This is a genomic window from Nonomuraea sp. NPDC049646 (assembly GCF_044465525.1).
Classification (GTDB): domain Bacteria; phylum Actinomycetota; class Actinomycetes; order Streptosporangiales; family Streptosporangiaceae; genus Nonomuraea.
In genome coordinates this window covers 1-206,763 of sequence record NZ_JBITLU010000019.1, presented here as the reverse complement: position 1 = coordinate 206,763, position 206,763 = coordinate 1, and the positions used below count along the sequence as shown (strand labels likewise).

Here is a 206,763-nt window from a genome sequence, read left to right as displayed (position 1 = left end):
GGCGTGATCAGGTCGAAGACTCGGCCTGCGACGTCTCCGATGCCGCGCAGCTTGTCGCCGAACCCGTCGTTGGCGCCGTCCCCGGCCGCTTCCCCGAGGCGGCGACCTTCGGCCTCGAACCGGGGGCGTTGGGTGCGCAACCGGCCGGACGAGTCGTTGAGCTTCGGGCCGAACCCGTCGTTGAAGCCGTCGCCGGCGGCGTCGCCGAGTCCACGGCCTTCGACGGCGAACCGGCCGCGCGAGTCACGCAGCCTGCCGGACGCGTCGCGGGAGAAGTTCTTGCCGAACTCGTCGCCTGCTTCGCCGCCGGCCCGCCCGAACTCGTCGCGGACGTCGTCGCGAACATGTTCGGTGTCGGCTCTGACCCGCACAAAGGCTTCGGCGAGGGGGGTGCCGCCCATGGACACCCCCAGCCGGGACTTTCAGGGCTTTTCGCGGGCGAGCGCGGCGATGATCCGCATCCGTTCCTCACGGTCCTGCCGTGTGCGGGGTGTCGCTCTCGGCGGCCCGTACAGGTCGTCGAACTCGACGTGCGGGTCGGCCTCGACACCCTTGGCGCCCGCGAACGCCAGCAGGGCTGCGGTCTGCAGGAACTGCTGCCGCCACTCGATCCACAGGGCGTGCAGGACGTCGAGGTAGTCGCTCAGCGGCAGGTCGGTCAGCCGTAGGAGACGACAGCCGGCGTCGACACCGTCTCCGTCTCCTGCTGTGGAACCTGTTCGACCTCGGTGACTGTGGCCCGCGAGAGCGAAACGACCCTCGCAGTACCCTGGGCGGTCTGCGGCCCATTGGGCGAGTCCGAGGGCCTCTGTGTAGGGCGTGCTGTTGCTGCTTCGGTGGCGTCCTGGATGATGTCGCGCAGGATCGCAACCAGGGTGTCGTCGTCGGTGCGGTGGCTGCGGGTGTGGGCGCGGAACCGCTGATACGTTTGTTCGCCGAGCAGGCCGAGGAACACGTCGGCGATGATCGCCATCCCGGCGGGGTTCTGCGAGTCGACGCCCTGGGCTGCGAGGCGGGCGTATTCGGCGAAGTCCATGGTGGAGATGGCGCCGTCGCCGACGAATTCGACGGCGTCGAGCTCGAACGACACTGCGGGGACTGCGTTGTCGCCGCTGCTGGCCTTCTGCTTGGAGGTGTAGGAGCGCTTCGCCATCACGCCGCCCGAGCCGTCGTCATGATCGCCTTGAAGCTCTTGGCGGCGCTGGGCCGCTCCAGCTTGAACTCGCACGAGATGGTGGCCTTGGCGGCGCCCTTCGCGCGGGCGACCTCCATGTTGCCGACCTGCAGACACTTGCGGTAGATCCACCTCTCGGTGTGATCCTCCGACTCCCAGCCGAGCATCACCCGCACTTCTTCGCCCAGGTCGGGCGGTTCGAAGGTGACGATCCCGGCGCCGCTCGTGATGGTGCCGCCGTTGAGGGCGCGCTGCAGGTTCTTGGCGGTCATCTCCGCCAGCGCGAACGCCAGCGACAGCTCGCGGGAGGTGAGGGCGACGGCGACCGGGTCGAGCTCTTCGGCGACCTCCACGTTCTCGGAGTCCACCGAGTAGTTGAACGTCGACCCTTCGTCGGTGTAGCCGAGCGCGAACCAGTTTGCGGATACGGTCGTCCACGGTGTGGTCAGGTCGGTCGGCTCCGGCGTGCCGAGCGCGGCGATGTACAGGCTGCCCGGTCCGAGCGCCAGGTTGCCGGGGTTTCCACGAGCCATCAGGCTTCACCCTTTCCGGTGGTGGTGGCCTGGCCTTCGGGGGTCTCAGGCTCGCTTGGGTTGCCGGCGTCCTTGCCGTCGGCGGGCTGGTCTGCGGTTTCGTAGCCGTCCGGTGGCCGGACGTTGGCGTGCCAGCCGAACCGGTCCACGTGGTCGGCAGGCACCATGTCGCCGGGGTTGTGGGCGCGGGCGAACTGGTTGCCGTCGATGAACAGCGGCTCGACGGCGATGTAGTACGGCGGGGGGGCTGTCGGCTTCTGCGCGGCCTGCTGCTCGGCGGCGGGGCGGCGGTTGGGGGCGGCCATCATGCGGCCTTGAAGCAGCCGATGGTGACGCTCGCGGCGTCCGGCGTGTAGGTGATGGCGCACTGTCCGTCCGCCGCCGCATACAGGCGGCCGACAGGGATCTTCCAGCGTTCACCAGCGGGGATGGTGATGGCGCGGTCTGCGATGGCGAGCCCGTCCACGGTGCCTGGCGTCGCCAATGTGACGGTCCTCGCTGCGGCGTTGCCGTTGTTGACTTCGAGGAAGACGCCGTCTCCGGCGGCGCATGTGTCGCCGCCGCCGGACGCGGCGACGAGTGTTGACGCTGAGCCGCCAGGCACCAGCGTCTGGAGGGTGAGAGCCGCCATGAAAGGAACCTCCAGATAGGTCAGGCGGGGGCGTTACTGCAGGTAGAGCGACGCATCGACGAGGTATTGCCACTCCTCGCGTTCGCTGTCGTGGTTGTCGACGAGCAGCGGGCCGACGATGTCGTCGGCGATCAGGCACTGGTGGTCGCCCATCGCCGTCGCGGCGCCGGTGAGGGCGGCGAGGGTGTTGGCGTAGGCGACCGCCGCGAGCTCGGCCGCGGTGTCGGTGCCCGCGTAGATGCTGGCGCTGATGCGGGGGCTGTCGAGCAGGTCCTCGGAGACGAGGTCGCCGGCCCGTCCGATGCGGGAGATGACCGCGTAGGCGCCGTCCGCCGCGGAGCGGATGCCTTCCCGGAAGACTCCTTGCGCGAGCGGCCGGCCGGGGCCGACGAGCGTGTCGAGGCTGTTGAGCCAGTCGCGGACGACGGTGATCGCGGGGATGTAGCCGGGCATGTCAGGCTCCGCGCAGGTCTTCGAGCGCGGGCCGAAGGTGCGGCTGTGCTCTCGTGCCGGGGTGTTTGACCTTCTTGGCGAAGTGGACGCGCCCGTCTGCGCCGGTCCAGCGGAGCCAGCCGCGCGGGTTTTTTGGCCGGATCATGTGAGGGCGTGTGCCTACCTCGACGAACAGTCCGTACGGCTCGCCCTGCGGCGTTTCGGCTGGTGAGGCGATGTCGACGTACAGGCCGATGACGTCGCGGTGAAGCTCCCAGCCGATCTTTGAGCGGAGGTAGCCGGACGGGCGACCGCCGGAGCCGCGCGGGGAGACGGGTGCGCGGCGTTTCGCGCCTTGGGCGACGACCTCGCCATAACGCGCCATCCGCCTGCCGACAGGCCCCTCAGGGCCACGTAGCAGCCGGTCGAGTTCGGCCTCGTTGAAGTCGATACGGAATCCGCGCCCGCCCTTGCCTGCCACGATGCGCCTCCTACAGGGGGTAGTCGCCAGGCCAGCCGGGCAGCGGCATCGACCACTGCGGCAGCAACGACCCTTCAGGGCCCGAGCCGGCATCGTTGACGGCGTCGATCAGGCGCTGCAGCGCGGCGACCGCGCGCGCGTTGAGCTGCTCGTACACGGACACATCCGCCTGCCTGCGCGGGTAGGCGAGCTCGATGTCGGCGGCGGCTCTGAGCGCCGCGGCCTCGGCCGCGAGTTCGGCCAGGTGGGTGGGCGTGGGCGGGAGGCTGCCGATCGCGGCGAGCACTTCGGAGCAGGCGTACCGGATGTGCCGGGTGGCTTGCTCGTCGGTCGGTGTTGTCGAGGCGCTGAACGTGCCGAGCAGGGTGTCGGAGCCGGGTGTCGCCGCGCTGCGGGTGCGGGTGGGGATGTGGTCGGCGACTTGCTCCAGCGTGGGCGCCCACGATTCAGCCATCACCGATCTCCTCCCTGTGCAGTTGTGGCGGCCTGGCCGACGGCCACGGGGGAACCGCCGGCCAGGCCACGCCTATGACTGCTGGGTGCGGACGTACCGCTCCAGCAGCTGCTCGCGGGTCATGTTGTCCAGCTCGTCGCGGTTGGCGCCGCGGGCGACGCCGTATTCGACGAGGTCGCCCTTGGAGGAGCGGCCGTTCACCGTGTCCGGCGGCTGGGTCTGCTGGCTGCTGCCCGTCGCGGTGGGCTCGGTCGGGGTGGCGCCGGTCGGCTTCGCCTCGCCGGGCACCTCCTCAATGAGGCCGACGGACAGCAGGTGCTTGACGCGGTCCGCCGGGACCGCTTCTGGGAGGATGCTGCCGGTGTAGAACGTGGCGAGCTGGGTGCCCTGTGCGGTGCTGACGGGCAGGTTGGTGACGCACGCGCCGACCACTCGATAGGTCTTCGCCATGGTGATCAGTCCTTCGCGTCCACGATGCGCACGGCAGCGCCGGGCTCCTGCACGACCGGGACGGTCAACCGGCGGGCCCACACGTCCCACGCGTCGGCCTTGGCGACCCGTTCGGTCTGGACCTGGACGCCCATCTCGGCCACCACGTAGCCGGGGTCGGCGTCGGTTTCGTCGGCCATGCCGCCGAGCTGGGTGCTGTCCAGGACCCAGACGTCGTTGGTGGGGAGGCGGGCGGCGGGGGCGGTGACGACGACCAGGTCGGCGATCATTTCGATGTCGCCGCCGTAGATCGGGTTGTCGGTCGTCTCCCGCCTGCGCAGGTTGTTGACCTTGTCGTCCGAGGCGAGGATCGCGTACATCTCGGAGGAGAGCAGGATCGTGTCCGGTTCGTACCCCATGTCCAGGTCGCGGATCGCTGCCTTCGCGGCTTCGATGGTGCGCAGGACGTTGGGGGTGGTGCCGTTCCAGGCGCCGCCGAAGTTGTCGGCGTCCACGGTCGCGCTGACGGCGGAGGCGACGGCGGCGATGGCGAGGGCGTCGATCTTCTGGATGACGGTGTTCATCACCTTGCGCAGCACGCGGTCGAGTTCGTCGCCGCCGCGCACCCGCCGCTTGATCGCAGCGTCGGTGAGGCGGGTCGCCTGCCCCCAGTTCTGCACCGCTGCGAGCGCTGCGGCGCCGTCGAGCGCGGGAGCGTACGGGTAGGTGCTGCCGGGGGAGACGGCTTCGACCGGGCGGGAGGTGGTGATCGGCTCGGACACCTCGTAGAGGACGGCGCCGCCCGAGCTGCGGAACCGCTGGGTGAGGATCTTGTCGGCGACGAACCGCATGTCGGCGAGCGTGCGCAGTCGCCGCTGCAGCTGCGTCGGCGACTGCAGTAGCCGGTGGATGGTGACCAGGTCGCCCGAAAGGGACGGAGCCTGGGGCGGGTTCACAGGCATGATGCCAGTTCCTTTCGGGGGTTAGCGGCCGATCCAGCGGGTCTTCGCGCCCGCCCCAGCCGTGGTCAGCGCGGTGCCGATGTGGGTGCCTGCGGCGGCGATCGTGGCGAGGGTGCCGGAGTCGACGCCGCCCGCAGTCGAGGAGGTGAGCGCGGCGCCCGCGGTCACACCGGCCGGGCTGGTGGTCTCGTGCATCACGCCGCTGATCGGCCACACGGTGACGAGTCCGCCGGAGGAGGCGTCGTTCTGGGCGACGCCGATCGCGGCACCGTTGGCGCCGGCGGTGGGGGCGACGGTGCCGACGCCGGACGCGTACAGCACCTGGCCGCCGGTGATCGGCGCGGACGCCGTCATGGTGAAGGGCTCGACGCCGTTGAGGTAGACGGGCAGGTAGTCGGCCATGATCAGACCGCCTTTCCGGGCTTCGAGAAGGCGCGGTCGTAGAAGGCGTCCTCGTCGTCGTTGGTGGGCTCGCCGCCCGGCTCGCCGACGTCTTCGAGCGGCACGAGGCCGGGCGCGAGGGAGGCGAGCATCTGGCGGGTGCCGTCGGGGTCGGCGGCCCACGCCTTCTCCCAGTGCTCGCGGCGGGCGGGCAGCGTCTTGCCTTCGTTGATGGCTGCTGCGATGGCGTGGTCGCGGTCCTCGGTCAGCTGGCGGGCGCGGGCTGCGACGCCCTGCTCGGCCTTCTCGCGCAGGTCTGCGAGTGTGGCTTCGTCGATGGCGACGGTGCCGGGCGGCAGCGCCGCAGCGGCAGCGACCGGCTCCGGCTGAGGCTGCGGTTCGGGGGTGGGCTCGGGCGGCGCGGTGGCCTTGTCGAGCAGGTCTTCGACAGCGGCGAGGATGGCCTCGTCGTCAGCGTCGACCGGAAGGTCGAGCCGCTCACGCAGGCCCTCGTCCAGAGCCATAGTCGCTCCTTCGGTTGGTGGGGTGGGCCCCGCGGCCGGCTCGACCGGGGGAACATTCGTGGGCGCCGACGGCGCGACAGGCTCGACGGCGACAGGCTCGGTGGCCGGCTCGGATGCGGCGGGCGCGGGATCAGGGCGGGACTCGGCGCGCGACCCGTACCGGATCACCCGCGGAGCATCGGCGGACGCGGCGACCGTCGGCGCGTCCTCGTAGCGGATCACCACGGGGACGGGGTCGCCGAACGACACCGCGGCCTCTCCGTCGCCGTCGCCGATCGTGATGGGGACGCGGGATCGGCCGCCGGTGGAGTCGTCGATCGTGATGATTTGCATCGGGTCGAGTTCGATGCACTCGATCCAAATGTCCCAGCTCCGCCCATAGTCGGAGCCGTAGAAGGCTCTGCGGACGTCTTCGGTGGTGACCCCGGCGGCGACCTGCGGGGCGCGGGGGTTGGGCACGGTGTCCTCCCGGAGGGCGGCGGCGTGGATGGTGACGGCGACCATGTCGCCAGACGGGCGGGCAGCGGCCACCCCGTACAGGGCTGCGACGTCCTGCAGCGATTGCAGGGTGCCGATGCCGGGAGCAACCACCCCCAAGAGGGCGACGGCGGTGATCACGAACGGGTGGGTGTGGCCCATCTGGCAGACGTGATCGAACTGGCCCTCGATGGACCGGTCGGGGTAGGCGGAGGCGATGACGTCGCCGAGCCAGCCGGGCATGCCCGCGTAGTCGCCGACCAGGGTGCGGCCACCTTCGGCGACCGCCATGTTGGCGATGTAGCCGACCGCCGGTTCGCCGTCCCACCGCATCCCCTGCACCGGATCCGGCTCCTGATGCCCCAGCTTCAACACGGGGCGGCGGACGGCTGGGCAGTCGAGGGCTGCGACGGCATTGGCGAGGTCGTCGCGAGTGAACGTGACGACGCCGGTCGAGATGTTCCAGGTGCCGGTGTGCATCAACTCGACGTTCGGCAGCGTCGCCAACGCCGGAGCGGACGGCACGACGAGATCAGCCACGTCACGCTCCTTCCGGCCAGAGGGCGATGATGATGCCGCGGCACCGCAGACGGCCTTCGCAGTCGATGTAGCCGCCGTTCGCGTAGGCGGCCTTCGCGGCGGCGAGGTCGTCGAAGACGGTGCCGTCCAGCTCCTTGCATGGCTTGCAGGTCGCGTTGTCCAAGATCTCGCTGCTGGCGTACTGGGCGTTGGGTGCGTCGTCGAGCACCGCGAACCGGCCCTCAGACTGCGCAGTGGAGAGGGCGGCGCCGAACTGCTCGCGCAGGAACGCGTCCGACAAGCCCTCCAGGTAGGTGGTGACATCGGCAGCCACCTGGTCGCCGCTGGCGTCCGGGGTTGCGCGGCGGAGCGTTTCGCGGGCCGCGGCGCCGGACAGCCAGGAGGCGAGCAGCGCGGCGATCGTGTCAGCGATCTGACCCAGCCGGCTCTCATCCACTTGCGGCTGCACCAGGGCGACCCCTTGGGTTGCGGCCTCGGCCACCATCAGCGCGGCAGCCGCCTCCGCCACCTCCACCATGGCGACGAGCAGCAGTTCAGCCGCGTCGGCGGCGTCGAGCGTCATGTCGGCGAGCGCCTGCAGCCCGCCGCCGTTGACGATGGCCGCGATCTGTCCGGCCAGGTCGAGCCGCCACCCTTCGGAGATGGCCTGCCAGGCGGCGAGCAGGTCGTCGAGCGCCTGCTGCCAGGACGCCTGGAGCGCGTCGGGGTCGAACCCTGCCTGCCTTTCGAGGTCGGTCAGGGGGCGTCGGTCGCCCTCCGACACGGCCGCGGCGACGGTGCGCTTGTGCGGGAGTCGGCGGCGAGCTCGAGCCGTCACCGGCGCGGGCGGCGGAGTAGGGGCGGCGTTGCGCTCGGGCAGCTTCCACTCGCGGCGGACGAACGCCTCCAACTGCGGGTCCGGGGAGATGGCGCCGGACCGCATCAGCGTGTCCAGCGCCTCGGCGGTGACCTCTTGCCGGGAGCCGACGTCGCCGACGACGATGCGCGGCGCGGGCTCGCCTTCGCCCCAGTTGTAGTCGACGAGCTGGGTGACGATGCCGTCCATGCCGGGCTGGCCGGAGGTGGCGGTGTCGGCGATCTCGTCCGCGACCGCTTGAAGGCTGAGGACGAACATTTCGAGCATGGTGTCGCCGAGCGCCCGCGACCCGTTGCGGGTCTGGCCGAGGTCGAGCAGCCCTGCCAGGGCGCTCCTGCTCATCTGCTGGTCGAGGTATTCGATGAACGCCATCGCGTCCGGCACGCTGCCGGTCATGCCGGTGAGGTTCAGCTTGAACCCTTGCGGGAGGCCGACACCGGACTGGTCGCCTGCGCGGATCGCGGAGGCGAGGCGCTGCGCTTCGAGGACCTGGCCGGGTGTCGCACCGGCGGGCGCTTCGACGTTGGGGACGCCCATGCCGAACCGGCGGATGCTGGTGGCGTGGACTCTCCACACCTCGTGCTTGAGCAGCCATGGTCCGTACGAGGCGCGCAGCATGGACCGGCCGGCCCAGTTGGCGCCCTCCCGCTCCCGCACATACCAGACGAGCCGGTTGGCCGGGATCGGCTGCCCGGCGGGGACGAGGTCTTGCTGGACGGATTCGATGCTGCCGTCCCGCTTGAGCTTGATCTCGCCGATGGTGTGCGGCAGCCGCTCACCAAGGTTGACGAGCCGGGCCTGGCCGTTGACGATCGCGTATCTGCGTTCGAACGGCATGAACCCATACACCAAGCTCTGGAGGGCGAGGCGGAGGTGGTCGGCCCAGCGGACGCCGCGCCGTCGCGCTGGGCCGGGCTCGGCGTCGTCGCCGAGGATCGGGAGGCCGAGGTCGTCGGCTACGAGCTGGACGACTTCGTCGCGGCAGCCGGCGGGGTCTACGGCCCAGGTGGCGCGGCGGATCGGCAGCGTGTACGCGGACAGGACGGCGGTGAGTTGCGGGTCGTGCCGCATCCGCGCGTACGTCTGCACTGACTGGGGCCAGATGAGGTCGGGGATGGTTTCGAGCCATTCGCCCAACCAGAGCCCGAAGGAGGCGTCGAGGTAGCCGAGGTCACGGGTGGGGGCGCTAGCCATCGACGGCCCCCTTGTCGAGTTCGTCGGCGACGTTGCGCAGCAGGTCCGCGAGGCTGCGCCGGAACTCGGTGTGATCGACGGTGAAGTTCGCGAACTGGAGTCCTGGGGAGGCGTGCGTGATCGGGCCAGCGACGAGCGGCAGCTCTACGGCGCCGATCGTGGCGGTGATGTTGCCGACCTGCAGGAGGACGGGGACGGCGGCGGGCCTGGTCATGGCGATCACCTCCGGGCTGTAGAGCTGATCGAGTGAGGTCTGGCCGTCTCGCCGCTGCGGGCTGGCGAGTGCCCCGCCCAGCACCGGTAGCCATCCGGCTTGAAAGGCGCATCCGGCCAGCAGCCGGAAGGGCGCGAACGAGACAGCCAGCGCGATCAGTAGTCCAGCGACATCAAGTCGAGGCCCCCGCCAGAGCCGGTAGCCGCCGCGTACGCCTGCCCGATCACGTCCTCCGCCACAGCCGCCGACCGGCGAGCGTCCACCTCGGCTGCGGTCTCCGACGGCAGCCAGTGCGCCCCGGCCACCCGCGCGGCGTACGCCACGACATCCACGACGTCGTCGTGCGCCGCGTTCGGGAAGGCGAGCAGTTCGTCCTGCCAGTCCGGCCACTCCGGAAACCGGTCCTCCGGCGGGAACCAGAGCTGCCCGGCCCCGGCCCGCGCCGTGGCAGGCAACGCCCGAGTGACCTTGTCCATGTCAGCGTGCAGCTCCTGCACCGGCACCCCGGCGCGGCCCGCCTCGTAGACGAGCGTGGTGCCGAACATGCGCGACTCGACAAAGACCACGTCCGCCGACCAGCGCTCCCGGAGCGCACGCACCGCCGGCCAATGCCCGGCCGGGTCGAGTCGTTCACGGATGCCATCGAGCATGATGAGGTCGCCGTCCAGGCCGATCGCCCACACCGCGGCCACCGTGTAGTCGGCCGATGTCCGGGTGCTGGCGGCGAGGTCGACGGTGAGGAACTTCCAGCAGTCACGCAGGTCCAGGAGCCGCTCGCCGAGCAGCAGTCGCTCAGCTGCGCCCTTCGTCCAGTGCCGGAGCCCGGTCCGCTTGAACAGGCCGCCGTCAGCCGGGGCGGGCCGCTGCTGGTAGAGCGCGGCCCACACGTACTCACCGACGTCGGACCGGATCTTCGCCCAGTCGCGGTGGCCGCGAGCCGACTGCATCGGCTGGCCAGGCCGGCGGCCGAGCGGGTCATCGTCGGATTCGGCGACGGCCGGGATGCTGACCACCCGCCACCGGCCAGGGTCCTGCTCCAGCAGTCGGCCGCCAAGGTCCTGCTGATGCCAGCGCGTCTGTACCAGCACCACCTTCGAGCCTGGCCCCAACCTGGGGACGGCGACGGCCTGCCAGAACCGCCACGCCCGCTCCCTGTAGGCGGCGGACTGAGCCTGCTCCAGGTCCTTCAACGGGTCGTCGATCACGAGGACATCAACCGGCTTACCGGTCAGGGCGCCAGCGACGCCGACGCAGTACACGCCGCCTTTGCGCCCTTCGATCTGCCACCGTCCGGCTGCTCGGCTGTCGGCGCGGAGCCGGATGCCGAGGTCGACGGTGTCGTCGTCGCCGTTGAACGTCTGGGCGTCGAGCTTGATATCGCTGCCCCATCGGCGGGCCATCTCGTCCGCGTAGGAGACGATGGCGACGCGCAGGTCAGGGTTCTCGACCAGGAGCCACTCGACGAAACGGTGCGAGACCCGCACTGACTTGCCCTCTTGAGGACTCATGAAGACCATGAGCCGGTCGATGTCGCCGTCGGCGAGGGCGACGAGTTCGCGGTCGATGACGTCGAGCGCCGGCGTCTGAACGGTAGTCGGGTCGAGTTCCTTCGCCAGGTCGCCCGGGGTCGCCCATCGGCGCGGGCGAGGCTGGAAGAGTTGGGCAGCGTACGCCCAGGGCGACAGCGTGGTCACGCCGACCCCACCGTCAGAATCCCCGACCGGCGAACCGGGCGGCGAGACCCGATCGTCACCCGCGACCAGATCACATACTCGCCCGGCGGCAGATCGAAGGCCGTGCCCGCGCCGACCAGCACCGTCGCCTCATCTCCCAGCCACGACGCCGCCTGGTAGGCAGAATCGCTGGGCTCCCCATCGGCGACCGGGACGATCGCGATCTGCACGGGCTGCCCCACAGCGTCGCCGTACCAGCGGACGAACACGTCCTCCTTCGACGAGGCAGGCATGTACGGCACAATCACTGCCCTCCCGTTCGTGGCGGACCGACCGCCCACTCCAGAGCGGGCGGCCCGGGGGCGCGTCGTTGCAGCCGGACAGCCCCGGACGGGTAGGCCAGGCGCGGCGTCCCGACGGGCGGGATCACGACGGGCCCGATCTCGCTGGCCGGCGCCACATGCGCGGACAGAAGCAGAGTTGTGGTGCCTGTTGCGGCGGCGGCCCGGCCGGGTGAGGAAGCCGCGGCCAACGCCAGGTGCTGGCTGCCGGCCACGAAGGCGGTGCGGGACGCGGTCCCGGTCGTGGCCGCGGCCAGGAGGGACGTGCTTGAGGCGAGGGCGCGGCGTGCCGTAGCCGCTCGGGCTGCAGCGAGGATCGCCATGGTCGTGTGCGCGGCTGCCGTTCGGCGGGCTGTCGCTGCCCCGGTCACGCCGACGGGGGTGAATCCTGCGGTGCGCGCCGTCTTGGCCGCGGTCCCCGACGTGGCGAGAAGGTTCTGGCAGGCGGCGCCGACCGTCCGGACGATCGTCTGCGAGCGGCGGGCCGACAGCGCCAGCAGCGACCGCCCGGATATCCCGGTCCTCTTGCCTGCCGCGGCGGCCCCTGCGAGCGCCGTACTGCCAGTGGCGGCGGCACGCGTCGTCTTCCCGGCGGCGGCCCGGCCGGCGGTGGCGAGGCTCGTGGTGGCGGTGACCGCGATGGTGGCGACACCGCCGGCCACCCCCGACGCCCGCAAGGCGAGCGGCGCACGCCCCTGAACAGCAGCCAGCTTCACGAGCTGAGCGCGGGCCGTTGAGCCGACCTGCGACCGGCCTGTCGCAACGGCAAGGTGACGTACGCCCACGGCCACCGTGATGGAGAAAAAGCTGCGGGCTGCCGGTGTCGAGGTCTTGGAGGCTGCGGCACGGCCGCCCAGGGCGAACCCTGCCGTGCTTGCCGATGGGGCCGCCTTACCAGATCCTGCACCACTGGCGATGGCGGCTGCCGTGGTGGCAGTCGCAGGCTTGCGAGCGGCAGCCGTTCCGCTGCCGACCAGCGCGGTTCGGCTCGCGGCGACGATCGCGGTCGTCTTCCTGATGGTCGACGTGCCCGCCTGGGCCAGCTGCGAGTTCGCCGCAGCCATCGCGATCCGGCCGGCTACCGCAGTCGCCGCCAGGGTGCTCTCGGCGCGGGCCGCCGTCGTCGCCCTCTTGGAGACTGTGCAGGTCGCCGCTGTAGCAAGCGCCGAGCGTGTGCTGCTGTCCGCCGTCTTCCGCGTCGCGGTGGAGGAGGTGTCGGCCATCGCCGCGGCGGAGATGCTGCTCGCGGTCTTGCGGGCGGCGACGCTCGAGACGGCGGCGACGCCGCTGACGGCGGCCGTTCTGCCAGCCTTGCTCGCCGTACTGCTCGCGGCCAGCCCGGTGGTGGCGCGGCAGGAGACCGCGGCAACCTTCCTGGCCGTTGCCAGTCCGGCGGCGGCCACGGGCGCGACGCCTGTGCTTCGGCTCGTCTTGGCGGACGTTGCGCGGGCGGCCAGCGCTGCAGCGGACCGTCCTGCTATCGCGGTGGCGGTCGTCCCGCTGGAGCGGGGCAGCAGCAGGATCGGCACGCCCGCCTCCCCCTGCTAGAAGAGCTGCATGCCGATGAGTGGGGCGTTGTCCGACAGCGCGGCCCCCGACGGGAACACGTCTGCGAGCGCGGTCGTGCCCTGCCCGGTCAACTTCCAGCCGGCGGGTGTCTGCCGGGCGCCCGCGGTGGTGAGGTTCGGCATGAAGAACGGCATCGGCCCCGCCAACGTCTCATAGGTCTGGCTGGTACCGATGGTGATGACCTTGAGGCACAGCCAGTACAAGCCCGGGTCCAGGGTGATGTTCATGCTGCCTGCGGACGGGATGGCCGGGGACTGGACCTGCCCGGTGGCGGTGCCGAGGTTCAGCGCTCCCGCGGTCGTCAGTTCCGTGACCAGGCATTGCGGGTAGCCGGTCCAGCCGACGTCGTCGTAAATGCCCCACCGAAGCGTCCCCGCCACGGTGCCGCCCGCGGCCAGGCGCATGCACATCCGGATGTACCGCTCACGCCCCTGGCTGATGCTGAAGGGAAGCGCCCAGACATCGCCGGCGACCGGGGTGTAGTTCGTGCCCGAGGCCCGGTATTCGGCGGTGTAGTACTGGCCGGAGATGCGCGGCCGGACGATGCTGCCCTGCCTGGGGCTGGGGACGTTGAAGTTGACGGCGATGCCCATGTCGGTGGTCGGCGTCATGCGGCGCAGCGCGGTCATGCACGCGTCGGCACAGCGCGCGGCGCCGAGCTCGTTGGGGTGGAGCCCATCCCAGAAGTAGGCCGGATTCTTGCCCATCGCGGAGTCGAGGTCGGCGACCTGGACCATGGAGTCGAATTCGGCGGCCAGGGCGTTGATGTCGTCGTTGAGGGCCAGGACCTCGGCGTCCTTCGAGGCTTCGGTGCCGGTCCAGTTGCTGTAGATGCCGTACCCGGTAGGTGTGAGTCGGGCGACGTTGCACACGATGATCGGCGGGGCGGCCTTGGCCTCCAGCCACCAGCAGTCGAAGCTGACGGTGCCGCCGGAGTCGAGCGAGGTGACGGTGACGGTGATGGTCTGGCCGGCGTTCGCCGCGGTCAGGTTCGTGATCCGCTTGACGCACTTGGAGTGGTTGAACAGGACGTTGTTGATGTTCGACACAGAGAAGGTGCCGGTCACGCCCGCGGTCCCGCCGAACGTGACAGTTCCGCCGTTCGTGGACTGCCCGTCGAAGCAGATCGCGACGACTTCGCCTGCGTAGTCGGACGGCAGGGTGATTGTCAGGTTGGCGTTCGTCAGAGCGGTCGCGCTGCGGGTGCTGTTGCCGAATGACCAGTCGGCGGTGCCGTTGACCTGGGTGAATCCGGCCCCGTAGGCGATGCCGGTGGCGGAGGTGTCGTCCCACACCCTCGCGGCCCGCCACAGAGAGATGCATGCCCGCATCGTGTGGATGAAGTTCGTCCGCACCGCATTGAAGGTGCTGGGCCCGGTGCCGTTGTTGCCGAGGTCGTTGATGCCGTAGCAGAGCAGCAGCGCGCCACCATCGGCGGTGTACGGTCCCGTCCGGCCGGTGTTCTTGCCGTTCTCCTGGAACACCCGTCCGAACCCGCCGAGTTTGCGGCCCTGCAGCCCGAGCTGGGCACCGGACACGGCCCTGTTGCGCCAGTTGGTGTACTCGATGTCCAGCATCGCCCGGAAGATCGCATCCAGTCTGCCGGTCTGGTCCACGGCGCCGCCGGTGAACTGCAGGTAGGAGTGGCCGAACGTGTTCCACATGTCCGGATTCGTGTACTGCACCCGCGGGTAGACGCCCATGTCAGCCCGCCGTCGCAAGCGTCGACAGGATGGTGCCGCCCGCAGCCTGGCCGAGCATGCTGACCGCCAGCGTGGCCATCTCCGGCGGCACCTCGTACCGGTCGCCCGGGTCCAGATACCAGTGATGGCTGGTGGAGGTGGGCGCGGTCGAGTCGAAGCGCAGCCACACCCGAGCGTTGGCGAGGGACACCATGACGACCGCGACCCGGCTCGCGTCCGCCGCGATCTGGCTGCTGCTCGCCGTGGTGGACACCGTCCACGAGTTGGTGGTGACCGCGGTCGCCCGTGCTTCGCGGACGATCTGCTGGTGGTCGCCGGCGGCGAGCTGGTAGGTGTCGATGTTGGCGCCGCTGCCGGGGGTGATCGGGACCGCGCTGTCAGCCACGACACCTCCCGAACTCCAGACGATGAGGCGGCGTGACCGGCGTGGCGGGAGTGGGCCAGGCCCGAACAGCGGCATCGGCCATCACAGCTCTCGCACCCAGACCGTGCCGGACAGGGTGATGTCGTCGGCGACCGCCGTCACCAGCCGGACGCACAGCAGGTCCGCCTCCGCCGTCTTCGGCCTCATCAGCTCCGGATACACCTCGGGCAGACCGGCCCGCAGGTTGAACGTGTCCGCCACCAGCGTGAGCGGCGTGCCTGCGCTGGCCGGGGTCGAGCCGAGGGTCTTGGCCGTGAAGCTGGCCGCTCCGTCGGCTGGGTCCATCGGCCGTGGAGTCGTCGCCGTGCCGTTGCCGGTGGTGGTGTTCCCGCGGACGATCGAGTACTCGAGCATCTCTTCTTGGGCGTCGCCGACCTCCGACTTGTTGCCCAGCTTCAACGCGACGATCTCGATCGGTTTCCCGGCGGCGGCGTCCAGCTCGAACAGGTCGTAGTCGCCGGACGCTGCGGCGACCGTCTGCGCCTGGAACGTCACGGTGTAGACGCCGCGCTGAGCGGCCATGGTGACCTCCTAGAGCTGGAGCAGCGCCCCGATGCGGGGGCGGCGTTGCAGGGGGACCGCTACAGTCGCGTCGAGCAGCGTCGAGGTGCTGTTGCCCGCGGCGCCGTCCCAGCTCGCCCCGGCCGTGTTGCCGTCGAAGTAGCTGGCCAGCGACCCCGCCTGCTCATACAGGACCGCGGAGAACGAGCATGGATTGGCGGCGTAGTTTTCGCTGAACGCCAGCAGCCGAAGCGCGACCGTGTTGGTTGGTGCGGTCCCGGTGATGCTTACTCGTGTGGCGGCTCCGGCTGGCGCGGGCGGGAACGCGGTGGTGGTTTCGCTGACCTCGTTGGAGCCTGCGTCCAGCCATTGGATTGCCAGCGTGCCGCCCACCGTGAAATTGTCCGGGCGGACGTAGACGCTGACGGTGTAGGCGAGCCCCGCTGTCGCGGCCCCGGTCGGACCGAACATGAACGTTGACGTGCTGTATCTGGCCGCCCACGTCCGGGGGAAGCCAAGGCCGGTCACGTCCGCGCGGACCGGTGTTTCGCCGCCAGTCCAGCCAGTGACGTTGTTGTCGGCCGCGGGGTTCGGGCACAGGTTCTGCCGCGCCATCAGAGAACTCAGATGCCGGTGGCGTCGAGGGCCAATGCACAGCTAGACACTGCGTCACGCCGTGGTGTTTCTAGACACCTTCGCCCGCCCCCGCTGATACTCGCGGGAGCGTTGCCGATTGCATTCACGACACTCTCGCCCTCTCTCGCCGCGAGCGATGATGTTTTCTGGCGTGAATTCGTGCCCGTGTTTACAATGCGTTTTAGTGGCGTTGTCGGCCTGAAGGGTGTTCCCTCGCAGTAAGTTCTCGCGACAGGTGACAGGCTCTAGATGCTCCGGGTTCACGCACCGACGGTTCCGGCAGAGATTGTCTAGTTGCAGACCTTCCGCTATATCTCCGACTATCTGCTCATATGCCCACCTGTGAGCACAGACCGTGGCTCCCGCAACCTTGAACCTGCCGTAGCCATCATGTGTTGTTGCGGCTGTCCAGTTCCAGCACTGTCCAGCTTTATCCACCTTGGCCCAGAATCGGTCAGAGGGAAGCATTTTCTAATTATATGCCCGTTGCGTCCAGCACGAGTGCGCCAACAGCGACAGTGATTTGCCCCTGCGAGCCGAAGGTTTCGGGAATGACTTTTTGAAAATAGCCCTCCCCGCCCGCGATGGCGGTGATGTCGACCGCGGCACCGCCCTGGGTGAGGCTGACCTTGAAGCTGTTGGTGGTGGAACCGACCGCGTAGTAGACGGTGCCCTCAGTCAGCCCGGTCGGCAGCGACTCGGCGAACACGTTGAACAACTGGACTCGGTCGCCATCGGCGAGCCCGTGCCCGACGGAGAACAGCGCGTCGTTCGTCAGCGTGGTGTCCACGCTGAAAAACCCCTTGGTCGTGCCGTTGATGGGCGCGTAGCCGAGGTAGTTGTTGGTGTTGCCTGTCGAGTTGTTCCAGAACGTCAGAAACCCGTACGTGCCAGATGGAACATCGAACGTCAACGCACCGGTGTTGGCGACCTGCCCGGCTGATGGGGTTCCCCAGGTGACGGCCTGCCGGGCGTAGGCGGGGCTGCCGCCGGTCGCTTCGCCCGCGTTCGCGTTCGCGGACGTGCCAGGGTCGGCGATGGAGTGCACCCCGACATGGGTGATGATCCCGGCGACGCCGCCGCCCGTGCCCGACTTCAGGGACGAGTTCTTGCCGAGGTCGTTGAACGGCATGACAAGGTACCTCCGGACGATCTCAGCGAGGAATATCGGGGTTGGAGAGAGGCGGGCGGCGTGTCAGCCGCCGGGCATGGTGACGGTGCCGCTGGTCAGGTCCACCGCCACGCCGACGCTGATCGTCAACGTGTTGAGATTCATGTCGGCGCCGGACGTCCCCACGCTGCCGTCGAAGCAGGTGTTCCCGTTCGAGTCCTTGGCCCTGAACCAGCCGGCCGTGCCCGCCGCGCTGCCCGTGGTCGAGCGTGGCGTGGACAGCAGGTTGGCGCCCCCGCCGGACGCCGGCCCGAACGCCGGGTCAGCAAGAGTGAACGTCGCCAGGACCGTGCCGGTTGCCGCAGCGTCCGCGGTGGCGGGCTGGGTACCCGACCGGACCTCGATGGTCGCGGCGCCAGCGCCGGCGTCGAGGGCGTCCACGATCGCGTCACAAGCGGCGTTGCGCACGCCGGTGGGGAGGCGGAATGCCATCGTCTGCCCGCCCTTCTATGTGATGTGCAGGTCGAAGGGGCCGAGCACGGGAATCTCAGGCGTGGACGTGATCTTCACCCAGATGTCGTAGGTTAGCCCCTTGGTGAGGGCACCGATCGTCGACCCAGGGCCGACCAGGATGAGAGCGGCGGTGCCGTCGTCGCTCCAGTCGGCTGTCTGCCACGACGACGACGGGTCGGCGCCCTGCGGGACGACCGCCATCTGCACGGGCAGGGAGGAGAGGTCGGCCGGCCCGCTGATGGGGACCGGTACGTACTCCTTCGACAGTGCGGGGATCCGCAGCACGCGGTGTCACCTCCGCCTGCGTCGCACGGTCAGGTGGGCGGTGTCGCGGTCCAGCCGCGTTTCGCGCGTCCGGCATCCCAGCCGCGCGCCGGACTGCCCGCTGTCCAGCGGCGGGCCGGTGTGCCGGGGGTGACGGTGATGTCGTTGAGCGGGATATCGACGTCGCCAGCCAGGGCGCCTGTCGCCGCAGGCAGGGTCGCGGCTGATGCGGCTGTCACCTTGACGGCCGCGGCCATGGAGGCGGTCGCGGCGGGGACGACACCGGCGAGGTAGTTGGTGGTGAGGTTCCCGGCCAGGGCGGCGGTCGCGGTCGGCGCGGTTCCGGCGAGTGTTCCGGCGACGGTTAAGGTGCCGGCGGCGGCTGCGGTGGCGGCGGGTAGCGTCCCGGCGAGTGTTCCGGCGACCGTTGTCGTGGGGGTGGCGGTGCGGCGGCGGCCTTGCTTCCATGCGATGGGCGGTCCGTCGTCGAGCGTGGTTCCGGATCCGCCGGACAAGGTTTCGCCGTTGCCGCTGGAGTCGACGGTCGAGGGGCTCAGGAGCGGGTACCAGGCGCGCAGGTTGGTGGTGCGCAGCGGCTGATAGGTCCAGGACTCCTGTTCCAGCTCCAGCTCGGTGAGCGCCGTGTCCCACACCTTGACGGCGCAGATGCTGCCGTTCAGCCACTGGTTGGTGGTGTGGCTGGCGCCGAGCCGCAGCGTCCCGGCCGAGAACGTGGTGTTGGTCTGGGTGGGGCTGCCGCCAGAGAAGGTGGCGGATCCGGCGGGGCGGATGCGCGATCTGGTCTGGCCTGGGTTGGCGGTGGATGACAGCGCGATATACGTCCACTGGTCGACGACGAGCGTGAAGCCTGCGAATCCAAACCACGCACCGGCGGCGCCGGACTGGAAGGTCAGCTCGGAGCCGTTCCAGGCGTTGATTCGGAGGAACTCGGCTCCGGCGCCGTCGTCGATTTGCCAGACGACGGTGGTGGTGGACCTGTTCACCGAGAGCTTGGCCCAGCAGGTGACGGTCCAGTTTGTGACTGAGCCGAGGCCGAGGGAGCGGGTGTATTGCTCGCCGTCGGCGTCGATGCGGACCGCCACGCCAGCCTCCGGTCAGGTGTCGGAGTAGGACAGCCGGACCGATGTGAGGATCATGTCGGCTGTGCTGGTGTCGCCGGCGTCGGCGGGCAGGCGGCTGATGCGGAGCCAGCACTCGTCTCCGGCCGTGACGCTGTCCAGATTGGCGATAGTGATGGTGGCCCGCTGGAGGCGTTGGGCGACCGTGCCGGGGTGGCTCTTCGTCACCTGCTGGGCGGTGGCGAACGCCTTGGTCTCGACGTCTTGCGTGTCCGTCTCGGGAGAGATCGCAGCGAGCGCGGCCTCCCAGACGCAGGCGCCCGCAGTGCTGCTGTCGTTGTAGAAGTAGATGTCGCAGGTGATGCTGCCGGACCCGTAGTTGATGGGGTCGAATTTCCAGTACGCCCGCTCGCTCGACGTGCCGTCGTAGGCGAGGGCGCTCACGGGGAAGTTCGTCCCCTGAAAGATCTTGAAGGCGGGGAACGACGACGCGGCGAACTGGGCTTCCTCCGGGGCGAAGCACAGTCGTACGGTGGCCATGGCTCACCCCGCCCCACTATGCCTCGAACGCGTGTACGACAATGTGCGGATGGATGCGACGCAGGTGGAGCTGCACAACTGGCCTCACGACCGAGGTGCCGGCGGACGGGTCGCCCCGGCGGGCGATCCGATCAACCAGTGGGTCGTCTCGCGTGTCCACGCCCGCTACAAGTCACCCAAGATCGCTTTCGATCAGCGCGACGATCAGGGGCGGGTGCTCAAGCCTCGCCCCGAACTGCACGCCTACCTGCTCGACCTGGACGGGTCTCTGTTCGGCCTGCCGGACTACGAGAAGGTCATCCTGTGCCAGATGCCGCCGGTCGGCTCGTGGTGGATCAAGCAGGCTGACGACGAGTATCTGGCGCGGATCGAACGGTGGCGGGAGGTCTAGGCGGCGTCCTGCCAGCGGGTGCGCAGCTCGGCGCGCACCTGGTCACGACCTTCGGGCGTGGCCGGGATGTTCTCGCCGCGGCGCATACACCCGTCGATCGTTGCCAGGTCGGCGTAGTCGTAGTATTTGGCGCGCTCGTCGGGCATGCCGTGCTCGGCCGGGTCGTACTGGCGGGCGTGGTAGCGGCGGGCCCACTGCCGGATCGTCACCGGCTTCCGACGGAGTCGGGTAGCGGCTTCGATGGCGGTGACGAGCTCGGGGTCGATGGTGCACCCCCTGAAAATGCTGATGCCCTCGACACCAGAGGTGGTGTGAGGGCACACGTGTTTTGCTGGCACCGAGTGTTACAGGCCGCGGGCTCACAGGTCAAGCTGGGGCACGCACCTCCCCGCTCTCGTCGATGCCGAGATGGTCGCGGATCTCCTGCGCTGTCTCCGCGTTCGGGCCTGAGCCCTTCGCGCCGCACGAGCACCACCAAGTGCTGTGGCCAGTCGGACGAGTCACGGGGTTGCCGTCGCCGTCGAAGTCCTCGTACTCGCCCTGATCGACCTTCACCTCGTGGCCGCCGATAGTGATCGTGTTCCTCATCTGCTGCTCAGCTCCTCGTCGGCCAAGGCCGCCAGCATCGACGCGGCGGCCGAGAGTTCACGCAACTGCTCCGGGCCCATCCCGGCCAGCGCCTGGCGCGTCTGGCCAAGGTCACCCCGGTACGCCCAGGCCATCGCGCCCTGGGCGGCGAGGATGCCGCCGGCGTGGGCCAGCGACTCCCCGATCTTGCGCCCTGCGTCGGCCATGGACTCCTGGAACTGGCGCTGCCACTCGGCACCGCCGAACTGGGACCGCTCAGTCATCGCACCCTCCACTGCCTCACTGTTCGAAGACGCGGTCGACGACGGCAGCCCGCTCCGCGGCGCCCGCCCGAAAGTACCTGGCGGTCGTCTCGAGCGAAGCATGCCCCATCAGCGCCTGGATTTGGGCGAGATCCGCGCCGCCCTCGCGCAGCCTGGTCGCATAGGTGTGCCGGAGCCGGTGCGGGCGCAGCCCTGTGATGCCGGCGTCTTCGCCGACGGCGAGGACGACCTGGGTGATGCCCGAGACGGTGAGTCGGCCGCGCTGCCCGATCCACAGCGGCCCGTCGTCGGTGCCGCGGTCGGCCAGCCAGCCGGCGAGATGCTCGCGGGCGACCGGCGGCAGCGGCACGGTGCGCACCTCGTCGCCCTTGCCGTGCAGTCGTAGGCTGCCGGTGCGCGCGGTCAACACGAGGTCGTCGTAGTCGAGGCGGGCGGACTCCTCGACGCGAGCGCCCGCGAACAGCGAGGTGGAGATGATGGCGCGGTCACGCGGGCTGCGGCGGGCGGCGGCGCGCTCGACACGGCTCTGCTCAGCGCGGGTGAGCGCGTCAGGTTCGCCGGGTTTCGGGATGCGGACGCGCTTGACGCCGAGGCGGATGCCGGCTTGGGCGTAGAGGAGGGTGACGGCGGCGAGCGCCTGGTTGATCGACGCCGGGGACGATCCGGAGTCGATGAGGTGGCGGCGCCACGCGGTGGCCGCGGCCTCGGCGCCGACCACGTCCGCGAACGCATCGCCATGGTCCGCTGAGTGGCCGGCGAGCCAGGCGTCGTAGGCGCCGGCCTGCCGCTTGTAGGCGCGGACGGTGTTGGCGGACAGCTTGCACCGGTCGAGGTGGCGGTGGAGAGCGGCGAGTGCGTCGCGGCCGGCTGTGGTGTCGAGGCGAGGGTGGAGCGGGATGACGGAGGCTCCCACAGCTTCTCCCTTATTATCCGCTGAGTTTTGGGGCGGGTTAGAGGCACCCGGAGACGACATTATCCGCTGAGATGCTACGTCTACTCAGTGGATAATGTCAGTTATCCGCTGAGCTGTCGGTGGCGTCGAGAACGGCACGCAGTTCGCGGAGGGTGTCCGTTGTCGCGCCGAACCCGGCAGCGATGAGAGCGTCCAGGCGGTTCCGCGTCACAGAGAGGCGGCGTCCGGCGGTTTCGGCGTGTGCACGCCAATGAGCTGCGTACTTCCGCCACTGGTCTACGGTGCGTTCAGCCCAGCCACGCCGGGCAGTGTCGTCGTCTGTCCCGTCAGGGACAGGAGGAGTCTCGGCGGTGAGCAGCGACAGGATGTGTTCGGCGGTCTCGGCGCGCTCCCACAACGCCTGCTGGTCTTCCGCGGCGACGACGACCATCCCCGCTCGGGTGAGGGCGTCTAAGGCGATGAGAGCCGCGTCCTCGACCTCGCTTCCGGACATCGGGTCGCCGTTGCGGAGACGCATGTGCTCGCGGAGAGCGGCTTGTACGGCTTCTGCCGGGATGGGGTCAGGCATCACGGTCCCCCTCCTCTACGCCGGCGCCGTCGGGCGAGGCGAACAGCGCGGCGAGAGCGTCATCCGTCACCACCGCCGCGTCCGCCGCCAGCCGGTAGCCGTTCAAGGTGGGACGCATCCGCGACAGACGGATCCGACCAGCCTGGCCGACCCGGCTGCGAGCGTTCGGCACCGGCAGCGCCTCGGAGCCCGCCAGCCGACAGCGTTCGTTGGCGTCCAGATCGCGGCGAACAGCCTCAGAGTCGGTGAGCGTCTTGACGACGGCGAAGTCGTCGCGGATAGCGATCACCTCGACGGAGCGGCCCTGCTCGCGGACGGAGTTGCACGCCCACACCTGCCCGACCTGGACGGCGGGAGCTTCGATCTTCGGCATCGGCTCAGCCTTCCTGTGGGGAGTCCGGAGAGGCGGTGAGCAGGCCGATCACCTTGTCCGCCTCTTCGAAGGTCAGTACCAGCGCCACCGGGAGGTAGCAGCCGTCCGGCTCGGCTTTGACGCCGTGGCGGCCCAGAGCTGCCATCAGCTCAGCGGCGCGGGTCCGCGCGGCGCGAGCCTCGTGGTGGTTCTCATGCTGGAGGGCCATGTCGGCTCCTTGATCGGTTGAGGGTCTGGTGGTAGCCCTCTCCCGCGTCCAAGCACAGAGAGAGGGCGCAGGGATCGCCTAGCTGTAGTAGGCGCAGAGAAGCCAGGACGGGGTTTCCTGCTCGGGCGTGATCCCGAGCGCTTCCAGTGCCGCGCTCAGCGCGCTGTTCCACCTGAGGACCTCACCGAGATCGGGCGTCAGGTCCTTCGGGTTGACGATCAGTGCCTGGTCGTCGCCTACCTCGATCACGTTGGCGGCGAGGACGTACATCGGGTACTCGTGGTAGCTGTAGGTGTCGAATTTGACGCCGAGGCGCTCCTTAGCTGCACTCTCTGCGGTGAAGAAGTTGCCCTCGCCTGACCAGGTCTCCCACGTTTCGGTGAAGCCTGCGATCTCCGCGAGGAGGCGACGTTCCGCCTGCTCTACGAACCCGTCCGCGTCCTCGCCGTCGTCGTACCAGGCGACCTTCGAGGGGTCGAGGTAGCCGTACTCGTCGGTCTCGCGGAACTTCCAGCTCTCGCCGCTTCCGAGGTCGTAGCCGTAGGCGAGGAAGGCGCTCGGGGATGAGCCCATGTCGGTCTCCGTTCAGGGGGTTAGGGGTCAGCGGGCGGCGCGGTCCAGCGCGGCCTTCGCCGCTGCGATGTGCTTGCGGGCCTCAGCGGCGGCGGCTGCCTGCTTGTCGGTGGGGCCTGTGCCGGATGCCCAGTCGGAGCGCAGTTCGTCCTGGGCGTCGCCCAGCAGGCGGTGGGCGTTGCGGCGCATCTGCTCGAAGGTGGGGAGGTCGCTCATGTCGTTCTCCGTGGGGTCAGGGGTGGGCGGGAAAGCGGCTCCCGGACGGGAGGGGGTGGTTCCGGTCGGTAGAGACCGGGACCGGAAGAAGGTCAGCGAGGCGCGTGGTGGGGGTGGTCCTGGCAGCCCCACAGGCCCGGTGCACTCTCGTTGCGACACCCCGCCTCGATGCACATCTTGTTAATCAGTTCGTCCACGCGCCTGCAGGTCTGACAGGGGCAGTTCTCGGGGTGTGAGAGGTAGAGGTCCGTCAGGGCGTCGAACTCGTCCTTGTCGATCAATTCGCGGGCCATATCGGCTCCTACGTCCGGGGCGGGGGCGGGTCTTGGTCAGGGAGAGGGGGTGGGCCCCGAGGGGCCCGGGATGGTCAGGCGGCGATGGCGCGCCGGTAGGCGTCGTCGGTCATCGCCTCACCGAGCTCGGCCAGCAGCGGGAAGAGCGGCTGGAGGGCGTCCCAGGCGGCGTCAGCCGGCCCGGCGGCGGGTCCGCCCTTCTCGGCGATGGCGCACAGGACGAGCGCCACGCTCTGGGCGAGGCCGCGCAGGTGGTCGGCCACCTCGGGGCCGGCGTCGGGGTTGTCGTTGAGCATGGTCGTCAGCTCGTCCACGGGCTGCTCGTCGCGGGCGGCGGCGGTCTCGGTGAGCGTCATCGCGTCCTCCTCGGAGTGTTCAAGATCGAGTCAGGGGGTTGAGGTGGGCCCCTCCTCGGGGCCCGGAGGTCTGCTAGGCGGGGACGATCTCCATCCACCAGGACCAGGTGGGGCCCTCCTCGTCGGGGTCGTTGTCCCACCGGATCAGGTACTCGGCCTCGGCGTCCTCGCCCTTGCCGTCGATGCGGGAGCGGAGGATGGTGCCCTGCCCGTACGCGGGGTCGTGGTACTCGACTCGGCTTCCCTTGGCCAGAACCTGCATCTCGTTCTCCCTGGCGTCTCGTCCCTTGCTGATGCTTCAACGTTAGAGGTAACCTATAGATCGATGCAAGAGGTAACCTCTAATCGGTTTCTCGTTAACGAAGATTGTTTGAGAGGGCACCTCTAGACTCCCCCTCATGAGGAGGCCGACCGCCGTGTTCCGAAAGATGATCGACGACCTCGCCGCCGTCGAAGACCCCGCCAAGCGCATCCGCCTGGCCACTGAAGCCCTCGAAGCCGTCAAGGAGTTCAACGCCGAGGTCGCACAGCTACGCCAGACCACCGCCAAGGAACTGAAGGCTCAAGGGCTCACCCTCGCCCAGATCGGCGAACTCGCCGGCCCTCCCGACAAGCCCCTCCACTTCAGCCGCATCCGTCAAATCCTCCAGGGAGGACCGACCGGCCGATGGGCAAAGGCCGCCCGCGACGCCGCGAGTGACACGCCAGCGGAGGCTCCCGCCGGCGAGTAGGGCCCGCTCACGTCCGTGTCTCGATCCGCTTAATCCCGCCCCTGAGGTTCACACGGACGCGCAGGACGGTGTCGCCGGGGACGTCGTAGCGGAGCGCCCTCTCGACGAAGACAGCCAACTCGTCGAGCGTCATCCCCTGCTTCTCATCGCCGGCGTGCGCGACAGCGCTCGTAGTAACCGTCATGCTCGAACCTCCTCGTTGGGGAGCCGCGCGAACTGGGCTCCCTTGCGTCTGAAATGGTCAGCGACCTGCCGCTCCGGCTTGCCGACCGTCCAGCGGGCGATCGGCGCCGCATCCACGACCAGGCCGCCGCGGGTGACGATCGCGAACGTCGCCCACGGCAGCGACACCCAGACCCACGACGTCAGGTCGCTCATGCTCTGACCTCCTGCCGCTCGCGCTCGTGTTCCTCTGCCTGGGCGGCGAAGTGCCGGTCGTGCTCTTCCTGGTTGAGCAGCCGGCCGCAGGACTTGCAGGTGTAGTAGCCGTCATCGCCGCGGTACACCTTCGGCTCCCGGCACCGCGGGCACGCGATCGGCGAATGACGCGCGACAGGGTCAGCCTTCGCCATCGCCGTCAGCCGCTTCTCCCACAGCAGCACGTTCAGCCCAAAGTCCACGCTGCCTGGGTGCAGGACGATGTGGTCGAGCTGTTCAAGCAGGTACGCGATCACCAACTGGCGGGCGTCGGCGCCGCGGTTCAGGGACGGCCGGACGGGGTGGCGGCGGTACTCCTTCCAGAAGTTGGCGATGGCGGAGAGGTCCCCGTACATCTCGTCGAGCCGTTCGATCACTGTCTTCGAGTCGGGCGTTCTTCTCCCGTTGGGGCCGGTGGGGGCGGCGCCGCGGTGGCCTGTGATGTCGGCGTAGATGACGGGGGCGAGTTCGTTGATCCGGTAGAGGGCGTTGCGGATCTTCTTCGGGCAGTTGCTGCACCAGACCGGGTCACCGACGGGGACGGGGATGGTGGGCGGTTCGGGCCGGGCCGGCGGCGTGGGCTCGGCCGGGTAGATGAGCGGGGCCCGCCAGGTGGCAATGGCGTGCTGGTGGCGTTCCAGGGCGTCGAGGTGGAGGAGCATCTCGTAGTCGTGTCGGTCGATCGCCTGGTCGTAGGCGTCGTGCAGCCGCCGAGCCTGCGAATTGCACGGCCCCGGACAACTGTTCTCCGGCATGGTCATCGGAGCCTCCCCTTGTCGCGATTCTTCTGGCACGTCCGGCACTGCCGCACGTGCGGGCGGCCCGGCGGCCGGTATGTGTTGTCCTCGTCGAACGGATGCCCGCGCGTGCAGTGCGTCTTTCGGGTGTTGATGACCGGCGTCCACAGCCCGCGCGCGATGTTTTCCTCGTTCGTCACGAGCTCCAGGTGATCCGGGTTCACGCAGGTGCGGTTACGGCATCGGTGATCGACCACGAGATCGTCAGGGATTGGGCCTCGAAGGAGCTCCCATGCGATCCGGTGAGCTCGCTGGGGGTAACCGCGATCGGCCCGCATGATGATGAACTGCCCGTAGCCTTTGCCATCGAGCGACGCCGTCCAGAGCCAACATCCCAGGGGACCGTCCTTGCTGACCTTGCGCCAGAAACGCTCGCCGAGCGAGAGCCCCAGATCGATGTTCTTGATGGGGATGTGTGCTTGGACGTCGCCGTGATGCAGCCACCGCCGATAGTGAGGCTGGCACCATCCCCTGCAGAAGGTCTCTCGTTCGCATTCGGGCACGGTGCACGTACGCTTGGCCATGTCGACTCCTTGGTGGTCGGCCACGCCCCGGGACGGTTGCCGCCGTCGCCGGGGTTTGCTTTTACCATTGTCCCAGGTCAAGGTGCGCATTTCAGGCTTTTCGATCACCGGTGCCGCCTGTGGTACTCGGACTTCACGCGGGCAGCGCCGTTCCAGCGCCGGGCGTCGATGATCGCCAGGATGCAGGCGATCCGCTGGCTCAAGGTTTCGCCGTGCTCCATCTGGATCTGGATGCCGCGCGGGGTGTGGCGGCGCTTCATCGGCGCCGCCGGTGGTACTCGCGCTTCACCCGCGACGCGCTCGGATGCGTCTCCCAGAGCAGCTCTCGCCACGCCCGCCACCCGATCGGCTTGCTCGGGCACGTTAGGACGAGCGCCAGGCCGTCGCCGTTCGTGATGAACATGGTGACCGGGATGTTGTCGGGCCAGGCCAGCCCATCATCGATGATGGCCCCGAGCTTGACCCAGCCGGAGGCGGTGGCGTAGGTCCATGCGATCGCGTCACTCACGTCTCTCACCTGCCTCCTGGGCGGTGAGGATGTCGCGTGCGCGGGCGTGCGGGCATTCGCCGTCTTGGAGCCAGCCGTGGGTCTGGCAGTGGCCGTGGTGGTCGAAGTCCTCGCACAGGCCGGGATCGGTGAGGTCGCGGACGAGCTTGGTGAGGTCTTCGATGACAGCCTCGGTGCAGGCGACCTCCTGCTTCGCGTCCTCAGCTCGGTCCTTCGCCTCGTACCAGCGCTGCTTGGCCTGCTCGTAGCTGATGCCGTTCTGGCGTGACCTCTCGGCCCAGAGCTCACGCTGGTGCTCGCGCTCCATGCAGCCGACGCAGCCGGGACGGTTGGCGTTCTCGCGGAGCCGGGCGAGCTCGGGCTTGAGGACGAGGAGTTCCGTACGCAGGTGGCGTGCGTCGGCTTCGGCCTCGTGGACCCGCTTGCGGAGGTCCTCGTTCTCGGAGCGCAGCGTCTCCATGTCCTGGTCGCGCACGGCCAGGACGGCGTCCACGAGCGAGGAGATCCACGCCAGATGACTGGTCGAAGTCACGCCGTCGGTGTTGGCGAGGGCTGCTCGTTGGGCGGCGGTGTGGCAGCGCTGCCGGTAGTCGTCAGCCACAGCCGGGGCGGCGACCGCCCAGACCGCGAGTCCGTCCAGAGTCCTGTCGCCGCCGTGGGCCTCGCACTGGATGAGTTGAATACCGCAGGCCGGGCAGCGGGCCACGTCACAACCGAGGTCGTGCGGGCGGCCGGGCTGCACATGGCAGTCAGGGCAGCGCTGATCAGACACGGTCGGGTTCCTCTCCGTCGAGGGCGCGGATGGTCGGGCACGGGTACGGGTTGGCGCAGTAGCAGGAGCCGCGCTTGTGCGGGATTTCGCTGTGGAGGGCGCGGACGCGGGCGACGGCGGCGTTCGCGGCGTCCCGTCCCTGCCGGGCGATCTGGTTCTCCCGATCGAGCGCCTTGAGCTGGCGACGGAGTTCGTCGTTGAGGTCGTCGGCGAGCTGCAGCTCGTGCCGAGAGCTCTCGATCTCGGTAAGCGCGGCCTCGCGCGCTTGGGCGATGAGCGGCTGGGCGCGCTCCTGGGCGCGCTGGTCGATGTGGTGTTCGAGGCGGTCGATGCTGTTGAACATGGTCTCGGCAAGCCGGTCGAGGAGGCCGTGGACGCGGGCGCCGGTCACGATGTCGGCGGTGGGCGGGACGTTCGGCCAGGTGTAGACGGGACCGGGCTCGCCGGGGTCTACCGTGGCGCGCGCCCCCTGGTCTAGGAGCCCGCGCTCCCAGTCTGCGATCTCCGGCGTAGGGAGCGGGTCGCCAGCGCGGCGGATTGTGGGCGGCAAACCGTGGCCGACCATGCGGGTTGAACCCGCCAGGATGCGGCCTTGGCCGATCGTCCCGCCGAGGTCGAGGGTGCATTCAGCGTCGCGCGGGGGCGGGCCGAAGGGATGGAAGTTGAGGTCCGCCCACCACTCTTCGGGCTTCGTGCCGTCGGCATGAGCCGAATCAACGCCGAGGCGCGCGGTGATGTGGAGAGGTGCCTGGCCAGGGAAGGTGAGAACCGCCGGGACCGGCTGTGGGGTGGCGAAGGAAGGCGGTTCGGGCGGGGTGTCGCTGGCGGAGGTCACCTTGCACCGGTATTGCGGGAACACCATGCGATGGCCGTCGTCAAGGTCGAGGATCAGCGACGGCTGATCGGTGAGGGCGACAAGCTTCCCCGTCGAAGACTCGCCGTACCTGGGGGCTACAGTGACGCGCTGCCCGACCAGCGCCATCAGGTCAGGCCGGTTCAGGTTGGGATAGTTCATGCCGCGCCTCGCTCAGCGAGCGCGGTGATGGCGAAAAGGGCGCAGTCGCGGCACCAGTGGAGCGGGTGGTCGTCGCCTGGCAGTTGGTGGGTGTAGAGGATTCCGTCGGTGTCGCGTTGGAGGCGAACGGCTTCGTCGAGCGGGGTGATCTCAGTCTGGCAGCCGTCGCAACGCTTGATCATCGTCATCGTGTCCACCGTCCGGTGAGTGCTGCATGGATTTCGTCGCGGAGCATCCGCTCCTCCGCCTTGCGCGCCGTCCACCCGCGCCGCGCCCGTAACCCGAGGGATCCTTCGCACTGCCAGAGCCCCCACCAGGAGCGGCGGCGGGCGGATGCGGCCATGTCCTTGAGGGTGCAGCGGACGCCTCGCCAGTCGCGGCCGACGAGAATCCGGTTGGCGAGCCGGTCGAGGTCCCTGCCGAGGCCGACCCGGTACGGCTCGTGGACGGTGACGCCGAGCTGGGTGGCGGTCGTGCGGAGGGTGATGTTGGTTCGGGGAAGGTCACGCATCGGGTGCCTCCTGCACGAGCCGGTAGCCGGTCGATGTCGGCCGGAAACGGTCGAGGCGAATACGGGTCCGGCGCTGCTGTGTCCGGCTGTCGACCATGCCGCGAACATCGACTGGTGTGACGGTGGCGTGGGTGGCGTCGACTTCGAGGACGCGGATACGGCGCCCTTCGGAGCGTTTGTCGTTGTCGGCCCAAACCTGGCCGACCCGGACGGAGGGTTCGTTCACGGTTCCTCGCTTGTTCTGTGCGGCACAGCATGACTCAGGATGCTTCTCTGTGCCGCTGTAATCGAATCTGGCGGACTTTCAGGGCGCGGTCAGTGCTTGCGGGTGCCGGGGGCGGGAGAATCGCGTACAGGGCTGCGCACACGGACCTTCGTCTTCAGGCAGATCGCGCACTCGTACGTGACCACGTTGCCGATGCGTTCGATCCCAACCCAGCAATGAAGGAAATGGATCATCGCCGTCCTCCTGCCAGATGCGCTATCTGATCGGAGAGCCTGGCGATCCCCGCATGGCCCCGCTCCGTCACCCGGTAATACCGGCGAGCAGGACGGCCCAACACCTCCGGGTCGGCGCGCTCCCAGCGCGCCGTCAGCCAGCCGCCACGCTCGAGCCGGCGCAGCATCGCATACACCGCAGGCGCGGACAGACGCGTCGCCTCGGCGACCTGACCGCCGTACACCTCGCCGGTACGGACGGCGAGGTATGCGAGCACCAGCGCGGTCGGGCGGGTGAGACGGGCAACCGGGGTCACGACTCCACCCCCGCCTCGACCAGCAGCAAACCGCCCACGATCATGGCTGTTACCAGCAGCGCGAAGCCCCACGCCGTAGCGGCTTCCCGCCACCCCAGATCACGCACCGTCATCGCAACGATGCACACAATGGGGATGGCGGCGAGGATCACACCCGCCGCGATCACGACTCCTCCTCGGCGGGAAACACCTGGAAGAGGTGCCAGACGAGGCCGTCCAGGCGTTCGGTGGTGCCGACCAGCCGCGCCGACGCCGGGACCGGCTGGCCCGTGCCGAACACCTGGAACGTCCGCTCGGCCACCGCGACGCCGTCTTCGTGCTCGGCCCAGAACTCCACGCGGTGGGTCACGCCCACGTGAGCGGCGCCGATGCGCTTGGCCGCGACCTTGTGCGGACCGTAGGCGAGCTCGAAGGTGTGCGGGCGGCCGTCGATCGGCACCTCGTAGCGGAGAACGCACTTGCTGGTGTTGGGCGTCACGTCAGACCTCCGTTCGGTGTGGAGTTGTCGAGGATCGGCGGCAGGCTCGAAGCGACAACCGTGTACGGCTCCCGCTCTGCCAGCACGCACGATCGGGGTCGGTGCGGGTGCTCGATCCCGCAGTACGGCACCTCGTCCCCGTCGAGCAGGTACTCCCACACCCGCACCGACGGGCAATCCACGAGGTGAACCTCGAACCGCCACACCGCGGCCGGGCTCAATCCCTGCTCTCGCATCCACGCGAGCATCCGCGGGTGCATGTCGGCGGCGTAGAAGCGGCGGCTGCTCGGATGGTAGGCGTCGAACACGTACAGCGGCTCTGCGGTCGGGGTCACGGCTGGCCTGCCTCTCCGGCGATGGCCAGCAACTCCCGCGGCACCACCGTCGACACCCGAGCCTGCTGCGACGGCGACAACTCCAGTGCGTCGAGGATCCGGCTGATCGCGCCGGCGATCAGGGCGCCCTGGGCCTCGGCGAGGCGGATCTCGCGGTCGGCGATGCCCATATCGTGCGCGACCTTCGCGTACCGGACGGTCCGGTCGCGCTCGTCCGCCTCCAGCTTCGTCAGCCCGCGCGCGGCCTCGCCCGACACATACACGCCGACGGACGGCGACGCGGAGCGGGTGTGCCCGATCAGGCCCGCGCCCGGCCCCAGTTCCGGGTCATCGCCCAGGCCGCGGCCGCCGCCCTCCTCCTGGGCGTCCTCGACCTGGCGTTGCAGCAGCGACGCGTAGAAGCCCGCCCGCGCCCAACTCAACTGCAGCATCCCCATCACAGCCTCGGAGGGGGTGACGTCCTGCCGACCGGGAACCGCACGCCAGACGGACAGGGCGGCGCCCTTCGCCTTCAGCACCTCGCGGCGCTGGCCCCCGTGCGTCTTACACGCGTTCGTCCCGCGGATCGCCAACGCGTGGCAGCGGGACTGAGTGCGCTTCGACTGCTTCGAGCACTCCCACCGGCCGTGCCCCTCACAGCGGACAGCGCCAGCCTGTCTCATCAGGTCGTCTTTGCTCATGAGGTCGGTCACGACGCCGCCCTGGAGAATCTGGCGAGTTGGATCGCCCGGCGGCTCGCCATGATGCTGCGAAGGGGCGCGTTCGGCTGGAGTGGGGATGGGGTCCAACCCAGGGCTGCGGCGAAGTCGGGGAAGCGGTCGTTGACCACGGGGAGTCGATACCAGTCGAGGTGTTCGCCGGTTCGTGGATCGAATGGCCAGGTGAAGTGAGTCAGGAAGTCTCCGAGCCGTCGATACACGGCTGCGGTTTCGGCGTCGCCGTAGGCTCGTTCGTGGTCCTGGAAGGGGGCGCTTTCGAAGATGCCGCGCCAGCCTGAGTGGACCGACCAGACGATTGGTACGGCGTCCGTCTCCAGCCAGTGGGGGTAGTGGCGTTGCAGATATCGAACGTAGGCGTCGAGTTGCTCGTCGCCGTCGTAGTCGTAGTAGCTGTCGACCATGGCGGAGCAGTCGAGTTCTGGGTAGAGCACCAGGTCCGCGTTGAATGAGTGTCCGGAGCGGCGGCTTTGGAAGTGCCATCGTCCGCCTTCGGCCGGTTGTGTTCGCGATCCGGCATGAGGGCGTCTGCTGGCCAGGTTGTGCTTGATGTTGTGTTGCGGCCGTTCCTGCTGGATGGCGATCTTTTCTGCGTGGAGGGCTGCGTCTCGGTCAGCGTGATGCTCGACGGTGACGTGGGCTACGTGCCTGAACCATGGCTTCCTGTCCTCGTGCTGTTCGAAGCGGCGCGGTAGGCAGTTGGTGATGCCGATGTAGAGCAGGAGTTGGTTGGCGTCGTAGAAGCGGTAGAGGCTGGTGGGTTGATCGTCGAGGGGGCGGGGGCTGCTGGTCACGGCGTGGCCTCCGGGTTGGTGGTGACGATGTAGGGCTTGCGTCCGGTGCGGCATTTGCTGGTGCGGTAGTGGCGGCCGGGTGTGGGGCCGTGGGCGTGCCGGTGCTCGCAGTAGGGGCAGGCGACGACGGCTACGGTGCGCCCGGTCTCGGGGAGCGTCACCAGTTCGGCGTGAACGTGGGTGGTGATGAGGCAGAGGTCGGCGCGGTAGGCGTCGGCGGTGTGGGCGCAGACGGTGGCGCAGCGTCCGCCAGTTGAGGGGCAGAGCGGCCAAGCGGGTGCGTCTTCGGGGGGTTCGGGGGCTCCGCAGGCGAGGCATTCGGGTGCGCATGGGACGAGTTCGTTCCATTCCTTGTCGCGGCGGGGAGGCCGCGGGTGCCCCTTGTGTTCGAGCCGCGTGATGCGCATCTCGAGGGTCGGCGGCTGGGGTGCGTCGTCGTCGAAGAGGGCTGGCTGTGCTTCGAGCAGGGTTGTACGCCGGCGGGCCATCATCTGGGGCTCCTGCAGGAGGGGATGGGGGATCGCGGGTGCCGGTTTTCGTCACGGCTTGTAGTCATCCAGGACATCCAGGACATCCAGGATGTGGAGGATCTGAGAATTCGAGACTCAGTGACTGCCTGTGGATGCAGGACAGGATATATATACAGACAGTAATAATGATCTTGTAGGGTTTCTTCTACCTGGATGTCCCCAATTGCAGCCGCACGCTGCGACATCCAGGATGTTTCAGACCACATCCAGGATGTCCCGGACCACGTCCAGGACATCACGCACCGTGACATTCGGGGTTTCGTGGGGGCGTCGTCGCCCCGATTCAGAGATGCAGGGCATCCTGAACATCCTGGATATCCTGAACGTCGCCGTTTCCGCAGGTCACAGTATCCAGGACGCGAAATCCTGGACATCCTGAACACATCCTGGATGTCCTGAACGTCAACCTCGACATCCTGAACGTCTCCCCGAACGACCTCAACGCACCAACGCAGGCCGTGACCGCTCATCCCAGCCCCCCAAGCAGCTCCGGATGCGCCACGAACATCGGATCAGCCGTCCGCCGCCCGGCCGCGTCCTTCCGCACCGCCGTCGCGAGCCAGCCCTGCCGGGCCAGCATCATCAACACCGCCTGCGCCCCCGGAGCGCCGTGCTCCTTCGCCCACGACCGGCTCTTCAACCCCTGCGACATCTGATTCGCCGTGAACGTCGCCATGCCCTTCTTGCGGATCCACTCCAGGACATGGCCCGAGGCCGCCTGCATCCACGCGGGCCGCCCTGCCACCTGACGCTCCTGAGAACCGCCGAGAATCGCGATGGCATGCGGGATGCAGTAGTCGATGATGGTGAGCGCGTCGGCCATCGTGCTGCCACTGACAGGCATCTGCGGCGGATGGCCAGCCGCGAGATGCAAGAGCGCAGCGAGCCGGTAGGCGTTGCCGGCGGCTCTCGACATCCAGCCCTTCACCGCGACGAGGTCACCGCTGTCAGGGTCGAGCCGCCGCTCTTGCCGCTCTCGCCAGGCAAGGATCAGATCCTCGCCGTCTTCGCTGACCTGCATCGGTACTGGCGGCAGAGGCACGCCTTCGTCGTCGAACGTGCTGCCGTCAGGGCGAACCGAGTAGAAGGCGCGGTGCACGCTGGCGTTCCACGCTTCGGCCAGGTGGGGCGGGATGTGGGGTGGCTTCTGGTCGCGGCTTCCGGCCAGCGACACGGGCCTGGCGAGGAGGAACCGGTTGAGAAGCCCCTTGTCGGTGACGGCCTTGGAGTCGATGGCGTCGGCAATGACGACGGGCTGCACGGACAGCGACAGGGCGAGGCTGGGCCGCTCGAGCTCGAAGCTCTCGCGGCTGATTCGTTCGGGCCTCCAGGGTTCGGAGGCGTCCCAGGCTTGCAGAACGAATTCGAGGTTCGGCTTGCCGTTGTTGTATCGGCCGCAGATGTTGCCCAGGAAGGTGCCCTCGGCGGAGACGATTCCGATGTGACCGCCGACTTCGTGAATACGCCGGGCGAGCGCTTCGGGCAGGATGTCGCCGGCGAGCAGTTGGGGGCGCGGCGGCCCTGTCAACTCCCGGATGGTGTCCTTGAGTGCGTCGAGCTGGTCCTGCAGCTTGCCGCGCTTGTCCGGTGCCGCGACGGCAAGGTCTTTGATCAGCTTTTCGCGCGTGAGTTGCGCGATCTCGAGTTGCTCGGCGTTCTCCTTGTATATGCCGTCCCATGCGGCCCGCAGGCTGGACTCGAGCCGGTAGACGGGCTTGTTGACTGCCTTGAACGCTCGGGATTTGCCGTCGCCGCTGTCGGCGATGGTGGCGATGAAGAGGGCGAGGGTTTCTTCGGTCCATTGGCCGGTGATGGTGGCGTGGGAGCCGACGACGACAGAGAGTGCGCCGATGACGGCGAACGCGGCGATCTCGGGCGGCGTTTGGGTGTAGGTGGCGACCGCGGATACGAATTTGCCGGTGTCGCCGGGCAGGGTGTGGAGCGGGAACGCCGGCAGGATGGCCGGCTGGTCGTCGCTGCCAGGGATGGTCCAGGTGGCGGCGTGGATATCGTCAACGCTGCTGTAGACGCCTTCCCAGATGGCTTGGTCGTTGGCGTGAGCCATCGCCTTGCGGACGTCGACATCGCCTGTCTGGGCGGCAGGTGTGGCCGTGTTGGCTGCGGCTGGCACCGGTTCCTCGGTTGCGTCGGTGGGCTGGTCGGGCCAGGGCGCGTCTTCGGCGGGCGGCGGCGTGTTGGGCGTCCACGGCCGGACGCCGCACCGGGACCGGATGTGGTCAAGGATGGCCGGGCGCAGACCAGCTGCTGCAGGGGAAGCATCTGGGTTGCCCGCGGCGGCGAGGACTAGGTCTTTGCCCGCAGCGCTGTGGTTGTCCCTGTGGTACCAGTGTGCGAACACTTTGCCGTGGGTGAGCCGGTGGCCGGCGCCGACCGGGAGCGGCGCGGTTTCGGAGAAGTTGACGCAGGTGTGCGCGAACGCTCGGACCGAGTACTCGGATTCGGCGGAGGACCCGGAGTATTTCCACAGTTCGGCGTTGTCACGCTCTGACCTGACGTAGTTGAAGCCGTACGGCTCGAACAGGTCTGACCATTCACATACTTCGCCGAGCGCGTCGAACGGCCCGACAGTCCCCGGGGCGAAGGAGGTGGCGCGTGACCTAGCGGGCGGCACCTTGTAGGCGGCGGGTTCGGGGTCGGGCAGGTCGATCGAGTAGAGGACGGTGGCGAGTTCATCGAGGCTGTAGGTGATGCCGGAGGCTTCGATGATTCGGCATCGCCGCTCGAGGTCGGCTTTGCGGTTGATGGTGCCGGGGATGCGTAGGACGCGGGCGAGGTCGCCGACGCCGGTGCCGTATGCCCATCCGAGTTGGTGGGCGCCGGCTTCGATGATGAGCTGCCAGCGCTTGGACAGGGTGTCAATGTCGTCATAGTTGGCGGGAGTGATGGTGACAGGCTCGTCGAGCAGATGCCACGGGTACCAGCCCCCTCCGGACTGCACCCACATGGTGGGCTCGGGGAGCCCTGCAGCCTCGAGGATGCGTCGTCCGTCCTCCGGGGTGGGTGGCAGCGGCAGCTTCCTGTGCGTGTGCCGTTCGGTGCAGTCGTTTGCGCAGACCGTGTACTTGTGGCCGGGCCCTGCGACGTCGATGTCGGCCCAGAACCCGGGGAAGGCGAGAGAGTCGGGTGCCTCACCTCGTTTGCCGGCCCGCGGCGGGGTTCGCAGGGTGGTGGCGCGGGCGTAGATACCGGCTCGCTTCTGCTTGTCGAGCCGGGCGATGTATGCGACGGCGGCGTCGAGGCCGGCGTGGTCGGTGGTGAAGGTTTGGCCGGACCAGTTGCCGGTGGAGACGATGTTGATGAGGCCGGGGGCGTCGCCGTGGAGCGTGGCGAGCCAGCGCCGCGCCTCGTCGAGGTCGGCTGCTGGTGGTTCCTGCTCGGAGGTCAACGGGTCCCCCTGGATGGTTCGGGTGGTGCTCGGGCGGGAGGTCATTCGCGGGGCGGGTTCAGCAGCGGAGTGTTAGAAGAGCGGGTCTTGGGCCCGGTCTTCGAGCGGCTCTTCGGTGACGGGCCCGGCTTTGGCGGCGAGGTGGCGGTGCCGGTCTGCGCAGTGGTCGCAGGACAGGGCGCTGTAGCAGGTGCGGCCTGGTATCCGCCCGGTGATGATGAGCGCGGCTGGGCGGCGGCAGGTGCTGCAGCGGCTGGTCCATGTCATGGTCGCCGCCGTTCACGCCGACACCTCGTCGCCGAAGAGCGGGTCCTGGTCTTCCCGCTCGCGAGGTGTCGGCTTCGGCTTGGGCTGCTCGAGGCCTCGGGCGCGTTCGCCTGGGTCGGTGGTGCGCCACTGGGCGATGCGGCAGTAGTCCGCGGACCGGTCCACGCTGATGCCGTGCCGGCCGTACAGGTCGGCGATGAGCGCGGTGGTGCCGGTGCCGCCGAACGGGTCGAGCACGACTGCAGGCCTCGAGGTGGCGTCAGGGGCGGGGCAGGCGCAGGCATAGCCAGTGATGCGGGTTGCCCGCTCCTCGGCCCTGTAGCCGAGAGCGGATGGCGCCCGCCGATTGGGCGTGCTCTGACCGATTCGGTCGAACTGCTGCGACTGTGCCCAGTCGTGGCCATCAACGACCGCCCGCGCCGTCAGCGGCCGACGGCCTTCACCGCAGGCGGCGCAGATGGCGGACGGTGACCAGCCTCGGATGATGCGGCGCGGGAACTCCATCGGGAACGCGGCGAAGTGGTCGACACCGAGGTGGTCGGGGACTTTGAGCGGTTGGGCGGCGATCTCCCACACGCTGCCCGGTAGCGCGCCGAGGGGATGGTTCATCTGGTCCAGGCGCAGCGTCTGCCCGTGTTCGAGGCCATAGACCTCACCGTCCCTGCGGCCGGGATGGGCGCGATGCGGCATGGCGCGGCGCACCGAAATGTCCTTGTGCGGTTCGCGGATCTCGTCGACCGCGGAGTAGTAGTGAGGCCTCGATGTGAAGTGGAACCAGTGTTCGTGGCTGCGCCTCACTCGGTCGGTGACGGATTCGGGTAGACCATTCGGCTTGTCCCAGATCACCTCGGCGCGCAGGATCAGCCCGAGATCGTCGATGCAGCCGAGCGCGTACCGCCACGGCAGCCCAATCAGGCTTTTGGCGGCGATTCCGTAGTTCAGGTCACGTCGAGCGGGAACGTCCACGTAGGTGGCGGCCTGTGCCCGGGTTGCTCGCTGACCGGTCTGACCCTGAGGCCCAAACTGCCCGGCGCGCTGCGAATACTTGTCTCCGAGGTTGATCCACAGGGAGCCCGCGGGCTTGAGGACGCGCATCCATTCGCGTGTGCACTTCCAGAGCGCTTCGAGGTATTCCCGTGGGGTGGGTTCGGCGCCGATCTGGCCGGCGAGGCTCTGGTCGCCGTCGCGGTAGTCGCGGAGCCCGTAGTACGGCGGGCTCGTGCAGATGAGATCGACGCTGTTGTCGGGGAGGGGCAGGTGGCGGGCGTCGCCGCGCACGATGGTGACGGTCACCTCGATGCCTCCGCGTTGTCGATGGTGAGGGTGATGCCGGGTGCGAGCTGGGTGGGGTGTCCGGCGAGGTGTCCGCGGGCGGCGATGGCGGCGGCGTAGAGGGTGAGGCCGGCGTCGAGGAGGCGCCGCATCAGGTCGGCGGCTTCGAGCTCTTGCGCGGGCCATTCGCGTGGCCGGCCGCGTCCGCGGGCCAGGGGGTGGAGGTATTTCTCGTCGACCCACTGGTTGAGCTGGCGTTGGGTGAGGCCGCGGTCGAGGACCTCTTGGAGGGTGAGGTCAGGCATCGAGGGCCTCCTGGGCGCGCTGCATCAGCACACGGAACGCGTAGGCGGCTTGTTGGGGGACGACTCCTCCGCCGATGACTTTGAGCTGGGCGTTGCGGTAGCCGGGGAGACTCATGCCTTCGGGGCGGGGGATGGCGGTGACGTGGCCTTCGGGGAGGCCCATCATCCATTCGGAGAATCGGGGCGCCAGTTGGTCGCGTCCGGATCGTCCAGGCTGGGTTGGTCGGGGCGCGGGCCGGCCGAGCGCTTCTTCCCAGCGGCGGACCGCTGGGGCGTAGTCTCCCCAGTCCAGAACACGTCGCTCAGCGTCGTCCCCGCATGATGTTTCGACCCGGTCTTCCGGCCGGAGGTGGCGTTGCGGGTGCCGCGAGAGTTGGCCACCGTCGGCGTCGGAAGCAGTTGGTCGATCGAGTCGAACCCCGGCCTGACCGCTGCGCCGGGACTGGCCGACTGGTTGTTCCCGTACCTTGTCGCGGTCGGTGTCGGCAGCAGGGTGATCGCCGTCCGCAGATCCATCCCGCCGTCCCCGTGCGTCCCGGCTACGTTCGTGTCCGTCGTTCGCGGCGTCGGCAACAGATTGATGATGGCCTCGTTCAGCGGTCTCGCATTGCGATCCATGAGGTTCGATTGGCCCGATTTCCAGTCGCGGGCCGCCGGTGTCGGCAGCAGGCCAGGCGAGGATGAACTCCCGCCACCGTTCATGGCAGGCTCCGATGTCAGGGCGGGACGCGGGTAGACCGACCCATTCCGCATCGAACCCGAGGTTGGCCAGGTCTCCGAGTACACGGCCAAGTGCTCGCAGTGCAGGTTGGTTTGCTCGGTCTCCCATGCATCGCGGGCAGAATTCCAGGTCGCTGTCGGCTCGGGCACTGAGGAGCCCCCTCACGTTCTCCAGGAAGATGTACGGGCCGGGTTCGCCAGGGCGGCGCATGGCGCGCTGCGCGCGGATGCAGGCGGCGACATGCCGCCAGATGCCGGAGCGGGTGCCTTCGGCGATGCCGAGGCCGAGGCCGGCGAGGGACACGTCGGTGCAGGGCCAGCCCGCGACGACCCACTCGACCTTCTCGACCTGGTCCCAGTCGATGGTGGTGAGGTCTCCGAGGTTGGGGATGTGCGGCCAGTGGTGGTGCAGGATGCGAGCCGCGAACTGCCATTTGTCTTCGCGGCCGTTCTTGTCGGCGGGTTCGTGCTGGGCGTGCCAGGCGACCCTGCCTCCGACCTGTTCGGCGATGGTGTGTTCGAGGATGCCGGTGCCGGAGCAGAGCCCGCCGACGGTGATGTCATCCATGGGCGACCGCCGGCTGGTGGGGTCGGATGGGGCGGAGGGGGATGCCGGCGGCGGCTGCTTTCCGCATGCAGTCGTAGGTGCCGCCCCCGGCGCCGGGGAAGGCGAGCATTTCGCTTGCGCCGAGTTGGACGAGGTAGGAGTTCTGGATGATTCCGGCTGCTTTGCCGTGCTTTCTCCAGTCGGCGGGGTGCGTTTCCTCTTTGACGCCGGCGTGCTGGCACCACTGGTGGATGAGCCAGTCGGCGGACCTGTCCGGCCGGGTGCCGTGCTCGGGTTTCGGGTAGCAGGCGCCGTGGACGACGGTGAGGATGGGGTGGATGCGGTGGACGTCGTCGAGGGCGGCCCAGATGCGCGGCTTGTCGGTGCGGTCGCGTCCGCCGGTGCACAGGAGCCGCCACGGCTGCTGCTGCCACGCCCACGTGGCGCACCGGGTCTCGGATGTGCAGTAATGGCGGGTTGGCGCGCAGGCTCCTTCTCCCGCCTCCTCAACGCCTGCGAGGGCGGCCGGGGTGTGGCTCGAGCATCGCCAGCCGTTGGCGAAAAGGCGGGCAGGCTCGACGCCGCAGCGGGTCTTGTCTCCGAAGGCGAAGAACGCGCACGGCTGCGCCGGGAGCGGTGCGGGCGGCGTGAATGTTGCCTGCGGTGCGGGTGCGGCGGCGGGGTCGCTGGTGCGGCTTTGGCAGGTGCAGCCGGGGTGGGAGCAGGCGCCGGACGCGTTCATGAATACGTCGTCGTAGATGGCCCAGCCCCAGCGTCCGGTGCCGGTGTCGGTGTGGACGCCGTTCTGGTGTTCGCATCGGGTGCAGTGTTCGGCGAGTTCGTCGAGCGACGGCGGGATCGGCCTGGTCATGCTGCCGCCTGGGCGATGCGCGGCTTGAGCGGCACGACCAGATACTTGAACGCCTGGTCGGTGCTGGTGAGGGTGATGTAGCGGCCGGGCGCCGACATGCCGATCACCGTCTGTTCGGTGTTGATGCCTTCGAGGCCGTCGAGGAGGAACGGGGGCTGGAAGCGGAGTGTCATGGGGTCGCCGTCGAGGGTGCAGGCGATGGTGTCGGTGCCGCGGCCGATGAGTGAGATGTCGCCGGCGTGGACGCCGATCGCGTCAGGGGTGATGCCGAGGGTGACGTCCTGGCCGTCGGCGAACAGCACGACGCGCTTCACGGCCTCGAGTAGGGCTTCGGTGTCGACGGTGGCGGTGGTGGGGAGTGGGGCGGCGAGGCGCGGCTTGTAGTTGGTGTACTCCTCGACCTGGTATTGGCCGATCGTCACCGTGTGGTTGGCGCTGGCGAGGGAGACGAGGTTGGTGTCGATGCCGACCGTGACCGGTCCCTTGAAGTCCTTGGCGACGTCGCGGAACGCTCTCACGGGCACGTGGGCGGCCAGTCGGGTGTCGGGGACCGCCGAGTTCCACGGGGTGACGCGGGTGGCCATCCGGTAGTTGTCGGCGCCGACCCATGTGATCTCGACGCCGTCGATGTCGAGCCGCACGACGGCGTGCTCCGGCTTCACCGGCTTCTCGGGTTTGCAGGCGGGGGCGACTTGGGTGACGGCGTCGCGCAGGTCTTCCCCGTCGACCTCGCCGACTGTCGTGGCGGGTTGGGGCAGGGTGGGGAAGTCGTCGGCGGGCATGGCGCGGATGGTCATGATGGCGGCGCCGCAGGTGATGGTGGTTTCAGCAGGGGTGGCGGCGAGCTGGAGCATGTCGCGGCGCTTGGCGAGGGATTTGGCGGCGTCGGCGAGGACGCGGCCGGGTAGCAGGACGCGGCCGGGTTCGGCGATGTCGGCGGGCATGTGGCCGCGGTAGGAGGTGTCGCGGTTGTACGCCGACACGGTCAGCTGGTCGCCGTCGGCTTCGAGGAGGAGCCCGGCGAGGATGGGGTCGATCGGCCCGGAGGTGTGCCGGCCGGCTTGGGTGATGAGGTCGGCGAACCGGGCGGGTTCGACAGAGATTTTCATGCGGGCTGCTCCTCTCTGGCGGCGCGGCGGGTCTTGCAGGAGGCGCAGACGGGTCCCTCGGAGGGGTTGAGCCAGCCGGCGCCCTCTTGCGGGGTGGAGGTTTGGCGGGCGAGGCGGTCGCAGTCCGGGTACATGTGGCCTTCGATGAGCCCGCTGTGGGGCTGGACGGCGCCGACGTACCAGGGGCGGATCCACGACATCCATTCGCGCCAGCCGGCGTGGGCCGCGGCCTCGGTCATGCTGCTGTTCACGCTGCTCTCCTCTCGTAGCGGTAGCTGCCGGTGGCCTTGCGGCGTTCGGAGGGGGTCATGCCGGCCCAGATGCCGTCGGACGTCCACCGCGGGTGGATGAGCGCGTAGTCGCGGCACTGGTCGAGGACGGGGCAGCTGGCGCAGATCGCTTTGGCTGCTTGCACGTCGGGCCGGTGGGTGTGGTACCAGGCCAGGAAGAACGTGTCGGGGTCGACGTTTTTGCAGGCGGCGCGGCTCTCCCAGCGTGCGGTCTGGCGCGTTGGGCGGATGTTGTGTTTGCGGGCGAGGGCGAAGTCGCGTTCGACGGTGCGGCGGGAGACGCCGAGCCGGATGGCGATGATTTCGTCGGTGTACTGCTCGCCGCGGAGGAGGAGGGCGGTGTGGATGCGGGCGAGGATCCGCGGCGCAAGTTCTGTCTGGCGGGTGGCGGTGGCGGTCATGATGCGACCGCCTCGGTCTGGAGCGGCTGCCCGTAGCCGGCGTCGCGCAGCAGCGTGCAGAGGTCTCCGAGCAGCATTCGAACGGGGAGATCAGCGGTGTAGGCGTCGGTGAGAGCGTGGCCGTTCGCCAGCTCCGCCACCTGACGCAGGGGCAGGTGTGCCCACCAGCGGTGCGCGTTGGCAGCGCCGACGCCCTTGCGCTGGACGACGAGGATGCCGACGTCGGCGCGCGAGTTGATCCGCTCGGTCTCGGTCTCGACCATCCAGGCGGCGATTTGGCCGTCGGAGGCGAGGCGGGCGGCGTCGCCTCCCTTGACTTCCCAGCAGATGCCGGGGGTGCCGACGATGTCGCCGAGGTCGTGGGTGCCGGCGAGGGCGCGGCGTTCGGCGTGGGGGAAGCCGAGGGGGCGGATGGCTCGGACGACGGCGGTTTCTGCTGCGGTGCCTCGGGCTTTCGGGCGGTTCATCGCACACCTCTTTTCGTGCGCGTCTGTAGATGGTGGATTTCGGGGTGGTCTGCGAGGAGTCGCAGCATGAGCGCTTCGGCGTCGCGGACAGCGAGTCGGCCGTGGATCCGCAGCCATTCGGCGGCGACCTGCTGTTCGAGCTGGACGCGGCGCCGGTTGAGGGCGATCAGCTCGCGCCGCTGTCGGCGGCGGCTTCGTGCGGCGGGGCGAAGGGACCAGCCGATGGCGACCGCGATGAGGGCTGCGGTGATGGCGGCGGCGGTCAGTAGGCGCGGGTCCACGTCTGCCTCCCGTCGATCGCGTTGCGAGCCTGAGACGCGACTTGGTCGAGTCGGTCGGGCCGGTGTTCGATCGCGTCCACGAAGTCGCCGACGACCTGGAGGAGGGCGTCACGGTCGTTGGCGAGCACGTTGGCCCGCTGTTCGAGGTAGGCGTTCCGGTTGGCGTGGACGCGTCGGCTGATGGCCAGGGTGATGAAGACGGTGGCGGCGATCAGGAATGGGCCGGCGAGGAAGGACAGGTCAGGCACGGCTGGCCTCCGTCTCGCGTGCGCGGCGTTCGCGGATGGCGGTCCGGGTGGCCTGGCGGATCGCGTCTTGGAGCCGGCCGGGGATGGCGCACTGCTCGGCGATCGTGAAGGCGGTCTGCTCGCTGTCGGGGGCGAGGATCATCACCTCGGGCGGCGGGCGGCGCGGCTCCCAGGTGCGGCGGCTGCAGCACTCGGCAGCTTCTTCCTGGGTGTACCGTCCGGCGGTCAGCCAGTTGGTGGTGTAGCCGCCGCTCGGGCCCCAGAAGGCGTGGCGGTGGTTCGACCAGATGAGGTACGTGCTCATGGTCATGCCACCGCCTTCCGGGTGGCGGCCTTCGCGGAGTCGTATCGGCCGATCGCCCACACGATGGCGTGGCAGGCCCACAGGAACGACCAGTCCCAGTCGCGCAGGTCCCACTCCTGCCAGCCCTCGAACTCGAACTTGTGGCCCTGGTCGGAGGTGAACGAGAACTCGTCGAGGCCGCGGTGCGCGGCTTCCTCGTACTCGGTGCCGCAGCCCCACCAGGGGTCGAAGAAGTGCTCGTGGATCGCCTTCCGTAGCTTCCGCATGTGGTCACGGGTCTGCCGGTGGCAGGGCTTGGCCAGCTCGGGGCCCAGTAGGTCCGCGTTGTCGAGGCCGAACTCGTCCGCTTTCTCGGCGAGCCGGTTGTGGAGGAAGCTCTCGTACTCGTCGCGCAGCGCTTCCCGCATGTGCTGGTGCAGCAGGTCCTGGGAGTACGTCTGCACGGAGCGGCGGCCCTGCGGGAGTTTCTCCGCCCAGTAGCCCGGGTTGATCTCGTCGGACCTGTTGGCGCGGAAGAACTGGAACATGTCGGGGGTGCGGGAGAACACGTAGGCGTCGTTGAGGTCGCCTCGGATGGCGAGGCTGCCCGGCCAGGTGACGATGTCGAACCAGTAGAGTCCACGCCGGCCGCGGCTGCGCAGGTGCCGGTACAGACCGTCGTCATTCAGCACGGTCAGCCTGTGGAGGCGGGTCTCGCGGGCGAACCGCTTAGCGATGTCGTTCATGCGGTCACCGCCTGGGCGGCGGCGCGGAGTTCGGACACGGCCATCTGCTGGGGGAGGGCCAGCACGGCGGCCGGCGCCAGGTCGAGGGTGGCGGTGGTGGACATCAGGCACCTGCCTTGTGCGTTTCGATGGCGCGGGCTGCGATACCGAAGTGGGTGGCCATGTCGTCGCTCAACTCGATCTCGACCCGGTGCTTGCCTTGCATGAACACCAGGAGGCGCGGCTCCGTCGGCTCGTTGGGCGTAATGACGGCCCATGCGTCTGGGACGACCCGGTCAACGGTTTGAAGGGGGGAAGTGCGCGTATTTGTGGTCACTGTGGTGGTCCTTCGCGGATGGCGCGCCACGCGGGCGTGCGGTCAGGAACGGAGGGGTTAGGCGGCGGGCGGGTACGGGTTGCCGCCGGTTGTGCAGGCGTCGCAGCGGTGCGGCGCGATCTGCCTGCCACCGGCGACCGCCTCGGCCTCGGCGGCGGTCGCCTCACGCAGCGGCTTCCCGCAGCCCACACAGGCGATGTGCGGGGTGTCAGAGCCGTCGAGGTGCACGAGCGGGTAGCGGGCGCGCTGCCGCGGGAACAGGACCGTCTGCACGTTGCCCTGGTCGTCCAGGTCGCCGAGGAGGCTGTCGCCGCCGGCCATGTTGAGCAGGTGGCGCCACCGCTCTTCGCGGCGCCGGCATTCCATGGCCAGGTCTTCCAGGTGGTTGGCCTGCTGGCGGTGGACGGCGGCGTCCTTGGCGTAGCGGTCGGCCTGCTGGCGTTCCTGGGTCATGTTGTGGCGGATGGTGGCGGTGACGGGGTCGGTTTCTTCGACGACTTCGCCGTCGGCGTGCTCTTCGTGGAGTTGCATGGTCATGCGGTCGCCTCCTGGGCTGTGTGCTCGGTGGTGCCTTCCTGTCGTGCCGGGGCTGCTACGGGCCAGGTGCCGTCGATGACGGCGGCCGGATTGTGCTTGTCCTTGGATTTGGCGGGGTCGCGCAGGTAGTCCTGGTAGGAGGCGGCCTGTTCGCGCGCCCACTCCCGCTGCCGGTCGAACAGCGTGCCGAGGTCGCAGGCAAGGGCGTCGAACAGGTGCCGCTCGTCCCTCTTGCTGGCCTGCACGAACGGCCGCTGCTCGCGCGGTAACGCGGCGATGGTGCCCATCCGCCAGGCGACGCGGGCGGAGATGAGGGCGTCGTAGCGGGCGCCGTGCGCGTCCTCGTCGCGCCACGGGATGCCGAACACCTGGGCGCACGTCTTCAACGCGTGCGCGCCCTGGTCGGCGTTGACCCGGGGGCGCCACTTGTCCAGCTGCTTCGACAAGACCTTGGTGTCGATGACCGGCCCGTACGAGCCGGTCCCCGTCAGATCGATCAGCGGGCCGAACCCGTGCCGGATCATCTCGGCGTTGAGGAGTGTCAGGTCGTAGCCGCCGATGTTGTGGCCCACCAGCGGGATGCCGTCAGCCCAGACCGCCTTGACGGCAGATGCGATGCGGCCGATCCCCTCCACCGGCTGCATCCCGTTGGCCTGAAGGAAGTCGTCGGTGTATCCGTGGATCTCGGTGGCCTCCGCCGGCATGGGCACGCCGGGGTTGATGTAGAGGGGCTGCCGGTCCGCGGGGGGCTGGCCGCCGCCGACGAGGCCGATGTACGCCTCGACGATGCGCGCCTCGTGCGGGTTCGTCCCCGAACTTTCGAAGTCGAGGCAGGCGAGTCTGCCGGTCCAGAACGTCATCGCTGCTCCTGGTGGCTGGAAGCCATGCTGAGCTGGTCGGCGAGTTGTTCGTCGGTGAGGTCGCCGAGCCTGTGCCGCAGATAGGCCGCCGCGGTGGCGTCGATCAGCCGGTCGCGTTCGGCGTTGGCGATCCAGGTGAGGGTGTTGGCACGTTCCTGCTGGTGCTGTTCGTAGCCGAGGAGGATCAGCGTCAGGTGGGAGTCGGACAAGGTGATGGCGCTGCCGCCGGCGGCGCGGACGGCGTCGAGGGCGGTCCGCCACTCAGCGGCGATCTGGTTGTAGTAGTCGCGGCTCACAACGCCGCCTCGCCCTGCTCGCCATCAACCGCGTCCCCGCCTGCGGGCGGCTCACCGTCCTTCGCCGCCTCGCGCTCGAGCGCGTCGATCACCTGGGAGGCTTCGTCGAGGGTGAGCTCGTTGCGGGAGGTAACCTGCTGGTCGGCGGGCCTCTGAAGGACCTCGTTGACGAAGGCGAGCGCCGCGTCGCGGTCGGTCAGCCCGGCGTCACGCATCGCCGCGCCTATCTTCCTGAGCTGCGCCTCCGAGATCATCCGCTCCGTGGTGGGCGGCTCTTCCGGCACGACGATCGGCGGCTGCGGCTCCTGAGGGGCGACGGCCTCGCGGATCGTTCGCCCGGGAGCGTTCGGCCGCGCCGTGGTGACCACGACGGACCCGTCGGCGTTCACTTCGGCGCCGAGCTCTTCCGGCGTGTAGCCGACGCCGGACAGTTCCTCCTCGCAGGCTTCGCGGGCGACCTCGGAGACGGCGCGCGCCTTGAGCATCGCCTCCGGGTAGTTCTTCCACACCTGCTTGCCTGCCAGGCCCGCGGCCTGAGCGCGCTGCATGGTCCAGGTGGCGCGGAACTCGAACTCTGGGTCGTCCTTGCGCACGATGGTCGCGACCGCGCCGAGCAGCTTCCCCTGCTCGTCGCGTTCCACCCACACGCGGAGCCGGTGTCCGGCCCGGCGTACCAGCGCCGAGATGAGCCCTGACGACGCGGACGCGCGGCCTTCGATGATGTGGACGCCGAGGATGGCGGCCATGGTGGAGATGCCGAGCGACTGGCCGAACTCGACGGCGTACAGGACGTTGCCGGGCTGGCCCTGGTACTGCCGGGGCAGCAGGTTGGACACGGACAGCGCCTTGGCGTACTCCTGTCGCTCGGTCAGCGAGTCGACGGCACGTTCGACGGGCAGGGTGGCGAGCGTCATGCGGTGGCTCCTGTCAGCGTGGTCGGGTCGGGCAGTTTGCGGCCGGCCACCAGGTAGGGGGCGCCGCCGTTCTTGGCCTGGCGGGTGGCGATGGTTTGGTTGCGCCAGCGGGCGCGGCGGCTGGTGCCCATGGCGGTGGCGAGCTGGGACTTGGCGGCGTTGACGCGGGATTCGCTGGCCTTGGCTGCTGCGAGGGCGGCTAGGTATTCGATGGCGGTGTCGTCGTCGAGGTCGATGTCGCTGCCGTCGATGTCGGGGTGGAGCTTGCGGACGGTCTCGTAGGTGGCGGGGTGTCCGTCGAGGGCGGGCATCTCGCCCCACAGCAGCGAGTCGAGGAAGTTCTCGGCGGAGGCGCGCATGATGGCGGCGTCGGCGGGGTCGTAGTCGACGACGTATTCGCGGAACTCGAGCCGGTCGCCGAGGACGGCGATGTAGGCGCGGGGCAGGCCGAGCACGTCCATGTACCACTGGACTTGGGTGCGGTAGTAGACGGGGATTTCGTCGGTGCCGGGTTCGCCCCAGCCGCTGCCGTCGGCGTCGGTTTTGATCTCCAGGAGGGCGGAGACTTCGAGGTTGTACCAGCCGACGGGCAGGTTGTCGGACAGGTGGTAGCGGATGAGCCGGTCGGGGTTGGCGAGTTGCCAGCCGCGGTCGTTGTGAACCCAGGTGCCGGTTTCGAACAGGTGCCATTCGGGGTGCTGGTCTGCGAACCAGGCGGCGACGGCGGGTTCGAGGTAGTGGCCGCGGTCCTGCTGTTTGGTGGCGGGTGCGGGTTCGACGAGGCCGGCCATTTCGCACCAGGTGGAGTGCGGGGATGCCCAGGGGGAGAGGCCGAGGATGGCGGCGATGCGGGAGCCGCTGATGCGTTTGGCGCGGGCGGCCCGCCATTGGGGGCTGTCGGTGGGCCAGGTGCCGATGTAGCGGCCGGTCGGCGTGTAGAGGAAGGTGTCGGGTTCGTCGGTGTCCCAGGGGCTGCGGAGGCCGGTCATTGGCTGTCCTGTTCTGCGCGGTAGCCGGGCTCTGCCTCGTAGCCGATGTCGGGGCCGCCGCGGACGCTCGGCCGGTTCGCGGCCTGCTGGGCGAGGTGGGTGGCGTAGGCGGTGACGTCTTCGCGGGCCAGTCGGACTCGCTCGTCCACGCGGAGAGTGGGGATGCCGGAGACGATCAGGAGGCTGGCTGCTTCGGCCTGCCGGATGCCGAGCTGGTCTGCGAGCTGGCGGACCGCGTCGGCGACAGCAACGTGGTCAGCGCTGGTAGCGGCGACGGGCACGTGAAGGTCCATCACGCCCCTCCCCTCGAAGCGGCCAGAGCGAAGCCGAGCGCAGCCTGAGCAGTGCGGGCATCGGGGGCGAGGATCAAGTAGAGCGGCGCGTGCGGTGCTTCGGCCTCGCGCAACTCGGTGGTGGCGAATCCGGCCTCTGTCAGGGCGGCGGCGTAGCGACCCAGCCGCTGCGCGTTCATCTCCCGCCAGCCGCCCATCCCGTACAGCACCCCTTCACGTACGTCTTCGATCGCGACGTGGAGCGGCGCATCAGCGGGGGCATCGTCAGTGAGGGCATGGATCTGGTAGCCGTCGCCGTACTCGTTGCGGACGGGGTATCCGGCTGCGGCGAGAGCATCGATGATCTCGGCTCCGAACGTCCGGGACGTCGTCGTGGGGGCGTCGGTTGCGGTCACAGCGCGACCGCCGTCTCCTCGTCGTAGTCGGCGGCCAGCCGCGCGTGTCGCGCCTGCTGGATTAGCCGGTCAGCCTCGCGGCCGGCGGCCCGGACCCGGTCGTCGTAGCCCTCCCGCGTCAACTGGACCGCCGCGGCGGCGGGCAGGTTGTGGTCGCGGGTGAGCAGCGTGGCCAGCAGCGACGACCGCATGGCCGCGCCGGCGATGTCCATCTCGTACAGGTCGCAGTAGGCGGCCAGCGTCTCGATCGGGTCGGAGGCAGGGGTGGGCAGCAGCCCGTCGAGGGCGAGTCCGGCGAGAGCTTCGGCGACCGCGTGCCGGGCCGCGCGAGGCACCTCGCTGAGGGGCATGCCGGGCTTGCCGACCCGGATGATGGTCTGGAGCGCGCCGTCGAGCAGCTGCTGGCCGAGCTCGCCGTGGCGGGCGGCGGTGTAGCCGGCGACGGCGCCGATGATCTGGTCGACGACGCACGGCGTCTCAACGTCGCGGCTGGCGAGCCACGCGTTCTCCTCCTCGACGGTGACTGGGGACGCGGCCACGTCGGCGGCGACCTCGAGCAGGTGGGTGGCGAGCGCGGGGGTGAGCGGCAGGGTGGCGCGGCCGTCGGCGAGCTTGGTGATGAGCATGCGGGTGATGCCGCGAAGCGGCGTGTAGGTGAGGAGGGCGAGCGCCTGCCGGTCCCGCTTGTCGAGGCTGGTGCAGTCGTTGGCGGCGGCGTTCTGCAGCGCACAGTAGATGTCGAGAATGTCGAACCCGGTAAGCAGGCTGGTGTGCTGCGTCGTGGCGGGGGCTGTGGTAGTGGTTGTCATGGCTCGTCCCTTGCTGCAGTAGGGATGGGTGGTTGTTCGCGGGGCTCATCCGGTGGCTCGGGTGGGCCCTTGCGGCCTGTCAGGCCGTCTGCTGGTGTACGCGGGGCCGGCTGGCGATGAACGCCTCCAGCTCGTCCAAGCGCACCCTCAGGCGGGTGGTCTTGGCGCCGGGGCGGGCCAGGTCGATCGGGTTGAGCAGGCCGTCGGCGATGTACGCGTAGACGGTCGGCGGGGTGACGCGCAGCTCGGTTGCGGTCTCGGGGATGGTGAGCAGGAGCGTCTTGCGCTGGGTGGCCGGTGTGCGGCTGCTCTTGGCGGTCATGAGGCGACCGGTTCGCACTCGCGGCTGGTGATGTCGAAGAGTGCCTTGATCTCGCGGCGGACTTCGTCGGAGCCGACGAGGTAGAGCACGCAGAGGACGTATTCGGCGTTGGGTTCGCGGCTGCCTTTGAGGGCGCGATGGTGGATGGACGGGACGACGCCGATGGCGCGGGCTTGGGCGCTCTGGGAGTCGTAGCCGAGTTCGGTCAGTCGTGTTTCGACCTCGTCGCGGCGCAGTCTCACGCGGTGCGCCATGCGGTCCTCCAGTTGGTTGAGGCTCGACCTGTGCCGTGCGGCATTGGAAGTGCCCTCAATGTAGTGCTGTGCCGTACGGCATTGCAATACTCGGGCTTCATGATTTTCTTGCGGCGCAAATCATGGGCTTCACGTGGGTAAACCTGGGCAGTCAGGATTTGGTGCCCCAGGAGTGCATATTGCCGAGCGTGATCAACGGGGTATCATCTGTGCCCGTGGGCAAAACTCCTGGTCGGCTCGGCCGTTGGCTACACGACGAGCTCACCAAACGTGGCTACGACCTTAAGTTCAGAGGCCAGTCGCAGTTTGCGCGCGAAGCAGGCATCGCCGCCTCCATCGTCAACCGCATCCTCAACGAGGACCGCGGCGCGGAGAACGAGATCCTGCGAAAGATCGGGCGAGCGCTCGGCTACACCCTGGGAGAAATGCTGATCTTCTCAGGGCAGGCTGAGCGAGAAGAACTCTCCGTCCGGTCCCCTGACGACCTTCAAGCCGAATCGGACAACCCGTACACCGATGTGACCGAGCGCCAGATCTGGGCGCTCACCGGCCTGGAGGACGAGCACAAGAAGATGCTCATCCGGCTTGTCCGGACCATCCGGTCTGAGGATGACGCCGAGGATGGGCAGTCTGGTTCGACAGTGCGCCAACTGCGCCGGCCGTCCTGAAGCAGAAAGGCCGCGGCTCTGAGACGCCGCGGCCAGCTTCACTCTCCGTTACAGCATCACGCCCGCATGATCGTGCGTCGTACGTGCGTCACGAACGCTTGAGAGCCCTTAAGAATCCTTAAGATTCTTTGAGAGTTTTCGCAGGTCAAGCGGTGGGTGGGCCTACCTGGCCTGGGGGTTCGGCTTCGTTCACACCGAAGAGGTCACTGGTTCGATCCCAGTATCGCCCACTCGCAAGACGCAGGTGAAGGGGTTTCGGAGATCATCCGAAGCCCCTTCTCTCATTTCCGGGGGCGATGGGGGCCAATCCGGGAGCCGTCCCATTTGGATCTCCACGCGTCGGGTGCTCGCCGTAGGCTCAGTGGACGGTGCCGGGTGATCAGTCGCGCCGGGATCCGGCGGGGCCGGGGGCGGGTGCGCGTCATCCCTGAAGACGATCTCCGTTGAGCGCTACCCTCCTGGGTTGAGCCGGAAGTCCTCCGTACGTCAGAGGCGATGGTCGTGTGCGGTTGGCACCGTGAAAAGGGTGAAACGTGCACTCATCATCATCACCGCCCTGGCTCTCACGCTGGCCGGCTGCGGCTCCGCCCCGCCGCAGCGTCTGACGGTGCCGAAGCCGACGGGCCCGCATCCCGTGGGTACGGTCTCGGTCCACCTGGTGGATCAGTCCCGCGCGGATCCCTGGAACGGCTCCGGCCGGAAGCGGGAGCTCATGGTCAGCCTGTGGTACCCGGCCCGGGACGTGGGGGCCCACCCGGTCGCCCCCTGGATGCCGAGGGCGGCGGCGGACCGGTACCTGAAGATGAACGGCCTGGAGCCGGGCTCGGTGCTGCTGGACAGGACCGACGGCCGCGAGGGCGCGCCCGCCGACACGAGCCTGGGCAAGCTGCCGGTCGTCCTGTACTCGCCGGGCGCCAACGCCTCCCGCGCCTACGGGACCGGCGTCGCCGAGGAGCTGGCCAGCCGGGGGTACGCGGTGGTCACCGTCGATCATCCCTATGACGCGGCGGTGGTGGAGTTCCCCGGCGGCCGGGTGGTGACCGGGCCCGAGGTGACCGACTTCGCCAAGGCCGTCGAGGTCCGGGTGGCCGACGTGCGATTCGTCCTGGACAGCCTGCCCGTCCTGGAGGAGAAGCTGCTCGGACGGAACGGCAGGCCGCTCTTCGACCTCGCGCGGATCGGGATGTTCGGGCATTCGCTCGGCGGCGCGGCCACCTCCTCGGCCATGTACGCCAACCCGCGGATCAAGGCCGGGCTCGGCCTGGACGGCGCCGTCTTCGGCAAGGTGGCGAAGTCCGGCCTCGACCGGCCGTACATGGTCGTCGACACCGACGGGAAGGGCGGCATGGCCACCAATCCGACACTGCGTGCCTTCTGGGACGGGTTGCGGGGCTGGCGGCTCAACGTGACGCTCAAGGGGGCGGCGCACAACTCCTTCGGCGACGACGTCCTGCTCATCCCCATGTCGGCCGGGCCGCTGGGGCTGGGGAAGGAGCAGCTGGCGGAGGTCGTCGGGACGATCCCGGCCGAGCGGGCGCTGGCCTTCCAGCGCGCCTACCCGACGGCCTTCTTCGAGCAGACGCTGCGCGGCCGTCCGCAGGCGTTGCTGCGGGGCCCGTCAGCAGCCTTCCCAGAGGTCTCCTACCGCCGCTGACGGCGTCCGCCCGCCGGCGGTGACCACGCCGCCCTCGTAGGCGGCGATGACGAGCTGGGCCCGGTCGTGCGCGGCGAGCTTGGCCAGCAGGCTGCGGACATGGGTCTTGACCGTCGCCTGCCCGATGCCGAGCCGCTCGGCGATCTGCGGGTTGGTCAGCCCCCGGGCCACCAGCACGAGCACCTCCCGCTCCCGGCCGGACACCTGCGCCAGCCCCGCCGCCAGCCCCGCCGTCAGCCGGTCCGGGGTCGCGGCGGGCTCGCGCCGGGCGAACTCCGCGATCAGCCGCGTGGTGACCGACGGGGCCAGCAGCGCCTGCCCTTCCCCGACGATGCGCAGCGCCTCCAGCAGGCCGGCGGGGCCGGTGTCCTTGAGCAGGAATCCGCTGGCTCCGGCGCGCAACGCCCCGTAGACGTACTCGTCGAGGTCGAACGTGGTCAGCATCAGCACCCGTGTTCCGGCGGTCGCCGGGTCGGCCCGGATCAGCTCGGTGGCCTTGATCCCGTCGAGGCCGGGCATGCGGACGTCCATGAGCACCAGGTCGGGACGCAGGTCGCGGGCCAGTTCCACGGCCTGCTGCCCGGTCGCGGCCTCGCCGGCGGTCGTCAGGCCGGGGGCGGTGTCGATGAGCCTGCGCAGGCCCGCGCGCAGCAACGCCTGGTCGTCGGCGATCAGTACCGTGAACGTGCTCACTCCTCGTCCTTCCCGGAACCGCCCGGCAAGGGCAGCCGCGCGCGGACGGCGAATCCGCCGCCGGGCTCCGGCCCCGCCGAGAACGTCCCGCCGTAAAGGATCACCCGCTCCTCCAGACCGGCCAGCCCGTGACCTCCCGGACGCGGCCCGCCCCCGCGGCCGTCGTCGACGATCTCGACCACCACCTCGCGCCGCGCCCGGGTGAGGACGGCCACCCGGCACCGGGCCGGGCCGGCGTGCCTGAGCACGTTGGTCAGCGACTCCTGCACGAGGCGACGGACGACCAGGGCCGCCTCGCCGCCGAGCGCGAGGCCGGGCTCGACGTCGAGCTCCACCCGCAGGTGGCCGTCCGGGATCGCCGCGACCAGCTCGCGCAGCGTGTCCGGGAGGTGCGGCTCGCCGTCTTGCTCGCCGGCGGCGTCGCGGAGCAGGCCCAGCAGGCCGCGCAGGTCCGTGAGCGCCTTCCTGCTGGTCTCCTCGATGATCGACAACGCCTCGCCGGCCTCCTCGGGGTGCGTGGCGGCGACGTGGTTGGCGATGCCGGCCCGCATGGAGATCAGGCCCATGCTGTGGGCGACGACGTCGTGCACCTCGCGAGCCACCCGCAGCCGTTCCGCCGTCGCCGCGGCCTGCGCCGACCGTGCGACGGCCTGCGCGGCGTACGCGCGCTGCTCCCGTACGGCGAGCCCGATCGTCCAGGCCAGGCCGAGCAGCAGCCAGGCGAATCCGCCCGCCGAGGCCGCCTCCGTCCAGGAGGGGGCGCCGATCGCGGCCTCGGCGGCGGTCACCGCGAGCGCGGCCACCAGCGCCGCCACCGCCGTCCGGCGCGTCGCCAGCAGCGCCACCGCGTGCAGGGCGAGGGCCAAGGGCACGAACGCCTCCTGCCACCCGGCGAACGGCGCGAACCCCGCCGCCACCAGGACCACCGCGCACACCGGCACCGGCCACCGGCGCCGCACCGCCGTCGGCAGGCAGGCCAGCGCGATCACCGGCACGGCCACGAGGGGCGGCACCCGGGCGGACCCGGGCGCCAGCACCGCCGGCACCGAGAACCCGGCGGCCAGGACGGCGGCCGCGAACACGTCGACGGCGACCCAGTGTCCCGGCCGCAGCCTGCGCGCGATCAAGGGACGCCGTTCGGCCATGCGCCCACCCTAGACGGGCCGGCCACGGCGGAGTCCGCGATGCCGCCCGGCCCGGGAAACGAGGTGAGGGCGGTCGGCTGCGCGATCTAGGGTGCGGGCATGTCGTACGTGCTCCGCGGTGTCGTCGGTGAGTTCGACCGTCTCCGCTCCCTGTCGGGCGAGGTGCCGCAGGCTGTGGTGGCGCCTTTGAGGCAACGCCTGGGGCTGCTGCCGGTGACCGGCGAGTGGCAGGAGAGCGGGCCGGTCACGCGCATGCCCCCGGGGTTCGCCGGGAGGCTGGAGGACTGGTCACGCGGCGGCCGTGTCGCCTACGTGGAGGCGGACTTCTGGGGTGGCGGCGGCAGCCAGGCCGCCGCCCTGTGGGAGAACGGCCGGCGGAGCTGGGGGCCCGAGCACGCCTCGATCCGGGTCGGACCGCCGCACGACGACTGGCCGATCAACGCCGTGCTCGCACGTCTCGGAGCGGTCAGGGCGGGCGCGGCGGACCTCTTCGACGCGGTCGGCCTCGGACGGGAACGCGACATGGAGGGGTGGCGCCGTGCGGGCCTTGAGGCCCTGGACGCCCCCGGCTACGACGCCTGGGAGGCCGCATGCCGCGCCAGGCAGGAGGCCGACGCCCGCGCCGCCGCCGAACGTGACAGGTACGCCAGGCGGGCGGACGTCCCGGTCGTCCTCGACGGCAGGACGGTGCGTGATGCGCGCCGCGGCGACTTGGCCCAACCAAAAGGCCGGGAATTGGCTCTAGGTTGACGCCGATGTCGCCTCCCTAAGATCCACGATCACGAATTCTCATCCGATGCGTCTCATCGCCGTGGGCGCCTTCGTGGCGATGGCCGCGGCGGCCGCCCCCGCCCCCGCCTACGCCGCCGCGCCCGCCGGCGACGTCGTGGTGAACGGCTCGCTGGACAGCGGGGTCAAGGGCTGGTGGGCGTCCAAGAACACCCCGATCGAGGTGACGGGCGGGCGGCTGTGCGCCGAGGTGCCCGCGGGCGGTGACAACGTGTGGTCCGCGATGGTCGGGCAGAGCGGCATCGACGTCCGGGCCGGCCAGACCTACCAGTTGAGCTTCGAGGCGACCGCCACGAGGACGACGAGGATCAGGTCGCTGGTCCAGGGCGGCGACGCGAAGCCCGCCGCGATCGTGGACGGCTACCCCGAGGTAGGCGTCAGCTCCAGGAAGTTCACCTACGCGGCCACGGCCAAGGTGTCGGACTCGGAGGCCCAGGTGCTGTTCCAGGTGGGCGGCGCGGACGCGCCGTACACGTTGTGCCTGGACAATGTCTCTCTCGTGCCCGTGCACCAGAGCGTCGTGAACGGCTCGCTGGACAACGGGGTCAAGGGGTGGTGGGCGTCCAAGAACACGCCGATCGAGGTGACGGGCGGGCGGCTGTGCGCCCAGGTCCCCGCGGGCGGTGACAACGTGTGGTCCGCGATGGTCGGGCAGAGCGGCATCGCCGTGGAGGCCGGGAAGACGTACCGGCTGAGCTTCAAGGCGTCGGCGACGCGGCCGGTGAAGATCAGGTCGGTGGTCCAGGACAGCGGCGCGAAGCCCGCCGCGATCGTGGACGGCTACCCCGAGGTCGGCACCGGGTCCAGGACCTACGCCTACCAGAACACGGCCAAGACCACGGACCGTGAGGCCCAGGTGCTGTTCCAGGTGGGCGGCGCGGACGCGCCGTACACGCTGTGCCTGGACGACATCCTGCTCACCGACTAGAACGCCGGGCGCAGCGGTCCTGCCCCGGCGGACCGCTGTGCCGGCTGTCGAGGTTCGTCCGGCGCGTCGCCGCCCGGCGTCGCCGCGCGTGCCCGCTGCCTCTTCTCGCGGATGACCGCCTGGGCGTCGGCGACGGGGCCGAGGTGCCGGAGCTTGTCGGGATTGACGATCGAGCGAATGGTCTGGACGCGTCCGTCTGCGATGTCGAGCGCCCAGATGCCGGCGATCCGGCCCGCGCGGTCGCGGATGATCGCGCCCGGCCGGCCGTTCACCTCGTGCGCCTCCAGCACCGCGCCGATCTGGGCGAGCGGCGCGACGGCGACGGACAGCACCCGGGCCACCTTCGCCAGGCCGAGGACGGGCAGCGTGCCGCCGATCTTGCCGCCGCCGTCGTTGAGCAGCCGGACGTCGGCGGCCAGCAGCTCCCGCAGCCCTTCGACGTCCCCCTCCCTGAGCGCGCCGAAGAAGCGCCCGGCAAGCTGGTCCCGCGACCGGCGATCGGCTTCGAAGCGCGGACGGCCCGCGTCCATGTGGCGGCGCGCCTGCACCGCGAGCTGGCGGCAGGCCGCCTCCGACCGCTCCACGGCGGCGGCGATCTCCCGGTAGCTGAAGGCGAACACCTCGCGCAGCACGAAGACCGCGCGCTCGAGCGGGCTCAGCCGCTCCAGCAGGATCAGCGCAGCCATCGACACCGAGTCGGCCAGCTCCGCCGACCGCTCCGGGTCCTGGTAGGGGTCGGTCAGCAGCGGTTCGGGGAACCACGGCCCGACGTAGGTCTCGCGCCGGACGCGGGCCGAGCGCAGCACGTCGATCGAGATCCGGGTCACCGTCGCCGACAGGAACGCCTTGGGCGAGTCGGGCCGGGCCGCGGCGCCCTCGTAACGCAGCCAGCTCTCCTGGACGGCGTCCTCGGCTTCGCTCACACTGCCCAGGATCCGGTAGGCGATCGCGAAAAGCAGCGGCCGTAGCTCCTGGAACTCCTCGGTGCGGGTCACGCCGACCATTGGTATCACCACGGCTGGACAAAGGCGACAAAGTGTCGCAGGTCACACTCGGCCGAGCTCACATCCGTGCGGGGCTGTCTCGTCCAGGGGGTGTAACAGCTGAAACCGGCGCCAAGGAGCACATCATGCAGAAGGTCTGGTTCGTCACCGGCTCGTCCCGCGGCCTGGGCCGCGCCTTCGTGGCGGCCGCCCTGTCGCGCGGTGACCGGGTCGCCGCCACCGCCCGGAGCACCGCGAGCCTGAAGGAGCTGGCCGACGTCCACGGCGACGCGGTGCTGCCGCTGGAGCTGGACGTCACCGACAGGGCCGCGGTCTTCGACAGCGTGCGGCGAGCCAAGGAGCACTTCGGCCGGCTCGACGTCATCGTGAACAACGCCGGCTACGCCCAGGTCGGCGCGGTCGAGGAGCTGACCGAGCAGGAATTGCGCGACCAGCTGGAGACCAACCTGTTCGGCGCGGTGTGGGTGGTCCAGGCGGCGCTGCCGTACCTGCGCGAGCAGCGCTCGGGGCACATCATCCAGCTCTCCTCGGCGGCCGGGGTCATCGCCATGCCGCTCGGCGGCGCCTACCACGCCTCCAAGTGGGCCCTGGAGGGCCTGAACGAGGCGCTCGCCGGCGAGGTCGCCGAGTTCGGCGTCAAGGTGACCATCGTCGAGCCCGGCGGCTTCGCCACCAGGAACGGCAACAACCCCGACCCGCTCGCCAACGGCCACCTGGCCACGACCGACCCGGCCTACGACGGTCTCCGCCAGCGCCTCGGCGCGATGGCGGGCAAGATGCCCGCGGGAGACCCGGCCGCCGCGGCGCAGGCGCTCCTGAAGCTCGTCGACTCCGCCAACCCGCCGGTGCGGGTGCTGTTCGGCAAGGGCTTCTACCCGCTGATCCAGCAGGCCTACGCCGACCGGCTCAGGACGTGGGCCGACTGGCAGGACCTCGCGATCGAGGCGCACGGGCAGCTCCAAGCCGGCTGACCGGCCTGCTCGGCCCTGACCCCTGCCAAAAGTAAGGGTCCGAGCCTGCCTTTCGGGCATGTGGGGGGTGGTGGCGTGATTCCTACAGTTCTTCGCATGATCAGAACTCGCCGTAACCCCGCCGCCCTCCTCCTCGCCCTCGCCCTGGCCCTCCCGGCGGCGGCCGCGGCGCCCGCCGCCGCCACCGCGGGCGGCTCCGACGTCCGCGTCGCGATCCCGCACCCCACCGGCCGGTACGAAGTGGGTCGCGACACCCTGCATCTCGTCGACGCCGGCCGCCGCGACCCGTGGATGCCCGCAGCCGCCCGCGAGCTGATGGTCTCGGTGTACTTCCCGGCGCGCACCGGCGGCAGCGCGGCGCCGTACATGACCGTCGAGGAGGCCCGGCTGCTGCTCAAGGGGCAGAGGCTCGACACCGTCTTCAAGCCCGAGCAGCTCGCCGACGTCACCACCAACGCGCACCTGGACGCCCGTCCCGTCGGCGGCCGGCACCCCCTGGTGGTGCTCTCCCCGGGGTTCACCCTCAACCGGGCCACCCTGACCACGCTCGCCGAGGACCTCGCCTCCAAGGGCTACGTCGTCGCCCTCGTGGATCACGCCTACGAGTCGTTCGGCACGACCTTCCCCGGCGGCCGGACCCTGACCTGCCTGGCGTGCGAGACGGTGGAGAGCGCCCCCTCCGACGAGGCGGAGAAGGAGCTGATGGCCAAGGCCGCGGTCAACCGGGCGGCCGACCTGTCCTTCGTGATCGACCGGCTGACCCGTCCCGCGCGGTCCGCCCCCGCCTGGAGGCACTGGCAGATGATCGACCCGCGCCGGATCGGCGCCGCCGGCCACTCGCTCGGCGGCAACGCCGCGGCGAGTGTCATGGCCGCCGACCGGCGGGTCCGCGCCGGGGTGAACCTGGACGGCTCGTTCTTCGCCCCGGTCGCGGTCTCCGGTCTCGGCGGGCGGCCGTTCCTCATGCTCGGCACCAAGGTCCAGCACTCGCCCGGCGCCGCCGACACCACCTGGACGCGGGACTGGCCACGCCTGGACGGCTGGAAGCGCTGGCTCACCGTGGCCGACTCCGGCCACTTCACCTTCATCGACCTGCCCATCCTGGGCGGCCAGGCCGGGATCGTGGACCCCGCCGCGCCCCTGCCGGGCAAGCGGTCAGGCGAGATCACCACGTCGTACGTCGGCGCCTTCTTCGGCCGGCACCTCCGCGGCGAGCGGCAGCCCCTGCTGGACGGTCCGTCCGCCGCCAACCCGGAAGTGGCCTTCCAGAACCCCTGAGGCCGGGCCGGTCGCCTGCGCTGGTGGCCTCCTCGACGTGGATCACGAGCGGCTCGGGGCGTTCATGGCCGCGTCCCCTTCAGTGGTCGGACTCCGATGCCGCGGCGGCGATCGGTTCGAGCTCCGTGACCAGCTCGTCCAGCTCGTCCGGGCTGAGCACGTCGAACGCCGGCGCGGCCAGCTCGTCGGTGAGCGCCTCGATCCGTTGCTTGGTCTCGCGGCCGGCGTCGGTGAACCCGCCGGCGGCGTCCACGAGGCCGCGGTCGCGCAGCCCGTCGATCACGGCGGCCAGCCGGGCCTTGGGCAGGTGGTGGATCCGGCCGAACTCCTCCGCCCGCATGCCGAGGGAGAGGGCCACGAGGACGTGGGCCTCGGTGCCGCCGATGCCGTGGGCGAGCAGGGTGGCGTTGTGGCCGTCTCCGCGGTGCTCCCGCAGCAGCGTCGCCGCGTGCCAGAGCCTGGCCACCGGCTCCTCGGGCACGTCGAGCGCCCGCAGCCCGGCGTACAGGGGGCGGCCCTCGGTGGGCGCGCTGACCGCCGCGCGGGTGGCGAGGTCGGCGGCCCGCGCCAGGCCGGGGGAGCCGGCGAGCTCGCCGATCCTCTGCCGCAGGGCGGCGGTGCTGCCCTGCTCGCGGATGGTGATCGCCTCCTGCGGGGTGATCTTTCCCCACACCCAGGGGATGTGGCGGGCCACCTCGCCGTCGGCGAAGTTGTAGAAGACAGCGTGGACCACCTCGGCCGGCGCCAGGCCCAGGGGTGCGGCCCGGCCGGCGAAGTAGCCGTCCCAGTAGTTGCGCATGCCGACGGCCAGGAACGCCTCGTTCGCCACCTCGGAGAAGGTGGCGGTGGCGATCGGCTCGACGAGCTCGAACATGCGGTGGATCCTGGCCTGCGGGTGGCGGTGCTGCATCGGTCGGCATCTCCCGGGTCGTGACGGCTGCTCGTGAGCGACTGTTCACCCTGGCCACGAACGACGCGACCGGGATCCGACAACTCCGGCCAAGATTTTTCCGGCCCGGATGTGATCTACGTTGTAAAGGCGCTGTGCCGGGCCGCGTGAGGGCCCCGGGTTTCCCGATCGGAGCATTCAATGTAGGTTAGGCTAACCTAACTAAGGAGCTCTGTGGTGGTTGATCCTTTTCGTGCCTTCGACGTCCGGGTTCGGGGACTTCGGCGGCTGAGCCCGTCGTTCCTCCGCGTCACCTTCACCGGGGACGACCTGCACGAGTTCGCGGACAACGGCTACGACCAGCGCGTCAAGCTGGTCCTGCCGACCCCCGGCGCGGGCGTGACGCGCTTCCCGCGCGGCGCCGACTGGTTCAAGCAGTGGTACGCCCAGGGCGACCAGCGCAACCCGCTGCGCACCTACACCGTCCGCGCGGTCCGCCCCGAGGCCGCCGAGGTGGACATCGACGTCGTCCTGCACGACGACTGCGCCGGGCCCGCCGGACCGGCCGCCCGCTGGATCGCCGCCTGCCGGCCGGGCTCGGCGGCGGCGATCTTCGGCCCGAACGGCCTCTACGACGGCTTCCACGGCGGCCTGGAGTTCCGGCCGCCGGCCGGCTTCGGCACCGTGCTGCTCGCCGGTGACGAGACCGCCGTCCCGGCGATCGTCGGCATCCTGGAGCGCCTGCCGGCCCATGTCACCGGGGAGGCCCTGCTGGAGGTGCCGCACGAGGAGGACGTCCTCCCGGTCGCCGGGCCGTCGGGCGTGCGGGTCACCTGGCTCGCCCGCGGCGACGCTCCTTGGGGCGCCCGCCTGGAGCCCGCCGTGGCGGAGGCCGCCGCCAGGCTCCTTCCCCCGGGCGCGGCAGGCGCCGAGCCCGAGGAGATCGACGTCGACGCCGAGATCCTCTGGGAGATCCCCGAGAACGGCGACGGCCCCTGCTACGCCTGGCTGGCCGGAGAGGCGGCCGTGATCAAACGGCTGCGCCGCCACCTGGTCTCCGAGCGCGGCATGGACCGCAAGGCCGTGGCCTTCATGGGCTACTGGCGTCAGGGCCGCTCCGAGGACGCGTGAGCCCGCCATGACGACCGACCCCCTGCTCCCGGCCCCCACCGCTCCCGCACTCACCGGCCACGCACTCACCGGCCCGGCCCGCACCGGCCCCGCGCTCGGCGGTCCCGCGCTCTCCGGTACCGGACTGTGCCTCGGTTACGCGGGCCGTCCCGTCGTGGACGGCGCCTGCATCAGCCTGGCCGCCGGCGCGGTCACCGCCCTGGTCGGCCCGAACGGCAGCGGCAAGTCCACCCTGCTGCGCGCCCTGGCCCGGCTGCACCGTCCCGACTCCGGCGAGGTCCGGCTGGCCGGCGGCGCCGACGCCCTGGCCCTGTCGGCCCGCGACTTCGCCCGCCGGGTGACGCTGCTGGCGCAGAGCCGTCCCACCCCGACCGGCGTGCGCGTCAGGGACGTGGTCGGCTACGGCCGCCACCCCCACCGCGGCCGCTGGCGCGCGGGCGACCCCGGCGGCGAGGCGGCGATCGAGCACGCCATGGAGCTGACCGGCGTGCGCGCCATGGCCGCCCGCGCCGTGGACGAGCTGTCCGGCGGCGAGATGCAGCGCGTGTGGCTGGCCACCTGCCTCGCCCAGGACGCCGGCGTGCTGCTGCTCGACGAGCCCACCACCTTCCTCGACCTGCGCTACCAGGTCGAGCTGCTCGAACTCGTGCGCGACCTGGCCGACCGGCACGGTGTGGCCGTCGGCGTCGTCCTGCACGACCTCAACCAGGCCGCCGAGATCGCCGACCGGGTCGTGCTGCTCCAGGGCGGCCGGGTCCGCGCCGACGGCGCGCCGCCCGAGGTGCTCACCGAGGACCTGCTCACCGAGGCCTACGGCATCCGCGTCGAGGCCACGATCGACTCCCGCACCGGACTGGTCCGCACCAGGCCGCTGGGCCGCCACCTGGCGATGAAAGGCTGAAAGATCCCCATGCGTTCCCTCCCGGCGGTCATGGCCGCCATGCTGCTGCTGACCGCCTGCGGCACGACGGAGCCCCCCGCGGCCCCCGCTGACCCCGCGGCTCCGGAGCCGTCGGCGGGCGCCGCGGCCCCGATCACCGTGACCGACGCCCGCGGCAAGCGGGTCACTCTCGACAGGCCCGCGACCCGCGTGGTCGGCCTGGAGTGGGGGGAGGTCGAGATGCTGGTCGCGCTCGGCGTCCAGCCGGTCGGCGCGGCCGACGTCAAGGGGTACGGCACCTGGGTCACCGCGGCCCCGCTCGACGCCTCCGTCAAGGACGTCGGCACCCGCCAGGAGCCCAGCGTCGACTCCATCGCCGCCCTCCAGCCGGACCTCGTCGTCATGGAGTCCGACGACTCCGCCCTCGTCGGCCAGCTGGAGAAGATCGCCCCGGTCATCGTCGCCAAGGGCAGCGACGCCGCCGCGAACCTCACCCGCATGCGCGACGACCTCACCCTGCTGGCCACCGCCGTCGGCAGGACGGAGCAGGCGACCAAGGTGATGGCCGACTTCGACGCCGCGATGGCCGACGGCAAGGCCAGGATCGCCGCCTCCGGCGCGGCCGGGCAGAAGTTCATGATGGCCGACGGCTGGAAGGACGGCAGCAAGATCGCCATCCGCCCGTTCGGCAAGGGCGCCCTGGTCTCCGACGTGGCCGAGCGGCTGGGCCTCGCCAACGCCTGGACCGGCGAGGTCGACAAGCAATGGGGCCTCGGCAACACCGACGTCGAGGGCCTGACCGCGGTCAAGGACGAGAACCTGCGCTTCTTCTACAATGCCTCCGACGGCGTCGACGTCTTCGCCGGCCTGGCGGGCAACGCGCTGTGGAAGTCGCTGAGCTTCGTCAGGCGGGACCAGATCACCAGACTGCCCGACGGCATCTGGACCTTCGGCGGCCCCCTGTCGTGCCGGCAGTTCGCCGACGCCCTGGTGAAGGCCTACGCCGGGTGATCACCGCAGTCGAGGCCCCCGCGACGCCGCTACGCCGGCTCGGCGTCGCGGGGGCCTTCCTCGTGACCTCGGCCGTCATCGCGGCCCTCGCCGCGCTCCACCTGACGCAGGGCACCTCAGGCACCGACCTGTTCGCCCTCGACGAGCAGGCGATGAACGTGCTGGTCGCCTCCCGGCTGCCGCGGCTGCTGGCGGCCGTCAGCGTCGGCGTCGCGCTCGGCGCGGCGGGCGCGCTGCTGCAGTCGGTCGCCCGCAACCCGCTGGCCTCGCCCGACACCCTGGCCGTCAGCAACGGCGCGTACCTTGCGGTCGTGCTGGCCGCCAGCTTCGGTCTGAGCCTGCCGGCGTTCCTGGCCGGCGGCCTGTCCTTCCTCGGCGGCCTGGCCGCCGCCGCCCTGGTGCTCGCCCTGTCGGCGGGCGGCAGGACCGGCACCACCCGGCTGATCCTCGCCGGCTCGGCGACCGCGCTGGCCCTGCAGTCGGCGACGACCCTGCTCATGATCCTCTTCCAGGAGGAGAACACCGGCCTGTTCGCCTGGGGCAGCGGCTCGCTGGTGCAGAGCGACCTCGGCGGCGTCACCCAGATGGCGCCGGTCATCGTGGTGGCGATCGGGGCGGCCGTCGCCCTCGGCTCCCGCCTGGACATCCTCGGCCTGGGCGACGACACCGCCTCGGTGCTGGGCGTCGACGTCCGGCGGCTGCGCCTGACCGTCGTCGTGCTCGCCGTCCTGCTCTCGGCGGCCGCGGTCACGGTGGCCGGGCCCGTCGGGTTCGTCGGCCTGTGCGCGCCGGTCGTCGTCCGTCTTCTGGCCCGGCGGCTGCCCGAGCTGGGGCGGCACCGCGTCCTGGTGCCGCTGTCGGCGCTGGCCGGGGTGGTCGTCCTGCTCGCCGCCGACATCGCGCTGCGCTTCGCGCTCGGCGCGCAGGCCGGGGTGGACGTGCCGCCGGGCGTGGTGACCGCGATGCTGGGCGCGGGCGTGCTGATGTGGCTGGCCCGCCGGCACCGCGACGCCGGCCCGGCCCGGCGGCCGCCGACCGTCCGCGCCGCCGGGCCGGGCCGCGCCGCCTTCGCGGTGATCCTGCTGTCCGGTACGGCGCTGCTCGTCGTCGCCGTCGTGCTGGGCCTGCTCGGCGGCGACACCTGGCTGCTGCTCGGCGACGTCGCCAACTGGCTGGGAGGCAGGACCGGCAGGGCCCTGACGTACGTGCTCGACCAGCGCTGGCCGCGCGTCGCGGCGGCGGTCCTGGCCGGTGCGGCGCTCGCCGTCTCCGGCGCGGCCTTCCAGGCTGTCTCCCGCAACCCGCTGGCCGAGCCGGGCGTGCTCGGCGTCACCGCGGGCGCGGGCGCGGCGGCCGTCGCGACGCTCACCCTCGTGCCCATGGCCGGGATCGCCGCGGTGTCCGGCGCGGCGGGGGTCGGCGCGCTCGCCGCCTTCGCCCTGGTCCACCTGCTGGCCTGGCGCGGCGGGCTCGGCTCCGACCGGCTCGTGCTCATGGGCATCGGCGCGCACGCGCTGTTCAACGCGGTCACCGTGCTGATCATCGTCAGGTCCGACCCGTGGAACACCGCCAAGGCGCTCACCTGGCTCTCCGGTTCCACCTACGGGCGGGTTCCGGCCCAGCTCCTGCCGGTCGCCGTGGCGCTCGCGCTCTTCCTCCCGCTCGCGCTGTGGCTGCGGCGCGACCTCGACCTGCTAGCGCTCGACGAGGACACGCCCCGGGTGCTCGGGGTGCCGCTGGAACCCGTGCGGCTGCTCGCGCTGGGCGGCGCCGTGCTGCTCACCTCCACCGCGGTCTCGGCCGTCGGCGTGGTGGGGTTCGTCGGGCTCGTCGCCCCGCACGCCGCCCGCGCGCTCGTCGGCGGCGGGCACGTGCGGCTCCTGCCCGTGGCGGCGGTGCTCGGGGCGGTGCTGGTCAGCCTGGCCGACACGCTGGGCCGTACCGTCATCGCGCCCGCCCAGGTGCCGGCCGGGCTGGTCACCTCGCTGCTCGGCACGCCGTACTTCGTGTGGCTGCTGTGGCGCTCACGCGCCAGGTCCTAGCGGTGCGGGTTCAGGGCCAGTCGGCGCCGAGCAGCCGTTCCAGCTCGGCCTGCGTCCGGTCGGGGTCGTAGCCGGGGACGGCCTCGCGCATGAGGTCGTGGGTGCGCCGCCGGACGTCGGCGGCCGCCGCCCGTACCGCGGCGAGCGTCTCCTCGGCCAGGTCCTGGCCGCCCAGCCGCAGGGCGCGCCGGTCGTAGCGGACGTCGAGGACGCGTCCGTCGGCGTCGACGGTCACCCGCACGTGGCCCGAAGGCCCCTCGCCGGTGCCGATGACGGCCCGCAGCTCGTCGTGGGCCGACTCCAGCCAGGCCAGCATGCGCTCGCCCCGGCGGGCGGCCTCCTCCAGCTCGCGTTCGCTGATGTTGGCGGGGTCGATCTCCGGCCCGAACACGCTTGGCCTCCTAGTAAAGGTCGTTGATCGCCTGCTCGACCCGCGCGCGCACGAAGGTCTCGTCCAGAGGCGCGGGCACGGCGGCGGTGGCGTCCCGCACCCCGTCGGCGATCTCTTGCGCCCGGCGCGCGGCGTCGTCCTGGGCGGCCCGCAGCACCTCGGCGGTCTTCCTGCCGAGCGTGGCCTCGTCCAGGCGCAGCGCGCGCGGGTCGATGCGCAGGCGGGTGGGGACGCCGTGGCCGTCGGCGTACGCCTCGACCAGCCCGTCGTCGCTCTCCGCGCGGCCCTCCACCCGGCCGATGGACGCCCGCGCGTCGTGCAGCGCCCGGACGGCGCGGCGGCTCTGGGCGACGTACTGGTGCAGGTACTCGGCGTCGTCCCCAGGTGCGGGTGAACGCATGTCGAACCTCCGGCAGTCAGTCACGTGAACGTTCAGTGTAGAGGTAAACCTCTGTGCCTGAATTGACTGGATATGCTTTCTGGGCATGACGGGATTTGAAATCGCCGCGGGGGCGGTGGGTCGTGACGGGACGCACGTCACCGGCCATGGGGCGAACTACGACGCCGCGGTCATGCGGCTGCGGCAGCGGGGGAGCGGCGCCCGGACGTTCGGCGGCGAGGGGCTGTTCGCCACCATCATCGCCAGCTACAACGAATGCCTGCAGACCTCGCTCGACGCGCTGACGGGGATCGGCGGGCAGATCGCCGAGACCGGCGAAGGGCTGCGCATGGTGGCCAGGAACACCCGGGCGGCGGAGGACGCCACCGTCGAGAGCTTCGAGGGCCCCGCATGGCGGTGACGCTCGACCCGCACGTGGCGGGCTTCCTCAACCTCATCGGGTTCCCCTGGCCGAACGACAACGAGGACGAGTGGCGCCTTGAGGCCGACGACTGGCGGGTCGTGCTCGCCGCGTCGTCGACCCAGGGCGCCGCGGCCGACGAGTCGGTCCGCAACGCGCGGCAGTTCTACCAGGGCGACTCGGCCACGCACCTGGCGAGCCACTGGGACCAGGTCGGCGACGGCGGCGGCCACATCTCCCAGGCCGCCTCGGCGGCGAAGGTCGCGCCGGCCGTCCTCGACGGCACCGCGAACGTGGTCAGCGCGGTCAAGCTGGCCGTGGGCACGCAGGCCGCGTACGGGCTGACCGCCGCCACCCAGGCGCTGCTGTTCGGCGGCGCCGCGGGCGGCATGATCGCCCTCGCGCGCATGCAGATGACCCGCCACGCCGTCGGCAAGGTGGCGCTCGAAGGCGCCGAGGGCACCGCCAGGGGCCTGGCCCCGGTGCTGAGCGGCCGGGTGACCGAGACCATGCGCCGCATCATGAAGGAGATGGAGAAGCGGCCGCACGCCCGCGACGGCATGCTCCAGATCCGGCGCAGGCGCGGCGGGGGCGGCGGCGGCAAGGGCGGGAAGGGCGGCGGCTACGACCCGAACGCCTCGGCGAGCTTCGACAACGCCGCGCAGCGGATGCACGGCAGGTTGCCCAACAGCAACGACGTCAGCAAGATGACACCGGAGCAGGCGAGGCAGGCGGCGGCCGAGGTCAAGGACAGCATCCTCACGCGGAAGATGAACGAGGCCAAGCTCGGCAGGGACTCCGGGCACGCCGCCCGGCTGGAGCAGGAGCAGAAGCTGCTGCAGGACCTTGAGCGCAAGGCCAACGAGGGGAAGTAGCACCAGATGCAGACACAGACGGGCGACGACCTGATGGCGCGCATTCTCGCCCGCCCCGCCGACGACGAGGCCCGCGGCCAGGCCGCCAACGACCTGCTCAACGAGCTGTTCGACGGCTATCCCGTCGAGAACCTGCGCGTCCTGCTGCGCAGCGGTGACGACGACGCCGTGCAGACCGGCGCCTGGCTGCTGTCGGAGCTGGGCGAGCCGGCCGAGCCGCTGCTGGACGAGGTCCCCGCCCTGCTGGCCCATCCGCGGACCCAGGTGCGCTTCTTCGCCGTCGAGTTCGTGCTGCTCGCCGCGGACGAGCGGCACGCCGACGTCATCGCCCAGACCCTCGCCCTGAGCCGGACCTCCGACACCGCCGTCCGGTGGAAGGTCCTGCACTTCCTGGCGATGGCCTCGACCGAACAGCTCATGGCGGGGCTGTCCCGGCTGGCCGACCCCGAGGTCGGGCGGCTCGCGGCCGGGCTGGTCGCCTCCGACACCGAGGACCCCGACCCGGGCGAGGTCGTCGCCGCGCTGGAGGGCGAGGACCCGGTGGCCCGCCTGTTCGCCGCGGCGATCGCGACGCGCATGGCCGAGGACGACCCGGCGCTGCTGCGCCTGGCCGCCAGGGGGAGGGACGAGGAGGTCGCTTCGTTCGCGCAGTGGCAGCTCATGCGGCTCCAGGGCTAGCGCGCGCCTCACCGGCCGTCGAGGAGGAGCGGCAGCAGGAGCAGGAGCCAGAAGACGGCGACGGCCGCGAAGCTGATCAGGGTGCGGGCGAGGCGTGCGGCGGCTCGCCGTCGGCGGATCGGCGTGTGCACGGCCCCGGTCACCGGGGCCCTGCGCCCAGGTTCTGTTCCAGCCGTTCGATGCGCTCGATGAGCGGCTGCACCTGCTGCCGCACCGCCGCGGCCAGCGCCTGGGCCGGGTCGCCGGCGGCCGACGTCTGGGCGCGCAGGTGCACGTACCCGGCCAGGGCCGCCGTCACGGCCCGGCGGACCAGGCGGGGTTCGGCGCCCAGCGCCCGCAGGACCTGGCCGGCGGTGCCGTCGGGCTCGGTGACCAGGCCCAGGAGCAGGTGTTCGCAGCCGACGTAGTTGTGGCCCATCGCGGTCGCCTCGGTGACCGTCAGTTCGAGGGCGCCGGCGGCGGCGTCGCTGAAGTGCGCCGCCGGGCTCCCGCCGGCCCCGCCTTCCTCGCCGGCCGGCCGGCACCGGCTGCCCGCGCCGCGTGGACGTGGGACAGAGCGCCAGGAACGCCGACGCGTGGCAGGCGTGCCTGTTCGGCAAGGGGTACCGGTACGCGGTGTACTACCACCCGCCGTCCAGGTTCTGGCGCTTCCAGTGGACCGAGGCGGGGATCCTGGCGCTCCTGTCGGCGGCCCTCGGCGGCCTGGCCGTGCGCCGCACCCTCCGCCGCACCGGCTGACCGGCCGGTACGACCCGGCCGCACGTCAGCGAACCGGCGCCGCCCACCAGGTCAGGTTGGTGGCGGCCTGGGACACCGGTTCGATGACCTCCCACGCCTCGGCGATGCGGCCGCCGTCCAGGCGCCAGATGTCCACGACCACGATCTCCGGGCCGCCGTCCGGCGCCTGGCGGCGCGAGTGCATCACGACGTGGTCGCCGTCGGCCAGCACGTGGTCGATCTCCACGCGCATGCCGGCCAGCGGGACGAGCGCGGCACGCACGGCGCCGAGCCATTCCGCCTTGGTCGAGGCGGCCGCACCGGGCCGGTGGTGGCGGAAGTCGTCGCTCAGCAGGGGCGCCAGGGCGTCGACGTCGCCCGTCCCGACCAGTTCCGTCAGCGCGCGCTGGACGATGGCCTTGTTGTCAGTGTTGTTGTCTTTTGTCATGGGGACACTCTGGCCAGCCCTGCCGGGGATGTCGATGAAATGGGATTTCATGGCGGACGTCCAGTAGTCTCGGCGGCCATGCGGACTGTCGGGGACATGTTGCGGCAATGGCGGCACCGCCGGCGGCTCAGCCAGCTCGATCTCGCCAACGCCGCCGGCGTCTCGGCCCGGCACGTGAGCCTGGTGGAGACCGGCAAGTCCAACCCGAGCGCCGACATGATCCTGCGGCTGGCCGGCCAGCTCGGCGTGCCGCTGCGCGAGCGCAACCGGCTGCTGCTCGCCGCCGGCTTCGCCCCCCGGTACGCCGAGCGTCCGCTCACCGGGGACGCGCTGTCGACGGCCGGGGAGGCGGTCGCGCGGGTGCTGCGCGCCCACGAGCCGTACCCGGCGGTGGTCCTCGACCGCCGGTGGAACATCGTGATGAGCAACCGGGCCATCGACGCCTTCCTCGTGGACATCCCGCCCGACCTGCTGCGCGCGCCGGTCAACATCGTCCGGCTGGGGCTGGATCGCCGCGGGCTCGCTCCCCGGATCGTCAACCTGCCCGAGGTGCGCGCGGTGCTGCGGGCCCGGATCGCGCGCCAGCTCGCCGTCGCCCCCGACGCCGAGCTCCACGCGATCTACGACGAACTGCTCGCGCCGGGCCCCGGGGAACGGCGCACGCCGGGCTCCGAGGAGGCGGAGCGACCGGCCGAGCCGGAGGTCACCGTCCCGATGATCTTCCGGTTCGGGACGGCCGAACTGCGGCTGTTCTCCACCACCACCACGTTCGGCACCCCGATGGACATCACGCTGGACGAGATCTCGATCGAGTCCTACTACCCGGCCGACGCCGAGACCGCCGCCTACTTCGTGAAGTTCGGCGCGGAGGTGCTGGCGGGGAGTGACGAGGGGGAGTGACGGGGGGTTCCACCGGCGGTTGAGGCTTTCCCGGCCGCCGGTCCGGCGCGTCCGGGCGGAAGTCTCCGGGGCCGGTTCAACGACAGCCTTGACGTAGGAGTGCCGCGTGCCGACGTGAGGAGAGACCATGACCGATGCCCTGCCGGAGCCGGCGACGTTCCCGATGCCCCGCGCCACCGACCGCCCCTTCGACCCGGCCCCGGAGCTGACCCGCCGCAGCCAGGACGCGCCCGTCTCCCGCGTACGCCTGTGGGACGGCACCACCGCCTGGCTGGTCACCCGGTACGACGACGTCCGCGCGGTGCTCGCCGATCCGCGCGCCGGCGTCGACGTGGCCGAGCCCGGCTTCCCACACACCAATGGAGGCGCTGCGGCCCGGAGTTCAGCGGATCGTGGACGATCTCGTCGACGACCTGCTCGCCGGCCCGAACCCGGCCGACCTGGTGCAGGCGGTCGCGCTGCCGGTCCCGTCCCTGGTGATCTGCGAACTGCTCGGCGTGCCCTACGCGGACCGGGCCTTATTCCATCGCGCGGCGGCCGAGCTCGTCATGGACGCGGACGACCCGGCCCGCGCCCTGGCCGCCGCCGAGGAGCTGAACGGCTACCTGGAGGCGCTGGTGGCGGCCAAGAGCGACGATCCGGGCGACGACGTCCTCAGCAGGCTCGCCGTGGAGCAGTACCGGACGGGCGCGATGACCCTGCCCGAGATCGCCGCGACAGGCCAGCTCCTGCTGGTGGCCGGGCACGACACCACCGCCGACATGATCGCGCTCGGCACGGCCGCGCTGCTGGCGCACCCCGGCCAGCTCGCGGCGGTGCGCGACGGCGGCCCGGACGTGGTCGCCGACGCCGTCGAGGAGCTCCTGCGCTACCTGTCGGTCACCCACACCGAGGCCCGCCGCGTCGCCCGCGAGGACCTCCAGGTCGGCGGCACGACGATCCGCAAGGGCGAGGGCATCGTCGTCGTGAAGAGCACCGCCAACCGCGACCCGTCGGCCTTCCCGGACCCCGGCGTCCTCGACGTCCGCCGCGGGGCCCGGCACCACGTCGCCTTCGGCCACGGCGCCCACCACTGCCTGGGACGGCCGCTGGCCCGGGTGGAGCTGGAGGTCGTCTTCGGCACGCTCGTCCGCCGCGTCCCCACGCTGGCGCTGGCCGCGCCGCTGGAGGAGCTGGCGTTCAAGCACCAGGCGGTCTTCTACGGCGTCCGCGAGCTGCCCGTCACCTGGTGACCGGCGCCGTCGGCTCCGCAGGCGCGGTCGGCGATGACGTTCGTCATCGCCGATCGTCCACTTCCGCATCTGCCGGTCGGACGGCGGCGCGGCGGAGACTTTCCGGCGACGGCGACTTCACACCCCTCAGCGGACTCCCTCGGCGGGCTCCGAAGGGGGCTCGAAGTCTGAGCACTCCGGAAGGGAACACTCCGATGAGCAAGGTCATCTGCGCCCACGCGGTGTCGGTCGACGGCTTCATCACCGGCCGCGACCCCGGCGCCGGGCGCGGCCTCGGCGACGCGTCCATGCTGTTCGACTGGTACTTCGACGGCGACACCGCCAGCCAGGTCTTCGGCGGGTTCAAGCTGAGCGCGCCCAGCGCCCGGCTCTTCGACGCCCTGGCCGCCCGCGTCGGCGCGATCGTCGCAGGACGCCGCACCTACGACGACTCCGACCACTTCGGCGGCGGCAGCCCCCACCCGGCCGCCCGCCTGGTCGTCCTCAGCCACCGCCCGGCGCCGGAGATCACCGACCGGCAGACGCTGGTCACCACCGGCGTCCACGACGCCATCGACGCCGCCCGCCGGGCCGCCGGCGGCAAGGACGTCGGCCTCATGGGCGGCGGCGTGGTCACCGAGGCGCTGCGGGCGGGCCTGGTCGACGAGGTGGTCCTGCACCAGGTGCCCGTCCTGCTCGGCGGCGGCCGGCCGTTCTTCGGCGAGCTGCCCGAGCACGTACGCCTGCGCCTGGTCGAGGCCGTGCCCGCGCCGGGCGTGACCCACCTGCGCTACGAGGTGGCCCGATGATCCTCGTCACCGGGGGGCTCGGCATGATCGGCGCGCACACCGCCCGCGCGCTCGCCGACCTCGGACGCCGGGTCGTCGTCACCGCGCACCGCCGGGCCGAGGTCCCCTCGTTCCTCGCCGGCCGGGTCGCCGTGGAGCCGCTGGACGTCACCGACCGGGACGCCTTCCTGGCCCTGGCCGCCCGTCACGACATCGGCGACATCGTCCACCTGGCCGGCGGCATCCCGGGCGCGGACCCGGTGGACTTCTTCCGCGCGGACACGACCGGCCTGCTCAACGCGCTGGAGGCGGCCCGCGTCAGGGGCGTGCGCAGGTTCGCCGTCGCGAGCAGCCTCGGCGTCTACGCCGGGCGGCCGGAGACCCGCCGGCACGAGGAGCTGGCGCTGCCCGCCGCGGACCTGCCGCACCCGATCGTCGCCCTCAAGAAGGCCGCCGAGCCGCTGACCACGCACGGCCTCCAGGGCAGCGGGGTCCAGCCGGTCGTGCTCAGGATCGGCAGCGTCTGGGGGCCGCTGATGGACCCGGACTCGCCGTTCAACCACATCCCGCCGTACGTCGGCGCCGCCCTGCGGGGCGAGCGGCCGCCGCCGCTGCACGCCGGCGACGGCGGTGACACCTGCTACGCGCCCGACGCCGGGCGCGCGATCGCCCTGCTGATGACCGCGCGAGCCCTGCCGCACACCGTCTACAACGTCTCCAGCGGCCGGCCGTTCACCAACCGCGACCTCGCCGACGCCGTACGGGCGGCCGTCCCCGGCTTCCGGCCCGCCCTCCTGCCCGGACGGTCCGCCGCAGCCGACGGAGCCGACGGAGCCGACGCAGCCGACGGAGCCGATCCCTGCCTCGACATCGCCCGGCTCACCCGCGACACCGGCTTCGAGCCGGCCTTCGACCTGGCCGCAGCGGTCGCCGACTACGTCGCCTGGCGCGCCGCCAACCCCCGCTAGCGCGACCGGGCAGGCGGCCCGGGGTCGGTCAGACCACCTCGAAGGTGCTCATCATGGCCATGTCCTCGTGTTCGAGGTTGTGGCAGTGCAGGACGTACCGGCCTCGGTAGCCGGTGAACCGGGTGATGAGCTCCACGGTCTGCGCCTCCCGCAGCTCGACGGTGTCCTTCCACTCCGGCGGGCCGTCCGGTCGTTCGCCGCCGACCGAGAGCACCTGGAAGGGCGCCAGGTGCAGGTGCACGGGGTGGGCGACGTCGCTGGTCACCCGCCAGATCTCGACCTGGCCGAGCTTGGGCCGGGCATCGACGCGGCGCACGTCGAAGGGCTTGCCGTTGATCAGCCAGCCGGTGTGGCCGCCCAGGTCCCCGCTGCTGAACTCGAAGTCGCGGGTCACCGCGGCCGCGGCCGGGTCGAGGCGTTCGACGGTGGACAGGACCTTGGGGATCGCCGAGTCGTCGCGGGCGTCGCGCTCGACGATGAACCGCATCACCCGGGCCTGCGGCCCCTCCCCGAGCAGGTTGCGCAGCTCGACGTGGTCGCCGACCCGGTAGGCGGCGAAGTCCACGATCACGTCCGCGCGTTCGCCGGGCGCCAGCCTGATCCGCTGGAGCGGACGCGGCGCCGCCAGCAGGCCGCCGTCGCTGCCGATCTGGGTCAGGGCGCCGCCGGGCGACAGGGCCAGCTCGTACGTGCGGGCGTTGGAGGCGTTGAGCAGCCGCAGCCGGTGGCGGGCGCGGTCCACGCCGAGCGACGGCCAGGGCGCGCCGTTGACCAGGATGACGTCCCCCATCACGCCGCCCATGAACGCCTCGCGGGCGCCTGGGCCGTCCTGCCTGGCCGGGTAGGGCATCGTCCCGTCGGCCTGGAAGGCGCGGTCGCAGATCAGCAGCGGCACGTCCCGCTCGCCCGACGGCAGCGGCAGCCTGTCCTGCTCGTCGTCGTCCACGATGAAGAAGCCGGCCAGGCCGCGCCAGACCTGCGGCCCGGTGAAGTCCATGCGGTGGTCGTGGTACCACAACGTGGCCGCGCGCTGCTCCAGCGGGAAGACGTAGTCGCGGTGCGCGCCCGGCTGGACCAGGTCGGTGGGGAAGCCGTCGGACTCGGGCGAGGTGTGCCCGCCGTGCAGGTGGGTGACCGTCGGAGCGGGCAGGCGGTTGCCGACGCGCACGACGGTCCGGCGGCCGGAGCGCGCCCGGATGGTGGGGCCGGGGAACTGCCCGTCGTACCCCCAGACCGGGGTGCGCAGGCCGGGCAGGATCTCCACCTCGGCCGGACGCTGGAGGAGTTCGTAGTGGTCGGCGCCCGCGTCCGTCCTGGCGGGTTCGGCCACCTTCGGGCGCGGGAGCGGCACGGCGTACGGCGTGGGCAGCGGCGCCTGGCTGGTCATCAGCTGGGGCAGCGGGGTGCGGGTCAGCAGCGAGCAGCCCGAGACGCCCGAGACGCCCAGCGCGGCGCCCACGCCGAGCAGCCGCAGCGCCTGCCGTCTGGTCATGCCGGTCGTGCCGGTCATGCGGTTCATGCCGTTGTCGTCCGGAGGCGGCCGGCGGACCAGGCCCGCGCGGTCTGCACCATGCTGCCGCCGAACATCAGCACGCCGAGCGGCACGTGCACGCCCTTCACGTGCGCCATGCCCAGCGCCATCTGGACCAGCGTCGCCACCAGCATGCCGGCGGCGGCCAGGATGGCCGCCCGCTGCCTGGTCAGCATCGCGGCGACCAGGTACAGCAGGACGGTGGCCGCGACGGCCAGCGCCGTGGCGCTGTGGGCGGCCCGGCCGCCCGGCGAGCTCAGCAGCAGCCCGGCGGTGACGGCCTGCAGCAGCAGGGCGACGGTCTGCGCGGCGAGCGCGATACGCAGGAACATGACGGTTCTCCTAACGGGACGAGGGGTGCCTGACTCGGGTTCTCATGTCTGGTCATCGTCGTCCGGCCGGGGCTGCGTGGCGTCCCACCGGCGGACCCATCTGCCGCTACCCCAGCGGGCTCAAATGCCGGCCGCGTCTACGACGACGGATGTAGTGCCGCGCTACCGCGTCGTACGGACCGGCCGCAGAAAAAACCCGTGACCAGGGCGTTCCTGGTCACGGGCGGTGGTGTGCGCGGGCCGTCAGGCGTCGCAGAACCAGCCGTTCTCCACCCAGCCGTCGGCGTTGACGTCGCCGTAGGCGAAGCCGTGCACCCATTGCTTGTAGGCGCCGTCGAAGCCCTTGACGGTGAAGCTCTGGCCCCGGTGGAGGGTGCCGACGAAGTCGCGGACCATCAGGTCGTCCGCGCACACCGTCAGCCGGCGGCCGACGTCGTCCGCCCCCGCGTACGGGTACGGCCCGGCGGCGTGGGCCACCCCGCCGCTCACGGCGAGCACCGCCGCCAGTGTGCCCGCGCCGACGATGAGCCGTGCGATGTGCTTGCGCGTTGTCATCGGAACCGGTCGTCCTCTCTCGGTCTTCGGGAATGTCCGTGCGGCAAGCTACCCGGCCAGGCCGAAAGATGGGCGGTTCCCGATATTTCCGGGCGTCAGCGGAGGTAGGAGGCGCCGTCGAGGTCGAGGACGGCGCCGCCGGCCCATTCGGCCGCCGGCGAGGCCAGGTGGAGCACGGCGGCGGGCGATCTCGTCGGCCTCCCCGACCCGGCCGAACGGCCTCTGCGCGGATCGCGTCCCCCGCGGGCGGCCTGAGGTGCTCGGCGGTCATGTCCGTCGCCACGAAGCCGGGGGCCGCCGCCCCGAAAGCCCTCGGAGGCCCGGGGTCAGCCGCCGTGCTCGGCCCAGTCGTGCAGGGCCTCGACGGTGCCGGAGGCGTCGAGGTTGAGCGCCGCCTCGATCAGCGCCAGGTGCGTGAACGCCTGCGGATAGTTGCCCGTCATGTGCCCGTCGCCGGTCATCTCCTCGGCGAACAGCCCGAGCGGCTCGGCCCGCGCGCACAGCGTCTCGAACCGGTCGCGGGCCTCGGCCGTCCGCCCGGCCAGCACCAGCGCCGAGACCATCTCGAACGAGCACATCAGGAACGCCCCCTCCGGCCCGTCCACGCCGTCGCGGGTGGTCTCGGGGTCGTAGCGGTGGACGAGCGCGCCGCCCTCGCCCAGCCGGGCCTGGATGTGGTCGAGGGTGCCGAGCACGCGGGGATCGTCGCCGTCCAGGAAGCCGAGCAGCGGCAGCCGCAGCAGCGAGCCGTCGGCCTGGTCGGACCCGTAGGACTGGGTGAAGGCGCCGACGGCCGCGTTGTAGCCGCGTTCCAGCAGCTCGGCGCGGACGGCCTCGCGCTCGGCCCGCCACCGCGCCACGGGCAGGCCGGGCTCGCCGGTGGCCTCCGCCAGCCGGACCGCGCGGTCGAAGCAGACCCAGGCGTACAGCTTGGAGTAGGTCCAGTGGCGTTCGCCGTCGCGCACCTCCCAGATGCCGGCGTCCGACTCCCGCCACCGCTCGCGGGCCCGCTCCACCAGCCGCCACAACACCGGGCCGCCGTCCAGCTCGCCGGTCACGTCGTGGTAGGCCATGGCCGCGTCCAGGATGTGGCCGTAGCCGTCGAGCTGGTGCTGACCGGCGGCGTCGTTGCCGATGCGCACCGGACGCGAGCCCGCGTACCCGTCCAGGTGATCGAGGACGGTCTCGTCGGCGACCGGCCCGCCGCCGATGCCGAACACCGGCGGCAGGTCGCCCTCGTGGATCGCGCACTGGCCGAGCAGGAACGTCAGGTAGCGGCCCGCCTCCTCGCGATGGCCGAGCCGCAGCAGCGCCAGCACCATGAGCGCGGCGTCGCGGTGCCACACGTAGCGGTAGTCCCAGTTGCGCCGCCCGCCGAGCCACTCCGGCAGCGACGTCGTCGGCGCCGCGAGCAGCCCGCCGCTCTCGTCGAACAGCAGCCCGCGCAGCACGACCGCGCTGTGCCGCACCTGCCGCGCCCCCACCCCGTCGTAGGCCGACCGCGACGACCACGAACGCCACGACCGCACCGTGTCGGCCAGCAGCCGCTCCGGATCGCGGACGAGCGCGTGCCCCTGCCCCGCGTAGTCCAGCGCGACCGCCCACGACTCGCCCGCGCCGAGCGTGGTCTCGGCCACGAGCCCCGTGGACGGCCCTTCCGCCGGTTCTGTCATGCCGGTCAGCAGCAGGCCGGACTCCTCGGCCAGCACGCCGTCGCGCGGCGTCCAGCGGGCCTCGCGGGTGGCGTAGTCGGGCCTGGCCAGCACCCGCGAGCGCACCACCGCCCGCCCCCGCTCGCACCTGGCCCACCGCACCAGCAGCCGGACGGGCACCACGCCGCTGCCGCCCGTCCCCGGCGGCGAGGTGGCGAAGAAGTCGTGCACCACGACCTCGCAGTCGCGGCCGACCCAGCGGGTGCGCAGCACCAGCGTCTCCTCGACGTAGCCGCGCCCCTCGACCCGCGCGCCGGCCACGTCGAACTCCCACGCCCCGCCGAGCCGCCGGTCGAGGATGCGCGCGAACACGCTCGGGCCGTCGAAGCGCGGCGCGCACATCCATTCCACCGCCCCGCCGGGCGCGACCAGTGCCGCCGTGTGACAGTCCGACAGGAACGCGTACGCCCCGATCGGTGGAAATCCCCCGGCCATCCGTGCACCCCGTACCTCTTCATCGCGCCCCCCGTGCCGGGTTGCCCGATGTCGCCGCAGGTTAAACGGGGTGCGCGGGCAGCCGGCGGTCGAGCAGCAGCGCGCCGCGGCCCGCCAGCAGGGAGGCGCACCACTCGCGCAGCGCGGCCGGCCGGGGGCCGCCGACGTCGGCGGTGTCGAGCAGGTCGGCCCAGTCGAGCAGCGACTCGGCCAGCATGAGCGGCACCCCGCTGCGCTCGTGCACCTCGGCGGCGGCCTCGAAGTGCTCGCTCGCCCGCGCCGGGTCGCCCATCGTCACGCACAGGTGGGCCAGGTAGTGGTGGCCGCAGTGGTGGGCGACCGTGCCGTGGCCGAACGTCTCGCCGTCGGCGGCCAGCGACGCGTACAGCCGCTCGGCCAGCTCGGGACGGCGCAGCCGCGCCGCGGCCACGGCCAGGTTGTCCAGGGCGGGCCGGTGGGCCATGTTGCGCGGCGGCACGCCGCCGCGGTCGGCCAGGATGCGGTCGAGCAGCGGCCCGGCCTCCTCGTCGCCCATCTCGCACAGGTAGCGCAGCACGGCGTGCACCGGATCGACCCGGGGCGCCTGGGCGGCGCGGCGCAGCCGGTCGCGCAGCTCCCACAACCGGCCCTGCAGACGGCGGATCTCGGAGATCTGCTCGGAGTAGATGGCCACGGCCTCCAGGCGGCGGCCGATCTCGGTGCCGAGCCGCATGGCCGACAGCGCCTCGGTCTCGGCCTGGCCCAGGTCGCCCTGCATGAGCGTCAGGCCCGCCCTGGAGTAGCCGATCAGCCAGTTGAGCTGCGGCTGGGCCAGCCGGCGGGCCAGCTCGTCGGCCTGGTCGAGCAGCGTCGCGGCGCGCGCGGTGTCGCCGCTGTCCAGCACCGGCGGGGTGCGCTGCACGTAGGCGTGGAACAGCGCCAGGTCGTCGCCCGTGCGGCGGGCCGCCTCCAGCATCTCGTCGCCGTCGCGGTGACGCTGGTGCAGCGGGTCGGCCGGGATGATCGTCAGGCTGCGCATGCCGAGCACGCTGGCCAGCGTGCGCGGGTCGCCCGACTTGCGGGCCAGCGCCACCGCCTCGTCGCTCAGCGCGAAGCGCCGCTCGCCGTCGGGCGCCCAGATCAGCTCGGAGGCGAGCAGGGCGGCCAGCAGCGCCCGGGTGCTGAGGTCGGTGGAGTCGACCAGCTTGCGGGCCTCGGTCAGCAGCGCGATGCGGCGCTGGTCGGGGGCGGCGGAGATGCTGGAGAAGCCGCGGTCGCCGCCGAGCGCGGCCACCACGATCAGGTCGTCGCGGCCGCACTCCCTGGCCAGCTCGGCGGCCTGGTGCAGGGTCTCCCGCGCCTCCGGGTGCCCGGCCATCCACATCGCCCGGCCGCAGTCCATCAGCAGCTCGGCGCGCCGTTCCGGGGAGGCGCCGGGGAAGTCGGCCAGCAGGCCGAGCACCCGCTGGTACCAGGTGACCGCCTCGCGGTGGGCCAGCCCGGCCAGCGCGTGGCGGGCCGCCTGCACGCCCGCCTCGGCGGCCTCGGCCGTCCGGCGCGGGTCGCGGCCGTGCTCGGCGGCGGCCAGCAGGTGGGTGGCCACGACGTACGGGCGCGACTCCATGGCCTGCGGGTCGGCCTGGCACAGGGCGTCGGCGACCCGGCCGTGCAGCAGCCCGGCGCGGGGGGCCGACAGCGTGGCGTACAGGGCGGTGCGGGTCAGCTCGTGGGAGAACTGGCACTGGCCGCCGTCGGCCATGGTCACCAGGCCCGCGCCCATGGCCTCCTCGACGGCGGCCACGAAGCGCGCCTCGTCCAGGCCGAGGCCCAGGCGCAGCGCGGCCGACTCCATGCGCTCGCCCACGGCCAGCAGGCTGACCAGGTCGCGGGCGTCGGGGTGGAGCTGGGCCAGGCGCGCCCGGACCATGCGGGTGACCGAGTCGGGGACGGTCAGCGCGTCGAGGTCGGCGCCCGCGGCCAGCTCCCTGGCCACCTCGGTGACCAGGAACGCGTTCCCGCCGGTGATCCGGTACAGCAGCTCGGGGTCGCCGTCGCTGCGCACCTCCGACAGGGCCCGGCTGACCTCGTCCATGCCGAAGGAGGAGACCTGCACCAGGCGCCCGTCGGCGGTCAGCTTGTGCAGCTCGGGCATCGCCGACTCGACGGGCACCGGGCGCGAGGTGGCCAGGATCAGCAGCGGCAGCGAGTCGGCGTCCCACATCAGGGAGTGCAGCATCTGCAGCGACTCCAGCGTCGCCCACTGCAGGTCGTCGATCACCAGCAGCACCGGCCGCACGGTGGCCAGGCGCTCGATGAGCGTGCGGGCCGCGGCCATCAGGTGGTAGCGCTCGGAGACCGGCTCGGTGGCGGGCGGCACGGCCAGCGACAGCGGGGGAGCGGCCAGCGAGGGCGCCAGCCGGACGAGCTGCCCGCACTGCTGGTCGACCCCGGCCCGCAGCAGCAGCGCCGGCGAGGTGCGGGCCAGCCGCTCGACCGCCCCGGCGATCGGCTCGTACGCCTGCCGCGCCGGATCGGTGCACCGCCCCGCCAGCACGGTGAACTGCCGCTTGAGCGCCCGCCGCGCCACGACCGAGGCCAGCCGGGTCTTGCCGACCCCCGGATCGCCCTGGAGGATCACCAGCCCGCTGCCGAACTCGGCCGCCCCCAGCTCCTCCTCCAGCGCCCGCAGCTCCTCGTCCCGGCCGACGAACGGCAGCACGTGCCCGCTGTCCAGCCAGGGCGCCAGGCCGCCGGCGTGCTGGTTGTCGGCGCTCTGCCAGTGGAGCTCGTAGGCGTGCATCGGCTCCCGCAGGCCCTTGCCCGGCAGCCGGCCCAGGTCTTTGAACTCGTGCCGGCTGCGGCCCTGGGCCAGGCGGCGCACCAGGTCGGTGCAGAGCACCTGGCCGCCCTCGGCCACCGCGACCAGGCGGGCCGCCTCGACCGTGGGCAGCCCGCTGACGTCGTCGACGCCCCAGCACACGTCGCCCGCCGCCAGCGCGGCCCTGATCGAGATCTTCTCCAGCGCCCGCTCGTTCTCGGCCGCGACGGCCTGCTCGACGGCGATGACCGCGTCGAGCCCGGCCGTGGCCGAGCCGAACACCGCCATCAGCCCGTCACCCAGGCTCTTGGTGAACGTCGAGCCGCTGGCCGTCACCACCGAGTGCAGGAGCTGGTAGAGCCGGCGGAAGACGACGTTGGCGCGTTCCTCGCCGAGCCTGATCCGCATGGCTGTGGAGCTGACCACGTCGGTGAACAGGATGGTGGCCGTGGTCAGCGTGCCCGGCTCGTGCGGGGTGCTCACGCGGGTGGTCCCTCCTTCCGCACGGGCGCCCTGGCGGCCTTGCCCACGCCCTTGCGGACGCCCTTGCGCACGCTGTGGCGCAGCCGGCGCGTGCGGCGCGCGGCCTTCGACTGCCGGACGCGCCACTGGGCGGCCAGCTCCTCGGGGATCTGGAAGGCGGCGTGGCCGCCCGAGTAGCGGTCGATCATGGCGATGACGATGTGCTTGCCCGCCCGGCGCACCAGCCAGCGCACCACCGCGTCGACCGGGCCCATCAGGCGGCCGTACCGGTTGCCGGCCCTGGCCGCGGCGAACAGCGCGTTGAACCACCACGCCGGGGGCGGCACGTCGAGCAGCGCCGGGACCTGGGCGGCGTTGTAGCGGGCGTCGCGGAAGACCCAGTGCACCAGGCTGCGCGGCAGCTTGCGCCAGCCCAGGTGCATGAACTCCTCCATCTCCGCCAGCAGCACGGCCATCAGCCTGCGGCCCTCTTCGCTCGACTCGTACAGGCGGCCGAGCCGTTCGCTGACCGGCGGCACGTCGTCGAGGGTGAGCGGCCGGTCGCGGCACGCCTCGACGCCCATGAGGTGGCCGAAGACGCTCCACGTGTACAGGTGGGCGGCCTTGTCGTCGTCGCTGAGGCGCACCCCCATGCTCTCCAGAGCCTCCCACGTGACGACCGAGAAGTCGAAGATGGTGGCCAGCAGCAGTTCCTGGTTGACCGGCGGGCCGAACCTGGCGGTGTCCCAGTCGTCGCCGAAGTGCTCGGTGGCCAGCGCGCGCACGAACGAGTGCAGGATGCGCAGCCCGATCGCCGTCGTGTGCCCGGGACGGCCCGGCCGCAGGCTGTCGGTGGCCTTCAGGCCCATGACGTCCACCAGCATCTGGCCGGTCTCGGCGACCCGGCGGGTGAGGCTGTGGGTGGCCAGGTCGGACACCCCGGCCAGCACCTTGGCGCTGGAGATCTCGACGTAGGCCATGGGGAGGCACTTGCAGAACAGCGCGACCGACTGGTACAGCCCGTAGTCGGAGAAGACGGCCTGGCCGCGGGCCAGCAGCTCGGCGTCGCCGCCCCACTCGGGCAGGTCCTTGTCGAAGTCGATGGCGTCGAAGATGGCCGAGGGGCCGGTCTCGCCCGAGGGCGCCCGCGCCTCCCGCTTGGCCCGGCCGAGCTCCACCACGACCGCGCGCAGCAGGGACAGGGCGTTCTCCCCTTCGGGCCTGGTCTCCAGGTAGCCGGCCACGATCTTGTCGATGTCCGGGTCGGCCTGCTGCCGTAACTGCCGGAACCGTTCCGCCGGCCAGCGCTCGGCGGGGGCGTTGTCGTGCTCGTTCATGTTCGCCGTACTCCAGATCCGGTCAGAGGCCCCCGCGTTTGCGCAGCGCCTCGACGTCCAGCAACGTGATGGTCCGCCCCTTCATGGCGATGAGGCCGCGGGCGGCGAGCGACTGCAGGGCCCGGTTGACCGCCGGACGGGACGCGCCGATCAGCGCGGCCAGGTCCGACTGGGTCAGCCCCGGCATGTCCACGACCGGGCCCTGGGTCTGGCCGCGCTTGACCGACAGTTGCAGCAGCAGCTTGGCCAGGCGTCCGCCCAGGTCGAGGAAGGCCAGGTCGGCGGCCTGCCCGGTGAGCCTGCGCACCATCTGCCCGAGCATGCGCAGGAACTCGTCGGCGAGCCCGGGATGCTCGCGCATCAGCTCCAGCAGCCGCGCCCTGGGAAGGGCGAAGATCCAGCAGGGGCGCACGGCGATGATCGACGCCGACCGCGGCGAGTCGTCCAGCAGCGCCATCTCGCCGAAGGTCTCCGCGCGGCCCAGCATGTTGAGCACGATCTCGTCGCCGTGCTCGGTGGTGAAGACGACCTTCACCAGGCCGTCGAGCAGCACGTACAGGGATTCGCCCGGATCGCCCTGGTGCAGGATGATCTGCCCGTTGCGGTATCTGCGGGCCACCCCGGCGCGCACGGTGCTCGTGATGCCGTCCGGTCCGAGCACGCGGAACAGCGGAACCTCCGCCAGCACGGCGGCGACCGCCTGGACGTCGTGTGGAACCGCCCCGCTGCTGGCGCTCATGGAAGAACTTTAGGACGCGAACGCCGATCGGGCAGTAAGTGGTAAGCGATCTCCCGAATGTGACGAGCGCCACACCCGCACTGTGTCGTCCGCGACAGTGCGCGAAGGCCGCCGGGAGCACCGTTGGGGGGCCGGTCGAACGAGGTTGACCCCCGAGGACCCCGGCCGGCGGGGAGACGATGATGCAGTTGGATACGTTGGAGCGCCGCGACACCGCCGGCCTCGTGTCGGACGCCCAGGCAGGCGACGCCCAGGCATGGGAGCGGCTGGTCGAGGAGTTCACCCCGATGCTGCGGTCGAGGATCCGGCGCTTCCGGCTCGGCCACGAGGACGCCCAGGACGTGCTCCAGACCACCTGGTTGCTGGCCTGGCAGAACCTCAAGAGCGTCGAGGACCCCCAGCGCATGCCCGGCTGGCTGGCCACGATCGCCTTCCGCGAGTGCCTGAAGCTGACCAGGCGCACCCGGGAGATCTGCACGCCCGACCTCGACACGCTCGGCAGCACGGACGACGTGGACAGGGAACTGGCCAGGATCTGGCTGGCCGGCACGCTGGAGGAGCTGGTCGAGGAGCTGCCCGCGGCCCAGCGCGTGCTGTTTCGAGCACTCACGGAAACCTCCGAGCCGCACTACGTGGACGTCGCCCGCCGGCTGGGCCGGCCGGTCGGCAGCATCGGCCCCACCCGCGCCCGCTGCTTCGCCAGGCTGCGCGGGCTCTTGCAGGACCGCGAGATCACCAGGGACTTTCTGGACTGAGTCCTAGTTTCCTGACCGGTCAAGAGGGATCGCCTCCAGGAAGGGCTCGAAGTCGAAGCGCGCCATCTCGTAGGCGTCGGGATCGGTCTCCTCGGGGAAGGCGTAGACCTTGCGCCGCATCCCGGGGAGCAGCCGGTCGGCTCGCGGCGCCTCGGGGACCGGCTCCGGCAGCGTGCCGCGGGCCGTCTCCGCCTCCAGGGCCGCGGTGAGCTCCGGCCCGAACGGCGGGTCGTAGAGCGCGCCCACCCGCTGGTAGGTGCGGAAGTAGCCGACGATGAAGCGCATGCGGTCGGGGTAGGACACCCAGTCGGTCACCCCGGCCGTGGCCTGCTCGACGTCGTCCGGGATGAACTCCTCGGCGAGCTTGCGCACCTTCTCGTTCCTGATCGGCCGCCAGGCGAGCGCCATGTCCACGCCCGGCGGCGGGGCCAGCGGCCGGCCGACCCTGACGTCGCTGAGCGGCGTGCGCACGGCGAACAGGTGACGGGTGTAGAGCGAGGACCACTTGGCCTCCAGCACGCGCGTCAGCCACGGCTGGTCCTCGTGCCGGGCGCTGAACAGCGGGAAGCGGGGGTAGGGCCGCCGGGTCACCAGCGAGCGCAGCGACCGCCACGACATCCGGGTCAGCCACCGCACCGGCCGGTACAGCACCAGCTCCAGAGCCTTCTGCGCGCGCTTCTGCTCGTACGCCGACAGCGCCACGCTCGCCCCGAACATCAGCTCGGCCCGCTCGTCCGGGTCGGTGGCCGCGTGCGCCTGCCGCAGCAGCAGGGCGGCGTCCCGCAGGTAGCGCTCGTCGGCCTCCTCCAGCAGCCCGGACAGGAACTCCGGCGGCATCGGCGTGTTCTCCGACTCCGGGCTCACCTTGACGTAGCAGTCGGGCGTGCCGTTCCACAGGTTGGCCGCCAGGCTCGCGGTCTCCAGGAAGATCGCCCGGTTGGCCAGCGCCAGCCCGAGCTGGTAGCTGGGGCCGAGCAGGGTCAGCAACATGGCGCGGAACACGCGGCGCAGGCGGGCGGGCACGTGCAGCCGGTCGCCGAAACCGGTCAGGAAGGGCGAGCCCGGAGTCAGGTCGAGGCTCTCGGCGACCGCCTTGGAGGTCCATTTGGCGTAGCAGTACCAGTTTGTCGCGTCCTGGCCCAGCCGCTGGGCGAGGTCCCCGGCGACGCGGTGGTAGCCATGGGCGATGACCATGGCCTCAAGCGCAGGGTTCCTGTCCTTGCAGGCGGCGATGCGCAGCACGTCGTCCGCCGTCATCGGAGCGCCTGGCGCAAGCGCTTGTTCCACTTCGGACATGAGGTCTCCCGTCAGTGGTCCCCCCTGGGACCGTCGATCCTCACCGGGTCAGAGCGCGTCCGGTGACGTGAGATACAGGGCGGCGGTCTCGCTTTCCCCGTGACCGCCGCCCGGAGCGTAGGGCGGGTGACTTGCGGTGTGGTTGCAGGGCGATCCGAGCCCCTGCGGCGTGCCCGCCGCCCCGGGAGGGGCCCGGGGCGGCGGCCGGCTATTCCCGCACCGATATCTTGCTGATCACGACGAAGCCGCCGAGCGCCCCCGCGGAGCCGGCGGCCGTCGTCGTGGTGAGGTTGACCACCAGGTCATAGGTGCCCGGGCCGAGCTGGCCGCGCATCGGGACCGACGCGGTGTACCGTCCCGAGCCAGGGGTGAACGTCATCTCCACGGGAGGCGAGGGATGACGGGTCTCACCGCCTCCCAACAGGTCGGCGATGATCTCCACGTGCCACCGTCCCGCGAGCCAGTCGACCAGCTCGCCGGCCACCTCCCAGGTCACGTCAACGGTCCAGCCCTCGCCGCATCTGACGACGTTCGTGGGCTGCGCGCCCGGGTCGACAACCTGCCCGTGCAGCACGCCGGTCAGCTGCTCGGCCGGAACCTTCATCACCTGGAACTCACCGGTCGCCATGTCGCTGTCTCCTTTCCGGGGGGAACCAGGTCCCCGTACGGACAGGCAGAGCGGTGGGACAGCCGGGTAAATACCGGGTGTATTCAAGGACACAACGCCGGGACGTACCGCCCCGGCGACTACGGTGGAGGCGTGCTCCACGACCCCCCGGACCCCGCGTCGAGGGCCCGGCTCGCCGCCGGGTGGCTCGCCCTCGCGGGCGGCTCCCCGGCCGCGCCGGCCGTCGGCGCCGAGCTGATCGCCCGCTGGGCCGAGCCCCACCGCCGCTACCACACCCTGGCCCACCTCGCCGCCGTGCTGGCCGCCGTCGACGACCTGGCCGGGGAGGCCGCCGACCCCGCCGCCGTGCGCCTGGCCGCCTGGTTCCACGACGCCGTCTACGACGGCAGGCCCGGCTGGGACGAGGAGCGCAGCGCCCAGCTCGCCCAGGCGCGCCTGCCGCGCTGCGGGGTGCCGCCCGGCCGGGTCGCCGCGACCGCCCGGCTGGTCCGCCTGACCGCCGCCCACGACACGGTGGCCGCCGGCGACCGCGACGGGGCCGTGCTGTGCGACGCCGACCTGGCCGTGCTGGGCCGCCCCGGCTACGACGCCTACGCCGCCGGCATCCGCCGCGAGTACGCGCACGTGCCCGACGACCTGTTCCGGCAGGGCCGTGCCCAGGTGCTGCGCAGGCTGCTGGCCGCGCCGCGGCTCTACCGTACGGACCGGGCCCGCGAGCTGTGGGAGGAGGCCGCCCGCGCCAACATGACCGCCGAGCTGGCCCGTCTGGCGGAAGGCTAGGGGTCGCGGCGCTTGCGGCGGCGCAGACCGGCGGCGATCAGGCGGCGCAGCAGCTCGCGCGAGCTGACCGGCTCGGCGCCCAGCGACACCGCCCGCGCGTGCACGGTCTCGGGGACGTCGTAGTGGTCGCGGTCGAAGGCCCGGCCCGGCACCCCGAGCCGGGCCGCGAACGCGTGGAGCTCCTCCAGCGAGCTGTCGCTCACCAGGTGCGACCACATCAGGCCGCGCGGCCCCGGCCAGTCGGGGGGATCGATCAGCACCGTCACGCCTTAAAGGGTAGGACCCTGCCGCGCACGCCGAGCTCGCCCAGATCGGGCACCACGACGTGCGCGCCGTGCCCGGCCAGCGCGGCGGCGTCGCCCGGACCGTCCCGGGTGACCGCCACCACCAGCCCGAAGCCGCCCTTGCCGCCCGCCTGGACGCCGGGCAGCGCCGCGTCCACCACGGCGGCCCGTCCGGCGGGCAGCGCCAGGCGGCGCACGGCCTCCAGGAACAGGGCGGGGTCCGGCTTGCCCGGCAGGTTCATCAGGGCCGCGTCGCCGCCGTCCACGATGAGGTCGAACAGGTGCGCCACGCCCGCGGCGGCGACCAGCCGGCGGCCGTGCAGGCTGGCCGAGACGGCGGCCGTGCGGGCGCCCCGGTGGCGCAGCTCGTGCAGCAGGGCCACGGTGGCGGGGAAGGCGGCCACGCCGTACTTGTCCACCTGCGCGATGAAGATGTGGTCCTTGGCCAGGCCGAGCCCGTGCACGGTGGGCGCGCCGGGCTCGTCGTCGGGGCCGCCCTCGGGCACGGTGAGGCCGCGCGCGGCGAGGAAGGTGCGCACGCCGTCGAGCCGCGGCCGGCCGTCGACGTGCCGGAGGTAGTCGTCGCGCACGTCGAACGGGTCGCAGCGGCCGCGCAGGAAGGCGTCGAAGACGTGTTTCCAGGCGGCCGCGTGCACCCGGGCGGTGTCGGTGACCACGCCGTCGATGTCGAACACGACGGCGCCGATCGAGGCCAGATCGATGACGGGCTCGTTCACACTGTGAACGTAACCGCTCTACCAGGCGACGGGTAGCTCCTTGACCCCGTACACGATGGCCAGCTCCCTGAACGGCACCTCGCCCGAGACGTGCAGGTCCGGGAAGCGGCGCAGCAGGGCGGGGAAGGCGATGCGCATCTCCATCTGCGCGAGCGGCGCGCCGATGCAGCGGTGGATGCCGTGGCCGAAGGCCAGGTGCGAGCGCGCGGTCTCGCGGCCGGGGCGCACCTCGTCCATGTCCGGGCCCAGCGAGGGGTCGCGGTTGGCGCCGGTCAGCGAGCACAGCACCATCTCACCCTTCTTGATCGGCACGCCGTGCAGCTCCAGGTCCTCGCGGGCGAAGCGCGGGAAGGCCACCTGGACGACCGTCATGTAGCGCAGCAGCTCCTCGACGACGTCGTTGACGTAGCCGTCCACCTCGCGCACCTTGGCGGCCTGCTCGGGGTGGCGCATGAGCCAGAGCGCGCCGAGGGCGAGCATGCTGGTGCTGGTGTCGTGCCCGCCGGTGAGCAGGCCGTCGGACATGCTGGCCAGCGTGCGGTCGTCGAGGTCGTCGCCGTGCTCGCGCAGGAGCTGGCCGAGCAGGCCCTCGCCGGGGTCGCGCCGCTCGCGGGCGACCAGGTCCACCAGGTACGCCATCGCGTCGTTGATCGCCTGCAGGGACGCCTCCGGCCCGGCCGACAGGTCGAACCGGTCCTTGCTGATCCTGACGAAGTCGGCGCGCTCCTCGTACGGGACGCCGAGCAGCTCGCACACCACCAGCGACGGGATCGGCAGCGCGAAGTCCTCGACCAGGTCCGCGGGCGGGCCCTTGGCCTCGATGCGGTCCAGGTGCTCCTCGACCATCGCCTCGATGCGCGGCTCCAGCCGGCGCAGGCGGCGCATGGTGAACTCGGGGGTCAGGTACTTGCGCAGCCGCGTGTGCTCGGGCGGGTCGCGGAAGCCGAGGCCGCCCGGGTCCTCCTGGTTGGAGCCCAGGCCGGAGATGCCGGCGAAGTCGTTGCTGAACCGCTCGTGGTCGCCGAGCACACCGCGTACGTCCTCCCAGCGCGTGACCAGGTGCACGGTCTGGTCGCCGGGGATCTTCATGGGGAAGACGGCGTGCTCGGCCCGGATGCGGCCGAGCTCGGCGACCGGGTCGAAGTCCTCGCGCATGAACTGGACGAAGGGGAACTCTGAGTCAGACATGGATATCCGTCCTGCTGGGATACATCGCACTATGTTGGGATAAATCCCTCGGTAGATGGTCCCATCCGGACAGGCGGCTGTTGCCCTCCGAAAGGACGAAATTGCCGCTCACTCTCACGTCCCACCTGGTCGCCCGCCCGATCGTCCATCTGGCCGCCCGCCCGGCCACCTGTGCGGGAAGGCCGGGGTGCGCCTCATTGTGCGCCGGGTCGCGGGCCGCCGACTAGCCACAACCCCCTTCTGGTACGGCGTGTGTCACAGGAACCGGTGGGAGACAGGGGAAATCGGTGGCGTTTGGCGTACAAGGGGGCGACAGTCTGCGATGATCTCGTCGCAAGACAAGCTGGAGTTGAGCCTCGCGGATAGTGACTGATGCCGACATTTGAGGAAATAGCAGCCTTCGTCGCCGAGAAGCCGTTCGCCACCGCCGTCATCGCCCTGCTGGGCCTGGCCGGGCTCGTGCTGGCGTTCCTGGTGCTCCGGATGGCCTGGAAGGCGGGCACCTGGTTATTCGCCCGCTACGTCGCCCCCCGTCCCGTCGAGGACGTGCTCACCGTCGTCGCCGCCTCCATCGCCACCGGCGTGTCCGCCCAGGGCATGTGGCGCTTCTCCGGAGACGTGCTGGGCCTGGACGGACCGCTCCGGCTGCTGCTGTTCGCCTTCATCGAGGTCGCCATCATCACCTCGGCCGTCCGCGCCCGCCGCAACATGCGGGAGAACTTCTCCGCCGGCATCGACGGCATCGCGGTCTGGGCGCTGACCTGCCTGACCGCCGTCCTGTCCAGCATGGACGCCCGAAGCCTCCCCGAGGCCGTCTTCCGCCTGGCCGCCCCGCTCGTCGCCGCCTGGCTCTGGGAACGCGGCATGGCCATCGAACGCCACCGCATCCGCGGCACCGGCCGCATCAACTGGCGCCTGACCCCCGAACGCCTGCTCGTCCGCATGGGCCTGGCCGAGGTCAGCGACCGCACCGCCTCCGAGGTCGACGCCCACCGCCGGCTCACCCGCGTCGCCCTGGCCGCCAAGCGCGCCAAGGCGCTGCGCGACGGCGGCGCCTCCGAGCGCAAGATGCGCGGCGCGCTGGCCAAGCTCGACAAGGCCATGGACCAGGCCGTCGAGCACACCGGGCTGGCCGTCGACCAGTCGCGCCAGGAGGCGCTGCTGGCCCAGATCGCCGCCCTGTACAACACCAACGCCCTCATCGACGCCGACCCGCGGGTGCCGTGGGAGCCCGAGGCCGACCACCGTCCCGTGCCCGCCCGCCCGGCGCTGCCGCCCGCGCTGGCCGAACTCGTCGAGGACGAGGACGAGGACGTCGAGGTGTTCGACGCCACCCCCCAGGTCGTCGACACCGCCCAGCGCGCCGCCCAGATCAGGGCCGCCCGCGAGTTCTGGGACCGGCAGATCGCCAAGCGCATCGTGCCGCGCTCGGTGGACATCGCCCAGGAGATCGGCATCTCGCTGGCCACCGCGCGCGAGTATCGTGCCCTGTGGAAGCTGGAGCCGCAGGCGCACGCCCTGATCGAGGCTCTGTACCAGCAGCACGGCATCGTCGACACCGGCGCCTTCCCGGCCATCGCCGACGACGGGCGGGTGCTGGCCAAGTAGGGGGAGCTCGGTTGCGGGAGCGCACGCTCGAACGCGTCAGGAAACTCCTGGCCAAGGCCGAACGCACGGACAACGAGCACGAGCGGGCCACCTTCCTGGCGGCCGCCTCCGCCCTGATGGCCAAGTACGGCATCGACACCCTCCCGCCGCCCGGCACCCGCCAGACCCCCGGCGACCGGATCGTCACCCTGCCCGCCCCGTGGGCCAGGGAGAAGGCCCGCCTGGTCAGCCTGGTCGCCCAGGCCGTGCGCTGCCGTCCGCTGCTGATCGGCCGCGGCGACGGCGGCCAGCGGGTGCACGTGTTCGGCTTCGCCGCCGACCTCGAACGCGCCGACGTGCTGGCCACGTCGCTGCTGCTGCAGATGGCCTCCGGCCTGGCCCGCGTACGGCCGCCGGGCGAGCTCGCCGCCGCGCGGGCCTACCGGCGCTCGTGGCTGCTGGGGTTCACCGACGAGGTGTACCGGCTGCTGCGCGAGGCCGAGTCGCGGGCCGCGACCGAGGCCGAGGCCGCCGGGGCCGGCACCGCGCTGGTGCTGGCCGACCGCCGGGCCGAGGTCGACCTGGCGGTGGCCGCGCGGTATCCGCGCATCCGCATGTCCGTCCCGACGACCAGCGGCACGGGCTACCGCGCGGGCGTGCTGGCGGGCCGGCACGCCGACCTCGGCCGCACCGGCATGCCCGCCGCCACCGCCCGCGAACTGCCCCGCTGAGCCGCCCGCTCGACGGCCGACCCCCGCGAGCCGCCAGGACCAGCCGCCCGGCGGCTCAGCTCAAGGCGGACGAGACCAGCGAGCGGGCCTCCTCCTGGACCTTGGCCAGGTGGTCGGGGCCCTTGAAGGACTCGGCGTAGATCTTGTAGACGTCCTCGGTGCCCGACGGGCGGGCGGCGAACCAGGCGTTCTCGGTCGAGACCTTCACCCCGCCGAGCGCCGCGCCGTTGCCGGGGGCCGCGGTCTGCACCGCCGTGATCGGCTCGCCGGCCAGCGACGACGCCGTCACCTGGTCGGCCGACAGCTTGGCCAGCACCGCCTTCTCCTCGCGGGTGGCGGGCGCGTCGACCCGGGCGTAGGCGGGCTCGCCGAACCGCTCGGTCAGGCGGCGGTAGTGCGCGCTCGGCGACTCGCCGGTCACCGCCAGGATCTCCGAGGCCAGCAGGGCGAGGATGAGCCCGTCCTTGTCGGTGGACCAGGGGGAGCCGTCGCGCCGCAGGAACGAGGCCCCCGCGCTCTCCTCGCCGCCGAACCCGAGCGACCCGTCGAGCAGCCCGGGGACGAACCACTTGAAACCGACCGGCACCTCGTACAGACGCCGCCCGAGCGAGGCGGCGACCCGGTCGATGACGCCGCTGCTCACCATCGTCTTGCCGACCCCGGCCGCGGCGGGCCAGCCCTCGCGGTGGGCGTACAGGTAGGAGATGGCGACGGCCAGGTAGTGGTTGGGGTTCATCAGGCCGTCGGGGGTGACGACGCCGTGGCGGTCGGCGTCGGCGTCGTTGCCGGTGGCGATGTCGTACCTGTCCCGCTGCGCGATGAGCGACGCCATGGCGTACGGCGACGAGCAGTCCATGCGGATCTTGCCGTCCCAGTCGAGCGTCATGAACCGCCAGGTGGGATCGACCAGCGGGTTGACCACGGTCAGGTCGAGGCGGTGGCGCTCGGCGATCTCGCCCCAGTACGCCACGCTCGCCCCGCCCAGCGGATCGGCCCCGATGCGCACCCCGGCCGACCTGATCGCGTCGAGGTCGACCACGGACGGCAGGTCGTCGACGTACGCGCCGAGGAAGTCGTAGCGGCCGGCCGCGTCGAGGGCCTTGGCGTAGGAGATCCTGGACACGCCCTTCATGCCGTCGGCCAGCAGTTGGTTGGCGCGGTCCTGGATCCAGGAGGTGGCGTCGGTGTCCGCGGGGCCGCCGTGCGGCGGGTTGTACTTGAAGCCGCCGTCGGAGGGCGGGTTGTGCGACGGCGTCACCACCACGCCGTCGGCCAGCCCGGACGTGCGGCCCCGGTTGTGCCGCAGGACGGCGTGCGAGACGGCGGGGGTCGGCGTGTAGCCGTCGCGGGAGTCGATCAGCACCTCCACCCCGTTGGCCGCGAGCACCTCCAGCGCCGACACGCGGGCGGGCTCGGACAGCGCGTGCGTGTCGATGCCCAGGAACAGCGGGCCGTCGGTGCCCTGGGAGGCGCGGTACTCGCAGATGGCCTGGCTGGTGGCCAGGATGTGGTCCTCGTTGAAGGCCGTCCGCAGCGAGGACCCGCGGTGGCCCGACGTGCCGAACGCCACCCGCTGCGCCACCTCGGCGGGGTCGGGGTGCAGGGCGTAGTAGGAGGTCACCAGCCGGGCGACGTCGACCAGGTCGGCGGGCTGGGCGGGCTGTCCTGCGCGATCGTGCGTCATGAGGCCACTTTACAAATTCGCCCCCTTCGTACGGGTGAGCGCGCCCGGCGGCGTGGGAAGATACAGGCGCGTCTGCCTCCAGAATGGAGTTCTGTTTCCATGCGTTTCGGATATTTCCTGAACGAACGGCAAGGGTCCGACCCGCTCGGCGCGCTCCGCGACGAGATCGCCCAGGCGGCCGAAGACGGCTTCGCCTCCGCCTGGCTGTCCCACATCTTCGGCCTCGACGCCCTCACCGCGCTGGCCGTGGCCGGCTCCCAGGTGCCCGGCATCGAGCTCGGCACCTCCGTCGTGCCCACCTACCCGCGGCACCCGGCGGCCCTGGCCCAGCAGGCGATGACGGCCAACGCCGCGCTCGGCGGCCGGCTGGCGCTCGGCATCGGCCTGTCGCACCAGGTCGTCATCGAGCACATGTTCGGCCTCAGCTACGAGCGCCCCTACCGCCACATGAAGGAGTACCTCGACGTGCTGCTCCCGGCCAGCCGGGGCGAGCAGGTCAAGGCGGCGGGCGAGACGATCAGGGCCGACGTGCGGCTCACCACGCCGGGCGCGGGCTTCCCGGTGCTCATCGCCGCCCTCGGCCCGCGCATGCTGAAGCTGGCCGGCACGGTGGCCGACGGCACGGTGCTGTGGATGACCGGCCCGAAGACGGTGGCCGAGCACGTCGCCCCGACCATCACCGCCGCCGCCGCGGAGGCGGGCCGCCCGGCGCCGCGGATCGTCTGCGCGCTGCCCGTCTGCGTCACCGACGACCCCGCCGCCGCGGTCGAGCGGGCCAACGAGATCTTCGCCGTCTACGGCACGCTGCCCTCCTACCGGGCCATGCTTGACCGCGAGGGCGCCGCCGGGCCCGGGAACGTCGCGGTGGTCGGCGACGAGGAGTCCGTGCTCGCCCAGCTCGAACGGCTGCGCCAGGCCGGGGTGACCGACTTCGTCGGCGCGACCTTCGCCGAGCGGGAACGTACCCGTGAGCTGCTCATCGGCGCGTCGAAGGGTTCATAGGGGGACATCTCAATAAACTCCGGCAAGGTGAAGCGCTTGCTGCATGGCATAGACGTGTCGAACTGGCAGGGCTCCGTCGACTGGGCCGGTCACGCCGAGGCCGGAGTCTCCTTCGCCTTCGCCAAGGCCACCGAGGGCGGCGACTGGACCGACCGGTGGTTCGCCCGCAACTGGTCGGGAATGCGCGAGAGCTGGCTGGTGTGCGGGGCGTACCACTTCGCCCGGCCCAAGGGCGACCCGATCGAGCACGCCCGGCACTTCCTGGCGGTGCTCAGGTCGGCGGGCGGCCTGCGCAGGGGCGACCTGGTGGCGCTCGACCTGGAGACCGGCGACGGGCAGCGCCCCGAGCAGGTCGCCAGGTACGCGCGCCGCTGGTGCCACCACGTCGAGCGGCACGCCGGCCTGCGGCCCTTCATCTACACCTTCCACTGGTTCGCCCGCTCGGGGAACTGCGCCGGCCTGGCCGACTACCCGCTGTGGATCGCCTCCCCGGAGAAGCCGCGCGGCGAACCCCTCGTGCCGCCGCCGTGGCGCGACTGGACAATTCACCAATATGCCAGCAGTCCGCTCGACCGGAACGTCTTCCACGGCACCCGCCAGGACCTGACAAGGCTGGGGTTTCACCCGCGATAGCATCGGTGTTCACCATCGAACCAGCCTCGGTGCCGGGCATCGAGCGCGATCCAAGGGAGACACCGTGTCAGCCGAGCTACGCATCACCCTCGCCGGAGCCGAGCGTGTGGTCGCGGCCGGCACGACGGCCGGTGAGGCGCTGGAGGCCGACGGCCGCACCGTCATCGCGGCCCGGGTCAACGGCGAGCCGCGCGACCTTGCCCACCCGCTGGCCCAGGACGACGTGGTCGAGCCGATCGAGGTCTCCAGCGAAGACGGCCGGGCCATCGTCCGCCACTCCACCGCGCACGTCATGGCCCAGGCGGTGCAGGAGCTGTTCCCCGAGGCCAAGCTGGGCATCGGCCCGCCCGTGGAGAACGGCTTCTACTACGACTTCGACGTCAAGCAGGCGTTCAACCCCGACGACCTCAAGCGCGTCGAGAAGCGCATGCGGGAGATCGTCAAGCAGGGGCAGCTGTTCTCCCGCCGGGCCGTCAGCGACGAGCAGGCGCGCGAGGAGCTGGCCGGCGAGCCGTACAAGCTGGAGCTGATCGGGCTCAAGGGCGGCGCGGCCGACGAGGAGAGCGTCGAGGTCGGGGCCGGGCAGCTCACGATCTACGACAACCTCGACCCCAAGAGCGGCGAGCTGTGCTGGAAGGACCTGTGCCGGGGGCCGCACGTGCCCTCCACCCGGTCGATCCCGGCGTTCAAGCTCATGCGCTCCGGCGGCGCCTACTGGCGCGGCAGCGAGAAGAACCCGCAGCTCCAGCGCATCTACGGCACCGCCTGGGAGTCCCGCGACAAGCAGGACGAATACCTGAAGATGCTGGAGGAGGCCGAGCGGCGCGACCACCGCAGGCTCGGCGCCGAGCTCGACCTGTTCTCCTTCCCCGACGAGCTGGGCTCGGGCCTGGCGGTCTTCCACCCCAAGGGCGGCGTGATCCGCAAGGTGATGGAGGACTACTCGCGGCGCAGGCACGAGGAGGCCGGCTACGAGTTCGTCAACACCCCGCACATCACCAAGGAGCACCTCTACCAGGTCTCGGGCCACCTCGACTGGTACAAGGACGGGATGTTCCCGCCCATGGAGCTGGAGGGCGCCCGCTACTACCTCAAGCCGATGAACTGCCCGATGCACAACCTGATCTTCAGGGCGCGCGGGCGGTCCTACCGCGAGCTGCCGCTGCGGCTGTTCGAGTTCGGCACGGTCTACCGCTACGAGAAGTCGGGCGTGGTCCACGGCCTGACCCGGGTGCGCGGCCTGACCCAGGACGACGCCCACATCTACTGCAGCCGCGAGCAGATGCGCGACGAGCTGACCTCGCTGCTGCGCTTCGTCCTCGACCTGCTGCGCGACTACGGCCTTGAGGACTTCTACCTGGAGCTGTCCACCAAGGACCCGGAGAAGTTCGTCGGCTCCGACGAGGTGTGGGAGGAGGCCACCACCACGTTGCGCGAGGTGGCCGAGGCCGAGAACCTCCACCTGGTGATGGACCCGGGCGGCGCGGCCTTCTACGGGCCGAAGATCTCCGTCCAGGTGCGCGACGCCATCGGCCGCACCTGGCAGATGTCCACCATCCAGCTCGACTTCAACCTGCCCGAGCTGTTCGACCTGCAGTACCAGGCGGCCGACGGCTCCCGGCAGCAGCCGGTCATGATCCACCGGGCGCTGTTCGGCTCGGTCGAGCGGTTCTTCGGCGTCCTGGTCGAGCACTACGCCGGGGCGTTCCCCGCGTGGCTGGCGCCGGTGCAGGTGGTCGGCATCCCGATCGCCGACGCCCACGTGCCCTACCTCCAGGACGTCGCCAAGCGGCTGCGCGAGCGGGGCATCAGGGTCGAGGTCGACGCGGCCGACGACCGCATGCAGAAGAAGATCCGCAACGCGCAGAAGGCGAAGGTCCCGTACATGCTGCTGGCCGGTGACGACGACATCGCCAACGGCGCGGTGTCCTTCCGTTACCGCAACGGCGAGCAGAAGAACGGCGTGCCCGTCGAGGAGGCCATCGCCGAGATCGTCAACGCCGTGGAACACCGCGTCCAGGTCTGACCCGCCGCTTTCGGCCCGGCCGGGGCTCAGGCCCCGGCCGGATGTCAGCAGGGAAACTCGGCCGGGGAAGTCGGCGGTAGAGCTCAGCGGGGGTAGAGGCGGAAGGCGACCGCCGGGCGGCCGTCGAAGCGTTCGGCGGCTTCCCGCGCGGAGCCCTCGATCAGCTCGCGGGCGTAGACCTCCGGGGCCTGGTCGGTGAGGGCCTCGATGTAGGCGCGGTGCTCCAGCAGCGACCGCACGCCCCGCTCCAGCCCGTCGGTGACGTCCACGGCGTGGGTGGGGGAGTTGGAGCCGGCGACGGCGACCCAGCGCACGCCGTTCCAGGGCGCGGCGTCGGTGTCGGGAAATATCCAGCGATTTCCGGCGTCTCCGGCGGCGTCCAGCACGGCCCGGCCCACCGCCCGGTGGTCGGGCGTGTTCCAGTACGTGCCGCCCCACGTGTCGTCGGGGTTGAGAGTGATCACCAGCTCCGGGCGGTGCCTGCGGATGGCGGCGGCGATGTCCCTCCTGAGCGCCGTCCCGTACTCGACGACCCCGTCGGCGTGGTCGAGGAACTCCACGGTGGTCACCCCGACCACGGCGGCGCTGGCCCGCTCCTCGCGCTCGCGCACCGGCCCGCACGCGGCCGGGTCGAGCGTGTCGATTCCCGCCTCGCCGCGGGTGGCGATCAGGTACGAGACCTCGCGCCCGGCGTCGGTCCAGGTGGCGACGGCGGAGGCGCAGCCGTACTCCAGGTCGTCGGGGTGGGCCACGACGGCCAGGGCGCGCTGCCAGTCGGCGGGCATGGGTTCGAGTTGCTGTGCCATGCCCTCACCTTAGGCCCGTCGCGAAGGGCGGGGGATCACGCCGGAAGGGCATGCCCTCGGCGCGGGGACCTATGCTGCTGGGTATGCACGATCAGGCAGGGGCCGGGGCGCCCGACAACTTCCAGCGGCTGTGGACCCCGCACCGCATGGCCTACATCAAGGGCGAGAACAAGCCGACGGGCACCGGGCCGGGCGACGGCTGCCCGTTCGACGAGATCCCCCGGATGAGCGACGAGGACGGCCTGATCGTGGCGAGGGGAGAGGTCGTGTACGCCGTCCTCAACCTCTACCCGTACAACTCCGGCCACCTGATGGTCGTGCCCTTCCGGCACGTGTCCGGCTACGACGAGCTGACCTCGGCCGAGGTCGCCGAGCTGGGCGAGTTCACCCAGCGGTCGCTGCGCGCGCTGCGCAAGGCCAGCGGCGCCCAGGGCTTCAACGTGGGCATGAACCTGGGCCAGGTCGCGGGCGCAGGCATCGCCGCCCACCTGCACCAGCACGTCGTGCCGAGGTGGGGCGGCGACACCAACTTCATGCCGGTCGTGGCGCAGACGAAGGTGCTGCCCCAGCTCCTGCACGACACCCGGCAACTGCTGGCCGACGCCTGGGAGGGCTAGCGACCCCGGTCGCGGGCCCACAGCGCGCGGCGCCGGTCGGCGGCGTCGATCCAGGGCCCGCCGCCCGAGCTGTCAGTCGCCGGTGTGGGCCAGGCGGGCGGGGGCGGGGGACTCGGCCGGCTGTTCGCGGCCGAGCGCGCCGATGCCCGCCGCGAGCAGCAGCGGCACGGCCAGCGCCAGAGCCATCGACAGCACCGCGGCGCCCGAGTCGTTGACCAGCATCCCGATCACCCCGCTGACCAGCGTGCCGATCAGGCCGGCGCGCAGGGCGGGGGAGTGGCGGAACGCCGCGGGCACCACGCCCGCGCTGGCCTGCTCGGGCCGCAGGATCGCGTAGACGAGGAAGGCCACGGCCGCGATCACGATGGGCATGAGGTTGGGGCTGAGCAGCGTGGCCAGCATGGCCTGGAGCTTGCGGAAGATCACCTCGAACGCCTCGCCGCTGAGCACCTGGCCGACGAACCGGCCCAGGTGCGTCTGCTCGTCGGGCGGACGCAGGTAGTTGAGCACGGCGAACGTCATCACGATCACCGCCCCGGCCACGCAGAACGCCCCCAGCTTCACGATCGACACCCGCTTGCCGGCCACCAGCAGCGCGGTCACCGCGATGCCCGGCACGAACGCGATCACGCCGCCGAAGTCGCTGCCCATGCCCGAGCCGCCCAGCACCATCGCGAACGCCCCGAGCACCACGATCGCGGCCACCCCGGGCCGCCCCGGCCAGCGGTGGGCGATCACGGTGGTGGCCAGCAGCGTGCCGGTGGCCAGCAGCGCGAACGGGATGTTGCCCAGGCCGTAGTAGCGGGCCCCGACCTCGGCGCTGTAACCCATGACGCTGTTGAGCTGCAACGTCGTGCCCGTCAGCAGATCGCCGGCGAGCGTGAGCGCGGTGACGCCGGCCACCACGGCGAGCGGGCCGAGCGGACGGCGCCGCCAGGGCCCGGCGAAGGCCAGCCCGGTGATCACGACGACCCAGCCCAGCACCCCCGCGACCAGTTGCGGCAGGGACGACCAGGGCAGCAGGTTGACCAGGTAGCTGGAGACCGGCAGGGCGGCCAGCGCGACCGCGGCCAGGCGCACCGGCGACAGGCCCTTGCGCCGCCGCAGCAGCAGGAACGCGACCACGTAGAACAGCACCTGCAACACCGCCACGACGGTGAAGTAGACGCCCTTGACCGACCGGATGGCCTGCGCGGTCGCGTCGGCCCGGCGCAGCCGATCGATCGTCGCGCCGGTCTCGCCCAGCTGCAGCGGCACCCCGACGACCGTGGCCGGCGCCGGCACCCCGAGCCGGGCCAGCACGGTCGCGGTCAGGTCGGGCAGGATCGAGATGTCGGCGCGGCGGGTCGAGGCCGCGCCCAGCAACCGCCCCTGCGCCCCCGGCTCACGCAGCGCGGCCACCCGCAGGTGGGGCACGGAACCGTGGTCGGACAGGCCGGCGAGCAGCACGGTGGTGCCGGGCGGCAGGATCGACAGCAGCGCGCCGGCCTTGGCGTCGGCCAGGCGCAGCGCGTCGCGGCGCTCCTTGGGGCCGAGCTGCTCGGGCACCTTGGGCAGCTTGCCACCGGCCAGGTAGGGGTGGACGAGGTCGTCGACGTCCATGGCGGTGAGCGGGCACTGCTCCAGGTCGGCCGTGCGGACCTGGAGCGGGGAGGCGTGGTAGCGCTGCACCGCGCCCTGCCGGTCGGCCAGCGCGAGCGCGGCTCCGGGGCCGATCGCGATCGAGCACCGGCCCGCGGCCTTCAGCGCCTCGCCCAGCATGCCGGCGTTGCGCTGCCCGGCCACGTCGATGAGGTAGCGGTAGTCGGGGATGACCGCGCCCGCGCCCCGGGTCTCGGGGGCGGGCGGCGCGCCGCAGGCGTATCCGGCGGCCGACCTGGTGCCGGCCGACACCGTGAGCCAGCCGTCGTAGGGGCAGGTGATGTTGCTGACCGTGCGCACCGACAGCGAGCCGATCGCGCTGCCGCGCGTCAGCTCCCACAGGTTGGGGGCGTCGGCCTGGTCGACGTCGTCCCAGCCGAGGCCGGGGACGCCGATGAGCGCCACCCTGCCCGCGCCGGGAGCCGAGCCTTCGGCCGTGGCCGTGCCCTGCAGGCCGAGCAGTACGGAACCGGCCAGAACGGCCAGCACCACGAGCGCGCGCCTCACCCCGACGACCTCCCGCGATCGATGACGTCCGTGGCACGCTAGAGCACCTCGCGATCCGGCGCCACCGGTTCCCCTACCTTCTCACGGGCGGCGGCGGGCGCGGTCCGTCAGGCGCGCACGGGGGTGAGCCAGTGGCGGTAGCGGTCGTCGCGCCCGTGCACGGCCGCGTCGTAGGCGTCGGCCAGCTTGCCGGTGACCGGCCCGGGGCCGCCGAACTCGCAGTGGTCGACCGCGCTGACGTGCACGATCCCGGCCGCCGTGCCGCAGACGAAGATCTCGTCGGCCGTGTACAGGTCGGTGCGCAGCAGATCCTCCCTGGTGACCGTCAGCCCCAGGTCGGCGGCCAGCCGCGCGACGGTGTCCTGCGTGATGCCCTCCAGCGCGCCGGCGTGCGGCGGAGGCGTGGTCAGGACGCCGTCGCGCACGACGAAGACGTTGGCGCCGGTGCACTCGCTGACGTTGCCGGCCGCGTTCAGCAGCACCGCCTCGTCGAAGCCCGCCTGCAGGGCCTCGGACTTGGCCATCACCGAGTTCAGGTAGGGACCGGTGGCCTTGGCCGCGGTCGGCGTCACCCGGTGGTCGTTGCGCTGCCAGGAGCTGGTCATCAGCCGCACGCCCGCCTCCAGCAGCGCCCCCCACTCCCAGGACGCGATCGAGACCACCGTCGGGCAGCCGCGCGCCGCCACGCCCATCTCGCCGTAGCCGCGGTGGGCCAGGTGGCGGATGTAGCACGAGGACTGGCCGTTGGCCGCGACCGTGGCCAGCGTGGCCGCGCGCAGCTCCTCCAAGGTGTACGGCAGCGGCATCCCGATGATCCGCGCGCTGCGCGCCAGCCGCCGCAGGTGCTCGTCCAGCCGGAACACCGCCGGGCCGTCCGGCGTGTCGAAGGCCCTGGTGCCCTCCAGCACGGCGGTGCCGTAGTGCAGGGCGTGCGTCAGGACGTGCACGCGGGCCTCGCCCCAGGGCACCAGCTCGCCGTCCATCCAGATGTGCTCGGCTTCGCGCATCGTGCCGCTCCTCTCCGTAAATGGCCGCTAACGATCACAAGATGTAGGCCAATTCATTGATAAGTGGCACAGTAACCGGATAATAGTGGCGTGGGAAGAGAAGAAGACCTTGTCGCCCTGGTCCGCGACCGGCTCCGGCTCCACGAGGGCACGGCCAGCCGGCGGCTCGCGGGAGCGCTGACCGACCTGGCCCAGACCGGCGCCATCGCCCCTGGCACCCGCCTGCCCTCCGAGCGCGACCTGGCCCAGGCGGTCGGGCTCAGCCGCGGGACGGTCGCCGCCGCCTTCAACGCCCTGTGCGAGGAGGGCCTGTGCGAACGCCGGCACGGCAGCGGCACGTACGTGCTGGGCGTCCCGACGTTCGGCGGCCTGCTCCAGGGCGGCGCGGTGCTGGCCGACCTGTCGACCTCGGTCGTCCCCGACCCCTCGCACCTGGCGGTGCCCCCGCTGGACGCCGCCGCCCTGATGCGCGCGCCGAGCGGCCACGGCTACGACGCCATGGGCGACTCGCGGCTGCGCGCCGTCCTGGCCGCCCTGGACCCCGGGCCGCACCGCGAGATCCTGGTGACCTCGGGAGCCCAGCAGGGCATCGACCTGGCGACCCGGGTGCTGCTGCGGCCCGGCGACCGCGTGCTGGCCGGCGACCCGGCCTACGGGGGCGCGCTCAGCGTGTTCCGGCGCGCGGGGGCCCACGCCGTCCCCGTGGACCTCGCCGACCCGGACGCCGTGCGCGACGCGCTGGCCCGCCACCGCCCGGCCGCCGTGTACGCGCTGCCCGTGGACAACCCGACCGGCCGCGTGGCCGACCTGCGGCACGTGGCCGAGCTGGCCGCGGCGGCGGACGTCCCGCTGGTGGAGGACCGGACCCTCGCGCCCGTGGTGTTCGACGGCCGGACGCCGCCGGAGCCGCTGGCCCTGGCCCATCCGCACGGCACGGTGACGGTGGGCTCGTTGTCGAAGGTGTTGTGGGGCGGCCTGCGGGTGGGCTGGCTCACCGCCCCCGAGCCGCTGCTGGCCCGGCTGCTGGAGGCCAAGCTCGACGCCGACCTGGCCACCAGCGCCGTCTCCCAGCGGCTGGCCGCCGACCTGCTCGACGGCGACCCCGTGCCGGCCTGGCTCGCCGAGCTGGCCCGCCGCCGCGACCACTTCACCGCCGCGCTGTCCGCGCGCCTGCCGTCGTGGACCTGGTCACGCCCGCAGGGCGGCCTGTCGGTGTGGGCCCGCCTGCCGGGCGCCGACACCGACAGGTTCGCCGCGGCGGCCCGCGAGCAGGGCGTGGCCGTCGCCCCCGGCTCCCTGTTCTCCCCGGACGGCCGCCACCGCGACCGCCTGCGCCTCAGCTTCGCCCTGCCGCCCGCCCTCCTCGACCAGGCGGTCGCCGCCCTGGTCCGCGCCTGGGCGCAGACCGGCCGCTGAGCATCCGGAACACGGCGACGCCACGCCCGGATCCCGGGCGTGGCGTCGGCGGGCGGGACGGCGGGACGGTCTCAGCCCACCTTGACCTTCACCGGCTTGCTCTCGTGGTGCTGGCGGTCGAGCGAGGTGATCAGGTACGTGCCCGGCTTGGCCGAGTACGACGCCGTCGTCACCACGGCCGCCAGGTTGCGGGCGTCGGTGGTGTGGCAGTCCTTGCCCGACTCCGGCACCCGGTACACCGCGTAGGCCCGCGCCCCCTCGGACGGCGTCCAGGACACGGTGGAGCCGCTCGCCTTGACGCCGGCCGGCTTGCCGGGAGCCTCGCCGCCGCGGTCCTCCATGATCGGCAGCAGCGCCGGACGGCTGTAGTGCTCCTTGGCCACCCGGTCGATCGCGCCGAGCGGGTTGGTCAGGAGCTGCTTGGCGCTGAAGTAGATGTCGCCGTCGACCTGCTCGTAGCGCCGGTTCACCGTCAGGTGCGCCGACAGCTCGCCCGGGTTGGCCCAGGCGGCGTTGGTCTTGGTGCCGACCTGGTAGAGCGCCTGGCCGATGTAGAGCTGGACGCCGGTGCCCTTGACCGCGCCCGCCCACCAGGCCGTCAGCGTCTTGTAGTCGGCCGCCTTGAAGCCGCGCGGCCAGTAGAGCTGCGGGGCGACGTAGTCGACCGTGCCGTCCTGGATCCAGGAGCGGGCGTCGGCGTAGATGGAGTCGTAGGCGGACATGCCGGCCGTGGCCGACCCGTCGGGGTCGTTGGACTTGTTGCGCCAGATGCCGAACGGGCTGATGCCGAACTTCACGTGGTTCTTCGTGTCGTGGACGGCCGCGTCGACCTTGGCCACCAGCTTGTTCACGTTGTGGCGGCGCCAGTCGGCCAGCTTCTGGCCCTTGCCGTACTTGGCGAAGGCGGCCTTGTCGTCGAACGTGCCGCCGCCGCCCGGATAGGGGTAGAAGTAGTCGTCGAAGTGCACGCCGTCGACGTCGTAGCGGCTGACCACGTCGGTGATGACCTTGGTGACGTGCTCGCGCACCTGCGGCAGGCCGGGGTTGTAGTAGAGGCCGCCGCCGTACGTGACCGTCCAGTCGCGGTGCTGCCGGGCCGGGTGGTTCGCCGGGAGCTTGGACAGGTCGGCGCTCTCGGCCGCGCGGTAGGGGTTGAACCAGGCGTGGAACTCCAGGTTGCGCTTGTGGGCCTCGTCGATGAGGAACGGGAGCGGGTCCCAGCCCGGGTCCTTGCCCGCGGTGCCCGTCAGGTACTGCGACCAGGGCTCCAGCGAGGAGCGGTAGAGCGCGTCGGAGGCGGGCCGGACCTGGACGAAGACGGCGTTGAGATTGCGCTTGACCGCGCTGTCGAGGATCTTGACGTACTCGGCCTTCTGGCGGGCCTGGCCGAGGCCGGCGCGCGAGGGCCAGTCGATGTTCTTGACCGTCGCGATCCACACCCCGCGCAGCTGGCGCTTGGGGTAGCGGGGGTCGGGCTTGCAGGCCGCGGTCGCCTCGGCGGCGGCGGTGGCGGTGGTCGTCGTCTTCTTGGTCGCTGCGGGGCTCTCGGTCGCGCCGGGGCCGAACACGTAGGCGGCGCTGGTGGTCACGACCGCGAGGGCTGCAGCGGCTAGGAGTGGGCGTCCAGTTCGCATAGTGCAACCCAGTCTGGCAGTTGCTCCCGCGTGATCGGACCCGAAAAAAGAAATGCAGTCGTGATGCTTCTGTTACGAAACGGTAGATGTGGTGATCAAACGTGCGGGCCGGGAGGGACATGCCGCCCTCCCGGCTCAGCGCCGCTCACCCCGTACCCTTCACTCGGTGGCCGCCACCTTGCTCGCCAGGTTCGGCGGCAGCGGCTCGTAACGCAGGAACGTGCGCGTGAACGTCCCGGTGCCGTGCGACATCGAGCGCAGGTCGATGGCGTAGCGGGTGATCTCCAGCTCGGGCACCTCGGCCTTGACCAGCGTGCGCCCGGTGCCCACCGGCTCGGTGCCGAGCACGCGCCCGCGCCGCGAGGACAGGTCGGACATCACCGAGCCCACGTAGTCGTCGGCCACCAGCACCGACAGCTCGTCCACCGGCTCCAGCAGCAGGGTCGGGACCTTGGAGGCCGCCTCCTTCAGCGCGAGCTGGCCGGCGATCTGGAAGGCCATGTCGGAGGAGTCGACCGAGTGGGCCTTGCCGTCGTAGAGCGTGACGCGCACGTCCACCATGGGGTAGCCGGCCACCACGCCGCGCTCCATCTGGGCCCGCACGCCCTTCTCCACCGACGGGATGAACTGCCGGGGCACCACCCCGCCGACGATCTTGTCGACGAACTCGAACCCGCCGCCCGAGGGCAGGGGCTCGACCTCCAGGTGGCAGATCGCGTACTGGCCGTGGCCGCCGGTCTGCTTGACGTTGCGGCCCATCGCCTGGCACCGGCCGCCGAACGTCTCGCGCAGCGGCACCCGCAGCTCGATCCGCTCGACCTCGACGCCGTGCCGGTTGGCCAGCCGGTCGAGCAGCACGTCGGTGTGCGCCTCGCCCATGCACCACAGCACGAGCTGCCTGGTCTCGGCGTTGTTCTCCAGGCGCAGCGTCGGGTCCTCGGCCACCAGCCGGCCGAGCGCCTGGGCCAGCTTGTCCTCGTCGGCCTTCGACTTGGCCCTGATCGCCACCGGCAGCAGCGGCTCGGGCATCTGCCAGGACGTCATCAGCAGCGGACGCTCCACCTCCGACAACGTGTCGCCGGTCTCGGCCCGCGACAGCTTGGCCACGGCCACGATGTCCCCGGCCGAGCCCTTGGCCGCCGGGCGCTGGGTCTTGCCCAGCGGGCTGGTCAGCGTGCCGATGCGCTCGTCGACGTCGTGGTCCTCGTGCCCGCGGTCGGCCAGGCCGTGCCCGGAGACGTGCACGGTCATGTCGGGGCGCAGCGTGCCGGAGAAGACGCGGACGAGGCTGATGCGGCCCACGTACGGGTCGCTGGTGGTCTTGACGACCTCGGCCACGAGCGGGCCGTCGGGGTCGCAGGCGATGCCGCCGACCGGCTTGCCGGACAGGTCGGTGATCTCGGGCATCGGGTGTTCCAGCGGCGAGGGGAAGCCCTGGGTCACCAGCTCCAGCAGCTCCGTCATGCCCACGGCGTGGCCGTCGCCGAGCCCGCTGCACAGCACCGGGAAGAAGCTGCCTCGGGCGACCGCCTTCTCCAGGTCGTCCACCAGGACCTTGGTGTCGATGGGCTCGCCCGCCAGGTAGCGGTCCATGAGCGACTCGTCCTCGCTCTCCTGGATGATGCCCTCGATCAGCTCGCCGCGCCGCTCCTCGATCTGCGCCTCGTACTCGGCGCCCGGCTCCTTCTCGGTGCGGGCGCCGGTCGCGTAGTTGTAGAACTTCTGCGACAGCAGCCCGATCAGGCCGTTGACGTGCCCGTTGGTGATCACCGGCAGGTAGAGCGGGGCGACGCCGTCGCCGAAGACGTCCTGGCAGGTGGCCAGCACCTCGTCGAAGTCGGCGCGCTGGTGGTCGATCTTGGTGATCACCACCGCCCTGGGCATGGCGACCTGGGCGCACTCCTCCCAGAGCATCTGCGTGAGCCCGTCGATCCCCTCCGAGGCCGACACGACGAACAGGGCGGCGTCGGCGGCGCGCAGCCCCGCGCGCAGGTCGCCGACGAAGTCGGCGTAACCCGGGGTGTCGAGCAGGTTGATCTTGATGCCGTTGTGCACGAGCGGCGCCAGCGCCAGGTTGACCGACCGCTGCTGGCGCACCTCGACCTCGTCGAAGTCGCTGACCGTGTTGCCGTCCTCCACCCGGCCCGGCCGCTGGACGGTGCCCGTCGCCGCGAGCAGCTGCTCGACCAGGGTGGTCTTGCCCGCTCCCGAGTGGCCGACCAGCACGACGTTGCGTATCGCATCCGCCCTGTCGGCCGTGGGTGCCCTGCCCGCGGCTCCCATGGCCCCGCCGGAGTTCCTATCCGCCACTTCGCCTCCCACGTCGTCGGTGCATCCAACGCCGCGCCCGCGCGGAGGGTGTCAGGAACCGCATGGACGCGGTGTGTTCACCAAATACCCCTGTGGCGAATATCACAAGGGGTGCGGGGCAAAGAAAGTGGCCGCTCACGTGATGGCCTACGATCGGACCGCGATGCTCAAACTCCTGCGACCGGCCATGACCCGGATACTCACCCCGCTGGGCAGGGCTCTCGTCGGCCGCGGGATCGGCCCGAACGCCGTCACGGCGATCGGCACCCTCGGCACGGTGATCTCGGCCCTGCTCCTGTTCCCGCTCGGCCAGCTGGCCTGGGGGGCGCTGCTCATCACCGTCTTCGTGCTGTTCGACCTGCTCGACGGCGTCGTGGCCCGGCTGGGCGGCAAGGGCGGCACCGTCTGGGGCGCCTTCCTCGACTCCACGCTCGACCGGGTGGCCGACGCCGCCATCTTCGCCGGCCTGATCCTGTACTTCGTCGCCGCGGGCGACACGCTGATGGCCGGCGTGACGCTGGCCTGCCTCGTCGCCGGGTCCCTGGTCTCCTACGCCAAGGCCAGGGCCGAGGGCCTCGGGCTCACGGCGGACGTGGGGCTGGCCGAGCGTCCCGAGCGGCTGGTCGTGGCCCTGGTCGCGACCTTCTTCTCGGGGGTCGGGGTGCCGTACGTGCTGCCGCTCGGGATGTGGCTGCTGGCGGCGGCCTCCACCATCACCGTCGTGCAGCGGGTCGTGCACGTCCACCGGCAGACGAGGGAGCGATGAGCGAGAAGACCTCCATCGGCGACCGCCTCGTGGCGGCGGGGTTCGCGGCGGGCTGGAAGCTGGTCCCGCTGCTGCCCCAGCGGCCCACGGCGGCGGTCTTCCGCCTCCTGGCCGACCGGGTGTGGCGCAAGCGCGGCAAGTCCGTGCGCCGCCTGGAGTCCAACCTGGCCAGGGTCACCGGCATCGACGCCGGCAGCGCGGAGCTGCGCGAGCTGAGCAGGGCCGGCATGCGCTCCTACTTCCGCTACTTCCACGAGGTCTTCCGCCTGCCCTCGATCCCGCGGCCGGAGATCGTCCGGCGCACCCACGTCATCGGGGCCGAGCACATCCACGACACCCTGGCCACGGGCCGGGGCGTGGTGCTGGCCCTGCCGCACATGGGCAACTGGGACGCGGCGGGCGCCTGGCTGGTCGGCGTCGGCCACCCGTTCACCACGGTCGCCGAGCGGCTGAAGCCCGAGTCGCTGTTCCGCCGCTACGTCGCCTTCCGCGAGGGGCTCGGCATGGAGGTGCTGCCGCTCACCGGCGGCGACGGCCACAACTTCGGCACCCTCGCCGGCCGCGTCCGCAAGGGCGGCGTGGTCTGCCTGCCCGCCGAGCGCGACCTGACCAAGAGCGGCATCGAGGTGCGCTTCTTCGGCGCCGCCACCAAGGTGCCGGCCGGGCCGCCGCTGCTGGCCGTCCAGACCGGCGCCGCGCTGCTGCCGGCCACCGTCTACTTCGTGGGCGACGACTGGGGCATCCACATCCACGAGGAGATCCCGGTGCCCGCCGAGGGCACCCGGCAGGAGAAGGTGGCGGCCGTCGCCCAGGCCATGACGGACGTCTTCGAGAAGGGCATCGCCGAGCACCCGGAGGACTGGCACATGTTGCAGCGGCTCTGGCTGGAGGACCTGCCGAGATGAAGGTCGGCATCGTCTGCCCCTACTCCTGGGACATGCCCGGAGGGGTCAAGCAGCACATCGACGACCTGGCCCAGGCGCTGATGGCGCAGGGGCACGACGTCTCGGTCATCGCGCCCGCCGCCGACGACGACGAGCTGCCCCCGTACGTGACGGGCGCCGGCCGGGCGGTGCCGGTGCCCTACAACGGGTCGGTGGCCCGGATGTCGTTCGGGTTCCTGTCGGCCGCGCGGGTGCGGCGCTGGGTGCGTACGGGCGACTTCGACGTGCTGCACATCCACGAGCCGCTGATCCCGAGCCTCGGCGTGCTGGCCTGCTGGGCGGCCAGGGGGCCGATCGTGGCCACCTTCCACGCCTCCTTCACCCGCTCGCGCGCCATCGCGGTGGCCGAGCCGCTGCTGCGCAGCGCGCTGGAGAAGCTGAGCGGCCGCATCGCGGTCTCCGACGCGGCGCGCAAGAGCCTGGTCGAGCAGTTCGGCGGCGACACCGTGCTGATCCCCAACGGGGTGACCGTGGCCCGCTACACCGAGGCCGAGCCGCTGCCCGGCTGGGGCCCCGACGGCGCCACGATCGGCTTCCTCGGCCGCATGGACGAAGAGCGCAAGGGCCTGCCGATCCTGCTCGACGCCTTCAACGCCCTGGCCGCCGAGCGTCCCGGACTGAAGCTGCTCATCGCCGGGCCCGGCGACGCCAAGGACGTCTACGACAAGGTGCCCAAGCCCTTCCACGAGCGGGTCACCGTGCTCGGCATGGTGAGCGAGGCCGACAAGATCCGCGCCTACCACTCGGTCGACGTCTTCTGCGCCCCCAACACAAGGGGCGAGAGCTTCGGCATCGTGCTGGCCGAGGCCATGGCGTCGGGGGCGACGGTGCTGGCCAGCGACATCCCGGCCTTCCGCAAGGTGCTGGGCGAGGGGCAGGCCGGCGCGCTGTTCGCCAACGGCGACGCCGCCTCGCTCGCCCGCGAGGCCGCCGCGCTGCTCGACGCCCCCGAGCGGCGCGCCAAACTGGCCGCCGAGGCGCTGGTGGCGGTCAGGAAGTACGACTGGTCCACCGTCGCCCGCGACGTGGTGCGCGTCTACGAGACGGTGACCACCAGCGGCGCGGGCCGGGTGGAGGAAGACCTGTGACCGCCCGCCGAGAGCTCCTGTAGGGAACCCCTGTGACATCCACCATGATCGTGCTGATCGTGGGCATCGTCGTCGTGCTCACGGCCGTCTACATCTCCTGGCGCGCGGGCCGGCTCGACCGCCTGCACATCCGGCTCGAACTGGCCCGCGAGGCGCTGGACGCCGCTCTGATGCGGCGCCGGGCCGTGGTGCTCGAACTGGCCGGCTCGCGGCTGCTCGACCCCGCGACCTCGCTGGTGCTGGCCGCCGCCGCCCACGAGGCCAGGATCGCCGGGCCGGAGGAGCGCGAGCACGCCGAGAGCGACCTGTCGCGGGCGCTGCGGGCCGCGGCCGACCAGGAGCGCTTCCGGGAGAAGCTGGCCGAGGCGCCCGGCGGCGGCGACCTGCTGGAGGAGCTCGACGCGGCGGTGGCCAAGGTGGTCTATTCGCGCCGGTTCTATAACAACGCGGTCGGGGTCACCCGTACGGCGCAGCGGCGCTGGCTGGCCAGGACGCTGCGGCTGGCCGGGCACACCGAGTTCCCGGAATTCTTCGAGATTGATGACAATCCGCCCGCAACTATGTCGCCTGAATGACCAAATGTGGGGAGGCCGGTAAGCTTCTCCCGATTTCTGGGCAAAGGCGAGGAGTTGTTGCAAGGTGCGGCTATCCCGGATGATCTCGGTGACTCTGGCAGGGGCGGCCGTGCTGGGGCCCGTCGCGGCCTGCTCGTCCGACGAGCCGCCCGCGCCCGGCAAGGCGCCGCAGGCGGCCACCGCCGCCCCCTCCGAGGAGCCCACCGAGAAGGCCGAGGGGCACCCGTTCACCGGGCAGCCGTTCGATGAGCTCAAGCCGGTGCTCGCGGTGAAGATCGAGAACACCGCCGCGGGCAAGCCCCAGCTCGGGCTCAAGAGCGCGGACGTCGTCTACGTCGAGCAGGTCGAGGCCGGCCTGACCCGGCTCATGGCGATCTTCTCCTCGAAGATCCCGGCCAAGGTGGGCCCGGTGCGCAGCGCCCGCATCTCCGACCTGCACATCGTCCCGCAGTTCGGCAAGCCGGCGTTCGCCTACTCCGGCGCGCAGACCAAGATGTTGCCGTTCATCGCCAAGGCCCCGCTGTACGACGTGGGCGACACCCGCAACCCCGGCGCCTACTTCCGCCAGCCCGGCCGCTACGCCCCCTACAACCTGTTCGCCAACACCAGGAAGCTGCTGTCGGGCGCCCCCAAGGCCACCGAGGCCAAGGACATCGGCTTCACCTTCGGCGACGCGCCCGCCGAGGGCGGCGTGGACAAGAAGTCCTACACCGTCAGATGGCCCGCCGCGCGTTTCACCTTCGCCTGGTCGGAGGCCAAGAAACAGTGGCTGATCTGGCAGGACGGCAAGAAGGACATGGCGGCCGAGGGCGGCCAGCTCGGCGCGCCCACGATCGTCGTGCAGTACACCAAGACCGAGCGCTCGCAGTTCCACGACTTCCACCAGAGCTACACCCCGCTCGTGCACACCACCGGCAAGGGCAAGGCCGTCGTGCTGCGCGACGGCAAAGCCTACGCGGCCAACTGGGAGCGGGAATCGGAGGAGACCGGTACGACGTTCACCACTGAGAGCGGCGAGCCGATGAACTTCGCCCCCGGCCAGGTCTGGATCGCGCTCGCCAGCCGCAAGCCCGTCACCCCTTAGATGACCGTTCTGTACAACTTGAGCGGCAAATCCTGACATCGTGGCATGTCGGGGGAGGGGTCCATCAGGACCTACGATGGGTTTGATAACTTACCGTCCGCCCTGAGAGCCCGTGAGGAAGACCGTGTCCAGCACGCCTGAAAGCACCCCCGTCACCGGAACGGCCCGCGTCAAGCGCGGCATGGCCGAGATGCTCAAGGGTGGCGTCATCATGGACGTCGTCACCCCCGAGCAGGCCAAGATCGCTGAGGATGCCGGCGCCGTCGCCGTCATGGCCCTTGAGCGCGTGCCCGCCGACATCCGCGCCCAGGGCGGCGTGTCCAGGATGAGCGACCCCGACATGATCGACGGCATCATCGCCGCCGTGTCGATCCCCGTCATGGCCAAGGCCCGCATCGGCCACTTCGTCGAGGCCAAGGTCCTGCAGTCGCTCGGCGTCGACTACGTCGACGAGTCCGAGGTGCTCACCCCGGCCGACTACGCCAACCACATCGACAAGTGGCAGTTCACCGTGCCCTTCGTCTGTGGCGCCACCAACCTGGGCGAGGCCCTGCGCCGCATCACCGAGGGCGCGGCCATGATCCGCTCCAAGGGCGAGGCCGGCACCGGCGACGTCTCCAACGCCGTCACCCACATGCGCACGATCCGCGCCGAGATCAAGCGCCTCACCACGCTGGCCGAGGACGAGCTGTACGTGGCCGCCAAGGAGCTGCAGGCCCCCTACGAGCTGGTCGCCGAGGTCGCCAGGAGCGGCAAGCTGCCGGTCGTGCTGTTCACCGCGGGCGGCATCGCCACCCCGGCCGACGCCGCCATGATGATGCAGCTCGGCGCCGAGGGCGTGTTCGTCGGCTCGGGCATCTTCAAGTCGGGCGACCCGGCCAAGCGCGCCGCGGCCATCGTCAAGGCCACCACGTTCTACGACGACGCCGACGTCGTCGCCAAGGTCTCGCGCGGTCTCGGCGAGGCCATGGTCGGCATCAACGTCGACGAGATCCCGCAGCCGCACCGGCTGGCCGAGCGCGGCTGGTGAACCGGCGCGTCGCCGCAGGCCGGCGGCCCGCGACAGGTCCATGATCGTCATGTGACGATGAAAAGCTTCGTAAGAGGCGGCATTCGCGAAGGATGTCGCCTCTTTCGTGTTGTCCGCGGTTCACCGGCCTGTCATGAGACTCGGTCAGGCTACGGGCGTCCCTCACCCTTGATCGTCCCGAGGAGCGCACCGTGTCCCAGCTGAACCGACGGCACTTCCTGGTCACCGGCCTGGCGGCGGGCGCCGCCGCGGCGATTCCCGCCACGGCGGCGAGCGCCGAGCCCGGCCCCGCGACTGAGACCGCCACTGAGACAGCCACTGAGAGCGCGCAGGCACTGGCCTCGCGCGGGCTGTCCACCGACCCGTTCACGCTCGGCGTGGCCTGCGGCGACCCCGACCACGAGGGGTTCGTGCTGTGGACCAGGCTGGCGCAGAACCCGCTGGCCGAGGACGGCTTCGGCGGCATGCCGCAGCGCCCGTTCCCGGTGCGGTGGCAGGTCTACGCCGACGAGCGCGGGCGGCGCGTCGTCCGGTCGGGGGTGGCCGTCGCCGTGCCGGAGTGGGGGCACAGCGTGCACGTCGAGGTCGACCGGCTGAGCTCGGACCGGGACTACTGGTACCGCTTCCGCGTCGGCCCGTACGTCTCGCCCATGGGACGCGCGCGCACGGCCCCGCACCCGCTGTCCTACGGCGGCGCGCTGTCGATGGCCTTCGTCTCCTGCGCCCAGTACGAGCACGGCTGGTTCACCTCCTACCGCAGGCTGGCCGAGGAGCACCCGGACCTGATCCTGCACCTGGGCGACTACCAGTACGAGTACACCAAGGACACCTACACCATCCCGGGCGGCAACGTCCGCGACCACGAGGGCCCCGAGACCGAGACCCTGGCCGGCTACCGCCAGCGGCACGCCCAGTACAAGGCCGACCCCGACCTGCAGGCCGCGCACGCCGCCGCGCCCTGGCTGGTCGTCTGGGACGACCACGAGCTGGACAACAACTGGGCCGACGAGGTGCCGGAGAAGCCGGAGGTGCCCCAGCCGGACTTCCTGGCCCGCCGCGCCGCCGCCTTCCGCGCCTACTACGAGAACATGCCGCTGCGCCGCACGTCGATCCCGCGCGGCATCGACATGCAGCTCTACCGGCGGATCCGGTGGGGCAGGATGGCCACCTTCCACATGATGGACACCCGCCAGTACCGCGACGACCAGGGCTGCGGCGACGGCTACCGCGACTGCCCGGCCGCCGTGGGCCCGGCGCGCTCGATCACCGGCGCCGCGCAGGAGCAGTGGCTGATCGACGGCTTCCACCGCTCGCGCGCCCAGTGGGACATCCTGGGCCAGCAGGTGTTCTTCGCCCAGCGCGACAACAACGCCGGCCCCGCCAAGATCACCTCGATGGACGCCTGGGACGGCTACGTCGCCTCCCGCCGGCGCATCACCCAGGGCTGGGTGGACGCCGAGGTCCGCAACCCGGTGGTGCTGACCGGCGACGTGCACGCCCACTGGGCCAGCGACCTCAAGCTCGACTACGACGACCCGACCGGGCCCACCGTGGGCTCGGAACTCGTGGCCACCTCCATCACCACGGGCGGCGACGGCGCGGACTCCGACCCGGCGACGCATCCGTACCTGACGATCAACCCGCATCTGAAGTTCTACAACAACCAGCGCGGATACGTGCTGACGAAGATCGAGCGCGACCTGCTCACGGCCGACTTCAAGGTCGTGCCGCAGGTGCGCGAGCCTGGGGCTCAGGCGTACACGCGGGCGACGTTCGTGGTGGAGGACCGGGTGCCGGGGGTGCGGCAGACGTACCTGCGGCCGCTGGACCCGGCGATCGGCGCCAGGAAGCAGGTGACGGTGGAGGACACCGTCCGGCTGGAGACCGAACGCCCGTAGCCCTGAGGCAGGCGGCGTCCCCGGGGGCTGGGGCGCCGCCTTTTCTTCGCCCGGAATATTAGCCAGGCTAAGTTAGTTGGGCTAAGTATGAGGGACGATCCCACCCAGATGGCCGAGCAGGTCTCCAAGGTGCTGCGCCACCTGGTCCTGCTGCTGCGCCGCTCCAGCGCCGGCCAGCCCGTCACCACCCAGCAGTACGCCGTGCTCGGCTCGCTCGAGCACGGCCCGCGCCGGATGACCGAGCTGGCCGAGGAGCACGCCGTCCAGTTGCCCACCATGACCGTGCAGATCAACCGGCTGGAGTACGCGGGCCTGGTGGCGCGCGGCTCCGACCCGGCCGACGCCCGCGTCAGGACGGTCGAGCTCACCGGCGAGGGCCGCGACCGGCTGCACGCCGTGCGCCGGGCCAGGATCGCCCGCCTCGCCCAGGACCTGGCCGCGCTCACCGACGACGAGCGCGACGTGCTCGCCGCGGCGCTGCCCGTCCTGGCCAAGCTCGGCATCGACAGAACCACCCAGTAAGGGGACAACATGCAAACCGGCGGCGGAATCCTGCGCCAGCCGATGTCCGTCTGGGCCACCGCGTTCGCCGCGGTCGTGGCCTTCATGGGCATCGGCCTCGTCGACCCCATCCTGCCCTCCATCGCCCAAGGGCTGCACGCCACGCCCAGCCAGGTGTCCCTGCTGTTCACCAGCTACTTCCTGGTCACCGCCGTGGCCATGCTGATCACCGGCTGGGTCTCCAGCCGCATCGGCGGCAAACGCACACTGCTGGCCGGGCTGGCGCTGGTCGTGGTGTTCGCCGCGCTGGCCGGCACCTCCGGCAGCGTCGCCGAGCTCGTCGGCTTCCGCGCCGGCTGGGGTCTCGGCAACGCCCTGTTCGTGGCCACCGCGCTGGCCGTCATCGTCGGCGCGGCCAGCGGCGGCGCGGAGTCGGCCATCATCCTGTACGAGGCCGCGCTCGGTCTCGGCATCTCCGCCGGCCCGCTGGTCGGCGCGCTGCTCGGCGACTGGAACTGGCGGGCGCCGTTCTTCGGCACCGCCACCCTGATGGCCGCCGGTTTCGTGCTGATCGCCACCCTGCTCAGGACGGGGCCGAAACCCGCGGTCAGGACCAGGCTCAGCGCCCCCATCCGGGCCCTGGCCCACGGCGGGCTGTCCACGACCGCCTTCACCGCCCTGTTCTACAACTTCGCCTTCTTCACGATCCTCGCCTTCACCCCGTTCATCCTGCACATGTCGCCGTACGGCATCGGCGCGGTGTTCTTCGGCTGGGGCGTCTGCGTGGCGCTGGCCTCGGTGTTCGGCGCGCCGCCGCTGCAGCGCAGGATCGGCTCGGTGAACGTGCTGCACCTGGCCCTGGGCCTGCTCGCGATCTTCCAGGTCGGCATCGCCGTGTCGGGGACGGCCGGGGCGCACACCGGGATCATCGTGTTCACCGTCCTGTCCGGCATCCCGATCGGGCTGAACAACACCGTCTTCACCGAGTCGGCCATGGAGGTCTCCGACGCCCCGAGGCCCGTCGCCTCGGCCGGGTACAACTTCGTGCGCTGGATGGGCGGCGCGCTGGCGCCGTTCGTCGCGACCAAGCTCGGCGAGGAGATCGGCATCGCCGTCCCGTACGTCGTCGGCGCCGCCTGCTGCGCGATCGGCATGGCCTTCCTGTACGCCCGCCGCCACCACCTGAGCGCCCTGGCCCGCGTGGACGCCGTCCAGGCCGCCGCCTGACCGGGCTTTTACGCCAGAGTGCGCTGGCAGGAAGATGCCGGGCCATCATGGTGTTGAATTGTCGGAAACCGGACCTTGACGGAAGGATCGCTGTGCCCACGATCGGTGTACTCGCTCTCCAGGGGGACGTGCGCGAGCATGCGCGCATGCTCCAGGAGGCCGGCGCGTCGGCCGTCGCCGTGCGCCGCCCCGCCGAGCTCGACGCGGTCGACGGCCTGGTGATCCCCGGCGGCGAGTCGACCACCATGTGGAAGCTCGCCGACACCTTCGACATGCTGGAACCGCTGCGGATGCGGATCAAGGAGGGCCTGCCCGCCTACGGCTCGTGCGCCGGCATGATCATGCTGGCCGACCGCATCGAGGACGGCATCGAGGGCCAGCAGACCATCGGCGGCATCGACATGGTGGTCAGGCGCAACGCCTTCGGCCGTCAGGTGGACTCGTTCGAGTCGGACCTGGACTTCGCGGGCGGACGCGTACACGCTGTGTTCATCCGTGCTCCGTGGGTGGAATCGGTCGGTGCCGACGTTCAGGTGCTGGGCACGGCCGAGCCTGGGGATAGGATCGTCGCGGTCCGTCAAGGGCCGTTGCTCGCGACCTCGTTCCACCCCGAGCTGACCGGGGACACGCGCGTGCACCGTTACTTCGTAGACATGGTGAGGGAGCTCTAGGTAATGTCCGGCCACTCCAAATGGGCGACGACGAAGCACAAGAAGGCCGCGCTCGACGCCAAGCGCGGCAAGCTGTTCGCGAAGCTCATCAAGAACATCGAGGTGGCGGCACGGACCGGTGGCCCTGACCCGGACGCCAACCCCACACTCTTCGACGCCATCTTCAAGGCCAAGAAGAACTCCGTGCCCAACGACAACATCGAGCGGGCGCGCAAGCGCGGCGGCGGCCTGGAGGCCGGCGGCGCCGACTGGCAGACCATCATGTACGAGGGCTACGCGCCTGGCGGCGTCGCGGTGCTCATCGAGTGCCTCACCGACAACCGCAACCGCGCCGCCTCCGAGGTCCGCGTCGCGCTGACCCGCAACGGCGGCTCGCTGGCCGACCCGGGCTCGGTGTCGTACATGTTCAACCGCAAGGGCGTCGTGATCGTGCCCAAGAACGGCCTCGACGAGGACACCGTCCTGATGGCCGTGCTCGACGCGGGCGCCGAAGAGGTCAACGACATGGGCGACTCCTTCGAGGTCGTCTCCGAGGCCGGCGACCTCGTGCCGGTCCGCAAGGCGCTGCAGGAGGCGGGCATCGACTACGACTCGGCCGAGTCGAGCTTCCTGCCCACCATGAGCGTGCCGCTCGACGAGGAGGGCGCCAAGAAGGTGTTCCGCCTGATCGACGCGCTGGAGGACAGCGACGACGTCCAGAACGTCTACGCCAACTTCGACGTCTCCGACGACGTCCTGGCCGCCCTGGACTGACCCCGCGCCACCGAGGGCCCGGGGGCGACTCCGGGCCTTCGCTCTTTCCGGGGCCGGTTTCCGCCCCTGACCTGGCACTTGCCGGGCACTTGCCGGGCCCGGGGGTGTTCGACACCAAATGCCCACCCGGCCGTTACGCGTGCGCCCGCGCCCCGACGCGGCTAGGGTCGGGCGACGTGAATTCCCCCATCCCACCGACCCCGGTCCCCATGCCCCCGGCCGCCCGGCCCCCGGCGCCCTACCGCGCGCTGGGCTGGCTGCTGGCCGTGCCCGCGCTGCTCGGCACCCTGATCACGCTGGTCCTGCCGACGGTCCAGACGATCGTGCTCAGCCTGCACAGCGGCGGCGTGCTGCAGCCGAGCAGGTTCGTGGGCCTGGACAACTACGGCAAGGTGCTGGGCGGGGAGGACTTCTGGCGGGCGCTGGGCTTCACGCTCTCGCTGACCGTGGGGCCGCTGCTGGTGGCCGTGGTCGTGGGGCCGCTGCTCGCCCTGGCGCTCGACCGCGGCGGCCCCGTGGTGCGGCGCGCGGGCCTGGTCGCGATGTCGCTGGCGATCGTCACGTTCTCGCCGATCGGCGTGGCGGCGGCCTGGCTGCGCGGGACGTCGCCCGACGGTCCGGGCCTCGCCACCCTGGTCGAGGGCCTGCGGGACCCCGCCACGGCCCCGGGGACGCTGCGGCTCGTCGTCGTGGCCGCCACCTTCGGGGTGGTGTGCGCGCTGGCGCTGACGGCGTTCCTGCCCGCGCTGCGCGGCGGCACCGCCGGGCGCGCCACGCTCGTGGTGGGGGTGCTGGTGGCGCTGGCGACCATCGCCGTGGGGGCGCAGGCGTTCTCGATCGGCATGGCGCTCACCCGGGGAGGCCCTGAGCGCGCCACACAGACCCTCGCGGGCCTCCAGTACGACTTCGCCTTCAGAATGGCCCAGTTCGGCCCTGGGGCGGCCGTCGCGGCCCTGACGGGCGTGCTTCTCGGCGGGCTCGGCGTCGTCGCGGTGGTCGTCGCGGTGGCCGCCCGCCTCCGTGTCACCCTGCTGCCGAAGCGGGATCGGCGTGGAGCGTTCCCCGACCCGGGCTCCGGGCCCGCGCGGGCCGGCGGCGGTGGCGTCGTCGTCGGCGTCGTCGCGCTGGTGCTGGTGGTGGCCGTCGGGCTGGTCTGCGCCTGGCCGTGGATCTCCGGCGTGCTCGCGGGCGGCGACGGCGCCGGCTCCGGCGGGCTGCGCGCGCAGGTCAACACGTGGGTCCCGGCCGTGGCCGGCGCGCTGGTGTCGGTCGGCGTCGCCTACCTGGCCGCCCTCGGCATCGGCGGCCTGCGTCCCCTGGGCGCGCGCAGCGAATGGCTGCTGCTGCCGTTCGCCCCCTGGCTGTTCGTCGGCACCGGGCCCCTCGGCGTGGCCGACTGGCAGAACATGCGCAACCTGCGCCTCGTGGACACCTTCTTCGCCCTGTTCCCGCCGCTGCTGGTCAGCGTCCCGGCGCTGCTGGTGCTGACGCTGCTGTGCAAGGGGCTGGCCGAGCGCGACGACAGGGACTTCTTCGGCGGCGTCCTGCTGCCGTCGCTGCCCATGGCGGGCGTGCTGGCCGGCGCCGTCACGCTGGTCAACGCCCAGGACGTGCTCTGGCCGCTGCTGGTGGCCCAGAGCCCGGAGCTGTTCACCGTGCCCGTCACGCAGCTGGGCCGGCTCGGCGGCTTCCACGGCGTCCCCGACGTCGGCGGGAGCACCCCGCTGGTCGTCGTCGCCGTCGCGCTGGCCGCGGTCGTGGCCGCTCAGCTCCGGTACCTCGACAGGCTCGCCATCAGCGTAAACGGTTCGCGACCCGCCCGTACCAGCCCGTAGGTTGAGGGGTTGTGGAAATTCGCGATCTCACCCCCGACGACCTCGACGACGTTCTCGACCTGCGTAAACGCTCCTTCGGCCCGATCTCCGGCGCGGAGGCCGAGCGGTGGCGCCACACCGTGACGCCCACGCTCGGCGAGGGCCGCTACCTGGGCGCGTTCGAGGGCGGCAGGCTCGCCGCCTCGGCCCGGCTGCGCGGCTTCACCCAGTGGTGGCACGGCCGTCCGCAGCCCATGGCCGGCGTCGCGGGGGTCACCGTCAACCCGGAGGATCGCGGCCACGGCGTCGGCACCGCCATCATGCGCGCCGTCATCGACCGCGCCGCCGCCCACGGCGACGCCGTCTCGGCGCTCTACCCGGCCACCACGCCCCTGTACCGCTCGCTCGGCTACGAGCACGCCGGAGCCCGGCACATGATCACGCTGCCCGCCGAGTCGCTGCGCCGCATCCGGCCGTCCGGCGAGGTCGAGCTGCGCAGGATGGGCCCCGGCGACGCCGCCGAGGTCGTCTCCCTGCTTCACCGGACGCACGCGGCGGCCCGCTCCAGCGGCCCCGTCGCCTGGGACGAGAACGCCTGGCGCGTCTGGCTGTCCAACGAGGACGACTTCCTCTACCTGGCCCCCGACGGCTACCTCGTCTACCGCTGGAACGGCGACGACATGCACGTCGAGAACCTGGTCGCCGGGTCGGGGGAGACGGCCAGGGCGCTGTGGTCGATGGTGGGCAGCTCGTCGTCCATCGCCAGGAAGGTGACCGCGCCGGTCGCCCCCGACGACCCGGTGCTGTGGCTGCTCGGCGAGCGCTCCACCGACCACGTCACGCAGGTGCGCTGGATGTTGCGGGTGCTCGACGTGGCCGCGGCCGTGGAGCGCAGGGGATTCCCCGCCGCCGTCACGGGCGGGGCCGTGGTCAGCGTGGACGACCCGCTGCGCGGCGGCGGCTCCTACCGGCTGGAGTTCTCCGGCGGCTCCGGCACGGCCGTCCCGGCCGACGGCGGCGGCGGGGGCGGCGGGGGCGCGGCGCTGAGCGTGGGCGGCTTCTCCGCCCTGTACGCCGGCGTGCCCACCGCGACGCTGCGCAGGACCGGCCTGATGTCCGGCGACGACCGTCACGACGAGCTGCTCGACACGGCCTTCGCCGCCAAGCCGTACATGCTCGACTACTTCTGACGGGCCCGCCCGCCGTTCGCGGCGGGCGATTCACGGTGCGCGGCCAGCTCAGCCGGGGTAGAGTCTCGTGCCGAACAGATGTTCGGCGGCGCGGGAGGCAAGCCGGTGCGGGTGATGGGCGTCGATCCGGGGCTGACCCGGTGCGGCCTGGGCGCGGTCGAGGGCCGGCCGGGCGCGCCGCTGTCGCTGGTGGCCGTCGGGGTGGTGCGCACGGGTTCCGACGAGGAGCTCGGCACCCGGCTGGTCGGCATCGAGGCCGGCATCGAGCGGTGGCTCGACGAGGTCCGTCCCGACGCCGTGGCCGTGGAGCGCGTCTTCGCCCAGCACAACGTCCGCACGGTCATGGGCACCGCGCAGGCGGCCGGGATCGCCGTGCTGTGCGCGGCCCGGCGCGGGCTGCCCGTCGCGCTGCACACGCCCTCGGAGGTCAAGGCCGCCGTCACCGGCAGCGGCACGGCCGACAAGAAGCAGGTCGGCACGATGATCACCCGGCTGCTGCGGCTGGCCGAGATGCCCAAGCCGGCCGACGCCGCCGACGCGCTGGCCCTGGCCATCTGCCACATCTGGCGCGGCGGCGCCCAGCACCGGCTGGCCGAGGCCATGGCCCGCGCCGGCAAGGGGCGCTGACCCGTGCGGCAGGCACGGGCCGACCGTTTCATGGAGTTCGTGGCGTTCGTGGAGTTCGTGAAGAAGGAGATCGAGTCGTGATCGCGTCGGTGGCGGGCAGGGTGGCGTCGGTCGCGCCCGACGGGGCCGTGATCGAGGTCGGGGGCGTCGGCATCCTCGCCCACTGCACCCCCGGCACGCTGGCCACGCTGCGCGTGGGCGAGCAGGCCAGGCTGGCCACGTCGCTGGTGGTGCGCGAGGAGTCGCTGACCCTCTACGGCTTCGCCGGCGACGACGAGCGGGCCGTCTTCGAGATGCTGCAGACGGCCAGCGGCGTCGGCCCCAAGCTGGCGCTGGCGATGCTCGCCGTCCACACGCCCAACGCGCTGCGGGTGGCCGTGGCCGCCGCCGACCTCAAGGCGCTCACGCGGGTGCCGGGCATCGGGCAGAAGGGCGCCCAGCGCATCGTCCTGGAGCTGAAGGACCGGCTCGGCACCCCCGAGGAGGCCGTCAACGCGGCGATCGGCGGGGAGCGGCGCGCCGCCCTGTGGCGCGAGCAGGTGCATTCCGGCCTGGTGGGCCTGGGCTATTCGAGCAAAGACGCCGACGAGGCCGTGGCCGGGGTCGCGCCCGAGGCCGAGGCCGACCTCGCCGCCGGTCGCCAGCCGCAGGTGGCCGCGCTGCTGAAGGCCGCGCTGCGGTCCCTCAGCGTGAGATGATCATGATGTCTGAGACGACGCCCCGGCGCGCGGGAAGGAGCGGTGGCCATGGACTATGAGCGCGAGCTGGTCTCCGCCGACGCCGGCGGCGACGAGCTGCAGATCGAGGCGGCGCTGCGGCCCAAGCGGCTGGGCGAGTTCATCGGCCAGGGCCGGGTGCGCGAGCAGCTCTCCCTGGTGCTGGAGAGCGCCATGCGCCGGCAGCGTCCGCCCGACCACGTGCTGATGAGCGGGTCGCCGGGCCTGGGCAAGACCACCCTGGCCATGATCATCGCGGCCGAGCTCAACATGCCGCTCCGCATCACCTCAGGCCCCGCCCTTGAGCGGGCCGGCGACCTCGCCGCCATCCTGTCCACGCTGACGGAGGGCGAGGTGCTGTTCATCGACGAGATCCACCGCATGGCCAGGCCCGCCGAGGAGATGCTTTACCTGGCCATGGAGGACTTCCGGGTCGACATCGTCGTGGGCAAGGGGCCGGGCGCGACCGCGATCCCGCTCGACATCGCGCCGTTCACGCTGGTCGGCGCCACCACGCGGGCCGGGCTGCTGCCGGCGCCGCTGCGCGACCGGTTCGGGTTCACCGCCCACATGGACTTCTACGAGGTCGGCGAGCTGGAGCAGGTGCTCCACCGGTCGGCGCGGCTGCTCGGCGTCGTCCTGCCGGAGGAGGGCGCCCACGAGATCGCCCGGCGCTCGCGCGGCACGCCCCGCATCGCCAACCGGCTGCTGCGCCGCGTCCGCGACTTCGCCGACGTGCGCGCGGGCGGCGTGATCGACCGGGACATCGCCTCGGCGGCGCTCAATCTTTACGAAGTCGACGCCGAAGGGCTCGACCGGCTCGACCGGGCGGTGCTCGGGGTGCTGCTGCGCAAGTTCGGCGGCGGTCCCGTCGGCCTTTCCACCCTCGCCGTGGCCGTGGGGGAGGAGCCCGAGACCGTCGAAGTGGTGGCCGAGCCGTTCCTCGTCCGTCAGGGGCTGCTGGCCAGGACCCCGCGCGGCCGGGTCGCGACCGCTTCCGCCTGGACACACATGGGTATGACACCGCCGCCGGACGCTTTCGGGGCCGCCGTTTCACCGTGATCACGAAACGGTTGCAACCATTTCAAATCGGGAACTTCCCCGCGCGCCGAATCGCTGCCTCGTTGCCGCGTTTCATAACAAGCGCCTACACTCCGTGGCTTGGCTGGCTGTGTAGGCTGACGGGCTGAGCGGCGCGGCCCGAGAGCTACGCAACGGAATTTCCGGCGCGAGGCCGGTGTCAAATTCTTGAACGACTATGGAAGGTCGCCCCTATGGACATGGGACAACTCGGAAGCATCCTGCCGCTGATCCTTCTGGTGGTGGTGTTCTACTTCCTGCTGATCCGTCCGCAGCGCAAGCGCCAGCAGGAAGCGCAGCAGATGCAGAACTCCTTGACCCCGGGCGCCCGCGTCATGACCACGACCGGCCTGTTCGCCACGGTCGTCGCGGTGGACAACGAGGACGTCGTGCTGGAGGTCGCGCCCGGCATCGAGACGCGCTGGGTCAAGGCGGCCATCGGCCGTGTGGTCCAGCCCGGTGACGCCCCGGTGGTGGCCGACGAGCCGGCCACGACCGACCTGGCCGACGGTGACGCCAAGGAGTCCGACGCGACCGTCGAGCCCAACGGCGATCAGGGCTCCAGCAGCAAGCAGTCCTGACTAAGCTCTGCGACAAACCCCTATCTGAGAGAATCGACGACCAGTGGCCCGACCGACCAGCCGCCACAGCCGACCAGGGCGCACGCTCTTGGTGCTGCTGGCGCTCATCCTCGCCCTGGGCGGGACGATGTTCCTGCAGAAGGCGTTCACGCCCAAGCTGGGACTCGACCTCGCCGGCGGAACGACGGTGACGTTGTCACCCGTGACCCAGTCCGGTCAGTCTCCGCCTGAAGAGATCCTCGACCGCGCGGTCAACATCATCCGCGACCGGGTCAACGGCACCGGCATCTCCGACGCGGAGGTCGCCAAGTCCGGCGACAACATCATCATCTCCATCCCGGGCGTCGGACAGAGCGAGGCCATCAAGCTGGTCGCCACCACGGCGGAGCTGCGCTTCCGCCAGGTGCTCGCCATGGAGGCCACGCAGGTCCCGCAGAACCTGACCACCGAGGCGCCCACGCCGGGCGCCTCGCCGTCCGCCAAGCCGTCCTCGACGGCCAGGCCGTCGGGCAAGCCGTCCGGCACGCAGTCGGCGACCACGCCGAGCGCGTCCCCGACGGGCAAGGCGCTGTCGTCCGCGCTGACCGCGCCGACGCCGGGCGCCACGCCCGAGGCCACGCAGACCGGCCGCGACCAGACGGCCCAGAACCAGAACCAGACGGGCCAGAAGCAGAACACCAAGGGCAAGAACGCCACGCCGACGCCGTCGCCGAGCACGCCGCCCACGCAGCCGAACCAGGACCCCAACGCCGGCATCAACACGCAGGGCATCGACCCCGCGGTGCTGCAGCAGTTCCACAAGCTCGACTGCGCCGACCCCAAGAACCGCGGCCAGGGCGTCCAGGACGACCCCAACAAGCAGTACGCGGCCTGCGAGACCGACGGCAGCTACAAGTACGTCCTCGACGTCGCCAAGGTCGTCGGCACCGACATCGACACCGCCTCGGCGGGCGTGCGCCAGGGCACCGTGGAGTGGATCGTCCAGCTCGACTTCAAGAGCAAGGGCGCGGGCGAGTGGAGCAAGCTCACCACCACCGCCTACAACGCCCAGGAGCCGCGCAACAAGGTGGCGGTCGTCCTCGACGGCGTGGTCATCACGGCCCCCAACATCATCAGCCCGATCCCCGGCGGCCGCGCCGAGATCACCGGCGGCTTCGACCAGGTCAGCGCCACCAACCTGGCCGACCAGCTCAAGTACGGCGCCCTCCCGCTGAAGTTCCAGCGCAGCTCGATCGACACCGTGTCCTCGACGCTCGGCGCCGACCAGCTCGAAGGCGGCCTGATCGCGGGCATCATCGGCCTCGGCCTGGTGGTCGTCTACTCGCTGCTGTACTACCGCGGCCTCGGCATCGTCGCGGTGCTGAGCCTCGTCGTGGCCTCGATCCTGACGTACACGGCGGTGGTCGTGCTCGGCCACAACGCCGGCTTCCGGCTCTCGCTGCCGCACATCATCGGCCTGGTGGTCTCGATCGGCATCACCGCCGACTCCTTCATCGTGTATTTCGAACGCATACGTGATGAGATGAAGGAAGGTCGGCGGACGCTTCGCGCGGCCGTCGAGGTGGCCTGGGTCCGTGCCCGGCGCACGATCCTGATCGCCGACGCCGTCATGTTCATCGCCGCCATCGTCCTGTACTTCCTGGCGGTGGGCGGTGTGGCCGGGTTCGCCTTCGCGATGGGCCTGACCACGCTGATCGACATCGTGGTGGTGTTCCTGTTCACCAAGCCGTTCATCGCCCTGCTGGCGAGGCTGAAGTTCTTCGCCAAGGGGCACCCGCTGTCCGGCCTCGACGCAGAGCGCATGAGCACCGAGCCGGCCGCCACGACCACTCCGCAGGAGGCCTGAGATGGGACTGGGGCGTCGCCTCTACCGCGGCGAGATCGATGTCGACTTCGTCGGCAAGTGGAGGCTCTGGTACAGCCTGTCCGGCCTGCTGCTGCTCGTCTCCCTGGCCGGCATCCTGTTCAACGGGCTCAACCTGGGCGTCGAGTTCAAGGGCGGGACGGTCTTCACCTTCCCGGCCAGCAGCGGCACCGTCGAGGAGGTCCGCGAGGACTTCCGCACGCAGGGCGCCCACCAGGTGATCGTGCAGCGGGCCCGCGACAACTGGCGGGTCACCACCGAGACCCTGACCGAGTCGACGCTCAACCAGATGCAGACCACGATCGCCAAGGAGTACAAGGTCCCGGTCAAGGACGTCAGCGTCCAGTCGATCGGCGCCTCCTGGGGCGGTGAGGTCTCCCAGAAGGCCTGGATCGGCCTGGGCGTCTTCATGCTCGCGATCATCCTGTACCTGTCGATGGCGTTCGAGCCGAAGATGGCGTTGTCGGCGATCGTCGCGCTCATCCACGACCTCGTCATCACCGCCGGCGTCTACGCCTGGTCGGGCTTCGAGGTCACGCCGGCGACGCTGCTGGGCTTCCTGACCATCCTCGGGTACTCGCTCTACGACGCGGTCGTGGTGTTCGACATGATCAAGGAGGTCACGGCCAAGCTGGGCACGACCTCCAAGATGACGTACTCGATGGCGGCCAACAACGCGCTCAACCACACGCTGATCCGGTCGCTGAACACCTCGCTGGTCGCGATCCTGCCGGTGGCGGCCATCCTGTTCATCGGCACCACGCTGCTCGGCGCGGGCACGCTGAAGGACCTGTCGCTGGCCCTGTTCGTCGGCATGATCGTCGGCACCTACTCGTCCCTGTGCGTGGCCACGCCGATGCTGGTCACGCTCAAGGAGCGGGAGCCGAAGTACCAGGCCATCGCGCGCCGGCTCGCCTCCACCACCGGCAAGGGGGCGAAGGGTTCCAAAAGCGCAGCCGTAGCGAAGGGCTGAGCCCGCGTCCGCGGCTCGTCCCGGCGCCCCCGTCCGTCAGGGCGGGGGCGCCGTCGCGTTCAGAGGGGCCTTGCGGCGCCGGAGGAGGGCCGTGGGGTTCCCCTGTGCCGAGCCTGTCCCGGCGGGCGTCTCAGGCCCGTCACAGGCCGTCCGGGACGTCCTGCGGTCCGAGGAGGGTCCGGAGTAGGCCATCATGGAGCGCGGCACCCACGAGGAAGGCGATGGAAGCACGATGAGCGAGCTCAGCCAGTTGATCCTGGACCGGATCAGGGACGTCCCCGACTATCCCAAGCCCGGCGTGCTGTTCAAGGACATCACCCCGCTGCTCGGCGACCCCGTCGCGATGGCGGCCGTGGTGGACGAGCTGGCCGGCCTCACCGAGGTGGACAAGATCGTCGGCATCGAGGCCAGGGGCTTCATCCTGGCGGCGCCGGTGGCCTACCGGGCGGCGGCCGGGTTCGTCCCGGTGCGCAAGAAGGGCAAGCTGCCGGCCGCGACGCTGGAGGAGTCCTACGACCTGGAGTACGGCTCGGCCACCATCGAGGTGCACCGCGACGCCTTCGCGCCCGGCGACCGGGTGCTCATCGTCGACGACGTGCTGGCGACCGGCGGCACGGCCAAGGCCACCATCGAGCTCGTCGAGCGGGCCGGCGCGCACGTGGTCGGCATCGCGGTGCTGATGGAGCTGGCGTTTCTCAAGGGACGCGAGCGGCTGCCGGCCGTCGACCTGCACTCCCTGGTGATCGTCTGAGACGGCCCGAGCGAGTCCGGGTCCACAGCCTGGATACACTGGGGGGATCTGGACTCGAACGTGAGGAGTCTGAGTGCCCCGTGATGTGGTCGCGCCCGACGTAACCGACGCTGGTAATGCCGACGCGCCCGGCGTTCCTGCGGTGCGTCGACGGCGGTTTGGGGGTGGGGCCATGAATCCGGTGCTGGAGCCGCTGTTCCGCACGGTCCGGGCCACCCATCCCAAGGCCGATCTGCGCCTGATCGAACGCGCCTACGACATGGCCGCCTACCACCACCGCGACCAGAAGCGGAAGTCGGGCGACCCGTACATCACCCACCCGCTCGCCGTGGCGACGATCCTGGCCGAGCTGGGCACCGACGACGAGACGTTGTGCGCCGCGCTGCTGCACGACACCGTCGAGGACACCGCCTACAGCCTCGACGAGCTGCGCGGCGACTTCGGCGACACGATCGGCTCGCTGGTCGACGGCGTCACCAAGCTCGACAAGGTCAAGTTCGGCGACGCGGCGCAGGCCGAGACCGTGCGCAAGATGGTCGTGGCGATGTCGCGCGACATCCGCGTGCTGATCATCAAGCTCGCCGACCGGCTGCACAACATGCGCACCATGCGCTACCTGCCCGAGCACAAGCGCCACCAGAAGTCCCGCGAGACGCTGGAGATCTTCGCGCCGCTGGCCCACCGGCTCGGCATGAACACGATCAAGTGGGAGCTGGAGGACCTCGCGTTCGCCATGCTCTACCCCAAGCGCTACGACGAGATCGCGCGCATGGTGTCCGAGCGCGCGCCGCGGCGCGACCTGTTCCTGCAGGAGGTCATCGAGAAGGTCTCCGGCGACCTGCGCGAGGCCAAGATCCGCGCGGTGGTCAAGGGCCGGCCCAAGCACTACTACTCCGTCTACCAGAAGATGATCGCCCGCGACGTCGCCTTCGACGACATCTACGACCTGGTGGGCATCCGGGTCCTGGTCGACAGCGTGCGCGACTGCTACGCGGCGCTGGGCACGATCCACGCGCGCTGGAACCCGGTCCCCGGCCGGTTCAAGGACTACATCGCGATGCCCAAGTTCAACATGTACCAGTCGCTGCACACCACGGTGATCGGTCCCGAGGGCAAGCCGGTCGAGCTGCAGATCCGCACGCACGCGATGCACCACAGGGCCGAGTACGGCGTGGCCGCCCACTGGAAGTACAAGGAGGAGGTCGGCGCGCCGGGGCCCACCGGCAAGGTCAAGCCCGGCAGCGACATGGCCTGGCTGCGCCAGCTCCTCGACTGGCAGAAGGAGACCTCCGACCCGGGCGAGTTCCTGGAGTCGCTGCGCTTCGACCTGTCGGTCTCCGAGGTCTACGTGTTCACCCCGAAGGGCCAGGTCATCGCCCTGCCCGAGGGCGGCACGCCGGTCGACTTCGCCTACGCCGTCCACACCGAGGTCGGCCATCGCTGCATCGGCGCGCGGGTCAACGGGCGGCTGGTGCCGCTGGAGTCGCGGCTCGGCAACGGCGACACCGTCGAGATCTTCACCTCCAAGTCGCCCGACGCCGGGCCGTCGCGCGACTGGCTGAAGTTCGTCAAGTCCGGCCGGGCCCGCAACAAGATCCGGCAGTGGTTCTCCAAGGAACGCCGCGAGACCGCGATCGAGGCGGGCAAGGAGGCCATCGGCCGCGCCATGCGCAAGCAGGGCCTGCCGCTGCAGCGCCTGATGTCCGGCGAGGCGCTGCTGGCGCTCGCCCGCGACCTGCGCTACCCCGACGTCTCGGCGCTCTACGCGGCCGTGGGGGAGGGGCACATCGCCGCGCAGGCGGTCGTGCAGAAGCTCGTGGCCTCGATCGGCGGCGTGGAGAGCGCCGAGGAGGACATCGCCGAGACGTCCCTGCCGACCCGGCTGCGCGGCCGTCCGCGCGGCGGCGGCGCGGGCGTGGTCGTGGCGGGCGACGCCGACGTGTGGGTGCGCCTGTCCAAGTGCTGCACGCCGGTGCCCGGCGACGAGATCGTCGGCTTCGTCACCCGCGGCCACGGCGTGTCGGTGCACCGCGCCGACTGCACCAACGTCCAGCAGCTCAGGGAGCAGCCCGACCGGCTGGTCGAGGTGAGCTGGTCGCCCGGCGACGACAGCGTGTTCCTGGTGGCCATCCAGGTCGAGGCCCTCGACCGGCCGCGCCTGCTGTCCGACGTCACGCGCACCCTGTCCGACCAGCACGTCAACATCCTCAGCGCGTCCGTGACGACCTCGCGCGACCGGGTGGCGATCAGCAAGTTCACCTTCGAGATGGGCGACCCGAAACACCTGGGCCACGTGCTCAAGGCGGTGCGCAGCATCCAGGGCGTCTTCGACGTCTACCGGGTGAGCGGCGCCGGCAGCTGAGCGACCGGCCGGGGGTCAGCCCTTCAGGTCGGGCAGGTTGACCACGATGGCCTCCTGCGTGCTGCGCGCGATCACCACGACGGCCTCCCGCTCGGGGTCGGGGTTCTCCTCGCGGTGCGGGGTGTAGGGCGGCACGTAGACGTAGTCGCCGGGGGCCGCCTCGATGCGCCGCTCGCGGCCGTCCTGGAGGAAGACGAAGCGCGGCGTGCCGCTGACGACGTAGATGGCGGTCTCGGAGGCGCCGTGGTGGTGGTCGGAGGAGCGGGTGGCGGGCGCGACGTGCGTCTGGCCCATCCACAGGGCCGAGGAACCGGCCGTGGCCCCGCTGACGGCGGCCAGCCTGCGCATCCCGGCGCTCTGCGCCGTCTCGCCCGACAGCGCGTCTGAGGCGATGTGACGCAGCGGCAGGTGGAAGGGGTCGCCCTCGGCCCGGTAGCCCTCCCACAGGCGCCCTCCGGCCCGTTCGAGGACGCCTGAGGCCACCGAGGTCAGCAGCGCCGGGTCGGAATGGGCCGCCAGCAGCTCGTCGGCCAGCGCCGGGTCGTGCCCGCGCAGCTCGCGCAGCAGCCACTTGCCGTTGCCCCGCCACCTGCCGCCCACGTCGAGGGCCAGCCTGGCGGTCTCCTGGACCACCTGCCAGCGGATGAACAGCTGCTCGCCTGGGTCGGTCGCGCCGGCCAGGTCGTCGAGCAGGTCGGACAGCGCGTACCGGGCCTGCTCGGCGCGGGCGGCGGCCAGGCCGCCCGGACCGGCGGCCAGCCGGTCGCCGAGCGCCGCCTGAAGGTCGCTGGCCCGGCCGCCGGTGCGGTCGACCAGCACCGCGCCGTCGGCGCACATGCGGGCCACGCCCGGCTTGCGCTCGGCCAGGTCGCGGTCGACGTAGGCGTCGAGGCTGGTCTCGCTGTGGACGTACAGCTCGACGGGCCAGCCGTGCCAGCGCAGGGACTCGCGGTAGGGCACGGCCAGCCCGTCGAGCACCACCACGACGTCGAGGTCGGAGGTGCTGGTGCGGCGCTCGGTGAGCACGCTGCCGCCGACGAAGGCGTACAGGGCGCCGGGGAACAGGTCGTCGACGAGGGCGCGCGCGACGCTGACGGGGTCCATGCCGTCAGCGTAGGACCCCGGCCGCCTTCCGAAGATCGGTTCAGCTGAACTCGGTCAGCGTGCGCTCGGCCTCCTCCAGCCACGAACGGCGGGCGACCAGCGCCTCCTCGGCCTCCTTGACGTCCTTGGCCCGGCCGGCGGCCTGCGCCTTGGACAGCCGCTTCTCCAACTGCTCGATGGAGGCGCGCAGCTGGTCGACCGTGCTCTGGGCGCGGGCCCTGGCCTCGGGGTTGGACCGCTTCCACTCGGCGTCCTCGGCCTTGCGCACGGCCTCGTCGATCTTGCGCAGCCCGCCTTCGAGCCGGTCGCGCTGCTCGCGCGGCACCGGTCCGGCGGCCTCCCAGCGCTCCAGGACGTGCCGCAGCGCCGCCCTGGCCGTGCGCGCGTCGGTGACGGGGAGGATCTTCTCGGCCTCGGCCAGCAGCTCCTCCTTGACCTCGGCGTTGGCCGCCAGCGAGGCGTCGCGCTCGGCGAAGACCGCGGAACGGGCCTGGAAGAACTGGTCCTGGGCGGCCTTGAAGCGGCCCCACAGCTCGTCCTCGGCCTCGCGCGAGGCGCGCCCGGCGGTCTTCCACTGCTGCATCAGCTCGCGGTAGATCGCCGCGGTCGTGCCCCAGTCGGTGGAGCCGGCCAGGGCCTCGGCCTCGGCCACGATGCGCTCCTTGGCCGCGCGCACGCCCTCGCGCTGCTCGTCCAGGCCCGCGAAGTACTGCTTGCGGCGCTTGGCGAAGGCGGTGCGGGCGGCCGACAGGCGCTTCCACAGCGCGGCCTCGGTGACCCGGTCGATCCGGTCGGCGGCCTTCCACTCCTCCACGAGCTGGCGCAGCCGTTCGCCGCCCGACTTCCAGTGGGTGGTCTCGTCGGCGATGCGCTCGGCCTCGTCGACGATGCGCTCCTTGACCGCCCTGGCCTCGGCGCGCGCCTGGTCGCGGGCGGCCTTGACCTCCTCGCGGCGATGGCCGACCAGCTCGGTCAGGCCGTCGAGGCGGGCCGTCAGCGCGGCCAGGTCGCCCACGGCGTGGGCGTCGGCGACGGCCTCGCGCAGCTTGGCGATGCTCGCCTCGGCCTGCGCGGGCGCCAGGTCGGTGCCCTTGACCCGCTGTTCGAGGAGCTGCACCTGGCCGGACAGCTCGTCGTACTTGCGATGGAAGTAGGCCAGTGCCTCTTCGGGTTCACCGGCCTGCCAGGAGCCGACGGCCCGCTCTCCCTCAGCCGTACGCACGTAGACGGTGCCGTCGTCGTCTACCCGGCCCCACGGGTCGGTGCTCACCGTGTCCTCCCGCACTATCCATCAGACCCTTCGGGACTACTTCGTCCCTAGTTTGTATTACGTCAGCTCTTGCCGGCGATTGTCACGTCTTTGATTTCGAGGGTTTGCTTCGGTGCTCCGGTCCCATCTCCCATGTCAGCGATGACGCCCGCTTTGTTCACCTTGTCCAGGATGTCGAGCCCCTTGGTGATCGTACCCACCGGCGTGTAATCCGGGGTGAGTCCGAGATCGCCGTAAACGAGGAAGAACTGGCTCCCCGTGCTGCCCGGCGCCGAGGTCTTCGCCATCGCCACCGTGCCGCGCTTGTACGCGGCCCCCTGGAGGTTCTCCTCGGCCATCACGTAGCCGGGGCCGCCCGCGCCGTCCTGGCTCTTGCCGTCGGCCTTGGCCGTCGGGTCGCCGCACTGCAGCATGGGGAACTTGTCGCTGCCGAGCCGGTGGCACTTGCTGCCGTCGTAGAACTTCTTGCTCGCCAGGAAGGCCAGCGAGTTGGTCGTGCACGGCGCCTTGGCGTTGTCGAGCTCGACCACGATGTCGCCCAGGTTCGTGTTGAGCGTCATCGTCTTCTTGGCCGGCTCGGTCTTGACCTTGGCCGGCGGCATGCCGACGTCCTTGACCTGGCCGCCGGCGGCCTCCTTGACGTAGTCGCAGGTGCCGGTCGCCGCGTTGTACGGCTTGGGCCCCGTGCTGGCCGCGGCCGACGCGGTGTCCTGCGGGGCCGAGGCCGAGGGCGAGGCGGACGCCTCGGTCGTCGAGCCGCCGCCGCCGAGCAGCGCGACCGCGGCCACGATGCCGCCCACCACGACCACCACGCCGACCGTGGAGCCGATGATCGCGGTGCGCTTGGCCTTCTGCTCGCGCTCGATGCGGCGCTGCATCTGCCGCTCGTAGTGCTCACGTGCCAGCTGCTTCTGCCGGTCCTTGCCCGTGGCCACCGCTTTGCCTCCCATAGTCAATCAACTGAGGTGGGCGAATCGTATCGGCCAATGGGTAATGATTCGCAGCCCGGCGACCCGCACCGGTACCCTTCGGTTACATTCCCATTGGCTTTTCGACGAGATCACCTGAGGCAGATGCTCATCGCAGGCTTCCCCGCAGGGGCCCTCCAGACCAATTGTTACGTCGTCGCGCCCGCGGCCGGCGAGGAGTGCGTGATCGTCGATCCGGGCCAGGACGCGGCCGAAGGCGTCGACGAGCTGCTGCGCGAGCACCGGCTCAAGCCGGTCGCGGTGCTGCTCACGCACGGCCACCTCGACCACGTGTGGTCGGTCGCCCCCGTCTGCGGCGCGCGCGACGTCCCCGCGTGGATCCACCCCGACGACCGCCACCTGCTGAGCGACCCCTCGGCCGGCTGGGGCGGCGGCGTCTCGCTGTTCGGCGACATCCGGCTGAGCGAGCCCGACGACGTGCGCGAGCTGTCCGACGGCGCGCGGCTCAGCCTGGCGGGCCTCGATCTCGTGGTCGACCACACCCCGGGCCATACCAGGGGGTCGGTGAGCTTCCGGCTGCCCGGCGACGAGATCATGTTCTCGGGCGACCTGCTGTTCGCCGGCTCCATCGGCCGCACCGATCTTCCCGGCGGCGACTACGCGACCATCCTGAGCAGCCTGGCCACCAAGTGCCTGCCGCTGCCTGACGATACGGTCGTCCTGCCGGGCCACGGACCACAGACCACGATCGGCCGCGAGCGCGCCACCAACCCTTACCTGAAGGAAGCGGCGCCGCAGGCCGGTCCCACACGAGGGATCTAATGAGCTTCCAAGCACCCAAAGGCACCTTCGACTGGCTGCCGCCCAGCTCCGAGGCCATCCTGGCCGTGCGCGAGGCGCTGGCCGCGCCGCTCCGGCAGGCGGGCTACGGCTACGTCGAGACCCCCGTCTTCGAGGACACCGAGCTGTTCAAGCGGGGCGTGGGCGAGTCCACCGACGTGGTGTCGAAGGAGATGTACACCTTCCCCGACAAGGCGGGCAGGTCGCTGACCCTGCGCCCCGAGGGCACCGCCTCGGTCGTGCGCGCCGTGCTCCAGCACAACCTGCACAACGGCCAGCTCCCGGTCAAGCTGTGGTACTCCGGCAGCCAGTTCCGCTACGAGCGTGCCCAGAAGGGCCGCTACCGCCACTTCTGGCAGGTCGGAGCCGAGGCCCTCGGCTCGGAGGACCCGGCGCTCGACGCCGAGCTGATCCTGCTGGGCGCGCGCGGCTTCGCCTCGCTCGGCCTGCGCCAGGTCAGGCTGCTGCTCAACTCGCTCGGCGACAAGAACTGCCGCCCCGCCTACCGGGCCGCGCTCCAGGACTTCCTGCGCGGGCTCGACCTCGACGAGGAGACCAGGGCCCGCATCGACATCAACCCGCTGCGGGTGCTCGACGACAAGCGGCCCGAGGTGCAGGCCCAGCTCACCGGCGCGCCGCTGGTGGTCGACCACCTGTGCGCCGCCTGCAAGGCCTACCACGAGGAGGTCCGCTCGCTGCTGACCGCCTCGGGCGTGGCCTTCGAGGACGACCCCCGGCTGGTGCGCGGGCTCGACTACTACACGCGCACCACGTTCGAGTTCGTGCACGGCGGGCTCGGCTCCCAGTCGGCCGTCGGCGGCGGCGGCCGCTACGACGGGCTCAGCGAGATGCTGGGCGGGCCGCCGCTGCCCAGTGTCGGCTGGGCGCTCGGCGCCGACCGCACGTACCTGGCCATGGAGTCGGAGGGTCTGCTCGGCGAGGCCGCGCCGGGCCGCGTCCAGGTGTACGGTGTCCCGCTGGGCGACGACGCGCGCCGCCGCATGTTCCTGCTCGTCTCCGAGCTGCGCGAGGCGGGCGTCAGCGCCGACATGGCCTTCGGCGGCAAGGGGCTCAAGGGAGCGATGAAGGGCGCGGACCGATCCGGCGCCCGCTTCGCGCTGATCCTGGGCGAGCGAGACCTCGCGGCCGAGGCCGTGCAACTGAAGGACCTGACCACCGCTGAACAGACCCAGGTGCCGCTGGCCCAGGTCGCCGACGTTTTGAAAGGGAAAGTGCAGTGATCCGCACGCATACGGCCGGGTCGCTCCGTGAGGAGCACGCCGGGCAGCAGGTGACGCTCGCAGGATGGGTGGCCCGCCGCCGTGACCACGGCGGCGTGGTCTTCATCGACCTGCGCGACGCCTCCGGCTCGGCGCAGGTGGTCTTCCGCGAGGAGGACCACGCCCACGACCTGCGCGCCGAGTACTGCGTGCAGGTGGTCGGCCAGGTCAGGGTGCGCCCGGAGGGCAACGAGAACCCCGAGCTGCCCACCGGCGCGATCGAGGTCGTGGCCGAGCGGGTCGAGGTGCTGAGCGAGTCCGCGCCGCTGCCGTTCCCCATCGAGGGCAACGTCGGCGTGTCGGAGGAGGCCCGGCTCAAGTACCGCTACCTCGACATCCGCCGCCAGCAGGTGGCCGCCGCCATGCGCACCCGCTCCAAGGCCACCTACCTGGCCAACGAGGTGATGCACGAGCTCGGCTTCGTCTACGTCGAGACCCCGACGCTGACCCGCTCGACCCCCGAGGGCGCGCGCGACTTCCTGGTGCCGGTCCGCCTGCAGCCCGGCAACTGGTACGCCCTGCCGCAGTCGCCCCAGCTGTTCAAGCAGCTCCTGCAGGTCGCCGGCCTGGAGCGCTACTACCAGCTCGCCAAGTGCTACCGCGACGAAGACCTGCGGGCCGACCGCCAGCCCGAGTTCACCCAGATCGACGTCGAGATGTCCTTCGTCGACCAGGAGGACGTCATCGAGGTCGGCGAGAAGCTGGTCGGCCGCCTGTGGCGGGAGATCCTCGGCTACGAGATCCCCATGCCGCTGCCGCGCATGACCTACGCCGACGCCATGGCCCGCTACGGCTCCGACAAGCCCGACCTGCGCTTCGGCCAGGAGCTCGTCGAGATGACCGACTACTTCTCGGCCACCTCCTTCCGCGTCTTCCAGGCCGACTACGTCGGCGCGGTGGTCATGCCGGGCGGCGCCTCGCAGACCCGCAAGGAGTTCGACGGCTGGCAGGAGTGGGCGCGCAGCCGCGGCGCCAAGGGCCTGGCCTACGTGCTGGTCCAGGAGGACGGCACGCTCGGCGGCCCGGTCGCCAAGAACCTGTCGGAGCAGGAGCTGTCCGGCCTGGCCGCCAAGGTCGGCGCCGCCCCCGGCGACGCGATCTTCTTCGCCGCCGGCGCCCGCTCGGCCTCCCGCGACCTGCTGGGCGCGGCCCGCCTGGAGATCGGCCGCCGCTGCGGCCTGATCGACGAGTCGCAGTGGTCGTTCCTGTGGGTGGTCGACGCCCCCATGTTCGAGGAGGACGGCGAGGGCGGCTGGACGGCCGTGCACCACCCGTTCACCGGCCCCAAGCCGGAGTGGGCCGACAACTTCCAGGACCACCCGGGCGAGGCCCTGGCCTACGCCTACGACATGGTCTGCAACGGCATGGAGATCGGCGGCGGCTCGATCCGTATCCACCGGGCCGAGATGCAGCAGCGGGTCTTCGACGTGCTCGGCATCTCCAAGGAGGAGGCCGAGAGCAAGTTCGGCTTCCTGCTCGAGGCGTTCAAGTACGGCCCGCCCCCGCACGGCGGCATCGCCTACGGCTGGGACCGGATCTGCATGCTGCTGTCCGGCGGCGACTCGATCCGCGACGTGATCGCGTTCCCGAAGACCGCCTCCGGCTTCGACCCGCTGACCGGCGCGCCGACGCCGATCACGGCCGACCAGCGCAAGGAGGCGGGCGTCGACGCCCAGCCCAAGTCCGAGGCCTGACACGACGACGGCGGGCGCCCCCCTTGTCCGAGGGGAGCGCCCGCCGTCGCGTTCCGCGTGCTACCTCACGGTGACGCGCTTGATGATGATCGGGTTCTTCGGCGCGGTCGAGCCGCCGTCGCCCACGATGTCGTCGCCGTTGACGATGACGCCGTCCTTGGCGACCTTCTCGATGATCTCCAGGCCCGAGCGGACCATGCCGAGCACCGAGTACTGCGGCTCCAGCTGGCCGTTCTCGTCCGACAGCGAGATGGCGAACTGGCTGCTGTTCTGCCCCGCCGCGCCGTCGGGCTGGGTCAGGAACACCACGCCCCTGGTGTAGGACATGCCGCCGACGGCCTCGTCGCCGTACACGTAGCCGGCCGTGCCCTGGCCGTCGGTCGGGTTCCTGCCGTCGGCCTTGGCCTGCGGGTCGCCGCACTGCAGCAGGAACAATCCGGCCGTCTCCGGCGTCACCAGGCGGTGGCACTTGGTGTTGTCATAGAAGTGCTTCTTGGCCAGGAACGCCATCGAGTTGACCGAGCACGGGGTCGCGTTCGCGTCGACGTCGATCACGATGTCACCGTGGTTGGTGCTCACGGTCATCGTCTTGAGCTTGAGGTTGGGCCGCTTGCCCGGCAGGCCGACGAACTTGTTGGGCGCGGAGTCGTCCCGCTTGTAGGTGCACGACACCTTGCCCGCCTGCTTGGGCGGCGCGGTGCTCGGCAGCGCCGTCGGCGCGGGGGAGCTGGTGCTGGCGGAGGGCGAGGGCGTGCTCGCCGCCTCGGCCGTCTTCTTGTCGTCGCCCATCAGGGTGGTCGCGGCGAAGATGCCGCCCGCCACCACGACGACGGCCACGCCCGCGCCGATGAAGGTGTTCCGCCTGGCTTTGGCGGTCTGCTCGGCCGCGCGCCTCGCCTGCCGCTCCTTGTGCTCCCGGGCCAGCTCGCTCTGGCGGTCGTCGCCGCTCACCGGTTGTCTCCTTCATCTTTGCCGACACATGACCAAACAACTCCGCGAATGCTACCGGCCTCCGATATGTGCCGGGCGTAAGTGGCGGAAGCCGCAGAGTGGGGCAAGTGAGGAGAGAACCATTTCGCAGGCAGATACGTAGTCCAGGTGAGCCCTCCAAGGAGTGATCGTGTTCGACCAGATACTCGGCCTGCCGGCCCATCCGCTGATCGTGCACCTGGCCGTGGTCCTGACGCCGCTGCTCGTCCTCGTGGGCGGGGCGTACGCGCTGGCGCCGCGCGTGCGGGCCGTGACGGCGTGGGCGGTGGTGCTGCTGGCCGTGGCCGCCCCCGTGGCGGTCCTGGCGGCCAAGGAGAGCGGGGAGAGCCTCAAGCGGGCCCGCTTCACCGGCGTGGACGGCCCGCTCGGCGCGCGCGTCGCCGTCCACGAGGGCTTCGCGACGCCGCTGCTGCTGGCGGCGGCCGGGCTCGCCGCCGCCTGCCTGGCCCTGGTGTACGCCACCACCCCCGCGCGCGGCTCCCTCACCTCCGACCGGTTCGGCAGGCCCGTCACACTGGCGCTGTCGGCGCTGACGGTCGTCCTGGCCGTCGTGGCGGGCTACTTCTGCTTCCGGGCGGGCGACTCCGGGGCCAGGGCCGTGTGGGCCGCGGCGGGTCTGACCGGCGTGTAATCTCGCGTTGTGGATAGCCTGTTCGATTCGGCGGCTGAGGAGGCCACCCCGCAACCCCTCGCGGTGCGGATGCGCCCGCGCACCCTCGACGAGGTGATCGGCCAGCGGCATCTGCTGGGCTCCGGCACCCCGCTGCGGCGGCTGGTCGAGAGCGAGGCCCCCATGTCGCTGTTCCTGTGGGGCCCGCCCGGCACCGGCAAGACGACCCTGGCCTACGTCGTCTCCAACGTCACCAAGCGCCGCTTCGTCGAGATCTCCGCCGTCTCGGCCGGCGTCAAGGACGTCCGCGCCGCCATCGACAACGCCCGCCGCGAGCTGGGCATGAGCGGCCGGCAGACCGTGCTGTTCGTCGACGAGGTCCACCGCTTCAACAAGGCCCAGCAGGACGCCCTGCTGCCGGCGGTGGAGAACCGCTGGGTCACCTTCATCGGCGCCACCACCGAGAACCCGTACTTCTCCGTCATCTCGCCGCTGCTGTCGCGCTCGCTGCTGCTCACGCTGGAGTCGCTGTCCGACGACGACGTGCGCGCGGTCCTGGAGCGCGCGGTGGCCGAGCCGCGCGGCCTGGGCGGGCGGGCCCGGCTCGCGCCCGAGGCCCTCGACCACCTGGTGCGCCTGGCCGGCGGCGACGCGCGCAGGTCGCTGACCTACCTGGAGGCCGCCGCCCTGCTGGCCGACGACATCACCGTCGAGGTGGTGGAGAAGGCCGCCGACAAGGCGGCCGTGCGCTACGACCGCCAGGGCGACCAGCACTACGACGTGATCAGCGCGTTCATCAAGTCGATGCGCGGCTCCGACGCCGACGCGGCCCTCCACTACCTCGCCCGCATGATCGAGGCCGGCGAGGACCCGCGCTTCATCGCCCGCCGCATCGTCATCTTCGCCTCCGAGGACGTCGGCATGGCCGACCCCACCTGCCTGCAGACGGCGGTGGCCGTGGCCCAGGCGGTGCAGCTCATCGGGCTGCCCGAGGGGCAGATCAACCTGGCCCACGCCGTCATCCACTGCGCGATGGCGCCCAAGTCCAACGCGGTCGTCAAGGCCATCGGCGCGGCGGTCGGCGACGTCCGCAAGGGCCTGATCGGCCAGGTCCCCGGCCACCTGCGCGACGCCCATTATCCGGGCGCGGCCAAGCTCGGCCACGGCGGCGGCTACAAGTACCCCCACGACTTCGACCACGGCCTGGTGCGCCAGGAATACGCGCCCGAGCAGGTGCGCGACCGCCGCTACTACGAGCCCACCAGGCATGGCGCCGAAGCCCCGGTGGCCGACCGCTGGGCCCGCATCCGCGACTTCCTGCGCGGCTCCTGAGCCCGGCCCGCGCGCTAGATTGATCGCCACCATGACCGACCACCGCGCGAGCTTCGACGCCCGCATCACCTTCGGCAACGGCGGCGACCTGGCCGTCCACGGCTTCCGCGTCGACCTGCCCGGTCCCGACGCCTCCGAGGACGAGATCGCCGCCCTGTTCGTGGCCTCGCTCGGCCTGCTGATGACCGACGGCGTCGAGCTCGACAACGTCGAGATCTTCGCCGAGCCGCACAAGGGCACCCGGGGCGGGCCCTCCGACCGCGCCGCGCAGGCCGCGCCGTCGGCCGGGGGAGCGCTGGTCGAGCTGACCCGCCCGCCCGGCGGCGGCACCTGCCTGGTCGCGCCCGGCGCCGACCTGACCGGCCTGCCCCTGGCCCGCACCGCCGAACTGCCCGCCGTGGTGGTGCGCGTGGCGGGCGCCAGGGCGGAGGAGATCGGCGTGGGCGCGGTGGCCGCCTTCGAGGTGCGCGGCAGGGCGGTGCTGCTGCACACCGGCGCGCCCGGCGGCGGGCGGCTCACCCCGGAGGCCGCCGCGTGGCTGGCCGGGCGCGGCGCGTCCCTGGTCGGCACCGACGCCGACGGCCTCGACGGCGTCACCGGTTCGGCTGCTCTCGACGTGCTGCTGGCGGCGGGCGTGCCGGTCGTGGAGCGGCTGGCCGGGCTCGACCGGCTGCCGCCCACCGGCGCGGTGTTCACGGCCGCGCCGCCGCCCTCGGAGGGCGCCGGGCGGGTTCCCGTACGCGCCTTCGCCCGCGTCCCCGAGGCGTGACAGGAAGCCTCACAGGAGGCGGGCCGGGCGGTGGAACGCCTGGTCGGAGCGGCATGTGCTCGGTCACGGAAGTGTCCGCAGGTGGCCTCGCCGCCGGATCCGGCCCGTTTTCCTCACTAACGTTGTCGCCGGGACGCGATAGGGTTCATGCCGTTCCGGCCCAGCGTACGAGGGAGATGAGCGGATGCTTACCGCTGGAGAGGTCGCCGGGCTGATCGCGGCCACGGGCTGGATTGTCCTGGTCTGCGTTCTCGCCATGGTGCTCGTCAAGCTCGCCAGGCTGCTCACCGAGACCACCAAGGCGGTCTCCGACCTGAACAACCGCCTGGTGCCGCTGCTCGACGACGTGAGCGTCACGGTCAACGAGACCAACAGGCAGCTCGTCGCCGTCGAGGCCATCGCCCAGGACGTCAAGCAGGTCAGCGCGCACGCCGTCAAGCTCAGCGCGGTGACGCAGACCATCTTCACGGGCCCGTTGATCAAGGTGTCGTCGCTCGGCTACGGCGTGCGGCGCGCCATCGAGGCCCGCCGGCCCGCCCGGGTGAGGCGGTCCCGGTGATCAGACGGCTGTTCTACCTCTCGCTCGGCGCGTTCCTCGCCTTCTGGGTGATGCGCAGGCTGCAGGCGCTGCACCCGACCCACGTCGTACGGCGCACCGCCGACGGCGCGGCGGGGATGCTCGCGCGGGTGAGAGACTTTACCTCTGACGCGCTCGGCGAGGCCGCCGAGCGCGAAACCCAGTTGCGGGCGCGCTTCGGGCTCGACAACGCTGAAATCGACAACTGACTACCAGCAAAGGATGGCCACAATGGAGTCGGCAGAGATAGCCCGCCGCTTCCTGCGCTTCTTCGAGGAGCGTGGGCACAAGGTCGTGCCCTCGGCCAGCCTGATCGCTGAGGACCCCACGCTACTCCTGGTTCCTGCCGGTATGGTGCCGTTCAAGCCGTACTTCCTGGGGCAGCGCAAGCCTCCGGCGTCACGGCTGGCCACCGCGCAGAAGTGCGTGCGCACGCCCGACATCGAAGAGGTCGGCAAGACCACCCGGCACGCCACCTTCTTCCAGATGCTCGGCAACTTCTCCTTCGGCGACTACTTCAAGTCCGAAGTGATCCCGTTCGCGTGGGAGCTGCTCACCAGGTCCGAGTCCGACGGCGGTTTCGGCTTCCCCGAGGAGCGGCTGTGGGCCACCGTCTACCTTGAGGACGACGAGGCCTACGACATCTGGCGCAACAAGGTCGGCGTCCCCGAGAACCGCATCCAGCGCCGCGGCCTGGAGGACAACTACTGGCACATGGGCGTGCCCGGCCCCGGCGGCCCCTGCTCGGAGATCTACTACGACCGCGGCCCCGAGTACGGCAAGGAGGGCGGCCCCGTCGCCGACGAGGACCGCTACCTCGAGGTCTGGAACCTCGTCTTCATGCAGTACCAGCTCAGCCAGGTCCGCACCAAGGTCGACTTCGACATCTCCGGCGAGCTGCCGGCCAAGAACATCGACACCGGCATGGGCCTTGAGCGCATGGCGACGATCCTGCAGGGCGTCGACAACCTCTACGAGATCGACACCACCTACAAGATCCTCGACAAGGCGGCCGAGCTCACCAAGACCCGCTACGGCCGCGACCACCGCGCCGACGTGAGCCTGCGCGTGATCGCCGACCACGTGCGCACCGGCACCATGCTGGTCGCCGACGGCGTCATGCCCGGCAACGAGGGCCGCGGCTACGTGCTGCGCCGCATCCTGCGCCGCTCGGTGCGCAACCTGCGCCTGCTCGGCTCCGGCGACGAGCGCTACATGCACGAGCTGACCGACGTCGCGATCAACGTGATGGGCGAGCAGTACCCCGAGCTCAAGGCCGACGCGCCGCAGATCCACGCGGTCATCGACGCCGAGGAGACGTCCTTCCTCGGCACGCTCCGCACCGGCACCGCGATCTTCGACGTGGCCGTCGAGGAGACCAAGCGCAAGTCCGGCTCGACGCTCTCGGGCGACCAGGCCTTCCAGCTCCACGACACCTACGGCTTCCCCATCGACCTCACCCTGGAGATGGCGGCCGAGCAGGGCCTGAAGGTCGACGAAGAGGGCTTCCGCCGCCTGATGAAGGAGCAGCGGCAGCGGGCCAAGGCCGACGCGGCGGCGAAGAAGACCGGCAACGCCGACATCTCCGTCTTCGGCCACCTGCTGGAGAAGGCCGGCAAGATCGACTTCCTGGGCTACGACGAGACCGAGGCCGAGACCACCGTCGTCGGCATCCTGGTCGACGGCGTCAGCGTGCCGGCGGCCGGCGCGGGCACGACCGTCGAGATCGTGCTCGGCCGCACCCCGTTCTACGCCGAGGGCGGCGGCCAGCTCGCCGACCAGGGCGTCATCCGCACGGCGGGCGCCGAGGTCGAGATCCTCGACGTGCAGTCGCCGCTCAAGGGCCTGATCGTCCACCGCGGCAAGATCCGCAGCGGTGAGCTGAAGGCGGGCGACGAGGCGCAGGCCGAGATCGACGTCGAGCGCCGCCGGGCCATCTCGCGCAGCCACAGCGCCACCCACCTGGTCCACCGCGGCTTCAAGAACGCCCTGGGCGAGACGGCCGCGCAGGCGGGCTCGGAGAACTCCCCTGGCCGCTTCCGCTTCGACTTCACCGCGGCGGGCGCCGTCCCGGCCAGCGTGCTGCGCGACGTCGAGGACGAGGTCAACGCCGTCCTGATCAACGACCTCAAGGTCAACGCGTTCTACACCTCCCAGGCAGAGGCCAGGGCGATGGGCGCGCTGGCGATGTTCGGCGAGAAGTACGGCGACGAGGTCCGCGTGGTCGAGATCGGCGACTACTCGCGCGAGCTGTGCGGCGGCACCCACGTTCACAGCTCCGGGCAGCTCGGCCTGGTCAAGGTACTGGGCGAGCAGTCGGTCGGCGCGGGCGTGCGCCGGGTCGAGGCGCTGGTCGGCATCGACGCCTTCCGCTTCCTGGCCCGCGAGAGCGTGCTGGTGGCCCAGCTGTCCGAGCAGCTCAAGGCGCGCCGCGAGGAGCTGCCCGAGCGCATCGAGGGCATCGTCACCCGCCTGCGCACCGCCGAGAAGGAGCTGGAGAAGGTCCGCTCGGCGCAGGTGCTCCAGGTGGCCGGCGAGCTGGCGTCCCAGGCCCGTGACCTGCATGGAGTCTCCGTGGTGACACACCGCGCGCCTGATGGCACCGGCGCCGACGACCTGCGTAAGCTCGCGCTTGATGTGCGTGGCAGATTCCCGGCCGACCGGCCGGCGGTCGTGGTGATCGCCGGCGCCCCCTCCGACCGGCCCGTGGTGGTCGCCGCGGTCAACGAGGCGGGGCGCGAGCGGGGGCTCAAGGCCGGAAGGCTGGTCGGCGTCGCCGCCAAGGCTCTTGGGGGTGGCGGTGGCGGCAAGGACGATGTCGCGCAGGGCGGCGGTACGCGGCCCGAGGCGATCGGCGACGCGCTCGGCCTGGTCGAACAGGCCATCGGCGAGCAGATCGGATGACATGAGGTTCGGTTCGCGGATCGGCGTCGACGTCGGTTCCGTACGCATCGGCGTGGCGCGCAGCGATCCCAGCGGGACGCTGGCCACGCCGGTCGAAACCGTGCGCCGGGGCAAGGGTGACCTCGACCGCCTCGCCGAGATCGTCGCCGAGCACGAGGCGATCGAGGTGATCGTGGGGTTGCCCACGTCGCTGTCCGGGCGTGAGGGGCAGGCGGCCGGGCTGGCCCGCGCGTTCGCCGCCGAGCTGGCCGGCCGGCTGGCGCCCACGCCCGTGCGGCTGTTCGACGAGCGGCTCACCACGGTCGCGGCCCAGCACGGGCTGCGGGCCAGCGGCGTACGCGCCAAGAAGCAGCGCGGGGTCGTCGACCAGGCGGCCGCCGTCGTGCTGCTCCAGGACGCCCTCGACTCCGAACGCGCCACCGACAGACCACCAGGCAGGCCCGTCGAACCGCCCCCCGCGGCGGCCGACGGACCTGCCTCATGACCGGGCGGCACCACGAGGCCCGTCATGAGGCCCGTCACGGGGGCACGGTTCGTGCCCCGATGCCGCCCGCCGGGCGTCCGACCGGCGAGGTGGCCGGGTGAACACCACCCCCGACGACGACGCCGGCGAGGTGATCCCGTTCGCGAGGGCGGACGCCGAGCAGGAGACGCAGCCGCCCCCGGCGGCCGAGGAGCACCCTGGAGACGGCCCGTGGTCGGCGGGCGAGCACCCTGTCGGGAGCGGCCCGCGGTCGGCGGGCGAGGACCCTGCCGGGAGCGGCCCGCGGTCGGCGGACGAGAACTCTGCCGGGAGCGGCTCGCGGCCGGTGAGCGGCGACTCCGCCGGGAGCATGCCTCACCCGGAGGGCGAGGAGTCTGCCGGGAGCACCCCGGCAGGTGAGGAGTCTGCCGGCGGCGGCCGGCACCCTGTGGGTGAGGAGTCTGCAGGCGGTGGCCAACGGCCGGTGGGTGAGGGGTCTTCCGGGAGCAGTCGGTCGTCGCGCCGTGGCAGGGCGCTGGGCAAGGCCGGGCTGGTCTCCGCCGCGCTGATCGCCGCCCTGGTGGCGGCGGGCGCGGGCGTGCTGACGGTGGTCAGGCCGTACCTGAGCCCCGAGGACTTCGAGGGCACGGGCAGCGGGACGGTCACCGTGCGCATCCCGCCCGGGGCGAACGCCGAGGACATCGGCACCGCGCTGGCCGACGCCGGCGTGGTGGCCAGCTCGCGTTCGTTCGTGAACGCGGCCCAGGAGCGGGCCGTGGCCAACCGGCTGCGTCCCGGCCACTACCGGCTGCGCAAGGGCATGGCCGCGGGCGCGGCGCTCGACCTGCTGCTCGCGCCCGCCTCCCGGCTGGTCAGGCGGGTGGCGGTGCCGGAGGGGCTGCGCGCGGGCGAGGTGCTGCGGCGCGTCGCCCAGCTGGCCGCGCTGCCGCTGAAGGAGCTGCAGAGCGTGGACAAGAGCCTGCTCGGGCTGCCTTCGTACGCGCCCGGCATCGAGGGTTTCCTGTTCCCCGCCACCTACGACGTCGAGCCCGGTGACAAGGCGGTGGACGTGCTGGCCGCCATGGTGGAGCGGTGGGGCGTGGCCGCCCGGCAGATCCACCTGGCGGAGGGGGCCCGGCGGCTCGGCCTGACCCCGCTGGAGGCGCTCACGGTCGCCAGCCTCGTGCAGGCGGAGGGCGGCACCGACGCCGATTACCCCAAGATCGCCAGAGTGATCTACAACAGACTCAAGAGCAACACGCCGCTGGAGCTCGACACCACAGTCCTGTACGCGCAGAACCGCCGGTCACTGAAGGTCACGGAGAGCGACACCAAGGTGAACTCGCCCTACAACACCTACCACCGCCGCGGGCTGCCGCCTGGGCCCATCGCCAATCCGGGAGAGAAGGCGCTGCTGGCGGCCCTGAACCCGGCTGCGGGTGATTGGCACTGGTTTGTGACGACGGATCCGGCGCATAGAATCACCAAATTCACCAACAAAGAGAGCGAGTTCGTGAGATACCGGGAAGAGTTGAACAAGAACCTCGGGACGGACTGATGTTCGGCGGGACCCCCCCTGTGCCCGCGCAAAAGCCCCATACCGGGTCATGCGCCCTCTTCCCATCCCCTAGCATGGCTACCCAGAGTGATCTCCGCTGGTCGTGGGAGCATGCCCGGCGGATCCCCCCGTTTCGCCCGGTGAGCCTCGCCGGTTCGGCACAACCGCTTGACGCCGAACGGGCCGTACCGGGAGATTGGCCAGCGCATCTATGAGCGATCTCGATCTGAACTCCCTGCTCGGCACCGAGGACGACGAGGGCCGGTCCCGGCGCCGTACCCGCGGCTCCGGCAAGCGCGGCGGCAGCCGCCGGCGGCGCAGACGTCGTAACCGGGGCGGATTCATCGCGCCGTTGCTCGCCTTCGTCGTGCTGGCGGGCATCATCGGCGGCGGCGGCTACTACGGCTACCTGTGGGTCAGCGACGCCCTCGTGCCCGACGACTACACCGGCCAGGGCACCGGCGAGGTGATCGTCGAGATCAAGGACGGCCAGAGCGCGTCGGAGGTGGCCGAGGAGCTGGTGCGGCTCGGCGTCGTGGCCAGCGCCAGGGCGTTCAGCACCGCCATCGGCAACGCCGGCAAGAGCGGGTCGCTCCAGCCCGGCCAGTACAAGATGCGCAAGAAGATGTCGGCGGCCGGCGCGGTGGCGATGCTGAGCCCCGAGAACAAGCTGCTGGCCAAGGTGGGGGTCAAGGAGGGCCTGCGGCTGTCCGACACGCTGACCACGCTGGCCAAGGCGACGGGCAAGCCGGCCAAGGGCTTCGCGGCCGCGGCCAAGGAGACCGCCGACCTCGACCTGCCGTCGTACGCCAAGGGCAAGCTGGAGGGCTACGCCTTCCCGGCCACCTACGAGTTCCCGCCCAACGCCACCCCGGGCCAGATCCTGGGCGCGATGGTCAAGCGGTTCAACCAGACGGCCGACGAGGTCGACCTCGAAGGCGGCGCCAAGGCCCTGGGTCGCAAGCCCCAGGACATCGTGGTCATCGCCAGCATCATCCAGGCCGAGGCCGGCCGGTTCGAGGACATGCCCAAGATCGCCCGCGTCATCTACAACCGGCTCGACCGCGACCCGGAGATGAAGCTGGAGATGGACAGCACGGTCATGTACGCGCTCAACAAGTACCGCACCGCCGCCACCATCGCCGAGACGAAGACCAAGAGCCGGTACAACACGTACATGTACCTCGGCCTGCCGCCGGGCCCGATCTCGAACCCGGGCCAGCACGCCATCGAGGCGGCGCTCAACCCGGCCAAGGGCGACTGGCTCTACTTCGTCGCCACCGACCCCAACAGCCGCGTCACCAAGTTCGCCACCACCGAGGCCGAACGCCAGGCGCTGCTGGCCGAGTACAAGCGGAACGGCGGCTGACCTCCGCCGCGGGAGCCGCCCGGCGATCGGCGGCCCCCGCGGCGTGGTAGGAGTAGGGACCGTGTTTCCGGAAGGAGTGTCGATGCGGGCTGCGGTCATGGGCTCGCCGATCGGGCATTCGCTCTCGCCCCACCTGCACAGGGCCGCCTACGCGGCGATGGGGCTCGACGGGTGGAGCTACGAGGCGATCGAGTGCGACGAGGCGCGGCTGCCCGCCCTGCTCGCCGGGCTGACCCCCGTGCGCGGCCAGCAGGGGGCCGAGCAAGGCGCTGAACAGGGGGCTGAGCAGCACGGCGGTGAGCATGGTGGCACTGAGCGGGGCGGCGGTGGCGCTGAGCAGGGCGGCGGTGAGCGCGTCTGGGCGGGGCTGTCGCTGACGATGCCGCTCAAGCGGGCCGTGCTACCGCTCCTCGACACCGTCTCCGACCTGGCCGTCGAGGTGGGCGGGGCCAACACCGTGGTCTTCGCCGACGGCCTGCGCCACGGGCACAACACCGACGTCCACGGCATCGAGCAGGCGCTGGCCGAGGCGGGGGTGCCCGCGCCGCGGTCGGCGACCGTGCTGGGCGGCGGGGCCACGGCCGCCTCGGCGCTGGCGGCCCTGCGCAACCTGGGGCTGTTCGCGGCCACGCTGCTGGTCCGCGACCCGGCCAGGGCAGGGGAGACCGCCGAGGTGGCCGAGCGGCTGGGCGTGACGCTGGCGGTGGAGACGTTCGACAAGCTCGACGCGTACACCGGGGTGGACCTGGTGGTCTCCACGCTGCCCGCGGGGGCCGCCGACACCTTCGCCGGACGGCTGGCCCGCGTGCCGGCGCTGTTCGACGTCGTCTACGCCCCCTGGCCCACCAAGGCGGCCACGGCGGTCCGCGACGCGGGCGGCACGGTGGTCGGCGGCTTCGCGATGCTCCTGCACCAGGCGGCGCGCCAGGTGGAGCTGATGACCGGCCGCCCGGACGTGCCGGTCGAGGCCATGCGCGCGGCGGGCGAGGCCGAGATCGCCCGGCGGGCCGCGGCCCGTCCACACTGATCTTCCCGGCGATTACCCGCGCCGGCGGGAAGATTCGAGGCGCGGGCGTGGTTGTGGTAATGTAGCTCTCTGATCGGTCCGGCATGCCTTGCTGGACGCGCAAGCGGAGGTCTCCCTCCCACCCGAGTCGCCGAAAGGTGGCCGGGTCCAGGATCACGCCGGACTCTCCGGGGAGCTCGAGGCCACGAAGCCACAGAGCTCAGTGGCCCCGCATGCGCGACGTGCGGGGCTTTTCGCGTCTTCGGCGCGGAAGGCCCCCGCCACGACGAGCACGTAGGGATCGCAAACCTAGGAGGCCCCATCAGCACTGAGCCCCGCATCAACGAGCGTATCCGAGTTCCCGAGGTTCGCCTCGTGGGCCCGAACGGCGAGCAGGTCGGCATCGTCAGCATTCACGACGCGCTGAAGCTCGCCCAGGAGGCCGACCTCGACCTCGTCGAGGTCGCGGCCACGGCTCGACCGCCCGTGTGCAAGCTCATGGACTACGGCAAGTTCAAGTACGAGTCCGCGATGAAGGCGCGCGAGGCGCGCAAGAATCAGGCGCACACGATCATCAAGGAGATCAAGCTCCGGCCGAAGATCGACCCGCACGACTACGAGACCAAGAAGGGTCACGTGGTGCGGTTCCTCAAGGCGGGGGACAAGGTCAAAGTCACGATCATGTTCCGCGGGCGTGAGCAGTCCCGGCCGGAGCTCGGCTTCCGGCTGCTGCAGCGGCTGGCGGAGGACGTCCAGGAGCTCGGGTTCGTGGAGTCCCAGCCCAAGCAGGACGGCCGTAACATGATCATGGTGATCGGTCCGCACAAGAAGAAGGCCGAGGCCAAGGCCGAAAAGGCTGCCGCCAAGGCGCAGCGTGGCGGCGAGGAGCCTTCCGCCTCGGAAGCGGAGTCTTCCGTACCGGAAGCGGAACCTTCCGTACAGGAAGCGTGACCCGCGGCTGGGGTTAGCCTTACACCACGCGCCCCAGCAGCCACCGGCAGACGAACAAGCCGCGACCGGGCCGGCCAGCACCGGCCCGGCCACCGGCACGACCGAATTGAGGAGAGACGGCGACATGCCGAAGATGAAGACGCACAGCGGTGCGAAGAAGCGGTTCCGGCTCACCGGCACCGGCAAGCTCAAGCGCCGCCGCGCCAGCCGCGCGCACTACAACGAGTGGAAGTCGTCCACGCTGACGCGCCGTCTCAAGAATGAAGTCGTCGTTTCGCCGGCAGACTCGAAGAAGATCAAGAAGCTGCTCGCCAAGTAGCGCGGAACCCCCGGGGAGAAGAACATGGCACGCGTGAAGCGGGCGCTCAACGCCAAGAAGAAGCGCAAGGTCGTCCTTGACAGGGCGAGCGGTTACCGTGGCCAGCGGTCGCGGCTGTACCGCAAGGCCAAGGAGCAGATGCTCCACTCGATGACGTACGCCTACCGGGACCGCAAGGACCGTAAGGGTGCGTTCCGCCGTCTGTGGATCCAGCGGATCAACGCCGCTGCCCGCGCCAACGGCATCACGTACAACCGCCTGATCCAGGGCCTGCGTCTGGCCAACATCGAGGTCGACCGCAAGATCCTCGCTGACCTCGCGGTCAACGACGGCCCGACCTTCGCCACGCTCGTCGAGGCCGCCAAGAAGGCGCTCCCGTCGAACGTGAACGCTCCGGCCGCCGCGAGCTGAGGTCGCCTTCAGACACAGAGGGCCCACCGTCACGGTGGGCCCTTTTGCTGTATCCACGCACGATCAGGGGGAGAGCATGGCCGGGTCCGAGCTGACCAACGTGAAGTCGCCGAGGGTGAAGGCCGCACGCAGGCTCACCAAGCGCGCCTTCAGGGAGCAGGACCGCAGGTTCCTGGCCGAAGGGCCGCAGGCGGTGCGCGAGGCGCTCAAGCTCGACGGGGTGACGCTGGAGCTGTTCGCCACGGCCGAGGCCGAGCTGCGGCACGCCGAGCTCATCACCCAGGCCACGCTGCAGGGGGTGCCCGTCCACCGGGCCAGCGGCGAGGTCATGTCGGAGCTGTCCCAGACGGTGACCCCGCAGGGGCTGCTGGCGGTGTGCCGGCTCGTGCACGTGCCGCTGGAGGAGGCGCTGGCCGGGGAGCCGAAACTGGTCGCGATGCTGGCGCACGTACGCGACCCGGGCAACGCCGGCACCGTCATGCGGGCCGCCGACGCCGCCGGGGCGGACGCGGTGATCTTCACCGACGCCTCCGTCGACCCCTACAACGGAAAGTGCGTACGCGCCAGCGCGGGCAGCCTGTTTCATCTTCCGGTCGTCATCGGTGCACCGGTCGCCGCCGCCGTGCGTCAACTGAGGGAGCGGGGCATGCGCGTGCTGGCGGCCGACGGCGCGGGCAAGCACACGCTCGACGACGTGGATCTTTCCGGACCGACCGTGTGGATCTTCGGGAACGAGGCCTGGGGACTGCCGGAGGAGATACGCGCCGAGGCGGACGATGTGGTCAGAGTGCCCATCTACGGACAGGCTGAAAGTCTCAACCTGGCCACCGCCGCGGCCGTGTGCCTTTACTCCTCCGCCAGGGCTCAGCGAGTGCCCTAGGTGGCCGGAAACCCGCTATTGTCGGCGTTGTAGGCGGAGGAGGCGAGGTCGTGCACGGCGCAGAAACCGACGGGCGAGTCGTGGCCGCCGCGTGCACGATCTCCATCGACGACCTCCCCGACGGTCTTATCGTGACCGACCGATATGGGTGCGTGCTGGCCGTCAACCGGGCCGCCGCCCGGCTCACCCGCGTCGCCATGGAGCGCGCCGTGGGCCGGGAGATGAACGAGGTCTTCCCCTTCCGCGACCACGACGGGCGCGAGTGGTGGAAGGCGCTCGACCCCGAGGGCGGGCTGCGTACCAGGACCAGGGTGCCCGAGCGGCCGCTGCACCTGCCGGGCGGCCAGGAGCTCTACGTCGCGGCCCGGCTGGTGCGCGAGCCCGAGCGCGGCGGCGAGGTCGAGCGGGTCACCATCACCCTGCGCGACGGCGGCGCCCGCGCCCGGCTGGAGCGCAGCCGCGCCGACCTGGTCTCCACCGTGGCCCACGAGCTGCGCTCGCCGCTGACCAGCGTCAAGGGCTTCACCGCCACCCTGCTGGCCAAATGGACGCGCTTCACCGACGAGCAGAAGCGCGTCATGCTGGAGACCGTCAACAACGACGCCGACCGCGTCACCCGGCTCATCACCGAGCTGCTCGACGTCTCGCGCATCGAGTCCGGGCGGCTGGAGGTGCGCCGCCAGGTCGTCGACGTGCCGGCCAGGGCGCGCCGGCTGGTCGCCGGCCGGGTCGCGGCGGGCGACTCCGAGGACCGCTACCGCCTGATCGTCGGCGACCGCCTGCCGGAGATGTGGCTCGACCAGGACAAGATCGACCAGATTCTGGGTAATCTGGTGGAGAACGCGGTGCGCCACGGGCGTGGCACCGTGACGATCGAGATCGAGTCCGTCGGATGGGGAGTGGCCGTGTCGGTGCGCGACGAGGGCGAGGGCATCGAGCCCGAGCTGGCTCCGCGCGTCTTCCGGCAGTTCTGGCGCGGCGGCAACAGCCGCAGGCGCGGCGGCACCGGGCTCGGCCTGTTCATCGTGAAGGGCCTGGTCGAGGCGCACGGCGGCACGATCACCGTGCAGCGCGCGCCCGAGGGCGGCGCGGAGTTCCGATTTACCGTGCCCACCGGCACACCCGACTTCGCCACGGTCTGAAGCCCCGAGCGGCTCGACACCCGTCGGAGTCGGTCCGGTGGGCGGGCCCCACTAGACTTCTTTCCGCTCAAGCCCTGGATACGGAGCTCACTCTTGTCTGACTACGACCCCGTCGAGGTGACGCCGTTGCATGCCGACGAGCTGTCCCGCATGGAGGCCGACGCCCTCACGGCGATCAAGGCGGCCGACAGCCTCGACGCACTCAAGCAGGCCAGGCTGGCGCACGCGGGCGACCGCTCGCCCATCGCCCTGGCCAACCGCGAGATCGGCGCCCTGCCGCCGGCCGCCCGCGCCGAGGCCGGCAAGCGCGTCGGCGGCGCCCGCAGAGCGATCAACGAGGCGCTGGCCGCCCGCCAGGCCGAGCTGGAGGCCGAGCGCGACGCCCGGGTGCTCGTCGAGGAGACCGTCGACGTCACCCTGCCCTGGGACCGGCGGCCGCGCGGCGCCCGTCACCCGCTGACCACGCTGCAGGAGCGCATCGCCGACGCGTTCGTCGCCATGGGCTACGAGGTCGCCGAGGGCCCCGAGCTCGAAGGCGAGTGGTTCAACTTCGACGCGCTCAACATCGCCACCGACCACCCCGCCCGCTCCGAGCACGACACGTTCTTCGTGGACTCCACCGAGTCGGGCATGGTGCTGCGCACCCAGACCTCGCCGGTGCAGATCCGCGCGCTGCTCCAGCGCGAGCTGCCGGTCTACGTCATCTCGCCGGGCAAGACGTTCCGCACCGACGAGCTCGACGCCACCCACACCCCCGTCTTCCACCAGACCGAGGGGCTGGCCGTCGACGAGGGCCTGACCATGGCCCACCTGAAGGGCACGCTCGACAGGTTCGCCGAGGTCATGTTCGGCGAGGGCATCACCACCCGGTTCCGGCCGAACTACTTCCCCTTCACCGAGCCGTCCGCCGAGATGGACCTGAAGTGCTTCGTCTGCCGCGGCGCCTCGGCGGTCCCCGGCAACCCGCCGTGCCGCACCTGCAAGTCCGAGGGCTGGATCGAGTGGGGCGGCTGCGGCATGGTCAACCCGCGGGTGCTCATCGCCTGCGGCGTCGACCCCTCGCGCTACTCCGGGTTCGCGTTCGGCATGGGGATCGAGCGCACGCTGATGTTCCGCCACAACGCCGAAGACATGCGAGACATGATCGAGGGGGACGTGCGCTTCACGCTCCCGTTCGGAATGGAGATCTGATGAAGGTCCCGCTCTCCTGGCTGCGGGAGTACGTCGATCTCCCGGCGGCCACCGCGCACGAGGTGGCCGACAGGCTCACCATGGCCGGGCTCAAGCTCGAGGCCATCACCTCCTACGGCCACGACGTCAAGAACGTCGTCGTCGGCGAGGTGCTGGAGATCGAGGAGCTCACCGGCTTCAAGAAGCCGATCAGGCACTGCAAGGTCGAGGTGGGCGAGGCGACGCCGCGCGAGATCGTCTGCGGCGCCACGAACTTCGTGGCCGGCGACCGCGTCCCCGTCGTGCTGCCCGGCGGCGTGCTGCCGGGCGGGTTCGAGGTGGGGGCGCGCAAGACGTACGGGCGCATGTCCGAGGGCATGATCTGCTCCGAGCGCGAGCTGGGCCTCGGCGACGACCACAACGGCATCATGGTGCTGCCCGCCGGCACGCCCATCGGTACCGACGTGGTCGAGCTGCTCGGCCTGCGCGACGACGTGATCGAGCTGGAGATCACGCCCGACATCGGCTACGCGCTGTCCGTCCGCGGCGTGGCCCGCGAGGTGGCCACCGCGTTCGGCGTGGCCTTCCGCGACCCGGCCGACGTCGAGGTGCCCGCCGAGACCGAGCCGTCCTGGCCGGCCTCCATCGGCGACCCGACGGCGTGCGACCGGTTCGTGCTGCGCGAGGTGCGCGGCTTCGACCCGGCCGCCCAGAGCCCGCTGTGGATGCGGACGCGGCTGACCCGCGCCGGCATGCGCCCGGTGTCGCTGGCCGTCGACATCACCAACTACCTGATGCTGGAGCTGGGCCAGCCGCTGCACGCCTTCGACCGGTCGAAGCTGACCGGCGAGATCGTCGTCCGGCGGGCCCGGGAGGGCGAGCGGCTGGAGACGCTCGACCACGTCGTGCGCGAGCTCGACCCCGACGACATCCTCATCACCGACGAGTCGGGCCCGATCTCCATGGCGGGCACGATGGGCGGCCTGGAGACCGAGATCTCCGACGGCTCGACCGACATCGTCATCGAGGCCGCCCACTTCTCGGCCACCGGCATCTCGCGCGAGTCGCGCCGGCACGGGCTGGTCTCGGAGGCGTCCAAGCGGTTCGAGCGCGGCGTCGACCGGGAGCTGCCGCTGGTCGCCTCCTGGCGGGCGGTCCGCATGCTGGCCGAGCTGGGCGGCGCGACCGTGCAGCCCGGCGTGACGCACGCCGAGGTCGACGTCACTCCGGCGCGCATCGCGATCCCGGCCGGGCATCCGTCGGCCGTGGCGGGCGTCCCGTACTCCAAGGAGGTCGTCGTCGGCCGCCTGGAGCAGGTGGGCTGCCTCGTGGCCGACGGCGACGACCCGGCCGTGCGCCAGGGCGGCGTCGACCCGACCGGCGTCGTGACCGGCGGCGAGCTGGCCGCCAGGCTGGCCGTCACCGGCCCCGACATGATCACGGTCACCCCGCCGTCGTGGCGGCCCGACCTCACCGACCCCAACGACCTGGCCGAAGAGGTCATCCGGCTCGAAGGCTACGACCGGCTGCCGTCGGTGCTGCCCAGCGCTCCGGCGGGCGCCGGGCTGACCGAGGCGCAGCGGCTGCGCCGGCGGGTCGGCCGGGCGCTGGCCGAGGGCGGCTACGTCGAGGTGCTCAGCTACCCGTTCATCGGGGCCGACGACCTCGACCGGCTGCAGCTGCCCGCCGACGACGCGCGGCGCCGGGCCATGCGCCTGGCCAACCCGCTGTCGGAGGACGAGCCGCTGATGCGCACGACGCTGCTGCCCGGCCTGCTCAAGACGCTGGTCCGCAACGTCGGGCGCGGCTTCGGCGACGTGGCGCTGTTCGAGACGGGCGCGGTCTACCGGCCCAGGGAGAACGCCCCCGCCGCCGCTCCGGTGCTCGGCGTCTCGCGCCGTCCCACCGAGGAGGAGCTGGCCTCGATCGAGGCGGCGCTGCCCGATCAGCCGCTGCGGGTCGCGGTCGTGCTGGCCGGGGAATTCGAGCGGTCCGGCTGGTGGGGCGCCGGCCGGCAGGCCTCGTGGGCCGACGCCGTGCAGGCCGCCCGGCTGGTCGCCGCCGAGTCGCGGGTCGAGCTGTCCATCAGCGCCGACCAGCACGAGCCCTGGCACCCGGGCCGCTGCGCCGCCCTGTACGTGGGCGACACGCTGGTGGGGCACGCCGGTGAGCTGCACCCGCGGGTCATCGAGGCGTACGGGCTGCCGCCGCGCACCGCCGTCATGGAGCTGGAGCTGTCGCGGCTGGAGTCGGGCATGCCGGGGCCGGTGCAGGCGCCGCCGGTGTCCCCGTACCCGGTGGCGACGCAGGACGTGGCGCTGATCGTGCCCGACTTCACGCCGGTGGCCGACGTGGAGGCGGCGTTGCGCGACGGGGCCGGCGAGCTGCTGGAGTCGGTGCGGCTGTTCGACGTCTACGCGGGTGAGCAGGTGGGCGAGGGGAACAAGTCGCTCGCCTACACGATGCGGTTCCGGGCGGCGGGCCGTACGTTGACGGTCGAGGAGACGACGGCGGCCAGGGACGCGGCGGTGGCGATGGCGGCCGACCGCGTGGGCGCCCAGCTCCGCAGCGCCTGAGCCGACCACGGGGGGCCGGTACGGATCGCCGTACCGGCCCCCTTTTGGCATGTGGTGTAGAGCGTCGTGAGGTCGATGTCGAACGGCACGGTCAGCACCACCTCTACGGCGAGGACGACATTCTCCGCCTGGTAGCAGGTCACCTCTTCGTCGGAAGGTGCTTCGGGCCCCAGAACGATCAGGTCGGTCATCTCCTAACCGTTCAACTCGCGGGAGAATGTGGGGCATGAGGCAGTTGCTGGTGTTCGGCGAGCGTGGGGACGCCGAGGAGGTGGCCGAGACGCTGGGGGAGTGGTTCCCGGGGCTCGGGGTGCCGCGGGTGGTACGCGAGACGCTCGCCGGTGAGGACGACGCCGAGGACGCCCAGTGGCTCGTCGTCGTGGAAGGGCTCGACGAGCAGGCTCTCGGCCAGGTGGATGAGCTGGTGGAGCGGTACGACGGCTGGCGGGAGCCGGAGTAGCGCCGCCCCGGCCGGTGAGACGGCCGCCACGGGCGGGCCGGTCAGGCCGGGGTGGGCAAGGGTCAGGCCGGGGTGGGCTGGTCGGATGACTGCTCGATGCGGCGGGCGCGTTCGGCGAGTGCGTGTTCGTCGGTTCTGGCGTCGTAGCGGCGGAACCGGGGCAGGGCGGCGGCCAGGCCCAGGACGGCGCCCACGCACAGCAGGCCGCCCGCGCCCAGCGAGAAGCGGGTGCCGCCGAAGTTGGCCATGAGGCTCGCGCGGGCGTTGCCCAGCATCGGGCCGCTGGCGTACGACAGCAGCTCGATGCCCGCCAGCCGCCCGCGCAGCTCCTGCGGGATGGTCTGGTTCCACATCGTCGTACGGAAGATGCCGCTGATCATGTCGGCCGCGCCGGCGAGCGCGATGCACAGGAAGACCAGCCACACGCTGGGGGCCAGCGCGGTCAGCGTCATCGCCACGCCCCACAGCGCCGCCGCGACGATCACCCCGAGGCCCTGCCGCTGGACGCGGGCCGTCCAGCGGCCGGTCACCGAGGCGGCCAGGGCGCCCACGGCGGCGGCGGAGTACAGCAGGCCGAGCGACTCGGGCGAGCCCAGCTCGTCGGCCAGGAACGGGAACAGCGCGTTGGACATGGCGAACACCATGGCCGCGATGTCCACCAGGTAGGTGCCCATGAGGTCGCTGCGGCCGGTGGCGTACCGCACGCCCTCGACCAGCGAGCTGAGCGAGGCGGGCGCGGCGTCCTCGACGGGCGGCAGCGACCTGATGCGCCACAGCAGCGCCAGGGAGAGCACGAAGGTGGCCGTGTCGATGGCGTAGGCGACGTGCGTGCCGAGGTGCACCAGCAGCAGGCCGCCCAGCGCCGGGGCGACGATCGCGCCGACGTTCCAGCGCAGGCTGTTCAGCACCGCCGCCGCGGCCTGGTGATCGTGCCGGACCACCTGCTGCATCACCGCCTCCAGACTCGGACGCTGCAGGCAGGCGATGCCGGTGGACAGGGCGCCCATCACGTACAGGACCCAGACCTGCGGGTGGGGGAGCATCGCGTTGACCACGAGGGCGGCGGTGGTGACCAGCAGGCCCAGCTCGCTCAGCACGATGATCCGGCGGCGGTCGAGCGCGTCGGCGATCGCGCCGCCCCACAGTCCGCACACCACCATCGGCACGAACTCCGCCAGGCTCATCATCCCGACAGCGACGTAGGAACCGGTCAGCTCCTTCATCTGGTACGGCAGCGCCACCATCGTGATCATCGTGCCGAACATGGTGACGACGCCGGCGCCGAACAGCAGGCGGTAGTCGCGGGAGTCGCGCAGCGGGCTCAGGTCGGGGGAGAGGTGACGGAGCAGGCGCATGAGTGGGGCTGGCACGAGGTCTGATTGTCCGACCACGTCCGCGATGAAGGCAAATCATTTAGGGACGGCGAAGGCCCCCGGGGGGAACCGGGGGCCTTCGCGGGAGGGGGGCGTCAGGCGGCGGGCACCTTGTCGAGGAAGCCGAGGACCCTGCGGATCCGGCCGTCCTCGGCCAGCTCGACCACGTCGAAGCCGACGGCCAGGGGCTCCTCGCCGGCCGGGCCGAGGTGCCAGGTGAAGCGGGCGATGTGGTGGTGGGCGTCGAACACCTCGCCCGGCGTGAACACCAGGCCGGGGAACATGCCCTGCGCGCCCTCGATCACGGCGGCGATCCCGGCGTGCCCGGCCACGTCGGCCATCGGGTCGGTGTAGGTCGCGTCCTCGGTCCACAGCTCGGCGACGGCCTTGGCGCGGGCGTCGGCGTCGGTCTCGTTCCAGGCGGCGAGGTAGCGCTCGACGAGCTCGGCGGTCATGATGATCTCACTTTCTTCCAGGAGTTCTTTCAACGGTTCTCAGGAGAGGTGCTAGCGGCGGGTCCGGCGCAGGCCGGTGATCTGCAGCTCGGCGAACAGCCCCACGACCAGGGCCTGGGCGATGGCCCAGACGGCGCCGAGCGTGCTGAACTCGACCGTGCCGGTCACGACGGCGGCCACACTGGCCAGGGTCCAGACGATGTTCAGGCCGATGACGACCCTGACGGCGGCCGGGTTGATCGCGGGGCGGGAGGCCAGCAGGCCGACGGCGGCGCCGTACACGAGCAGGAAGATCCCGATCTCGCGCAGCAGGCCCGCGCCCGGGCCGAGCAGGTCGCTCGCGGGGCCGGCCAGGGCCAGGTAGACCAGCCCGTTGACGCCGGTGACGACGGCGTCCGCGGCGAGCGCGAGGCGCAGGAACCTGGTCCGGTCGGCGGTGACGGTGAGGGCGGTCATCTTGGCTCCTTCAAGTGCTGGTTGCGACACTTGAACGATGTCAGCCGGGGCGTAGGGGCCGCGATTACGCGCCAGGTAATGAAGTCCGCGAACCGGCCGCCGACCTGCGGGTTCTTAGGAGAAAAAGAAGGGGGCGCCTCCTTGCGGAGACGCCCCGGAGGGGGTTTGAGGGGGGCGAAGCCCCCGGGACGGGGTTCGGGGTGGGCGGCGTCCAGGCGGGGGACCGTCAGGAGCCGAGGACCTCGCGGCGGAGGTGGGTTTTGAGGATCTTGCCGCCGGGGTTGCGGGGCAGCTCGCCCTCGCGGAACCACACGTGCGCCGGGATCTTGAACTTGGCGATCCGGTCCGCCAGGAACGAGCGCAGCTCCTCGGCCGTGACCGACTGCCCCGGCGCCGGCCGGATCACCGCGCCGACCTCCTCGCCCAGCTCGTCGTGCGGGACGCCGATCACCGCCACGTCGTCCACCGCCGGGTGCTCGAACAGGGCGGCCTCGACCTCGGCGCAGTAGACGTTCTCGCCGCCCCTGATCACCATGTCCTTGGCGCGGTCCACGATGTAGACGAAGCCCTCCTCGTCGATCCTGGCCAGGTCGCCGGTGTGCAGCCAGCCGTCCACGAACGTCTGCGCCGTGGCCTCGGGCTGGTTCCAGTAGCCCATGATCACGTTCGGGCCGCGCACGCAGAGTTCGCCCACCTCGCCGGCGGGCAGCTCGGCGCCCATGGGGTCCACCACGCGCACGTCCACCACGGCCGAGGGCAGGCCGATGCTGTCGGGCCTGGCGTGGTACTCGGCGCCGCCGTTGCCGATGGCCAGGGCGGTCGTCTCGGTCATGCCGTAGCCGTTGGAGGGGGCGCGGTCGGGCAGGTTTGTGGTGATGCGCTCCAGCAGCTTGGGCGGGGCGGGGGCGCCGCCGTAGCCGAGGGTGGTCAGCGACGACAGGTCGTACTTGCCGAAGTCGGGGTGCGACATGAGCTGCCAGGCGTTGGTCGGCACGCCGATCATCGTGGTGACGCGTTCGCGCTCGATCAGCCGCAGCGCCTGCTCGGGGTCCCACTTGTACATGAGCACCACGCCGCCGCCGGTGAACATCGACGTGGTCATGCCGGAGAAGCAGCCGGTGACGTGGAACAGCGGCACGGTCAGCAGCGTCACCCGGCGCACGCTCGCCGCCGCGCCCGCGTCCTTGCCGGCCATGGTGACCGAGCGGACCAGGCCGTAGGCCACGGTCATGGGGGACTGGCCGAGGTTGCGGTGGCTGCCCAGCGCGCCCTTGGGCCGGCCGGTGGTGCCGGAGGTGTAGAAGATCGTCGCCGGGTCCTCGGGGGACAGCTCGACGTCGGGCAGCCGCACGTCGGCGGTGACCTCGCCCAGCACGTCGGCGAACGACCGCGCGCCCTCGGGCGCCTCGCCCCTGGTCACGATCATCGGCACGCCCGTGGAGGCCAGCCTGACCGCCCGCTCGCCGTCGGCGATCAGCACCTTGGCCCCCGAGTCGTGCACGCCGTAGGCCAGCTCGGCCTCCGTCCACCAGGCGTTCAGCGGTACGGCGATGGCCCCGGCGGCCAGCGCGGCCGAGAACGAGACCACCCATTCGGGGTAGTTGCGCATGGCGATGGCGACGCGGTCGCCCTTGGTGACGCCGTACTCCTCGACCAGGCGGCAGGCCAGGGTGGCGGCGCGGCGGAAGTGCTCCTCGAAGGTGATGTGCTCGTCCTCGTAGGCCAGGAAGACCTGCTCGCCGTGGAACCTGCTGGTCTCCAGCAGGGCGCGGAAGTGTGCCGGCGCGTGCTTCCACGTGCGTACCCCGGTGTCGCCGATCTCCTCGGTCTCGAAAAGCTGGCCGGGGCCGGTGAGCTGGGCTTGGACCTGGGCGTGCGAAAGGGACATGCGCAGAACTCCCGCATCAGACGATTCTTCTGGACTTTCACAGTACCGACCGGTAGGTACGTCGCGCTAGAGCAGCCAAAACCCTGGAGGCAGGCGTCCGTGAAAGTTTCACGTAGAAGCCGATATTTTTCGCTTGCCAACTGCTCTTTTGACGGCGGCACGCGATCGGCATTGACCGCTCTCTCGCATGTCAATACCGTCTGCGATGCGGTCCGCTGGGGATCGAAAAGTTTCGGAATCGAGTGCCTGCCTCCGGAGGTAGATGCCCGTGGTCTCGTCACTGTCCGTCAGAGTCCTCGCCCTGCTGGGGATTCTCGCAGCATTCCTCCTCCCCGCCACCTCGGCCGGCGCCTCGGCGCCCCTGCGCACGCACGCGGCCGCCAAGGGCAAGTTCATCGGCACGGCGCTCGCCACCAGCCCGCTGGCCGGCGAGACCTCCTACCGGAACATCGCGGCGACCGAGTTCAGCCAGGTCACCGCCGAGAACGCGATGAAGTGGGAGTCCACCGAGCCCAGCCAGGGCCAGTTCACCTACTCCGGCGCCGACGCGATCGTCGCCTTCGCCGCCCAGAACGGCCAGCAGGTGCACGGCCACACCCTCGTGTGGCACAACCAGACGCCGGGCTGGGTGCAGGGCCTGAGCGCGACCGCGATGCGCGCGGCCATGCAGAACCACATCGCCAACGTCGTCGGCCACTTCGCCGACAACCCGGCCGTGGTCTCCTGGGACGTGGTCAACGAGGTCTTCGAGGACAACGGCAACCTGCGCACGTCGTTCTGGTACAACACGCTGGGCTCCGGCTACATCGCCGACGCCTTCCGCGCCGCCCGCGCCGCCGACCCCGACGCCAAGCTGTGCATCAACGACTACAACACCGAGGGCATCAACGCCAAGAGCACGGCGATCTACAACCTGGTCTCCTCGCTGCGCCAGCAGGGCGTGCCCATCGACTGCGTCGGCTTCCAGTCCCACCTGGCCATCCAGTACGGCTTCCCCAGCGACTTCCAGCAGAACCTGCAGCGCTTCGCCGCCCTCGGCGTCCAGGTCCGGATCACCGAGCTGGACGTGCGCATGCAGACCCCCAGGGACGCCACCAAGGACGCCACCCAGGCCACCTACTACCGCAACGTCGTCAACGCCTGCCTCGCGGTGACCGCCTGCCAGGGCGTGACGATCTGGGGCTTCACCGACAAGTACTCCTGGGTGCCCGACACCTTCCCCGGCCAGGGCGCCGCGCTGATCTACGACGAGAGCTACCAGCAGAAACCGTCGTACACCGCCGTGCACGACGCCCTGGCCGGGGGCAGCAGTACCGACACCACCCCGCCCAGCACGCCCGGCACGCCCACGGCCGGCAACGTCACCGCGAACTCGGCCATGCTCACCTGGGCCGCCTCCACCGACACCGGCGGCAGCGGCCTGGCCGGCTACGACGTCTACCGCGAGCAGGGCAGCACCGACACCCGGCTCGGCCAGTCCACCGGCAACAGCATCAACCTGACCGGGTTGACCGCGGGCACCCAGTACCAGGTCTACGTGCGGGCGCGGGACGGCGCGGGCAACCTGTCCGGCGACTCCCCGGCGGTCACCTTCACCACCCTGACCGGGGGCGGCGGAGGCGGCTGCACCGCCGCGGGCACCGTGCAGACCCAGTGGAGCGGCGGGTACGTCATCCAGCCGGTGACCGTCACCAACACCGGCACGTCCCAGGTCAACGGCTGGACGGTCACCTTCACCCTGCCCGCCGGGCACACCCTGACCGGCTCCTGGAACGCCGCCGTCACCGTCAGCGGGCAGAACGTCACCGCCAGGAACGCCGGGTACAACGGCACCCTCGCGCCCGGCGCGAGCACCAGTTTCGGGTTCCAGGTCGCCAGGCCGGGCGGCGACACCGCGACGCCGTCCGCCTACACCTGCTCCTGACCCGCGCGACCCCCCGGGCGGACATGGCCACCGCCCGGGGATCCGCGCGCCGGGCGGGGGCACGGGAGGGTGCCCGAACGGGGCCCTTGGTGGGGCCTGCGCGCGGTGGTACACAGTGCACATGGCAGAGATCATCCTGTTGCACTCCGCACAGGGCCTGCGACCGGGGGTAATGGGGGCCGCGGAGGCGCTTCGCGCGGGCGGGCACGTCGTGCGCACGCCCGACTACTACGACGGCGAGGTCTTCGACGACCTCGAATCCGGGCTGCGCAAACGGGACGCGATCGGCTTCGACGAGCTCGCGCGCCGCTGGCGGGAGATCGCCGCGCAGGCGCGCGGGCCGGTCGTGTTCGCCGGGTTCTCGCTGGGCGGGTTCGGGGCCCAGCTCCTGGCCGCCACGCACCCGCTGGCCCGGGGGCTGCTGCTCTACCACGGCTGCGCGGCCGTGGCCGAGGTCAGCGCGCGGGGGTGGCCGGTCTCGGTGCCGGTGCAGCTCCACTACGCGGAGGGCGACCCGTGGGTGGACGCCGGTGACGTCCGCAGTCTGCGGACGGAGCTGGGACCGTTATTCGAGTGCTTCATTTATCCGGGAAATGTGCACTTGTTCGCCGATCCCGATCTTCCCGGATACTCGGAAGAGTCGGCCGCGCTTATGTGGAAACGATCCCGCGACTTTATTGCGCGGATATAAGACGATTTCGCGGATATTTCGTACTTGGGTCTATCAAAAGGGGCGATCTTTACTTTATGATCTCATCGGCCCATCAAGATCGACGGAAGGATCGCTCATGACGATCGAGATCAAGAAGGTCGAAGAAGTCGAGACCACCGGAAACAGCAACAGCTGCTGACCTCTTCGGGCCTCCCGCGACGCGGCCCGACCCCGCGGGAGGCCCTCACTCGCCCGGGAGCCGCCTTCATGCCCAGGATTCAGGTGAATCCGGTCTTCCCCCTGTTCATCGACGACGCCCGCGGGCGCGTACGGCTCGGCGACTTCCCCCCGACCGGCCAGATCCTCGACCCGGCGCCGCCACCCCTGCGTCGCCTGCTGCGCCTGTGCGCCGAGACCCCCGTCGAGCAGTCCGACCTGTACGACCTCCTCGACGACCTCACCCCCGCCGAGATCGACTCGGCCGTCGAACAGCTGCGCGCGGCCCGCTTCCTGGTCACCGACACCGAGCTCGTCACGCTCGCCGCCGACGCCCGGCTGTCCAGGTTCGCGCTGTTCATGGCCATGTTCCAGCCGGCCGACCGCGCCGTGGCCGCGCTCGGCGACCTCGCCGGCCGGCACGTGGCGGTGCTCGGCGCCGGCGCGATCGGCGGCCAGGTCGCCCTGCACCTGGCCACCTCCGGCGTCGGCCGCCTGACCCTGCTCGACGACGACCGCGTCGAGATCGGCAACCTGCACCGCCAGCACCTCTACACCGTGCGCGACCTCGGCGAGCCCAAGACGGCCGCGGCCGCCCGCAGGCTGCGCGAGCACTGCCCGGACGTCCGCGTCACCCGCGTCGAGCGGCGCATCACCGGCCCCTCCGACGTCGTCACCGGCGCCGACCTCGTGGTCAACACCGTCGACACGCCGCAGCCGCACATCCGCCGCTGGGTCAACGAGGCCTGCGTGCGGGCCGGCACGCCGTTCGTCACCGGCGGCTTCAACCAGCACGTCGGCCTGCTCGGCCCGCTGGTCGTGCCCGGCAGGACCGGCTGCCTGGCCTGCCAGGAGGCCGCCCTGGCCGCGCGGTACGGCTCCACCGTCCTGCCCGCCAACGACAACCCCGGACGGGCCATCCCGTCGTTCGGGCCGTTGTGCGGGATCGTGTCGGGCATGCTCGCCGCCGAGGTGATCCGCTTCCTGACCGGCACCGGCGCCCCCGCCGTCGAGGGCCGCAGCCTCTGGCTCGACCTGCTCACGCTGACCACCACGGCCTACGACTTCGACCGCCGCGACGGCTGCCAGGTGTGCGGGTGAAGGCCGAGCCGCTGACGGACCTGTCGTTCCTCAGCGTGGTGGCCGACGGCCCGGACGACTACGTCATCGGCAACGGCGAGACGTTCGTCAACGTGCCCGGCGTGGCGGCGGCCGTGGTCGAGGCGCTCGACGGCACCAGGACGGCAGCCGAGGCCCGCGCCCTGGTCCTGGCCGAACGCGGCCTGGACGTGGACGTCGCCGAGTTCGTGACCGGGCTCGGCGCGGCCGGGCTGCTCAGCCGGCCCCGGCGTCCGCCCAACCTGTGGGACCGGATCAGGCCAGGCCACGTGGCCTGGCTGTTCTCCCGCCCGGCGCACGCCGTGCTGGCCGCGCTGACCGTCTGCGCCCTGGCCGCCGCGGTCGCCAGGCCCGGCGTGCTGCCGTCGTTCTCCTCGCTGGTCTGGTCGGACAGCCTCACCTTCACCGTCGCCTTCGCCGCGGGCTCCTGGCTGCTGGTGCTGGTCCACGAGCTGGGCCACATCGCGGCGGCGCGGTCGCTCGGCGTGCGGGCCGAGCTGTCGCTCGGCACCCGCCTGCAGTTCCTCGTCGTGCAGACCAGGATCACCGGCATCTGGGGCGTGCCCAGGCGCGCCCGCTACCGCGCCCACCTGGCGGGCATGCGGGTGGACTGGTTCCTCGCCTGCGCCGGGACCTGCGTCCTGTACGCCGCCGACCTGCCCGTGGTGCGGCTGGTCGTGGTCATCTGCCTGTCGCAGATCGCCTGGCAGTTCCTGTTCTTCATGCGCACCGACGTCTACTACGCCATCGCCAACGCCGGCGGCAACAAGAACCTCATGGCCGACGCGCAGGCGTACCTGCGGGCGCGGCGCACCCGCACGGCGCCGCGCGGCGTCCGGGTGTACGCCTGGTTCCTGGTGGCGGGGCGCGTGCTCGGGCTGGCCTTCTTCGCGCTCTACACGGTCCCGGTGACGGTCGCCGTGTGCCGGCGGGCCGTCGAGGAGCTGCCGGGCTGGCAGCCGGTCGCCGCCCTGGCCGTGGTCGGCGCCGGCTGGGCTCTTTACCTGGCCGTCCTGGCCCGCCGCCTGCTCGCCTCGGCCCGCCGATCCTCCTGAGACGGCACGGTCCCGGCCGCCCCCCTCCGCGGCCGGGACCGTGGCGATCAGGCGCCCCCGCGGCTCCTGGCGACGACCTCCTCCGTGGTGAGCGGCGCCTTCGGGTGGTGCGTCAGGCACATGGGCACCCGCGCCTTGGCGAACCCGCCGCCCTCACCGGCCACGTAGAACTCGCCCGCGCCCAGCCGGGAGATGTCCGGCACGTCGCCGCCCCCCTTGAACTGGGCCATCTCCCTGGCCGCGCTGATCTGGATCGGGGCGTTCAGCAGGCCGAAGAACTGCGTGGCGCAGTTGCCCGGGATCTGGTTGTGCAGCCCCTTGGGCGCCTGCGTGGCGAAGACCAGGCCCAGGCCGTACTTGCGGGCCTGGGAGGCGAGCAGCACCGTGCTGCGGGTGGAGACCGACGCGCCTCCCGCCGCGGGGGCGAACGTCTGCGCCTCGTCCATGACGAACAGCGCGCCCAGCGGGCGGTCCTGGGCGGGATGCCGCTTGAACCAGACGAACAGCTCCATCTGCAGCCGGCTGACGAAGCTCTGCCGCTGCTCCAGGCCCGGCAGCCCGGCCAGGCTGATCACCGAGACGCGGGCCCGCCTGCCCGGCGGCGGCGTCACCAGCAGCCCGGGATCGACCGGCTCGCCGGCCCCGCCGAACAGCGGGTCGTTGTCCATCGCCGCGGTCAGCGACTGGGACAGGTCGGCCGCGATGCGCCGGGCGCTGGCCAGCTCGCTCACCCCGTCCGGCAGGTCGGCCAGGTACGCCGCGAACCCTCTCAGACTGGTCGCGCCGCCGCCTCCGTAGGCGGCCAGGGCCCGCCGGAGCACGGCCTGCCCGCGCAGGGCCTTGTCGGTGTTGGCGTCCAGCCTGACCCGCGGCACGATGAACGCGACCGCGGCCTCGACCGCCTCGGCGAACTCGTCGGGGTCGCCGGCCAGGCTCGCCAGGTCGGGCAGCGGCTGGAAGCTCAGCGGGCGTCCGCCGGTCCGCCCCGGCGTCCAGACGGTCACGTCGGTGGCCGCCAGGTACTCCTCGGCGCGGCGGGCGTCGCCCTGCGCCCACGTGCGCGGCGGCTCTGGCCAGGGCTCGTCCAGCCGGGCCAGGTCGTTGTTCGGGTCCAGCACGATCGAGGAGACGCCGCGCAGCGCGCACTCCTCGACCAGCCGCCTGATCAGCACGGTCTTGCCGGAGCCGGAGCCGGCGAAGATCGCGGTGTGCTTGCGCAGCGCCTCCAGCGCGATCGTCACCGGCTCGCCGTCCGCGATCCGCCGTCCGATCGTCAGGGAGCGGTCCTGGTCGCCGCCGTCCTGGCGCCGCGCCGTGGCAGGGGCCTCGGGGGCCGGGCCGGCGGGAACGCTCCACGCGTCAGCCAGCGCCTCGGTGAGGAAACCGATCCCGGACGTCGGCCGCCGCGCGGCGAGCCAGGCGGCCAGCTCCGGCGGGCTCTCCGCGACCAGCGCCCGCAGCGCCGCCAGGACCAGCAGGTCGTGGCGGCTCATCCGCAGCGTCCTGCCGCCCGCCCGCTCGAAGGCCGCGACGGCCGCCTGCGTCGCCGTCCCTGGCGACCATGGGGTGTCGCGCAGCAGGAACAACCGCCGTTTGGGCACCTCCGCGTCGAGCCCGGCCGCCACGCACGCCTTGCGGAGGCGGTTCAGCGCCGCGTTGCCGTGCGTCGCGCTGACCGCGCGGAAGGCCCAGTGGACCTCGTCCTCCCTGCTCTCGTCGAGCGTGCGGCGCAGCCGGGCGTGCAGCGGGGGCTTGGCGCTCGGCGGCGGGTCCACGCTGAAGGCCCGGCCGGCCGGACCCTGCTCGGCGATCCACGCGTGCAGCCCGGCGGCCAGCAGGGCGGGCATCGCGGTGTCCTCACCGGCCTGGTCGATCACCGGAGCCTGCGCGGCCTCCAGCAGCTCGGCGAAGCGGGCGTCGAGCGCGCCGAGATCGGCAGGGACGGCATGGTCGGCGGGGACGGCATGGTCGGCGGGGCGTGCGGGCGGCCGGGTTCGCGGCGCCGCCTCCGCCGCGAACCCGGTCAGCTCCCTGACCTCGCCGTCCATGAGGCAGGCGTGGACGTGCCGGTCGATCCGGATGAGCAGCTCGCGCGGCGTGAACCCGGGCGCCTGCTCGAACGCCTCCGGCCGGACCGGCCAGGTCGGGTAGGGCGGCTTGACGCCCGCCTCGCCGTACTGAACCTCGAAGCGCGTGGCGACCAGGGCGCGGGCGGTGGCGGCGTCGGGGATGGTCATGAGCTGGGCCGCCTGGCGGAAGCGGTCGCGCACGGTGTCGACCGCGACCCGCTCGATGAGCGCCCACGTGGCGGGGATGCAGGTCACGACCGTCAGCGTCCGGCGGGTGACCTCGCGCAGCGCCATCAGTCCGCCCGCGATGCGCTCGATCATGAGCTGCTCGGCCGGGTCGTGCTCGGCGGGGCCGGAGGTGGTCGCCCGGGACTGCGCGACGAGCGGGTCGATCTGGTCCACCGCGACGATCGTGGGCCCGGTGAGCGCCATCAGCCGCGACAGGTCCCGGACGATCTCCTGCGGCGTGCGCCCGAGCTGCCGGATGCCCCAGCGGGCCCGCTCGCCCGGCTCGCCCTCGGGCGCCGACGACAGGTACGACTCCCCGAGGTCCTGAAGGCCCGGATCGTCGCCGGCCAGCAGGACCAGGGCGCGCGCGGCGTCCTGGCTGTCGCGGCCGACCTGGCCTGCGACGCGGCGGAACGCGGTGACGAAGGCGTCCAGCTCGTCCCTGGTCAGGCCGCGCTTGCCGGTGATCGAGCGGCGGGCCATGCGGGACAGCCCCGCCATGATGGCCAGGCGGTCCAGGAGCACGGTGAGCTGCGTCTGCCCGTCGTGGCGGGGCCGGGAGAGGCTGTCCAGCAGGGAGACCACGATGCTCTCCCAGAACCCCTTGGCGTCCAGCAGGCCGACCAGGACGAAGTAGCCGTCCTCGCGCTGGGCGCGTTCGCGCAGCCAGCCGAGCAGGTGGGTCTTGCCGGTGCCGCGCTGGCCCTGCACGACCACGCCGATGGGGCTGCTCTCGGGCCGGTGGGCGGCCTCGGCCAGCCCGTCGAGCAGGATCTTCGTCGACGCGCCGTGCAGGCCCTCGACGTGGAAGGGGGAGCGGCGCCACACGTCGTCGGCGCCCTCGGTGTAGTTGAACGTCAGCGCGGCCAGGTCCGCGAGGCCGCCGCCGCTCACAGGTCGCCGATCCACAGCAGATGCTTGTCCTGCCCGCCTATGATCACCGCCGCTTCGCGGTCCTCGGGCGTGAGCGTCTTCTGGTTCGACTCCGGGACCAGGTTGACGTCCGGGAGGCGTTCCATCAGGACGAGCGTCTCGTCCACCTCGTGCCTGGGCACGGCGGGGAGCAGCCGCCGGAGCGGGGTCAGGCTCACCCACGAGCCGGGCGCGGCGGCCAGCTCGGCGTACGCGGCCCGGATGCGCGACTCCAGGCCGGCGGGGAGGACGTCCGGTTCGGGCTGGAAGATCTCCGACAGCCGCTGGTCGGTGCGCCGCATGAACCGGGGCAGCCATTCGAGCAGGGCCCGCGCGATGGCCCCCGACGAGCCGGTCTGCGGCGGGATCGCCCCGGCCCGCAGGTCCTCGGCCAGCCTGGCCCAGCCGGAGTCGGTGAGCACGTGCACGAAGGCGCGTCCGCGCCGGGGCTGCCGGCTCTCGACCAGCTTCAGGTCGTTGAGCTTCAGCCGCCGCTGACCGTCGATGGTCAGCTTGTAGTGCTCCTTGAGCTCGCTGTTGGAGACCTCGCGGGCTTCGACGGCCAGCACCAGCAGGGCAGTGAACTCGGGCAGGGTCAGCCCTTTGTCCGGCATATCTCATCCTTCCGCTCTGCGGCGGTTCCGCAGAAACTGGCCGATCTGACGGACGACGGTGTCCATGTCAGTCATCACCTGAGCATCGGGAAAGCGCAGCACGGCGTAACCGTCGAGTTGCAGGAGCACGTCCCGCTGCCGGTCGGCGGCGAACTTGGCCGGAGCCCGGTGGTCGGGGCCGTCGATCTCCACGACGCACCGCTCCCGCTCCCAGAGCAGGTCCACCCGGATCGGCACGGCCAGCGGGCCCGGCCGGTACGTCTGGTTCCAGGCCCGGCCCCCGGCCCACGCCCGCCCGGACAGGGCGGCCTCCAGCGCCAGCTCGCTCGCGCTGCCAGGATGCGGCCTGCCCGCCACCGGCGGATACGCGACGGCGGGCGCCCGATCGGCGGTCGCCGGAACCAGGACGGCCTCCCGGACGCCACCTGCGACTGCCGGGAGCGGGCCCGTGGCGGCCGGGCTCGCAGAGGAGGGGTTCGCGGTGAGCGAGTTCGCGATGAGCGGGGTGGCGGTGAGCGGGTTCGGGGTGAGCGGGTTCGCGGGGAGCAGGGGGGCGGGGAGCGGGTTCGGGGTGATCGGGGTGGCGATCGTTCGCACGCGGTCGTCGTGCAGGGGCGCGCCCGTCAGCCAGACGCCGGCCCGGCCCCGGTGCGCCAGCCACTCGCACCCGGCGACCAGCACGTCCCGGGCCGCCGCGCCGAGCCCGTCCGGCACCCGCACCAGGACCGCCAGCCGGGCCCGGCCGAAGCTGTCGGCCAGCACCCTGGCCAGCCCCGCCGCCCGGACCTCCGGCGCCAGCCCGCTGGGACCGCCCGTCAGCGCCCGCCGGGCCAGCTCGGCGAGGAAGGGGCCGAAGTGGCCGGTCACCGAGGCCCTGCGCAGGGCCAGCGCCCGGACCGCGGCCACGTTCACCCCGGACGGGCCCTCGACGCCCTCGGCCCCCGGCAACCAGGCCGGGAACAGCGCGATGGCCGCCTTGTCCAGCTCACGCAGGACGGAGGCGGCCAGGTCGGCGACGGAACGTTCCTCGGCGGCGAAGTAGGTGACGACGGCCGGGGCGTCGTCCGGCAGGGGATCGAGGGCCGGCGCCAGGGCGTCGGGGTCGGCGTCGAGCCGTACCACCTGGCCGATCGGCAGCTCTGCCCACGACGGCACGGCTTCCCTGCCCTCACAAGATCGGAAACTTCGGCACTTGGGAGGGTAACCCCGTCCCTATCGGGCTGTCACCCAGACCGGGGACGCACCCTCCACGGACGGGACGTGGGCGCGGGTCAGCAGGGCCTGGGACACGCTCGCCTTCACCAGGGCCGCCGTCCGCACCACCGGGACGAGCGTGAGCGCGAACAGCAGGCCCACCGCCGTGTTGAACACCACGAACGGCACGGTCCCGGCGCCGAGGCCGAGCAGGGCGGGCAGGCCGCCGTCCACGCCGGGGATCGCGGCGATCGCCCAGCCGTAGAGCGGGAAGGTCAGGCCGAGCACCGCGCCCGCCCACCACACCGCGCTCACGACGGCGGCGGCCAGCGAGACCGGGAAGGCGATGATCGCGTGCAGCAGGTCCATCGCCGCCTGGCCGGAGGCCAGCGGGTTCATCATGCGGCGGAAGGAACCCGCCCCCGCGGGGGTCTGCGCGTAGCGGGGGCGGGCGATCGGGTGGCCGAGCACGCCGGGCAGCGCGGCGCGCTCCAGGTCGGCGAAGTGGCGGGCCATGGCGGCGGTGGCGGCCAGGACGGGCAGCCCGGCGAACACGACCGCCGTGCCGAGACCGGCCGAGACTCCGGCGACGGCGAGGGTGAAGGAGGCGGCGGCCGCCGGGAGGCCGAGCAGGACGTAGCGGGTGTCGGTGGCGACGCGGTGCCGGAGGGTTGTCATGGCCATGACGCTACGGGCCCGGCGGGGGAGCGATCGATCCTGGCGGCGGGCCATTGCGTGGTAGGGCAGGCCCTACCACCACCCCCGGCGGACCACCGCGGCCTGGTCTCGATCACGGTCCTGTCGCGACCGGCCCGGCCGGATCGCGGGTCCGCGCTACCGCGGCTGGTCCACCCGGATCACGGTCAGCTCCTGCGGGCGCACCGGCTCCCGGCAGTGCGCGCACACCGTGAGCGGCTCCAGGGGCTCGCCGCACGAGTGGCGCCACACGGTGGGCGGCTCGCCCTCGGTGACGTACCGGTCGCCCCAGTCCATGAGGGCGAGCAGCACCGTGTGCAGGGCCTGGCCCGCCTCGGTGAGGACGTACTCGTGGCGCGGCGGGTGCCGCTCGTACGGCACCCGCTCCAGCAGGCCGACCTCGACCAGCTTGCGCAGCCGGGCGGTGAGGATGTCGCGGCTGGCGCCGGTGTTGCGGGCGATCTGGTCGAAGCGGCGCACCCCGAGCATGATCTCGCGCATCGCCAGCAGGCTCCACCGCTCGCCCACGACGGCCAGCGCGTTGGCGATCGAGCACTCTCTCGGGCGGGACAAGGCCCCTCCGTTCAGGTAGGTCCGGATTTCCAACTTACCATCAGGCGGCCCGTCCGGGGATGGCGGCGAGCAGCTCGCGGGTGTAGTCGGCCCGCGGCGAGCCGAAGATCTCGGCCGCCGTGCCACTCTCCACGATCCGGCCCGCCTGCATCACGTGCACCCGGTGCGAGATCATCCGGACGACGGCCAGATCGTGGCTGATGAACAGGTAACTGAGCCCGAGGTCGCGCTGCAGCTCGGCGAGCAGCTCCAGGATCTGGGCCTGGACCAGCACGTCCAGCGCGGAGACGGCCTCGTCGAGCACGACCAGCTCGGGCGAGAGCGCCAGCGCCCGCGCGATGGCCACCCGCTGCCGCTGGCCGCCGGACAGCTCGTGCGGCAGCCGCCCGGCCACCGACGCTGGCAGCGACACCTTCTCCAGCAGCTCGGCGACGGTCCGCGCGCGCTCGGCCGGGGTGCCCACGCGGTGCACGCGCAGCGGCTCGGCGATCGACTTCTCGACCGTGTAGCGGGGGTCGAGCGAGGCGTACGGGTTCTGGAAGACCGGCTGGACCCGGCGGCGGAAGGCGAACAGCTCCCGGCGGCCGAGCGAGGTCAGGTCGGTGCCGTCGAACAGGATCCGGCCGGAGGTGATGCCGTCCAGGCCGAGCAGCAGGTTGGCGGTGGTCGACTTGCCCGAGCCCGACTCGCCCACGATCGAGACGGTACGTCCGCGCGGGATCGTGAAGGAGACCCCGTCCACCGCCGTGAACTCCCCGGCGCCCCGCAGCGGGAACACCTTGCGCAGGTCCTCCACCACGACCAGGTCCCCGGCGCCCCCCTGGGCGCTCTCCTCGGGGCCGGGCTCGGCCACCCGCACCGACGACAGGCTCGGCACGGCCTTCAGCAGCCGCCGGGTGTACTCGTGCCGCGGGTCGGCCAGCAGCTCGGCCGCCGGGCCGGTCTCCACGATCTCGCCCCGGTACATGACCGCCACCACGTCGGCCCGCTCGGCGGCCAGCGCCAGGTCGTGCGTGATGAGGAAGACGGCCGTGCCCATCTCGGCGGTGAGCTGCCCGAGCTGGTCGAGGATGCGCCGCTGCACGGTCACGTCCAGGGCCGAGGTCGGCTCGTCGGCGATGAGCAGCTTGGGCCGGCAGGCCAGGCCCATGGCGATGAGCGCCCGCTGCCGCATGCCGCCGGAGAACTCGTGCGGGTACTGCCCGGCCCGCCGCTCCGGCTCGGGGATGCCGACCATCTCCAGCAGCTCCGTCACGCGCCCGCGCGCCGCCCTGCCCGCGGCCAGGCCGTGCACCTCCAGGGCCTCGGCGATCTGGTCGCCGATGCGCATGAGCGGGTTCAGGTTGGACATCGGGTCCTGGGGCACCAGGCCGATGCCCGCGCCCCGGACGGCGGTCATCTCGCGCTCGCTCACCCCGGCCAGGTCGCGGCCGTCGAACAGCACCTGGCCGGTCGTGATGCGGCCGCCCGCGGGCAGCAGCCGGTTGACCGCGGCGGCCGTGGTGGACTTGCCCGAACCCGACTCGCCGACGACGGCCACGGTCTGTCCCGGCAGGATCTCCATCGAGACGTTCCTGACGACGGTGACGTCCTGCTTGCGGGTGCGGAAGGCGACGGAGAGGTCGCGGATCTCCAGGAGCGGGGTCATGCGGTCCTCGATCGGTGGGTGATGGCCTGCAGCAGGCCGGTCCAGAGGGCGTCGGTGGGCGTCGGCGCGGCCGGGGTCAGCAGGCGGTTGCTCGCCAGCGCGATCGCGACGTCCCGGCCGGGGACGAACCCGACGGCGCACCCGACGTAGCCGGGGTGGCCGAGCACGGTGACGGTCTCCTCCCGCAGGTCGAGCCGGTAGGTGCGGAAGCCGAGCGCCTGACCCGGGTCGGGGCCGGGGGTGAAGAACTCGCGGGCCACCTCGGGCCGCCACAGCCGGTCGTGCTCCTCGTAGCGGGACAGCGCGCTCGCGTACCGCAGCAGGTCCGGGACGGTGGAGAACAGCCCGGCATGGCCCGACACGCCGCCGAAGGCGTGGTAGGCGTTGCCGTCGGCGACCTGGCCGAGCACGGGCTCGTGCCGCCAGCCGGCGAAGTCCGCGCCGCGGAAGGGCACCGGGTACGGCTCGGAGGTGTCGAGCATGCGCCTCTCGACCCGGTCGTCCAGGGCGCTCATGGCCGCCTCGGGCCCCGCCGGGCGCGCGTACGTGGTGTCGGCCAGCCCGAGCGGGCCGGTGACCAGCTCGGCCACCGCCCGGTCCAGCGACGTGCCGGTGACCGTCTCGACCAGCCGGCCGAGCAGGATGAAGCCCAGGTCGGAGTAGTGCCGTGCGCGGCCGGGCGCGTAGCGCGGAGCGGGCATCCGCGGGTCGAGGTACATCGGCCACCACTCCCACAGCCCGGCCCGGTGCAGCAGCAGGTCCCGCACGCTGACCTGCTCGGGGCAGCCCTCCGGCAGGTACGCGGCCGCCCGCCCGTCCAGGTCCACCAGGCGGTCGGAGACCAGGCGGACGAGGGCCGTCGTGGTGGCGACGACCTTGGTGACCGAGGCCAGGTCGTGGTACGTGCCGAGGGTCATGGGGGCCTCGCCGGCGAGCGCGCCGCCGTCCGTCCGGCGCACGGTGCGGTGGCCGGTGCACTCGGTCAGGTCGAACCACGGCGTGCGGGCCGCCCGTACCAGGCCCGCGGGCGGGCCGGGCTCGGGGCTCGCCGGCCCTGGGCTCGTCGGCGCGGGGTTCTCCGGCCCTGGGCTCGTGGGCTCTGGGCCGGGCGGCGCGGCGGGGGCCGGGGTCATCGGCGCAGCACCAGCGAGCGCGGCGGCGTGGACAGCGGGGCGGGCAGGACGAGCGGGCCCGCGCCCGGCGTCAGCGTGCCGAGCACCCGGGCGGCCTTCGCGCCCGTGCCGCCGGGGACGGTGCCCGGCAGGCCGTGGGCGGTCAGCCAGCCGATGAGCGCGAAGGCGATGGCCTCCTTGTCGTCGGCCGGGGCGCCGAGCTCGTCGGACAGCGACACCCGCACGCCGGGCAGGGCGGCGCGCAGGCCGTCCATGATGACCGGGTTGCGGCAGCCGCCGCCGGAGACGACCAGCACGTCCACGCCCGCCGCGGCGACGTCGGCCGCCACCGTGCGGACCGTCAGCTCGGTCAGCGTCGCCACCAGGTCCGGGCCGGACGGCTCGCGGCCCGCCCTGGCGATCGCCGCCTCGACGTAGGCCAGGTGGAACAGCTCCTTGCCGGTGCTCTTCGGCGCGGCCAGCCGGTAGTACGGCTCGTCGAGCAGCACGTCGAGCAGGCGCTCGTCCACGTGGCCGGAGGCGGCGATCCGGCCGTCCTCGTCGTAGCCGCGCGGGTTCAGGCCGCGGCCGGCCACCACGGCGTCGACGAGGGCGTTGGCCGGGCCGATGTCGTAGGCGCTCAGGCCGCCGTCGCGCACGACGGTCATGTTGGAGATGCCGCCCAGGTTCAGCGCCGCCGCGCCGCCGGTGCCGCCCGTGCCTCCCGTGCCTCCCGTGCCGCCCGCGCGCCCGTCCGACAGCAGGCCGCCGAGCAGCAGGTCGTCGAGCACGGAGACCAGCGGGGCGCCGTGCCCGCCCGCGGTGATGTCGCGGATGCGCACGTCCGACAGCACGGGCGCGCCGGTGCGCTCGGCGATCCAGGCGGGCTGGCCGATCTGCAGGGTGCCGCGCGCGTGCGCGCCCTCCACCCAGTGGAAGACCGTCTGGCCGTGGGAGACGATCAGGTCGGCCGGACCGGCCTGATCGGCCGCCGCCGCGGCGGCCTCGGCGAAGCACTGGCCGATGAGCGTGTCCAGCACGCACACCTCGGCCAGCGTGACGGGCGCGGGCGGCAGCGCGGCCACCAGCCGGGCGCGCAGTTCGTCCGGGTACGGGGTGCTCGCGGTGTGCAGCACGCGGCCGGTCAGCACGTCGCCGTCGAGGCCGAAGTCGACCAGGGCCACGTCGATGCCGTCGTGCGAGGTGCCGGAGATCATGCCGAGGATCTTCATGCCGGCTCTCCCAGCGCCGCGCGCAGCCGTCCCTCGCTGCGGTCCAGCAGCGCCGCCGCCTCCCGCGGCCCGAGCCCGAGCCGGGCGCCGAGCACCGCCTGCTTGACGTTGAAACCGTGCTGGTCGAGCACTCGTTCCGCCTCCTCGCGGTCCACACCGGCGATCGTCCGCACGATCCTGATCGCCCGTTCGCGTAGCTTGCCGTTGCTGGCCTTGACGTCGACCATCAGGTTCCCGTACGTCTTGCCGAGCCGGACCATGACGATGGTCGAGAACATGTTGAGCACGAGCTTCTGCGCCGTGCCCGCCTTCAGCCGGGTCGAGCCGCTGACCACCTCGGGCCCGACCAGCACCTCGATCGCGTGCTCGGCCTCGGCGCTGAGCGGGGTGCCCGGGTTGCAGGACAGGCCGGCGGTCAGCGCGCCGCGCTCGCGGGCCCGCCGCACCGCGCCCAGCACGTACGGCGTCCGCCCGCTGGAGGCGATGCCCACCACCGTGTCCAGCGGCCCGATGCCGGCCGCGTCGATGGCCGCCGCGCCGGCGTCCGCGTCGTCCTCGGCGCCCTCGCACGGGTGCACGATCGCCCGCTCGCCGCCGGCGATGACGGCGAAGACCTGCTCGGGCGGGGTGCTGAAGGTGGGCGGGCATTCGGAGGCGTCCAGGACGCCGAGCCGGCCCGGCGTGCCCGCGCCCACGTAGACCAGCCGGCCGCCGGCCCGTACCAGCTCGGCGGCGGCCTCGATGGCCGGGGTGATCTGCGGCAGCGCCGCGGCGACCGCGGCGGGGACGGTGGCGTCGGCCGCGTTCATGGTCGCGGCGAGCTCGGCCACGCTCATGGTGTCGATGCCCGCGAAGCGCGGGTCGGCCGATTCCGTGGTCAGTTCTGAGAGGTTCACCGCTTGCCTCGGGTTCTGGGGTCGAGAGTGTCACGCAGGCCGTCGCCGAGCAGGTTCAGGCCCACCACCAGCAGCACGACGACCGCGCCCGGCGCGATGAGCGTCCAGGGGGCGACGAACACCAGGCTGCGCGCCTCGAAGATCATCGAGCCCAGCGAGGGGGCGGGCGGCGGCGTGCCCAGGCCGAGGAAGCTCAGCGACGCCTCGGTCAGCACCGCCCACGACAACGACAGCGCCACCTGGATGACGATGATCGAGGTGATGTTGGGCAGCACGTGCCTGAGCATGATCTGCCAGCGGCTCTGGCCGGTGGAGACCGCGGCCTTGACGTACTCGATCTCCCGGAGGGAGAGCACGGGGCCGCGCGTGACACGGATGAAGATGGGGACGTACACGATCGCGATGGCGACGGCGACCGTGAACCAGTTGCGGTCCAGCACCGAGGCCAGCGAGAGCGCGAGCAGCAGCGGCGGGAACGCGAACAGCACGTTCGTCACGCCGCCGATGGCGCCGTCGGCGAAGCCGCGGTAGAAACCGGACACCAGGCCGCCCAGCGTGCCGACCACGGTGGCGAAGGCCACCGCGACCACCGCGATGAGCGCCGAGTTGCCGACCCCGGCCGCCACCCGGGAGAAGACGTCCCGGCCGAACTGGTCGGTGCCGAACAGGTGCGTCCCGGACGGCGACAGGAACCGCTCGGGCGGGTTCTGGGCGATCGGGTCGTAGGGGAGCAGCCCGGCGTACGACAGCGCCGCCACCACGGCCAGCACCAGCAGCACGACCGTGCCCGCCAGCATGGCGGGGCTCCTACGCAGCGCGGTCACGACGCCCTCACCCGCGGGTCGATGATCCGGTACAGCCCGTCGGTCAGCAGGTTGACCAGCACGAACGCCAGCGCGATGACCAGGACCGTGCTCTGCACGACCGCGTACTCCTTCTGCTGGATGCCGAGCAGCACCTGCCGGCCGACGCCGGGCACGGAGAAGATCTGCTCGACCACGACCGCGCCGCCGAGCAGGTAGCCGAACTGCAGCCCGGTCATCGTCACGATCGGCACCAGCGCGTTGCCCAGCACGTGCCTGACCTGAAGGCGGCGCGGCGGGACGCCCTTGGCGCGGGCGGTGCGCACGAAGTCCTCCGAGCGCACCTCCAGCACCGCCGTACGGGTGGTGCGCAGGATCGGCGCGGCGATGCCGAAGCCGAGCACCAGCGCGGGCAGGAACATCTGCTGCAGGTTGAGCAGCGGGTCCTGCGTGAGCGTGGCGAAGCCCTGGCCGTTGGGGTTGAAGCCGAACGACGCCGCGAAGATCGACAGCAGCGTCGTGGCCAGCAGGAACGCCGGGACCGACAGCCCGGCCAGGCTCACGACCTGGCCGAAGGCGTCCCGCGGCGAGTTCGTCCTGGACGCCGACAGCATGCCGAGCGGCACGCCCAGCAGCAGCGCCAGCACGATCGAGAACACCGCCAGCTCGAACGTCACCGGCAGCGAGTGCAGCGTCATCTCCAGCACGCCCTGCTGCGAGCGGGCCGAGTAGCCGAAGTTGCCGGTGAGCATGTTGCCCAGCCAGGAGAAGAACTGCGTGACCGGCGACTGGTCCAGCCCGTAGTACTGCTCCAGGGCCACGCGCTGCGCCGGGGTGAGGGCCGCCGCCTCCGTGCCGAGCCCCGCGGTGATCTGGTCGCCGGGGATCGCCCGGAGCATGACGAAGACGAACACGGCCACCCCGAACAGGGTGCCGATCGTCGAGGCCACGCGCCGGACGGCCCGGTTGGCGAGGATCCGGCGCATCAGGCGACGGACGTCGTGCGCAGGTACTGCAGCGACCCGCTGACCATCGGGACGAACCCGGACACGTTGGAGGTGGTGCCGGTGTAGGTGTAGCTGGTGAACAGCCAGATCCAGGGCGCGTTGGCCTCCAGCTCGGCCGAGACCTTCTCGTAGATCGCCTTGCGGGCGGCCGGGTCGGTCGTGGCCTTGCCCTCGGCGAACAGCTTGTCCAGCTCCGGCGAGCTGTACCCGGCGACCTTGTTCAGGTTGCCCTTGCTGGTGAAGTAGCGGCCGTAGGAGCCGTCGGGGTCCGGGCGCCCGCCGTTGAGCGCGACGGCGGCGTCGAAGTCGGCCGCCACCCAGCGGTCCACGAACGCGCCGGACTCCAGCACCTCCAGGTCCAGGGTGATCTTGGCCTCGGCGAGCTGCGCCTTGAGGTTCTGGGCCTCGTTCACGGAGGTGGCGTACTCGCCCTGGGAGACGATGGCCTTGACCGTCACGCCGCCGGACTTGCCCGCCTTGCCGAGGTACTCGGCGGCCTTGGCCAGGTCGCGGGCCGGGCAGGGACGCTTGGCCGGGTCGGACTTGAAGGCCGGGGCGGTGATCGGCCCGGTCACCTCGCCCTCGCCGAGCGCGGCGGTGTCGAGCACCTGCTTGCGGTCGATCGCGCACTGGATCGCCAGGCGCACGTTGACGTCCTTGAGGTCGCCGCGCTGCGCGTTGAGCTGGAGGGCGTGGTAGCTGAGCTGCGGCGTCTTGGTGACGGTGATCGTGCCGCCGCCCTGCGCGGTCTGGGCGACCAGCGGGTCGTTGAAGACCGCGAGCTGCACGTTGCCCGACTGCATGGCCGAGACGATGGACGACTCGTCCGGGATCACCCGGAACTCGACGCTGCTCACCTTCGGCTTCTCGGCGCCCCAGTACTTGTCGTTCCTGGCCAGCGTCAGCGACTGGCTCGGGACGCGCTTGCCCAGCGTGAACGGGCCGGTGCCGTTGGGGGTGGCGTTGAGCTTCTCCTCGGTGTCGTCGGAGGAGAGCATCGCCATGTTGACGGTGGCCAGGTTCGCCGGGAGCGCGGCGTCGGGCCCGGTCAGCTCCAGCACCACCGTGCTCTCGTCAGGGGCCTCGACGGACTTCACCGACGCCAGCGACGCCCGCGCCACGGCCGCCGTCTTCTCGTCCATGATCTTCTCCAGGGACGCCTTGACGTCCTTGGAGTCGAAGGCGCTGCCGTCGCCGAAGGTCACGCCCTTGCGCAGGGTGAGGGTCAGCTTCCTGCCGTCCTCGGCGGCCTGCCACGACTCGGCCAGGCCCGGCACGACGTTCAGGTCCTTGTCGAACTCGGTGAGGGTGCCGTAGATGTTCTGCAACACGTTCACGGCCGTGAACTGGGTGGCCTTCCAGGGGAAGAGCGTGTCGGGGTCGGAGGTCACGCCGACGACCAGGGCGCCGCCGGACTTGCCCGTGGCGCCGGTGCTGGTCGCGGGCCCGGAAGATGATGAACAGGAGGTCAGGGCGATGGACAGCACTGCGGCGGCGCCGATCGCGGAGAGCGCGCCACGGGGCATGTGGTCTCCTCAGGGGCAGTAGGTCATAAAATTACGCAGACCCTACCACTGGTGTACTAAATTTCCTCAACACGGATGGATGACGAATGGTCGAGGACGACGGAAGCCTGCTGATCCGCATCCGTGCGGCCATGCCCGCATTACGGCCGTCGGAACGGCGCATCGCCGAGACGTTCACCGGCGACCCGGCCGCCGCCGCGAACCTGTCCATCGCCGAGCTGGCCGCCCGCTGCGCCACCTCGACGACCTCGGTCGTGCGCTTCTACCAGCGCATGGGATACGCCCACTTCAAGGACTTCCGGATCGACCTGACCAGGGCCGCCGCACGGGAGGAGCTGACCACGTCGAGCCTGCCGGAGGTGTCGGGCGACATCGACCGCCACGACAGCCTGGAGGGCATCGTCTCCAAGGTCGCCACCAACGAGACGCTGTCCATCGCCGACACGGCCCGCTCCCTCGACATGCAGGCGCTGGGCCGGGCGGTCGCCCTGCTGCTGGCCGCGCGCCGGATCGACACCTTCGGCGTGGGCGCGAGCGCGCTGGTCGGCCTCGACCTGCAGCAGAAGCTGTCGCGCATCGGGCGTACCGCGATCAACTGGCACGACGCCCACTCGGCCTGGACGTCGGCGGCCACGCTCGACGCCGGCTGCGTGGCCGTCGCCGTCTCGCACACCGGCGCGACCGTGGACACCGTCGAGTTCCTGGCCATCGCCCGCCGGTCGGGCGCGGCCACGGTGGCGATCACGAACTTCCGCGACTCGCCGCTGGCCGCCACCGCCGACGTGACGCTGACGACGGCCGCCCGCGAGACCCAGTTCCGCTCCGGCGCGCTCGGCAGCCGCATCGCCCAGCTCATGGTCGTCGACTGCCTGTTCACCGGCGTGGCCGCGGCCAGCTACGACGAGTCGATGGCGGCCCTGCGCAACACGTACGCGGTCGTCCACGACCGCACGGTGCACAAGCGGGGGTGAACCGGGGCGGGGGCGGCCTGACCAGCATGGAAGTCTTTCTTTGGCGGCACGTGAATCTAGTGACAAAAAGTGATGACACAACTACTTTAAGTTGACATTCTGGTGGCGAGGCACCGTCTACCAGGAGAGACACCACATGCAGCTGATCACCCGTGCCGACTGGCACGCCAAGAAGCCCACCACCAGCTACACCCGGCTGGCCTCCACCAGAGGCGTCAAGATCCACTACACCGGCGGGAAGGTGCCCTCCGACCTGCCGGAGGCCGACAACCACGACAAGTGCGTCGACCTGGTCAGGGACATCCAGCGCATGCACATGTCCGGCGGGCGCGGCGAGACCTACATCGACCTCGGCTACAACATGGTGTGCTGCCCGCACCGGCGCACCTTCATGGGCCGGGGCCCGCACGTCCTGCCCGCCGCCAACGGCCCGGGGCTCAACTCCGGCCACTACGCCGTGCTCGCCCTGCTCGGCAACACCGGGTTCACCGAACCGAACGACGACCTGCTCAACGCCCTCGTCGACGCCATCGAGTACCTGCGCGAGCACGGCGACGCCGGGGACGAGGTCAAGGGCCACCGGGACGGCTACGACACCGACTGCCCCGGCGACCCGCTCTACCACTGGGTGCGAAGGGGCGCGGAACGCCCCTGAGGCGAACGCCGGGAACGACGGCCGCCGCGTGCGCGATGAGTTCCGAGGGGACCGGCGGTCTGAGTGTGTGAGCGGGCCGCACCGGCCCGCGGGCCCGCGCCGGGATCCTCCCGGGCGCGGGAGCAAGCACACGGAGGCATCGCATGCGGAAGCTGATCTTGGGTTTCTACGTCTCGCTCGACGGCAAGAGCGCCGACGGTGACAACGGGATCCGGGACGTCATGATGAGCATCGACGACCCCGAGCAGGAGGAGTACTTCGTCAGCCGGCTGTGGGAGGCCGGCGCCTTCCTCATGGGCCGCAACACCTACGAGATCATGGCCGGGTACTGGCCCGGCTCCGACCACCCCTCCGCCCGGCCGATGAACGAGATCCCCAAGGTCGTGTTCTCCCGCACCCTGAAGTCGGCCGACGACTGGCCCGAGACCCGGATCGCCGCCGGCGACACCGCCGAGGAGATCGCCAGGCTCAAGGCCGAGCCCGGCAAGGACCTCGTCGCCGCCGGCGGCACCGCGTTCATGCACTCGCTGATCAGGCTCGGCGTGGTCGACGAGTACCGGCTGTGGGTGCTGCCCGCCGTCACCGGCCGGGGCGCGCCGCTGTTCCCCGAGCTGGACCAGGCGGTGAACCTGCGCCTGGTGAAGAGCACGGCCTTCCCGTCGGGCGTCCTGGAACTGGTGTACGCGCCGGCCGGCCGGCAGACGTGACCGGCCGGCGCGGCGCTAGACCAGCCGGCCCACGTGGGCCAGCGCCTGCTTCAGCAGCACTCCCTGGCCGCCGGTCATCTCCTGCTGCACCGCCGGCGAGGACGCCTCCTCCGGGGTGAACCAGACCAGGTCCAGGGCGTCCTGCCGGGGCCGGCAGTCACCGGCCACGGGCACGATGTAGGCCAGCGACACCGCGTGCTGGCGCGGGTCGTGGTACGGCGTGACGCCCGGCGTCGGGAAGTACTCCGCGACGGTGAAGGGCTGCGGCGAGACGGGGATGCGCGGAAGGGCCACCGGCCCCAGGTCCTTCTCCAGGTGGCGCAGCAGCGCGTCGCGGATGCGCTCGTGGTGCAGCACCCGCCCCGAGACCAGCGCCCGGCTGACCGTGCCGTCCGCCGCGATGCGCAGCAGCAGGCCCACGCGGGTCACCACGCCGGTCTCGTCGACGCGTACCGGCACGGCGTCGATGTAGAGGATCGGCAACTGGCCGCGCACCGACTCGAGCTCTTCGGGTGCCAGCCATCCAGGCGCGGTTTCGGTCTTTTCGGTCATCTGTCGATCGTATGCCCCGCGCCGCCACTGACGGCGTAAGCCCCACCGACCGATCCCCGGACGGGGTCAGGCCCGCCTGGCCGGCCTGCTCCTGCCCGCGATCCAGGACGCCGTGCAGACGACCAGCACGATGCCCATGAACGGCAGGTACTCGGCGACTCTTCTCATGACAGATCACGCTCCGCTCTCGACTTGGCGAGCCGCCGGCGTTGCGGCTCGACGGTGTACCGGGGGTCGCACGCCGAGGCCGTCCCGGCGTGGAAGATCCCGAACCGGGTGCACACCGACCCGGCCAGCAGGGCCGCCCCCGCGGCGGCCGCCGCGACCCTGCTGCGAGCGCCCAGGCCCTGGCCGAGCAGGGCGCCCGCGACCGACAGCGCCTGGCCCGCCCTGAGCAGGCGGCTGCGCCGCAGCGGCTCGGCGGTCAGGCCCATGCGGCGTTCCATGCGGACGGCCGCCGCGCACTCCAGGGCCGCCCCCATCACCGCCGCCCGCCGGGCCGGGGCCGCCTGCGCGACCGGCGCGGCCAGCATGCCGAGCCCGCCCGCCGACGCGGCGGCCGAGCCCGCGAACAGGAACGGCATCTCCCTGAACCCGTCGTGCCAGGCCGGGACGGCGGTGTCGCAGATCAGCGCGGCGGTGTAGGTGGCCAGCGCCGGCCCGGTCAGCCCGGCCCCCACCGTGGCCGCCCGGCCCAGCCGGGGGAAGCGCCCGGTCACCCCGGTGAGCGCGGCCAGCCCGGCCTGCGGCCCGTACGCGGTCAGGATCCAGGTGCCGACGCTCATCGGCGAGGTCACCTTGAACACCCGCAACATGTTCAGGAAGCGCGACGGCTTGCCCAGGTCGTGGATCAGGGCGTACAGCGAGCCGCCGACCGCGCCCAGGGCGGCCACCTTGGCGGCGCGCGCCAGCGCCGGGCGTCCGGTCAGCTCGGCGGCGGCGGCCAGCGTGGAGGAGGCGCCGGCCAGGCCGCCGAGGAACAGGTAACCGGCGATGTCGTGGTCGCTCCAGGGCGTGCTGTTCAGGACCGGCAGGCCGTAGTAGGAGTCCGCCTGCGGCTCGGGCGGCCGCAGGGAGCTGCTGCCGCGGCCCGCCGAGCCGGGCGTGGCCTCGCGCTCGGTGCGCAGGCCGGGCGCGTCGTCCAGGCGCACGTCGGTCTGGTTGCTCATCGGCCCCTCCTCCAGGCCGCCGCGGCGGCCATCCCGGCCAGCAGGACCAGCGCCGCCGCGCCGGCGTGCCGCCACATCGACGGCAGGTCCGCGGTGGTCACCACGGGGTCCGGCGGCAGGCCGTACACCTGGGGCTCGTCCAGCAGCAGGAAGAAGGCGCCGGTGCCGCCCACGCCGTCGTCCGGGTCGTGGCCGTACAGGCGGGCCGAGGACACGCCCGCCGCGCGCACCTGCTCCAGACGGCGGCCGGCGCGCTCGCGCAGCTCGTCCAGCTCGCCGAACTGGATGGAGTCGGTCGGGCACGTCTTGGCGCAGGCCGGCTCCTGGCCCACCTCCAGCCGGTCGTAGCACATCGTGCACTTGGCGGCCGTGCCGCTCTCCGCGCGCCGGCCGATCACCCCGAACGGGCAGGCGGGCACGCAGTAGCCGCAGCCGTTGCAGACGTCCTCCTGGACGACGACCGTGCCGTACTCGGTGCGGAACAGCGAGCCGGTCGGGCAGACGTCGAGGCAGGCCGCGTGCGTGCAGTGCTTGCACACGTCGGAGGCCATCAGCCAGCGGAAGTCCAGGTCGCGGGCGCCGGTCTCCTGATGGCCCAGCGGCTTGCGCTGCTCGACGAACGCCACGTGCCGCCAGGTGTCGGCGCCGAGCCCGACGGAGTTGTCGTAGGACATGCCGGTGAACAGCAGCCCGTCCTCCGGCACCTCGTTCCACTCCTTGCAGGCCACCTCGCACGCCTTGCAGCCGATGCAGACGCTGGTGTCGGTGAAGAAGCCCATGCGCCTGGGCGGGTCGTCGTAGCCGGCGTCCAGCGGCGCCCGGTCGAGGTCGAAGGCCACGGCTCACACCTCCGTTCCGGTGTCCTCGGTCACGCCCGCCCGCCGCCGGTAGGCCAGCACCAGCTCCGGCAGGGCCGGGCCGCGCGGCCTGCGCCCGGGGCGGATGTCCGCCGACAGGGCCTTGACCTCCTGGATGTGGGAGTTGGGGTCGAGCGAGATGGCCGACAGCTCGTTGGCCGCGTCGCCGGTGGCCAGGCCGTTGGGGCCGAAGTGGAAGGGCAGCCCGATCTGGTGCAGCACCTTGCCGTCCAGGTGCAGCGGCGCCATCCGGTCGGTGACCAGCACGCGGGCCTCGACGGCGCTGCGCGCGGTGACGATCGTGGCCCACTCGCCGTGCACGAGCCCGCGCTCGGCGGCCAGCTCGGGCGAGACCTCGCAGAACATCTCCGGCTGCAGCTCGGCCAGGTACGGCGTGTGTCGGCTCATGCCCCCCGCCGTGAAGTGCTCGGTCAGCCGGTACGTGGTCACCACGTACGGGTAGACCGACGCGCCCGGCTCGGCCCCGCTCGGCTGGTACCGGTTGTCCTCGTGCCGGTAGAGCTTGCGGGCCGGGTTGCGCTGCCGCCCGTACAGCGGGTTGGCGACCGGCGAGTCCTGGGGCTCGTAGTGGCTGGGCAGCGGGCCGTCCACCACGCCCGAGGGGGCGAACAGCCAGCCCTTGCCGTCGGACTGCATGATGAACGGGTCGATGCCCGACAACGCCGCCGGCCCCTGCGCCCCCGGCTCTGGCCGGTAGGACGGCGGTTTGCCCTCCTCGAAGTCCGGCACGTCCAGGCCGGTCCAGCGGCCGGCGCCCTCGTCCCACCAGACGAGCTTCTTGCGCTCGCTCCACGGACGGCCGTCCGGCGCGGCCGAGGCCCGGTTGTAGAGCACCCGCCGGTTGGCCGGCCACGCCCACGCCCATTCGGCGGCCACCCAGTCCTGCTCGGCGGCCGGTCTGCGGCGGGCGGCCCGGTTGACGCCGCCGGCGTACACGCCGCAGTAGATCCAGCAGCCGCACACCGTCGAGCCGTCGTCCTTGAGCTGGGTGTAGGCGTCGAGCGGCCGGCCTTCTGCGTCCCAGCCGTTGATCTCGGCGAGCACCGCCTCGGCGACCGGCTCGGCCGTCTCGCCCTCGACCGGGTAGTCCCAGGTGAGGTCGAGCAGGGGCCGGTCCATCGGGTCGGCGGAACCGGCCAGCTTCTGCCGGATGATCCGCCCGAGGTGGTACATGAACCACAGGTCGCTGCGGGCGTCGCCGGCCGGCTCGACGGCCCGGTGGTGCCACTGCAGCCAGCGGTTGGTGTTGGTGAAGCTGCCGCTCTTCTCGGTGTGGGCCGCGGCGGGGAAGAAGAACACCTCGGTGCCGATCCCGGACGTGGCCAGCTCGCCCGTCTCGATCTCGGGGCCGTCCTTCCACCAGGTGGCGCTCTCGATCAGGTTGAGGTCGCGCACCACCAGCCAGTCGAGCTCGGCCATGCCCAGGCGTTGCATCCGGGAGTTGGCCGAGCCCACGGCCGGGTTCTCGCCGAGCAGCAGGTAGCCCTTGCAGGTGCCGTCGAGCTGCGCGAGCACCGTGTCGTACGTGCTGTGCGAGCCGGTCAGGCGCGGCAGGTAGTCGAAGTGGAAGTCGTTGTCGGGCGTGGCCGCCGGCCCCCACCACGCCTTGAGCAGGCTCACCAGGTAGGCGGGCATGTTCGCCCAGAAGCCGCGGCAGGAGGCGTCGGCGCGCAGGAAGTCGCGCATCTTCTCGTGCTCGTGGGCGTGCGGCATCGGGATGTAGCCGGGCAGCAGGTTGAACAGCGTCGGGATGTCGCTGGAGCCCTGGATGCTGGCGTGCCCGCGCAGCGCCTGGATGCCGCCGCCGGGGCGGCCGATGTTGCCGAGCAGGAGCTGCAGGATGCTGGCGGTGCGGATGAACTGGGCGCCGTCGCTGTGCTGCGTCCAGCCCACCGCGTAGACGAACTCGGCGGTCCGCTCGGGCCCGGAGTTCTCCGTCAGGTGGCGGCAGACCTGGGCGAACAGCTCCGGCGGCACCCCGCACACCTGCTGGACCATCTCCGGCGTGTAGCGGGCGAAGTGGCGGCGCAGCACCTGCAGCACGCAGCGCGGGTGCCGCAGCGTCTCGTCCCGCCGCGGCTCGCCGCCCAGGGGGACGCCGGTGCCGCCCTGGACCTCGGCGCGGCCGGCCGGGATGCTGCCCGCCGGGCGGTCGTAGTCCTCGTCCCGCTCGCCGGAGGCCGCGACGGTGTGCATGCCCTCGTACTGCCAGGTGTCGTCCTCGTAGCAGCGGTTCTCGGCGTCGAAGCCGGAGAACAGGCCGTCGAGGTCCTCGGCGTCGCGGTAGTCCTCGCGCAGGATGGTCGCCGCGTTGGTGTAGTGCAGGACGTAGTCGCGGAAGAACAGCTCGTTCTCCAGCACGTGGTTGACGATCGCGCCGAGGAAGGCGACGTCCGAGCCCGCCCTGATCGGCACGTGCAGGTCGGCCAGCGCGCTGGTACGGGTGAACCGCGGATCCACGTGGATGACCACCGCGCCGCGGGCCTTGGCCTCCATCACCCACTGGAACCCGACCGGATGCGCCTCGGCGAAGTTCGACCCCTGGATCAGCACGCAGTCGGAGTGCTGCAGGTCCTGCAGGAACGTCGTGGCCCCGCCGCGCCCGAACGACGTGCCGAGCCCCACCACGGTCGAGCTGTGGCACACCCGCGCCTGGTTCTCGATCTGCACCACGCCGAGCGCGGTGAGCAGCTTCTTGATGAGGTAGTTCTCCTCGTTGTCCAGCGTCGCGCCGCCCAGGCTGGCGATGCCCATCGTGCGGGCCACCCGGCGGCCCTTGTTCTCCCACTCCCAGGTCGCCCGGCGGGTGGCGATGATCCGGTCGGCCACCATGTCCATGGCGGTCTCCAGGTCGAGCTCCTGCCAGTCGGCGGCGTACGGCGGGCGGTACAGGACCTTGCGCAGCCGTCCGGAGCCGGTGGTGAGCTGGAGGCTGGAGGCGCCCTTCGGGCACAGCCGTCCCCGGCTGATCGGGGAGTCGGGGTCGCCCTCGATGTGCACGACCTTCTCATCGCGGACGTAGACGTTCTGGGCGCAGCCCACCGCGCAGTACGGGCACACCGACTTGACCACGCGGTCGGCGGCGGCCGTCCGGGCCGGGTGCGCGCCCGTGCGCGGCGACTTCACCGCGGCCGCCCGGCCGAGCCTGTCCTTGCCGGTGAGCTGGCGCAGCAGCGGCCAGGAGAACCCCATGCCGCTCACGCCCCCGTCTGGCGCATGCGCCGGTCGCTCCAGGCCCGCTCGCGCATCCAGGCACGCACGTCGCCGCGCTCGACCGGCCCGACCTCGCGCGGGTTGACCAGGTGCTGGGTGCGGCCGGCCAGCAGGCCGGGCCGGCCCCGCCGGCGTGCCACCGCGTCGCTCCCGTCGGCCGGCACGCCCGTCGCGATCAGGTACGCGCGCCCCGCGGGCACGCCCAGCAACCTGGCGATCTCGGCGTAGTCCAGCCCCTGCGACAGCAGCCGCAGCACCCGCTCCTTGCTCGGCATCGTTCCCCCCGGCGCCCGTGCCCCCCGGTCCGGTCCTCCCCTTCGCAGGCAGGAGGAAACCTGAACTCCCAGGTCAAAGGCGACAGTTGGCGTCAGGCCAGGCGGGCGGCGGCCTCGTCCCAGGCGGCGGCGTCGCCGGAGGGCTCGTACCGGCGCAACTCGTGCGTGGCGGCCACCAGCGCGCGCATCCCGGCCAGGTCGGCGACCAGCCCGGCCGTGCGCGCCTGCACCAGGACGTTGCCGAGCGCGGTCGCCTCGGCCGGCCCGGCCACGACCGGCAGCCCGCAGGCGTCGGCGGTGAACCGGCACAGCAGCTCGTTGCGCGACCCGCCGCCCACCAGGTGCACGACCTCCACCTCGCGGCCGGACAGCTCCATCGCCTGCCGGATCGCGTTGCGGTGCCCGAGCGCCAGGCTCTCCAGCACGCAGCGCACGAAGCCCGCCGGCGTCGAGGGCGGACGCTGCCCGGTGCGGCGGCACTCGGCGGCGATCCGCGCGGGCATGTCGCCCGGCGGCAGGAACGCCGGCAGGTCCGGGTCCACCACGGCGGCGAACGGACGTTCGCGCGCGGCCGCCGCCAGCAGGTCCTCCAGCGAGGAGCCGGGCCAGGCCCGCAGGCACTCCTGCAACAGCCACAGCCCCATGACGTTGCGCAGGTAGCGGACGGTGCCGTCGATCCCGGCCTCGTTGGTGAAGTTGGCCGCCCGGCCCGCCTCGGTGAGCACGGGGGCGGGCAGCTCCACCCCGGCCAGCGACCAGGTGCCGCACGAGACGTAGGCGAAGGCGGGCCCGGCGGCCGGCACGGCGGCCACGGCCGAGGCGGTGTCGTGCGAGGCCACCGCCCGCACCGGCGCGGAGAAGCCGATCTCCGCCGCGACGTCGCGGCGCACCCCGCCGATCGGCTCGCCCGGCTGCCGCAGCCGGGGGAAGATGCCCTCGGGCAGCCCCAGCCGGTCGATCAGCGGCACCGCCCAGGACCGGGTGCGCACGTCGAGCAGGCCGGTGGTCGAGGCGTTGGTCACCTCGGCGCCGATCTCGCCGGTCAGCCAGTATCCGATCAGGTCGGGGACGAGCAGCATCGTCGCGGCCCCGTCGAGCCGGTCGGCCAGGAGCTGGTAGATCGTGTTGAACGGGAGCACCTGCAGCCCGGACACCTCGTACAGCGTCTGCGCGCCGACCAGCTCGGCCACCTGCCCGGCCACCCCGCGCGTGCGGTCGTCGCGGTAGTGGACCGGGTTGCCGAGCAGCGCGCCGGTCTCGTCGAGCAGGCCGTAGTCGACGGCCCAGGAGTCGACCCCGATCGAGGCGACCGGCCCGGCCGCGCGCAGCCCGGCCAGGATCTCCCGGTAGAGGCCCAGGACGTCCCAGTGGAGGCGGCCGGCCAGGCGGACCGGGCCGTTGGGGAAGCGGTGGACCACGGACGTGGCGAGCCCGTCCGACAGGTCGGCGACCAGCACCCTTCCGCTGGAGGCGCCCAGGTCCACGGCGGCGAATCGGCTCATTGGGTGGACTCCCTCGCGACCAGTTCGGGCTGGAACATGATGTGCTGGTGGGCGTGCTCGGCCGGGTTGTCGCACTCGTCCAGCAGCAGCTCGGTGGCGATGCGCCCGAGCTGGTACGTCGGCTGCCGCATCGAGCTGAGCGACACGGCCGAGGCGGCGGCGAAGTCGATGTCGTCGTAGCCCATCAGCGCCACGTCGTCGGGCACCCGCACCCCGGCGCGCAGCAGGGCCCGCAGCACGCCCAGCGCGAGCAGGTCGTTGGCGCAGAACACGGCCTCGGGCAGGCCGTCCGCCATCAGGTCGGCGGCGGCCTGCTCGCCCGCGCGGGCGGTCATCGCGGCCGCCTCGGCCACCCGCAGCGAGCCCGGGTCGAGCCCGGCCGCGGCCAGCGCCTCCGCCGCGCCCCGCCGCCGCTCGGCGCACTGCCGGATGGTCAGCGGCCCGGTCACGTACGCGACGCCGTCCCCGCCCCTGGCCAGCAGGTGCCGGACCGCGGCCCGGCCGCCCGCGACGTCGTCCACCGCGACCGCGCACTGGTCGGGCCGGTGGGCGGGATGGTCGACGAGCACGACGCTGATGCCGCGCTCGCGCAGCCGGTCCAGCCGGGCCGGGTCCTCCCCGGACGGGGTGATCAGCACGCCGCGCACCCGCTGCTCGGCCAGCACGCCCAGGTTGCGCTCCTCCTTGTCCGGGGAGCCGGCCGAGTTGCCGAGGATCACCGCGTAGCCCAGGTCGCTGGCGACGTCCTCGACCCCGGCGGCGACCTCGGTGAAGAACGGGTTGCCGATGTCGATGACGCTCAGGCCGATCGTCCTGCTGTGGCCGGCGCGCAGGGTCGAGGCCGAGCCGTGCCGGACGAAGCCGAGCTCCCGGATCGCGCCCTCCACCCGTTCGCGGGTCGCCGGGGCGACCTTCGCCGGTCTGTTCAGGACGTTGGAGACCGTCCCGGGGGAGACGCCGGCGCGGGCGGCGACGTCCTTGATGCTGACCATGGCCATGGCGCCACATTAAAACGTACCAACAGTGATGTTGGCCAGTGCCGCCGATCTGACCGGCTCGTGCATTGACAGCGACCGCGTGTGATCGTAGTTTCCTCCGCGACAGATTAAAACGTTTTGAAGAGGGGTGACCGTGCGACGCGTCTGCTTCCTGCTCAAGGTCCGTCCCGAGCGGCTGGCGGAGTACCGCGAACGCCACCGGGCCGTCTGGCCGGACATGCTCGACGCGCTGCGCCGCGCCGGCTGGCACAACTACTCGCTCTTCCTGCGCGACGACGGCCTGCTGGTCGGCTACCTGGAGACCGCCGACTTCGAGGCCGCCAGGAAGGCGATGGAGGCCACCGAGGTCAACGCCCGCTGGCAGGCCGAGATGGCGCCCTTCTTCGAAGACCTCGACGGCCGGCCCGACGAGGGCATGCGGCCGCTGGACGAAGTGTTCCACCTGGACTGATCGGGAAGTCATGACCACTGACATCAAGGCCGCCCTGCGCGCGCTGCACATCGAGACGCCCTCGTGGGCGTACGGCAACAGCGGCACCCGGTTCAAGGTGTTCGCGCAGCGGGGCGTGCCGCGCGACCCGTACGAGAAGCTGGCCGACGCCGCCCAGGTGCACGCCCACACCGGCGTCGCGCCCACGGTCGCCCTGCACATCCCGTGGGACAAGGTGGCCGACTACGGCCACCTGGCCGCCCACGCCCGCGAGCTCGGCGTCGGCATCGGCGCGATCAACTCCAACGTCTTCCAGGACGACGCCTACATGCTCGGCAGCGTCACCAACCCCGACCCGGCGGTCCGCCGAAAGGCGCTGGCGCACCTGCTGGAGTGCGTGGACATCATGGACGCCACCGGCTCGGACACCCTCAAGCTCTGGTTCTCCGACGGCACCAACTACCCCGGCCAGGACGACATCCGCGCCCGCCAGGACCGCCTGGCCGAGGCCCTGTCCGCGGTGTACGCCAGGCTCGGCGAGGGCCAGCGCTTCCTGCTGGAGTACAAGCTGTTCGAGCCCGCCTTCTACACCACCGACGTGCCCGACTGGGGCACCGCCTACGCCCACTGCCTCAGGCTCGGCCCCAAGGCGCAGGTCGTCGTGGACACCGGCCACCACGCGCCGGGCGTCAACATCGAGTTCATCGTGGCGTTCCTGCTGCGCGAGGGGAAGCTCGGCGGCTTCGACTTCAACTCCCGCTTCTACGCCGACGACGACCTCATGGTGGGCGCGGCCGACCCGTTCCAGCTCTTCCGCATCATGTACGAGGTCGTGCGCGGAGGCGGCCTGACGGCGGGCGTGGCGTTCATGCTCGACCAGTGCCACAACATCGAGCCCAAGATCCCCGGCCAGATCCGCTCGGTCATGAACGTCCAGGAGGCCACGGCCAAGGCGCTGCTGGTGGACCGGGACGCGCTGGCCGCCGCCCAGGCCGCGGGGGACGTGCTGGGCGCGAACGCCGTGCTCATGGACGCCTACAACACCGACGTGCGGCCGCTGCTGGCCGAACTGCGCGAGGAGACGGGCCTCGCGCCCGACCCGATGGCCGCGTACGCCAAGTCCGGATATTTCGAGAAGATCGCTGCCGAGCGCGTCGGCGGCACGCAGGCCGGCTGGGGGGCCTGAACCACCATGGACGTCATCAACGAACTGCTGGACCGCTCCCACCGCCTGGGCGCCGACCCGCGCAACACCAACTTCGCCGGCGGCAACGCCTCCGCCAAGGGCCGCGCCGCCGACCCGGTCACCGGCCAGGACGTCGACCTGCTCTGGGTCAAGGGCTCCGGCGGCGACCTCGGCACGCTGAAGGAGGCGGGCCTGGCCGTCCTGCGCCTGGACCGCCTGCGCGCGCTCGCCGCCGTCTACCCCGGCGTCGAGCGCGAGGACGAGATGGTCGCCGCCTTCGACTACTGCCTGCACGGCAGGGGCGGCGCCGCCCCCTCGATCGACACCGCCATGCACGGCCTGGTCGAGGCCGCCCACGTGGACCACCTGCACCCCGACGCCGGGATCGCCCTGGCCACCGCCCGCGACGGCGAGGAGCTGACCCGGCGGGTCTTCGGCGACCGCGTGGTGTGGGTGCCCTGGCGGCGGCCCGGCTTCCAGCTCGGCCTGGACATCGCCGCCGTCAAGGAGGCCAACCCGCAGGCCATCGGCTGCGTGCTCGGCGGCCACGGCATCACCGCCTGGGGCGCCACCTCGCAGGAGTGCGAGGCCCGCTCCCTGGAGATCATCCGCACCGCCGAGGAGTACCTGGCCGCCAACGGCCGCCCCGACCCGTTCGGGCCGGTGATCCACGAGCCGCTGCCCGAGGACGAACGGCACGCGCGGGCCGCCGCGCTGTTCCCGGTCGTGCGCGGGCTGGCCTCCTCCGACGTGCGGCAGGTCGGCCACTACACCGGCACCCCGGAGGTGCTGGACTTCCTCTCCCGCGCCGAGCACCCGCGCCTGGCCGCGCTCGGCACGTCCTGCCCCGACCACTTCCTGCGCACCAAGGTCGCCCCGCTGGTCCTGGACCTGCCGCCGGACGCGCCCCTGGACCAGGCGGTCGCCCGGCTGCGCGAGCTGCACGCCGCCTACCGCGCCGACTACACCGCCTACTACGAGCGCCACGCCACCCCGGACTCGCCGCCGATGCGCGGCGCGGACCCGGCGATCGTGCTGGTGCCCGGCGTGGGCATGTTCTCCTTCGGCAAGGACAAGCAGACCGCCCGCGTGGCCGGCGAGTTCTACGTCAACGCGATCAACGTCATGCGCGGCGCCGAGTCCGTCTCCGCCTACGCGCCCATCCCGGAGTCGGAGAAGTTCCGGATCGAGTACTGGGAGCTGGAGGAGGCCAAGCTGCGCCGGATGCCGAAGCCGAAGCCGCTGGCCGGGCGGGTGGCGCTGGTCACCGGCGCGGGCTCGGGCATCGGCGCGGCGACCGCGCGGCGGCTGGCCGCCGAGGGCGCGTGCGTGGTGCTCGCCGACCGCGACCAGGCCGCCGCGGGGAAGGTCGCCGCCGAGATCGGGGCCGGGGCGTACCGGGCCTCCGACGTCGCGGTGGCCGTGGAGGCGGACGTCACCTCCGAGGAGCAGGTCGTGGCCGCCGTACGGGCCGCCGTGCTCGCCTTCGGCGGCGTGGACCTGGTGGTGAACAACGCCGGCCTGTCGTTGTCGCGCTCCCTGCTGGAGACCAGCCTGGACGACTGGGACCTGCAGCACGACGTGATGGCACGGGGCTCGTTCCTGGTCTCCCGCGAATGCGCCCGGGTGCTGATCGACCAGGCGATGGGCGGGGACATCGTCTACATCTCCTCCAAGAACGCCGTCTTCGCCGGGCCGAACAACGTCGCCTACGGCGCGGCCAAGGCCGACCAGGCCCACCAGGTCCGCCTGCTGGCCGCCGAGCTGGGCGAGCACGGCGTCCGCGTCAACGGCGTCAACCCCGACGGCGTGGTGCGCGGCTCGGGCATCTTCGCCTCCGGCTGGGGCGCCAACCGCGCGGCGGTGTACGGCGTGGAGGAGGAGCGCCTGGGCGAGTTCTACGCCCGGCGCACCCTGCTCAAGCGCGAGGTCCTGCCCGAGCACGTGGCCGCCGCGGTCTTCGCGCTCGCCGGGTCCGACCTGACCCACACCACGGGCCTGCACGTCCCGGTGGACGCGGGCGTCGCCGCCGCCTTCCTCAGGTGAGCCCGGGTGGCGGCCTCACGAGTAGGCCGCCACCACCCCCACGACCATCAGCAGCGCCCCGGCGGCGGTGACCACGCCGCCCGCCGCCACGGCCGCCCGCCTGGCCCGCCGTCCCGCCCCGGCCCAGTAGAGCAGCACGTAGGGCAGGAACCCGATCCCGCCCAGCCCCACCGCGGGCAGGGCCGTCGCGGCCAGCACGCCCCTGGTCCCGGCCGGCGCCGCCCGGTCGCCCTCGGGCGTGAGCTGCGCCCGCGTCACGTCGCCCGCCGTGGAGTCGGGGGAGGCGTCCACCGGCACGGACGGGCCGCCGGAGTCGGGCGCGAAGCGCCCCTTGCAGTCGTAACGCCCCTGGCCCAGGTCGGCGCAGGAGAGCACGGTCAGCGTCCCAGGCGTGCCGATCCGCCCGGTGGCCAGCTGATAGTCCCGGACCGACAACGCCGCGGGCAGCACGCAGATCCCCACCCACAGCAGCACGATGACGGCGCGCCCGAACGGCCCGGGACCGCGCCCGCGCGACGGGGTGACGAAGGTGAGATCGGGCAACAAGTCGCTCATGCCCGGCAGCATCCCGCCCGCCACTTGGGATTGGCCTGGAAAGGACTGGGACACGCACCTGTCACCGGCGCGGGCCGTCCCGGCTTGCATAATCATCCTCTTGAGTGCATCATCTTCACAAGCAAGGTCATGAGATAGGGTGCATGTTTATGCAGGAGGGCCGGATGAGAGCAGCGATCGCGGGAGCCAGCGGCTACGCCGGAGGTGAGCTGCTCCGCCTCCTGCTCGGCCATCCCGAGTTCGAGATCGGCGCGCTCACCGCGGCCTCCAGCGCCGGCAGCCCGCTCGGCGCCCACCAGCCGCACCTGCCGCAGCTGGCCGACCGCGTCCTGGAGGAGACCACGCCGGACGCGCTCGCCGGGCACGACGTGGTCTTCCTCGCGCTGCCGCACGGCCACTCGGCCGCCGTCGCCGCCGAGCTCGGCGAGGACACGATCGTGGTCGACTGCGGCGCCGACCACCGGCTCGCCGACCCGGCGGCCTGGCAGGAGTTCTACGGCGGCGACCACGCCGGCACCTGGCCCTACGGCCTGCCCGAGCTGCCCGGCCAGCGCGACGCGCTGAGGACGGCCCGGCGCGTCGCCGTCCCCGGCTGCTACCCGACCTCGGTGCTGCTGGCCCTGTGGCCCGCCTTCGCCGCGGGCCTGGCCGGCCCTGACGTCGTCGTGGTGGCCGCCAGCGGCACCAGCGGCGCGGGCAAGGCGGCCAAGGCCCACCTGCTGGGCAGCGAGGTCATGGGCTCGGTCAGCGCGTACGGCGTGGGCGGCGTCCACCGCCACACCCCCGAGATGGAGCAGGGGCTGTCCGCCGTCGCCGGCGCCCCCGTACGCGTCTCCTTCACCCCCACCCTGGCCCCCATGAGCCGCGGCATCCTGGCCACCTGCACCGCCCCCGCCGCCCCCGGCCTCACCCGCGAGTCGCTGCGCACCGCCTACGAGGTCGCGCTCAAGGCCGAGCCGTTCGTCCGGCTGCTGCCCGAGGGCGTCTGGCCGGCCACCTCCATGACGTACGGCGCCAACACCGCCGCCCTGCAGGTGACGCTCGACGAGCGCGCCGGCCGCGTGGTCGCCGTCATCGCCATCGACAACCTCACCAAGGGCACGGCCGGAGGCGCGGTCCAGAGCGTCAACCTCGCCCTCGGCCTGCCGGAAGAGCTCGGCCTTCCCCTGACAGGAGTTGCTCCATGAGTGTCACCGCCCCACTGGGCTTCCGGGCCGCGGGCATCGCCGCCGGCATCAAGTCCGGCGACGCCCGCGACCTGGCCCTCGTCGTCAACGACGGGCCCAGCCGCGCCGCCGCGGGCGTCTTCACCGCCAACCGCGTCAAGGCCGCCCCCGTGCTCTGGTCGCAGCAGGTCCTGGCGGGCGGGCGGCTGCGCGCGGTGGTGCTCAACTCCGGCGGCGCCAACGCCTGCACCGGCCCCGAGGGCTTCCAGGACACCCACGCCACCGCCGAGAAGGTCGCCGAGGTCATCGGCGACAGCGCGGGCGAGATCGCGGTCTGCTCCACCGGCCTGATCGGCGAGCGGCTGCCGATGGAGGCGCTGCTGACCGGCGTCCAGACCGCCGCGGGCCAGCTCTCCCGCGACGGCGGCCTGGCCGCGGCCGACGCCATCCGCACCACCGACACCGTCTCCAAGATCTCCTTCAAGCGGGCCGACGGCTACATGGTCGGCGGCATGGCCAAGGGCGCCGGCATGCTCGCCCCCGCCCTGGCCACCATGCTCTGCGTGATCACCACCGACGCCGACCTGACCAGCGAGGAGCTCGACACGGCGCTGCGCGCCGCCACGGCGACGACCTTCGACCGGCTCGACTCCGACGGCTGCATGTCCACCAACGACACCGTGCTGCTGCTGGCCAGCGGCGCCGCCGGGGTGAAGCCGGACCTGGCCGAGTTCGGGCAGAAGGTCCAGGAGGTCTGCGCCGACCTGGCCAGGCAGCTCCTCGTGGACGCCGAGGGCGCCTCCAAGGCCATCGCCGTCGAGGTCGTCGGCGCCGCCTGCGAGGACGACGCCGTCGAGGTAGGCCGCACCGTCGCCCGTTCCAACCTGCTCAAGTGCGCCATCCACGGCGAGGACCCCAACTGGGGCCGCGTGCTGGCCGCCGTCGGCACGACGAAGGCCGCCTTCGAGCCCGACCGCGTCAACGTCGCCATCAACGGCATCTGGATCTGCCGCGACGGCTCCGTCGGCGACGACCGCTCCAAGGTGGACATGCGCCCCCGCGACGTGACGATCACCATCGACCTGTCGGCCGGCCGCCACAGCGCCACCATCCACACCACGGACCTGACCGCCGAGTACGTCCACGAGAACTCGGCGTACTCCTCGTGAGGGCCGTCACCGCGGCCACCAAGGCCGAGGCGCTGATCGAGGCCCTGCCCTGGCTGACCCGCTTCCACGGCGCGACCGTCGTCATCAAGTACGGCGGCAACGCCATGACCGACGAGTCCCTCAAGGAGGGCTTCGCCGAGGACGTCGTGTTCCTGCACCACGCCGGCCTGCGCCCGGTCGTCGTCCACGGCGGCGGCCCGCAGATCAGCAGCGCACTCGACAGGCACGGCATCGAGTCCACCTTCACCGCCGGCCTGCGCGTCACCACGCCCGAGGCCATGCAGGTCGTCAGGATGGTCCTGGTCGGCCAGGTGGGCCGCGACATCGTCGGCCTGGTCAACCGGCACGGCCCGTTCGCCGTCGGCATGTCCGGCGAGGACGCCTGCCTGTTCACCGCCGAGCGCAAGCCCGCGATGGTCGACGGCCGGCCGGTGGACATCGGCCAGGTCGGCGAGATCGTCAAGGTCGATCCGGGCGCGGTCCGCGCGCTGATCGACGACGGCCGCATCCCGGTCGTCTCCAGCGTCGCCGCCGGCGCCGACGGACAGATCTACAACGTCAACGCCGACACCGCCGCCGCCGCGCTGGCCGTGGCGCTCGGCGCGCAGAAGCTGATCGTCCTCACCGACGTCGAGGGCCTGTACGCCAACTGGCCCGACGACACCGACGTGATCGACCAGCTCGACGCCGACGCGCTGGAGAAGCTGCTGCCCACGCTGTCCAGCGGCATGGTCCCCAAGATGGAGGCGTGCCTGACCGCCGTGCGCGGGGGAGTGCCCCAGGCGCACGTCCTCGACGGCCGCGTGCCCCACTCGATGCTGCTGGAAATCTTCACCAACGAAGGAATCGGAACCATGGTGATGCCCTCATGAACCTCCACGAGCGGTTCGAGCAGGCGTTCATGCCCAACTACGGCGTCCCCCCGATCGCCCTGGCCCGCGGCGAGGGCACCCGCGTCTGGGACGCCGACGGCAAGGAGTACCTCGACTTCATCGGCGGCATCGCGGTCAGCTCGCTCGGCCACGCCCACCCCGCCCTGGTCGAGGCCGTCTCCAAGCAGGTCGCCACGCTCGCCCACACCAGCAACCTGTTCCTGCACGAGCCCGAGGTGCTGCTCGCCGAGCGGCTGCTCGGCCTGCTCAACGCGCCCGCCCGGGTCTTCTTCGCCAACTCCGGCACCGAGGCCAACGAGGCCGCCTACAAGCTCGCGCTCAAGTACGGCCGGCGCGAGGGCCGCTCCTACTTCGTGGCCGCCGAGAACGGCTTCCACGGCCGGACGATCGGCGCCCTGTCGCTGACCGGCAAGAAGGCCATCCGCGACCAGTTCGGCCCGTTCCCCGTCGACGTTCGCTTCGTCCCCTACGGCGACGCCGACGCGCTCAAGGAGGCGGTGACCGGCGACTGCATCGCGGTGTTCCTGGAGCCGACGCAGGGCGAGGCCGGCGTCGTCCCGCCGCCCGAGGGCTACTTCGAGGCCGCCCGCGAGATCTGCGACTCGACCGGCGCGCTGCTGGTCGCCGACGAGATCCAGTCGGCGATCGGCCGTACCGGCCACTGGTTCGCCCACCAGGCCGACGGCGTCACCCCCGACATCCTGACCCTGGCCAAGGGCCTCGGCGGCGGCCTGCCGATCGGCGCGTGCGTCGGGTTCGGCGAGGCCGGTCGGCTGTTCGACAAGGGCGACCACGGCTCGACGTTCGGCGGCAACCCCGTCTCGTGCGCGGCGGCGCTGGCCGTGCTGGACAACCTCGACCTCGACCACGTCAAGTCGGTCGCCGCCGGGCTGCGCGGCGGCCTGGAGGCGGTCCGCCACCCGCTGCTGAAGGGCGTGCGCGGGCGCGGGCTGTGGCTGGCCGCCGTCCTGAAGGAGGAGCGGTCCGCGCGGGTGCAGCAGGCCGCCGCCGAGGCGGGCTTCCTGGTCAACGCCGTGCAGCCGGACGCCGTCCGCCTCGCGCCGCCGCTCGTGGTCACCCACGAGGAGGTGAACGCCTTCGTCGAGGCGTTCCCCGCGATCCTCGCGGAGGCGTCGGCGTGACCAGGCACTTCCTGAGGGACGACGACCTGAGCCCCGAGGAGCAGGCGGAGGTGCTCGACCTGGCCGCCGCGATGAAGAAGGACCGCTTCGGCTACCGGCCGTTCGAGGGCCCGAAGACCGTCGCCGTCCTGTTCGACAAGCCCTCGGCCCGCACCCGCGTCTCCTTCCACACCGGCATCGGCGAGCTCGGCGGCCTGCCGCTCGTCGTGGACAACGTCGCGGTGCTGATGGGCAGGGGCGAGCCGACCGCCGACATCGCCCGCGTGCTCGACCGCCAGGTGGCCGCCATCGTGTGGCGCACCACCGGGCAGCGGCTGGTCGAGGAGATGGCCGCCGCCTCGGCGGTGCCCGTCGTCAACGCGCTCACCGACGACTTCCACCCCTGCCAGATCCTCGCCGACCTGCAGACCGTCCGCGAGCGGCTGGGCGGCACGGCCGGGCTGACGCTGACCTACGTCGGCGACGGCGCCAACAACATGGCCCACTCCTACCTGCTCGGCGGCGCGACGGCCGGCATGCACGTACGGATCGCCGCCCCGGCCGGCTACCAGCCCGACGCCGTGATCCTCGGCCAGGCCGCCGCCGTCGCCGCCAGGACCGGCGGATCGGTGGTCGCGATGACCGACCCGGCCGCCGCCGTCCAGGGGGCGCACGTGATCGCCACCGACACGTGGGTGTCCATGGGGCAGAGCGGCGAGCAGGAGCGGGCGGCCGCGTTCGCGCCGTACCAGGTGAACGCCGGGCTGCTGGAGCAGGCCGCGCCCGAGGCGATCGTCCTGCACTGCCTGCCCGCCTACCGCGGCAAGGAGATCACCGCCGACGTCCTCGACGGGCCGGCCAGCGTCGTGTGGGACCAGGCGGAGAACCGGCTGCACGCCCAGAAGGCGCTGCTCCACTGGCTGGTGACCCGCGGATGACCATCCCGATGACCAAGGCCGCGCGGCAGGCGAAGATCACCGACCTGCTGCAGCGCAAGGCCGTCCGCTCCCAGCCGGAGCTGGCCAAGCTGCTGGCCGAGAGCGGCGTCGAGGTCACCCAGGCCACCCTCTCCCGCGACCTGGACGAGCTCGGCGCGCTCAAGCTGCGCGCCGACGACGGCTCCCTGGTGTACGCGCTGCCCGGCGAGGGCGGCGACCGCATCCCGCTCACCAGGACAGGCGGCGGCGGCGAGACCCCGGCGGCGCGGCTGCACCGCATCGCCGAGGAGCTGCTGGTGGCCGCCGAGGCCTCGGCCAACCTGGTCATGGTCCGCACCCCGCCGGGCGCCGCCCAGTTCCTGGCCTCCGCCATCGACCACGCCGACTGGGAGTCGATCCTCGGCACCGTGGCGGGCGACGACACGATCCTGGTCATCAGCCGGGATCCGGCGGGCGGCCAGGCCGTCGCCGAGGCGCTGCTGCGCGTGGCGGACCGGCGCGGATGAACCGGCGTGGCCGAACCGGTCGCCGGGATCGCGGCCGCCCCTGACGCAAAGAAGGGCTGAGTTGCACTATGGTCGCGTGGGAAATGGAGGAGATGACGGTGAGTGATGGCAAGCCGATGCGGCTGTGGGGCGGGCGCTTCGAGAGCGGTCCGTCCGACGCGCTGGCCCGGCTGTCGGTGAGCGTGCACTTCGACTGGCGGCTGGTGCCGTACGACCTGGCGGCGTCCAGGGCGCACGCCCGCGTGCTGCACAGGGCGGGGCTGCTGAGCGACGAGGAGCTCGAGCGCATGATCGGCGCGCTCGACGACCTGGAGGCCGCCTGCAAGGCGGGCGAGTTCCGCCCGACCGTGGCCGACGAGGACGTCCACACCGCGCTGGAGCGCGGCCTGCTGGAGCGGCTCGGCTCGCTCGGCGGCAAGCTGCGCGCGGGCCGCAGCCGCAACGACCAGATCGCCACCGACCTGCGCCTCTACCTCCGCGACCACGTGCGCAGCATCGTCTCCCGCCTGGTCGAGCTGGAGACCGCGCTGATGGCCCAGGCCGAGCAGCACGCCGAGACCGCCGCGCCGGGCATGACGCACCTGCAGCACGCCCAGCCCGTCTCCTTCGGCCACCAGCTCCTGGCCCACGTCCATGCCTTCACCCGCGACATCGACCGCCTCACCGACTGGGACAAGCGCGCCGCGATCTCCCCGCTCGGCTCCGGCGCCCTGGCGGGCTCCTCGCTGCCGCTCGACCCGCAGGCCGTGGCCGAGGAGCTCGGCTTCTCCGCCGCCGCGCCCAACTCGATGGACGCCGTCGCCGACCGCGACTTCGCCGCCGAGTTCCTGTTCGACGCGGCGATGATCGGTGTGCACCTGTCGCGGCTGGGCGAGGAGATCGTCCTGTGGGCCTCGCAGGAGTTCCGCTGGATCGAGATGGACGACGCCTACTCCACCGGCTCGTCGATCATGCCCCAGAAGAAGAACCCCGACGTCGCCGAGCTGGCCCGCGGCAAGTCCGGCCGCCTGATCGGCAACCTCATGTCGATGCTCACCACGCTCAAGGGCCTGCCGCTGACCTACAACCGTGACCTGCAGGAGGACAAGGAGCCGGTGTTCGACTCGGTCGACACGCTGCTGCTCGTCCTGCCCGCGATGGCCGGGCTGGTCGCGACCATGCGCGTCAACACCGCCCGCATGGAGGCCTCGGCCCCCGACGGTTTCGCCCTGGCCACCGACCTGGCCGAGCTGCTGGTGCGGCGCGGCGTGCCGTTCCGCGACGCGCACGAGGCCGTCGGCCACCTGGTGGTCTGGTGCCAGGTCAACGACAAGGACCTCGGCGACCTGACCGACGACGAGCTGGCCAAGGTCTCGCCGCACCTGACGCCCGACGTCCGCGACGTGCTCAACGTGCCCGGCGCGCTGGCGGCCCGCAAGGCCCACGGCGGCACCGCGCCCGACCGCGTCCGCGACCAGCTCGTCGCCCTGCGCGAGGCGGTCGACGCGCAGGCGGCATGGGCCTCGGGCAGCTGAGCGCCGCGCCGCTGCCGCGGAGTTTCTTCGACCGGCCCTCGCACGAGGTCGCGCCCGACCTGCTCGGACGCGTCCTCGTGCACGGCCCGGTCGCCGTCCGCCTCACCGAGGTCGAGGCGTACGGCGGTCCCGGCGAGGACCCGGCGGCCCACACCTACCGCGGCAGGACACCCCGCAACGCCGTCATGTTCGGCCCGCCCGGCCACCTGTACGTGTACTTCACCTACGGCATGCACTTCTGCGCGAACCTCGTCTGCCTGCCCGAGGGCCACGGCTCGGCCGTGCTGGTCCGCGCCGGCGAGATCGTCGCCGGCCTGGACGAGGCCCGCACCCGCCGCACCCCCGGCGCCGGCCGGGACGGGCGGGACGGCCCGGGCAGGCGGGTGCCGGACCGTGACCTCGCCCGCGGCCCGGCCAGGCTGGCCGTCGCGCTGGGCCTGCTGCGCGAGCACAACGGCCTCGACGCGATCTGGGAAGGCGCACCCGCCGCCCTGGACCCCCTCACCGGAAACCTCGGGCGTCATGGCCAGGGATCGGATCACGCCACCTGGCTCACCGGCCTGCCCCACGGGTCGGCCGCCGTGCTCGAAGGCCGGCCCGCCGACCCCGGCGCGATCAGGTCAGGCCCGCGCACCGGCGTCTCGACCGCCAAGGAGACCCCGTGGCGGTTCTGGATCGACGGCGACCCGACCGTGTCGCCGTACCGGGCTCACGTGCCGCGCCGGCGCAGCTCCGCGGCCACCTCCGTGGGGGAGACGCCCAGCTCGTGAGCGCTGAAGACGTGCAGGTGGTCGCCGGTGTCGATCTCCAGCATCTCGCTGCGCAGCCCGAACCGCCTGCGCACGTCCACCGTGACGTCCTGGATCGCCGCCCACGGCACACGCCGCCGCCCGGCGAACCCGTGCACCACCGTGATCCCGTCCGCGTCGGCCGACAGCCGCACCGGCACCAGCACGTCGCGCAGCCCCATCCCGCCCACCAGCACGGCCGCCGGCACCGCGAGGATCACCCCGCGCACGTCCCCGGCCACCCACCAGAAGACGGCGAGCCCGGCGCACGCCAGAGCCCCTAAGATCTTGAAAACGGCCAGCTCGCGACGGACCCTCCACATGGACACCGAGCGTATCCAAGTGGCGCGCCGGCACACCGATCGGGCAGGCTAAAGGCACCGACTCCGACTCAGGGAAGCCACATCACCGTGACCGACATCATCGACGACCTCGCGTGGCGAGGATTGATCGCCCAGTCCACCGACCTCGACGCCCTGCGCGCGTCCATGGCCAAGGCACCGATCACGGTCTATTCCGGTTTCGACCCCACAGCGCCGTCCCTGCACATCGGCCACTTCGTGCCGCTGCTCACGCTGCGCCGCCTGCAGCTCGCCGGGCACAACCCGATCGGCCTGGTCGGCGGGGCCACCGGCCTGATCGGCGACCCGAGCGGCCGCAACACCGAGCGCTCGCTCAACTCCAGCGAGATCGTCGCCGAGTGGGTGGAGCGCCTGCGCGGCCAGGTCGGCAAGTTCCTCGACTTCGACGCGGAGTCCAACCCGGCCCGCCTGGTCAGCAACCTCGACTGGACCGGTGAGCTCAGCGCCATCGACTTCCTGCGCGACATCGGCAAGCACTTCCCGGTCAACCGCATGCTCGCCAGGGAGTCGGTCTCCGCCAGGCTCGCGGGGGAGGGGCTCAGCTACACCGAGTTCAGCTACCAGATCCTGCAGTCCAACGACTACCTGGAGCTGTTCCGCCGCTACAACTGCACCCTGCAGATCGGCGGCAGCGACCAGTGGGGCAACATCACGGCCGGCGCCGACCTGATCCGCCGCATCGAGGGCGGCCACGTGCACGTCCTGACCCAGCCGCTGATCACCAAGGCCGACGGCACCAAGTTCGGCAAGACGGCGGGCGGCGCGCTCTGGCTCGACCCCGAGATGACCTCCCCGTACGCCTTCTACCAGTACTTCCTCAACTCCGACGACCGCGACGTGATCCACTACCTCAAGGTGTTCACGTTCCGCGGCCGCGAGGAGATCGAAGAGCTGGAGAAGGCGGTCGCCGAGCGTCCCTTCGCCCGCGAGGCCCAGCGCACGCTGGCCGAAGACCTCACCGAGCTGCTCCACGGCCGCGCCGAGCTGGAAGCGGTCATGGCCGCCTCGAAGGCGCTGTTCGGACAGGGGTCGCTGGAGGACCTGCCCGCCGCCACGCTGGAGGCCGCCCTGGCGGAGGTCCCCAAGGCCACCGTCGCCGAACTCGGCGCGTCCTTCGTCGACCTGCTGGCCGACAGCGGGCTGGTCGAGTCGAAGTCGGCGGCCAGGCGCGCGGTCAAGGAGGGCGGCGCCTACCTGAACAACGTCAAGATCACTGACGAGGCGTACGTGCCCGAGGCGTCCGACCTGCTGGCGGGCCGGTTCATGGTGCTGCGCCGCGGCAAGAAGTCGATCGGCGGCGTCGAGGTCGCCTGACCCCGACCGGCGAGGCGGGCCCTCCGGGGCCCGCCTTCCGCATGGCAGACCCTGCGGGGTCTCCGTTTTGTACGGCGAAGCGAGCCCGCGCGGGACCTCCATTTTGTACGGCGATGGGAGACCCCGCCGGGCCCACTTGCCGCGTGGCGAGGCGGGCTCCGGGGAGGCCCGCCTGTCTTATTTGCGCGCTGATGTCCGCGCCGGCTTCCGCTCTCGTCTCTGATCTGGTTCCCGTTCGAACAGGGCCACCGTCAGCCCCGGCAGATCCGCCGAGTGCTTGACCGAGACAGGCTCGAACCCCGCCTGCCGCACCTGCGCCACCCGCGGCACGGAGCCGCCCTGCAACCCCGCCTGCTTGGTGCCCCGCCACACCAGCCAGACCCGATCACGTCCCTTCAACGCCGCCGCGACCTCCGACCTTTCGGGGTAGCCGAACCCGTCGGCGTCCGGCACGTCGCCCGTCTTCAGCACGTCGTCCGGCATCGCCGCGTCCGCGTAGTAGTCGAACCCGGCCCGGAGCTGGCTCTGCCCGTACATGATCGCGTCCCCCGGCTCCGCCTTGACCACCCGCAACGCCCACGGGATGTTCTCGAACCGCCCGTTCTCCTCGCGTACCGCCACATGGTCGGAAGCCGCGAGCAGGCCCCCCACCAGCACGAGCGCCACCCCCGCCGGCACCGGGAACCGCGGCATCCCAGCCACGGCCACCCCCGCCAGCAACGCCAGCGCGGGCGCCGTCACGAACAGGTACCGGTCCACGTACGCCGGCGTCACCAGCTGCGAGACCGCGAGCAGCAGCAGCGGCGGCAACACCAGCCACCCCATCTCCGCGACGGCCCACCGACCACCATCCCCGGCCACCGGATCACGCCCCGCCGAACCGCCACCATCCCCCCGCGCCTGCCCAGGCCCCTCGGACCGGCTCCCGTCGTCGCGCACCCGATCACGGCCCGCCGCCGACTTCCAGAGCACCACCGCGCCGGCCAGCGCGACCGCGAACAGCAGCACCCCGGCCCAGGTCGAGCCCGCCGCCATCTTCGGGAACTTGAGCCACACCTCCGGCCCCCGCTGCGGGATCCAGCTGATCGCGTGCCGCTCCCCGAACCCGACCAGTCCCAGCACGACCGCGGGCAGACCTCCGATCCCCAGCGCCACCGCCATCCGCACCAGCACCCCGCGCCGCGCCAGGGCGAGGTGCGCGGGCAGCGCCAGCACCGCGAACAGATGCGTGCAGCACACCAGCGCCACCGCCACGCCGTACGCCACCCACCGCCCCCCGCTCGGACGCGTCACCGCCCGGTGCAGCGCCCAGAACGAGAACACCACCGCGGCCGCCGCGAACGCGTAGGACCTGGCGAAAGCCCCGTAATAGGAGACGGACGGCAGGATCGCGAACAACGCCGCCCCGATCACGCCCGCCCGCACACTGTGCAGCCGCCTGCCGAGGTCGGCGAGGAACCAGGCCGCCACCCCGATCGCCACCGCCGACGGCAGCCGCAGCCACAGTTCGGCTGTGCCGGCCTCAACCCAGAAGTGCATGAACAGGTAGTACGGCAGGAAGTGTCCGTCGATGTTCCGGGCCAGCTCCCACAACCCCGACAGTGAGCGGGAAGCCGCGCTGATGGTGGCCAGCTCGTCACCGTTCAGGGTGGCCGCCCCCGTCCCCGAGAACGCCACCGCTCCCGCGACCAAAGCCATCCACCAAGGGGCGAAGGAACGCTGACGGGTCGCAGGTTTGACCGAGGGGGCAATTGTGGCGGCAGTGGTCACCGGGGCAGAATACGCGCCCCTCAGAACCCCCGCCCCGCACTTGGAACCCCGCAGCCGCCCGAACGACCTGGTCGGCGCCCCGGCCTCACCACCGCCTCCACCCGCCGATCATTGCCTTCGCCACGAACGCGCTTGAGCCCAGCCCTAGAACACAACCTCCGCACCACAAGGCAGCAAGACCTGCGGCCCATTGCTTCCAGCCCGCAGTGCCCCAACGAGCCACCCCACCCCGCCGCCCCCGCCACATCGGGCCCTGTCTCACTCTCACCTCCTTCTGCCCTTCCCGGATCCCCTTTCCGAGCTCGCCGATCACACCCTCCCTCCCAAAGCCAATCGCCACCCGCCGCGGCTGCGGGTCCGTCCTCGTAGGCGAGGGCGCGCGCAGCACGGGTGACGAGCACCGTCCTCCCGCGTTCCGCCATGCTCCCGTCCGGCGATTTGACGTGTCGCGGATCGCGACCTAATCTTTCACTTCGTCCCCGGAGCGAGCCGGACGCCGATCAGGCGGACGGGCCCCGGGACAAGCCCCTTGAGATGACAAGCCACCTCGGCCGAGACGCTTCAACGCGCTTTGGCATGGGTTGTCATCTGGTGCCCGAAGCACGCCGAATAATCGGTTGATTCGACAGGTGCCGGATGACACGGTAAGTTACGAGGGTTGCCTCGGAAGCGAGGCATCCAATCCTAGACAGGTTTGGTCCGGTTTGTTCAAGTCTCCGGATTTGACACGAAATCGGCGGGCCTGCTAAGATTAAGAAGACGAAATGAACGCCTCTGAACGAGGATCCGGGAACGGGTTCTGGTGAGGAAGTACGCGTCCGTTTCTTGAGAACTCAACAGTGTGTTAAAAG

At 71.7% G+C, this 206,763-nt stretch carries 228 protein-coding genes and 1 tRNA gene; 94 read left to right on the top strand and 135 right to left on the bottom strand.

Going from position 1 to position 206,763, the window contains the following annotated elements; genetic code table 11:
- Positions 1 to 668: hypothetical protein (locus ACIBQ8_RS42125; RefSeq protein WP_397194880.1), on the top strand; the 668-nt coding region annotated here is incomplete at its 5' end.
- Here the strand turns inward: ACIBQ8_RS42125 and ACIBQ8_RS42120 are convergent.
- The 16 genes from ACIBQ8_RS42120 to ACIBQ8_RS42045 form a co-directional block, all read right to left on the bottom strand.
- Positions 659 to 1,153, bottom strand: a complete 495-nt coding sequence (locus ACIBQ8_RS42120; RefSeq protein WP_397194879.1) for a hypothetical protein — start codon at positions 1,151 to 1,153, stop codon at positions 659 to 661. The two genes, ACIBQ8_RS42125 and ACIBQ8_RS42120, sit on opposite strands and share 10 nt — an antisense overlap.
- Positions 1,153 to 1,707 carry a hypothetical protein gene (locus ACIBQ8_RS42115; protein WP_397194878.1) on the bottom strand — a complete coding sequence of 185 codons (555 nt, stop codon included), beginning with the start codon at positions 1,705 to 1,707 and terminating at the stop codon, positions 1,153 to 1,155. The genes ACIBQ8_RS42120 and ACIBQ8_RS42115 overlap by 1 nt, the downstream gene beginning before the upstream one ends.
- Positions 1,707 to 2,015: a hypothetical protein gene (locus ACIBQ8_RS42110; protein WP_397194877.1), complete on the bottom strand. Its 309-nt coding sequence runs from the start codon at positions 2,013 to 2,015 to the stop codon at positions 1,707 to 1,709. Before ACIBQ8_RS42110 ends, ACIBQ8_RS42115 begins: the two co-directional genes overlap by 1 nt.
- On the bottom strand, positions 2,012 to 2,338 hold the full coding sequence (locus ACIBQ8_RS42105) for a hypothetical protein (protein ID WP_397194876.1): 327 nt from the start codon (positions 2,336 to 2,338) through the stop codon (positions 2,012 to 2,014). Before ACIBQ8_RS42105 ends, ACIBQ8_RS42110 begins: the two co-directional genes overlap by 4 nt.
- A 33-nt stretch (positions 2,339 to 2,371) precedes the next feature.
- Positions 2,372 to 2,791, bottom strand: coding sequence for a hypothetical protein (locus ACIBQ8_RS42100; RefSeq protein ID WP_397194875.1), 420 nt, complete (start codon positions 2,789 to 2,791; stop codon positions 2,372 to 2,374).
- Between the two features lies 1 nt (position 2,792).
- Complete coding sequence (locus ACIBQ8_RS42095; RefSeq protein WP_397194874.1) at positions 2,793 to 3,251, bottom strand: hypothetical protein; 459 nt, start codon at positions 3,249 to 3,251, stop codon at positions 2,793 to 2,795.
- A gap of 10 nt (positions 3,252 to 3,261) precedes the next feature.
- On the bottom strand, positions 3,262 to 3,705 hold the full coding sequence (locus tag ACIBQ8_RS42090; RefSeq protein ID WP_397194873.1) for a hypothetical protein: 444 nt from the start codon (positions 3,703 to 3,705) through the stop codon (positions 3,262 to 3,264).
- Positions 3,706 to 3,777: 72 nt separating this feature from the next.
- Positions 3,778 to 4,155, bottom strand: coding sequence for a hypothetical protein (locus tag ACIBQ8_RS42085; protein ID WP_397194872.1), 378 nt, complete (start codon positions 4,153 to 4,155; stop codon positions 3,778 to 3,780).
- A 5-nt stretch (positions 4,156 to 4,160) separates the two neighbouring features.
- Positions 4,161 to 5,096 (bottom strand): hypothetical protein, encoded by a 936-nt coding sequence (locus tag ACIBQ8_RS42080; protein WP_397194871.1) that lies wholly within the window; start codon positions 5,094 to 5,096, stop codon positions 4,161 to 4,163.
- A 21-nt stretch (positions 5,097 to 5,117) separates the two neighbouring features.
- Positions 5,118 to 5,498: a hypothetical protein gene (locus tag ACIBQ8_RS42075; RefSeq protein ID WP_397194870.1), complete on the bottom strand. Its 381-nt coding sequence runs from the start codon at positions 5,496 to 5,498 to the stop codon at positions 5,118 to 5,120.
- 2 nt (positions 5,499 to 5,500) lie between these two features.
- A complete protein-coding gene (locus ACIBQ8_RS42070) occupies positions 5,501 to 7,018 on the bottom strand; it encodes a phage protease (RefSeq protein ID WP_397194869.1) in 1,518 nt (505 codons plus the stop codon).
- A 1-nt stretch (position 7,019) separates the two neighbouring features.
- Positions 7,020 to 9,068 (bottom strand): hypothetical protein, encoded by a 2,049-nt coding sequence (locus ACIBQ8_RS42065; protein WP_397194868.1) that lies wholly within the window; start codon positions 9,066 to 9,068, stop codon positions 7,020 to 7,022.
- Positions 9,061 to 9,282 carry a hypothetical protein gene (locus ACIBQ8_RS42060; RefSeq protein WP_397194867.1) on the bottom strand — a complete coding sequence of 74 codons (222 nt, stop codon included), beginning with the start codon at positions 9,280 to 9,282 and terminating at the stop codon, positions 9,061 to 9,063. Before ACIBQ8_RS42060 ends, ACIBQ8_RS42065 begins: the two co-directional genes overlap by 8 nt.
- 155 nt (positions 9,283 to 9,437) lie before the next feature.
- Positions 9,438 to 10,976, bottom strand: coding sequence for a phage terminase large subunit (gene terL, locus ACIBQ8_RS42055; protein ID WP_397194866.1), 1,539 nt, complete (start codon positions 10,974 to 10,976; stop codon positions 9,438 to 9,440).
- Positions 10,973 to 11,248 carry a hypothetical protein gene (locus tag ACIBQ8_RS42050; RefSeq protein ID WP_397194865.1) on the bottom strand — a complete coding sequence of 92 codons (276 nt, stop codon included), beginning with the start codon at positions 11,246 to 11,248 and terminating at the stop codon, positions 10,973 to 10,975. Before ACIBQ8_RS42050 ends, terL begins: the two co-directional genes overlap by 4 nt.
- 11 nt (positions 11,249 to 11,259) lie before the next feature.
- A complete protein-coding gene (locus ACIBQ8_RS42045) occupies positions 11,260 to 12,012 on the bottom strand; it encodes a hypothetical protein (RefSeq protein ID WP_397194864.1) in 753 nt (250 codons plus the stop codon).
- A 79-nt stretch (positions 12,013 to 12,091) separates the two neighbouring features.
- Here ACIBQ8_RS42045 and ACIBQ8_RS42040 point away from each other — a divergent pair, with 79 nt between their 5' ends.
- The gene (locus tag ACIBQ8_RS42040; protein ID WP_397194863.1) at positions 12,092 to 12,844 is read left to right on the top strand and encodes a hypothetical protein; all 753 of its coding nucleotides are present in this window, start codon (positions 12,092 to 12,094) and stop codon (positions 12,842 to 12,844) included.
- Here ACIBQ8_RS42040 and ACIBQ8_RS42035 read toward each other — a convergent pair.
- The 10 genes from ACIBQ8_RS42035 to ACIBQ8_RS41990 all read right to left on the bottom strand — a co-directional run bounded on the left by ACIBQ8_RS42035 (position 12,841) and on the right by ACIBQ8_RS41990 (position 19,636).
- A complete protein-coding gene (locus ACIBQ8_RS42035; protein WP_397194862.1) occupies positions 12,841 to 14,586 on the bottom strand; it encodes a hypothetical protein in 1,746 nt (581 codons plus the stop codon). The two genes, ACIBQ8_RS42040 and ACIBQ8_RS42035, sit on opposite strands and share 4 nt — an antisense overlap.
- Positions 14,570 to 14,953 carry a hypothetical protein gene (locus ACIBQ8_RS42030; RefSeq protein WP_397194861.1) on the bottom strand — a complete coding sequence of 128 codons (384 nt, stop codon included), beginning with the start codon at positions 14,951 to 14,953 and terminating at the stop codon, positions 14,570 to 14,572. Before ACIBQ8_RS42030 ends, ACIBQ8_RS42035 begins: the two co-directional genes overlap by 17 nt.
- Positions 14,954 to 15,034: 81 nt before the next feature.
- Positions 15,035 to 15,514, bottom strand: a complete 480-nt coding sequence (locus ACIBQ8_RS42025; protein ID WP_397194860.1) for a hypothetical protein — start codon at positions 15,512 to 15,514, stop codon at positions 15,035 to 15,037.
- Positions 15,515 to 15,523: 9 nt separating this feature from the next.
- Complete coding sequence (locus ACIBQ8_RS42020) at positions 15,524 to 16,108, bottom strand: hypothetical protein (RefSeq protein WP_397194859.1); 585 nt, start codon at positions 16,106 to 16,108, stop codon at positions 15,524 to 15,526.
- A gap of 54 nt (positions 16,109 to 16,162) precedes the next feature.
- Positions 16,163 to 16,597 (bottom strand): HNH endonuclease signature motif containing protein, encoded by a 435-nt coding sequence (locus ACIBQ8_RS42015; protein WP_397194858.1) that lies wholly within the window; start codon positions 16,595 to 16,597, stop codon positions 16,163 to 16,165.
- A gap of 7 nt (positions 16,598 to 16,604) precedes the next feature.
- Positions 16,605 to 17,261, bottom strand: a complete 657-nt coding sequence (locus ACIBQ8_RS42010) for a hypothetical protein (protein WP_397194857.1) — start codon at positions 17,259 to 17,261, stop codon at positions 16,605 to 16,607.
- Positions 17,262 to 17,324: 63 nt separating this feature from the next.
- A complete protein-coding gene (locus ACIBQ8_RS42005; RefSeq protein ID WP_397194856.1) occupies positions 17,325 to 17,732 on the bottom strand; it encodes a hypothetical protein in 408 nt (135 codons plus the stop codon).
- Between the two features lie 15 nt (positions 17,733 to 17,747).
- Positions 17,748 to 18,038: a hypothetical protein gene (locus ACIBQ8_RS42000; RefSeq protein ID WP_397194855.1), complete on the bottom strand. Its 291-nt coding sequence runs from the start codon at positions 18,036 to 18,038 to the stop codon at positions 17,748 to 17,750.
- 29 nt (positions 18,039 to 18,067) lie between these two features.
- A complete protein-coding gene (locus tag ACIBQ8_RS41995; RefSeq protein WP_397194854.1) occupies positions 18,068 to 19,120 on the bottom strand; it encodes a LamG-like jellyroll fold domain-containing protein in 1,053 nt (350 codons plus the stop codon).
- A 12-nt stretch (positions 19,121 to 19,132) separates the two neighbouring features.
- The gene (locus ACIBQ8_RS41990; protein ID WP_397194853.1) at positions 19,133 to 19,636 is read right to left on the bottom strand and encodes a hypothetical protein; all 504 of its coding nucleotides are present in this window, start codon (positions 19,634 to 19,636) and stop codon (positions 19,133 to 19,135) included.
- A gap of 31 nt (positions 19,637 to 19,667) precedes the next feature.
- Between ACIBQ8_RS41990 and ACIBQ8_RS41985 the strand changes: the two genes are divergently transcribed.
- Positions 19,668 to 20,027: a hypothetical protein gene (locus ACIBQ8_RS41985; RefSeq protein WP_397194852.1), complete on the top strand. Its 360-nt coding sequence runs from the start codon at positions 19,668 to 19,670 to the stop codon at positions 20,025 to 20,027.
- On the opposite strand, the gene ACIBQ8_RS41980 is transcribed toward ACIBQ8_RS41985, so the two are convergent.
- The 11 genes from ACIBQ8_RS41980 to ACIBQ8_RS41930 form a co-directional block, all read right to left on the bottom strand.
- Positions 20,024 to 20,236 carry a hypothetical protein gene (locus ACIBQ8_RS41980; protein WP_397194851.1) on the bottom strand — a complete coding sequence of 71 codons (213 nt, stop codon included), beginning with the start codon at positions 20,234 to 20,236 and terminating at the stop codon, positions 20,024 to 20,026. The two genes, ACIBQ8_RS41985 and ACIBQ8_RS41980, sit on opposite strands and share 4 nt — an antisense overlap.
- A 157-nt stretch (positions 20,237 to 20,393) precedes the next feature.
- Positions 20,394 to 20,615: a hypothetical protein gene (locus ACIBQ8_RS41975; protein ID WP_397194850.1), complete on the bottom strand. Its 222-nt coding sequence runs from the start codon at positions 20,613 to 20,615 to the stop codon at positions 20,394 to 20,396.
- On the bottom strand, positions 20,612 to 20,878 hold the full coding sequence (locus tag ACIBQ8_RS41970; protein ID WP_397194849.1) for a hypothetical protein: 267 nt from the start codon (positions 20,876 to 20,878) through the stop codon (positions 20,612 to 20,614). Before ACIBQ8_RS41970 ends, ACIBQ8_RS41975 begins: the two co-directional genes overlap by 4 nt.
- 16 nt (positions 20,879 to 20,894) lie before the next feature.
- Positions 20,895 to 21,791 (bottom strand): tyrosine-type recombinase/integrase, encoded by an 897-nt coding sequence (locus tag ACIBQ8_RS41965; protein ID WP_397194848.1) that lies wholly within the window; start codon positions 21,789 to 21,791, stop codon positions 20,895 to 20,897.
- 97 nt (positions 21,792 to 21,888) lie between these two features.
- Positions 21,889 to 22,359 (bottom strand): hypothetical protein, encoded by a 471-nt coding sequence (locus ACIBQ8_RS41960; RefSeq protein WP_397194847.1) that lies wholly within the window; start codon positions 22,357 to 22,359, stop codon positions 21,889 to 21,891.
- Entirely contained in the window at positions 22,352 to 22,732 is a 381-nt protein-coding gene (locus ACIBQ8_RS41955; protein WP_397194846.1) for a hypothetical protein, read from the bottom strand. Before ACIBQ8_RS41955 ends, ACIBQ8_RS41960 begins: the two co-directional genes overlap by 8 nt.
- Positions 22,733 to 22,736: 4 nt before the next feature.
- Positions 22,737 to 22,940, bottom strand: a complete 204-nt coding sequence (locus ACIBQ8_RS41950) for a hypothetical protein (RefSeq protein WP_397194845.1) — start codon at positions 22,938 to 22,940, stop codon at positions 22,737 to 22,739.
- A 78-nt stretch (positions 22,941 to 23,018) separates the two neighbouring features.
- Entirely contained in the window at positions 23,019 to 23,513 is a 495-nt protein-coding gene (locus ACIBQ8_RS41945) for a hypothetical protein (protein ID WP_397194844.1), read from the bottom strand.
- Between the two features lie 27 nt (positions 23,514 to 23,540).
- Positions 23,541 to 23,729, bottom strand: coding sequence for a hypothetical protein (locus tag ACIBQ8_RS41940; RefSeq protein ID WP_397194843.1), 189 nt, complete (start codon positions 23,727 to 23,729; stop codon positions 23,541 to 23,543).
- 367 nt (positions 23,730 to 24,096) lie between these two features.
- Positions 24,097 to 24,378, bottom strand: coding sequence for a hypothetical protein (locus ACIBQ8_RS41935; RefSeq protein WP_397194842.1), 282 nt, complete (start codon positions 24,376 to 24,378; stop codon positions 24,097 to 24,099).
- Between the two features lie 73 nt (positions 24,379 to 24,451).
- A complete protein-coding gene (locus ACIBQ8_RS41930; RefSeq protein WP_397194841.1) occupies positions 24,452 to 24,640 on the bottom strand; it encodes a hypothetical protein in 189 nt (62 codons plus the stop codon).
- 136 nt (positions 24,641 to 24,776) lie between these two features.
- Here ACIBQ8_RS41930 and ACIBQ8_RS41925 point away from each other — a divergent pair, with 136 nt between their 5' ends.
- Positions 24,777 to 25,109 (top strand): hypothetical protein, encoded by a 333-nt coding sequence (locus tag ACIBQ8_RS41925; RefSeq protein ID WP_397194840.1) that lies wholly within the window; start codon positions 24,777 to 24,779, stop codon positions 25,107 to 25,109.
- Positions 25,110 to 25,116: 7 nt separating this feature from the next.
- Here ACIBQ8_RS41925 and ACIBQ8_RS41920 read toward each other — a convergent pair whose 3' ends face one another.
- The 27 genes from ACIBQ8_RS41920 to ACIBQ8_RS41790 all read right to left on the bottom strand — a co-directional run bounded on the left by ACIBQ8_RS41920 (position 25,117) and on the right by ACIBQ8_RS41790 (position 42,916).
- Positions 25,117 to 25,293 (bottom strand): hypothetical protein, encoded by a 177-nt coding sequence (locus tag ACIBQ8_RS41920; protein WP_397194839.1) that lies wholly within the window; start codon positions 25,291 to 25,293, stop codon positions 25,117 to 25,119.
- Positions 25,290 to 25,487 carry a hypothetical protein gene (locus ACIBQ8_RS41915; RefSeq protein ID WP_397194838.1) on the bottom strand — a complete coding sequence of 66 codons (198 nt, stop codon included), beginning with the start codon at positions 25,485 to 25,487 and terminating at the stop codon, positions 25,290 to 25,292. The genes ACIBQ8_RS41920 and ACIBQ8_RS41915 overlap by 4 nt, the downstream gene beginning before the upstream one ends.
- Positions 25,484 to 26,287, bottom strand: coding sequence for a hypothetical protein (locus ACIBQ8_RS41910; protein WP_397194837.1), 804 nt, complete (start codon positions 26,285 to 26,287; stop codon positions 25,484 to 25,486). The genes ACIBQ8_RS41915 and ACIBQ8_RS41910 overlap by 4 nt, the downstream gene beginning before the upstream one ends.
- Positions 26,284 to 26,847, bottom strand: coding sequence for an HNH endonuclease signature motif containing protein (locus tag ACIBQ8_RS41905; protein ID WP_397194836.1), 564 nt, complete (start codon positions 26,845 to 26,847; stop codon positions 26,284 to 26,286). Before ACIBQ8_RS41905 ends, ACIBQ8_RS41910 begins: the two co-directional genes overlap by 4 nt.
- A 104-nt stretch (positions 26,848 to 26,951) precedes the next feature.
- Positions 26,952 to 27,107 carry a hypothetical protein gene (locus ACIBQ8_RS41900; protein WP_397194835.1) on the bottom strand — a complete coding sequence of 52 codons (156 nt, stop codon included), beginning with the start codon at positions 27,105 to 27,107 and terminating at the stop codon, positions 26,952 to 26,954.
- Positions 27,104 to 27,355: a hypothetical protein gene (locus tag ACIBQ8_RS41895; protein WP_397194834.1), complete on the bottom strand. Its 252-nt coding sequence runs from the start codon at positions 27,353 to 27,355 to the stop codon at positions 27,104 to 27,106. The genes ACIBQ8_RS41900 and ACIBQ8_RS41895 overlap by 4 nt, the downstream gene beginning before the upstream one ends.
- Positions 27,348 to 28,127 (bottom strand): hypothetical protein, encoded by a 780-nt coding sequence (locus ACIBQ8_RS41890; protein ID WP_397194833.1) that lies wholly within the window; start codon positions 28,125 to 28,127, stop codon positions 27,348 to 27,350. Before ACIBQ8_RS41890 ends, ACIBQ8_RS41895 begins: the two co-directional genes overlap by 8 nt.
- Positions 28,120 to 29,142, bottom strand: coding sequence for a hypothetical protein (locus ACIBQ8_RS41885; protein WP_397194832.1), 1,023 nt, complete (start codon positions 29,140 to 29,142; stop codon positions 28,120 to 28,122). Before ACIBQ8_RS41885 ends, ACIBQ8_RS41890 begins: the two co-directional genes overlap by 8 nt.
- Entirely contained in the window at positions 29,139 to 29,330 is a 192-nt protein-coding gene (locus ACIBQ8_RS41880) for a hypothetical protein (RefSeq protein ID WP_397194831.1), read from the bottom strand. The genes ACIBQ8_RS41885 and ACIBQ8_RS41880 overlap by 4 nt, the downstream gene beginning before the upstream one ends.
- Positions 29,327 to 29,653, bottom strand: a complete 327-nt coding sequence (locus ACIBQ8_RS41875; protein WP_397194830.1) for a hypothetical protein — start codon at positions 29,651 to 29,653, stop codon at positions 29,327 to 29,329. The genes ACIBQ8_RS41880 and ACIBQ8_RS41875 overlap by 4 nt, the downstream gene beginning before the upstream one ends.
- Entirely contained in the window at positions 29,646 to 29,879 is a 234-nt protein-coding gene (locus ACIBQ8_RS41870; protein ID WP_397194829.1) for a DUF6354 family protein, read from the bottom strand. The genes ACIBQ8_RS41875 and ACIBQ8_RS41870 overlap by 8 nt, the downstream gene beginning before the upstream one ends.
- A 229-nt stretch (positions 29,880 to 30,108) precedes the next feature.
- A complete protein-coding gene (locus ACIBQ8_RS41865; protein WP_397194828.1) occupies positions 30,109 to 30,408 on the bottom strand; it encodes a PadR family transcriptional regulator in 300 nt (99 codons plus the stop codon).
- Complete coding sequence (locus ACIBQ8_RS41860) at positions 30,405 to 30,575, bottom strand: hypothetical protein (protein ID WP_397194827.1); 171 nt, start codon at positions 30,573 to 30,575, stop codon at positions 30,405 to 30,407. The genes ACIBQ8_RS41865 and ACIBQ8_RS41860 overlap by 4 nt, the downstream gene beginning before the upstream one ends.
- Positions 30,572 to 30,886 carry a hypothetical protein gene (locus ACIBQ8_RS41855; protein ID WP_397194826.1) on the bottom strand — a complete coding sequence of 105 codons (315 nt, stop codon included), beginning with the start codon at positions 30,884 to 30,886 and terminating at the stop codon, positions 30,572 to 30,574. The genes ACIBQ8_RS41860 and ACIBQ8_RS41855 overlap by 4 nt, the downstream gene beginning before the upstream one ends.
- Complete coding sequence (locus ACIBQ8_RS41850) at positions 30,883 to 31,221, bottom strand: hypothetical protein (RefSeq protein ID WP_397194825.1); 339 nt, start codon at positions 31,219 to 31,221, stop codon at positions 30,883 to 30,885. Before ACIBQ8_RS41850 ends, ACIBQ8_RS41855 begins: the two co-directional genes overlap by 4 nt.
- A complete protein-coding gene (locus ACIBQ8_RS41845) occupies positions 31,218 to 31,913 on the bottom strand; it encodes a hypothetical protein (protein WP_397194824.1) in 696 nt (231 codons plus the stop codon). Before ACIBQ8_RS41845 ends, ACIBQ8_RS41850 begins: the two co-directional genes overlap by 4 nt.
- On the bottom strand, positions 31,910 to 32,731 hold the full coding sequence (locus ACIBQ8_RS41840; RefSeq protein WP_397194823.1) for a GIY-YIG nuclease family protein: 822 nt from the start codon (positions 32,729 to 32,731) through the stop codon (positions 31,910 to 31,912). The genes ACIBQ8_RS41845 and ACIBQ8_RS41840 overlap by 4 nt, the downstream gene beginning before the upstream one ends.
- The gene (locus ACIBQ8_RS41835; protein ID WP_397194822.1) at positions 32,728 to 33,222 is read right to left on the bottom strand and encodes a hypothetical protein; all 495 of its coding nucleotides are present in this window, start codon (positions 33,220 to 33,222) and stop codon (positions 32,728 to 32,730) included. The genes ACIBQ8_RS41840 and ACIBQ8_RS41835 overlap by 4 nt, the downstream gene beginning before the upstream one ends.
- 505 nt (positions 33,223 to 33,727) lie before the next feature.
- Positions 33,728 to 36,667 (bottom strand): YfjI family protein, encoded by a 2,940-nt coding sequence (locus ACIBQ8_RS41830; RefSeq protein WP_397194821.1) that lies wholly within the window; start codon positions 36,665 to 36,667, stop codon positions 33,728 to 33,730.
- 279 nt (positions 36,668 to 36,946) lie between these two features.
- Positions 36,947 to 38,227, bottom strand: a complete 1,281-nt coding sequence (locus ACIBQ8_RS41825) for a DNA-methyltransferase (RefSeq protein ID WP_397194820.1) — start codon at positions 38,225 to 38,227, stop codon at positions 36,947 to 36,949.
- Entirely contained in the window at positions 38,224 to 38,511 is a 288-nt protein-coding gene (locus ACIBQ8_RS41820; RefSeq protein ID WP_397194819.1) for a MerR family transcriptional regulator, read from the bottom strand. The genes ACIBQ8_RS41825 and ACIBQ8_RS41820 overlap by 4 nt, the downstream gene beginning before the upstream one ends.
- Complete coding sequence (locus tag ACIBQ8_RS41815) at positions 38,504 to 39,799, bottom strand: DNA cytosine methyltransferase (RefSeq protein ID WP_397194818.1); 1,296 nt, start codon at positions 39,797 to 39,799, stop codon at positions 38,504 to 38,506. The genes ACIBQ8_RS41820 and ACIBQ8_RS41815 overlap by 8 nt, the downstream gene beginning before the upstream one ends.
- On the bottom strand, positions 39,792 to 40,649 hold the full coding sequence (locus ACIBQ8_RS41810; protein WP_397194817.1) for a DUF2493 domain-containing protein: 858 nt from the start codon (positions 40,647 to 40,649) through the stop codon (positions 39,792 to 39,794). The genes ACIBQ8_RS41815 and ACIBQ8_RS41810 overlap by 8 nt, the downstream gene beginning before the upstream one ends.
- Positions 40,646 to 41,758, bottom strand: coding sequence for a hypothetical protein (locus tag ACIBQ8_RS41805; RefSeq protein WP_397194816.1), 1,113 nt, complete (start codon positions 41,756 to 41,758; stop codon positions 40,646 to 40,648). The genes ACIBQ8_RS41810 and ACIBQ8_RS41805 overlap by 4 nt, the downstream gene beginning before the upstream one ends.
- The gene (locus ACIBQ8_RS41800; RefSeq protein ID WP_397194815.1) at positions 41,755 to 42,009 is read right to left on the bottom strand and encodes a hypothetical protein; all 255 of its coding nucleotides are present in this window, start codon (positions 42,007 to 42,009) and stop codon (positions 41,755 to 41,757) included. The genes ACIBQ8_RS41805 and ACIBQ8_RS41800 overlap by 4 nt, the downstream gene beginning before the upstream one ends.
- Positions 42,006 to 42,449, bottom strand: a complete 444-nt coding sequence (locus ACIBQ8_RS41795; protein ID WP_397194814.1) for a WhiB family transcriptional regulator — start codon at positions 42,447 to 42,449, stop codon at positions 42,006 to 42,008. Before ACIBQ8_RS41795 ends, ACIBQ8_RS41800 begins: the two co-directional genes overlap by 4 nt.
- Positions 42,446 to 42,916, bottom strand: a complete 471-nt coding sequence (locus ACIBQ8_RS41790) for a hypothetical protein (RefSeq protein ID WP_397194813.1) — start codon at positions 42,914 to 42,916, stop codon at positions 42,446 to 42,448. Before ACIBQ8_RS41790 ends, ACIBQ8_RS41795 begins: the two co-directional genes overlap by 4 nt.
- A gap of 29 nt (positions 42,917 to 42,945) precedes the next feature.
- Between ACIBQ8_RS41790 and ACIBQ8_RS41785 the strand changes: the two genes are divergently transcribed.
- Positions 42,946 to 43,185 carry a hypothetical protein gene (locus ACIBQ8_RS41785; RefSeq protein ID WP_397194812.1) on the top strand — a complete coding sequence of 80 codons (240 nt, stop codon included), beginning with the start codon at positions 42,946 to 42,948 and terminating at the stop codon, positions 43,183 to 43,185.
- On the opposite strand, the gene ACIBQ8_RS41780 is transcribed toward ACIBQ8_RS41785, so the two are convergent.
- The 14 genes from ACIBQ8_RS41780 to ACIBQ8_RS41715 form a co-directional block, all read right to left on the bottom strand.
- Positions 43,179 to 43,445 carry a hypothetical protein gene (locus ACIBQ8_RS41780; protein WP_397194811.1) on the bottom strand — a complete coding sequence of 89 codons (267 nt, stop codon included), beginning with the start codon at positions 43,443 to 43,445 and terminating at the stop codon, positions 43,179 to 43,181. The genes ACIBQ8_RS41785 and ACIBQ8_RS41780 overlap by 7 nt on opposite strands.
- Positions 43,438 to 43,755, bottom strand: a complete 318-nt coding sequence (locus ACIBQ8_RS41775) for a hypothetical protein (RefSeq protein ID WP_397194810.1) — start codon at positions 43,753 to 43,755, stop codon at positions 43,438 to 43,440. Before ACIBQ8_RS41775 ends, ACIBQ8_RS41780 begins: the two co-directional genes overlap by 8 nt.
- Positions 43,752 to 44,474: a hypothetical protein gene (locus ACIBQ8_RS41770; protein WP_397194809.1), complete on the bottom strand. Its 723-nt coding sequence runs from the start codon at positions 44,472 to 44,474 to the stop codon at positions 43,752 to 43,754. Before ACIBQ8_RS41770 ends, ACIBQ8_RS41775 begins: the two co-directional genes overlap by 4 nt.
- A 103-nt stretch (positions 44,475 to 44,577) precedes the next feature.
- Complete coding sequence (locus tag ACIBQ8_RS41765) at positions 44,578 to 44,790, bottom strand: hypothetical protein (RefSeq protein ID WP_397194808.1); 213 nt, start codon at positions 44,788 to 44,790, stop codon at positions 44,578 to 44,580.
- 57 nt (positions 44,791 to 44,847) lie between these two features.
- Complete coding sequence (locus tag ACIBQ8_RS41760; RefSeq protein ID WP_397194807.1) at positions 44,848 to 45,327, bottom strand: hypothetical protein; 480 nt, start codon at positions 45,325 to 45,327, stop codon at positions 44,848 to 44,850.
- Complete coding sequence (locus ACIBQ8_RS41755) at positions 45,324 to 46,187, bottom strand: exonuclease domain-containing protein (protein WP_397194806.1); 864 nt, start codon at positions 46,185 to 46,187, stop codon at positions 45,324 to 45,326. The genes ACIBQ8_RS41760 and ACIBQ8_RS41755 overlap by 4 nt, the downstream gene beginning before the upstream one ends.
- Entirely contained in the window at positions 46,184 to 46,483 is a 300-nt protein-coding gene (locus ACIBQ8_RS41750) for a hypothetical protein (RefSeq protein WP_397194805.1), read from the bottom strand. The genes ACIBQ8_RS41755 and ACIBQ8_RS41750 overlap by 4 nt, the downstream gene beginning before the upstream one ends.
- Positions 46,480 to 47,397 (bottom strand): recombinase RecT, encoded by a 918-nt coding sequence (locus ACIBQ8_RS41745; protein WP_397194804.1) that lies wholly within the window; start codon positions 47,395 to 47,397, stop codon positions 46,480 to 46,482. Before ACIBQ8_RS41745 ends, ACIBQ8_RS41750 begins: the two co-directional genes overlap by 4 nt.
- Positions 47,394 to 48,386 carry a lambda-exonuclease family protein gene (locus ACIBQ8_RS41740; RefSeq protein ID WP_397194803.1) on the bottom strand — a complete coding sequence of 331 codons (993 nt, stop codon included), beginning with the start codon at positions 48,384 to 48,386 and terminating at the stop codon, positions 47,394 to 47,396. Before ACIBQ8_RS41740 ends, ACIBQ8_RS41745 begins: the two co-directional genes overlap by 4 nt.
- Positions 48,383 to 48,679, bottom strand: coding sequence for a hypothetical protein (locus ACIBQ8_RS41735; protein WP_397194802.1), 297 nt, complete (start codon positions 48,677 to 48,679; stop codon positions 48,383 to 48,385). The genes ACIBQ8_RS41740 and ACIBQ8_RS41735 overlap by 4 nt, the downstream gene beginning before the upstream one ends.
- The gene (locus ACIBQ8_RS41730; protein ID WP_397194801.1) at positions 48,679 to 49,074 is read right to left on the bottom strand and encodes a hypothetical protein; all 396 of its coding nucleotides are present in this window, start codon (positions 49,072 to 49,074) and stop codon (positions 48,679 to 48,681) included. Before ACIBQ8_RS41730 ends, ACIBQ8_RS41735 begins: the two co-directional genes overlap by 1 nt.
- Positions 49,071 to 49,883 (bottom strand): hypothetical protein, encoded by an 813-nt coding sequence (locus tag ACIBQ8_RS41725; protein WP_397194800.1) that lies wholly within the window; start codon positions 49,881 to 49,883, stop codon positions 49,071 to 49,073. Before ACIBQ8_RS41725 ends, ACIBQ8_RS41730 begins: the two co-directional genes overlap by 4 nt.
- 79 nt (positions 49,884 to 49,962) lie before the next feature.
- The gene (locus tag ACIBQ8_RS41720; protein WP_397194799.1) at positions 49,963 to 50,205 is read right to left on the bottom strand and encodes a helix-turn-helix domain-containing protein; all 243 of its coding nucleotides are present in this window, start codon (positions 50,203 to 50,205) and stop codon (positions 49,963 to 49,965) included.
- Entirely contained in the window at positions 50,202 to 50,459 is a 258-nt protein-coding gene (locus tag ACIBQ8_RS41715) for a hypothetical protein (RefSeq protein ID WP_397194798.1), read from the bottom strand. Before ACIBQ8_RS41715 ends, ACIBQ8_RS41720 begins: the two co-directional genes overlap by 4 nt.
- 68 nt (positions 50,460 to 50,527) lie before the next feature.
- Here ACIBQ8_RS41715 and ACIBQ8_RS41710 point away from each other — a divergent pair, with 68 nt between their 5' ends.
- The 3 genes from ACIBQ8_RS41710 (at position 50,528) to ACIBQ8_RS41700 (ending at position 52,781) form a co-directional block, all read left to right on the top strand.
- On the top strand, positions 50,528 to 51,127 hold the full coding sequence (locus ACIBQ8_RS41710) for a hypothetical protein (protein WP_397194797.1): 600 nt from the start codon (positions 50,528 to 50,530) through the stop codon (positions 51,125 to 51,127).
- A gap of 152 nt (positions 51,128 to 51,279) precedes the next feature.
- Positions 51,280 to 51,359, top strand: a tRNA-Val gene (locus ACIBQ8_RS41705).
- 294 nt (positions 51,360 to 51,653) lie between these two features.
- Positions 51,654 to 52,781: an alpha/beta hydrolase family protein gene (locus ACIBQ8_RS41700; protein ID WP_397194796.1), complete on the top strand. Its 1,128-nt coding sequence runs from the start codon at positions 51,654 to 51,656 to the stop codon at positions 52,779 to 52,781.
- On the opposite strand, the gene ACIBQ8_RS41695 is transcribed toward ACIBQ8_RS41700, so the two are convergent.
- Positions 52,746 to 53,474: a response regulator gene (locus ACIBQ8_RS41695; protein ID WP_397194795.1), complete on the bottom strand. Its 729-nt coding sequence runs from the start codon at positions 53,472 to 53,474 to the stop codon at positions 52,746 to 52,748. The genes ACIBQ8_RS41700 and ACIBQ8_RS41695 overlap by 36 nt on opposite strands.
- Complete coding sequence (locus ACIBQ8_RS41690) at positions 53,471 to 54,619, bottom strand: sensor histidine kinase (RefSeq protein WP_397194794.1); 1,149 nt, start codon at positions 54,617 to 54,619, stop codon at positions 53,471 to 53,473. The genes ACIBQ8_RS41695 and ACIBQ8_RS41690 overlap by 4 nt, the downstream gene beginning before the upstream one ends.
- Positions 54,620 to 54,718: 99 nt before the next feature.
- Between ACIBQ8_RS41690 and ACIBQ8_RS41685 the strand changes: the two genes are divergently transcribed.
- Complete coding sequence (locus ACIBQ8_RS41685) at positions 54,719 to 55,369, top strand: hypothetical protein (RefSeq protein WP_397194793.1); 651 nt, start codon at positions 54,719 to 54,721, stop codon at positions 55,367 to 55,369.
- A gap of 46 nt (positions 55,370 to 55,415) precedes the next feature.
- Positions 55,416 to 56,336, top strand: a complete 921-nt coding sequence (locus ACIBQ8_RS41680; RefSeq protein ID WP_397175249.1) for a carbohydrate binding domain-containing protein — start codon at positions 55,416 to 55,418, stop codon at positions 56,334 to 56,336.
- Here the strand turns inward: ACIBQ8_RS41680 and ACIBQ8_RS41675 are convergent.
- Entirely contained in the window at positions 56,333 to 57,331 is a 999-nt protein-coding gene (locus ACIBQ8_RS41675) for an RNA polymerase sigma-70 factor (RefSeq protein WP_397194884.1), read from the bottom strand. The genes ACIBQ8_RS41680 and ACIBQ8_RS41675 overlap by 4 nt on opposite strands.
- 134 nt (positions 57,332 to 57,465) lie before the next feature.
- Between ACIBQ8_RS41675 and ACIBQ8_RS41670 the strand changes: the two genes are divergently transcribed.
- Complete coding sequence (locus ACIBQ8_RS41670) at positions 57,466 to 58,311, top strand: SDR family NAD(P)-dependent oxidoreductase (RefSeq protein WP_397194792.1); 846 nt, start codon at positions 57,466 to 57,468, stop codon at positions 58,309 to 58,311.
- 96 nt (positions 58,312 to 58,407) lie between these two features.
- Positions 58,408 to 59,589, top strand: coding sequence for an alpha/beta hydrolase family protein (locus tag ACIBQ8_RS41665; protein WP_397194791.1), 1,182 nt, complete (start codon positions 58,408 to 58,410; stop codon positions 59,587 to 59,589).
- Between the two features lie 79 nt (positions 59,590 to 59,668).
- On the opposite strand, the gene ACIBQ8_RS41660 is transcribed toward ACIBQ8_RS41665, so the two are convergent.
- Complete coding sequence (locus ACIBQ8_RS41660; RefSeq protein ID WP_397175257.1) at positions 59,669 to 60,499, bottom strand: MarR family winged helix-turn-helix transcriptional regulator; 831 nt, start codon at positions 60,497 to 60,499, stop codon at positions 59,669 to 59,671.
- A 216-nt stretch (positions 60,500 to 60,715) separates the two neighbouring features.
- On the opposite strand from ACIBQ8_RS41660, the gene ACIBQ8_RS41655 reads away from it, so the two are divergent.
- Genes ACIBQ8_RS41655 through ACIBQ8_RS41640 form a run of 4 tightly spaced genes read left to right on the top strand, consistent with a single transcriptional unit; the run spans position 60,716 to position 65,542 of the window.
- A complete protein-coding gene (locus ACIBQ8_RS41655; protein WP_397194790.1) occupies positions 60,716 to 61,609 on the top strand; it encodes a siderophore-interacting protein in 894 nt (297 codons plus the stop codon).
- Positions 61,610 to 61,616: 7 nt separating this feature from the next.
- Positions 61,617 to 62,510 (top strand): ABC transporter ATP-binding protein, encoded by an 894-nt coding sequence (locus tag ACIBQ8_RS41650; protein WP_397194789.1) that lies wholly within the window; start codon positions 61,617 to 61,619, stop codon positions 62,508 to 62,510.
- Between the two features lie 9 nt (positions 62,511 to 62,519).
- Complete coding sequence (locus ACIBQ8_RS41645; RefSeq protein ID WP_397175261.1) at positions 62,520 to 63,500, top strand: ABC transporter substrate-binding protein; 981 nt, start codon at positions 62,520 to 62,522, stop codon at positions 63,498 to 63,500.
- Positions 63,497 to 65,542 carry an iron ABC transporter permease gene (locus tag ACIBQ8_RS41640; RefSeq protein WP_397194788.1) on the top strand — a complete coding sequence of 682 codons (2,046 nt, stop codon included), beginning with the start codon at positions 63,497 to 63,499 and terminating at the stop codon, positions 65,540 to 65,542. Before ACIBQ8_RS41645 ends, ACIBQ8_RS41640 begins: the two co-directional genes overlap by 4 nt.
- Before the next feature lie 10 nt (positions 65,543 to 65,552).
- On the opposite strand, the gene ACIBQ8_RS41635 is transcribed toward ACIBQ8_RS41640, so the two are convergent.
- A complete protein-coding gene (locus ACIBQ8_RS41635; protein WP_397194787.1) occupies positions 65,553 to 65,933 on the bottom strand; it encodes a YbaB/EbfC family nucleoid-associated protein in 381 nt (126 codons plus the stop codon).
- Between the two features lie 10 nt (positions 65,934 to 65,943).
- On the bottom strand, positions 65,944 to 66,333 hold the full coding sequence (locus tag ACIBQ8_RS41630) for a YbaB/EbfC family nucleoid-associated protein (RefSeq protein ID WP_397194786.1): 390 nt from the start codon (positions 66,331 to 66,333) through the stop codon (positions 65,944 to 65,946).
- Positions 66,334 to 66,418: 85 nt separating this feature from the next.
- On the opposite strand from ACIBQ8_RS41630, the gene ACIBQ8_RS41625 reads away from it, so the two are divergent.
- Genes ACIBQ8_RS41625 through ACIBQ8_RS41615 form a run of 3 tightly spaced genes read left to right on the top strand, consistent with a single transcriptional unit; the run spans position 66,419 to position 68,286 of the window.
- Positions 66,419 to 66,733, top strand: coding sequence for a hypothetical protein (locus ACIBQ8_RS41625; RefSeq protein WP_397175266.1), 315 nt, complete (start codon positions 66,419 to 66,421; stop codon positions 66,731 to 66,733).
- Positions 66,724 to 67,608: a hypothetical protein gene (locus ACIBQ8_RS41620; protein ID WP_397175268.1), complete on the top strand. Its 885-nt coding sequence runs from the start codon at positions 66,724 to 66,726 to the stop codon at positions 67,606 to 67,608. Before ACIBQ8_RS41625 ends, ACIBQ8_RS41620 begins: the two co-directional genes overlap by 10 nt.
- 6 nt (positions 67,609 to 67,614) lie before the next feature.
- Positions 67,615 to 68,286 carry a hypothetical protein gene (locus ACIBQ8_RS41615; RefSeq protein WP_397175270.1) on the top strand — a complete coding sequence of 224 codons (672 nt, stop codon included), beginning with the start codon at positions 67,615 to 67,617 and terminating at the stop codon, positions 68,284 to 68,286.
- An 8-nt stretch (positions 68,287 to 68,294) separates the two neighbouring features.
- Here ACIBQ8_RS41615 and ACIBQ8_RS41610 read toward each other — a convergent pair whose 3' ends face one another.
- On the bottom strand, positions 68,295 to 68,417 hold the full coding sequence (locus ACIBQ8_RS41610) for a hypothetical protein (RefSeq protein WP_397194785.1): 123 nt from the start codon (positions 68,415 to 68,417) through the stop codon (positions 68,295 to 68,297).
- Between the two features lie 8 nt (positions 68,418 to 68,425).
- Positions 68,426 to 68,728 carry a Clp protease N-terminal domain-containing protein gene (locus ACIBQ8_RS41605; RefSeq protein WP_397175461.1) on the bottom strand — a complete coding sequence of 101 codons (303 nt, stop codon included), beginning with the start codon at positions 68,726 to 68,728 and terminating at the stop codon, positions 68,426 to 68,428.
- 98 nt (positions 68,729 to 68,826) lie between these two features.
- On the opposite strand from ACIBQ8_RS41605, the gene ACIBQ8_RS41600 reads away from it, so the two are divergent.
- Positions 68,827 to 69,024 carry a hypothetical protein gene (locus ACIBQ8_RS41600; RefSeq protein WP_397175274.1) on the top strand — a complete coding sequence of 66 codons (198 nt, stop codon included), beginning with the start codon at positions 68,827 to 68,829 and terminating at the stop codon, positions 69,022 to 69,024.
- Positions 69,025 to 69,049: 25 nt separating this feature from the next.
- Here ACIBQ8_RS41600 and ACIBQ8_RS41595 read toward each other — a convergent pair whose 3' ends face one another.
- Positions 69,050 to 69,451, bottom strand: a complete 402-nt coding sequence (locus ACIBQ8_RS41595) for a nuclear transport factor 2 family protein (protein ID WP_397194784.1) — start codon at positions 69,449 to 69,451, stop codon at positions 69,050 to 69,052.
- A gap of 78 nt (positions 69,452 to 69,529) precedes the next feature.
- Between ACIBQ8_RS41595 and ACIBQ8_RS41590 the strand changes: the two genes are divergently transcribed.
- From ACIBQ8_RS41590 to ACIBQ8_RS41575, 4 genes are all read left to right on the top strand, one after another.
- Positions 69,530 to 70,351, top strand: a complete 822-nt coding sequence (locus tag ACIBQ8_RS41590) for a helix-turn-helix domain-containing protein (protein ID WP_397194783.1) — start codon at positions 69,530 to 69,532, stop codon at positions 70,349 to 70,351.
- 392 nt (positions 70,352 to 70,743) lie between these two features.
- Positions 70,744 to 71,583 carry a cytochrome P450 gene (locus tag ACIBQ8_RS41585; RefSeq protein ID WP_397194782.1) on the top strand — a complete coding sequence of 280 codons (840 nt, stop codon included), beginning with the start codon at positions 70,744 to 70,746 and terminating at the stop codon, positions 71,581 to 71,583.
- A gap of 194 nt (positions 71,584 to 71,777) precedes the next feature.
- Entirely contained in the window at positions 71,778 to 72,371 is a 594-nt protein-coding gene (locus tag ACIBQ8_RS41580; RefSeq protein WP_397175280.1) for a dihydrofolate reductase family protein, read from the top strand.
- Positions 72,368 to 73,318, top strand: coding sequence for an NAD-dependent epimerase/dehydratase family protein (locus ACIBQ8_RS41575; protein WP_397194781.1), 951 nt, complete (start codon positions 72,368 to 72,370; stop codon positions 73,316 to 73,318). Before ACIBQ8_RS41580 ends, ACIBQ8_RS41575 begins: the two co-directional genes overlap by 4 nt.
- A 28-nt stretch (positions 73,319 to 73,346) precedes the next feature.
- On the opposite strand, the gene ACIBQ8_RS41570 is transcribed toward ACIBQ8_RS41575, so the two are convergent.
- From ACIBQ8_RS41570 to ACIBQ8_RS41540, 7 genes are all read right to left on the bottom strand, one after another.
- On the bottom strand, positions 73,347 to 74,837 hold the full coding sequence (locus tag ACIBQ8_RS41570) for a multicopper oxidase family protein (protein WP_397194780.1): 1,491 nt from the start codon (positions 74,835 to 74,837) through the stop codon (positions 73,347 to 73,349).
- The gene (locus ACIBQ8_RS41565; protein ID WP_397194779.1) at positions 74,834 to 75,181 is read right to left on the bottom strand and encodes a hypothetical protein; all 348 of its coding nucleotides are present in this window, start codon (positions 75,179 to 75,181) and stop codon (positions 74,834 to 74,836) included. Before ACIBQ8_RS41565 ends, ACIBQ8_RS41570 begins: the two co-directional genes overlap by 4 nt.
- 243 nt (positions 75,182 to 75,424) lie before the next feature.
- Complete coding sequence (locus ACIBQ8_RS41560; protein ID WP_397175287.1) at positions 75,425 to 75,736, bottom strand: hypothetical protein; 312 nt, start codon at positions 75,734 to 75,736, stop codon at positions 75,425 to 75,427.
- Between the two features lie 326 nt (positions 75,737 to 76,062).
- Entirely contained in the window at positions 76,063 to 77,883 is a 1,821-nt protein-coding gene (locus ACIBQ8_RS41555; protein ID WP_397194778.1) for a glycoside hydrolase family 15 protein, read from the bottom strand.
- 61 nt (positions 77,884 to 77,944) lie between these two features.
- The gene (locus ACIBQ8_RS41550) at positions 77,945 to 81,163 is read right to left on the bottom strand and encodes an ATP-binding protein (protein ID WP_397194776.1); all 3,219 of its coding nucleotides are present in this window, start codon (positions 81,161 to 81,163) and stop codon (positions 77,945 to 77,947) included.
- Entirely contained in the window at positions 81,160 to 82,479 is a 1,320-nt protein-coding gene (locus ACIBQ8_RS41545; RefSeq protein WP_397175292.1) for an oxygenase MpaB family protein, read from the bottom strand. Before ACIBQ8_RS41545 ends, ACIBQ8_RS41550 begins: the two co-directional genes overlap by 4 nt.
- A gap of 22 nt (positions 82,480 to 82,501) precedes the next feature.
- Positions 82,502 to 83,218, bottom strand: a complete 717-nt coding sequence (locus ACIBQ8_RS41540; protein ID WP_364340948.1) for a Crp/Fnr family transcriptional regulator — start codon at positions 83,216 to 83,218, stop codon at positions 82,502 to 82,504.
- Between the two features lie 188 nt (positions 83,219 to 83,406).
- Between ACIBQ8_RS41540 and ACIBQ8_RS41535 the strand changes: the two genes are divergently transcribed.
- Positions 83,407 to 83,973 carry an RNA polymerase sigma factor gene (locus tag ACIBQ8_RS41535; RefSeq protein ID WP_397175294.1) on the top strand — a complete coding sequence of 189 codons (567 nt, stop codon included), beginning with the start codon at positions 83,407 to 83,409 and terminating at the stop codon, positions 83,971 to 83,973.
- A 3-nt stretch (positions 83,974 to 83,976) separates the two neighbouring features.
- On the opposite strand, the gene ACIBQ8_RS41530 is transcribed toward ACIBQ8_RS41535, so the two are convergent.
- Positions 83,977 to 85,230: a hypothetical protein gene (locus ACIBQ8_RS41530; RefSeq protein ID WP_397194775.1), complete on the bottom strand. Its 1,254-nt coding sequence runs from the start codon at positions 85,228 to 85,230 to the stop codon at positions 83,977 to 83,979.
- A 247-nt stretch (positions 85,231 to 85,477) separates the two neighbouring features.
- On the bottom strand, positions 85,478 to 85,897 hold the full coding sequence (locus ACIBQ8_RS41525; protein ID WP_397175298.1) for a hypothetical protein: 420 nt from the start codon (positions 85,895 to 85,897) through the stop codon (positions 85,478 to 85,480).
- Between the two features lie 132 nt (positions 85,898 to 86,029).
- On the opposite strand from ACIBQ8_RS41525, the gene ACIBQ8_RS41520 reads away from it, so the two are divergent.
- On the top strand, positions 86,030 to 86,677 hold the full coding sequence (locus ACIBQ8_RS41520; RefSeq protein ID WP_397175299.1) for a metal-dependent phosphohydrolase: 648 nt from the start codon (positions 86,030 to 86,032) through the stop codon (positions 86,675 to 86,677).
- Here ACIBQ8_RS41520 and ACIBQ8_RS41515 read toward each other — a convergent pair.
- From ACIBQ8_RS41515 to ACIBQ8_RS41505, 3 genes are read right to left on the bottom strand one after another with little or no spacing between them, the layout of a single operon-like run.
- A complete protein-coding gene (locus ACIBQ8_RS41515; RefSeq protein ID WP_397194773.1) occupies positions 86,674 to 86,943 on the bottom strand; it encodes a DUF4031 domain-containing protein in 270 nt (89 codons plus the stop codon). The two genes, ACIBQ8_RS41520 and ACIBQ8_RS41515, sit on opposite strands and share 4 nt — an antisense overlap.
- Entirely contained in the window at positions 86,940 to 87,698 is a 759-nt protein-coding gene (locus tag ACIBQ8_RS41510) for an HAD family hydrolase (RefSeq protein ID WP_397175301.1), read from the bottom strand. The genes ACIBQ8_RS41515 and ACIBQ8_RS41510 overlap by 4 nt, the downstream gene beginning before the upstream one ends.
- 18 nt (positions 87,699 to 87,716) lie before the next feature.
- A complete protein-coding gene (locus ACIBQ8_RS41505) occupies positions 87,717 to 88,886 on the bottom strand; it encodes a cytochrome P450 (RefSeq protein WP_352322574.1) in 1,170 nt (389 codons plus the stop codon).
- A gap of 372 nt (positions 88,887 to 89,258) precedes the next feature.
- Here ACIBQ8_RS41505 and ACIBQ8_RS41500 point away from each other — a divergent pair, with 372 nt between their 5' ends.
- Both ACIBQ8_RS41500 and ACIBQ8_RS41495 read left to right on the top strand, forming a co-directional pair.
- Positions 89,259 to 90,494: a hypothetical protein gene (locus ACIBQ8_RS41500; RefSeq protein ID WP_397194772.1), complete on the top strand. Its 1,236-nt coding sequence runs from the start codon at positions 89,259 to 89,261 to the stop codon at positions 90,492 to 90,494.
- 11 nt (positions 90,495 to 90,505) lie between these two features.
- Positions 90,506 to 91,204 (top strand): DUF2786 domain-containing protein, encoded by a 699-nt coding sequence (locus tag ACIBQ8_RS41495; RefSeq protein ID WP_397194771.1) that lies wholly within the window; start codon positions 90,506 to 90,508, stop codon positions 91,202 to 91,204.
- Positions 91,205 to 91,259: 55 nt separating this feature from the next.
- On the opposite strand, the gene pgm is transcribed toward ACIBQ8_RS41495, so the two are convergent.
- Positions 91,260 to 92,888, bottom strand: a complete 1,629-nt coding sequence (gene pgm, locus ACIBQ8_RS41490; protein WP_397194770.1) for a phosphoglucomutase (alpha-D-glucose-1,6-bisphosphate-dependent) — start codon at positions 92,886 to 92,888, stop codon at positions 91,260 to 91,262.
- Between the two features lie 99 nt (positions 92,889 to 92,987).
- On the opposite strand from pgm, the gene ACIBQ8_RS41485 reads away from it, so the two are divergent.
- The 3 genes from ACIBQ8_RS41485 (at position 92,988) to thrS (ending at position 96,549) form a co-directional block, all read left to right on the top strand.
- Positions 92,988 to 93,890 (top strand): LLM class F420-dependent oxidoreductase, encoded by a 903-nt coding sequence (locus ACIBQ8_RS41485; protein WP_397194769.1) that lies wholly within the window; start codon positions 92,988 to 92,990, stop codon positions 93,888 to 93,890.
- A 36-nt stretch (positions 93,891 to 93,926) separates the two neighbouring features.
- Positions 93,927 to 94,523 (top strand): glycoside hydrolase family 25 protein, encoded by a 597-nt coding sequence (locus ACIBQ8_RS41480; protein ID WP_397175309.1) that lies wholly within the window; start codon positions 93,927 to 93,929, stop codon positions 94,521 to 94,523.
- A gap of 64 nt (positions 94,524 to 94,587) precedes the next feature.
- A complete protein-coding gene (thrS, locus tag ACIBQ8_RS41475) occupies positions 94,588 to 96,549 on the top strand; it encodes a threonine--tRNA ligase (RefSeq protein WP_397175311.1) in 1,962 nt (653 codons plus the stop codon).
- A gap of 83 nt (positions 96,550 to 96,632) precedes the next feature.
- On the opposite strand, the gene ACIBQ8_RS41470 is transcribed toward thrS, so the two are convergent.
- The gene (locus tag ACIBQ8_RS41470; protein ID WP_397194768.1) at positions 96,633 to 97,355 is read right to left on the bottom strand and encodes a PIG-L deacetylase family protein; all 723 of its coding nucleotides are present in this window, start codon (positions 97,353 to 97,355) and stop codon (positions 96,633 to 96,635) included.
- An 83-nt stretch (positions 97,356 to 97,438) separates the two neighbouring features.
- Here ACIBQ8_RS41470 and ACIBQ8_RS41465 point away from each other — a divergent pair, with 83 nt between their 5' ends.
- Positions 97,439 to 97,972, top strand: a complete 534-nt coding sequence (locus ACIBQ8_RS41465) for an HIT family protein (RefSeq protein ID WP_397194767.1) — start codon at positions 97,439 to 97,441, stop codon at positions 97,970 to 97,972.
- Between the two features lie 72 nt (positions 97,973 to 98,044).
- On the opposite strand, the gene ACIBQ8_RS41460 is transcribed toward ACIBQ8_RS41465, so the two are convergent.
- Together ACIBQ8_RS41460 and ACIBQ8_RS41455 are read right to left on the bottom strand one after the other, a co-directional pair.
- Entirely contained in the window at positions 98,045 to 100,120 is a 2,076-nt protein-coding gene (locus ACIBQ8_RS41460) for a hypothetical protein (protein ID WP_397194766.1), read from the bottom strand.
- Positions 100,121 to 100,227: 107 nt separating this feature from the next.
- Entirely contained in the window at positions 100,228 to 101,127 is a 900-nt protein-coding gene (locus ACIBQ8_RS41455; RefSeq protein WP_397194765.1) for a branched-chain amino acid transaminase, read from the bottom strand.
- A 90-nt stretch (positions 101,128 to 101,217) separates the two neighbouring features.
- Between ACIBQ8_RS41455 and ACIBQ8_RS41450 the strand changes: the two genes are divergently transcribed.
- On the top strand, positions 101,218 to 102,543 hold the full coding sequence (locus tag ACIBQ8_RS41450) for a PLP-dependent aminotransferase family protein (protein WP_397194764.1): 1,326 nt from the start codon (positions 101,218 to 101,220) through the stop codon (positions 102,541 to 102,543).
- A gap of 71 nt (positions 102,544 to 102,614) precedes the next feature.
- On the opposite strand, the gene ACIBQ8_RS41445 is transcribed toward ACIBQ8_RS41450, so the two are convergent.
- Together ACIBQ8_RS41445 and ACIBQ8_RS41440 are read right to left on the bottom strand one after the other, a co-directional pair.
- The gene (locus ACIBQ8_RS41445; protein WP_397194763.1) at positions 102,615 to 104,132 is read right to left on the bottom strand and encodes a glycoside hydrolase family 10 protein; all 1,518 of its coding nucleotides are present in this window, start codon (positions 104,130 to 104,132) and stop codon (positions 102,615 to 102,617) included.
- Positions 104,133 to 104,336: 204 nt separating this feature from the next.
- The gene (locus ACIBQ8_RS41440) at positions 104,337 to 106,460 is read right to left on the bottom strand and encodes an elongation factor G-like protein EF-G2 (RefSeq protein ID WP_397175463.1); all 2,124 of its coding nucleotides are present in this window, start codon (positions 106,458 to 106,460) and stop codon (positions 104,337 to 104,339) included.
- Positions 106,461 to 106,650: 190 nt separating this feature from the next.
- On the opposite strand from ACIBQ8_RS41440, the gene pgsA reads away from it, so the two are divergent.
- The 21 genes from pgsA to ACIBQ8_RS41335 all read left to right on the top strand — a co-directional run bounded on the left by pgsA (position 106,651) and on the right by ACIBQ8_RS41335 (position 128,982).
- Positions 106,651 to 107,253, top strand: a complete 603-nt coding sequence (gene pgsA, locus ACIBQ8_RS41435; RefSeq protein ID WP_397175324.1) for a phosphatidylinositol phosphate synthase — start codon at positions 106,651 to 106,653, stop codon at positions 107,251 to 107,253.
- Positions 107,250 to 108,158 (top strand): phosphatidylinositol mannoside acyltransferase, encoded by a 909-nt coding sequence (locus ACIBQ8_RS41430; RefSeq protein ID WP_397194762.1) that lies wholly within the window; start codon positions 107,250 to 107,252, stop codon positions 108,156 to 108,158. Before pgsA ends, ACIBQ8_RS41430 begins: the two co-directional genes overlap by 4 nt.
- On the top strand, positions 108,155 to 109,285 hold the full coding sequence (locus tag ACIBQ8_RS41425) for a glycosyltransferase family 4 protein (RefSeq protein WP_397175327.1): 1,131 nt from the start codon (positions 108,155 to 108,157) through the stop codon (positions 109,283 to 109,285). The genes ACIBQ8_RS41430 and ACIBQ8_RS41425 overlap by 4 nt, the downstream gene beginning before the upstream one ends.
- Positions 109,286 to 109,317: 32 nt before the next feature.
- Positions 109,318 to 109,860 carry a hypothetical protein gene (locus ACIBQ8_RS41420; protein ID WP_352322557.1) on the top strand — a complete coding sequence of 181 codons (543 nt, stop codon included), beginning with the start codon at positions 109,318 to 109,320 and terminating at the stop codon, positions 109,858 to 109,860.
- Between the two features lie 79 nt (positions 109,861 to 109,939).
- Positions 109,940 to 110,944, top strand: a complete 1,005-nt coding sequence (locus ACIBQ8_RS41415) for a DUF3048 domain-containing protein (RefSeq protein WP_397175330.1) — start codon at positions 109,940 to 109,942, stop codon at positions 110,942 to 110,944.
- A 112-nt stretch (positions 110,945 to 111,056) separates the two neighbouring features.
- Complete coding sequence (gene pdxS, locus ACIBQ8_RS41410) at positions 111,057 to 111,974, top strand: pyridoxal 5'-phosphate synthase lyase subunit PdxS (protein ID WP_358285734.1); 918 nt, start codon at positions 111,057 to 111,059, stop codon at positions 111,972 to 111,974.
- 191 nt (positions 111,975 to 112,165) lie between these two features.
- On the top strand, positions 112,166 to 113,872 hold the full coding sequence (locus ACIBQ8_RS41405) for an alkaline phosphatase D family protein (protein ID WP_397194761.1): 1,707 nt from the start codon (positions 112,166 to 112,168) through the stop codon (positions 113,870 to 113,872).
- A gap of 87 nt (positions 113,873 to 113,959) precedes the next feature.
- Positions 113,960 to 114,394, top strand: coding sequence for a MarR family transcriptional regulator (locus tag ACIBQ8_RS41400; protein WP_352361412.1), 435 nt, complete (start codon positions 113,960 to 113,962; stop codon positions 114,392 to 114,394).
- A gap of 9 nt (positions 114,395 to 114,403) precedes the next feature.
- Complete coding sequence (locus ACIBQ8_RS41395; RefSeq protein ID WP_397194760.1) at positions 114,404 to 115,600, top strand: MFS transporter; 1,197 nt, start codon at positions 114,404 to 114,406, stop codon at positions 115,598 to 115,600.
- A 47-nt stretch (positions 115,601 to 115,647) separates the two neighbouring features.
- Entirely contained in the window at positions 115,648 to 116,271 is a 624-nt protein-coding gene (gene pdxT, locus ACIBQ8_RS41390; RefSeq protein WP_397175336.1) for a pyridoxal 5'-phosphate synthase glutaminase subunit PdxT, read from the top strand.
- A 3-nt stretch (positions 116,272 to 116,274) separates the two neighbouring features.
- Positions 116,275 to 117,024: a YebC/PmpR family DNA-binding transcriptional regulator gene (locus tag ACIBQ8_RS41385; RefSeq protein ID WP_352322550.1), complete on the top strand. Its 750-nt coding sequence runs from the start codon at positions 116,275 to 116,277 to the stop codon at positions 117,022 to 117,024.
- Positions 117,025 to 117,200: 176 nt separating this feature from the next.
- The gene (locus ACIBQ8_RS41380; RefSeq protein ID WP_397194759.1) at positions 117,201 to 118,859 is read left to right on the top strand and encodes a carbohydrate ABC transporter permease; all 1,659 of its coding nucleotides are present in this window, start codon (positions 117,201 to 117,203) and stop codon (positions 118,857 to 118,859) included.
- 11 nt (positions 118,860 to 118,870) lie between these two features.
- The gene (gene eis / locus ACIBQ8_RS41375; RefSeq protein WP_397194758.1) at positions 118,871 to 120,028 is read left to right on the top strand and encodes an enhanced intracellular survival protein Eis; all 1,158 of its coding nucleotides are present in this window, start codon (positions 118,871 to 118,873) and stop codon (positions 120,026 to 120,028) included.
- A gap of 105 nt (positions 120,029 to 120,133) precedes the next feature.
- Positions 120,134 to 120,655, top strand: a complete 522-nt coding sequence (ruvC, locus tag ACIBQ8_RS41370; RefSeq protein WP_358285996.1) for a crossover junction endodeoxyribonuclease RuvC — start codon at positions 120,134 to 120,136, stop codon at positions 120,653 to 120,655.
- Positions 120,656 to 120,732: 77 nt separating this feature from the next.
- The gene (ruvA, locus tag ACIBQ8_RS41365) at positions 120,733 to 121,353 is read left to right on the top strand and encodes a Holliday junction branch migration protein RuvA (RefSeq protein ID WP_358285749.1); all 621 of its coding nucleotides are present in this window, start codon (positions 120,733 to 120,735) and stop codon (positions 121,351 to 121,353) included.
- A 48-nt stretch (positions 121,354 to 121,401) separates the two neighbouring features.
- Positions 121,402 to 122,433: a Holliday junction branch migration DNA helicase RuvB gene (ruvB, locus tag ACIBQ8_RS41360; protein ID WP_397175341.1), complete on the top strand. Its 1,032-nt coding sequence runs from the start codon at positions 121,402 to 121,404 to the stop codon at positions 122,431 to 122,433.
- Between the two features lie 212 nt (positions 122,434 to 122,645).
- Entirely contained in the window at positions 122,646 to 123,032 is a 387-nt protein-coding gene (gene yajC / locus ACIBQ8_RS41355) for a preprotein translocase subunit YajC (RefSeq protein WP_397175343.1), read from the top strand.
- Positions 123,033 to 123,123: 91 nt separating this feature from the next.
- Positions 123,124 to 124,878 carry a protein translocase subunit SecD gene (gene secD / locus ACIBQ8_RS41350; protein ID WP_397194883.1) on the top strand — a complete coding sequence of 585 codons (1,755 nt, stop codon included), beginning with the start codon at positions 123,124 to 123,126 and terminating at the stop codon, positions 124,876 to 124,878.
- 1 nt (position 124,879) lies between these two features.
- Positions 124,880 to 125,869: a protein translocase subunit SecF gene (secF, locus tag ACIBQ8_RS41345; RefSeq protein WP_397175345.1), complete on the top strand. Its 990-nt coding sequence runs from the start codon at positions 124,880 to 124,882 to the stop codon at positions 125,867 to 125,869.
- Positions 125,870 to 126,101: 232 nt separating this feature from the next.
- Positions 126,102 to 126,620, top strand: a complete 519-nt coding sequence (locus tag ACIBQ8_RS41340; RefSeq protein WP_364340890.1) for an adenine phosphoribosyltransferase — start codon at positions 126,102 to 126,104, stop codon at positions 126,618 to 126,620.
- 172 nt (positions 126,621 to 126,792) lie between these two features.
- Positions 126,793 to 128,982 carry a bifunctional (p)ppGpp synthetase/guanosine-3',5'-bis(diphosphate) 3'-pyrophosphohydrolase gene (locus ACIBQ8_RS41335; RefSeq protein WP_357703285.1) on the top strand — a complete coding sequence of 730 codons (2,190 nt, stop codon included), beginning with the start codon at positions 126,793 to 126,795 and terminating at the stop codon, positions 128,980 to 128,982.
- A 15-nt stretch (positions 128,983 to 128,997) separates the two neighbouring features.
- On the opposite strand, the gene ACIBQ8_RS41330 is transcribed toward ACIBQ8_RS41335, so the two are convergent.
- From ACIBQ8_RS41330 to ACIBQ8_RS41320, 3 genes are all read right to left on the bottom strand, one after another.
- Positions 128,998 to 130,086, bottom strand: coding sequence for a cupin domain-containing protein (locus ACIBQ8_RS41330; protein ID WP_397194757.1), 1,089 nt, complete (start codon positions 130,084 to 130,086; stop codon positions 128,998 to 129,000).
- Positions 130,087 to 130,126: 40 nt separating this feature from the next.
- Entirely contained in the window at positions 130,127 to 131,356 is a 1,230-nt protein-coding gene (locus tag ACIBQ8_RS41325) for a DUF349 domain-containing protein (RefSeq protein ID WP_397175347.1), read from the bottom strand.
- Positions 131,357 to 131,418: 62 nt separating this feature from the next.
- On the bottom strand, positions 131,419 to 132,306 hold the full coding sequence (locus ACIBQ8_RS41320) for a peptidylprolyl isomerase (protein ID WP_397175349.1): 888 nt from the start codon (positions 132,304 to 132,306) through the stop codon (positions 131,419 to 131,421).
- Between the two features lie 123 nt (positions 132,307 to 132,429).
- Here ACIBQ8_RS41320 and ACIBQ8_RS41315 point away from each other — a divergent pair, with 123 nt between their 5' ends.
- From ACIBQ8_RS41315 to aspS, 3 genes are read left to right on the top strand one after another with little or no spacing between them, the layout of a single operon-like run.
- Positions 132,430 to 133,107: an MBL fold metallo-hydrolase gene (locus ACIBQ8_RS41315; protein WP_397175350.1), complete on the top strand. Its 678-nt coding sequence runs from the start codon at positions 132,430 to 132,432 to the stop codon at positions 133,105 to 133,107.
- On the top strand, positions 133,107 to 134,366 hold the full coding sequence (gene hisS, locus ACIBQ8_RS41310) for a histidine--tRNA ligase (RefSeq protein WP_397175351.1): 1,260 nt from the start codon (positions 133,107 to 133,109) through the stop codon (positions 134,364 to 134,366). Before ACIBQ8_RS41315 ends, hisS begins: the two co-directional genes overlap by 1 nt.
- A complete protein-coding gene (aspS, locus tag ACIBQ8_RS41305; RefSeq protein WP_397194756.1) occupies positions 134,363 to 136,099 on the top strand; it encodes an aspartate--tRNA ligase in 1,737 nt (578 codons plus the stop codon). Before hisS ends, aspS begins: the two co-directional genes overlap by 4 nt.
- A 60-nt stretch (positions 136,100 to 136,159) precedes the next feature.
- Here aspS and ACIBQ8_RS41300 read toward each other — a convergent pair whose 3' ends face one another.
- Positions 136,160 to 137,050: a peptidylprolyl isomerase gene (locus ACIBQ8_RS41300; protein ID WP_397175353.1), complete on the bottom strand. Its 891-nt coding sequence runs from the start codon at positions 137,048 to 137,050 to the stop codon at positions 136,160 to 136,162.
- 169 nt (positions 137,051 to 137,219) lie between these two features.
- Here ACIBQ8_RS41300 and ACIBQ8_RS41295 point away from each other — a divergent pair, with 169 nt between their 5' ends.
- The 18 genes from ACIBQ8_RS41295 to ACIBQ8_RS41210 all read left to right on the top strand — a co-directional run bounded on the left by ACIBQ8_RS41295 (position 137,220) and on the right by ACIBQ8_RS41210 (position 155,586).
- The gene (locus ACIBQ8_RS41295) at positions 137,220 to 137,720 is read left to right on the top strand and encodes a hypothetical protein (protein ID WP_397175355.1); all 501 of its coding nucleotides are present in this window, start codon (positions 137,220 to 137,222) and stop codon (positions 137,718 to 137,720) included.
- Positions 137,721 to 137,729: 9 nt separating this feature from the next.
- On the top strand, positions 137,730 to 139,031 hold the full coding sequence (locus tag ACIBQ8_RS41290; protein WP_397194755.1) for a replication-associated recombination protein A: 1,302 nt from the start codon (positions 137,730 to 137,732) through the stop codon (positions 139,029 to 139,031).
- A 31-nt stretch (positions 139,032 to 139,062) separates the two neighbouring features.
- Complete coding sequence (locus ACIBQ8_RS41285; RefSeq protein WP_397194753.1) at positions 139,063 to 139,800, top strand: cyclase family protein; 738 nt, start codon at positions 139,063 to 139,065, stop codon at positions 139,798 to 139,800.
- A 184-nt stretch (positions 139,801 to 139,984) separates the two neighbouring features.
- Positions 139,985 to 140,359 (top strand): DUF948 domain-containing protein, encoded by a 375-nt coding sequence (locus ACIBQ8_RS41280; RefSeq protein ID WP_397194752.1) that lies wholly within the window; start codon positions 139,985 to 139,987, stop codon positions 140,357 to 140,359.
- Positions 140,356 to 140,586, top strand: a complete 231-nt coding sequence (locus ACIBQ8_RS41275) for a hypothetical protein (protein WP_352327836.1) — start codon at positions 140,356 to 140,358, stop codon at positions 140,584 to 140,586. Before ACIBQ8_RS41280 ends, ACIBQ8_RS41275 begins: the two co-directional genes overlap by 4 nt.
- A gap of 22 nt (positions 140,587 to 140,608) precedes the next feature.
- On the top strand, positions 140,609 to 143,281 hold the full coding sequence (alaS, locus tag ACIBQ8_RS41270; protein WP_397175359.1) for an alanine--tRNA ligase: 2,673 nt from the start codon (positions 140,609 to 140,611) through the stop codon (positions 143,279 to 143,281).
- 1 nt (position 143,282) lies between these two features.
- Positions 143,283 to 143,765, top strand: coding sequence for a Holliday junction resolvase RuvX (gene ruvX / locus ACIBQ8_RS41265; RefSeq protein WP_352327834.1), 483 nt, complete (start codon positions 143,283 to 143,285; stop codon positions 143,763 to 143,765).
- Positions 143,766 to 143,862: 97 nt separating this feature from the next.
- A complete protein-coding gene (mltG, locus tag ACIBQ8_RS41260; protein WP_397194751.1) occupies positions 143,863 to 145,302 on the top strand; it encodes an endolytic transglycosylase MltG in 1,440 nt (479 codons plus the stop codon).
- 211 nt (positions 145,303 to 145,513) lie between these two features.
- On the top strand, positions 145,514 to 146,671 hold the full coding sequence (gene mltG / locus ACIBQ8_RS41255) for an endolytic transglycosylase MltG (RefSeq protein WP_397175362.1): 1,158 nt from the start codon (positions 145,514 to 145,516) through the stop codon (positions 146,669 to 146,671).
- Between the two features lie 82 nt (positions 146,672 to 146,753).
- Entirely contained in the window at positions 146,754 to 147,698 is a 945-nt protein-coding gene (locus ACIBQ8_RS41250; RefSeq protein WP_397194750.1) for a shikimate dehydrogenase family protein, read from the top strand.
- Between the two features lie 300 nt (positions 147,699 to 147,998).
- Positions 147,999 to 148,628: a translation initiation factor IF-3 gene (gene infC, locus ACIBQ8_RS41245; protein ID WP_397175468.1), complete on the top strand. Its 630-nt coding sequence runs from the start codon at positions 147,999 to 148,001 to the stop codon at positions 148,626 to 148,628.
- Between the two features lie 124 nt (positions 148,629 to 148,752).
- Positions 148,753 to 148,947 carry a 50S ribosomal protein L35 gene (rpmI, locus tag ACIBQ8_RS41240; RefSeq protein ID WP_397175366.1) on the top strand — a complete coding sequence of 65 codons (195 nt, stop codon included), beginning with the start codon at positions 148,753 to 148,755 and terminating at the stop codon, positions 148,945 to 148,947.
- A 24-nt stretch (positions 148,948 to 148,971) separates the two neighbouring features.
- Entirely contained in the window at positions 148,972 to 149,358 is a 387-nt protein-coding gene (gene rplT / locus ACIBQ8_RS41235; RefSeq protein WP_397175368.1) for a 50S ribosomal protein L20, read from the top strand.
- A gap of 76 nt (positions 149,359 to 149,434) precedes the next feature.
- Entirely contained in the window at positions 149,435 to 150,238 is an 804-nt protein-coding gene (locus ACIBQ8_RS41230; protein ID WP_397175370.1) for a TrmH family RNA methyltransferase, read from the top strand.
- A gap of 50 nt (positions 150,239 to 150,288) precedes the next feature.
- Complete coding sequence (locus ACIBQ8_RS41225) at positions 150,289 to 151,380, top strand: ATP-binding protein (RefSeq protein ID WP_352364892.1); 1,092 nt, start codon at positions 150,289 to 150,291, stop codon at positions 151,378 to 151,380.
- Between the two features lie 150 nt (positions 151,381 to 151,530).
- Positions 151,531 to 152,571 carry a phenylalanine--tRNA ligase subunit alpha gene (gene pheS, locus ACIBQ8_RS41220; RefSeq protein ID WP_397175470.1) on the top strand — a complete coding sequence of 347 codons (1,041 nt, stop codon included), beginning with the start codon at positions 151,531 to 151,533 and terminating at the stop codon, positions 152,569 to 152,571.
- Positions 152,571 to 155,126: a phenylalanine--tRNA ligase subunit beta gene (locus tag ACIBQ8_RS41215; RefSeq protein WP_397175372.1), complete on the top strand. Its 2,556-nt coding sequence runs from the start codon at positions 152,571 to 152,573 to the stop codon at positions 155,124 to 155,126. The genes pheS and ACIBQ8_RS41215 overlap by 1 nt, the downstream gene beginning before the upstream one ends.
- A 226-nt stretch (positions 155,127 to 155,352) precedes the next feature.
- On the top strand, positions 155,353 to 155,586 hold the full coding sequence (locus ACIBQ8_RS41210; RefSeq protein ID WP_352327924.1) for a hypothetical protein: 234 nt from the start codon (positions 155,353 to 155,355) through the stop codon (positions 155,584 to 155,586).
- Between the two features lie 62 nt (positions 155,587 to 155,648).
- Here ACIBQ8_RS41210 and ACIBQ8_RS41205 read toward each other — a convergent pair whose 3' ends face one another.
- The 4 genes from ACIBQ8_RS41205 to ACIBQ8_RS41190 all read right to left on the bottom strand — a co-directional run bounded on the left by ACIBQ8_RS41205 (position 155,649) and on the right by ACIBQ8_RS41190 (position 159,758).
- The gene (locus tag ACIBQ8_RS41205; protein WP_397175374.1) at positions 155,649 to 156,956 is read right to left on the bottom strand and encodes an MFS transporter; all 1,308 of its coding nucleotides are present in this window, start codon (positions 156,954 to 156,956) and stop codon (positions 155,649 to 155,651) included.
- A 98-nt stretch (positions 156,957 to 157,054) separates the two neighbouring features.
- The gene (locus tag ACIBQ8_RS41200) at positions 157,055 to 157,414 is read right to left on the bottom strand and encodes a nuclear transport factor 2 family protein (RefSeq protein WP_397194749.1); all 360 of its coding nucleotides are present in this window, start codon (positions 157,412 to 157,414) and stop codon (positions 157,055 to 157,057) included.
- A gap of 51 nt (positions 157,415 to 157,465) precedes the next feature.
- The gene (locus ACIBQ8_RS41195; protein WP_397194748.1) at positions 157,466 to 157,870 is read right to left on the bottom strand and encodes a hypothetical protein; all 405 of its coding nucleotides are present in this window, start codon (positions 157,868 to 157,870) and stop codon (positions 157,466 to 157,468) included.
- A gap of 226 nt (positions 157,871 to 158,096) precedes the next feature.
- A complete protein-coding gene (locus ACIBQ8_RS41190; RefSeq protein ID WP_397175380.1) occupies positions 158,097 to 159,758 on the bottom strand; it encodes a class I adenylate-forming enzyme family protein in 1,662 nt (553 codons plus the stop codon).
- Between the two features lie 262 nt (positions 159,759 to 160,020).
- On the opposite strand from ACIBQ8_RS41190, the gene ACIBQ8_RS41185 reads away from it, so the two are divergent.
- From ACIBQ8_RS41185 to ACIBQ8_RS41170, 4 genes are all read left to right on the top strand, one after another.
- Positions 160,021 to 161,682, top strand: coding sequence for an endo-1,4-beta-xylanase (locus tag ACIBQ8_RS41185; protein WP_397194747.1), 1,662 nt, complete (start codon positions 160,021 to 160,023; stop codon positions 161,680 to 161,682).
- A gap of 121 nt (positions 161,683 to 161,803) precedes the next feature.
- Entirely contained in the window at positions 161,804 to 162,373 is a 570-nt protein-coding gene (locus ACIBQ8_RS41180) for a dienelactone hydrolase family protein (protein WP_397175384.1), read from the top strand.
- Positions 162,374 to 162,601: 228 nt separating this feature from the next.
- Positions 162,602 to 163,651 carry a TOMM precursor leader peptide-binding protein gene (locus tag ACIBQ8_RS41175; protein ID WP_397175386.1) on the top strand — a complete coding sequence of 350 codons (1,050 nt, stop codon included), beginning with the start codon at positions 162,602 to 162,604 and terminating at the stop codon, positions 163,649 to 163,651.
- Positions 163,648 to 164,724, top strand: a complete 1,077-nt coding sequence (locus tag ACIBQ8_RS41170; protein WP_397175388.1) for a hypothetical protein — start codon at positions 163,648 to 163,650, stop codon at positions 164,722 to 164,724. Before ACIBQ8_RS41175 ends, ACIBQ8_RS41170 begins: the two co-directional genes overlap by 4 nt.
- Before the next feature lie 47 nt (positions 164,725 to 164,771).
- Here ACIBQ8_RS41170 and ACIBQ8_RS41165 read toward each other — a convergent pair whose 3' ends face one another.
- The 12 genes from ACIBQ8_RS41165 to ACIBQ8_RS41110 all read right to left on the bottom strand — a co-directional run bounded on the left by ACIBQ8_RS41165 (position 164,772) and on the right by ACIBQ8_RS41110 (position 179,234).
- Entirely contained in the window at positions 164,772 to 167,930 is a 3,159-nt protein-coding gene (locus ACIBQ8_RS41165) for a helicase HerA domain-containing protein (protein WP_397194746.1), read from the bottom strand.
- The gene (locus tag ACIBQ8_RS41160) at positions 167,912 to 168,547 is read right to left on the bottom strand and encodes a hypothetical protein (protein ID WP_397175391.1); all 636 of its coding nucleotides are present in this window, start codon (positions 168,545 to 168,547) and stop codon (positions 167,912 to 167,914) included. The genes ACIBQ8_RS41165 and ACIBQ8_RS41160 overlap by 19 nt, the downstream gene beginning before the upstream one ends.
- A gap of 3 nt (positions 168,548 to 168,550) precedes the next feature.
- Positions 168,551 to 169,702, bottom strand: a complete 1,152-nt coding sequence (locus ACIBQ8_RS41155) for an endonuclease domain-containing protein (protein WP_397175393.1) — start codon at positions 169,700 to 169,702, stop codon at positions 168,551 to 168,553.
- 57 nt (positions 169,703 to 169,759) lie between these two features.
- A complete protein-coding gene (locus ACIBQ8_RS41150; protein WP_397175395.1) occupies positions 169,760 to 170,419 on the bottom strand; it encodes a sensor domain-containing protein in 660 nt (219 codons plus the stop codon).
- Between the two features lie 156 nt (positions 170,420 to 170,575).
- A complete protein-coding gene (locus tag ACIBQ8_RS41145) occupies positions 170,576 to 171,010 on the bottom strand; it encodes a winged helix-turn-helix transcriptional regulator (RefSeq protein WP_397175397.1) in 435 nt (144 codons plus the stop codon).
- Positions 171,011 to 171,050: 40 nt separating this feature from the next.
- Entirely contained in the window at positions 171,051 to 172,658 is a 1,608-nt protein-coding gene (locus tag ACIBQ8_RS41140) for an ABC transporter ATP-binding protein (protein ID WP_397194745.1), read from the bottom strand.
- Positions 172,655 to 173,791, bottom strand: coding sequence for a serine hydrolase domain-containing protein (locus ACIBQ8_RS41135; RefSeq protein ID WP_397194744.1), 1,137 nt, complete (start codon positions 173,789 to 173,791; stop codon positions 172,655 to 172,657). The genes ACIBQ8_RS41140 and ACIBQ8_RS41135 overlap by 4 nt, the downstream gene beginning before the upstream one ends.
- Positions 173,788 to 175,002, bottom strand: a complete 1,215-nt coding sequence (locus ACIBQ8_RS41130; protein WP_397175401.1) for an anhydro-N-acetylmuramic acid kinase — start codon at positions 175,000 to 175,002, stop codon at positions 173,788 to 173,790. Before ACIBQ8_RS41130 ends, ACIBQ8_RS41135 begins: the two co-directional genes overlap by 4 nt.
- Positions 174,999 to 175,898, bottom strand: a complete 900-nt coding sequence (gene murQ / locus ACIBQ8_RS41125) for an N-acetylmuramic acid 6-phosphate etherase (RefSeq protein ID WP_397194743.1) — start codon at positions 175,896 to 175,898, stop codon at positions 174,999 to 175,001. Before murQ ends, ACIBQ8_RS41130 begins: the two co-directional genes overlap by 4 nt.
- Positions 175,895 to 176,722, bottom strand: coding sequence for an ABC transporter permease (locus ACIBQ8_RS41120; protein WP_397175405.1), 828 nt, complete (start codon positions 176,720 to 176,722; stop codon positions 175,895 to 175,897). The genes murQ and ACIBQ8_RS41120 overlap by 4 nt, the downstream gene beginning before the upstream one ends.
- Positions 176,719 to 177,687, bottom strand: coding sequence for an ABC transporter permease (locus tag ACIBQ8_RS41115; protein ID WP_397175407.1), 969 nt, complete (start codon positions 177,685 to 177,687; stop codon positions 176,719 to 176,721). The genes ACIBQ8_RS41120 and ACIBQ8_RS41115 overlap by 4 nt, the downstream gene beginning before the upstream one ends.
- Entirely contained in the window at positions 177,687 to 179,234 is a 1,548-nt protein-coding gene (locus ACIBQ8_RS41110) for an ABC transporter substrate-binding protein (protein ID WP_397194742.1), read from the bottom strand. Before ACIBQ8_RS41110 ends, ACIBQ8_RS41115 begins: the two co-directional genes overlap by 1 nt.
- Before the next feature lie 86 nt (positions 179,235 to 179,320).
- Between ACIBQ8_RS41110 and ACIBQ8_RS41105 the strand changes: the two genes are divergently transcribed.
- From ACIBQ8_RS41105 to ACIBQ8_RS41095, 3 genes are all read left to right on the top strand, one after another.
- A complete protein-coding gene (locus ACIBQ8_RS41105; protein ID WP_397175411.1) occupies positions 179,321 to 180,205 on the top strand; it encodes a MurR/RpiR family transcriptional regulator in 885 nt (294 codons plus the stop codon).
- Between the two features lie 136 nt (positions 180,206 to 180,341).
- A complete protein-coding gene (locus tag ACIBQ8_RS41100; RefSeq protein WP_397175412.1) occupies positions 180,342 to 180,860 on the top strand; it encodes a peptidoglycan recognition family protein in 519 nt (172 codons plus the stop codon).
- A 143-nt stretch (positions 180,861 to 181,003) separates the two neighbouring features.
- Entirely contained in the window at positions 181,004 to 181,567 is a 564-nt protein-coding gene (locus tag ACIBQ8_RS41095; RefSeq protein WP_397175414.1) for a dihydrofolate reductase family protein, read from the top strand.
- 15 nt (positions 181,568 to 181,582) lie between these two features.
- Here the strand turns inward: ACIBQ8_RS41095 and ACIBQ8_RS41090 are convergent, their stop codons facing one another.
- The 7 genes from ACIBQ8_RS41090 to ACIBQ8_RS41060 all read right to left on the bottom strand — a co-directional run bounded on the left by ACIBQ8_RS41090 (position 181,583) and on the right by ACIBQ8_RS41060 (position 190,154).
- Positions 181,583 to 182,119 (bottom strand): NUDIX hydrolase family protein, encoded by a 537-nt coding sequence (locus ACIBQ8_RS41090; protein WP_352324412.1) that lies wholly within the window; start codon positions 182,117 to 182,119, stop codon positions 181,583 to 181,585.
- Between the two features lie 164 nt (positions 182,120 to 182,283).
- A complete protein-coding gene (nrfD, locus tag ACIBQ8_RS41085; protein ID WP_397194741.1) occupies positions 182,284 to 183,288 on the bottom strand; it encodes an NrfD/PsrC family molybdoenzyme membrane anchor subunit in 1,005 nt (334 codons plus the stop codon).
- Positions 183,285 to 184,067: a 4Fe-4S dicluster domain-containing protein gene (locus ACIBQ8_RS41080; protein ID WP_397194882.1), complete on the bottom strand. Its 783-nt coding sequence runs from the start codon at positions 184,065 to 184,067 to the stop codon at positions 183,285 to 183,287. Before ACIBQ8_RS41080 ends, nrfD begins: the two co-directional genes overlap by 4 nt.
- A 63-nt stretch (positions 184,068 to 184,130) precedes the next feature.
- Complete coding sequence (fdh, locus tag ACIBQ8_RS41075) at positions 184,131 to 187,358, bottom strand: formate dehydrogenase (protein ID WP_397194881.1); 3,228 nt, start codon at positions 187,356 to 187,358, stop codon at positions 184,131 to 184,133.
- Between the two features lie 5 nt (positions 187,359 to 187,363).
- A complete protein-coding gene (locus tag ACIBQ8_RS41070; RefSeq protein ID WP_352364948.1) occupies positions 187,364 to 187,654 on the bottom strand; it encodes a hypothetical protein in 291 nt (96 codons plus the stop codon).
- A gap of 92 nt (positions 187,655 to 187,746) precedes the next feature.
- On the bottom strand, positions 187,747 to 189,156 hold the full coding sequence (locus ACIBQ8_RS41065) for a rhamnulokinase family protein (RefSeq protein WP_397194740.1): 1,410 nt from the start codon (positions 189,154 to 189,156) through the stop codon (positions 187,747 to 187,749).
- Complete coding sequence (locus ACIBQ8_RS41060) at positions 189,153 to 190,154, bottom strand: LacI family DNA-binding transcriptional regulator (RefSeq protein ID WP_397194739.1); 1,002 nt, start codon at positions 190,152 to 190,154, stop codon at positions 189,153 to 189,155. Before ACIBQ8_RS41060 ends, ACIBQ8_RS41065 begins: the two co-directional genes overlap by 4 nt.
- Positions 190,155 to 190,287: 133 nt before the next feature.
- Here ACIBQ8_RS41060 and ACIBQ8_RS41055 point away from each other — a divergent pair, with 133 nt between their 5' ends.
- Genes ACIBQ8_RS41055 through ACIBQ8_RS41045 form a run of 3 tightly spaced genes read left to right on the top strand, consistent with a single transcriptional unit; the run spans position 190,288 to position 193,816 of the window.
- Positions 190,288 to 190,605 carry an L-rhamnose mutarotase gene (locus tag ACIBQ8_RS41055; RefSeq protein ID WP_364340807.1) on the top strand — a complete coding sequence of 106 codons (318 nt, stop codon included), beginning with the start codon at positions 190,288 to 190,290 and terminating at the stop codon, positions 190,603 to 190,605.
- Between the two features lie 10 nt (positions 190,606 to 190,615).
- Positions 190,616 to 191,770, top strand: a complete 1,155-nt coding sequence (rhaI, locus tag ACIBQ8_RS41050; RefSeq protein WP_397175422.1) for an L-rhamnose isomerase — start codon at positions 190,616 to 190,618, stop codon at positions 191,768 to 191,770.
- Between the two features lie 6 nt (positions 191,771 to 191,776).
- The gene (locus tag ACIBQ8_RS41045) at positions 191,777 to 193,816 is read left to right on the top strand and encodes a bifunctional aldolase/short-chain dehydrogenase (protein WP_397194738.1); all 2,040 of its coding nucleotides are present in this window, start codon (positions 191,777 to 191,779) and stop codon (positions 193,814 to 193,816) included.
- Between the two features lie 15 nt (positions 193,817 to 193,831).
- Here ACIBQ8_RS41045 and ACIBQ8_RS41040 read toward each other — a convergent pair whose 3' ends face one another.
- Complete coding sequence (locus tag ACIBQ8_RS41040; RefSeq protein WP_397194737.1) at positions 193,832 to 194,371, bottom strand: hypothetical protein; 540 nt, start codon at positions 194,369 to 194,371, stop codon at positions 193,832 to 193,834.
- A gap of 164 nt (positions 194,372 to 194,535) precedes the next feature.
- On the opposite strand from ACIBQ8_RS41040, the gene argC reads away from it, so the two are divergent.
- The 8 genes from argC to ACIBQ8_RS41000 all read left to right on the top strand — a co-directional run bounded on the left by argC (position 194,536) and on the right by ACIBQ8_RS41000 (position 202,448).
- Positions 194,536 to 195,558 carry an N-acetyl-gamma-glutamyl-phosphate reductase gene (gene argC / locus ACIBQ8_RS41035; protein ID WP_397194736.1) on the top strand — a complete coding sequence of 341 codons (1,023 nt, stop codon included), beginning with the start codon at positions 194,536 to 194,538 and terminating at the stop codon, positions 195,556 to 195,558.
- Positions 195,555 to 196,706, top strand: coding sequence for a bifunctional glutamate N-acetyltransferase/amino-acid acetyltransferase ArgJ (gene argJ, locus ACIBQ8_RS41030; RefSeq protein ID WP_397175430.1), 1,152 nt, complete (start codon positions 195,555 to 195,557; stop codon positions 196,704 to 196,706). Before argC ends, argJ begins: the two co-directional genes overlap by 4 nt.
- Entirely contained in the window at positions 196,703 to 197,578 is an 876-nt protein-coding gene (argB, locus tag ACIBQ8_RS41025) for an acetylglutamate kinase (protein ID WP_397175431.1), read from the top strand. The genes argJ and argB overlap by 4 nt, the downstream gene beginning before the upstream one ends.
- Entirely contained in the window at positions 197,575 to 198,741 is a 1,167-nt protein-coding gene (locus tag ACIBQ8_RS41020; protein ID WP_397175433.1) for an acetylornithine transaminase, read from the top strand. Before argB ends, ACIBQ8_RS41020 begins: the two co-directional genes overlap by 4 nt.
- Positions 198,738 to 199,658, top strand: a complete 921-nt coding sequence (gene argF, locus ACIBQ8_RS41015; RefSeq protein WP_397175435.1) for an ornithine carbamoyltransferase — start codon at positions 198,738 to 198,740, stop codon at positions 199,656 to 199,658. Before ACIBQ8_RS41020 ends, argF begins: the two co-directional genes overlap by 4 nt.
- Positions 199,655 to 200,164 (top strand): arginine repressor, encoded by a 510-nt coding sequence (locus tag ACIBQ8_RS41010; RefSeq protein WP_352330310.1) that lies wholly within the window; start codon positions 199,655 to 199,657, stop codon positions 200,162 to 200,164. The genes argF and ACIBQ8_RS41010 overlap by 4 nt, the downstream gene beginning before the upstream one ends.
- Positions 200,165 to 200,256: 92 nt before the next feature.
- Entirely contained in the window at positions 200,257 to 201,678 is a 1,422-nt protein-coding gene (gene argH / locus ACIBQ8_RS41005; protein WP_397175437.1) for an argininosuccinate lyase, read from the top strand.
- On the top strand, positions 201,660 to 202,448 hold the full coding sequence (locus ACIBQ8_RS41000) for a DNA-3-methyladenine glycosylase (RefSeq protein ID WP_397194735.1): 789 nt from the start codon (positions 201,660 to 201,662) through the stop codon (positions 202,446 to 202,448). The genes argH and ACIBQ8_RS41000 overlap by 19 nt, the downstream gene beginning before the upstream one ends.
- On the opposite strand, the gene ACIBQ8_RS40995 is transcribed toward ACIBQ8_RS41000, so the two are convergent.
- On the bottom strand, positions 202,388 to 202,789 hold the full coding sequence (locus tag ACIBQ8_RS40995; RefSeq protein WP_397175440.1) for a PH domain-containing protein: 402 nt from the start codon (positions 202,787 to 202,789) through the stop codon (positions 202,388 to 202,390). The two genes, ACIBQ8_RS41000 and ACIBQ8_RS40995, sit on opposite strands and share 61 nt — an antisense overlap.
- A gap of 87 nt (positions 202,790 to 202,876) precedes the next feature.
- On the opposite strand from ACIBQ8_RS40995, the gene tyrS reads away from it, so the two are divergent.
- Positions 202,877 to 204,142 (top strand): tyrosine--tRNA ligase, encoded by a 1,266-nt coding sequence (gene tyrS / locus ACIBQ8_RS40990; protein WP_397175442.1) that lies wholly within the window; start codon positions 202,877 to 202,879, stop codon positions 204,140 to 204,142.
- Between the two features lie 177 nt (positions 204,143 to 204,319).
- Here the strand turns inward: tyrS and ACIBQ8_RS40985 are convergent, their stop codons facing one another.
- Positions 204,320 to 205,840 carry a glycosyltransferase family 39 protein gene (locus ACIBQ8_RS40985; RefSeq protein WP_397194734.1) on the bottom strand — a complete coding sequence of 507 codons (1,521 nt, stop codon included), beginning with the start codon at positions 205,838 to 205,840 and terminating at the stop codon, positions 204,320 to 204,322.
- Between the last annotated feature and the right edge of the window lie 923 nt (positions 205,841 to 206,763).

What these genes read in the sequence shown, in the direction of transcription:
- ACIBQ8_RS42120 (WP_397194879.1), bottom strand. Translation starts at nt 1,153, where the DNA reads ATGGCGAAGCGCTCCTACACCTCCAAGCAGAAGGCCAGCAGCGGCGAC.
- ACIBQ8_RS42115 (WP_397194878.1), bottom strand. Translation starts at nt 1,707, where the DNA reads ATGGCTCGTGGAAACCCCGGCAACCTGGCGCTCGGACCGGGCAGCCTG.
- ACIBQ8_RS42110 (WP_397194877.1), bottom strand. Translation starts at nt 2,015, where the DNA reads ATGATGGCCGCCCCCAACCGCCGCCCCGCCGCCGAGCAGCAGGCCGCG.
- ACIBQ8_RS42105 (WP_397194876.1), bottom strand. Translation starts at nt 2,338, where the DNA reads ATGGCGGCTCTCACCCTCCAGACGCTGGTGCCTGGCGGCTCAGCGTCA.
- ACIBQ8_RS42100 (WP_397194875.1), bottom strand. Translation starts at nt 2,791, where the DNA reads ATGCCCGGCTACATCCCCGCGATCACCGTCGTCCGCGACTGGCTCAAC.
- ACIBQ8_RS42090 (WP_397194873.1), bottom strand. Translation starts at nt 3,705, where the DNA reads ATGGCTGAATCGTGGGCGCCCACGCTGGAGCAAGTCGCCGACCACATC.
- ACIBQ8_RS42085 (WP_397194872.1), bottom strand. Translation starts at nt 4,155, where the DNA reads ATGGCGAAGACCTATCGAGTGGTCGGCGCGTGCGTCACCAACCTGCCC.
- ACIBQ8_RS42080 (WP_397194871.1), bottom strand. Translation starts at nt 5,096, where the DNA reads ATGCCTGTGAACCCGCCCCAGGCTCCGTCCCTTTCGGGCGACCTGGTC.
- ACIBQ8_RS42075 (WP_397194870.1), bottom strand. Translation starts at nt 5,498, where the DNA reads ATGGCCGACTACCTGCCCGTCTACCTCAACGGCGTCGAGCCCTTCACC.
- ACIBQ8_RS42065 (WP_397194868.1), bottom strand. Translation starts at nt 9,068, where the DNA reads ATGGCTAGCGCCCCCACCCGTGACCTCGGCTACCTCGACGCCTCCTTC.
- ACIBQ8_RS42060 (WP_397194867.1), bottom strand. Translation starts at nt 9,282, where the DNA reads ATGACCAGGCCCGCCGCCGTCCCCGTCCTCCTGCAGGTCGGCAACATC.
- ACIBQ8_RS42050 (WP_397194865.1), bottom strand. Translation starts at nt 11,248, where the DNA reads ATGCCTGCCTCGTCGAAGGAGGACGTGTTCGTCCGCTGGTACGGCGAC.
- ACIBQ8_RS42040 (WP_397194863.1), top strand. Translation starts at nt 12,092, where the DNA reads ATGGAGAAAAAGCTGCGGGCTGCCGGTGTCGAGGTCTTGGAGGCTGCG.
- ACIBQ8_RS42025 (WP_397194860.1), bottom strand. Translation starts at nt 15,514, where the DNA reads ATGGCCGCTCAGCGCGGCGTCTACACCGTGACGTTCCAGGCGCAGACG.
- ACIBQ8_RS42020 (WP_397194859.1), bottom strand. Translation starts at nt 16,108, where the DNA reads ATGGCGCGGCAGAACCTGTGCCCGAACCCCGCGGCCGACAACAACGTC.
- ACIBQ8_RS42015 (WP_397194858.1), bottom strand. Translation starts at nt 16,597, where the DNA reads ATGCTTCCCTCTGACCGATTCTGGGCCAAGGTGGATAAAGCTGGACAG.
- ACIBQ8_RS42010 (WP_397194857.1), bottom strand. Translation starts at nt 17,261, where the DNA reads ATGCCGTTCAACGACCTCGGCAAGAACTCGTCCCTGAAGTCGGGCACG.
- ACIBQ8_RS42005 (WP_397194856.1), bottom strand. Translation starts at nt 17,732, where the DNA reads ATGGCATTCCGCCTCCCCACCGGCGTGCGCAACGCCGCTTGTGACGCG.
- ACIBQ8_RS41990 (WP_397194853.1), bottom strand. Translation starts at nt 19,636, where the DNA reads ATGGCCACCGTACGACTGTGCTTCGCCCCGGAGGAAGCCCAGTTCGCC.
- ACIBQ8_RS41975 (WP_397194850.1), bottom strand. Translation starts at nt 20,615, where the DNA reads ATGAGGAACACGATCACTATCGGCGGCCACGAGGTGAAGGTCGATCAG.
- ACIBQ8_RS41970 (WP_397194849.1), bottom strand. Translation starts at nt 20,878, where the DNA reads ATGACTGAGCGGTCCCAGTTCGGCGGTGCCGAGTGGCAGCGCCAGTTC.
- ACIBQ8_RS41960 (WP_397194847.1), bottom strand. Translation starts at nt 22,359, where the DNA reads ATGCCTGACCCCATCCCGGCAGAAGCCGTACAAGCCGCTCTCCGCGAG.
- ACIBQ8_RS41955 (WP_397194846.1), bottom strand. Translation starts at nt 22,732, where the DNA reads ATGCCGAAGATCGAAGCTCCCGCCGTCCAGGTCGGGCAGGTGTGGGCG.
- ACIBQ8_RS41950 (WP_397194845.1), bottom strand. Translation starts at nt 22,940, where the DNA reads ATGGCCCTCCAGCATGAGAACCACCACGAGGCTCGCGCCGCGCGGACC.
- ACIBQ8_RS41945 (WP_397194844.1), bottom strand. Translation starts at nt 23,513, where the DNA reads ATGGGCTCATCCCCGAGCGCCTTCCTCGCCTACGGCTACGACCTCGGA.
- ACIBQ8_RS41940 (WP_397194843.1), bottom strand. Translation starts at nt 23,729, where the DNA reads ATGAGCGACCTCCCCACCTTCGAGCAGATGCGCCGCAACGCCCACCGC.
- ACIBQ8_RS41935 (WP_397194842.1), bottom strand. Translation starts at nt 24,378, where the DNA reads ATGACGCTCACCGAGACCGCCGCCGCCCGCGACGAGCAGCCCGTGGAC.
- ACIBQ8_RS41930 (WP_397194841.1), bottom strand. Translation starts at nt 24,640, where the DNA reads ATGCAGGTTCTGGCCAAGGGAAGCCGAGTCGAGTACCACGACCCCGCG.
- ACIBQ8_RS41925 (WP_397194840.1), top strand. Translation starts at nt 24,777, where the DNA reads ATGAGGAGGCCGACCGCCGTGTTCCGAAAGATGATCGACGACCTCGCC.
- ACIBQ8_RS41920 (WP_397194839.1), bottom strand. Translation starts at nt 25,293, where the DNA reads ATGACGGTTACTACGAGCGCTGTCGCGCACGCCGGCGATGAGAAGCAG.
- ACIBQ8_RS41915 (WP_397194838.1), bottom strand. Translation starts at nt 25,487, where the DNA reads ATGAGCGACCTGACGTCGTGGGTCTGGGTGTCGCTGCCGTGGGCGACG.
- ACIBQ8_RS41910 (WP_397194837.1), bottom strand. Translation starts at nt 26,287, where the DNA reads ATGACCATGCCGGAGAACAGTTGTCCGGGGCCGTGCAATTCGCAGGCT.
- ACIBQ8_RS41905 (WP_397194836.1), bottom strand. Translation starts at nt 26,847, where the DNA reads ATGGCCAAGCGTACGTGCACCGTGCCCGAATGCGAACGAGAGACCTTC.
- ACIBQ8_RS41900 (WP_397194835.1), bottom strand. Translation starts at nt 27,107, where the DNA reads ATGAAGCGCCGCCACACCCCGCGCGGCATCCAGATCCAGATGGAGCAC.
- ACIBQ8_RS41885 (WP_397194832.1), bottom strand. Translation starts at nt 29,142, where the DNA reads ATGAACTATCCCAACCTGAACCGGCCTGACCTGATGGCGCTGGTCGGG.
- ACIBQ8_RS41880 (WP_397194831.1), bottom strand. Translation starts at nt 29,330, where the DNA reads ATGACGATGATCAAGCGTTGCGACGGCTGCCAGACTGAGATCACCCCG.
- ACIBQ8_RS41875 (WP_397194830.1), bottom strand. Translation starts at nt 29,653, where the DNA reads ATGCGTGACCTTCCCCGAACCAACATCACCCTCCGCACGACCGCCACC.
- ACIBQ8_RS41835 (WP_397194822.1), bottom strand. Translation starts at nt 33,222, where the DNA reads ATGATGGCCCGCCGGCGTACAACCCTGCTCGAAGCACAGCCAGCCCTC.
- ACIBQ8_RS41820 (WP_397194819.1), bottom strand. Translation starts at nt 38,511, where the DNA reads ATGCCTGACCTCACCCTCCAAGAGGTCCTCGACCGCGGCCTCACCCAA.
- ACIBQ8_RS41815 (WP_397194818.1), bottom strand. Translation starts at nt 39,799, where the DNA reads ATGGATGACATCACCGTCGGCGGGCTCTGCTCCGGCACCGGCATCCTC.
- ACIBQ8_RS41810 (WP_397194817.1), bottom strand. Translation starts at nt 40,649, where the DNA reads ATGACCAGGCCGATCCCGCCGTCGCTCGACGAACTCGCCGAACACTGC.
- ACIBQ8_RS41805 (WP_397194816.1), bottom strand. Translation starts at nt 41,758, where the DNA reads ATGAAAATCTCTGTCGAACCCGCCCGGTTCGCCGACCTCATCACCCAA.
- ACIBQ8_RS41795 (WP_397194814.1), bottom strand. Translation starts at nt 42,449, where the DNA reads ATGACCGCCACCGCCACCCGCCAGACAGAACTTGCGCCGCGGATCCTC.
- ACIBQ8_RS41790 (WP_397194813.1), bottom strand. Translation starts at nt 42,916, where the DNA reads ATGAACCGCCCGAAAGCCCGAGGCACCGCAGCAGAAACCGCCGTCGTC.
- ACIBQ8_RS41785 (WP_397194812.1), top strand. Translation starts at nt 42,946, where the DNA reads ATGGTGGATTTCGGGGTGGTCTGCGAGGAGTCGCAGCATGAGCGCTTC.
- ACIBQ8_RS41775 (WP_397194810.1), bottom strand. Translation starts at nt 43,755, where the DNA reads ATGACCATGAGCACGTACCTCATCTGGTCGAACCACCGCCACGCCTTC.
- ACIBQ8_RS41770 (WP_397194809.1), bottom strand. Translation starts at nt 44,474, where the DNA reads ATGAACGACATCGCTAAGCGGTTCGCCCGCGAGACCCGCCTCCACAGG.
- ACIBQ8_RS41760 (WP_397194807.1), bottom strand. Translation starts at nt 45,327, where the DNA reads ATGACCATGCAACTCCACGAAGAGCACGCCGACGGCGAAGTCGTCGAA.
- ACIBQ8_RS41755 (WP_397194806.1), bottom strand. Translation starts at nt 46,187, where the DNA reads ATGACGTTCTGGACCGGCAGACTCGCCTGCCTCGACTTCGAAAGTTCG.
- ACIBQ8_RS41745 (WP_397194804.1), bottom strand. Translation starts at nt 47,397, where the DNA reads ATGACGCTCGCCACCCTGCCCGTCGAACGTGCCGTCGACTCGCTGACC.
- ACIBQ8_RS41740 (WP_397194803.1), bottom strand. Translation starts at nt 48,386, where the DNA reads ATGACCGGCCTCCGCAGCCCCTGGGACACCGACGAACCCGACACCTTC.
- ACIBQ8_RS41735 (WP_397194802.1), bottom strand. Translation starts at nt 48,679, where the DNA reads ATGGACCTTCACGTGCCCGTCGCCGCTACCAGCGCTGACCACGTTGCT.
- ACIBQ8_RS41725 (WP_397194800.1), bottom strand. Translation starts at nt 49,883, where the DNA reads ATGACAACCACTACCACAGCCCCCGCCACGACGCAGCACACCAGCCTG.
- ACIBQ8_RS41720 (WP_397194799.1), bottom strand. Translation starts at nt 50,205, where the DNA reads ATGACCGCCAAGAGCAGCCGCACACCGGCCACCCAGCGCAAGACGCTC.
- ACIBQ8_RS41715 (WP_397194798.1), bottom strand. Translation starts at nt 50,459, where the DNA reads ATGGCGCACCGCGTGAGACTGCGCCGCGACGAGGTCGAAACACGACTG.
- ACIBQ8_RS41690 (WP_397194794.1), bottom strand. Translation starts at nt 54,619, where the DNA reads ATGGCCGAACGGCGTCCCTTGATCGCGCGCAGGCTGCGGCCGGGACAC.
- ACIBQ8_RS41685 (WP_397194793.1), top strand. Translation starts at nt 54,719, where the DNA reads ATGTCGTACGTGCTCCGCGGTGTCGTCGGTGAGTTCGACCGTCTCCGC.
- ACIBQ8_RS41680 (WP_397175249.1), top strand. Translation starts at nt 55,416, where the DNA reads ATGCGTCTCATCGCCGTGGGCGCCTTCGTGGCGATGGCCGCGGCGGCC.
- ACIBQ8_RS41670 (WP_397194792.1), top strand. Translation starts at nt 57,466, where the DNA reads ATGCAGAAGGTCTGGTTCGTCACCGGCTCGTCCCGCGGCCTGGGCCGC.
- ACIBQ8_RS41665 (WP_397194791.1), top strand. Translation starts at nt 58,408, where the DNA reads ATGATCAGAACTCGCCGTAACCCCGCCGCCCTCCTCCTCGCCCTCGCC.
- ACIBQ8_RS41660 (WP_397175257.1), bottom strand. Translation starts at nt 60,499, where the DNA reads ATGCAGCACCGCCACCCGCAGGCCAGGATCCACCGCATGTTCGAGCTC.
- ACIBQ8_RS41650 (WP_397194789.1), top strand. Translation starts at nt 61,617, where the DNA reads ATGACGACCGACCCCCTGCTCCCGGCCCCCACCGCTCCCGCACTCACC.
- ACIBQ8_RS41645 (WP_397175261.1), top strand. Translation starts at nt 62,520, where the DNA reads ATGCGTTCCCTCCCGGCGGTCATGGCCGCCATGCTGCTGCTGACCGCC.
- ACIBQ8_RS41630 (WP_397194786.1), bottom strand. Translation starts at nt 66,333, where the DNA reads ATGCGTTCACCCGCACCTGGGGACGACGCCGAGTACCTGCACCAGTAC.
- ACIBQ8_RS41625 (WP_397175266.1), top strand. Translation starts at nt 66,419, where the DNA reads ATGACGGGATTTGAAATCGCCGCGGGGGCGGTGGGTCGTGACGGGACG.
- ACIBQ8_RS41620 (WP_397175268.1), top strand. Translation starts at nt 66,724, where the DNA reads ATGGCGGTGACGCTCGACCCGCACGTGGCGGGCTTCCTCAACCTCATC.
- ACIBQ8_RS41615 (WP_397175270.1), top strand. Translation starts at nt 67,615, where the DNA reads ATGCAGACACAGACGGGCGACGACCTGATGGCGCGCATTCTCGCCCGC.
- ACIBQ8_RS41595 (WP_397194784.1), bottom strand. Translation starts at nt 69,451, where the DNA reads ATGACAAAAGACAACAACACTGACAACAAGGCCATCGTCCAGCGCGCG.
- ACIBQ8_RS41590 (WP_397194783.1), top strand. Translation starts at nt 69,530, where the DNA reads ATGCGGACTGTCGGGGACATGTTGCGGCAATGGCGGCACCGCCGGCGG.
- ACIBQ8_RS41580 (WP_397175280.1), top strand. Translation starts at nt 71,778, where the DNA reads ATGAGCAAGGTCATCTGCGCCCACGCGGTGTCGGTCGACGGCTTCATC.
- ACIBQ8_RS41575 (WP_397194781.1), top strand. Translation starts at nt 72,368, where the DNA reads ATGATCCTCGTCACCGGGGGGCTCGGCATGATCGGCGCGCACACCGCC.
- ACIBQ8_RS41570 (WP_397194780.1), bottom strand. Translation starts at nt 74,837, where the DNA reads ATGAACCGCATGACCGGCACGACCGGCATGACCAGACGGCAGGCGCTG.
- ACIBQ8_RS41565 (WP_397194779.1), bottom strand. Translation starts at nt 75,181, where the DNA reads ATGTTCCTGCGTATCGCGCTCGCCGCGCAGACCGTCGCCCTGCTGCTG.
- ACIBQ8_RS41560 (WP_397175287.1), bottom strand. Translation starts at nt 75,736, where the DNA reads ATGACAACGCGCAAGCACATCGCACGGCTCATCGTCGGCGCGGGCACA.
- ACIBQ8_RS41555 (WP_397194778.1), bottom strand. Translation starts at nt 77,883, where the DNA reads ATGGCCGGGGGATTTCCACCGATCGGGGCGTACGCGTTCCTGTCGGAC.
- ACIBQ8_RS41545 (WP_397175292.1), bottom strand. Translation starts at nt 82,479, where the DNA reads ATGAACGAGCACGACAACGCCCCCGCCGAGCGCTGGCCGGCGGAACGG.
- ACIBQ8_RS41540 (WP_364340948.1), bottom strand. Translation starts at nt 83,218, where the DNA reads ATGAGCGCCAGCAGCGGGGCGGTTCCACACGACGTCCAGGCGGTCGCC.
- ACIBQ8_RS41530 (WP_397194775.1), bottom strand. Translation starts at nt 85,230, where the DNA reads ATGACGGCGGACGACGTGCTGCGCATCGCCGCCTGCAAGGACAGGAAC.
- ACIBQ8_RS41525 (WP_397175298.1), bottom strand. Translation starts at nt 85,897, where the DNA reads ATGGCGACCGGTGAGTTCCAGGTGATGAAGGTTCCGGCCGAGCAGCTG.
- ACIBQ8_RS41505 (WP_352322574.1), bottom strand. Translation starts at nt 88,886, where the DNA reads ATGTCTGACTCAGAGTTCCCCTTCGTCCAGTTCATGCGCGAGGACTTC.
- ACIBQ8_RS41500 (WP_397194772.1), top strand. Translation starts at nt 89,259, where the DNA reads ATGCCGACATTTGAGGAAATAGCAGCCTTCGTCGCCGAGAAGCCGTTC.
- pgm (WP_397194770.1), bottom strand. Translation starts at nt 92,888, where the DNA reads ATGACGCACGATCGCGCAGGACAGCCCGCCCAGCCCGCCGACCTGGTC.
- ACIBQ8_RS41485 (WP_397194769.1), top strand. Translation starts at nt 92,988, where the DNA reads ATGCGTTTCGGATATTTCCTGAACGAACGGCAAGGGTCCGACCCGCTC.
- ACIBQ8_RS41470 (WP_397194768.1), bottom strand. Translation starts at nt 97,355, where the DNA reads ATGGCACAGCAACTCGAACCCATGCCCGCCGACTGGCAGCGCGCCCTG.
- ACIBQ8_RS41465 (WP_397194767.1), top strand. Translation starts at nt 97,439, where the DNA reads ATGCACGATCAGGCAGGGGCCGGGGCGCCCGACAACTTCCAGCGGCTG.
- ACIBQ8_RS41455 (WP_397194765.1), bottom strand. Translation starts at nt 101,127, where the DNA reads ATGCGCGAAGCCGAGCACATCTGGATGGACGGCGAGCTGGTGCCCTGG.
- ACIBQ8_RS41440 (WP_397175463.1), bottom strand. Translation starts at nt 106,460, where the DNA reads ATGGGAGCCGCGGGCAGGGCACCCACGGCCGACAGGGCGGATGCGATA.
- pgsA (WP_397175324.1), top strand. Translation starts at nt 106,651, where the DNA reads ATGCTCAAACTCCTGCGACCGGCCATGACCCGGATACTCACCCCGCTG.
- ACIBQ8_RS41430 (WP_397194762.1), top strand. Translation starts at nt 107,250, where the DNA reads ATGAGCGAGAAGACCTCCATCGGCGACCGCCTCGTGGCGGCGGGGTTC.
- ACIBQ8_RS41425 (WP_397175327.1), top strand. Translation starts at nt 108,155, where the DNA reads ATGAAGGTCGGCATCGTCTGCCCCTACTCCTGGGACATGCCCGGAGGG.
- ACIBQ8_RS41415 (WP_397175330.1), top strand. Translation starts at nt 109,940, where the DNA reads ATGATCTCGGTGACTCTGGCAGGGGCGGCCGTGCTGGGGCCCGTCGCG.
- ACIBQ8_RS41400 (WP_352361412.1), top strand. Translation starts at nt 113,960, where the DNA reads ATGAGGGACGATCCCACCCAGATGGCCGAGCAGGTCTCCAAGGTGCTG.
- ACIBQ8_RS41395 (WP_397194760.1), top strand. Translation starts at nt 114,404, where the DNA reads ATGCAAACCGGCGGCGGAATCCTGCGCCAGCCGATGTCCGTCTGGGCC.
- pdxT (WP_397175336.1), top strand. Translation starts at nt 115,648, where the DNA reads ATGGTGTTGAATTGTCGGAAACCGGACCTTGACGGAAGGATCGCTGTG.
- ACIBQ8_RS41385 (WP_352322550.1), top strand. Translation starts at nt 116,275, where the DNA reads ATGTCCGGCCACTCCAAATGGGCGACGACGAAGCACAAGAAGGCCGCG.
- ruvB (WP_397175341.1), top strand. Translation starts at nt 121,402, where the DNA reads ATGGACTATGAGCGCGAGCTGGTCTCCGCCGACGCCGGCGGCGACGAG.
- yajC (WP_397175343.1), top strand. Translation starts at nt 122,646, where the DNA reads ATGGACATGGGACAACTCGGAAGCATCCTGCCGCTGATCCTTCTGGTG.
- secF (WP_397175345.1), top strand. Translation starts at nt 124,880, where the DNA reads ATGGGACTGGGGCGTCGCCTCTACCGCGGCGAGATCGATGTCGACTTC.
- ACIBQ8_RS41340 (WP_364340890.1), top strand. Translation starts at nt 126,102, where the DNA reads ATGAGCGAGCTCAGCCAGTTGATCCTGGACCGGATCAGGGACGTCCCC.
- ACIBQ8_RS41335 (WP_357703285.1), top strand. Translation starts at nt 126,793, where the DNA reads ATGAATCCGGTGCTGGAGCCGCTGTTCCGCACGGTCCGGGCCACCCAT.
- ACIBQ8_RS41330 (WP_397194757.1), bottom strand. Translation starts at nt 130,086, where the DNA reads ATGGACCCCGTCAGCGTCGCGCGCGCCCTCGTCGACGACCTGTTCCCC.
- ACIBQ8_RS41320 (WP_397175349.1), bottom strand. Translation starts at nt 132,306, where the DNA reads ATGGGAGGCAAAGCGGTGGCCACGGGCAAGGACCGGCAGAAGCAGCTG.
- ACIBQ8_RS41315 (WP_397175350.1), top strand. Translation starts at nt 132,430, where the DNA reads ATGCTCATCGCAGGCTTCCCCGCAGGGGCCCTCCAGACCAATTGTTAC.
- hisS (WP_397175351.1), top strand. Translation starts at nt 133,107, where the DNA reads ATGAGCTTCCAAGCACCCAAAGGCACCTTCGACTGGCTGCCGCCCAGC.
- ACIBQ8_RS41285 (WP_397194753.1), top strand. Translation starts at nt 139,063, where the DNA reads ATGACCGACCACCGCGCGAGCTTCGACGCCCGCATCACCTTCGGCAAC.
- ACIBQ8_RS41280 (WP_397194752.1), top strand. Translation starts at nt 139,985, where the DNA reads ATGCTTACCGCTGGAGAGGTCGCCGGGCTGATCGCGGCCACGGGCTGG.
- alaS (WP_397175359.1), top strand. Translation starts at nt 140,609, where the DNA reads ATGGAGTCGGCAGAGATAGCCCGCCGCTTCCTGCGCTTCTTCGAGGAG.
- ruvX (WP_352327834.1), top strand. Translation starts at nt 143,283, where the DNA reads ATGAGGTTCGGTTCGCGGATCGGCGTCGACGTCGGTTCCGTACGCATC.
- mltG (WP_397175362.1), top strand. Translation starts at nt 145,514, where the DNA reads ATGAGCGATCTCGATCTGAACTCCCTGCTCGGCACCGAGGACGACGAG.
- ACIBQ8_RS41250 (WP_397194750.1), top strand. Translation starts at nt 146,754, where the DNA reads ATGCGGGCTGCGGTCATGGGCTCGCCGATCGGGCATTCGCTCTCGCCC.
- rpmI (WP_397175366.1), top strand. Translation starts at nt 148,753, where the DNA reads ATGCCGAAGATGAAGACGCACAGCGGTGCGAAGAAGCGGTTCCGGCTC.
- rplT (WP_397175368.1), top strand. Translation starts at nt 148,972, where the DNA reads ATGGCACGCGTGAAGCGGGCGCTCAACGCCAAGAAGAAGCGCAAGGTC.
- ACIBQ8_RS41230 (WP_397175370.1), top strand. Translation starts at nt 149,435, where the DNA reads ATGGCCGGGTCCGAGCTGACCAACGTGAAGTCGCCGAGGGTGAAGGCC.
- pheS (WP_397175470.1), top strand. Translation starts at nt 151,531, where the DNA reads ATGGAGGCCGACGCCCTCACGGCGATCAAGGCGGCCGACAGCCTCGAC.
- ACIBQ8_RS41215 (WP_397175372.1), top strand. Translation starts at nt 152,571, where the DNA reads ATGAAGGTCCCGCTCTCCTGGCTGCGGGAGTACGTCGATCTCCCGGCG.
- ACIBQ8_RS41210 (WP_352327924.1), top strand. Translation starts at nt 155,353, where the DNA reads ATGAGGCAGTTGCTGGTGTTCGGCGAGCGTGGGGACGCCGAGGAGGTG.
- ACIBQ8_RS41200 (WP_397194749.1), bottom strand. Translation starts at nt 157,414, where the DNA reads ATGACCGCCGAGCTCGTCGAGCGCTACCTCGCCGCCTGGAACGAGACC.
- ACIBQ8_RS41195 (WP_397194748.1), bottom strand. Translation starts at nt 157,870, where the DNA reads ATGACCGCCCTCACCGTCACCGCCGACCGGACCAGGTTCCTGCGCCTC.
- ACIBQ8_RS41190 (WP_397175380.1), bottom strand. Translation starts at nt 159,758, where the DNA reads ATGTCCCTTTCGCACGCCCAGGTCCAAGCCCAGCTCACCGGCCCCGGC.
- ACIBQ8_RS41185 (WP_397194747.1), top strand. Translation starts at nt 160,021, where the DNA reads ATGCCCGTGGTCTCGTCACTGTCCGTCAGAGTCCTCGCCCTGCTGGGG.
- ACIBQ8_RS41180 (WP_397175384.1), top strand. Translation starts at nt 161,804, where the DNA reads ATGGCAGAGATCATCCTGTTGCACTCCGCACAGGGCCTGCGACCGGGG.
- ACIBQ8_RS41175 (WP_397175386.1), top strand. Translation starts at nt 162,602, where the DNA reads ATGCCCAGGATTCAGGTGAATCCGGTCTTCCCCCTGTTCATCGACGAC.
- ACIBQ8_RS41160 (WP_397175391.1), bottom strand. Translation starts at nt 168,547, where the DNA reads ATGCCGGACAAAGGGCTGACCCTGCCCGAGTTCACTGCCCTGCTGGTG.
- ACIBQ8_RS41150 (WP_397175395.1), bottom strand. Translation starts at nt 170,419, where the DNA reads ATGACAACCCTCCGGCACCGCGTCGCCACCGACACCCGCTACGTCCTG.
- ACIBQ8_RS41140 (WP_397194745.1), bottom strand. Translation starts at nt 172,658, where the DNA reads ATGACCCCGCTCCTGGAGATCCGCGACCTCTCCGTCGCCTTCCGCACC.
- ACIBQ8_RS41135 (WP_397194744.1), bottom strand. Translation starts at nt 173,791, where the DNA reads ATGACCCCGGCCCCCGCCGCGCCGCCCGGCCCAGAGCCCACGAGCCCA.
- ACIBQ8_RS41130 (WP_397175401.1), bottom strand. Translation starts at nt 175,002, where the DNA reads ATGAAGATCCTCGGCATGATCTCCGGCACCTCGCACGACGGCATCGAC.
- ACIBQ8_RS41115 (WP_397175407.1), bottom strand. Translation starts at nt 177,687, where the DNA reads ATGCGCCGGATCCTCGCCAACCGGGCCGTCCGGCGCGTGGCCTCGACG.
- ACIBQ8_RS41110 (WP_397194742.1), bottom strand. Translation starts at nt 179,234, where the DNA reads ATGCCCCGTGGCGCGCTCTCCGCGATCGGCGCCGCCGCAGTGCTGTCC.
- ACIBQ8_RS41105 (WP_397175411.1), top strand. Translation starts at nt 179,321, where the DNA reads ATGGTCGAGGACGACGGAAGCCTGCTGATCCGCATCCGTGCGGCCATG.
- ACIBQ8_RS41100 (WP_397175412.1), top strand. Translation starts at nt 180,342, where the DNA reads ATGCAGCTGATCACCCGTGCCGACTGGCACGCCAAGAAGCCCACCACC.
- ACIBQ8_RS41095 (WP_397175414.1), top strand. Translation starts at nt 181,004, where the DNA reads ATGCGGAAGCTGATCTTGGGTTTCTACGTCTCGCTCGACGGCAAGAGC.
- ACIBQ8_RS41090 (WP_352324412.1), bottom strand. Translation starts at nt 182,119, where the DNA reads ATGACCGAAAAGACCGAAACCGCGCCTGGATGGCTGGCACCCGAAGAG.
- nrfD (WP_397194741.1), bottom strand. Translation starts at nt 183,288, where the DNA reads ATGAGCAACCAGACCGACGTGCGCCTGGACGACGCGCCCGGCCTGCGC.
- ACIBQ8_RS41080 (WP_397194882.1), bottom strand. Translation starts at nt 184,067, where the DNA reads ATGGGCTTCTTCACCGACACCAGCGTCTGCATCGGCTGCAAGGCGTGC.
- fdh (WP_397194881.1), bottom strand. Translation starts at nt 187,358, where the DNA reads ATGGGGTTCTCCTGGCCGCTGCTGCGCCAGCTCACCGGCAAGGACAGG.
- ACIBQ8_RS41070 (WP_352364948.1), bottom strand. Translation starts at nt 187,654, where the DNA reads ATGCCGAGCAAGGAGCGGGTGCTGCGGCTGCTGTCGCAGGGGCTGGAC.
- ACIBQ8_RS41065 (WP_397194740.1), bottom strand. Translation starts at nt 189,156, where the DNA reads ATGAGCCGATTCGCCGCCGTGGACCTGGGCGCCTCCAGCGGAAGGGTG.
- ACIBQ8_RS41060 (WP_397194739.1), bottom strand. Translation starts at nt 190,154, where the DNA reads ATGGCCATGGTCAGCATCAAGGACGTCGCCGCCCGCGCCGGCGTCTCC.
- rhaI (WP_397175422.1), top strand. Translation starts at nt 190,616, where the DNA reads ATGACCACTGACATCAAGGCCGCCCTGCGCGCGCTGCACATCGAGACG.
- ACIBQ8_RS41045 (WP_397194738.1), top strand. Translation starts at nt 191,777, where the DNA reads ATGGACGTCATCAACGAACTGCTGGACCGCTCCCACCGCCTGGGCGCC.
- ACIBQ8_RS41040 (WP_397194737.1), bottom strand. Translation starts at nt 194,371, where the DNA reads ATGAGCGACTTGTTGCCCGATCTCACCTTCGTCACCCCGTCGCGCGGG.
- argC (WP_397194736.1), top strand. Translation starts at nt 194,536, where the DNA reads ATGAGAGCAGCGATCGCGGGAGCCAGCGGCTACGCCGGAGGTGAGCTG.
- argJ (WP_397175430.1), top strand. Translation starts at nt 195,555, where the DNA reads ATGAGTGTCACCGCCCCACTGGGCTTCCGGGCCGCGGGCATCGCCGCC.
- ACIBQ8_RS41020 (WP_397175433.1), top strand. Translation starts at nt 197,575, where the DNA reads ATGAACCTCCACGAGCGGTTCGAGCAGGCGTTCATGCCCAACTACGGC.
- ACIBQ8_RS41010 (WP_352330310.1), top strand. Translation starts at nt 199,655, where the DNA reads ATGACCATCCCGATGACCAAGGCCGCGCGGCAGGCGAAGATCACCGAC.
- argH (WP_397175437.1), top strand. Translation starts at nt 200,257, where the DNA reads ATGACGGTGAGTGATGGCAAGCCGATGCGGCTGTGGGGCGGGCGCTTC.
- ACIBQ8_RS41000 (WP_397194735.1), top strand. Translation starts at nt 201,660, where the DNA reads ATGGGCCTCGGGCAGCTGAGCGCCGCGCCGCTGCCGCGGAGTTTCTTC.
- ACIBQ8_RS40995 (WP_397175440.1), bottom strand. Translation starts at nt 202,789, where the DNA reads ATGTGGAGGGTCCGTCGCGAGCTGGCCGTTTTCAAGATCTTAGGGGCT.
- ACIBQ8_RS40985 (WP_397194734.1), bottom strand. Translation starts at nt 205,840, where the DNA reads ATGGCTTTGGTCGCGGGAGCGGTGGCGTTCTCGGGGACGGGGGCGGCC.